General features: G+C 54.2%; 218 protein-coding genes and 2 tRNA genes (2 of these 220 running past the window's edge). 109 read left to right on the top strand and 111 right to left on the bottom strand.

Annotated elements, in window-relative coordinates:
- On the top strand, positions 1 to 653 hold the 3' portion of the coding sequence (locus WG31_RS05540; RefSeq protein ID WP_063353889.1) for a GntR family transcriptional regulator. It extends 67 nt beyond the left edge of the window; the window shows 653 of its 720 coding nt (coding positions 68–720); the start codon falls outside the window, past its left edge; the stop codon is at positions 651 to 653.
- A 94-nt stretch (positions 654 to 747) separates the two neighbouring features.
- Here WG31_RS05540 and minE read toward each other — a convergent pair whose 3' ends face one another.
- The 3 genes from minE to minC all read right to left on the bottom strand — a co-directional run bounded on the left by minE (position 748) and on the right by minC (position 2,732).
- Positions 748 to 1,083, bottom strand: coding sequence for a cell division topological specificity factor MinE (minE, locus tag WG31_RS05545; protein ID WP_063353890.1), 336 nt, complete (start codon positions 1,081 to 1,083; stop codon positions 748 to 750).
- Positions 1,080 to 1,895: a septum site-determining protein MinD gene (gene minD / locus WG31_RS05550; protein ID WP_006115989.1), complete on the bottom strand. Its 816-nt coding sequence runs from the start codon at positions 1,893 to 1,895 to the stop codon at positions 1,080 to 1,082. The genes minE and minD overlap by 4 nt, the downstream gene beginning before the upstream one ends.
- A 138-nt stretch (positions 1,896 to 2,033) precedes the next feature.
- A complete protein-coding gene (minC, locus tag WG31_RS05555) occupies positions 2,034 to 2,732 on the bottom strand; it encodes a septum site-determining protein MinC (protein ID WP_082823137.1) in 699 nt (232 codons plus the stop codon).
- A gap of 134 nt (positions 2,733 to 2,866) precedes the next feature.
- Here minC and WG31_RS05560 point away from each other — a divergent pair, with 134 nt between their 5' ends.
- Both WG31_RS05560 and WG31_RS05565 read left to right on the top strand, forming a co-directional pair.
- Positions 2,867 to 3,586, top strand: coding sequence for a glutathione S-transferase family protein (locus WG31_RS05560; protein WP_003622857.1), 720 nt, complete (start codon positions 2,867 to 2,869; stop codon positions 3,584 to 3,586).
- A gap of 4 nt (positions 3,587 to 3,590) precedes the next feature.
- On the top strand, positions 3,591 to 4,805 hold the full coding sequence (locus WG31_RS05565) for a BaiN/RdsA family NAD(P)/FAD-dependent oxidoreductase (protein WP_063353892.1): 1,215 nt from the start codon (positions 3,591 to 3,593) through the stop codon (positions 4,803 to 4,805).
- A gap of 3 nt (positions 4,806 to 4,808) precedes the next feature.
- Here the strand turns inward: WG31_RS05565 and rsmI are convergent, their stop codons facing one another.
- Positions 4,809 to 5,777: a 16S rRNA (cytidine(1402)-2'-O)-methyltransferase gene (rsmI, locus tag WG31_RS05570; RefSeq protein WP_035351545.1), complete on the bottom strand. Its 969-nt coding sequence runs from the start codon at positions 5,775 to 5,777 to the stop codon at positions 4,809 to 4,811.
- On the opposite strand from rsmI, the gene WG31_RS05575 reads away from it, so the two are divergent.
- On the top strand, positions 5,765 to 7,156 hold the full coding sequence (locus tag WG31_RS05575; RefSeq protein ID WP_063353893.1) for a penicillin-binding protein activator: 1,392 nt from the start codon (positions 5,765 to 5,767) through the stop codon (positions 7,154 to 7,156). The two genes, rsmI and WG31_RS05575, sit on opposite strands and share 13 nt — an antisense overlap.
- An 85-nt stretch (positions 7,157 to 7,241) precedes the next feature.
- Here WG31_RS05575 and WG31_RS05580 read toward each other — a convergent pair whose 3' ends face one another.
- The 3 genes from WG31_RS05580 to WG31_RS05590 form a co-directional block, all read right to left on the bottom strand.
- Positions 7,242 to 8,846, bottom strand: a complete 1,605-nt coding sequence (locus tag WG31_RS05580) for a tetratricopeptide repeat protein (protein ID WP_006115984.1) — start codon at positions 8,844 to 8,846, stop codon at positions 7,242 to 7,244.
- 138 nt (positions 8,847 to 8,984) lie between these two features.
- On the bottom strand, positions 8,985 to 9,575 hold the full coding sequence (locus WG31_RS05585; RefSeq protein ID WP_006115983.1) for a CarD family transcriptional regulator: 591 nt from the start codon (positions 9,573 to 9,575) through the stop codon (positions 8,985 to 8,987).
- 65 nt (positions 9,576 to 9,640) lie between these two features.
- Positions 9,641 to 10,516: a bestrophin family protein gene (locus WG31_RS05590; RefSeq protein WP_063353894.1), complete on the bottom strand. Its 876-nt coding sequence runs from the start codon at positions 10,514 to 10,516 to the stop codon at positions 9,641 to 9,643.
- A gap of 144 nt (positions 10,517 to 10,660) precedes the next feature.
- Here WG31_RS05590 and fghA point away from each other — a divergent pair, with 144 nt between their 5' ends.
- The gene (gene fghA, locus WG31_RS05595; protein WP_063353895.1) at positions 10,661 to 11,527 is read left to right on the top strand and encodes an S-formylglutathione hydrolase; all 867 of its coding nucleotides are present in this window, start codon (positions 10,661 to 10,663) and stop codon (positions 11,525 to 11,527) included.
- Positions 11,528 to 11,532: 5 nt separating this feature from the next.
- Here fghA and WG31_RS05600 read toward each other — a convergent pair whose 3' ends face one another.
- From WG31_RS05600 to WG31_RS05610, 3 genes are read right to left on the bottom strand one after another with little or no spacing between them, the layout of a single operon-like run.
- Positions 11,533 to 12,117, bottom strand: a complete 585-nt coding sequence (locus tag WG31_RS05600; RefSeq protein ID WP_063354885.1) for a YdcF family protein — start codon at positions 12,115 to 12,117, stop codon at positions 11,533 to 11,535.
- A 44-nt stretch (positions 12,118 to 12,161) separates the two neighbouring features.
- The gene (locus WG31_RS05605) at positions 12,162 to 13,109 is read right to left on the bottom strand and encodes a cell division protein FtsX (protein WP_063353896.1); all 948 of its coding nucleotides are present in this window, start codon (positions 13,107 to 13,109) and stop codon (positions 12,162 to 12,164) included.
- A complete protein-coding gene (locus WG31_RS05610) occupies positions 13,106 to 13,888 on the bottom strand; it encodes a cell division ATP-binding protein FtsE (RefSeq protein ID WP_082823138.1) in 783 nt (260 codons plus the stop codon). The genes WG31_RS05605 and WG31_RS05610 overlap by 4 nt, the downstream gene beginning before the upstream one ends.
- A 168-nt stretch (positions 13,889 to 14,056) precedes the next feature.
- Here WG31_RS05610 and WG31_RS05615 point away from each other — a divergent pair, with 168 nt between their 5' ends.
- Complete coding sequence (locus WG31_RS05615) at positions 14,057 to 15,139, top strand: zinc-ribbon domain-containing protein (protein ID WP_063353897.1); 1,083 nt, start codon at positions 14,057 to 14,059, stop codon at positions 15,137 to 15,139.
- A 58-nt stretch (positions 15,140 to 15,197) separates the two neighbouring features.
- Here WG31_RS05615 and WG31_RS05620 read toward each other — a convergent pair whose 3' ends face one another.
- A complete protein-coding gene (locus tag WG31_RS05620) occupies positions 15,198 to 15,593 on the bottom strand; it encodes a hypothetical protein (protein ID WP_063353898.1) in 396 nt (131 codons plus the stop codon).
- A 235-nt stretch (positions 15,594 to 15,828) separates the two neighbouring features.
- On the opposite strand from WG31_RS05620, the gene WG31_RS05625 reads away from it, so the two are divergent.
- From WG31_RS05625 to WG31_RS05645, 5 genes are read left to right on the top strand one after another with little or no spacing between them, the layout of a single operon-like run.
- Positions 15,829 to 17,679 carry an ATP-binding protein gene (locus tag WG31_RS05625; protein ID WP_063353899.1) on the top strand — a complete coding sequence of 617 codons (1,851 nt, stop codon included), beginning with the start codon at positions 15,829 to 15,831 and terminating at the stop codon, positions 17,677 to 17,679.
- On the top strand, positions 17,663 to 19,660 hold the full coding sequence (locus WG31_RS05630; protein WP_063353900.1) for a response regulator: 1,998 nt from the start codon (positions 17,663 to 17,665) through the stop codon (positions 19,658 to 19,660). Before WG31_RS05625 ends, WG31_RS05630 begins: the two co-directional genes overlap by 17 nt.
- A 46-nt stretch (positions 19,661 to 19,706) precedes the next feature.
- Positions 19,707 to 20,306 (top strand): ATP-dependent protease subunit HslV, encoded by a 600-nt coding sequence (gene hslV, locus WG31_RS05635; RefSeq protein WP_006115974.1) that lies wholly within the window; start codon positions 19,707 to 19,709, stop codon positions 20,304 to 20,306.
- Positions 20,306 to 21,619 (top strand): ATP-dependent protease ATPase subunit HslU, encoded by a 1,314-nt coding sequence (gene hslU, locus WG31_RS05640; protein ID WP_006115973.1) that lies wholly within the window; start codon positions 20,306 to 20,308, stop codon positions 21,617 to 21,619. Before hslV ends, hslU begins: the two co-directional genes overlap by 1 nt.
- Positions 21,619 to 22,062, top strand: a complete 444-nt coding sequence (locus WG31_RS05645; RefSeq protein WP_006115972.1) for a SufE family protein — start codon at positions 21,619 to 21,621, stop codon at positions 22,060 to 22,062. The genes hslU and WG31_RS05645 overlap by 1 nt, the downstream gene beginning before the upstream one ends.
- 127 nt (positions 22,063 to 22,189) lie before the next feature.
- Here the strand turns inward: WG31_RS05645 and WG31_RS05650 are convergent, their stop codons facing one another.
- The 4 genes from WG31_RS05650 to WG31_RS05665 form a co-directional block, all read right to left on the bottom strand.
- Positions 22,190 to 24,517: a xanthine dehydrogenase family protein molybdopterin-binding subunit gene (locus WG31_RS05650; protein WP_063353901.1), complete on the bottom strand. Its 2,328-nt coding sequence runs from the start codon at positions 24,515 to 24,517 to the stop codon at positions 22,190 to 22,192.
- Complete coding sequence (locus WG31_RS05655) at positions 24,510 to 24,986, bottom strand: (2Fe-2S)-binding protein (protein ID WP_063353902.1); 477 nt, start codon at positions 24,984 to 24,986, stop codon at positions 24,510 to 24,512. The genes WG31_RS05650 and WG31_RS05655 overlap by 8 nt, the downstream gene beginning before the upstream one ends.
- Before the next feature lie 20 nt (positions 24,987 to 25,006).
- Positions 25,007 to 26,335: a c-type cytochrome gene (locus tag WG31_RS05660; protein WP_035351529.1), complete on the bottom strand. Its 1,329-nt coding sequence runs from the start codon at positions 26,333 to 26,335 to the stop codon at positions 25,007 to 25,009.
- 404 nt (positions 26,336 to 26,739) lie between these two features.
- The gene (locus WG31_RS05665) at positions 26,740 to 28,212 is read right to left on the bottom strand and encodes a mannitol dehydrogenase family protein (protein WP_063353903.1); all 1,473 of its coding nucleotides are present in this window, start codon (positions 28,210 to 28,212) and stop codon (positions 26,740 to 26,742) included.
- Between the two features lie 220 nt (positions 28,213 to 28,432).
- Here WG31_RS05665 and rpmI point away from each other — a divergent pair, with 220 nt between their 5' ends.
- The 5 genes from rpmI to pstS all read left to right on the top strand — a co-directional run bounded on the left by rpmI (position 28,433) and on the right by pstS (position 33,771).
- Entirely contained in the window at positions 28,433 to 28,633 is a 201-nt protein-coding gene (gene rpmI, locus WG31_RS05670; RefSeq protein ID WP_003622898.1) for a 50S ribosomal protein L35, read from the top strand.
- Positions 28,634 to 28,647: 14 nt separating this feature from the next.
- Positions 28,648 to 29,007 carry a 50S ribosomal protein L20 gene (gene rplT, locus WG31_RS05675; protein ID WP_003622900.1) on the top strand — a complete coding sequence of 120 codons (360 nt, stop codon included), beginning with the start codon at positions 28,648 to 28,650 and terminating at the stop codon, positions 29,005 to 29,007.
- 164 nt (positions 29,008 to 29,171) lie between these two features.
- Complete coding sequence (gene pheS / locus WG31_RS05680) at positions 29,172 to 30,242, top strand: phenylalanine--tRNA ligase subunit alpha (protein ID WP_063353904.1); 1,071 nt, start codon at positions 29,172 to 29,174, stop codon at positions 30,240 to 30,242.
- 3 nt (positions 30,243 to 30,245) lie between these two features.
- A complete protein-coding gene (gene pheT, locus WG31_RS05685; protein ID WP_063353905.1) occupies positions 30,246 to 32,705 on the top strand; it encodes a phenylalanine--tRNA ligase subunit beta in 2,460 nt (819 codons plus the stop codon).
- A gap of 19 nt (positions 32,706 to 32,724) precedes the next feature.
- The gene (pstS, locus tag WG31_RS05690) at positions 32,725 to 33,771 is read left to right on the top strand and encodes a phosphate ABC transporter substrate-binding protein PstS (protein WP_082823139.1); all 1,047 of its coding nucleotides are present in this window, start codon (positions 32,725 to 32,727) and stop codon (positions 33,769 to 33,771) included.
- A 97-nt stretch (positions 33,772 to 33,868) separates the two neighbouring features.
- Here pstS and WG31_RS05695 read toward each other — a convergent pair whose 3' ends face one another.
- A complete protein-coding gene (locus WG31_RS05695) occupies positions 33,869 to 35,578 on the bottom strand; it encodes an ABC transporter substrate-binding protein (RefSeq protein WP_063353906.1) in 1,710 nt (569 codons plus the stop codon).
- Between the two features lie 122 nt (positions 35,579 to 35,700).
- Positions 35,701 to 35,940, bottom strand: a complete 240-nt coding sequence (locus WG31_RS16000; protein ID WP_231621180.1) for a hypothetical protein — start codon at positions 35,938 to 35,940, stop codon at positions 35,701 to 35,703.
- A gap of 268 nt (positions 35,941 to 36,208) precedes the next feature.
- Here WG31_RS16000 and WG31_RS05705 point away from each other — a divergent pair, with 268 nt between their 5' ends.
- Entirely contained in the window at positions 36,209 to 38,809 is a 2,601-nt protein-coding gene (locus WG31_RS05705) for a cation:proton antiporter (RefSeq protein ID WP_063353908.1), read from the top strand.
- 80 nt (positions 38,810 to 38,889) lie between these two features.
- On the opposite strand, the gene WG31_RS05710 is transcribed toward WG31_RS05705, so the two are convergent.
- Positions 38,890 to 39,441, bottom strand: a complete 552-nt coding sequence (locus tag WG31_RS05710; protein WP_063353909.1) for an HdeD family acid-resistance protein — start codon at positions 39,439 to 39,441, stop codon at positions 38,890 to 38,892.
- A gap of 272 nt (positions 39,442 to 39,713) precedes the next feature.
- Between WG31_RS05710 and rpsD the strand changes: the two genes are divergently transcribed.
- Both rpsD and WG31_RS05720 read left to right on the top strand, forming a co-directional pair.
- Positions 39,714 to 40,331: a 30S ribosomal protein S4 gene (rpsD, locus tag WG31_RS05715; RefSeq protein WP_035351514.1), complete on the top strand. Its 618-nt coding sequence runs from the start codon at positions 39,714 to 39,716 to the stop codon at positions 40,329 to 40,331.
- Between the two features lie 99 nt (positions 40,332 to 40,430).
- On the top strand, positions 40,431 to 41,978 hold the full coding sequence (locus tag WG31_RS05720; RefSeq protein ID WP_035351513.1) for a peptide chain release factor 3: 1,548 nt from the start codon (positions 40,431 to 40,433) through the stop codon (positions 41,976 to 41,978).
- Between the two features lie 19 nt (positions 41,979 to 41,997).
- Here the strand turns inward: WG31_RS05720 and WG31_RS05725 are convergent, their stop codons facing one another.
- The 5 genes from WG31_RS05725 to WG31_RS05745 all read right to left on the bottom strand — a co-directional run bounded on the left by WG31_RS05725 (position 41,998) and on the right by WG31_RS05745 (position 48,937).
- A complete protein-coding gene (locus WG31_RS05725) occupies positions 41,998 to 42,735 on the bottom strand; it encodes a hypothetical protein (RefSeq protein ID WP_063353910.1) in 738 nt (245 codons plus the stop codon).
- 97 nt (positions 42,736 to 42,832) lie between these two features.
- Positions 42,833 to 43,864 carry an isocitrate/isopropylmalate dehydrogenase family protein gene (locus WG31_RS05730; RefSeq protein WP_006115123.1) on the bottom strand — a complete coding sequence of 344 codons (1,032 nt, stop codon included), beginning with the start codon at positions 43,862 to 43,864 and terminating at the stop codon, positions 42,833 to 42,835.
- Between the two features lie 97 nt (positions 43,865 to 43,961).
- Complete coding sequence (locus tag WG31_RS05735; protein ID WP_063353911.1) at positions 43,962 to 45,743, bottom strand: aminopeptidase P family protein; 1,782 nt, start codon at positions 45,741 to 45,743, stop codon at positions 43,962 to 43,964.
- A gap of 42 nt (positions 45,744 to 45,785) precedes the next feature.
- Positions 45,786 to 46,706, bottom strand: coding sequence for a 50S ribosomal protein L11 methyltransferase (locus WG31_RS05740; RefSeq protein WP_006115125.1), 921 nt, complete (start codon positions 46,704 to 46,706; stop codon positions 45,786 to 45,788).
- Entirely contained in the window at positions 46,706 to 48,937 is a 2,232-nt protein-coding gene (locus WG31_RS05745) for an ATP-dependent helicase (protein WP_209439371.1), read from the bottom strand. The genes WG31_RS05740 and WG31_RS05745 overlap by 1 nt, the downstream gene beginning before the upstream one ends.
- A gap of 45 nt (positions 48,938 to 48,982) precedes the next feature.
- Between WG31_RS05745 and WG31_RS05750 the strand changes: the two genes are divergently transcribed.
- Together WG31_RS05750 and WG31_RS05755 are read left to right on the top strand one after the other, a co-directional pair.
- The gene (locus tag WG31_RS05750) at positions 48,983 to 49,807 is read left to right on the top strand and encodes a JAB domain-containing protein (RefSeq protein ID WP_063353912.1); all 825 of its coding nucleotides are present in this window, start codon (positions 48,983 to 48,985) and stop codon (positions 49,805 to 49,807) included.
- Positions 49,804 to 50,568, top strand: coding sequence for a JAB domain-containing protein (locus tag WG31_RS05755; protein ID WP_082823142.1), 765 nt, complete (start codon positions 49,804 to 49,806; stop codon positions 50,566 to 50,568). The genes WG31_RS05750 and WG31_RS05755 overlap by 4 nt, the downstream gene beginning before the upstream one ends.
- A gap of 22 nt (positions 50,569 to 50,590) precedes the next feature.
- Here WG31_RS05755 and WG31_RS05760 read toward each other — a convergent pair whose 3' ends face one another.
- The 3 genes from WG31_RS05760 to WG31_RS05770 are packed head-to-tail and all read right to left on the bottom strand — an operon-like array spanning position 50,591 to position 52,568.
- A complete protein-coding gene (locus tag WG31_RS05760; protein WP_063353913.1) occupies positions 50,591 to 51,772 on the bottom strand; it encodes a 5-(carboxyamino)imidazole ribonucleotide synthase in 1,182 nt (393 codons plus the stop codon).
- Positions 51,769 to 52,317: a 5-(carboxyamino)imidazole ribonucleotide mutase gene (gene purE, locus WG31_RS05765; RefSeq protein WP_006115130.1), complete on the bottom strand. Its 549-nt coding sequence runs from the start codon at positions 52,315 to 52,317 to the stop codon at positions 51,769 to 51,771. Before purE ends, WG31_RS05760 begins: the two co-directional genes overlap by 4 nt.
- 44 nt (positions 52,318 to 52,361) lie before the next feature.
- Positions 52,362 to 52,568, bottom strand: coding sequence for a YdcH family protein (locus tag WG31_RS05770; protein ID WP_006115131.1), 207 nt, complete (start codon positions 52,566 to 52,568; stop codon positions 52,362 to 52,364).
- A 239-nt stretch (positions 52,569 to 52,807) separates the two neighbouring features.
- Here WG31_RS05770 and WG31_RS05775 point away from each other — a divergent pair, with 239 nt between their 5' ends.
- Complete coding sequence (locus WG31_RS05775) at positions 52,808 to 52,972, top strand: YdcH family protein (protein WP_080585990.1); 165 nt, start codon at positions 52,808 to 52,810, stop codon at positions 52,970 to 52,972.
- 69 nt (positions 52,973 to 53,041) lie between these two features.
- On the opposite strand, the gene WG31_RS05780 is transcribed toward WG31_RS05775, so the two are convergent.
- The 3 genes from WG31_RS05780 to rpmE form a co-directional block, all read right to left on the bottom strand.
- Entirely contained in the window at positions 53,042 to 53,632 is a 591-nt protein-coding gene (locus tag WG31_RS05780) for a DUF1013 domain-containing protein (RefSeq protein WP_035351508.1), read from the bottom strand.
- 243 nt (positions 53,633 to 53,875) lie between these two features.
- A complete protein-coding gene (locus tag WG31_RS05785) occupies positions 53,876 to 54,382 on the bottom strand; it encodes an Hsp20 family protein (RefSeq protein WP_035351759.1) in 507 nt (168 codons plus the stop codon).
- 183 nt (positions 54,383 to 54,565) lie between these two features.
- Entirely contained in the window at positions 54,566 to 54,796 is a 231-nt protein-coding gene (gene rpmE, locus WG31_RS05790) for a 50S ribosomal protein L31 (protein WP_006115134.1), read from the bottom strand.
- Here rpmE and WG31_RS15705 point away from each other — a divergent pair.
- From WG31_RS15705 to WG31_RS05800, 3 genes are all read left to right on the top strand, one after another.
- Complete coding sequence (locus tag WG31_RS15705) at positions 54,795 to 54,944, top strand: hypothetical protein (protein ID WP_162269445.1); 150 nt, start codon at positions 54,795 to 54,797, stop codon at positions 54,942 to 54,944. The genes rpmE and WG31_RS15705 overlap by 2 nt on opposite strands.
- 140 nt (positions 54,945 to 55,084) lie before the next feature.
- On the top strand, positions 55,085 to 55,564 hold the full coding sequence (mscL, locus tag WG31_RS05795) for a large conductance mechanosensitive channel protein MscL (protein ID WP_006115135.1): 480 nt from the start codon (positions 55,085 to 55,087) through the stop codon (positions 55,562 to 55,564).
- Positions 55,565 to 55,649: 85 nt separating this feature from the next.
- Positions 55,650 to 56,054, top strand: coding sequence for a hypothetical protein (locus tag WG31_RS05800; RefSeq protein WP_231621179.1), 405 nt, complete (start codon positions 55,650 to 55,652; stop codon positions 56,052 to 56,054).
- Positions 56,055 to 56,125: 71 nt separating this feature from the next.
- Here the strand turns inward: WG31_RS05800 and secF are convergent, their stop codons facing one another.
- Together secF and secD are read right to left on the bottom strand one after the other, a co-directional pair.
- A complete protein-coding gene (gene secF, locus WG31_RS05805; RefSeq protein WP_063353915.1) occupies positions 56,126 to 57,076 on the bottom strand; it encodes a protein translocase subunit SecF in 951 nt (316 codons plus the stop codon).
- Between the two features lie 12 nt (positions 57,077 to 57,088).
- On the bottom strand, positions 57,089 to 58,654 hold the full coding sequence (secD, locus tag WG31_RS05810) for a protein translocase subunit SecD (protein ID WP_209439372.1): 1,566 nt from the start codon (positions 58,652 to 58,654) through the stop codon (positions 57,089 to 57,091).
- A gap of 234 nt (positions 58,655 to 58,888) precedes the next feature.
- On the opposite strand from secD, the gene WG31_RS05815 reads away from it, so the two are divergent.
- From WG31_RS05815 to WG31_RS05825, 3 genes are all read left to right on the top strand, one after another.
- Complete coding sequence (locus WG31_RS05815; protein WP_035351501.1) at positions 58,889 to 59,869, top strand: Gfo/Idh/MocA family protein; 981 nt, start codon at positions 58,889 to 58,891, stop codon at positions 59,867 to 59,869.
- Positions 59,870 to 60,057: 188 nt separating this feature from the next.
- Positions 60,058 to 61,989, top strand: coding sequence for a ribonucleoside-diphosphate reductase subunit alpha (locus WG31_RS05820; RefSeq protein ID WP_035351500.1), 1,932 nt, complete (start codon positions 60,058 to 60,060; stop codon positions 61,987 to 61,989).
- A gap of 73 nt (positions 61,990 to 62,062) precedes the next feature.
- Positions 62,063 to 63,082, top strand: a complete 1,020-nt coding sequence (locus WG31_RS05825) for a ribonucleotide-diphosphate reductase subunit beta (protein ID WP_006115142.1) — start codon at positions 62,063 to 62,065, stop codon at positions 63,080 to 63,082.
- 5 nt (positions 63,083 to 63,087) lie between these two features.
- Here WG31_RS05825 and WG31_RS05830 read toward each other — a convergent pair whose 3' ends face one another.
- Positions 63,088 to 63,843, bottom strand: coding sequence for a tRNA1(Val) (adenine(37)-N6)-methyltransferase (locus tag WG31_RS05830; RefSeq protein WP_063353917.1), 756 nt, complete (start codon positions 63,841 to 63,843; stop codon positions 63,088 to 63,090).
- 117 nt (positions 63,844 to 63,960) lie between these two features.
- On the opposite strand from WG31_RS05830, the gene WG31_RS05835 reads away from it, so the two are divergent.
- Entirely contained in the window at positions 63,961 to 65,031 is a 1,071-nt protein-coding gene (locus tag WG31_RS05835; RefSeq protein WP_063353918.1) for a polyprenyl synthetase family protein, read from the top strand.
- A gap of 35 nt (positions 65,032 to 65,066) precedes the next feature.
- Here the strand turns inward: WG31_RS05835 and WG31_RS05840 are convergent, their stop codons facing one another.
- Together WG31_RS05840 and WG31_RS05845 are read right to left on the bottom strand one after the other, a co-directional pair.
- Positions 65,067 to 65,921: a glutamate racemase gene (locus WG31_RS05840; RefSeq protein ID WP_063353919.1), complete on the bottom strand. Its 855-nt coding sequence runs from the start codon at positions 65,919 to 65,921 to the stop codon at positions 65,067 to 65,069.
- Positions 65,922 to 65,925: 4 nt separating this feature from the next.
- On the bottom strand, positions 65,926 to 66,681 hold the full coding sequence (locus WG31_RS05845) for an orotate phosphoribosyltransferase (protein WP_012812827.1): 756 nt from the start codon (positions 66,679 to 66,681) through the stop codon (positions 65,926 to 65,928).
- 246 nt (positions 66,682 to 66,927) lie between these two features.
- On the opposite strand from WG31_RS05845, the gene WG31_RS05850 reads away from it, so the two are divergent.
- Positions 66,928 to 67,167 (top strand): hypothetical protein, encoded by a 240-nt coding sequence (locus WG31_RS05850; protein ID WP_003622965.1) that lies wholly within the window; start codon positions 66,928 to 66,930, stop codon positions 67,165 to 67,167.
- 162 nt (positions 67,168 to 67,329) lie between these two features.
- Here WG31_RS05850 and gltA read toward each other — a convergent pair whose 3' ends face one another.
- The 4 genes from gltA to WG31_RS05870 all read right to left on the bottom strand — a co-directional run bounded on the left by gltA (position 67,330) and on the right by WG31_RS05870 (position 70,454).
- Positions 67,330 to 68,640, bottom strand: coding sequence for a citrate synthase (gene gltA / locus WG31_RS05855; RefSeq protein WP_035351757.1), 1,311 nt, complete (start codon positions 68,638 to 68,640; stop codon positions 67,330 to 67,332).
- A 152-nt stretch (positions 68,641 to 68,792) separates the two neighbouring features.
- Entirely contained in the window at positions 68,793 to 69,317 is a 525-nt protein-coding gene (locus tag WG31_RS05860; RefSeq protein WP_063353920.1) for a SixA phosphatase family protein, read from the bottom strand.
- Positions 69,318 to 69,326: 9 nt separating this feature from the next.
- Complete coding sequence (locus WG31_RS05865; protein WP_063353921.1) at positions 69,327 to 69,656, bottom strand: chorismate mutase; 330 nt, start codon at positions 69,654 to 69,656, stop codon at positions 69,327 to 69,329.
- Positions 69,657 to 69,722: 66 nt separating this feature from the next.
- Positions 69,723 to 70,454 (bottom strand): metallophosphoesterase, encoded by a 732-nt coding sequence (locus WG31_RS05870; protein WP_063353922.1) that lies wholly within the window; start codon positions 70,452 to 70,454, stop codon positions 69,723 to 69,725.
- Positions 70,455 to 70,760: 306 nt separating this feature from the next.
- On the opposite strand from WG31_RS05870, the gene WG31_RS05880 reads away from it, so the two are divergent.
- Positions 70,761 to 72,278 carry an acetyl-CoA hydrolase/transferase family protein gene (locus WG31_RS05880; protein ID WP_006115151.1) on the top strand — a complete coding sequence of 506 codons (1,518 nt, stop codon included), beginning with the start codon at positions 70,761 to 70,763 and terminating at the stop codon, positions 72,276 to 72,278.
- Positions 72,279 to 72,363: 85 nt separating this feature from the next.
- Here the strand turns inward: WG31_RS05880 and WG31_RS05885 are convergent, their stop codons facing one another.
- The 8 genes from WG31_RS05885 to WG31_RS05920 all read right to left on the bottom strand — a co-directional run bounded on the left by WG31_RS05885 (position 72,364) and on the right by WG31_RS05920 (position 83,615).
- Positions 72,364 to 73,122: a hypothetical protein gene (locus WG31_RS05885; RefSeq protein ID WP_035351494.1), complete on the bottom strand. Its 759-nt coding sequence runs from the start codon at positions 73,120 to 73,122 to the stop codon at positions 72,364 to 72,366.
- The gene (locus WG31_RS05890) at positions 73,109 to 77,656 is read right to left on the bottom strand and encodes an AAA family ATPase (RefSeq protein WP_063353923.1); all 4,548 of its coding nucleotides are present in this window, start codon (positions 77,654 to 77,656) and stop codon (positions 73,109 to 73,111) included. The genes WG31_RS05885 and WG31_RS05890 overlap by 14 nt, the downstream gene beginning before the upstream one ends.
- Positions 77,657 to 77,695: 39 nt before the next feature.
- Positions 77,696 to 78,316, bottom strand: a complete 621-nt coding sequence (locus tag WG31_RS05895) for a thioredoxin domain-containing protein (protein ID WP_063353924.1) — start codon at positions 78,314 to 78,316, stop codon at positions 77,696 to 77,698.
- Positions 78,317 to 78,387: 71 nt separating this feature from the next.
- Positions 78,388 to 79,332, bottom strand: a complete 945-nt coding sequence (locus WG31_RS05900; protein WP_035351492.1) for a hemolysin family protein — start codon at positions 79,330 to 79,332, stop codon at positions 78,388 to 78,390.
- On the bottom strand, positions 79,329 to 79,835 hold the full coding sequence (ybeY, locus tag WG31_RS05905; RefSeq protein ID WP_063354889.1) for an rRNA maturation RNase YbeY: 507 nt from the start codon (positions 79,833 to 79,835) through the stop codon (positions 79,329 to 79,331). Before ybeY ends, WG31_RS05900 begins: the two co-directional genes overlap by 4 nt.
- 16 nt (positions 79,836 to 79,851) lie before the next feature.
- The gene (locus tag WG31_RS05910) at positions 79,852 to 80,949 is read right to left on the bottom strand and encodes a PhoH family protein (RefSeq protein ID WP_209439373.1); all 1,098 of its coding nucleotides are present in this window, start codon (positions 80,947 to 80,949) and stop codon (positions 79,852 to 79,854) included.
- Positions 80,934 to 82,352 (bottom strand): tRNA (N6-isopentenyl adenosine(37)-C2)-methylthiotransferase MiaB, encoded by a 1,419-nt coding sequence (miaB, locus tag WG31_RS05915; RefSeq protein WP_006115158.1) that lies wholly within the window; start codon positions 82,350 to 82,352, stop codon positions 80,934 to 80,936. The genes WG31_RS05910 and miaB overlap by 16 nt, the downstream gene beginning before the upstream one ends.
- A gap of 171 nt (positions 82,353 to 82,523) precedes the next feature.
- On the bottom strand, positions 82,524 to 83,615 hold the full coding sequence (locus WG31_RS05920; RefSeq protein ID WP_063353925.1) for a lysophospholipid acyltransferase family protein: 1,092 nt from the start codon (positions 83,613 to 83,615) through the stop codon (positions 82,524 to 82,526).
- 254 nt (positions 83,616 to 83,869) lie between these two features.
- Between WG31_RS05920 and WG31_RS05925 the strand changes: the two genes are divergently transcribed.
- Positions 83,870 to 85,798: an autotransporter assembly complex protein TamA gene (locus tag WG31_RS05925; RefSeq protein WP_063353926.1), complete on the top strand. Its 1,929-nt coding sequence runs from the start codon at positions 83,870 to 83,872 to the stop codon at positions 85,796 to 85,798.
- Positions 85,798 to 90,027: a translocation/assembly module TamB domain-containing protein gene (locus tag WG31_RS05930; protein ID WP_063353927.1), complete on the top strand. Its 4,230-nt coding sequence runs from the start codon at positions 85,798 to 85,800 to the stop codon at positions 90,025 to 90,027. The genes WG31_RS05925 and WG31_RS05930 overlap by 1 nt, the downstream gene beginning before the upstream one ends.
- 54 nt (positions 90,028 to 90,081) lie before the next feature.
- Here WG31_RS05930 and WG31_RS05935 read toward each other — a convergent pair whose 3' ends face one another.
- Entirely contained in the window at positions 90,082 to 90,894 is an 813-nt protein-coding gene (locus WG31_RS05935; RefSeq protein WP_063353928.1) for an exodeoxyribonuclease III, read from the bottom strand.
- Between the two features lie 105 nt (positions 90,895 to 90,999).
- On the opposite strand from WG31_RS05935, the gene WG31_RS05940 reads away from it, so the two are divergent.
- From WG31_RS05940 to WG31_RS05965, 6 genes are all read left to right on the top strand, one after another.
- Positions 91,000 to 92,061 carry a dipeptidase gene (locus WG31_RS05940; RefSeq protein ID WP_063353929.1) on the top strand — a complete coding sequence of 354 codons (1,062 nt, stop codon included), beginning with the start codon at positions 91,000 to 91,002 and terminating at the stop codon, positions 92,059 to 92,061.
- 257 nt (positions 92,062 to 92,318) lie between these two features.
- On the top strand, positions 92,319 to 94,232 hold the full coding sequence (gene uvrC, locus WG31_RS05945; protein ID WP_063353930.1) for an excinuclease ABC subunit UvrC: 1,914 nt from the start codon (positions 92,319 to 92,321) through the stop codon (positions 94,230 to 94,232).
- Between the two features lie 102 nt (positions 94,233 to 94,334).
- Positions 94,335 to 94,904 carry a CDP-diacylglycerol--glycerol-3-phosphate 3-phosphatidyltransferase gene (gene pgsA, locus WG31_RS05950; RefSeq protein ID WP_003623001.1) on the top strand — a complete coding sequence of 190 codons (570 nt, stop codon included), beginning with the start codon at positions 94,335 to 94,337 and terminating at the stop codon, positions 94,902 to 94,904.
- A gap of 185 nt (positions 94,905 to 95,089) precedes the next feature.
- Positions 95,090 to 95,617 (top strand): hypothetical protein, encoded by a 528-nt coding sequence (locus WG31_RS05955; protein ID WP_035351481.1) that lies wholly within the window; start codon positions 95,090 to 95,092, stop codon positions 95,615 to 95,617.
- Between the two features lie 63 nt (positions 95,618 to 95,680).
- Positions 95,681 to 95,944: a molybdopterin converting factor subunit 1 gene (moaD, locus tag WG31_RS05960; protein ID WP_063353931.1), complete on the top strand. Its 264-nt coding sequence runs from the start codon at positions 95,681 to 95,683 to the stop codon at positions 95,942 to 95,944.
- Positions 95,945 to 95,949: 5 nt separating this feature from the next.
- Positions 95,950 to 96,420 carry a molybdenum cofactor biosynthesis protein MoaE gene (locus WG31_RS05965; protein WP_006115167.1) on the top strand — a complete coding sequence of 157 codons (471 nt, stop codon included), beginning with the start codon at positions 95,950 to 95,952 and terminating at the stop codon, positions 96,418 to 96,420.
- A 12-nt stretch (positions 96,421 to 96,432) separates the two neighbouring features.
- Here WG31_RS05965 and WG31_RS05970 read toward each other — a convergent pair whose 3' ends face one another.
- Complete coding sequence (locus WG31_RS05970; protein WP_063353932.1) at positions 96,433 to 97,731, bottom strand: adenosylmethionine--8-amino-7-oxononanoate transaminase; 1,299 nt, start codon at positions 97,729 to 97,731, stop codon at positions 96,433 to 96,435.
- 42 nt (positions 97,732 to 97,773) lie between these two features.
- Between WG31_RS05970 and WG31_RS05975 the strand changes: the two genes are divergently transcribed.
- The 3 genes from WG31_RS05975 to bioD are packed head-to-tail and all read left to right on the top strand — an operon-like array spanning position 97,774 to position 101,041.
- Positions 97,774 to 98,955: an aminotransferase class I/II-fold pyridoxal phosphate-dependent enzyme gene (locus WG31_RS05975; protein WP_063353933.1), complete on the top strand. Its 1,182-nt coding sequence runs from the start codon at positions 97,774 to 97,776 to the stop codon at positions 98,953 to 98,955.
- A complete protein-coding gene (locus tag WG31_RS05980; protein WP_063353934.1) occupies positions 98,955 to 99,647 on the top strand; it encodes an alpha/beta fold hydrolase in 693 nt (230 codons plus the stop codon). The genes WG31_RS05975 and WG31_RS05980 overlap by 1 nt, the downstream gene beginning before the upstream one ends.
- Positions 99,644 to 101,041, top strand: coding sequence for a dethiobiotin synthase (gene bioD / locus WG31_RS05985; protein WP_063353935.1), 1,398 nt, complete (start codon positions 99,644 to 99,646; stop codon positions 101,039 to 101,041). Before WG31_RS05980 ends, bioD begins: the two co-directional genes overlap by 4 nt.
- A gap of 48 nt (positions 101,042 to 101,089) precedes the next feature.
- Here bioD and lexA read toward each other — a convergent pair whose 3' ends face one another.
- Both lexA and WG31_RS05995 read right to left on the bottom strand, forming a co-directional pair.
- Positions 101,090 to 101,740 (bottom strand): transcriptional repressor LexA, encoded by a 651-nt coding sequence (gene lexA, locus WG31_RS05990; RefSeq protein WP_035351469.1) that lies wholly within the window; start codon positions 101,738 to 101,740, stop codon positions 101,090 to 101,092.
- 85 nt (positions 101,741 to 101,825) lie between these two features.
- The gene (locus WG31_RS05995) at positions 101,826 to 103,100 is read right to left on the bottom strand and encodes a molybdopterin molybdotransferase MoeA (RefSeq protein WP_082823143.1); all 1,275 of its coding nucleotides are present in this window, start codon (positions 103,098 to 103,100) and stop codon (positions 101,826 to 101,828) included.
- A 69-nt stretch (positions 103,101 to 103,169) separates the two neighbouring features.
- Between WG31_RS05995 and rpmG the strand changes: the two genes are divergently transcribed.
- On the top strand, positions 103,170 to 103,337 hold the full coding sequence (rpmG, locus tag WG31_RS06000; RefSeq protein ID WP_003623017.1) for a 50S ribosomal protein L33: 168 nt from the start codon (positions 103,170 to 103,172) through the stop codon (positions 103,335 to 103,337).
- A 112-nt stretch (positions 103,338 to 103,449) separates the two neighbouring features.
- On the opposite strand, the gene WG31_RS06005 is transcribed toward rpmG, so the two are convergent.
- Positions 103,450 to 103,779: an FtsB family cell division protein gene (locus WG31_RS06005; protein ID WP_006115173.1), complete on the bottom strand. Its 330-nt coding sequence runs from the start codon at positions 103,777 to 103,779 to the stop codon at positions 103,450 to 103,452.
- A 170-nt stretch (positions 103,780 to 103,949) separates the two neighbouring features.
- The gene (gene eno, locus WG31_RS06010; RefSeq protein ID WP_035351467.1) at positions 103,950 to 105,230 is read right to left on the bottom strand and encodes a phosphopyruvate hydratase; all 1,281 of its coding nucleotides are present in this window, start codon (positions 105,228 to 105,230) and stop codon (positions 103,950 to 103,952) included.
- 183 nt (positions 105,231 to 105,413) lie between these two features.
- On the opposite strand from eno, the gene WG31_RS06015 reads away from it, so the two are divergent.
- From WG31_RS06015 to WG31_RS06035, 5 genes are all read left to right on the top strand, one after another.
- Positions 105,414 to 105,890, top strand: a complete 477-nt coding sequence (locus WG31_RS06015; RefSeq protein ID WP_063353937.1) for a DUF3429 domain-containing protein — start codon at positions 105,414 to 105,416, stop codon at positions 105,888 to 105,890.
- 101 nt (positions 105,891 to 105,991) lie between these two features.
- Complete coding sequence (gene thiO / locus WG31_RS06020; protein WP_006115176.1) at positions 105,992 to 106,963, top strand: glycine oxidase ThiO; 972 nt, start codon at positions 105,992 to 105,994, stop codon at positions 106,961 to 106,963.
- A 13-nt stretch (positions 106,964 to 106,976) separates the two neighbouring features.
- Complete coding sequence (gene thiS, locus WG31_RS06025; RefSeq protein WP_035351465.1) at positions 106,977 to 107,174, top strand: sulfur carrier protein ThiS; 198 nt, start codon at positions 106,977 to 106,979, stop codon at positions 107,172 to 107,174.
- Positions 107,175 to 107,178: 4 nt separating this feature from the next.
- Complete coding sequence (locus WG31_RS06030) at positions 107,179 to 107,955, top strand: thiazole synthase (RefSeq protein ID WP_063353938.1); 777 nt, start codon at positions 107,179 to 107,181, stop codon at positions 107,953 to 107,955.
- Entirely contained in the window at positions 107,952 to 108,557 is a 606-nt protein-coding gene (locus WG31_RS06035; RefSeq protein WP_063353939.1) for a thiamine phosphate synthase, read from the top strand. Before WG31_RS06030 ends, WG31_RS06035 begins: the two co-directional genes overlap by 4 nt.
- Before the next feature lie 11 nt (positions 108,558 to 108,568).
- Here the strand turns inward: WG31_RS06035 and recG are convergent, their stop codons facing one another.
- Positions 108,569 to 110,716, bottom strand: coding sequence for an ATP-dependent DNA helicase RecG (gene recG / locus WG31_RS06040; RefSeq protein ID WP_063353940.1), 2,148 nt, complete (start codon positions 110,714 to 110,716; stop codon positions 108,569 to 108,571).
- Between the two features lie 69 nt (positions 110,717 to 110,785).
- Here recG and WG31_RS06045 point away from each other — a divergent pair, with 69 nt between their 5' ends.
- Together WG31_RS06045 and mfd are read left to right on the top strand one after the other, a co-directional pair.
- On the top strand, positions 110,786 to 111,112 hold the full coding sequence (locus tag WG31_RS06045) for an FAD assembly factor SdhE (protein WP_063353941.1): 327 nt from the start codon (positions 110,786 to 110,788) through the stop codon (positions 111,110 to 111,112).
- 81 nt (positions 111,113 to 111,193) lie between these two features.
- Positions 111,194 to 114,670: a transcription-repair coupling factor gene (gene mfd / locus WG31_RS06050; protein ID WP_063353942.1), complete on the top strand. Its 3,477-nt coding sequence runs from the start codon at positions 111,194 to 111,196 to the stop codon at positions 114,668 to 114,670.
- A gap of 51 nt (positions 114,671 to 114,721) precedes the next feature.
- On the opposite strand, the gene WG31_RS06055 is transcribed toward mfd, so the two are convergent.
- Positions 114,722 to 115,672, bottom strand: a complete 951-nt coding sequence (locus tag WG31_RS06055; RefSeq protein ID WP_063353943.1) for a DUF945 family protein — start codon at positions 115,670 to 115,672, stop codon at positions 114,722 to 114,724.
- 47 nt (positions 115,673 to 115,719) lie between these two features.
- Here WG31_RS06055 and WG31_RS06060 point away from each other — a divergent pair, with 47 nt between their 5' ends.
- Positions 115,720 to 116,715, top strand: a complete 996-nt coding sequence (locus WG31_RS06060; protein ID WP_006115184.1) for a bile acid:sodium symporter family protein — start codon at positions 115,720 to 115,722, stop codon at positions 116,713 to 116,715.
- Between the two features lie 24 nt (positions 116,716 to 116,739).
- Positions 116,740 to 118,185: a pyridoxal phosphate-dependent decarboxylase family protein gene (locus WG31_RS06065; protein WP_063354891.1), complete on the top strand. Its 1,446-nt coding sequence runs from the start codon at positions 116,740 to 116,742 to the stop codon at positions 118,183 to 118,185.
- Between the two features lie 30 nt (positions 118,186 to 118,215).
- Here the strand turns inward: WG31_RS06065 and cobT are convergent, their stop codons facing one another.
- The 3 genes from cobT to WG31_RS06080 form a co-directional block, all read right to left on the bottom strand.
- Entirely contained in the window at positions 118,216 to 120,132 is a 1,917-nt protein-coding gene (gene cobT / locus WG31_RS06070) for a cobaltochelatase subunit CobT (protein ID WP_063354892.1), read from the bottom strand.
- A gap of 13 nt (positions 120,133 to 120,145) precedes the next feature.
- Positions 120,146 to 121,153 carry a cobaltochelatase subunit CobS gene (gene cobS, locus WG31_RS06075; protein ID WP_063353944.1) on the bottom strand — a complete coding sequence of 336 codons (1,008 nt, stop codon included), beginning with the start codon at positions 121,151 to 121,153 and terminating at the stop codon, positions 120,146 to 120,148.
- A gap of 89 nt (positions 121,154 to 121,242) precedes the next feature.
- Positions 121,243 to 121,863 carry a J domain-containing protein gene (locus WG31_RS06080; RefSeq protein ID WP_006115188.1) on the bottom strand — a complete coding sequence of 207 codons (621 nt, stop codon included), beginning with the start codon at positions 121,861 to 121,863 and terminating at the stop codon, positions 121,243 to 121,245.
- 51 nt (positions 121,864 to 121,914) lie between these two features.
- On the opposite strand from WG31_RS06080, the gene WG31_RS06085 reads away from it, so the two are divergent.
- Together WG31_RS06085 and WG31_RS06090 are read left to right on the top strand one after the other, a co-directional pair.
- Positions 121,915 to 122,253, top strand: coding sequence for a BolA family protein (locus WG31_RS06085; RefSeq protein WP_063353945.1), 339 nt, complete (start codon positions 121,915 to 121,917; stop codon positions 122,251 to 122,253).
- Positions 122,253 to 122,825 carry a LolA family protein gene (locus WG31_RS06090; protein ID WP_063353946.1) on the top strand — a complete coding sequence of 191 codons (573 nt, stop codon included), beginning with the start codon at positions 122,253 to 122,255 and terminating at the stop codon, positions 122,823 to 122,825. The genes WG31_RS06085 and WG31_RS06090 overlap by 1 nt, the downstream gene beginning before the upstream one ends.
- Here WG31_RS06090 and lipB read toward each other — a convergent pair.
- Complete coding sequence (lipB, locus tag WG31_RS06095; protein WP_063353947.1) at positions 122,806 to 123,507, bottom strand: lipoyl(octanoyl) transferase LipB; 702 nt, start codon at positions 123,505 to 123,507, stop codon at positions 122,806 to 122,808. The two genes, WG31_RS06090 and lipB, sit on opposite strands and share 20 nt — an antisense overlap.
- A 72-nt stretch (positions 123,508 to 123,579) precedes the next feature.
- Between lipB and WG31_RS06100 the strand changes: the two genes are divergently transcribed.
- The 4 genes from WG31_RS06100 (at position 123,580) to moaA (ending at position 127,455) form a co-directional block, all read left to right on the top strand.
- Positions 123,580 to 123,666 (top strand) — tRNA-Leu (locus WG31_RS06100).
- Between the two features lie 335 nt (positions 123,667 to 124,001).
- Entirely contained in the window at positions 124,002 to 124,892 is an 891-nt protein-coding gene (gene galU, locus WG31_RS06105; protein WP_006115192.1) for a UTP--glucose-1-phosphate uridylyltransferase GalU, read from the top strand.
- The gene (pgmG, locus tag WG31_RS06110) at positions 124,892 to 126,301 is read left to right on the top strand and encodes a phosphoglucomutase/phosphomannomutase PgmG (protein WP_063353948.1); all 1,410 of its coding nucleotides are present in this window, start codon (positions 124,892 to 124,894) and stop codon (positions 126,299 to 126,301) included. Before galU ends, pgmG begins: the two co-directional genes overlap by 1 nt.
- 137 nt (positions 126,302 to 126,438) lie before the next feature.
- Positions 126,439 to 127,455, top strand: coding sequence for a GTP 3',8-cyclase MoaA (moaA, locus tag WG31_RS06115; protein WP_063353949.1), 1,017 nt, complete (start codon positions 126,439 to 126,441; stop codon positions 127,453 to 127,455).
- Between the two features lie 12 nt (positions 127,456 to 127,467).
- On the opposite strand, the gene WG31_RS06120 is transcribed toward moaA, so the two are convergent.
- A complete protein-coding gene (locus WG31_RS06120; RefSeq protein WP_063354893.1) occupies positions 127,468 to 128,343 on the bottom strand; it encodes a methyltransferase domain-containing protein in 876 nt (291 codons plus the stop codon).
- 72 nt (positions 128,344 to 128,415) lie between these two features.
- Between WG31_RS06120 and WG31_RS06125 the strand changes: the two genes are divergently transcribed.
- The 5 genes from WG31_RS06125 (at position 128,416) to WG31_RS06145 (ending at position 131,940) form a co-directional block, all read left to right on the top strand.
- Positions 128,416 to 129,183: a ComF family protein gene (locus WG31_RS06125; protein ID WP_063353950.1), complete on the top strand. Its 768-nt coding sequence runs from the start codon at positions 128,416 to 128,418 to the stop codon at positions 129,181 to 129,183.
- Positions 129,184 to 129,232: 49 nt separating this feature from the next.
- Positions 129,233 to 129,499, top strand: a complete 267-nt coding sequence (gene grxC, locus WG31_RS06130) for a glutaredoxin 3 (protein ID WP_035351735.1) — start codon at positions 129,233 to 129,235, stop codon at positions 129,497 to 129,499.
- Between the two features lie 20 nt (positions 129,500 to 129,519).
- Positions 129,520 to 130,002 carry a DUF1178 family protein gene (locus WG31_RS06135; RefSeq protein WP_063353951.1) on the top strand — a complete coding sequence of 161 codons (483 nt, stop codon included), beginning with the start codon at positions 129,520 to 129,522 and terminating at the stop codon, positions 130,000 to 130,002.
- Positions 130,003 to 130,133: 131 nt separating this feature from the next.
- A complete protein-coding gene (locus tag WG31_RS06140) occupies positions 130,134 to 130,646 on the top strand; it encodes a DUF2147 domain-containing protein (RefSeq protein WP_063353952.1) in 513 nt (170 codons plus the stop codon).
- A gap of 31 nt (positions 130,647 to 130,677) precedes the next feature.
- Positions 130,678 to 131,940 carry a lactonase family protein gene (locus WG31_RS06145; protein ID WP_063353953.1) on the top strand — a complete coding sequence of 421 codons (1,263 nt, stop codon included), beginning with the start codon at positions 130,678 to 130,680 and terminating at the stop codon, positions 131,938 to 131,940.
- 54 nt (positions 131,941 to 131,994) lie between these two features.
- Here WG31_RS06145 and ubiG read toward each other — a convergent pair whose 3' ends face one another.
- Complete coding sequence (gene ubiG / locus WG31_RS06150) at positions 131,995 to 132,735, bottom strand: bifunctional 2-polyprenyl-6-hydroxyphenol methylase/3-demethylubiquinol 3-O-methyltransferase UbiG (RefSeq protein ID WP_006115201.1); 741 nt, start codon at positions 132,733 to 132,735, stop codon at positions 131,995 to 131,997.
- A 172-nt stretch (positions 132,736 to 132,907) separates the two neighbouring features.
- Here ubiG and WG31_RS06155 point away from each other — a divergent pair, with 172 nt between their 5' ends.
- The 6 genes from WG31_RS06155 (at position 132,908) to prfA (ending at position 140,231) form a co-directional block, all read left to right on the top strand.
- Complete coding sequence (locus tag WG31_RS06155) at positions 132,908 to 134,161, top strand: aspartate kinase (protein WP_035351732.1); 1,254 nt, start codon at positions 132,908 to 132,910, stop codon at positions 134,159 to 134,161.
- Positions 134,154 to 135,236 (top strand): NAD(P)H-dependent flavin oxidoreductase, encoded by a 1,083-nt coding sequence (locus tag WG31_RS06160; RefSeq protein ID WP_193562022.1) that lies wholly within the window; start codon positions 134,154 to 134,156, stop codon positions 135,234 to 135,236. The genes WG31_RS06155 and WG31_RS06160 overlap by 8 nt, the downstream gene beginning before the upstream one ends.
- Positions 135,229 to 136,503 carry a helix-turn-helix domain-containing protein gene (locus WG31_RS06165; protein WP_209439374.1) on the top strand — a complete coding sequence of 425 codons (1,275 nt, stop codon included), beginning with the start codon at positions 135,229 to 135,231 and terminating at the stop codon, positions 136,501 to 136,503. Before WG31_RS06160 ends, WG31_RS06165 begins: the two co-directional genes overlap by 8 nt.
- A 136-nt stretch (positions 136,504 to 136,639) precedes the next feature.
- Positions 136,640 to 137,800: a flavodoxin-dependent (E)-4-hydroxy-3-methylbut-2-enyl-diphosphate synthase gene (gene ispG, locus WG31_RS06170; RefSeq protein ID WP_003623480.1), complete on the top strand. Its 1,161-nt coding sequence runs from the start codon at positions 136,640 to 136,642 to the stop codon at positions 137,798 to 137,800.
- Positions 137,801 to 137,925: 125 nt separating this feature from the next.
- A complete protein-coding gene (gene hisS, locus WG31_RS06175; protein ID WP_063354894.1) occupies positions 137,926 to 139,176 on the top strand; it encodes a histidine--tRNA ligase in 1,251 nt (416 codons plus the stop codon).
- The gene (gene prfA, locus WG31_RS06180) at positions 139,173 to 140,231 is read left to right on the top strand and encodes a peptide chain release factor 1 (RefSeq protein ID WP_063353956.1); all 1,059 of its coding nucleotides are present in this window, start codon (positions 139,173 to 139,175) and stop codon (positions 140,229 to 140,231) included. Before hisS ends, prfA begins: the two co-directional genes overlap by 4 nt.
- Here prfA and WG31_RS06185 read toward each other — a convergent pair.
- Positions 140,228 to 140,692, bottom strand: coding sequence for a hypothetical protein (locus WG31_RS06185; RefSeq protein ID WP_063353957.1), 465 nt, complete (start codon positions 140,690 to 140,692; stop codon positions 140,228 to 140,230). The genes prfA and WG31_RS06185 overlap by 4 nt on opposite strands.
- Positions 140,693 to 140,729: 37 nt before the next feature.
- Between WG31_RS06185 and prmC the strand changes: the two genes are divergently transcribed.
- On the top strand, positions 140,730 to 141,608 hold the full coding sequence (gene prmC / locus WG31_RS06190; RefSeq protein WP_063353958.1) for a peptide chain release factor N(5)-glutamine methyltransferase: 879 nt from the start codon (positions 140,730 to 140,732) through the stop codon (positions 141,606 to 141,608).
- A 258-nt stretch (positions 141,609 to 141,866) separates the two neighbouring features.
- Positions 141,867 to 142,298 carry a DUF4167 domain-containing protein gene (locus WG31_RS06195; protein ID WP_006115210.1) on the top strand — a complete coding sequence of 144 codons (432 nt, stop codon included), beginning with the start codon at positions 141,867 to 141,869 and terminating at the stop codon, positions 142,296 to 142,298.
- A gap of 176 nt (positions 142,299 to 142,474) precedes the next feature.
- On the opposite strand, the gene WG31_RS06200 is transcribed toward WG31_RS06195, so the two are convergent.
- Together WG31_RS06200 and WG31_RS06205 are read right to left on the bottom strand one after the other, a co-directional pair.
- A tRNA-Met gene (locus WG31_RS06200) sits at positions 142,475 to 142,549 on the bottom strand.
- Between the two features lie 99 nt (positions 142,550 to 142,648).
- The gene (locus tag WG31_RS06205; protein ID WP_170315274.1) at positions 142,649 to 143,170 is read right to left on the bottom strand and encodes an MlaD family protein; all 522 of its coding nucleotides are present in this window, start codon (positions 143,168 to 143,170) and stop codon (positions 142,649 to 142,651) included.
- A 59-nt stretch (positions 143,171 to 143,229) separates the two neighbouring features.
- Between WG31_RS06205 and WG31_RS06210 the strand changes: the two genes are divergently transcribed.
- On the top strand, positions 143,230 to 144,078 hold the full coding sequence (locus WG31_RS06210; RefSeq protein WP_063353959.1) for an undecaprenyl-diphosphate phosphatase: 849 nt from the start codon (positions 143,230 to 143,232) through the stop codon (positions 144,076 to 144,078).
- Positions 144,079 to 144,093: 15 nt separating this feature from the next.
- Positions 144,094 to 145,620 (top strand): amino acid permease, encoded by a 1,527-nt coding sequence (locus tag WG31_RS06215; RefSeq protein ID WP_063353960.1) that lies wholly within the window; start codon positions 144,094 to 144,096, stop codon positions 145,618 to 145,620.
- Between the two features lies 1 nt (position 145,621).
- On the opposite strand, the gene WG31_RS06220 is transcribed toward WG31_RS06215, so the two are convergent.
- Positions 145,622 to 146,689: an ATP-grasp domain-containing protein gene (locus WG31_RS06220; protein WP_063353961.1), complete on the bottom strand. Its 1,068-nt coding sequence runs from the start codon at positions 146,687 to 146,689 to the stop codon at positions 145,622 to 145,624.
- Positions 146,686 to 147,252 carry a DedA family protein gene (locus WG31_RS06225; RefSeq protein WP_063353962.1) on the bottom strand — a complete coding sequence of 189 codons (567 nt, stop codon included), beginning with the start codon at positions 147,250 to 147,252 and terminating at the stop codon, positions 146,686 to 146,688. The genes WG31_RS06220 and WG31_RS06225 overlap by 4 nt, the downstream gene beginning before the upstream one ends.
- 228 nt (positions 147,253 to 147,480) lie before the next feature.
- On the opposite strand from WG31_RS06225, the gene WG31_RS06230 reads away from it, so the two are divergent.
- Genes WG31_RS06230 through WG31_RS06265 form a run of 8 tightly spaced genes read left to right on the top strand, consistent with a single transcriptional unit; the run spans position 147,481 to position 155,336 of the window.
- Complete coding sequence (locus tag WG31_RS06230; protein ID WP_063353963.1) at positions 147,481 to 148,476, top strand: lytic murein transglycosylase; 996 nt, start codon at positions 147,481 to 147,483, stop codon at positions 148,474 to 148,476.
- Positions 148,473 to 149,339 (top strand): septal ring lytic transglycosylase RlpA family protein, encoded by an 867-nt coding sequence (locus WG31_RS06235; protein WP_063353964.1) that lies wholly within the window; start codon positions 148,473 to 148,475, stop codon positions 149,337 to 149,339. The genes WG31_RS06230 and WG31_RS06235 overlap by 4 nt, the downstream gene beginning before the upstream one ends.
- Positions 149,340 to 149,345: 6 nt before the next feature.
- Complete coding sequence (locus tag WG31_RS06240; protein WP_063353965.1) at positions 149,346 to 150,566, top strand: D-alanyl-D-alanine carboxypeptidase family protein; 1,221 nt, start codon at positions 149,346 to 149,348, stop codon at positions 150,564 to 150,566.
- Positions 150,567 to 150,569: 3 nt separating this feature from the next.
- Positions 150,570 to 151,214, top strand: coding sequence for a dTMP kinase (tmk, locus tag WG31_RS06245; RefSeq protein WP_063353966.1), 645 nt, complete (start codon positions 150,570 to 150,572; stop codon positions 151,212 to 151,214).
- A 4-nt stretch (positions 151,215 to 151,218) separates the two neighbouring features.
- Complete coding sequence (locus tag WG31_RS06250; RefSeq protein ID WP_063354895.1) at positions 151,219 to 152,163, top strand: DNA polymerase III subunit delta'; 945 nt, start codon at positions 151,219 to 151,221, stop codon at positions 152,161 to 152,163.
- Positions 152,160 to 153,698 carry a methionine--tRNA ligase gene (gene metG, locus WG31_RS06255; protein ID WP_063353967.1) on the top strand — a complete coding sequence of 513 codons (1,539 nt, stop codon included), beginning with the start codon at positions 152,160 to 152,162 and terminating at the stop codon, positions 153,696 to 153,698. The genes WG31_RS06250 and metG overlap by 4 nt, the downstream gene beginning before the upstream one ends.
- On the top strand, positions 153,698 to 154,510 hold the full coding sequence (locus tag WG31_RS06260; RefSeq protein WP_063353968.1) for a TatD family hydrolase: 813 nt from the start codon (positions 153,698 to 153,700) through the stop codon (positions 154,508 to 154,510). Before metG ends, WG31_RS06260 begins: the two co-directional genes overlap by 1 nt.
- Before the next feature lie 31 nt (positions 154,511 to 154,541).
- Positions 154,542 to 155,336, top strand: a complete 795-nt coding sequence (locus WG31_RS06265; protein ID WP_063353969.1) for an MBL fold metallo-hydrolase — start codon at positions 154,542 to 154,544, stop codon at positions 155,334 to 155,336.
- 59 nt (positions 155,337 to 155,395) lie between these two features.
- On the opposite strand, the gene WG31_RS06270 is transcribed toward WG31_RS06265, so the two are convergent.
- Both WG31_RS06270 and pdxH read right to left on the bottom strand, forming a co-directional pair.
- Positions 155,396 to 156,274, bottom strand: coding sequence for a universal stress protein (locus tag WG31_RS06270; RefSeq protein ID WP_063353970.1), 879 nt, complete (start codon positions 156,272 to 156,274; stop codon positions 155,396 to 155,398).
- Between the two features lie 53 nt (positions 156,275 to 156,327).
- Entirely contained in the window at positions 156,328 to 156,966 is a 639-nt protein-coding gene (gene pdxH / locus WG31_RS06275; protein WP_035351439.1) for a pyridoxamine 5'-phosphate oxidase, read from the bottom strand.
- A gap of 187 nt (positions 156,967 to 157,153) precedes the next feature.
- Between pdxH and fabI the strand changes: the two genes are divergently transcribed.
- Positions 157,154 to 157,993, top strand: a complete 840-nt coding sequence (fabI, locus tag WG31_RS06280; RefSeq protein WP_063353971.1) for an enoyl-ACP reductase FabI — start codon at positions 157,154 to 157,156, stop codon at positions 157,991 to 157,993.
- A 9-nt stretch (positions 157,994 to 158,002) separates the two neighbouring features.
- On the top strand, positions 158,003 to 159,073 hold the full coding sequence (aroC, locus tag WG31_RS06285; RefSeq protein WP_063353972.1) for a chorismate synthase: 1,071 nt from the start codon (positions 158,003 to 158,005) through the stop codon (positions 159,071 to 159,073).
- Positions 159,074 to 159,089: 16 nt separating this feature from the next.
- Here the strand turns inward: aroC and WG31_RS06290 are convergent, their stop codons facing one another.
- Positions 159,090 to 159,524 carry an OsmC family protein gene (locus tag WG31_RS06290; RefSeq protein ID WP_063353973.1) on the bottom strand — a complete coding sequence of 145 codons (435 nt, stop codon included), beginning with the start codon at positions 159,522 to 159,524 and terminating at the stop codon, positions 159,090 to 159,092.
- 287 nt (positions 159,525 to 159,811) lie between these two features.
- On the opposite strand from WG31_RS06290, the gene WG31_RS06295 reads away from it, so the two are divergent.
- Positions 159,812 to 161,311, top strand: a complete 1,500-nt coding sequence (locus tag WG31_RS06295; protein ID WP_063354896.1) for a malate:quinone oxidoreductase — start codon at positions 159,812 to 159,814, stop codon at positions 161,309 to 161,311.
- A 48-nt stretch (positions 161,312 to 161,359) separates the two neighbouring features.
- Here WG31_RS06295 and WG31_RS06300 read toward each other — a convergent pair whose 3' ends face one another.
- From WG31_RS06300 to bioB, 4 genes are read right to left on the bottom strand one after another with little or no spacing between them, the layout of a single operon-like run.
- Positions 161,360 to 161,908 carry a 6-pyruvoyl trahydropterin synthase family protein gene (locus tag WG31_RS06300; protein WP_063353974.1) on the bottom strand — a complete coding sequence of 183 codons (549 nt, stop codon included), beginning with the start codon at positions 161,906 to 161,908 and terminating at the stop codon, positions 161,360 to 161,362.
- Positions 161,901 to 162,641: a 7-cyano-7-deazaguanine synthase QueC gene (gene queC / locus WG31_RS06305; protein ID WP_063353975.1), complete on the bottom strand. Its 741-nt coding sequence runs from the start codon at positions 162,639 to 162,641 to the stop codon at positions 161,901 to 161,903. The genes WG31_RS06300 and queC overlap by 8 nt, the downstream gene beginning before the upstream one ends.
- Positions 162,642 to 162,643: 2 nt before the next feature.
- On the bottom strand, positions 162,644 to 163,294 hold the full coding sequence (gene queE, locus WG31_RS06310; RefSeq protein WP_063353976.1) for a 7-carboxy-7-deazaguanine synthase: 651 nt from the start codon (positions 163,292 to 163,294) through the stop codon (positions 162,644 to 162,646).
- A 3-nt stretch (positions 163,295 to 163,297) separates the two neighbouring features.
- Complete coding sequence (gene bioB / locus WG31_RS06315) at positions 163,298 to 164,308, bottom strand: biotin synthase BioB (protein WP_035351428.1); 1,011 nt, start codon at positions 164,306 to 164,308, stop codon at positions 163,298 to 163,300.
- Between the two features lie 169 nt (positions 164,309 to 164,477).
- On the opposite strand from bioB, the gene WG31_RS06320 reads away from it, so the two are divergent.
- The 12 genes from WG31_RS06320 (at position 164,478) to WG31_RS06375 (ending at position 177,150) form a co-directional block, all read left to right on the top strand.
- Entirely contained in the window at positions 164,478 to 164,753 is a 276-nt protein-coding gene (locus tag WG31_RS06320; protein ID WP_081461399.1) for a putative hemolysin, read from the top strand.
- 322 nt (positions 164,754 to 165,075) lie between these two features.
- Positions 165,076 to 165,840: a phosphoadenylyl-sulfate reductase gene (locus tag WG31_RS06325; protein ID WP_082823145.1), complete on the top strand. Its 765-nt coding sequence runs from the start codon at positions 165,076 to 165,078 to the stop codon at positions 165,838 to 165,840.
- A gap of 64 nt (positions 165,841 to 165,904) precedes the next feature.
- Positions 165,905 to 166,699 carry a sulfate adenylyltransferase subunit CysD gene (gene cysD, locus WG31_RS06330; RefSeq protein WP_003628792.1) on the top strand — a complete coding sequence of 265 codons (795 nt, stop codon included), beginning with the start codon at positions 165,905 to 165,907 and terminating at the stop codon, positions 166,697 to 166,699.
- A 28-nt stretch (positions 166,700 to 166,727) separates the two neighbouring features.
- On the top strand, positions 166,728 to 168,608 hold the full coding sequence (gene cysC, locus WG31_RS06335; protein ID WP_063353978.1) for an adenylyl-sulfate kinase: 1,881 nt from the start codon (positions 166,728 to 166,730) through the stop codon (positions 168,606 to 168,608).
- A 193-nt stretch (positions 168,609 to 168,801) separates the two neighbouring features.
- Positions 168,802 to 169,143, top strand: coding sequence for a DUF2849 domain-containing protein (locus WG31_RS06340; RefSeq protein WP_006115236.1), 342 nt, complete (start codon positions 168,802 to 168,804; stop codon positions 169,141 to 169,143).
- Between the two features lie 33 nt (positions 169,144 to 169,176).
- Positions 169,177 to 170,868 (top strand): nitrite/sulfite reductase, encoded by a 1,692-nt coding sequence (locus WG31_RS06345; RefSeq protein ID WP_006115237.1) that lies wholly within the window; start codon positions 169,177 to 169,179, stop codon positions 170,866 to 170,868.
- Positions 170,855 to 171,343: a DUF934 domain-containing protein gene (locus WG31_RS06350; RefSeq protein ID WP_063354898.1), complete on the top strand. Its 489-nt coding sequence runs from the start codon at positions 170,855 to 170,857 to the stop codon at positions 171,341 to 171,343. Before WG31_RS06345 ends, WG31_RS06350 begins: the two co-directional genes overlap by 14 nt.
- Before the next feature lie 15 nt (positions 171,344 to 171,358).
- Positions 171,359 to 173,383 (top strand): glycosyltransferase N-terminal domain-containing protein, encoded by a 2,025-nt coding sequence (locus WG31_RS06355; protein ID WP_209439375.1) that lies wholly within the window; start codon positions 171,359 to 171,361, stop codon positions 173,381 to 173,383.
- Complete coding sequence (gene lpxK / locus WG31_RS06360; RefSeq protein ID WP_063353980.1) at positions 173,377 to 174,372, top strand: tetraacyldisaccharide 4'-kinase; 996 nt, start codon at positions 173,377 to 173,379, stop codon at positions 174,370 to 174,372. Before WG31_RS06355 ends, lpxK begins: the two co-directional genes overlap by 7 nt.
- Entirely contained in the window at positions 174,369 to 175,292 is a 924-nt protein-coding gene (locus WG31_RS06365) for a lysophospholipid acyltransferase family protein (protein WP_063353981.1), read from the top strand. The genes lpxK and WG31_RS06365 overlap by 4 nt, the downstream gene beginning before the upstream one ends.
- A gap of 93 nt (positions 175,293 to 175,385) precedes the next feature.
- Positions 175,386 to 176,213, top strand: coding sequence for an inositol monophosphatase family protein (locus WG31_RS06370; RefSeq protein WP_063353982.1), 828 nt, complete (start codon positions 175,386 to 175,388; stop codon positions 176,211 to 176,213).
- A gap of 91 nt (positions 176,214 to 176,304) precedes the next feature.
- Complete coding sequence (locus WG31_RS06375; RefSeq protein ID WP_063353983.1) at positions 176,305 to 177,150, top strand: lipid-binding SYLF domain-containing protein; 846 nt, start codon at positions 176,305 to 176,307, stop codon at positions 177,148 to 177,150.
- Positions 177,151 to 177,204: 54 nt separating this feature from the next.
- On the opposite strand, the gene mltG is transcribed toward WG31_RS06375, so the two are convergent.
- From mltG to WG31_RS06425, 10 genes are all read right to left on the bottom strand, one after another.
- Positions 177,205 to 178,239, bottom strand: coding sequence for an endolytic transglycosylase MltG (mltG, locus tag WG31_RS06380; RefSeq protein WP_063353984.1), 1,035 nt, complete (start codon positions 178,237 to 178,239; stop codon positions 177,205 to 177,207).
- Complete coding sequence (gene fabF, locus WG31_RS06385) at positions 178,229 to 179,539, bottom strand: beta-ketoacyl-ACP synthase II (RefSeq protein ID WP_006115244.1); 1,311 nt, start codon at positions 179,537 to 179,539, stop codon at positions 178,229 to 178,231. The genes mltG and fabF overlap by 11 nt, the downstream gene beginning before the upstream one ends.
- A 63-nt stretch (positions 179,540 to 179,602) precedes the next feature.
- On the bottom strand, positions 179,603 to 179,842 hold the full coding sequence (locus WG31_RS06390) for an acyl carrier protein (RefSeq protein WP_003628807.1): 240 nt from the start codon (positions 179,840 to 179,842) through the stop codon (positions 179,603 to 179,605).
- Positions 179,843 to 180,145: 303 nt separating this feature from the next.
- On the bottom strand, positions 180,146 to 180,889 hold the full coding sequence (gene fabG / locus WG31_RS06395; protein WP_006115245.1) for a 3-oxoacyl-[acyl-carrier-protein] reductase: 744 nt from the start codon (positions 180,887 to 180,889) through the stop codon (positions 180,146 to 180,148).
- Positions 180,890 to 180,911: 22 nt separating this feature from the next.
- Positions 180,912 to 181,856, bottom strand: coding sequence for an ACP S-malonyltransferase (gene fabD, locus WG31_RS06400; protein ID WP_063353985.1), 945 nt, complete (start codon positions 181,854 to 181,856; stop codon positions 180,912 to 180,914).
- Positions 181,857 to 182,028: 172 nt separating this feature from the next.
- Positions 182,029 to 182,544, bottom strand: a complete 516-nt coding sequence (locus WG31_RS06405) for a YdcF family protein (RefSeq protein WP_063353986.1) — start codon at positions 182,542 to 182,544, stop codon at positions 182,029 to 182,031.
- A 29-nt stretch (positions 182,545 to 182,573) separates the two neighbouring features.
- Positions 182,574 to 183,833, bottom strand: a complete 1,260-nt coding sequence (locus tag WG31_RS06410) for a class I SAM-dependent methyltransferase (RefSeq protein WP_063353987.1) — start codon at positions 183,831 to 183,833, stop codon at positions 182,574 to 182,576.
- Between the two features lie 17 nt (positions 183,834 to 183,850).
- A complete protein-coding gene (locus tag WG31_RS06415; protein ID WP_063353988.1) occupies positions 183,851 to 184,600 on the bottom strand; it encodes a glycine betaine ABC transporter substrate-binding protein in 750 nt (249 codons plus the stop codon).
- Positions 184,601 to 184,801: 201 nt separating this feature from the next.
- Positions 184,802 to 185,164 (bottom strand): hypothetical protein, encoded by a 363-nt coding sequence (locus WG31_RS06420; RefSeq protein ID WP_006115252.1) that lies wholly within the window; start codon positions 185,162 to 185,164, stop codon positions 184,802 to 184,804.
- 214 nt (positions 185,165 to 185,378) lie between these two features.
- Positions 185,379 to 186,440: a lipid A deacylase LpxR family protein gene (locus WG31_RS06425; RefSeq protein ID WP_063353989.1), complete on the bottom strand. Its 1,062-nt coding sequence runs from the start codon at positions 186,438 to 186,440 to the stop codon at positions 185,379 to 185,381.
- Positions 186,441 to 186,819: 379 nt separating this feature from the next.
- On the opposite strand from WG31_RS06425, the gene WG31_RS16170 reads away from it, so the two are divergent.
- A complete protein-coding gene (locus WG31_RS16170) occupies positions 186,820 to 187,497 on the top strand; it encodes a cold-shock protein (protein WP_006115255.1) in 678 nt (225 codons plus the stop codon).
- Between the two features lie 106 nt (positions 187,498 to 187,603).
- Here WG31_RS16170 and smpB read toward each other — a convergent pair whose 3' ends face one another.
- From smpB to WG31_RS06450, 4 genes are read right to left on the bottom strand one after another with little or no spacing between them, the layout of a single operon-like run.
- Positions 187,604 to 188,110, bottom strand: a complete 507-nt coding sequence (gene smpB, locus WG31_RS06435) for an SsrA-binding protein SmpB (protein WP_063353990.1) — start codon at positions 188,108 to 188,110, stop codon at positions 187,604 to 187,606.
- The gene (gene dapA / locus WG31_RS06440) at positions 188,110 to 189,000 is read right to left on the bottom strand and encodes a 4-hydroxy-tetrahydrodipicolinate synthase (RefSeq protein WP_063353991.1); all 891 of its coding nucleotides are present in this window, start codon (positions 188,998 to 189,000) and stop codon (positions 188,110 to 188,112) included. The genes smpB and dapA overlap by 1 nt, the downstream gene beginning before the upstream one ends.
- A 10-nt stretch (positions 189,001 to 189,010) precedes the next feature.
- Positions 189,011 to 189,907 carry a prephenate dehydratase gene (locus tag WG31_RS06445; protein WP_063353992.1) on the bottom strand — a complete coding sequence of 299 codons (897 nt, stop codon included), beginning with the start codon at positions 189,905 to 189,907 and terminating at the stop codon, positions 189,011 to 189,013.
- A 7-nt stretch (positions 189,908 to 189,914) separates the two neighbouring features.
- Positions 189,915 to 190,649, bottom strand: a complete 735-nt coding sequence (locus WG31_RS06450; protein WP_063353993.1) for a 3-deoxy-manno-octulosonate cytidylyltransferase — start codon at positions 190,647 to 190,649, stop codon at positions 189,915 to 189,917.
- 107 nt (positions 190,650 to 190,756) lie between these two features.
- On the opposite strand from WG31_RS06450, the gene WG31_RS06455 reads away from it, so the two are divergent.
- The 4 genes from WG31_RS06455 to WG31_RS06470 all read left to right on the top strand — a co-directional run bounded on the left by WG31_RS06455 (position 190,757) and on the right by WG31_RS06470 (position 194,946).
- Positions 190,757 to 191,275: a c-type cytochrome gene (locus WG31_RS06455; RefSeq protein ID WP_063353994.1), complete on the top strand. Its 519-nt coding sequence runs from the start codon at positions 190,757 to 190,759 to the stop codon at positions 191,273 to 191,275.
- Entirely contained in the window at positions 191,272 to 192,069 is a 798-nt protein-coding gene (locus WG31_RS06460) for an inositol monophosphatase family protein (protein WP_035351407.1), read from the top strand. The genes WG31_RS06455 and WG31_RS06460 overlap by 4 nt, the downstream gene beginning before the upstream one ends.
- Positions 192,070 to 192,172: 103 nt before the next feature.
- On the top strand, positions 192,173 to 193,432 hold the full coding sequence (gene serA / locus WG31_RS06465) for a phosphoglycerate dehydrogenase (RefSeq protein ID WP_006115262.1): 1,260 nt from the start codon (positions 192,173 to 192,175) through the stop codon (positions 193,430 to 193,432).
- Positions 193,433 to 193,434: 2 nt separating this feature from the next.
- On the top strand, positions 193,435 to 194,946 hold the full coding sequence (locus tag WG31_RS06470; protein WP_082823147.1) for a YifB family Mg chelatase-like AAA ATPase: 1,512 nt from the start codon (positions 193,435 to 193,437) through the stop codon (positions 194,944 to 194,946).
- A gap of 30 nt (positions 194,947 to 194,976) precedes the next feature.
- On the opposite strand, the gene metC is transcribed toward WG31_RS06470, so the two are convergent.
- Both metC and WG31_RS06480 read right to left on the bottom strand, forming a co-directional pair.
- The gene (metC, locus tag WG31_RS06475) at positions 194,977 to 196,185 is read right to left on the bottom strand and encodes a cystathionine beta-lyase (protein ID WP_063353995.1); all 1,209 of its coding nucleotides are present in this window, start codon (positions 196,183 to 196,185) and stop codon (positions 194,977 to 194,979) included.
- Positions 196,182 to 197,123: a sulfurtransferase gene (locus tag WG31_RS06480; RefSeq protein ID WP_082823148.1), complete on the bottom strand. Its 942-nt coding sequence runs from the start codon at positions 197,121 to 197,123 to the stop codon at positions 196,182 to 196,184. The genes metC and WG31_RS06480 overlap by 4 nt, the downstream gene beginning before the upstream one ends.
- A 69-nt stretch (positions 197,124 to 197,192) precedes the next feature.
- Here WG31_RS06480 and WG31_RS06485 point away from each other — a divergent pair, with 69 nt between their 5' ends.
- Both WG31_RS06485 and WG31_RS06490 read left to right on the top strand, forming a co-directional pair.
- Entirely contained in the window at positions 197,193 to 198,284 is a 1,092-nt protein-coding gene (locus WG31_RS06485) for an AI-2E family transporter (protein ID WP_006115266.1), read from the top strand.
- Positions 198,281 to 198,964, top strand: a complete 684-nt coding sequence (locus WG31_RS06490; RefSeq protein ID WP_006115267.1) for an endonuclease/exonuclease/phosphatase family protein — start codon at positions 198,281 to 198,283, stop codon at positions 198,962 to 198,964. The genes WG31_RS06485 and WG31_RS06490 overlap by 4 nt, the downstream gene beginning before the upstream one ends.
- 3 nt (positions 198,965 to 198,967) lie before the next feature.
- Here the strand turns inward: WG31_RS06490 and cls are convergent, their stop codons facing one another.
- The gene (gene cls, locus WG31_RS06495; RefSeq protein ID WP_063353996.1) at positions 198,968 to 200,395 is read right to left on the bottom strand and encodes a cardiolipin synthase; all 1,428 of its coding nucleotides are present in this window, start codon (positions 200,393 to 200,395) and stop codon (positions 198,968 to 198,970) included.
- Here cls and WG31_RS06500 point away from each other — a divergent pair.
- Positions 200,394 to 200,843 carry a YraN family protein gene (locus WG31_RS06500; RefSeq protein ID WP_209439376.1) on the top strand — a complete coding sequence of 150 codons (450 nt, stop codon included), beginning with the start codon at positions 200,394 to 200,396 and terminating at the stop codon, positions 200,841 to 200,843. The two genes, cls and WG31_RS06500, sit on opposite strands and share 2 nt — an antisense overlap.
- Before the next feature lie 59 nt (positions 200,844 to 200,902).
- On the opposite strand, the gene WG31_RS06505 is transcribed toward WG31_RS06500, so the two are convergent.
- The 9 genes from WG31_RS06505 to purB form a co-directional block, all read right to left on the bottom strand.
- Positions 200,903 to 201,220 carry a hypothetical protein gene (locus tag WG31_RS06505; protein WP_006115270.1) on the bottom strand — a complete coding sequence of 106 codons (318 nt, stop codon included), beginning with the start codon at positions 201,218 to 201,220 and terminating at the stop codon, positions 200,903 to 200,905.
- A gap of 72 nt (positions 201,221 to 201,292) precedes the next feature.
- On the bottom strand, positions 201,293 to 201,631 hold the full coding sequence (grxD, locus tag WG31_RS06510; RefSeq protein ID WP_006115271.1) for a Grx4 family monothiol glutaredoxin: 339 nt from the start codon (positions 201,629 to 201,631) through the stop codon (positions 201,293 to 201,295).
- A gap of 27 nt (positions 201,632 to 201,658) precedes the next feature.
- Positions 201,659 to 201,889, bottom strand: coding sequence for a BolA/IbaG family iron-sulfur metabolism protein (locus tag WG31_RS06515; protein WP_006115272.1), 231 nt, complete (start codon positions 201,887 to 201,889; stop codon positions 201,659 to 201,661).
- 27 nt (positions 201,890 to 201,916) lie between these two features.
- On the bottom strand, positions 201,917 to 204,121 hold the full coding sequence (purL, locus tag WG31_RS06520) for a phosphoribosylformylglycinamidine synthase subunit PurL (RefSeq protein ID WP_063353998.1): 2,205 nt from the start codon (positions 204,119 to 204,121) through the stop codon (positions 201,917 to 201,919).
- Entirely contained in the window at positions 204,118 to 204,819 is a 702-nt protein-coding gene (gene purQ / locus WG31_RS06525; protein WP_063353999.1) for a phosphoribosylformylglycinamidine synthase subunit PurQ, read from the bottom strand. Before purQ ends, purL begins: the two co-directional genes overlap by 4 nt.
- Complete coding sequence (locus WG31_RS06530) at positions 204,816 to 205,187, bottom strand: Rap1a/Tai family immunity protein (protein ID WP_063354000.1); 372 nt, start codon at positions 205,185 to 205,187, stop codon at positions 204,816 to 204,818. Before WG31_RS06530 ends, purQ begins: the two co-directional genes overlap by 4 nt.
- Positions 205,184 to 205,426, bottom strand: coding sequence for a phosphoribosylformylglycinamidine synthase subunit PurS (gene purS, locus WG31_RS06535; RefSeq protein ID WP_063354001.1), 243 nt, complete (start codon positions 205,424 to 205,426; stop codon positions 205,184 to 205,186). Before purS ends, WG31_RS06530 begins: the two co-directional genes overlap by 4 nt.
- Positions 205,427 to 205,454: 28 nt before the next feature.
- Positions 205,455 to 206,222, bottom strand: coding sequence for a phosphoribosylaminoimidazolesuccinocarboxamide synthase (gene purC / locus WG31_RS06540; protein WP_003630621.1), 768 nt, complete (start codon positions 206,220 to 206,222; stop codon positions 205,455 to 205,457).
- A gap of 153 nt (positions 206,223 to 206,375) precedes the next feature.
- Positions 206,376 to 207,725: an adenylosuccinate lyase gene (purB, locus tag WG31_RS06545; RefSeq protein ID WP_012812894.1), complete on the bottom strand. Its 1,350-nt coding sequence runs from the start codon at positions 207,723 to 207,725 to the stop codon at positions 206,376 to 206,378.
- 171 nt (positions 207,726 to 207,896) lie between these two features.
- Between purB and WG31_RS06550 the strand changes: the two genes are divergently transcribed.
- From WG31_RS06550 to WG31_RS06565, 4 genes are read left to right on the top strand one after another with little or no spacing between them, the layout of a single operon-like run.
- Positions 207,897 to 208,508 (top strand): TerC family protein, encoded by a 612-nt coding sequence (locus tag WG31_RS06550; protein WP_063354901.1) that lies wholly within the window; start codon positions 207,897 to 207,899, stop codon positions 208,506 to 208,508.
- Between the two features lie 58 nt (positions 208,509 to 208,566).
- Entirely contained in the window at positions 208,567 to 210,543 is a 1,977-nt protein-coding gene (locus WG31_RS06555) for a lytic transglycosylase domain-containing protein (RefSeq protein WP_063354002.1), read from the top strand.
- Position 210,544: 1 nt separating this feature from the next.
- Positions 210,545 to 211,021 carry a phosphatidylglycerophosphatase A family protein gene (locus WG31_RS06560; protein WP_063354003.1) on the top strand — a complete coding sequence of 159 codons (477 nt, stop codon included), beginning with the start codon at positions 210,545 to 210,547 and terminating at the stop codon, positions 211,019 to 211,021.
- An 18-nt stretch (positions 211,022 to 211,039) separates the two neighbouring features.
- Positions 211,040 to 211,552 carry a CinA family protein gene (locus tag WG31_RS06565; RefSeq protein ID WP_063354004.1) on the top strand — a complete coding sequence of 171 codons (513 nt, stop codon included), beginning with the start codon at positions 211,040 to 211,042 and terminating at the stop codon, positions 211,550 to 211,552.
- A 58-nt stretch (positions 211,553 to 211,610) separates the two neighbouring features.
- On the opposite strand, the gene WG31_RS06570 is transcribed toward WG31_RS06565, so the two are convergent.
- From WG31_RS06570 to WG31_RS06630, 13 genes are all read right to left on the bottom strand, one after another.
- Complete coding sequence (locus WG31_RS06570) at positions 211,611 to 212,036, bottom strand: hypothetical protein (protein WP_035351380.1); 426 nt, start codon at positions 212,034 to 212,036, stop codon at positions 211,611 to 211,613.
- Positions 212,037 to 212,185: 149 nt separating this feature from the next.
- Positions 212,186 to 212,674: a type II toxin-antitoxin system RatA family toxin gene (locus tag WG31_RS06575; protein WP_006115282.1), complete on the bottom strand. Its 489-nt coding sequence runs from the start codon at positions 212,672 to 212,674 to the stop codon at positions 212,186 to 212,188.
- Complete coding sequence (lipA, locus tag WG31_RS06580; protein WP_035351710.1) at positions 212,674 to 213,654, bottom strand: lipoyl synthase; 981 nt, start codon at positions 213,652 to 213,654, stop codon at positions 212,674 to 212,676. The genes WG31_RS06575 and lipA overlap by 1 nt, the downstream gene beginning before the upstream one ends.
- 121 nt (positions 213,655 to 213,775) lie before the next feature.
- Positions 213,776 to 215,188 carry a dihydrolipoyl dehydrogenase gene (gene lpdA / locus WG31_RS06585; protein WP_063354005.1) on the bottom strand — a complete coding sequence of 471 codons (1,413 nt, stop codon included), beginning with the start codon at positions 215,186 to 215,188 and terminating at the stop codon, positions 213,776 to 213,778.
- A 30-nt stretch (positions 215,189 to 215,218) separates the two neighbouring features.
- A complete protein-coding gene (locus WG31_RS06590; RefSeq protein WP_063354006.1) occupies positions 215,219 to 216,466 on the bottom strand; it encodes a pyruvate dehydrogenase complex dihydrolipoamide acetyltransferase in 1,248 nt (415 codons plus the stop codon).
- Between the two features lie 11 nt (positions 216,467 to 216,477).
- Complete coding sequence (locus WG31_RS06595) at positions 216,478 to 217,827, bottom strand: pyruvate dehydrogenase complex E1 component subunit beta (protein WP_035351377.1); 1,350 nt, start codon at positions 217,825 to 217,827, stop codon at positions 216,478 to 216,480.
- Between the two features lie 8 nt (positions 217,828 to 217,835).
- The gene (pdhA, locus tag WG31_RS06600; protein WP_063354007.1) at positions 217,836 to 218,846 is read right to left on the bottom strand and encodes a pyruvate dehydrogenase (acetyl-transferring) E1 component subunit alpha; all 1,011 of its coding nucleotides are present in this window, start codon (positions 218,844 to 218,846) and stop codon (positions 217,836 to 217,838) included.
- A 127-nt stretch (positions 218,847 to 218,973) separates the two neighbouring features.
- Positions 218,974 to 219,450, bottom strand: a complete 477-nt coding sequence (moaC, locus tag WG31_RS06605) for a cyclic pyranopterin monophosphate synthase MoaC (protein WP_003625539.1) — start codon at positions 219,448 to 219,450, stop codon at positions 218,974 to 218,976.
- A gap of 1 nt (position 219,451) precedes the next feature.
- Positions 219,452 to 220,318, bottom strand: a complete 867-nt coding sequence (gene trpC / locus WG31_RS06610) for an indole-3-glycerol phosphate synthase TrpC (RefSeq protein WP_006115289.1) — start codon at positions 220,316 to 220,318, stop codon at positions 219,452 to 219,454.
- Positions 220,319 to 220,335: 17 nt separating this feature from the next.
- Positions 220,336 to 221,448 carry an anthranilate phosphoribosyltransferase gene (gene trpD, locus WG31_RS06615; protein WP_063354008.1) on the bottom strand — a complete coding sequence of 371 codons (1,113 nt, stop codon included), beginning with the start codon at positions 221,446 to 221,448 and terminating at the stop codon, positions 220,336 to 220,338.
- Positions 221,448 to 222,044, bottom strand: a complete 597-nt coding sequence (locus tag WG31_RS06620) for an anthranilate synthase component II (RefSeq protein WP_063354009.1) — start codon at positions 222,042 to 222,044, stop codon at positions 221,448 to 221,450. Before WG31_RS06620 ends, trpD begins: the two co-directional genes overlap by 1 nt.
- A 58-nt stretch (positions 222,045 to 222,102) precedes the next feature.
- Positions 222,103 to 223,644, bottom strand: coding sequence for an anthranilate synthase component I (trpE, locus tag WG31_RS06625; protein WP_063354010.1), 1,542 nt, complete (start codon positions 223,642 to 223,644; stop codon positions 222,103 to 222,105).
- Positions 223,641 to 225,560: a SurA N-terminal domain-containing protein gene (locus WG31_RS06630; RefSeq protein ID WP_063354011.1), complete on the bottom strand. Its 1,920-nt coding sequence runs from the start codon at positions 225,558 to 225,560 to the stop codon at positions 223,641 to 223,643. Before WG31_RS06630 ends, trpE begins: the two co-directional genes overlap by 4 nt.
- 246 nt (positions 225,561 to 225,806) lie before the next feature.
- Between WG31_RS06630 and tpiA the strand changes: the two genes are divergently transcribed.
- Positions 225,807 to 226,144, top strand: the 5' portion of a protein-coding gene (gene tpiA, locus WG31_RS06635) for a triose-phosphate isomerase (protein WP_063354012.1). 403 nt of this gene lie beyond the right edge of the window; the window shows 338 of its 741 coding nt (coding positions 1–338); its start codon is at positions 225,807 to 225,809; its stop codon lies beyond the right edge, outside the window.

Consider the following 226,144-nt stretch of genomic DNA (forward strand, 5'->3'; position numbering starts at 1 on the left):
GTGCCCTTGCAGCCTATGCTTACCAGCAGATACGCGACAGGCTGATTTACTGTCATTATCAAGGTGGTGAGCGCTTGGTTTTGCGCCCGCTTGCGGCTTCATTGGAGTTAAGCCCCACTCCAGTGCGCGAGGCGCTGTTGCGCTTGGTTTCAGAACAGGCGCTGGAACTGGATGAACGCAACACCGCCCGTGTGCCGACCACCACGCGCGCACTGTTTTTAGAAATTCATGGTGTGCGGGGAGATCTGGAAGGCCGTCTTACCCGAGATCTGGTTACGCACATTACCCAAGAACAGATTGCGGTGCTGCGCGAAAAGCATCGGGATTTTATTGTGGCATATGAAAACGCAGACCCGCATAAAACGGCTGTGGCCAATGCTATTTTCCATAGCACGGCAGCAGGTTTTTCCCGCTTGCTGTTTACCGTAGGGATTATTCGCGGGCTGTGGGCACGTATGGGGCCAATTTATGCAGCAGCTAACAGCTTGCCTACAATGAGCCCAGCAGACCCAAACCATCCGCATCTGCAAATTCTGGCCGCGTTTGAAAAGCGCGATGTTGAGGCTGCAACAGATGCATTGCAGCGTGATTTTCTGCAAGCCAGAGAATGGCTGGAACCTTTGTTGCCAGAAGAGCAGCCAGTAACAGTTTGAATTTGAAGTAAAAATACACAAGCCTGCCAGACCGGCAAGGATCGGGCAGGCTTGTGTATCTGTGCGCGGTGTAAAGCCCCGCAGTCAGGCAGGTTTAGGCTGGTTTGGTTTTGCCACCAGCCGGAGGTTTGCCAGATGCCGCAGCCTTGGCCTTGTTATCTGCTTTGTCTTTGTCTGACAGGCCCGGAACTTCCACATCAATTTCCAGCATGGAACAATGCGCGCCACGGTCCAGCTTGATCTGAACCTTGTCCTGATCAACCGCAACGTGCCGTTTGATAACTTCCATGATCTCGCGGTGTAGCTGAGCCAGCAGGTCATCCTTGCCGTCACCTACACTGATGCGTTCATGCGCCAGCAAAATCTGCAACCGATCCCGCGCAACGGGGGCGGAGGAGCGGCGTTTAAAGAGGTTGGAGAGGAAGGTCATGAGACTCTCCGTTTGAACAGCCAGTCAAACAGGCCTTTGCGTTCAGTTGGAATGGTAACTTCCACTTTTTCACCCAACAAGCGGCGCGCTGCTTCTGCATAGGCGCGGGCTGGAGCGCTTTCCGGTTCGGCAATCGTAACAGGGGCACCCACGTTGGATGCTTTCAGAACATCCGGGCTTTCTGGAATAATGCCAAGCAGTGGAATGGAAAGAATTTCAAGCACGTCATCCGTAGCCAGCATGTCACCGCGTGCGGCGCGCTGGGGGTCATAACGTGTCAGCAGCAGGTGCTTATCAATTTTCTTGCCGCTTTTGGCCTTTTCCGTTGTGCTATCCAGCATCCCGATCATGCGGTCACTGTCTCGCACAGAGGAAACTTCCGGGTTGGTGACAATAACAGCCATATCAGCATGGTGCATGGCCATTTGTGCGCCACGCTCAATACCGGCGGGGCTATCACAGATGACCCAGTCAAACTTTTTGCGAAGTTCTTCAATAACCTTGGCAACGCCCTCTGTGGTCAGGGCATCTTTATCCCGCGTCTGGGAGGCTGGTAGAAGGGAGAGGGTATCAATCCGCTTATCCTTGATAAGCGCCTGCGCCAGATTGGCGTCACCCTGAATAACGTTAATCAGGTCAAACACCACGCGGCGTTCCGCCCCCATAACCAGATCAAGATTACGCAGCCCGACGTCAAAATCTACCAGCACGACTTTCTGGCCGGTTTTGGCCAGTGCGGCTCCCAAGGCTGCGGAGGTTGTGGTTTTACCCACACCACCCTTGCCTGACGTGACGACCAGAACCTTTGCCATCAGTATTCCTTTTTATATCTCTGCGGGGTCATATGGATGAAGCCATGATGACCTTGTATGGCGATAACATGACAAGCTGCACCTAAAAAGAAAACTGCCAATATCTATTTAGTCTTAGTTTTCTTTTTATTTATTTTCTTACGGCAGCGGACGGAACAAAAGTGCTTCCCCCGAAAGCAGAACCTGTGCGGGTTTTTCTGTGCAGGCGGGGTCCATTTCTTCCGCCGTAGCATAGAATCCATCTATGGCCACAAGTTCGGCGGCCAGATTGCGGGTGTAAATCCGGGCATTGCCGTGCCCACCAATACCCGCAATGGCCCGCCCGCGTAAGGCACCATAAATATGGATAGACCCCCCGGCAGAAACTTCCGCCCCAGAGGCCACAGCCCCCAGAATAACCACATCGCCATCTGGCCAGACAATATGCTGGCCGGAGCGTACGGGGTCTTCTATCAGCAGGGTTGTGGGGGCTGGCGGGCCTTCGGGTTCTTCTTCTGGTGCGGTAATTGGGCCTGAAGAGCGGCCCCCCACCGGGCTTTCAGGCCATTCCCAATCTGCTACGGCAGGCCATGAGCGATCACCGTTTTCTATGCCCAGCACGCGTATGCCGCGTTCTTTGAGCGCAGGCAGCAAAAAGGCAAGGTTGGGCGTATCGGCCTGCATCATGCTCAGATCAAGAATAACAGGTTTGCCAGCAAAAAAGCCAACAGACCGCGTGATCTGATGATCCAGCGCCACCAGCCAATCTTCCAGCGGGGCTTCCGGCGTGAGGGTGAGCGCCAGAAAAGAGCGCCCGGACATACGGATACGGGGGAGTGGGGGATGTGTGCCGGACAAGAACAGCCGCTCTCGAAATTAAAGATCAGGAATAACAGATGCACAGGATAATGGCGTTACAGTGCAGTTGGGAAGTGTCTGTTACGCATTGGATGCATGAAGGCAAGGGGATGGTGGGAATTTGATGTACTTTCATGCTGTTTTCCCTCTGGCGTTGGGGCAGGCAATGGCATAAATCATCGGGTATGCGTACCCTCTTTCATTTTCCCCTCTCTCCTGCCAGCCGTACTGTTCGGCTTGTACTGGCGGAAAAGCGCCTGCCGTTTGAGGCCATTATTGAACGGGCATGGGAACACCGGCCCGAATTTTTGGCCATGAACCCAGCAGGTGATGTGCCGGTTCTGGTGGAAGATAATGGGCTGATTGTGCCGGATTCGTATGTGATCTGCGAATATCTGGAAGAAGCATATTCCGATACGCCGTTGCTGGGGCGTACGCTGGCAGAACGTGTGGAAGTGCGCCGCGTAATGGCGTGGTTTGATACGCTGTTTGCGCGCGAAGTTTCTGGCCGGTTTATTGATGAACGGGTGATGAAGCGCCTAAGCGGCCGCGGCAACCCTGATGGCACCGCGCTGCGTGAGGCCTATGCCGCCATGCGCCCGCTTATGAAATACGTGAATGATCTGGCAGAAAACCGGAACTGGCTTGCTGGTAATTTTCTGTCTTTGGCAGATTTTACGGCCGCTGGGCATCTGTCCTGTCTGGATTTTATTGGCGATATTGATTGGAGCAAGGTGCCAGCTGTGCGGGACTGGTACGCACGCATGAAGTCTCGCCCCTGTTTCCGTCCGCTTCTGGCTGATCGGGTTTCTGGCATAACGCCGCCTGAATATTACACCAATCTGGATTTCTGATCTTTTGAAACACCAAACGGCGTGGCACGCACCAGATGTGCTGGTTATTGGCGGCGGTGCCGCAGGGCTTATGGCTGCCATAACGGCAGGCCAGCGTGGGTGCAGTGTTGTTGTGGTGGAGCACGGGCCGGAAGTGGGGCGCAAAATCCTTATTTCCGGTGGTGGGCGCTGTAATTTCACCAATACAGAAATACGGGCAGACCGGTTTTTGTCTGCCAACCGGCATTTTGTAAAATCAGCACTCAGCCGCTATAAGCCGGAAGATTTTCTGGCCCTGTTGGCCAAACATGCCATTGCATGGCACGAGAAAAAGCTGGGCCAGCTTTTTTGCGATCATTCAGCGCGGGATATTGTTTCCATGCTGTTGGCAGAATGTGGCGCAGCAGGCGTGCGTATTCTTACAGATACACGCATTCGCCACGTCAGCCGCTCTGGTGATGCCTTTCGGGTAGAAAGCTCTGCCGGTGAGTTTCAGCCAAAAGCCGTTATCTTGGCCACGGGGGGGCTTTCCATTCCCAAATTGGGGGCCAGCAGCTTTGCGTATGATGTGGCGCGGCAATTTGATGTGCCCGTTATCAAACCAGAGCCGGCCCTTGTACCACTGGTATTTGATCAGCCGCAGGATGGGTGGTTGAAAACGCTGGCTGGTGTTTCTTTGCCCGTGCGTGTGACGTGTGGCAAAACAGCGTTTGATGAAGCTTTGCTGTTTACGCATCGGGGGCTTTCTGGCCCAGCCTTGTTGCAGATTTCTTCCTATTGGCAGGCGGGGCAGGCTGTAAAGGTGGATATGCTGCCGGGGCAGAATTTGGCGGCATTGCTGATGGGGCTAAAAAAAGCTGGTTCCAAAGCCAAGGCACCAGCAGCTTTGGCCAGATGGCTGCCGCAGCGTTTGGCCGCAGCCTTGGCAGCGCAAAAGGCATCTGAGCGGCCTATGGCGGAATGGGCCGATAAAGATATTCAAGCCTTGGCGCAGCGTGCGCAGAACATGCAACTTTACCCCACAGGCACAGAAGGCTTTGCCAAAGCAGAGGTGACGCGTGGCGGGGTGGATACACGCGCACTGTCTTCTCGCACCATGCAGGTAGAAGCTGTGCCCGGCCTGTTTATGGTGGGTGAGGCTGTGGATGTTACGGGCTGGCTGGGCGGCTATAACTTCCACTGGGCATGGGCCAGCGGCCACGCTGCGGGGGAAGCCGCAGCGCAGTTTCGTGCTGTATAGGTTTTAGCTTTTTGCAGCTTTAATTTCGGCAGCCAGCTCCAGAGCGCGCGTATAAACGGTGCGCTTTGGCAAACCCGCTGCTGTTGCCGCCAGTGCTGCGGCATCCTTAACAGAATGTGTTTCCAACAGGCTACGCAAGGTGGTGTCCAGATCATCTTCAGATGTCTGCTCCGGCTCGGCCGGGCCAAGGAGCACGGTTATTTCTCCGCGCGGGGGTGTGGTGGCGTAAAAGGCGGCTAGGTCACCCACGGTATCACGCCGCACTTCCTCAAATTTTTTGGTCAGTTCCCGCGCTACAGCACAGGGGCGTGTGGGGCCAAAAATTTCCGCCATATCAGCCAAAGTTTCAGCCAGCCTATGCGGGGCCTCGTGCCAGATTAGGGTTGCGCTCAGGCCCGCACGTTCCGCCGCATGTAGCTTGGCAAAACTTTCCTTGCGGGCTGATGAGCGCGGCGGCGGAAAGCCAATAAACATAAACGGATGTGGTGGCAGGCCAGAAAGCACAAGTGCTGTTAATGCAGCGTTTGGGCCGGGTACGACTGTAACGGGCACATTGGCTTCTATGGCCGCGCGCACAAGGCGGAAGCCGGGGTCTGATAGCAGGGGCATGCCGGCATCAGAAACCAGCGCAATGTTGGCGCCATCTTGTAAGCGGGCAATCAGGCCGGGAATACGCTGGCGCTCATTATGTTCATGCAGTGCTTCGGTGCGGGCAGAAATACTGCGTTCTGTTAGCAGCCGGGCGGTGGTGCGCGTATCTTCACACAGAATCAGGTCTGCACTGGCCAGTGCTTCGGCACCACGCGGGCTGAAGTCCCCCAGATTGCCAATGGGGGTGGCAACCAACGTAAGACCGGGGCAAGAAGGCGCATGACTTGGCGGCTTTCCTTCGCTATGGAGGGGGGAAGTCCGGTCGCGGTGTTCATCAGGCCGGTTGTTTGTGGAGGACGATCTTGATGATGACGCGTGCATGTTCGCTCCTGTCTGGACTTTCCAGCCAAGGTCTGGCGGGAAAACAGACATGGCGCAAGGCCGGTCTGGCTGCTTTGGGCATAACCGGCATGGCTTTGGCTGGCTGTGCAGACCAATCTCCCTCTGCTGGTGGTGGGGTTTCTAAGCCTGTAGCCAGCCACAAAATTGGGGTTCTGCTGCCTCTTAGTGGCCCAAATGCCGGGCTGGGGCACGAACTGCTGGCGGGTGCGCAGCTTGCAGTTGGCAACACAGCACCTACGGACCCAACAGGGTTGCAGTTAGATGTGCATGATACAGCCGCAGCCGGTGGGGCATCTGGCGCGGCTACTGCTGCTGTAAGTGCCGGGGATGGCCTGCTGCTTGGCCCGCTTACCAGTGGTGATACCGCAGTTGCGGCACCCGCCGCACAGTCTGCCGGTATTCCGGTTCTAGCTTTCACCAGTGATATTTCCCAGGCTCGTTCTGGTGTGTGGATTATGGGTATCACGCCAGAAGATCAGGTGCAGCGTCTGGTAGAACAGGCACGCCAGGATGGGCGGCGTAAGTTTGCGGCGCTTTTGCCCAACAACCCGCTAGGTCATGCGCTGGGGAATGGCTTGCAGTCTGCTTGCTATGATCAGGGTTTGCCAGAGCCCACAATTGTGTATCACTCCGGCACGGCGGCCAGTATTTCGCAAAGCCTGCGTGATATTTCCAATTACGATACGCGCTTGCAGGCTGCAAAAGGCAACAGCAGTGAGCCAGCGCCTTACACGCCAGATGCCGCCACAGCAGATGCAGATGCCGCCAAAACGGCAGACAAGCTGCCTTCTAATCTGGCGGCAGCATTGGGCACAGATGGTAGCGCACCAGCAGCGCCAACAGATACGCCCAAGGCAGAGGCTCCCAAGTTAGAAGCGCCACCTTTTGATGCGCTGCTGCTGGGTGATACCGGCCTGAACCTGAGAAACGTGATTGTGGCGTTGAACGAAACTCAGATCAGCCTGCCATCCGTGCGTATTATGGGGCCGGGCCTGTGGGCTGCCTTTGCCACTAAGCTGGGGGCCATTAAAGGCGCATGGTATGCCGCGCCAGATCCTACGTCTCGCCAGGCTTTTGTTACGCGTTTTATGGCGGTTAACCACCATATGCCCAAGCCATTGGCTGATTTGTCTTACGATGCTGCCAATGTGGCCAAAACCGTAGCGCAGAGTGGTGCTTCTGGGTATCCGGCCAGCGCACTTACGCGGTCTGAAGGGTTCTCTGGCGTCAATGGTCCGTTTACGCTGCTGCCTGATGGGCGTGTTCGTCGCGCTTTGGGTGTGTTTGAAGTGATTGGCGGCGGTAGCCCTGCCAAAATGCAGAGTGCTCCAGCAAAGGCCAGCGCAATATCTGGTTAATCTGGTTGTATTTGTAATAAAAGCTAAAAAGGGCTGCCTGATATATTTTCAGGCAGCCCTTTTTATTTGCTGTGCATAAAAGAAATTATTTTTTGTGCTGTGCCAGAATGGTTAAAACCTGCGCAACACGTTCCACCACATCATCCCACTTTCGCGGGGTGGTCTGGCGAATAATCTGCAACGTAGGGTACCATGGGCTATCTGTGCGCCCACTCAGCCAGCGCCAGCAGTTATCATACCGATCCATCAGCAAAACCGGCTTACCTAATCCGCCAGCCAGATGCACTACAGAGGTATCTACCGTGACCACAACATCCAAAGACATGATGAAGGCCGCTGTATCATCCATATTGTGGAGGAGATGTGTGGGGTCATACAATACCATGTTGGGCGGTGGGTCATTCATCTGCTCGGCATAAGGGCCTTTTTGCAAGCTGATGAGATTAACGCCTTCCACATCTCCCAATGGAGAGAGTGTGTGCAGGTTTATGGAGCGCCTGCGGTCTACAATATGGGCTGAAATTGTATTGGGCCGTGGTGCACCGCCCCATACCAGCCCCACATTCAGGTTATCATTTTCAGGCAGAAATTTTGCCAGTTCGCGCACTTTTATGGTGTCTGCCCGCAAATAGGGCACGGGCGCACCCATGGCATCTGGCGTGGCAGAAAAAACGCGGGGCAGGCTGATAAACGGGCAATGCCAATCAAACGGCGGGGTAGTACCACCTACCTGCACAATTTGCGCACCAACAACCCGATTACAGAGTTCGCCCAGTGTTTCTGGTACCCATAAATGTGGGATGGCCCCCCGGTCTGAAAGTGGCTTGATGTAACGCAGATACATTAAAGTATCTCCAAGCCCTTCTTCCTGCGTAATCAGGATACGTTTACCCCGGATATCCGTATTCGGCCCAAGCGAAGGCATAAGAGTGCTTGGCGGCAGGCTGGTATGGCCGGGCAGGCGCAAACGCCATTCATGTTCTGCCCAACCTTGTGCATAACGCCCGGCTTTAAGCAGTGTAATGGAGTGGTTCAGGCGGATTTGCGGTTCTGTAGGACGCAGAGAAATGGCACGCCGATAGTAATCCAGCGCTTCATCCAGCCGCCCTTTGCCAGCCAGCATACATCCGATGTTTGAAAGTGTGCCTGCATGATCTGGCTGCGTTTCCAAAACATTTTGGAGGTGTGCCAAAGCTTCATCAAAACGGCCTTGTTCAAGAAGCGCCATGGCCAGCAGGTTGTGGGAGTGCATGCTGTTGGGCCGTAGGTCAACAGCATGGCGTAACAGGCTGATAGCTTCATCAAACTGTCCGCATTGCACCAGCAAATTGCCCAGAATATCATAAATACGGGCATCTTGCGGCGTGCGCTCCAGAGCAGCACGGCATACAGCTTCGGCTAAGGGGCGTTTGTCCAGTTCTGCTAGCAGATCACTCAGTGCCTGTAGCGGATGCTCCGTGCCAGCATGGCGGGATGCAATATCGCATAGAATTTCTGCGGCTTCTTCCGGCTGGTTAGTGCCTGCAAGGCAATATGCATACAGGGTTTTGGCCAGATCATTATTGCTGGTGCTGAATGGTTCCAGAACAGCAAGCATTTCGTTGAAGTGGCCCGCAATAATTTCTGTACGCGCGCGCCGCAACGTCAGTTGATCGGGCAGGGTAGGGGCAGAAGCAGCAGGAGTATTCATGATGGCATTAGGTATCGTTTAAAACAGATGAATGAATAACACGAGGCAGGCAATGTGTAGGCAAGAAAAAACCCGACACGATAGTGTATCATGCCGGGCGATGAACCTGAATGTCTAAAGTAACGGAATGTAAAAGGTTCAGGCAGCTTTCATAACTGCTGTCAGGGATTCCAGAACTTCAGTCGGGTCTTTCTTTTCCAAAACAGCCACTTCGGCCACAAAACGTTCCTGCGCGGCTTCAAACAGCTTGCGTTCGCTAAAGCTGCCATCCAAGCTATCTACGTTGCGGCGTAGATCACGCAGCACTTCGGCAATCTGTACCAGATCACCCGAGTTGATTTTTTCCTGATATGCCACGGCGCGGCGGGCCCACATGCCTTTGCTAACATGCGGCTTACCCTTGATAATCGCCATGGCCTTATCTACAATCTCGCGCGAGACAATTTTGCGCAGGCCAGCCTTACGGGCCTTGCTGAGCGGGATGCGCAGTGTCATCTGGTTGCCGGGGAAGGAAATCTGGATTACTTCCAGCTTCGTTCCGGCAATTTCATCAACCCCTATCCGGTCTACCCGCCCCACGCCATGGGCGGCATAGACAATGGCATCGCCTTCCTCAAAAGGATCTTCATCCTTTACTTTTGTTTTTGCTTGGGCTGCCGTAGCAGCTGCAGCGGTGCGTGCCATGGCGTCTGTCACGCCGCCTTTAGGAGGTGCTCTGAACGTGTTCATAGCTATAGCTTATAGCATAAAACCGCAGCGTTGTCTTGTAAAAGAGAAAACTGCGGTTCTGCTATTCAGTATTGTACGCCGTTTACAGCGCCAAGTGGTGGGGCTGTTGGGTCTCCGGTAGGCTGGGTGACGTCAATTTCAATATTTCGTGCCATTGTTGCCATGGGCAGCGCATGCGGTGTGCCAGAAAAAGGTTCCTGCAGGTCATTCGCACTTTTATCCAGCACCAGAAACAGGCAGCCCACCAGTGATGAACCCAGCGGCGTAATCCATTCCAGCGTCTGCACCATGGAAAGGGGCAGCACGATACAAAAGATATTTACCAATGTGCGCGGCAGGGCTGAAAACTGCATGGGCAAAGGCGTATTGCGGATACGCTCCAAACCACCCTGCGCGTTGGCAATGTCGGACAAAATGCGGTCAATCTGTCCATGTACCGCGCCATCAATGCCCTTTTTATTAACTTCTTCCGTAACGCCCAGCCCAATCTGATACAAAATAGCATTGGGCTTGTTGCGATAATGAACAATCGCATCCTGCATATAAGGCGGAAGCAGGCGCTGGATATCGGTCGAGGCATCTTCCTTTCCCAATGCCATGCGCAGGGCGTGGGGGTAGGCGGCAATGGCGTACATCAGATCATGCCGGTCTCCCAGCAATGTGCCCGCCTGTCGGCCAAAGGAGCGGCAGTTATTGGTAATAGCGCCCCACAACGTGCGGGCCTCCCACCAGCGGGCATAGGCGCTGTTGCTGCGGAACCCCATGAACAACGCCAGTGCAGAACCAATAAGGGAAACCGGCAGGCTGGGCTGTTCCATCCACTCCTGATGGAACACCTGAAAAAGCACAACTACAATTAAATCCCACCCTGCCATAAGCAGGATAACACCTAGAATTTCTTTTCCGATAATGCGTAGCCCGACCCTTTGGTCAACAATCATTCACAAATCCTCGCGTGTCACAAAAGCGTTCTTGCCTGAACCTATATCAACATGGCACGAAAAAAGGAGTTTCTTAACAATACAGATATTTATTTCATATTTTTCAGCATGAGTGCGGATTTTTGAAGGATCAGGAGGGCAGAAATGGATACGCAACCAACCAGCTTGCAACTGCGTGAGGAGCATGAATGCCACGGTGGTAAAGTGCAGTTTTATGAGCACTTTTCCCATACTCTGGGGCTTGCTGCCCGGTTTGGTGTGTTCTTGCCGCCCGCTGCATGTCAGGGGCAGAAGGTACCGGTTGTCTATGCACTGGCTGGGCTAACCTGCACGGAAGAAACATTCCTGATCAAATCCACTGCACTGGCAGAGGCTGCGCATTTGGGGCTGGCATTGGTGGCTCCGGATACATCACCACGCGGTGCAGGTGTGCCGGAAGAAGATAAGGACTGGGATTTAGGCACCGGCGCTGGCTTTTATCTGGATGCCACGCAGGCGCCTTGGTGCAAACATTACCGTATGGGCAGTTACATTGCGCAGGAACTGCCAGAAATTGTGGAGCAGGCGTTACCGTTGGATAGTGCGCGGCGTGGCATTATGGGCCATTCCATGGGTGGGCATGGTGCGTTGATACATGGTTTGCGTGCGCCGACCTTCTGGAAATCCATATCCGCTTTTGCGCCTATTGTGCATCCGGCGGTTGTTCCATGGGGGAAAAAGGTATTTACCGCGTATTTGGGGCCAGATGCGGCCATGTGGCGGGCGTATGATGCGGTGTGCTTGTTAGAAGATGGCCACAAACACCCCAATACCATTCTGGTTGATCAGGGTGCGGCAGACCAATTTCTGCAACGCGAACTTCAGCCGTGGCACTTGCAACAGGTGGCGGAACAGGTGGGGCAAAAATTGAACCTACGCCAGCACGCGGGGTACGATCATTCCTATTGGTTTGTACAAAGTTTTGCGGCAGACCATTTGCGCCACCATGCAGAAAATCTGAAAGTGGGTTAAATTTTTCAGGAATGGAGGGTGCGGCTCAGGCTGGGAGAGGTAAATCCGCCCAGTGCGCCCAACCATTTGAGATATTCCAAAGCCAGAAGCCGCAAAGATGAACGACGCAGAGGGTGTTCCATGGCTGGAGGCAACACAGGGTAGGGGTACAGGGTGACATCAGGCAGTGTGCGGCTGAGTTCCAGCAATGCGCGGCGCATGTGGTAACTGGCTGTAACAACAATGAGCGAAGTAATATGGTTATCAGCAACCCAAACGGCTGTTTCCGTTGCGTTGCCAATGGTGGAGCGTGCCTGATAGCCAAGAGTAATACGTTCTGCCAAAGCCGGAGGCGCGGTGGAGGGTAAAAGTGCGGCCAGTGTGGTTTGGGTGTCCACGCCGGAAATCAGCAGTCTTTCACCCTGATTACGCGCTAGCAGATTAAGCGATGTATCAATGCGGCCCGCGCCACCTGTAAGCGCAACAATGCCATCTGCATGGGGCAAATAGCCTGGGGGGCGCAGGGCATCATTTACAAACCAGCCAAATCCACCAGCAAATGCAAAACAGGCTAGCAATGCCAGCCGAAGTAAAAGCCGCACAAAAAGCATGATCGGGCCAGAAGGGCGTGGCCCGGATGGTTTGTGGTGAGGAATTAAGGGAGCCGCCGTAGCCATAGGCGTACCATGCTTTGTGTTGTAACCCAGCAGATAAAGGCCGCAACAAATGGCAGTGCAGCAAAGGCAACCAGCATATCTGTTGGAATAACGCTTTGCAGAGTGTGCCAATCTGGCAGCAACAGCGTGTCAGACTGGAGTGAGATATTGGCAAAAGGTGCTGCCATTCTGAACAGAACCAGCAAAGGCACCATAGCCAAAACAGTGCCTGCCAAGCTGCCACCTAGCCCCAACATAGCTGTGCGCCAAGCAAAACGACCGGCAATATAGCCATCGGAAGCACCCAGCCCATGCAGGATTTTAATAATATCGCGCCGGGTTGAAAGGCCTGCCCGTGTCGCAAGGCCGGTTACAAGCGTGGCAATGCCACCAACGGTTAGCAATGCCAAACCCGCACAGGCCAAAAGGCTGTTTGCCAGTGCCCTCAGACGTTCTCCCCAGCTTGCATTATGCTCAACAATGGTGCCAGGCACATGCGCGGTAAGGGTTTGCTCCAGATCATTAGGGAGCTGCGCATTGTCTGGCAGACGAATGCGGATAATGGCTGGCAGAGGAAGGGCCGAATTATCCGCTTCACCCAACCAAGGTTCTAAAAGCCGTGCCAGTTCCTCTTTATCCAGACGGTGCATCACCGAGCCGGGGGGCAAGGTGTTGAGGTCTGCCAAAACGGCTTCTGCGCGGGTGGGGCCTGCGGGTTCTTTTTTGCTGGCAGGGGTAAGAGGTTGATCTGGGTCTGGCACCTGCACGGTAACAAGCTGGGCAGCACCTCCGGCCCAGCGGGCAGAAAGCGCACGCGCACCTGTTGCTCCAGCAAGAGTTAAGGCTGCCAAAAAACTCATCATGGCTACAAGCGCAAACAGGCTGCGGTCTGGTAGGGCTTCGGAAACAGATAAGCCATCCTTGCGGCCAGAAAAGGGCAAAATCATATATCTGCCCCTTCATCCTGCACCAGTCTGCCACGTTCCAGATAGAGGGCAGGGCGTTGCAGCCTGCGTATCAGGGCCTCGTTATGCGTGGCCACAACCATGGTGGTGCCCATGTCGCTGAGTTCAGCAAACATATCCAGCAACCGGTGGGCTTGGCTTTCTTCCAGCGCGTTGGTGGGTTCATCTGCCAAAATCAGGCCGGGGCGGTGGATAATGGCACGGGCAATGGCTGTGCGCTGTTGTTCCCCGCCAGAAAGGCTGGATGCGGGGGCATGCAGGCGCTCACCCAATCCTACCCATTTAAGAATGGCTTGAATTTCATCCTGAATTTCATCTTCAGGGCGTTTTTGCAGGCGCAAAGGCAGGGCCACATTATCCGCCACGCTCAAGCCGGGGATAAGTTTGTAATCCTGATGCACCATGCCGATTCTCTGCCGCAGGCGTACAAAATGCGCACGCTTTTCCGCCTTGGAAACAGGTTTACCCAAAAGCAGCATACGCCCTTGCGTGGGCAGTGTTTCAAGGTGCAGTAGGCTGAGCAGGCTGCTTTTACCTGCGCCCGATGGGCCAAGAAGCCAGCGGAATCCCCCTTGCGGAATAGAGAAGGAAAGATCGGACAATACCAGCGCATTCTGCTTTTTGCCCCGCCGCCATGAAACGTTTTCCAGACGGATCATGCTGGAACCATAAAGGACGGAAGTGGCGTAAAGCGGAGCGATTGTTGCATGTATGTAGTGTAACCGACAGGCGGGGGAAGTGTCGATTGAAAGACACAACATACTGCTTAATAAACGGTCTGTTCCATCTTTTTGGCGCGATGTCTGGCGCGAACGGGCGTTACCTGTGCTAAGGGGGATGCCAAATCTGTTCTTCCGTTCGATGCCTTAGCCTCGCATCTGCGTGCAGCAGGCGCAGGGAGGAAGGCAGCCTTTATCAAGAGAGTGTTCATGAAGATCGTCTGTCCTTCCTGCGGTGTGGCCTATCAGGTTCCAGAGGCTCTTCTTGCCAAAAGGCAAATGCTCAAATGCTCTGCCTGTGGCGTTAAATGGCGGGTTCAGATCCCGCAGCCTCAGCCAGAACCTGTTGCGGAACCTGTGCCGCATGAACACGCTCAACCCCAATCTGCACAGCCAGAAACAACAGCACCACACAGCGCGCCGAAAGAAAGTGCGCCACAAAAAAAAGTGGATTCTCCCACAGCACCTTCGGAAGCTCCTGTTGCCGATAGGCCGGATTCGGAGCTTCCACCACCCGTAACAGAACCTCCGGTAACGCAGGCACCTGTTCAAGAACCAGTTGCTATGCAAACAGCCGAAGCATCTGCGCCGGTTGAAGAAGTGTTGGCGCCTGAGGCCGTTCAGCCCCCGCCGGAACTTCAGCCTGTTCCACAGCAGTATGCCCCGGAAATTCCAAGTGCGCCCGTTACTGAATCGACGCCTGTAGCAGAGCCGGAATCTTCTCCTGCGCCAGAGCCAGAAAAGCCAGTTGCGCCGCCGCCTGTTTCGGAAGCCCCACAGCCCACAACTGTGCGGCAGGTGCATGTTAAACAAACACCTCCGCCGTATGCTCAGCCGCATGTGGAGCCAACGCTATCGGCGGCAGCAAAACCTTCTGCTGCACCTACGCCTGTAGCAGCACCAGAACAGCCGCAGATCAGAGAGCCCGCAGCACAAACGGGCCAACGTTATGAGCCTTTGCGTAAGGCATCACCCGCTGCGGAATCCGCCGCCCCGCGTGTTGCGCCAGAAGCAGGGGCCGCAAACCCGCCGCGGCCTATGGGAATGCCCAAAGTGCGACCGGAAGTTGCACAGGCCTATGCCCAAAGTGCGGCGGCGCATGTTGCGCAACCTCAAGCACAATTGGCGCGCAAGCTGGATGTGCGTGGGCTGATTTTAACGGAAAAATTCTGGAAAATAGCCTGGATTATCAGCGTTGTTCTGGCTGTTATCGGTTTTGTGGCTATCTGGCATTGGTGGAATGCCATTGTGCACGCATGGCCTGCTGCGGCGCGCCTGCATCGTGCAGGCTAATACCTGATACGAAAAGACGCGCGTGGCTTGCTAGGGATAGAGTAGGCTTGCGCAGCGTTTACATGCTGCGTCCGGCCAGTGTTGCCAGAGTAGCGCCTGCAGCAGCCAAAGCCATTAGCATAATACCATCCCAGATCAGGCCGCTGGCTGTTAGATCATGCCCAGCAATGGCAAGATGATGCGGAATGGCGGAAGCCACATTGGCAATGGCATCTCGCGCTTGCGGGTCTGCCGATGCAGCAGATTTGGAAAGTGCGCTAACCAGCGCTGGCAGGGCGGCCCATGCCACACCTGCAATCAGCAACAGTGGGGCAAACAGCTCGGCAACCTGTTGCACAAAATAGAACGCAAAATAACAGACAGACCAAATGGCTGTGCGCACAAGGGCAAAGCCAGAAGTGCCAGAACGAGAGGCAGCAGAAGACTGGGAAGAAAGGGGCATGCGCGTGTCCATTGGTATCGTTCCTTGTCGGCAGTAACAGGGCCGAGTGGTTTTGCTGTATCCAACCCACAGAGCGCGCAGGCGGACTATTCTTGGCATGTATATACAGGCACAGGGTAAAGCATGCCAATGGATAGCCATATGGCGCATGCAAAGCATGTTTTTATATGGGTAACGCATTCGCGATGAGGGTGTGCAGGAAGATTTTTGTTAGAATATATTTTTTACACTGACCTCTCGGAAGGGCATGTCAGCGGCTTTTATGCCGGTGGCCGGTAAAATTATGGATTTTCTTTCCTGCTCCATCCTGTTTGCTGGGGTGGACGCGGCTTGGCAGGCACATCTTGAAACTCTGCTGCAGGCGCGTGGGTTGCGTGTAAAAAGCGTGGCGGATGGCCGTTCTGCCTTTGCCGGGTTTGATGAAGATCTGCCTGATCTTCTGGTTGTGCCAGCACGCTTGCCAGATATGCCCGCTACCCAACTTTGCCAGCGGTTGCGCTTAAACGCGGCCACGCGGGGTATTCCTGTAGTGGTGGTGTTGCCAGAAGCCAACAGCAGGCAGGAATCCGAAATTCTGGAGCGCGGGGCAGATTGCTGCTTCAGCATGGCGGATAATCCGCTTTTACTTGTTTTTCGTATCTGCGCGTTGCTGCGTGAATATGATGAAGACCTTGCCGGGCGAGAGGGCGTGGTTTTTCGCCAGCCGCGCATTGTTATCATGACAGCGCCGGGCGGCGTATTGTGGGCGTGGTCTGATAGGCAAAAACCCGCAGATTTTGAGCCAGCCAGAGGCGGTCAACCTTATCTGGTGGAGCTTCTGCAACAAAATGGGGAAGACGCTCTGCTGGTGGAAGATCCGGAAAAGCTGGATCTTTCCGGTATTGCTGGCAGCCGCGCCTGCCCGGATTGTGTGGTGGTGGATCTGGCCTGCCCAGCATTTGATGGCTTGGCGCTTGCCCGCACCATAGCGGCTTTTCGCAGGCGCAGCCGCCAGTGCACGCGCATTATGGGCATGGTGGAGCACGGTGGCCTATCTGGTGAGCAAGTGGCCCGTGCATTTCATGCCGGTATAGATGATCTGCTAGATGCCGATACGCCAGTAGATTTGCTGGTGAGCCGCATTGGCAGCCTTGTGCGGCGCAAGACATTGCAAGATGAAGCTCGACGCGAAGAAGCGCATATAGAAAGCGCCCGTGCGCGTATGGCGCTGGCCGATGCCCTGCGGCGCGTCAATGCAGATCTGGCAGCGGCCAATCGCAAGCTGATAGAGGCGCAGGCCAAACTGGTGCAGTCCGCCAAAATGGCATCATTGGGGGAACTGGCTGCCGGTATTGCGCACGAATTTAACAACCCATTGGCGTTTGTGCTGGCGCATGAAAACACGGTCAAACGCAGCATGGTGAAGGCCCTGCATGCTGTGAGATCGCAAGATCTGGTAACGGCAGAAACCGCATTGCAAAAGGGGAGCGAACGCCTATCTGCCTCTCTTATCGGTCTTTCACGCATGCGGGATCTGGTGGCCAGTTTACGCCGTTTTTCCCGCTTGGAGGAAGGGGAGTTTCGCCGTCTGGATGTGCCAGAGGCCATAGGTATGGTGCTTACGCTGCTTGCCCCCAAGCTGGGGCAGGATATTGAGGTCACCTGCAAGCTGGAGGCTCCGCCAGAACTGGTGTGTCAGGCGGCGCTGGTAAATCAGGTGGTTATGAATATTGTAAGCAACGCCGCAGATGCCATTTTGGACACACGGCGCGAGACGATTCAAAGCTCCGAGCCTACGCTTCCACGTGCAGACCGTATCCTTATCACCTCGTTTTTGGAGCAAGCCGAAAGCGGCAAAGGTGAAGAATACGTGATCCAGATAAGCGATACCGGGCCGGGTGTGCCCAAAGAGTTGCAGGAACGTGTTTTTGAACCGTTTTTTACCACAAAACCTGTAGGGTCTGGTACGGGGCTTGGGCTGGCCACGGCATACGGTGTTGTGCAGGCCCACGGCGGCAATGTTGTTGTAACCAATGCAAGTACGTTGGGGGGCGCCTGTTTCACCCTCCGCGTGCCATACAGAGCAGGAGAGGAGAGGCGCGGTGATAACGTTGCCTGACCTAAAACAGCGTCCCATAGTGCTTGTGGTGGATGACGAACCGGAGATTCTGGTTGCGCTGACAGACCTGCTGGAAGGGGCCTATCATGTTCTTTCTGCCTCATCGGGAGAACAGGGTTTGGCGTTGCTGCGTGAAAACCCAGATGTAGCGGTTATTATCTCGGACCAGCGCATGCCGGGCATGACGGGTGATGTCTTTTTGGCGCAGGCGCGGGATATTTCCGGTGCAGGGGCTATTTTGCTGACAGGGTATGCCGATATCTCTGCCGTGGAAGCCGCGCTGAACCAAGGGCAGATCTCCTTTTTCGCCTACAAACCGTGGGATGATGAAACACTTCTTTCCATGGTAGGGCAGGCGGCTGCGCGCTATTTTCTGGAAAAAGAGTTGGAGTGTGAGCAGCTTTTGCTACGCGGGCTATTGGAAAACCTGCCATTTGGGCTAGCGTTCAAGGATCAGAACGGTTGCTTTATCCGCCTGAACCAGCAGATGGCGCGGGAGTTTGGCCGTAGCGTTGCCGAATGCTTGGGCCAGAAAGAAGAAGATCTGGTAAATGGCCCACGGCATGAAAGTCTGGAAGAAGCACAGCAGGCACTGGAAACATCTGGCCGGGATCAGCAGGTCTTGCAGCTTCCGGGGCCAGATGGGCAAAACCGCTGGCATGATCTTACGCGCGTGCGGTTGGACAGCTTGCGCAACGCCCCTGTGCGTTCGGGCTTGTTGTCCGATTATTCCATTCTGATTGATCGGGATGTGACAGACCTGCTGGGGCTGGAACAGCGCTTGCGGCAGGCCCAGAAAATGCAGGCAATCGGCACCTTGGCGGGTGGCATTGCGCATGATTTTAACAATCTGCTTACCGCCATTCAGGGTTCACTGGAGTTGGTGCAGGATCTGGAACCCCCGCGGGAGCCGGGTGTGGCGCGCCTGTACCAGAACGCCATGGAAGCTGCACGCCGAGGGGGCACACTTACGCGCAAGTTGCTAGACTTCAGCCGACCACGCCATTTGGTATGCCAGCGCGTGGAAGTGCAGGACGTAATGCAAAACCTCCAAGGCTTCATGAAGCAAGGCAAGGTGCCAGAAGATATTCGGGATGCGCTGGATTCTGCCTTGGTAGAAGGTAGCGGGCGCTTTAGCAGCGTGCAGTTTGCCTTGCCCGAAGAACCTCTGCCACCTGTATGGACAGACCCTGTGCAGCTTGAGCTGGCGGTGTTTAGCCTGTGCATCAACGCCATTGATGCGCAGCCGGAGGGCGGTAGCACCAGCGTTTCTGTGCGGCAGGTTGCCCGGCTGTTAGGCCGACATGTTGGTAAGGATCATGCTGGCGCATGGGTGGTGGTGCAGGTTTCAGACAGAGGCGTGGGCATGACGGAAGAAATGCGTGCCCGCATTTTTGATCCGTTTTTTACCACCAAGGATATGGGGCAGGGCACAGGGCTGGGCCTGTCCATGATTTATGGCTTTATCAGCCATTGTGGTGGTGAAGTGCGCGTAGAAAGTACACCGGGTGGCGGCACTTCTGTGGAATTGTGGTTCCCGGCCATGGATGCGCAGCTTTCAGCATCTCTCCCGCCCACTGCGGCTTCTGGTAATACCACGACCAACATCCGCACACTGGCAACCACCCCACAGGGCCGCGCTATTCTGGTTGTGGATGATGAGCCGGGCGTGCGGGCCGTAACGGCAGGTTTTCTGAGCCGCGCAGGGTATGAGGTCTTAGAATCTGCCAGCGGGGCAGAAGCTGTAGAAACCGTGCGCAACAGGCCAGATATTGCCCTTGTGGTGATGGATGTGATGATGCCGGGCATGAATGGGGGGGAGGCCGCACAGCGTATTCATGCAGAGCGGGCGGAACTGCCGGTGCTGTTTGTAACAGGTTACGCAGATCTGGGCATTTTGCCCGAAGGCGTGGCCGTGCTGCACAAACCTTATACGCGTGATGCGCTTTTAGGAGATGTGAAGGCCATGCTGGCTGCATAGGCCAACCCCTTGTTCTGGGCGCAATAAGGCTTATCTGAGGAAGATCATGCATACTCTTCATACAGCTTCCTCATCCCATGATCCCGTCGGCTGGCACGGGACAACCATTCTCTGCGTGCGGCGCGGGGCCGAAGTTGCCATGGCGGGCGATGGTCAGGTCACGCTAGGCAGCACGGTTGTAAAGGGCAATGCCCGCAAGGTGCGCCGCATAGGCCCGCAGGATAATATTCTGGCGGGCTTTGCTGGGGCTACGGCAGATGCCTTTACTCTGCTTGAGCGGTTGGAAGCCAAGCTGGAACGCTACCCTAACCAGCTTGAGCGCGCCTGTGTGGAGCTGGCAAAAGATTGGCGGACAGATCGTTATCTGCGCCGGTTAGAAGCCATGATGGCCGTGGCAGATGCCGAACATTCCTTTACCCTCACAGGCAATGGCGATGTTTTGGAACCCGAAGATGGCATTATCGCTATTGGCTCAGGCGGCAATTACGCACTTTCCGCCGCGCGTGCCCTACTAACAGTTGATGGGTTGGGGGCGGAGGAAATTGTACGGCGATCTATGAAGATTGCCGGTGATATCTGCGTTTACACCAATCATTCTGTCCGGGTGGAAACACTTAAGGCAGCCTCAGATCAGGAGAGCCGGTAATGGATGCTCCTAATTTTTCCCCGCGTGAAATTGTAAGCGAACTGGATCGGTTTATTGTGGGCCAGCAAGATGCCAAACGGGCCGTGGCCATTGCCATGCGCAACCGCTGGCGGCGTGCGCAGCTTTCTGAGGGCATGCGTGAAGAGGTTGTGCCCAAAAATATCCTTATGATTGGCCCTACGGGCTGCGGTAAAACGGAAATTGCCCGTAGGCTGGCAAAACTGGCTCAGGCGCCTTTCCTAAAGGTGGAAGCCACCAAGTTTACCGAAGTGGGTTACGTGGGCCGTGATGTAGACAGCATTGTGCGCGATCTGGTGGAAGTGTCCATCACCATGCTGAAAACATCGCGGCGCAAGGATGTTGAAGAAAAAGCTCAGCAAGCAGCGGAAGAACGCATTGTAGATGCTCTGGCAGGGGAAGGATCTTCTGCTGATACAAAAAGCAAATTCCGCAGCATGCTGCGCACTGGGCAGCTTGAAGACAAGGAAATTGATATTGCCGTAACCGAGCAGGCCCCTGCCGGAAGCGGTGAAATGCCCGGAGCCATGCCGGGGCAGGCCATTAATGTAGGCGATATGATGAAGGCCTTCATGAACCGTGGCCCCAAGCAGAAAAAGCTCAAGGTTTCTGTGGCACGGGAATATCTGAAGCGTGAAGAAGCCGACCGCCTGCTAGATGGTGAGGCTCTCACGCGGGAAGCCGTGGCGAATGCGCAGGAAAACGGCATTGTCTTTCTGGATGAGATAGACAAAGTGTGTGCTCGTGCCTCGGAAAGCGGCGCAAAGGGTGGCGATGTCTCCCGCGAGGGGGTGCAGCGCGATCTGCTGCCACTTATTGAAGGCACAACCGTTTCCACCAAATATGGGCCGGTAAACACAGACCATATTCTGTTTATTGCTTCTGGCGCGTTCCATCTGGCCAAGCCGTCTGACCTTTTGCCAGAGCTTCAAGGTCGTTTGCCTATTCGGGTAGAATTGCAGCCTCTGAGCCGCGAAGATTTGCGCCGTATTCTAACAGACCCCGAACATTCTCTGCTCAAGCAGTATATCGCCCTAATGGGAACTGAAGGCGTTACCCTAAACTTTGCAGATGATGCCATAGATGCGCTGGCTGAACTGGCAGCGGATATTAACGACCGTGTTGAAAATATTGGGGCGCGGCGCCTTGCCACAGTGCTGGAAAGATTGTTGGAAGATGTCTCTTTCACGGCATCGGATCGTAAGGGCGAAACCGTGGAAGTAAATGCTGCAATGGTGCAGGAAAAAGTCGCGCCACTGGCGCGCAAGGGAGATCTGAGCAGGTTTATTCTGTAATGGAAGCACCATTTGTAACGCCGCAGGAAGATACGGCAGAAGAAGCTATTGAGGCCATCCGCGATGAGCTGGAAATCTTTGATGATTGGATGGAGCGATATCAGTACATCATAGAAATGGGGCGTAAGCTGCCGCCGTTTCCTCAGGAGTGGTGTGATGATGCCCACCGTGTGCCCGGCTGCCAAAGCCAAGTATGGCTGGAAGAAAAGGAAGAAGACGGCAAGCTGTATTTTGCTGGTCTGTCTGATGCCGCCATAGTGTGCGGGCTGGTCGCCTTGCTGCTGCGCGTATATTCTGGCCGATCCAAGGCAGAAATTCAGGCAACAGATCCTAAGTTTTTGCGTGATCTGGGGCTTGTGCAGGCGCTTTCCACCAACCGAGGCAACGGGGTGGAAGCTATGGCGCGGGCTATTCGTTCCGTTGCGGCTTCTGCTGTGGCCTGAACCGAATGTGAATTGCACTACCTGCACACAGATGGTGCAGTTCCAAATAAAAAACCGGCGTGCTGGAAAAATCCAGCACGCCGGTTTTTTTTATGTCTGCTTTAGAAAAAAGCGGAAGCCTGAAAAATCAGGCGTTCCCTTTTTCTTTTAGCGCTTTCAAAATGTCAGCCGGGCGTACAGGCAGGTGCCGCATACGCACGCCAACAGCATTGAAAATGGCGTTGCCAATAGCTGGTGCAATGGTGGTAACACCCGGTTCACCAAGCCCCATGGGTTTTTCCGTGCTGGGCAGGAACTCAATATCCATATCCGGCACATCTGTAATACGCAGGGGCGTATAGGTGTTCAGGTTGCGGTCACGCACGTTGCCGTTTTCAATTTCCGTGCCTTCAAACAGCGCCATGCTCAGGCCCCACAGCGCGCCGCCTTCGGTCTGGGCCAAAGCGCCGTCTGGGTCAATAATCGTGCCTGCATCCAGAACCAGCCAGATTTTCTGGCAGGTTACAACACCTGTTTCGCGGTCAACATGCACCTGTGCGGCGCCTGCTGTCCATGTAGGCATGTTGCGTTCCTGCCCGAAGGTGGTGGCAATGCCAATGGCCGTATCTTTAGGCAGGCTGACTTTGCCGTAACCGCACTTTTCCACCAGCTTTTTGAGCACATTGGCCTGGCGGGATGCGCCACCAACAGAGTTGGGAGCACTCCCTGCGTTGCGGCCTTTGCATGTTAGCAATCCAAGGCGGAAATCAACCGGGTCTTTCCCATAATCATGGGCCAGTTCATCCAGAAAGCTTTCATGCGCCCATGGTGTCCAGCCGGAACTAACTGAACGCAGCCAGCCGGGGCGGAAGGTAGCATCGGCCAGATCATTATCCAGCGCACGCACCAGAATGGGGCCAACGTCGTACCAATGGTCAGCGCCTGCAATGGCGAACTGATCGTATGGCTTGCCGTCTTCACCTTTTTCCATAAAGGCGGCAGCCATCACACCAGTTGGCCAACCGGCAGAAGCATGGTGTTCCCACCCATTGATGGAACCATCCTTATTGACACCCGCGCGCACGGTCTGGATGGACGGTGAGCGAATGGAATCAAACAGTACGTCATCAGATCGGGTGAAGACCAGTTTAACAGGCTTGCCGCCCAAGGCTTTGGAAATCAGTGCGGCAGGAACTGCGTAATCCCCGTTCAGGCGGCGGCCAAAACCACCCCCCAGCAGGTAGCTGCGCATCACCACATCGGATTCGGGAACCTGAAGCGCCTTGGCAATAACGGGCAGGAACAGTGTTTGCCACTGGTTGCCACAATGTACTTCCCACTTGCCTTCATGCAGGCGGGCAAGGGCGTTCATGGGTTCTAGCTGATAATGCAGTACGGAAGAGCACGTATAAGTGCGTTCCACCACCTTATCGGCTTTGCCCAGCGCTTCATTCACCCCGGCATCATTGAAGATGCGCGAACCGCCGGTTTTTTCGGCAATCTGCTTGCGGCCGTGTTCAATAATGTCCTGCTCGGTCACGTTGGCGGTTTTACCCGGTGTCCACGTGACTTTCAGGGCATCTGTTGCGCGGATGGCAGCAGGGTAGGAGGAAGCAAGAACCGCAACCCAGCCCGGCACCGTATTGGAAGGATCATCCAGTACAATGTAGCGGATATAGCCCTTAACCTTTTTGGCTTCCGTATCATCAACAGAAACCACTTTGGAGCCATACCGTGTGGGCGGCATTTTGGGGCGCGCGTACACCATGCCTTCCAGCTTGGCATCAATACCATAAATGGCTGAGCCGTCTGTTTTGGAGGGAATATCCAGCGCTTTAACTTCACGCCCGATCAACCGGTGTTCAGATGCAGGCTTCAGCGGCAGCTTGGCCATTTCATCTGGCGTAAAGGTACGGGTGGGGTGCGCACGGCTTACAATATCACCGTAGGAAATGGAGCGCTTGCCCGCAATAACCTGCCCATTACGTGCGATACAGGCAGAAGGTGCCACACCCAGCAGGCGTGCGCCTTCTTCCACCATGACGGTACGGGCTGCGGCACCAGCTTGGCGGAACTGATCCCACGTCAACCAGACAGACCATGAACCACCTGTAATCATCAGGCCCCATTTGGGGTCTGTATCTACATAGGTGATCCGAACCTTGTTCCAGTCCGCTTCCATTTCATCGGCAATAATCCGGGCAAGGGCTGTGCCAACATGCTGGCCCATTTCCGCACGGATAACGTTTACGTTCACCCAGCCATCTGGTGCAATGGAGCACCAGATTGTGGGTTCAAACGCACCACCGACGGGCAGATTGCCTGCGGCCTGCGGATAAACCTGCGCAGCGTTACCCTGCCGCGCAAAGCCGAACATGAAGGCCGAGCCCATGGCCGTAAGCAGAAAACCGCGGCGCGTAGGCCCACGGCCAGCGGCCCGATCCTGCCGGGCTGCAATGCGTTCTAGCTTACCCATGAGATGCCTCCTCCTTCTGCATGGCGGCGGCCGCTTTTTTAATCGCCTTGCGGATGCGCACATACGTCATGCATCGGCACAGGCTACCGCCCATTACGCCATCAATCTGCTCATCCGTTGGGTTAGGATAATCTTTCAGAAGGCTGACAGCCTGCATAATCTGGCCCGACTGACAGTACCCACACTGCGGAACCTGAATATCCTTCCAGGCTTCCTGCACAGGGTGCTTGCCTTCTGGGTGCAGGCCTTCAATCGTGGTTACATCAGCGCCTTCTATGGAGCTAACAGGCGTAATGCAGGAGCGGGTGGCGCGGCCACCCACCAGCACGGTGCATGCACCGCACTGGCCTACGCCACAACCAAACTTTGTGCCTGTCTGGTCCAGATCATCACGCAGGGCCCACAACAAAGGGGTATCTTCTGGCGCATCGACGGAAACGTCACGGCCATTGAGTTTGAATTTTATCATCTCTTGCTCCGTGTTCCGTCTTAGTGCGAAGAATTGACAGGAACTGGCTGGACGGTCTTGCGCACTTCGGCGGCCTTTTTCTCAAGGTTTGTCCACGGTGGCAGTGTGGTGCGGGTGCGGCGCAGATAGGCTGCAATGCGGGCCATATCCTTGTCAGACAGCGCATTGTAGAAGCTGGGCATGGCTACGCCAGATTGCCCTTCTTCTGCTGTAAGCCCACGCAGCATAACCTGATACAGGTTTGTGGGTTCATCCAGCCACAGTGCGTTGTTGAGCGCCAGATCCGGGCGGCCAAGAACAGGCGTAGGCGCTGCATTGTAATGGCAGGCCGCACAAGCACCCTGATACAGCTTTGCGTCTGGGTCCACATTCGGGCCGATCAGATCGGTTTTGGATTCTTCCATGGCGCGAGCCAAGGCGGCCTTATCGTTCTTTTCACGCTCGGCAGCGTGATCCACATCCGCAAAGTAATGCGCAATGGCATGCACATCTTCTTCCGGCACAGTGGAAAGGAAGCGATGCGGCACGGGGGACATAGGCCCACCAGCCGGGCCGTGCAGTGGTGCTACGCCAAAGCGCAGATACTGGAACAGCTCGTCTTCCGTCCATGTGGTGGGGGTTGGGTTGTGCTCGTTAAGGGCGGGCGCAATCCAGTTATCCACCACAGCGCCATCGTAGGCAGAGCCTTTCTTTTCGGCTCCCATAAGGTCACGCGGGGTATGGCATGCGCCGCAATGGGCGTTGCCTTCGGCCAGATAGGCGCCGCGGTTCCACAGGGCATCATGCCGAGGGTCGGGCTTGTACACGCCGGGGCGCAGATACAGCAGCTTCCAACCCGCCTGAAGAATACGCAGGCTGAGCGGGAAAGGCAGTTCGTTCGGGCGGCGAGACATATGCACGGCTGGACGTGTCATGATGTAGGCATACAGATCGGAAATATCCTGATCCGTCATCTTGGTGAAATGATCGTACGGGAAAGCCGGGATCAGATGCACGCCCTTGCGGGATACACCAAGATGCATGGCGCGGCGAAAGGCCTCTTCCGACCATGCGCCAATGCCCATTTCAACATCTGGTGTGATGTTGGAAGAATAGATAGCCCCAAACGGGGTATCCATTTTATAGTCACCAGCCAGTTCCGGGCCGCCGCCGTTATCTGTGCGGGTGTGACATTCGGCGCAATACCCTTCGGCAGCAACAATCCGCCCGCGTTCTATCTGCTCGGCAGAAAAGCTGGCGGGGTTTGGCCGCTCAATTGGTGCAATCGGTGGATACCACGCATAATATAAGAACCCGAGCCCCCCAAGGACCCCGGCCGCGGCTACTCCCGCTAGAAGACGTTTGATCACTCTACCCCCAATCCCGTGAAAAACGTACCATCTGGCGGGCAACACGTAAGCCTACGCGCCATGAGCCGATGGATCAGCGTCTGAGGTTCGTTTCTTGATTCAGGACAATTCTTATCTGGATTTGCGATGTAAATAAACGCATAGGTTCCACTGTATTACAGTGAAATCTGAATAAGATTTATTTGCCTGCTGAGAATATTGCAGAAAAACAGGGGTTTGATCTTTATCTATATTTCAATGAATATAGTTAAGCGTTGATTTTGCATGTATGCCATGCGCTCAGTTCTTGAAAGAAATCATATTTTTGCGATGAAAGGGGTCGTTGCGCTCTCTGGTCTGGCTGTGTTTGGTAGGCAGGGTAGGGAGCGCAACGGTAATTTAAGGCATATAAAGCCTAAGCTTGGTTAGCCAGCGTGCTGGGCAAGGGTTTTGTGTGTGCCTTGTGCACGAATGCTCTGGCGTAGCTTTACAACATCAGTTGCAAAATTGGGGTAATCTTTCAGGTTCCAGCCTGCAAAAACAGTCATCTGTAATCCTGCGGCCAGATCTTCTGCGCATGCTAGCGCCAGTTGCTCTGCGTTGATGGCAGGTTCTGTAATGGTATAGGGCGTGCCTTTATCCGTAGTGCCGCGCAGATATTCTAAAAAGCAAGCCGTGCCAAACGCCAGCCGCCAATGATCGCGCCCAGAGCCGAGAACCCCATTGACAGTATCTGTCAGGAACACAGGCAGTTTAGAGCCGCTATCGGAGGCAATGCGTAAAAGCTGATCCCCAACCGCCGGGTTGCGGAAGCGGTGCAGCACCTGCTGAGCATATTGAGCCAGAGAAAGACCTTTGGGCGGTGTAATGAACGGTGAGGCATCTTCGGTCAGAAAACGTTCCAGATGCCCCAGCAACAAGGTGTCTGCTATGGCATGAGGCACGGTGTCATACCCCATCAGCACGCCGGGAAGTGCCAGCATGGAGTGAGAGGCGTTGAGCATACGCAGTTTCACCTGCTCATAAGGCCCAACATCATCCGTAAACTGCACGCCCACAGTTTCCAGTTCCGGACGGCCTGCGCAGAAATTATCTTCGATAACCCATTGAGTGAAGTCTTCTGCAAAAATGGGCATCTGGTCGGCCACGCCTGTCAGAGCATCCAATCGTGTTATATCGGCTTCACCAACGGAAGGTGTAATCCGATCCACCATGCTGGATGGAAAGCTAACGTTTTCTTTTATCCATGCGCCCAAAATGGGATCACGCGCTGTGGCGTAGGTGCAAAAAGCTGTGCGGGCCACCTTGCCGTTATGGCGCAGGTTATCGCAGCTGAGTACTGTAAAGGGGCCGGTGCCGCTTTCGCGCCGCTGGCGTAGGGCTTCACATACCAGCCCGAATGCTGTTTCGGGTACATCACGCGCCAAATCTGCTTTAATATCAGGGTGATCCAGCGTGAAGTTGCCTTGGGCATCCAAGTAGTAGCCACCTTCTGTAATGGTCAGGGTGACAATTTTAATATCCGGATCTGTCAGGCGTTTAATGGCGGCAGCACGATCTTTGGCAGCATGCACATATTCTATAATGCTGCCGATAACACTGGTTTCATGGGAGCTATCGGGCGCAAAGGTGGTGAGGGTGTACAGGTTGTCCTGTTCCGCCATAATGGCTGCGCGCTTGTCTTCCCGCGCGGAGTTGCGCAATCCCACGCCAACAATGGCCCAGCCTTGCTGGCCCTCACGCTCCAGAACTTTGTTGATATACATGGCCTGATGGGCGCGATGAAAATTGCCCACGCCAAGATGCGCAATGCCTGCTGTGGTTTTCTGCCGATTATAACGCGGCGTTGTAACCTGAACAGGAAGCTGATGCAGTGTGGCGTTGGAAAGAGGGATCATGAAAACTGTGTACCTCGCTTTAAAATATCTGTTGGTGAATAATGTTGGGGCAAAACGCAGCATAAGCAAGAAAGCTGCGTATGTGAGGCTTGAAAGTGATGGGGCTTTCCGTTAAGGGAGCGCATTCGCACACGCGTCCGGGCTTGTAGGGCATGCCCGGCCGTGGTTGGTTACCTTTTAATTAAGGTAACGTTATCCAGAGTTTTTCAGGAGTGTTGAAATGCCCAAGATGAAGACCAAGTCGTCGGTCAAGAAGCGGTTTAAAATCACCGCAACCGGCAAGGTGCTCTCTGGTCCGTGCGGTAAACGCCACGGCCTTATCAAGCGCACACAGAAAATGAAGCGCTCCGCACGCGGCACGCAGACCATGACCCCGCAGGACGGCCGTACCGTCAAGCAGTGGGCCCCCTACGGGCTATAAGGAGCATCTGATTCATGGCACGTGTAAAACGGGGTGTTACCACCCTTGCTCGTCATAAAAAGGTTCTGGAACTGGCCAAGGGTTATCGCGGCCGCTCCTCCACCAACTATCGCATTGCGCTGGAACGTGTTGAAAAGGCACTGCGCTATGCTTACCGTGACCGCCGCAACAAAAAGCGTGAATTCCGCGCTCTGTGGATTCAGCGTATCAACGCTGCGGTGCGCGAACATGGCCTGACCTATAGCCGTTTCATTAACGGTCTGGACAAGGCTGGTATCGAAATCGATCGTAAGGTGCTGGCCGCCATTGCGTTTGATGATGCCGCAACCTTTGCTGAAATCGTAAAGAAGGCTCAGGCTGCTCTGGCTGCCTGATCTGCCTGTCTGATACGATAAGGTTGAAGGAAAGGCCGTCCCACGTGGGCGGCCTTTTTGCTTGGTGCCGGTGAGGGAGGATATGGTTTTCCCTCTTGGGGCTTTTCTCCCGCTGCGGGAGATTGTATCCGCCCGGTAAGCATTTTCTCCTCGCGTGAGGTTTCATGAGCAACGATCTTGAGATTCTGCGGCAGGAAGTCCTGTCCGAACTGGCTGGCGCCACAGACCTGAAAGCATGGGATGCTGTGCGTGTCAGCACCCTGGGAAAATCTGGCAGGCTGACGGCTTTGCTCAAAGCGCTGGGGAAAATGCAGCCCGATGAACGCAAAGCCCGTGGTGTGGCGCTCAACCGCCTGCGTGATGAACTCACCCGTGCAATTGAAGCGCGCGGTAAAGAGCTGGAAGCCGCAGCGCTGGAAGCCCGTTTGGTTGCCGAGCGGGTGGATGTTACCCTGCCACCACCACCGGTAGAACGGGGTTACCTGCACCCCATCAGCCGCACGATTGAAGAAATGACCGCCATTTTTGGCGCCATGGGCTTTAAGGTGGCAGAAGGGCCGGATATCGAAACAGACTGGCACAACTTTTCCGCCCTCAACACGCCCGATCATCATCCTGCACGTACAGATCATGATACGTTTTATTTGCCGCCACAGCCGGGGCTGGATGTTACGCGCGTGCTGCGTACCCAGACATCTGGCGTGCAAATTCGTACCATGCTGGCGCAAAAGCCACCCATCCGCGTGATTGTGCCGGGCCGTACCTACCGGGCCGATCATGATGCCACGCACTCCCCCATGTTCCACCAGTGCGAAGGCTTGGTTGTGGGCAAGGGCATTACACTAGGGCACCTGAAAGGCTGCCTGATTGAATTTTTGCGGGCGTTCTTCGGTAAGCCGGAATTGCCGGTGCGCTTCCGTTCCTCCTACTTCCCGTTTACCGAACCTTCCTTGGAAGTGGATATCGGCTGGTCTCGTAAAACTGGTGAGATCGGCGGTGGGGAAGATTGGTTGGAAGTGCTGGGCGCAGGCATGGTGCATGCCCGTGTGCTGGCCAACTGTGGGTTGGACCCGCGTGAATGGCAGGGCTTTGCCTTTGGCATGGGCATTGAACGGCTGGCTATGTTGAAGAACGGTATTCCCGATCTGCGTTCGTTTTATGAAAGTGATATCCGCTGGCTGCGCTATTATGGGTCGGACCCGCTTGCGCCCGCGCTACTGCATGAGGGGGTGTGAGGAATGAAGTTCACGCTATCTTGGTTGTATGACCATCTGGATACGCAGGCCACGCTGGAAGAAATCTGCGCAAAGCTGAACCAGATCGGGCTTGAGGTTGAAAGCGTTGAAAACCGTGGCGCGGCGATTGAGCCATTTTTAACCGCCCGTATTTTGGATGCCCAACCGCACCCTAATGCAGACCGCCTTCAGGTGTGCCGGGTAGATGCGGGCCCCGGTTTTCAGGATGTGCAGGTGGTATGTGGCGCCCCCAATGCACGCAAAGGGCTAGCTGTTATTTTTGCCAAACCGGGTACCTATGTGCCGGGGTTGGATATTACCATCAAGGCTGGCAAGATTCGTGGTGAAGCCAGCGGCGGTATGCTGTGCTCCCTGCGTGAATTGGGTCTTGGTGAAGAAAGCAACGGCATTGCAGAACTGCCGGAAGATACGCTGCCCGGCCAGTCCTATGCTGATTTTGCTGGCCTTGATGATGTGGTGATCGACATTGCCATTACTCCCAACCGGGGTGATGCGCTGGGCGTACGCGGCGTTGCGCGGGATCTGGCCGCTGCAGGGCTTGGCACGTTGCGCCCGTGGCTGGCAGAAACGGTGGAAGGCACATTTGAATCCCCCGTGGTGTGGGATATCTCCTACCCAGAAGCCTGCCCGTGGGTGTTGGGCCGCACTATTCGTGGTGTGAAAAACGGCCCTAGCCCGGAATGGCTTCAGCGCAAGTTGGAAAGCATTGGCCTGCGCCCGATTTCCGCGCTGGTGGATATCACCAACTATTTCTGTTTCGATCTCGGCCGCCCGCTGCACGTATTTGATGCTGCCAAAATTGCCGGTGGCAAGCTGACAATCTGCCGGGGTGAGGGGGAACAGTTCCGGGCGCTGGATGGGCAGGATTATACAGTTGGCCCAGAAGACTGCGTGATTGCAGATCAGGCTGGCGTACAGTCTTTGGCCGGAATTATGGGCGGTGAAGCCACAGGTGCAACAGCAGAAACCACAGATGTATTTGTGGAATGTGCCCTGTTTGATGCCGTGAAAATTGCTCTGAGCGCTCGCCGTGTGGGGGTTTCCTCGGATTCCAGCTATCGGTTTGAGCGTGGGGTAGATCCAGCCCTGCCAGTTTCGGCGTTGGAAGCGGCAACACGCCTGATTATTGAACTCTGTGGTGGTGAGGCCAGCGAAGTTGTTTCTGCTGGGGCGCAGCCTGCTTGGCAGCGTGATGCCACGTTGCGTTTTGCCCGCGTGCGCGATCTGGGTGGGCTGGATGTGCCTGCTGATGAAAGCGTGGACCTGCTGGAAAAACTGGGTTTTGAGGTGCAGGACCGTAACAATACGCAGGTGCGTGTAAGCGTGCCATCATGGCGGAATGATATTGCCCAAAAGCCTATTCTGGCACAGGGCGAGGGTATTCCGGCTGATGTTGCCGCCAAGGCTGCGGAAGGTGTTGCCGCTATAGAATCAGAAAGCGATCTGGTTGAAGAAGTGCTGCGCCTTAAAGGGCTGGATGCCGTGCCTGCGGTGCCGCTGCCATCTGTGGTGGTTGTGCCAGAAGCTGCACTTACGCCTCGTCAGGCGCGTCTGGCACTTGCGCGGCGCTTTTTGGCTGCTCGCGGGCTTACAGAAACAGTCGGTTTCTCTTTCGTCTCGCACGAGGAGGCTGAACGGTTTGGTGGCGCGCCGGAATCCCTGCGTTTGCTCAATCCCATTGCGTCTGATCTAGACCAGATGCGCCCCACACCCATGATCAATCTGTTGGCTGCGGTTAAGCATAACAGCGCACGTGGCTGGGGTGATCTGGGGCTGTTTGAAGTTGGCCCAGCCTTTGCAGAAAATAGCCAGCAACCTGTGGTAGCCGGTGTGCGCTCTGGCCACACACCGCGTTATCCGGGGCGGGCGGGGCAGCCTGTTTCTCTGTGGGCGGTTAAGGCAGATGCGCTGGAACTGCTCCAGCAGCTTGGTGTAAACCCAGATGCCATGAGCACCACCACAGATGCGCCGGGCTGGTATCATCCCGGTCGTTCTGGCGTGCTGCGGCAGGGGCCAAAAAACGTGCTGGCCTATTTTGGTGAATTGCATCCATCTTTGCTTCAGGCCGAGGGTATTGATGTGCCGGTTGTAGGGTTTGAATTGCTGCCAGATATGGTGCCAGACCCCAAACGCAAAAAGAAAGCCGCACCGCGTCTTTCTGCGTTCCAGCCAGTGCGGCGTGATTTTGCATTTGTTGTGGCGCGCGATGTACCGGGTGAAAAATTGCTGCGTGCCGTGCGTGGGGCAGAGCGCCAGCTTGTTGCAGATGTAAGCCTGTTTGATGTGTATGAAGGCCCGCACGTGCCAGAAGGGCATCGCTCTATTGGTGTGGAAGTTACGCTTCAACCAATGGATAAAAGCCTGACAGATGCGGAACTGGAAGCTGTATCTGAAAAAATTGTTGCCGCTGTTACCAAGGCAACGGGTGCAACCCTGCGTTAAGCAGAAGGAGCTGGGTTGTATGAAGGAAAAGCGCATCATGGCAGGCAGGGCTGAAAACATGAGTTGGAAGAAAACTGTTTTCCTGTCTGCCTTGTTGTGTGGCTTGGCGGGTGGCGTTTTGCCAAAGGCGCGGGCCGAACAAATTACAGGGGCCGGTTCCAGCTTTGCCGCGCCCTTGTATCAGTCATGGTCTGCTCATTCTGCGGCGCAAACAGGTGTGCAGCTTAATTATCAGACCATTGGTTCTGGTGCTGGGCAGAATCAGGTTTTGGCTGGCACAGTGGATTTTGGTGCATCCGATGCCCCAATGCCTCATGCGCGGCTGGAGGCTGGGCATTTGCTCCAGTTTCCTACCGCTATTGGTGGCATTGTTGTTATTGCCAATGTACCAGGCGTGCCAGAAGGTGCGTTGCGTCTTACTGGCCCCGTTCTGGCAGCTATTTATGATGGTTCCATCACGCAATGGAATGATCCGCAGATTGTTGCGCTCAACCCCGGTGTCACGTTGCCGGATCTGCCCGTGGCTCCGCTACACCGGGCAGACGGATCTGGCACAACCTATGTGTTTACAGAATATCTCGGTCGGGTTTCCCCCACGTGGGAGAAGCAGGTGGGGCGTGGCACGTCTGTTGCATGGCCTGTTGGTGCAGGTGCGCGCGGGAATGATGGCATTGCCTCTTACGTAAAAAATACAGAAGGCAGTGTGGGGTATGCGGAATACGCTTATGCGGAACGCAACCACCTTTCCACCGTTGTTCTGCAAAACCGGGCAGGGGAATTTGTGGTGCCCTCTGTTAACAGTTTTACGCGGGCGGCAGAAAACGCCACGTGGGATCAAGCAGACATGACAGCTTCGCTTTGTGATGCAGACGGAGCCGGAAGCTGGCCGATTGTAACCACCACCTATGCATTGGTGCCGCGTGAAGCAAATGAAGCAAACCACGGAAACGCTGTAAGAACGTTCTTCCGTTGGGGCGTGAAGGATGGAGAGGCCGCCAGCCGGGAATTGGACTATGTGCCATTGCCTGCAACTGTGCGAGATGCCGTTCTGGAGCGGCTGAAATAGTCGGATAACAGGGTTATTCGGTTCTTCCCGCGTTCATCCTGCGGTTGTCCCACGTTTCATCCACAGATTCTGTGGATAACGTATGAACCGGGATAAGTTACTGCACCCATGCCTGAGAGAACAAAAGCTGGTTTACGGGTGTAAACAACAGGTTTTTCAGGCGTGGGGATGTTAAAATTACAGCATCTTTTTCAATGGCTGGAGCTACGGGGGCTTGTTCCATAACCAGTTTGTCGGCCTCTTGCCACAAGGCGTTTTGTGCTTGGGCTGTCAGGCTAACATCCGTTTTGGCTTTATCCATCAGTCTTTGCACATCGTGATTGCAAAAGCCGGGAATATTGATGGAGCTGTCTGAACCGGGATGAATATTTTCACACCCCAATAAAGCATCCAAAAAATTGGAAGCCGATGGATAATCGGCAGACCAAGAGGCCACGCCAATCTGCACATGGTTATCTGAGTTCTGCATGTAGGAAAAAGCCAGCGCACTGCTAAGTGGGCGTAGGTTGGCGCGGTAGCCAAGGTTTTGCAACATATCCCGCACCCATGCGCCCATAGCCAGATCAACACTGGTATTGGCAGCAATTACGGTGACTTTCTGGCCATATGTTCCGCTTTCACGCACCAGATTGCGGGCTTTTTCCATATCCACGCCACGCCACATAGGGGCAGGGGATTCGGGAGAGGCATCTTTAGTATAAAAACACTGCGTAGAGGGTGCTGGCAAAGTAGAAGGCAACATCCCGCAGAGTGGCCGCGCAATACCGGGGCCGCCATAAAGAATGGTCATGGCCTTGCGGTTGAGTGCGTAATTGACGGCTTGCCGCGCCTTGAGTGAAGAAAAAGGCGCCTCCCGCATGTTCATGGGTAGGAAATACATGGCCGGGTGGCGCAACACATGTGTCTGGCCAGCAAAACGGCTGCCTAATTCCCCAAGTCGGTCTAGGGGGATGGGGTCTGCCATCCAGTCATACTGCCCGTTTTCTACGGCGGTTACGGCAGCTTCATCTGGTATGCCAAAGGTGTATTCTATGTCATCAGGGTAGCCGAGAGGCTGTGCCTGTGCACTCCATTCCTTAAAATATGGATTGCGTGCCAGCTTTAAAAATCGGTTCGGGTCATACACTGTAAGCTGATAGGGGCCGGTGCTTGGTAAAGGTACATTGCCGGTATCATGGTCTGGCGTATTGGCCGGTAAAATCACGGCGTGCGTAAATGCCAGCTTATGCAGGAATTCTGTATCAGGCGTGGTGAGATGAAATGTAATGCTGCGCGTGGCAGGGTTTTCTACAACCCCTTCAAGCTTGCAATCTGTTGGGCTGCGTAGGCAGGCATCGGCCCCTTTGATAGCCCCGTAAAAAGACCCTGCCGTTGGGCTGCCAACACGAAAAATCCGTCGGAAGGATGCCACAACATCAGCCGTGGTGACAGGCTGCCCGGTGGAAAAAATAATGCCTTCACGCAGGCGGAAAGTGTAGGTCAGGCCGCCATCTTCTGGGTGTGGAAGGTCTTCAGCCAAATCTGGCACTACGTCTGCCCCAGCCAGACCATCTGCTTTGCGGAAGGTGGTTAACCCATCATACACATTGGCAAACAGATTAATGTATTTGCCGGAGTAATTGGTCTGGGGATCTAATGTGCCGCCAGAAGAGGCCGCAACCAAGCGTAAAGTGCCACCCATATGTGAGGTGGATGCGGCAGGGGCATCTAAAACAGGCGCGGCCACACCTGCTTTTGTTGTGCTGGCCGTAAGCAGCAGACAAAAACAGGCACAGCGAAACAGCTTGCCAGACTTACTGGCCAGAATTCTGCTCCATAGCCGCTTCAGGGGAAGGAGATGTCATCAACGTGCTAAGGTTTTTGTAAAGGGACGACACCATCATTATGCCCACAACTATTGTGGCGATAATAATGCAGATTCGTACAAATTTACTGGTCATAGCGCATTGAGCCGCCACCATAGTTGGTGGTGGAGTGCTTATAGGGGTTGGTACCCTGCTGCGGCGTAAGAGGGGGGCGGTACCAGCCAGGCGCAGCACGCCCATGGTTTGAGCCGGGGTGATAATAGTGCCGGTGCGGATCATGCGCGCAGGCAGCAAGCCCAAATCCGGCCAGCAACATAAGGGCGACTTTGTAAGTACGCCGCAATGAAGAAAACTGTTTCATCATACCTCCAACATAGCGTTGTTTGGGCCTGTTCGCCAAGAACAAAGCAGGTAGGCGCTGATATGTGGCGTGCAAGCCCGATACGTTCACATAATGGCAAGAAAATGCGTGAATAATGAGGCCAATGCTTTGGGTAATATGGCTAGGGCAGTGCATGCCATGTTAGGGATAACGCGTATATAATGCGGAAGCTGCCATTTCCTTGCCTTATCATGATGATAACGGCTCAGGCAGTATGGATGTTGGTGTTGGATATAGGGAATAGCGTGGCATGGCGGTAACGGGTCTGGCAGCGGTACTGCTTGTTATTGCGCTGCTTTTGGTGGTGGTGAGCACCGTGCAGCCCATTGCGCGCAAGCTGGAACTGTCTGAAACGGTTCTGCTGGCTATTGTGGGTATTATCATCGGGTCTTTGGCAGATGTGGCTCTGCGCAGTTCCCACACTTCGGCCTTCAATGGCATTGCAGAGGCGCTGCTTGATTTCCCGCTGAACAGTGAAGAATTTCTGCTCATCTTTCTGCCCGCGCTGGTGTTTCAGGGCGCGTTGGCCATTGATGTGCGGCGTCTTGCGCATGAAACAGGTACTGTTTTGCTTCTGGCTGTGGTGGCGGTTGTTATTGCCACGGCCACTATTGGCTTTGCGTTGTATCCCTTTGCCCAGATGCCGCTGGTGGTCTGCCTGCTGCTTGGATCTATTGTGGCCACGACTGACCCTTCCGCTGTGGCCGGGATTTTCCGAGATATCGGGGCTGCAACACGCCTGACACGACTGGTGGAGGGCGAGGCGCTGCTGAATGATGCGGCGGCTATTTCCATCTTTTCCATTCTGCTGCCTTCCGTCACGCTGCATAAAGCCATCCATCTGGGTGATGCGTTGATCTCCTTCGTGGTCTCCTTTGTGGGGGCGCTTATTGTTGGGGTGGTTGTCGGGCGGCTCACATTGGTCATGATGTCCGCTATTGCCAGTTCGGCAGCGGAAATTACGCTAACAGTGGCGCTGCCTTACGTGGTGTACATCCTCTCAGACGAAATTCTGGGAGTTTCCGGTGTGGTGGCCACAGCTGCCGCAGGGCTTACGCTGTCTGTGTACGGGCCATCCACCATTCGGCCGCAAACGTGGCTGTTTCTCAACCAGCTTTGGCAGCAATTGGTCTTTTGGGCGGGATCCTTGGTGTTTGTGCTGGCCTCCATGCTTGTACCGCGCCTGCTGGTGGGCATGACCCGGTGGGATTGGGTGCTTATCCTTATTGCCAGTGTGGCGGGGTTGGCTGCACGTGCGGCTGTGGTGTTTGGCATGTTGCCGCTATTGGCATGGACACGCCTTTCCCCACCCGTGCCTACACCATTTAAGGTGACAATGGTGTGGGGGGGCTTGCGTGGGGCCATTACATTGGCGCTGGCGTTGGCCGTTACGGAAAACGAACACGTTTCCACGCCGGTTGCGCATTTTATCGGTATTATTGCCACCGGGTTCGTGTTGATTACGCTGCTTGTTAACGGAACTACGCTGCGTTCCCTCGTGCTGTTTCTCAAGTTGGATCGTCTGTCCCCCATTGATGAAGCCATGCGCCATCAGGTGCTGAGTATCGGGCTGGGCAATGTGTGCAACCGCGCCAAGGAATTGGGGGATGAACTTGGTTTCAGCGCAGATGCCACGCGCTCGGTTGTTGATCATCTAGAACGCCGGGCAGAGGAAGAACAGGCAGCTAATGAGTTTGACCGCGCACTGTCTGATATCCAGCGCGTTAATCTGGCGCTGATTACCATTGCCAGTCAGGAACGCTCCATGCTGCTGGATCTGTTCCGTATGCAGGGGCTTTCTCGCCGGGTGATGGAAACATTGCTACGGTCTTCCGAAGCAGCAATTGATGGTGCACGGTTGGAAGGGCGTTTGGGGTATGTGCGCGCGCTGCGTAAACGGCTGAGCCCATCTTTGCGCTTCAAGGCGGCGCAATGGGTGCATAATCATTTGCATCTGGATCGGCCGCTGATGCTGTGCATGGCGGAACGGTTTGAAATGCTGATGGTGGCGCATTTCATTTCCATCTCTCTCACACGTTTCATGCACGAGCGGCTGGAGCCCACATTGGGCAGCCGTATTGGAGAAATTGTGGCCGAGGTGCTCTCTCGCCAGCGCAAGTTGCTGGATGAGGCGCTGGAAACCTTGCGCTTGCATTATCATGGCTATGCCGAGGCGCTGGAAAACCGGATTTTCCGCCAGATTGCCCTGCGCCTGGAAAGTGAAGAATACACAACCCTGCTTTCAGAATCCCTTATCAGTGATGAACTTAGCCGTGAACTGCTGAAAGAGCTGGAACGCCGCAGGCATCGTCTGATCAAGCGGATGAGCTTTGATCTGCGCAGTGGCATAGAAGACCGGCTAAAACATGCAGCCATCTTTAAGGGGTTGCCGGGGGCAGAACTGCATGATCTGGCCACGACCACATCCTTGCGTTTTGTGGCCCCGCAGGAGGTAATCTGCCGGAAAGGGCGCAAGATGGGCGCCATCTATTTTATTAGCGCCGGTTTGGCAGAAAGCCACGTTGCGGGGGCCGATGTGCTGTATGGCGCAGGGGATCTGATAGGCGCGCAGGAGGCTTTGCATGGCTGGCGTTGCCCCGGCACCATCCGTGCCGTGCAGTTTGGGCATTTCATGGTGATTACGGCCAGCCGCTTCCAGCGCTTGATTGAAGATTACCCCGTGGTGCTGGAAAACATTCAAAACATCCTGCGCAAGCGTGAAGCAGGCGAGCGGCCTATTGCTCTTTTGCCCGGCTCAAACCGTAAGGTTGAGGATGATGCTGGCAAGGATGCGCTTATGCTGTTGGCCCCCAAAAGCCAGTTGCCGCCTTCATCCGCACCAAAAAAATAAGCGGCCTTCATTATGTGGGCATAAAAAACGGCGCGGAGCCAACAGGCCCGCGCCGTTTTTGTATATATACGCCGTAAATTTTATAGGCGGGTAATGGGTGGCGGCGCAGAATTGCTCTGGCGCAGGGCAAGGCCAATTTGTAGCCAGCTTATGCCGCTTACAATCAGTTCTGCACCCACAAATGTACCAATCAACCACAGGCCAGACCACGGCAAGGTAAAGTACAGGCAGAGGCCAACAAGCAGGCTGATAAGCCCGCTACCCAGAATAATCACCCAGCCCGGCATACCGCGTGCTTGCAGGGCCAGAACGCAGCGCAGTACGCCTACAACCACAAAGCAGGCAGATACAAAAATGGTAATGGCAACAGAACCTGTGGCTGGTTCTTCTATAAGAAGGTAACCGCCAGCGGCGTAGAGAAGCCCGCATAGCAGGGAAAAAATAAAGCCGCCCCAATCGCGTACAGCAAAGGCATGTACTATCTGCATAATGCCAGCAGCAATTAGCAGTGCGCCAATAAATATGGTGCTGGCAAGGGTTACGGAAACCGCATCAATACAGGCAATAAAGCCCAATACAATAAGGGCGAGACCCAACGCCACAAATAGCCCCCATTTTTTAGCAAATGGCATGCTGAGTAATCCTTTCTTTTCAATTTTATGGGTCGATTGCACGACTATGCACTGCAGAATGGAAGAAAGCGCAACGGAAAAAGTTGACACTGCGCCCGGGGTTTCGTAATTCCTGCCTCCATTGCCGGGAATGTGGACAAATCGGCCAGAAGGGGAGCACGCCCCGCTGGTAATACGGTTTGCGCCCGCTCCGATCCGTGGTGGACGGGGACTACCGGTGTAACGACGGACATCTGCCCGATGTTCCGCCTGTTAAGAGAGAAGAGCGCACTATGAGCAAGCGCCTTGAGAGCAAGTATAAAATTAACCGTCGCCTTGGTGTAAACCTGTGGGGCCGCGCCAAATCTCCGGTTAACCGTCGCGAATATGGTCCGGGCCAGCATGGCCAGCGCCGTAAGGGCAAGCCGTCTGACTTCTCCGTTCAGCTGATGGCTAAGCAGAAGCTGAAGGGTTACTACGGTAACATTACAGAAAAGCAGTTCCGCCGCTATTATCAGGAAGCCGTGCGCCGCAAGGGTGATACGTCCGAAAACCTGATCAACCTGCTGGAACGCCGTCTGGATGCCGTTGTGTACCGGATGAAGTTTGCAATCACGCCGTTTGCATCCCGTCAGTTCATCAGCCATGGCCACATTCTGGTTAACGGCAAAAAGATGAACATTCCTTCCTACCTCGTGAAGGATGGTGACGTTATCGAAGTGCGTGAAAAATCCAAGCAGCTGGCTATCGTTCTGGATGCCGCGCAGTCTGCCGAACGCGATGTGCCGGAATACATGGAAGTGGATCATCGCCAGATGAAGGGCACGTACCTGCGTGGCCCGCAGCTTTCCGATGTGCCGTATCCGGTGCAGATGGAACCGAATCTGGTGGTCGAATACTACTCCCGTTAATCGGCGTTTAGGTTCGTTTTATACCGCGCCGGGTGGAGGGATTTCTCTCCATCCGGCGTTTGCCGTTTTTACTCATGTTTGTTTCGGAACAGAGCCCTTATGTCTGATACCGCATCCGCCCCTCTTAGCAGTGACATTACCCGCCGCCGGACCTTTGCTATTATCTCGCATCCGGATGCTGGTAAAACCACGCTGACAGAACGGATATTGCGGGCAGGTGGGGCTATTCAGATGGCGGGCAACGTGCGCGCCAAGGGCGAACGCCGCCGCACACGGTCTGACTGGATGGGCATTGAGCGTGACCGTGGGATTTCCGTTGTCAGCTCGGTCATGACGTTCGATTACGGCGGCTGTGTCTTCAACCTGCTGGATACACCCGGACATGAAGACTTTTCTGAAGATACCTACCGTACCTTAACAGCCGTAGATTCCGCCGTAATGGTGATTGACGCTGCTAAGGGCATTGAAGATCGTACACGCAAGCTGTTCGAGATTTGTCGCCTGCGTGATATTCCGATTGTTACCTTCATCAACAAGATGGACCGTGAGGCGCAGGATCCATTTGCTCTGCTGGATGAAATTGCATCATCCCTTGCGCTAGATACATCTCCTGCCACATGGCCGGTGGGGCGCGCGGCCACGTTTGTTGGCACTTACGATATTCTTACCAAAAAACTGCACACAACGGTTGATCTGCCAGAAGATGATGCCCGCCTTGTGCAGATGCGTGAGGAACTGGAGCTGGTAGAAGCCGCGCTGCCGGAGTTTGATAAAGAATCCTTCGATGCCGGGCACCTTACCCCCGTGTTCTTCGGGAGTGCGATCAAGGAAATTGGGGTGACCGATCTGCTGGATGCACTGGTGGCTTTTGGCCCGCCCCCGCGCGATCAGGCCGCAGAAACCCGTGTGGTAAAGGCCACGGAGCCGAACATGACGGCGCTGGTGTTTAAAATTCAGGCGAATATGGACCCCAACCATCGTGACCGTATTGCCTTTGCCCGTATCTGTTCCGGCAAGCTAAGCCGTGGCATGCGCCTTAAACACACGCGCACAGGCAAAAGCTTTGCAGTGCATACGCCACAGTTCTTTTTTGCGCAGGATAGACATCTGGCAGAAGAAGCCTTTGCTGGGGATGTGGTGGGTATTCCCAACCACGGCACCTTGCGCATTGGCGATACGCTAACAGAGGGTGAAGATATCCAGTTTACCGGTGTGCCGCATTTTGCCCCGGAAATTCTGCGCCGCGTGCGGCTGGATGACGCCATGAAGGCCAAAAAGCTCAAACAGGCGCTGGTGCAGTTGGCGGAAGAAGGTGTGGTGCAGTTGTTCCGCCCGCAAGATGGCGCGCAGCCGATTGTTGGCGTTGTGGGTACTTTGCAGCTTGATGTGCTGCAATCTCGCCTGAAAGCAGAGTACGGTGTAGCCATTGGTTTTGATTCCACGCCGTATTCTTTGGCCCGCTGGATTACCGGCCCGCGTGAAAAAATTGAGGCCTTTGCCGCTGCACATCGCTCCGCCATGGCGGATGATCTGGATGATGATCCGGTGTTTCTGGCCACCTCAGCATTTATGATGCGCCGTACGGAAGAACAGAACCCGGATATCAACTTCCATGATATCAAGCAGATTGGTGTGGAAATTAAATAAGCAATTTAACGCTGGCGCATCATATGGTGCGCAGTGTTTTGCTTTTTTGCTCATGTTGCAGAAGATACTGGCTGGTTGGCAGAATAGCGTTTTGCTCCAGCCATGTTGCTACGTTTTTGGCAGGTACGCAGGCCAGCATGTCGTATTCTTTATTGGCATGTTGCCTCCAAATTTCTTCTACTTTTTTAAAAGTTAGCTGGGTTTTTAACACAAGCCCAATATCCAACACGCGGGTATGAGGGTGCCGCACTGCCATAAGTGGCTGTTCAACCTGTAGGTTTTTGGCATCCAGCCCCAATTCTTCTGTGGCTTCTGCTAAAATCTGTTCGGCCAGATTGATACTTTCGGCATCTGTGCGTTTTTCAATGCTACCAGCAGGCGGGCTTTGCCAAAAATTTCCCTGATAGATAGATGATGGGTTACGGCGGCCTAATACATATCCATCTGGCGTACGCACTAACCCGACCACAGCTAATGGTTGCAGCCGCAAAAATGGAAAAAGCGCAGGGTTCTTCATTTGCGCAAATACGCGACGATACTCTGTCCAGTAACCTTTAATAACGGTACGCGTTACGCAGGAGGCCGAAAAGACGCAGCCATTAAATAAGGCTGGCGTTGTTGCACAGGCTTGCTGCCAGAGATGCGTAATTTCCTGCTCGATATTTGCCGGAACAGCCGGAGGTGATGGTTCTACATCAATGCGGAATGAAGCAGAAAGGGGGAGGGCAGGCCATGGGCCACCAAAAGAACGGGTCATGCCTTACCCTAATGTGAGATGCGGTTAAAAGAAAAGGGAGCCACAAGGGCTCCCTTTCCATCGCAATCGGTTTTTTGAACAGCCGTAATGCTGAGTATCAGGCAACTGCCTGTTTCAGAGCTGCTGTCAGATCCTTTGTGGTGGCATTGCCGCCCAGATCCTTCGTGCGCACTGTACCGTTGGTGATAACCTTTTTGATACCGGCATCAATACGATCAGCCAGATCATCACGGTTCACGTGGCGCAGCATCATAACAGCAGCCAGCAGCAGAGCCAGTGGGTTGGCAATGCCTTTGCCTGCGATATCTGGTGCAGAACCATGCACGGCTTCAAACACAGCGGCTTTTTCACCAATGTTTGCACCCGGTGCCATACCCAGACCACCAACCAGACCGGCCGTAAGGTCAGAAAGGATGTCACCAAACAGGTTGGAGGTTACAATCACATCAAACTGCCACGGGTTGATGACAAGCTGCATGGCGCAGGCATCTACAATCCGTTCATTGAATTCAACGCGGCCTTTGTATTCTTCTGCAACCTTGCGGCCTTCTTCAAGGAACAGGCCTGTCAGCAGTTTGAGGATATTGGCCTTGTGAACAATGGTTACCGTTTTGCGGTTATTCTTGACCGCATATTCAAAGGCAAACTTTACAATCCGGCGGCATTCTGCGCGGGAGTTAAAACCAGAGCTTAGCGCAATGCCCTTGGGGTCATCCCCTACCGGAATGTAATGTTCCATTGCTGCGTAATAACCTTCAAGGTTTTCACGGAACAGAACAAGGTCGATATCATCAAACCGACCACCGGGAATGATGGTTTTGGTTGGGCGCAGGTTGGCAAACAGGCCAAATTCCTGACGCAGGGTTACGTTGATGGATTTAAACCCACCACCAACTGGAGTTGTCAGCGGGCCTTTTAGGGCCAGGCCAGTGCGCCGGATGCTTTCAATTGTCTGCTTGGGCAGCGGGTCATTTACCGCGTCCACACCCGCCATACCGGCCAGTTGGCGATCCCATACAAATGGGGCCCCAACGGTATCCAGAATTTCGGTAACTGATTCAACAATTTCAGGGCCGATGCCATCACCTGCAATAAGAGTGGCTGGAATGGTCTTGCTGTCTGTCGTCATTCTGAGAAGCTCCCTTCAACTTCGTAGCCTGTTTTGCGCCCGTTTTACGGTGCATGCGATTCTCAATTTCGTGACCAGAGAGGAAAGACTCCGTCTCTCACGGCCTCTTGAGAGGTGCGCATGCTGTTTTCAGCCATTTCTGTGCATCAGATGGCAGGTGAGGGCCTACCTGATCCAAGATTTGAGCATGGTACGCGTCCAGCACGGCGGTATCTTCCGGGCCTAACAGGGCGAGGTCAATCAGCCGCCTGTCAAAAGGAGCCAATGTAAGGGTTTCAAATGCCAGAAAAGCTCGATCGGAATGCGGCATGTCATTCCGGCGGATCATTACCAGTGTTTCCAGACGAATGCCGTAGGCATCGGGTTTGTAAAAGCCCGGTTCGTTGGAAATCACCATGCCTTCTTCCAGCGTAATGGGAGAAGGCATTTTAGAAATACGTGCAGGCCCTTCATGCACGGAAAGAAAGCTGCCGACACCGTGGCCGGTGCCGTGGTCATAATCCAACCCAGCCTGCCACAGGTCAAACCGTGCCAGTGCATCTAGCGCGTGGCCTTTGGTGCCAACAGGAAACCGCGCACGGCCCAAACGTAAATTACCTTTGAGCACGCGGGTAAATACGTCTTTCAAGCTGGCCGGTGGCGCATCAGGGCCTGTCCAGACAGTGCGGGTAACATCGGTTGTGCCTTCGGGGTACTGGCCACCGCTATCAATCAGATAAACTTCGTTATTCTGAAGTTTTCGGTCACTTTCCGGCGTAACGCGGTAATGAATAATGGCTCCATTGGGGCCAGAACCGGAAATGGCGGGAAAGGATTCCTCCCGGTAGTCCTTCCCTTCAGCACGAAAGGCATCAAGCCGTGTGGCGGCTTCAAGCTCTGTGCAGTTGCGGCCCTTTGTATCCAGCCAATGCAGGAAACGACAAAGTGCGACACCATCACGCAGATGGGCTGTGCGCATGCCCATCTGTTCCACTTTGTTTTTGCGGGCCTTGGGCAGCAGGCACGGGTCTGGTGTTTCCTGCACTGTTGCGCCGTGGCAGGTGAGCGTTTGGCCAAACCAGACGGCATTGCTGGCAGGATCTACACCAACGGTTTTGCTTTTCAGGGTTGCCAGAATCTGCTCCATCTCCTGCGGTGCATGCACGCGCACGGAAGAGCCAAGCCATTCCTTAATGTTTGTCGGGATTTTTTCTGGCTTTATAAATAGATCGACTGAGTTGTTTGCATGCACCAGCGCAAATGCCAAAGCTACGGGTGTGCAGGGAATATCGGAGCCTCGAATATTCAGTAGCCACGCAATAGAGGCGGAATCGCTCAGAACCGCAGCATCCTGACCATTCTGGGTAAGAATTGCAGCAATTTCCTGCCGTTTTTCGGCAGAGCTGCGGCCAGCAAAGGCCAGCGGGTGCATACAGGCTGGGGCAGAGGGAAAAGCCGGGCGATCTGCCCAGATATCATCCACCAGATTGCGGGATGTTGGCACCAGTATGACGCCGCTTTGGGCTACAAACGGGCGTAGTTCCGCGGCACTCATCACACGCGGATCGTAACCTACGCGGGTTTCTGGTTTGGCTTGCTCCTTCAGCCACATGGCCGGAGGTGTCTGGCTGATATGCAGGCGTTGCCAGCACGTACCGTCCACCTGTTGATCCATCTGGGTAATGTAACGACCATCAGAAAACACAGCGGCTGTATGGGGTAGCACAATGGCTATGCCTGCGCTGCCCGTAAAACCAGTTAACCATGCCAGACGTTCAGCACAGGCTGGTGTGTATTCCCCCAAAAACTCATCGCTATGGGGCACAATCAGGCCATCCAACCCCTCGTTTTGCAAAAGGGTGCGTAGCGCAGCCAACCGGGCGGAAGATGCAGACGTCATGAAAACTGTGTCCTGAAATAACGTAGGAAAAGAAAAGGCTGATCAGGCTGTTTTTCGAACAGGAAGAACCGGACGGCGTAGAATAAGGGTGGCCCATTCTCCTTCTGTCAATTCCTGCTCAAGAACCAGCCCCTGCCGCCGATGCGCGGCTAACACCATACGTACCTGTGTGCGCAACAACCCTGCCAGAATAACTGTGCCGCCGGGGGCCAGATACCGTGCCAGATCTTTGGCCATTAGGCACAAAGGGCGGGCCAGAATGTTGGCAAAAACCAGATCAAACGGTGCGGCCTTCCAGATAGCAGGCGTTTGCCACCCATTGCCCAAGCGGCATGTAAGCACGCGCCCAAGCTGGTTACGCTTGGCATTTTGTGCCGCTACGCGCACAGACCACGGCTCAATATCCACTGCCAGCACCTTTTGGTGCAGCAATGCCGCAGCAGCCATGGCCAGAATACCGGTGCCGCAGCCCAGATCCAAAATCCGGCGAGGGCGACGGTAAGCCACACGCTCCAACGCGCGCAGGCACCCGCGGGTGGAGCCATGCTCGCCTGATCCAAAAGCTACGCCCGCATCCAGCGTGAGCACAATTCGGGTGGCATTTTTAGAATCGGGCAAATGCGTGCCACGCACCACAAAACGGCGTCCCACTTCCTGTTCGGGAAAAGCCTCATACGTACGGGCCAGCCAGCCTTCTGCTTCCGTGCTGGTGCGTTCCAGTGGAGCGGTAACGCCACTTGTCAGTTCGGCCAGCACAAGGCTGGCGGTTAGTTCATCTTCCCGGTGTCCGGTATCTTTCACGCCTTCTACCCGCCACAAGGTGCCTTCCGGGTTGGCCTCAAAAATACCAACCGTGGCACACACGCTGCCAATGGCGTTTTCGTAAGCTTCCACCGCCGCTTCCGGCACAGTGACAGAAATGGTTTCAAGGCTGGTGGCATGACGGCGGGTAGGAGGAGCCATTAGATTTTCTCGATAAAGGATGAAAGAAGACGTTTGGTGCCGACAGATTCAAAAGACACTTCAACATGGTGCCGATCTGCCGAAATAACGATGCCTTCCCCAAAGCGGGGGTGGCGTACATGGTCACCCAGTTGCAGTGCCGGTGCGGCTTCCAGCATGGGGTCTTTTCTGCGGCGGGCAATAATGGGGCCGTTATCAAACACGGATTCGGAAAGGTTAAGGCCTTGCCGTTGGAACGTACCGCCTTCATCATGGCGAACCACGTGTTCATCTGGCAGTTCGTCTAAAAAGCGGCTGGGCATGGAAGGCTGCCAGTTGGCGTAAATACGCCGACGGCCAGCATGAAAGATAATGGCTTCCTGCCGTGCGCGTGTAATGCCCACGTAAGCCAGCCTGCGTTCTTCCTCCAGCCCTTTCAGGCCACCTTCATCCAACGTGCGTTGAGAGGGAAAAACACCTTCCTCCCACCCGGGCAGAAAGACTGTATCGAATTCAAGCCCTTTGGCGCCATGCAGAGTCATGATGGACAGGTAATCATCCTGCCCGTTTTCATCATGATCCATCACAAGGGCAACGTGTTCTAAAAACTCGCCCAGCGTTCCAAAATCAGCCAGCGCACGTGTTAGTTCCTTCAGGTTTTCCAGCCGCCCCGGCGCATCGGGGGAGCGGTCCTGCCGCCACATATCCAGATACCCGCTTTCTTCCAGCAGGTGTTCAACAGCCACCACATGGCCTTCACGTGCTAAAATATCGCGTGTGCTGGCAAAGGCTTCCATCAACTGGCGTAAATGGGCGGCGGATTTTCCTTTTAGCGCGTTATCTTCCAGCAGCTTTTCCGTGCCGCCGGTAAGGGGCATGCTGTTGGCGCGGGCAGCAGCATGCAGCTTTTGCAACCCGGCAGGGCCAACGCCGCGTTTGGGTACATTGATAATACGCTCAAACGCCAGATCATCCGCCGGTTGGCTTAGCACGCGCATATAGGCCAGTGCATCACGTATTTCTGCACGTTCATAAAAACGCAGGCCACCTACAATGCGATAGGGTAGGCCAGTTTGCATAAGCCGTTCTTCAAACGCGCGGGTTTGAAAGCCCGCACGCACCAGAATGGCTATTTCTTTTAAAGCGTGGCCTTGTGCGCGTAGTTTTTCTGCCTGTTCGCATACCATGCGGGCTTCTGTATCCGAATCCCACACACCAAGAACGCTAACTTTTTTACCTTCTGCATCTTCTCTGCCAGGGCGAAGTGTCTTGCCTAACCGTTCGCTATTATGGGCGATAAGCCCTGCGGCAGCCCCCAGAATATGCCGGGTAGAGCGATAATTGCGTTCCAGCCGCACAACCTTGGCGGAGGGAAAATCTTTTTCAAACCGCAGAATGTTTTCAACTTCTGCACCACGCCATGAGTAGATGGATTGGTCATCATCCCCCACGCAGCAGATATTGGCCGGGCCTTCTGCGTGTTTGGCCAGCAGACGCAGCCAGAGGTATTGAATGGTGTTGGTATCCTGATACTCATCCACCAGAATGTAACGGAACAGGCGATGATACTGTGCCAACACATCAGGCCGTGTGCGCAAAATTTCGGTCACATGCAGCATCAGATCACCAAAATCGCAGGCGTTCAGTTGCTTCAGGCGGGCCTGATACGCGGTGTAAATGGCGCGGGCGTGGCCGTTGGCAAAGTCCGAATCCTCGGAGGGGGTAATGCGCTCTGGTGTAAGCCCACGGTCTTTCCAGCGCTGAATAACGCCTAAAAGGCCAGGAGCAGGCCAGCGTTTGATATCAATCTGCCACGGGGCCATAACCTGTTTGAGCAGGCGCAGCTGGTCATCCGTATCCAGAATTGTAAAGCTTTGTGTGAGCCCCACATATTCGGCATGGCGGCGCAGCATACGCGCACACAGGGCATGAAATGTGCCTAACCATAGCCCTTCTGCCGGACTGCCCAAAAGCAGCCCAATACGCTCACGCATTTCTCGCGCAGCTTTATTGGTAAAGGTTACTGTCAGGATCTGCCATGGCTTGGCGCGGCCTGTCAGCAGGATATGCGCAAAGCGGGTGGTTAAAACCCGTGTTTTGCCTGTGCCAGCACCAGCCAGCACCAGCAAAGGGCCATCCGTTGTTTCAATAGCAGCGCGCTGTTCGGGGTTAAGACGAGCCAGATAACTGTCACCCGATGCAGACGGAGATGAAAAAAGCGGGGCGGAGGGGTGTTCGGACGTATTCACCATGCCTTTATATAAGCATGTGCGCTTCAGGCCAAACGGAGCAATGGAATGGGGAGACAGTCGGCTGAGCAGAAAAGGCAAAAAAAGCCCAGCAGCTTTGCAGTAAAGGCTGACACAACCCAAGGTTGTTTAAATGCGCCGCAAGGTGCCATGCCTGTTTTTGAAAGCACCGGCCCTACAGGGCATCGCAAACGTATGCGCCAACGCGTGTTGGCCCAGGGCGCAGCTTCCTTGGCTGATTACGAATTGCTGGAAATGCTGTTATATGTCGGGATTCCACGTAAAGATACAAAGCCCTTGGCAAAAAGCCTTATCAATACGTTTGGTACTTTGCAGGCTGTGCTGGAAGCAGGAGAAGAAAATCTGCGCCAGATCAGTGGTGTTACACGGGCAAGTGTCGCAGTATTGCAAGATGTGGCCTGCGTGGCAGACCGGTTGCCAGAGAGTGGTGAGGAATCACGCCAGTTTTTGGGCAACTGGGACAGTATTTTAGAATATGCAGATGTTTATCTGGCAAATGCCCCCAGAGGGCAGGTGCGTGCCTTGTTTCTGGATAGCCGCAACCAGTTAATTGCCGATGAAACGGTGCCAGCGTTTTTGCATGAAGGCAGCAGCCATGAGGCTATGGCCTGTATTCGGCAGGCTGTGGCGTTGGTTTTGCAACGTGCATTGGCTTTGCATGCCTGTGCGTTGGTAACTGTGGATTTGGTGGCAGAAAATCAAACGCTGGATCAAAGCCTTGCGCAAAATGCGCCTTTTGTAAGGGAATTGCAGCGTAGCGCCCCATTGTTGGCGGTGGAGGTGCATGATCATATTACCATTGGGTGGGGTGAATGGCGTAGCTTTAACCACCACGCAGGGCCGAAATTTTGACGCGCCCACCTACAAAACCCGAAAAAAAAGCGACAAGTCAATTTGCTGATGCCACGCATTTTCGGCTGAATGTTTCAACTGCGGAAGCTATTGCGTTTCCAGCCGAAATTTATGGCGGCACAGTGCCAGAAGCTTCTGGGGCGGAAGAAACGGATTTTTCTCTGCTATGCAGGCTTATAGTACAGGCACAGCCGCGTAATGCTAAAGCACAGGAACAGGCGCAGAACTTATTACATGAATATGGAAACCTATCCGCAGTAATGGCAGCTATAAGCTGGCAGGAGCCAAGTAAAAGCATAAAGGCATTGCCAGAGGCTGCACGCGTTTTGCTGATGTTGGCGCGTGAAACTGGGTTGCGTATCCAACGCGCAAGATTACGCCGTTCTGGCATACTGGCTGATAGCACACAGCTTTATGCGTATTTACGGGCTGTTATGGGGCCTGAAAAGCGCGAACAGGTGCGCGTATTGTTTCTAAATGAAAAGCACCAGCTTCTGGTTGATGATGTTATGGGGCAGGGCACGGTGGATCATACGCCTGTTTACCCGCGGGAAATTGTATCACGCGCCTTGCAGCTCAAAGCTACTATTCTGGTGTTGGTGCATAATCACCCAAGCGGAGACCCAACGCCTTCAGCCGATGATGTGGTGATGACAACGCAAATTTGTGGTGCAGCAAAAATTATGAATATCCACGTATGGGATCATATTATTGTTGCCGGAGAAAAGCTGTTGAGCATGCGTGAAGCAGGGCTTCTGTAAATATCCTGCTTCACGCAGTGTCTTAACTGGCGGCTGTGTCTTCTTTTGGTTCCGGGGCAGCGGTTTTGGTGGCCAGTGGCCCCAAAGCATCCTGAATACCCAAATTGCCGGGAAGTGCGCCGTAGGGGAACAGAATATTCACATGCCCCATTTTACGGCCAACGCGGGCTTCTTTCTTGCCGTATAAGTGCGGAATAAAGCCTTGAGTAGCCATAATTTGTGGCAACAGAGCCATATCTTCCGGCCCAACCAGATTTTTCATGATGGCATCAGAATGGCGCACAGCATGGGGTAAAGGCAGCCCCGCAACTGCACGGATGTGCATGTCAAACTGATCCTGTGGGCAGGCGTTCATGGTCCAGTGGCCCGAATTATGGGGGCGGGGGGCCATTTCGTTCACCAACAGGTTGCCGGTGCGATCAACAAACATCTCAACGCCCAGAATGCCAACCAATTCCAGTTTTTCTGCAATAGTGGTGGCCAGTTTTACGGCCTCCGCGGCAATGTTTGGATCAATAGGGGCCGGAGCTAGTGTAAGGTCTAGAATACCATTCCAGTGCCGGTTGAGCGCTGGATCAAAACACCGCACCGTACCATCGGCACTGCGCACCACCATAACGCTAATTTCGCAGGCAAAATCTACCATACCTTCTGCAACCAGAGGATGTGGTGCCAAGGCGTTAAAAGCATCTTCCAGATCATGGATATGGTGCACGCGGCGCTGGCCTTTGCCATCATATCCATTGCGGGTAGTTTTGAGAATCAGCGGTAAGCAAACTTTTTCTGCGGCTTCATGTAGGGTTTTTAGGTCTGTGACCGCGTGCCACGGTGCTAATGGGATGCCAGCAGAAGCAAAAAAAGTTTTTTCAGCCAGTCTATCTTGGCTGATGCGCAAAATATGGCCCGAAGGATGCACAGGACAGTGTGTGGCCAAAAGGTCCAACGCATCTGCACTGATGTTTTCAAACTCAAAAGTTACAACATCAACCGCGCTGGCAAATGCATCCAGTGCTACCGGATCATCATACTTGCCGCATGTTACAGCGTGAGAAACCTGAGCCGCCGGGCCATTGGCCTCGGTTGTCAGAATATGTGTGCGAAACCCAAGGCGTGCAGCTGCAATGGCAGACATACGGCCAAGCTGGCCACCGCCCACAATGCCGATAACGGCATTGGGCTTAAGCGGAGAATGTGAGAAGGTCATTTATCTTCGGTAATGGGGGAGTTGGGGACAGAGGCTGTTTGCAATGCACGCCATGTTTCAAGCCGCGCAGCAAGGGCCGGATTGTGCAGCGCCAGAATGGAGGCTGCCAGCAAGGCTGCATTTTTTGCCCCGGATGCACCAATAGCCAAAGTGCCCACGGGCACGCCACCGGGCATCTGCACAATAGAAAGCAGGCTGTCCATGCCTTTAAGTGCGCGGGATTCTACCGGAACACCTAAAACGGGCAGGCGTGTCCATGCCGCGCACATACCCGGCAGATGCGCAGCCCCGCCAGCACCAGCAATAATGACGTTTAGCCCGCGTTCGGCTGCTGTGCGTGCGTAATCAGCCAGCCGATCTGGTGTGCGATGTGCTGAAACAATTAGGGTTTCATGCGGGATTTCCAGCTCGGTCAGCAATCCATCCGCATGGCGCATGGTTTCCCAATCTGACTGGCTGCCCATGATAATCCCCACAACTGGGGCAGAGGCTGCTTTGTCATCTAAAGCATCGGAAGCGGAGGGCAGGGGGGCGGTTTCGCTCACGGTAGGTATCTATCCGGGTTTTCTAAAGTCTGTAACGGGGTGGTTTAGGCGATATCATCAGGGATCAGAAGGCTTTCAACCTTGGTGATCTGATCTTTTAACAGGAGTTTACGCTTTTTAAGCCGCTGGAGATATAGTTGATCAATAAAGGTGGTTTCATGCCCCATCCGGCTGATAACTGTATCCAGATCTCTGTGTTCACTACGCAGTTCATGCAGTTGGGCAAGCAGTAAATCGCGATCTCGCAGCATGATGTCCTGTCTCCTTCACCACTGATGCGGAATCGTGCGCCGGGTCTGGCGGCCCGCAGAGTGAATAGCATGCCCGAAGCAGTGTTTACCATGTAAGAGCCGGACGCCAGCCAGGATTACAAAAAAACTTCTATGCTCAGCCCGCATGCCAGCAGGGCGTGATATATGAAATTAACATGAACTTTCTTATCCTCGGTACGTTAGCGTTTGTGGGTCATCAATCGAGTGGAGGCACCCAAATGACACGCCTTTCAAGGATCGAGAGTCTTAAATCGCGCCATTTCCGTATTGATCAGAAAATTATGAGCGAAGGTGGACGCCCCAGACCAGACGAGCGCGTGCTGATGTGCTTAAAATTACAAAAGCTACGAATAAAGGAAGAAATAGAGCGCCTTTCGGTTTAACGCCGTATTTGGCAGCTTAAATGCTTCTGAGGCAGAAAGAACGATCTTCTGCCTCAAGGCATCATTCCATTAGTTTTCGGAAGAGCTAAAGCTTTCCATATCTGTTACGGGTGCAGGAATTTCCTGCCCATCACGTTCCAGACGCATATTGGCTTCGTGCACGGCAGCGTTCAGATCTGTTTGGCTGCACAGCCCCACGGTTACCGGATCACGCGGTTTGATGTTGGGGGTGTTCCAATGCTGCTTGTTGCGCACTTTGGCAATGGTATCTTTGGTAGTGCCAAGCAGCTTAACAACCTGCTGATCGCTCAGTTGCGGATAGTTGCGCAGCAGGAATGCAATGCCATCCGGACGATCATGACGTTTAGCAACAGGCGTATAACGCGCCCCCTTGGAGCGACGGCGCACAGGGTTGTTAGAAGGTAGAATTTTCAGCCGTGCGTTGGGGTCTTTTTCACAACGCTGGATTTCTTCCTGCTTGAGCTGGTGATTCGCAACCGGATCATACCCGACAATACCATGTGCCACTTCGCCATCAGCAATGGCCTGCACTTCCAGCGGGTGCATACCGCAAAAAGCGGCAATCTGTTCAAAACTGAGAGCAGTTTTTTCAATCAGCCACACAGCAGTTGCTTTGGGCATTAACGGTAGGGTCGTCATGTTTTTGTATTCCTGTCGTCGGGCGGCGCTTGCGCAGGCACCGGGAACTTGACGGCCCGGAACGTGTTCCGCAGGCCTGCGTGCCTGCCGGCGCGCATCTGTGCCACGATATGGGGGGAGTGGCAGCTTCAGGTCAAGCCGCAATACACATAACGGCCCAATATTCTACACATTAAATAAGGGGGAAACCGCAGTTTCCCCCTTGCTGGGCCTATATGGAATGTATTGGTAAAACTTCAGCAATCAGGCGGCTGTGGCAATAGATTGCTGAGGTTGCTGCGATACCTGATTTTTCTGCTCGGTTGTAACGGCACGTTCTTCTGGCGTGGTGCTGACAGTTTTAACAGGAATACGGCGCGGCTTAAGCGCTTCAGGAATAATCTGCTGCACCGTAATGCGCAAAAGCCCGTTATTCATTTCTGCGCCTGTTACTTCAACATGGTCCGCCAGTGCAAAGCGGCGTTCAAACGCACGGCGGGCAATGCCTCGGTGCAGGATTTCTCCTTCATCCTGCGGAGCATTAACGCGGCCAGATACAACAAGCGTGTTATCCTGCACCACCAGTTCTATATCTTCCGGCCCAAAGCCAGCTATGGCCATGGTAAGTGTGTAGCTATCACTTCCCGTTTTGGCGATATCGTAGGGCGGAAAGCTGGAGTTGCCCGGTGAGCGGGCCGCAGAATCCATAACCTGTGCAAGGCGGTCAAAGCCAATTGCCGTGCGAAATAGCGGTGTAAAATCGTAACTCATGTAAGAACCTCCTCGTTCAGCAAGGTTCTGCCGGTTTTGCCAAGACCCCCGAAGGCAATCGTGCCCGGCAGCGTTTTTTGGCGGAAACCCCATATGCGGGCATTTCCTTACCCCTGAACGTGGAAAGCCCCGCGCTCTTTTTCAAGAGGCGGGGCTTTTCTGCATACGCAAAGAACTGAAAAATCAGCCTTTTTTGCGGGTGCCAATACCAGCAAAACGCTTGTTGAACTTGGCAACCTGGCCCCCGGTATCCAGCATACGCTGCACGCCTGTCCAAGCTGGGTGAGACTTGGGGTCAACGTCCAGACGGAGCGTGTCGCCAGCCTTACCATAGCAGGAGTTCGTCTTGAATTCCGTGCCGTCAGTCATGACAACATTGATTTCGTGATAATCGGGGTGAATGCCGGGTTTCATGAAACTGGTTCTTTCGTTACAGCAGAAAGGGCCCGATACCGACCGGGCCAAGATTGCCGTGCATATAAACGAAATGCGTATGCTGGATCAACCGTTCATTTGCCTTGTTGGGCATGATAATGAAGTGAAGCATATAAAGGGCAAATAACAGCGTTTGTGCAGCATTTGTGTTACAGAATACCTTAAATATTAAGAAAAATGTGTCAATCTTGATACAGGGGCTTGAGGAAAAAGCAGTAAAACGGCTACCTCTGGGCGGATTTTTCAGTATTAAACAGGAATTTTTGTATGGCTGACCTTAAATCTCACGTCCATGCCCCAGGTTGGGTGGGCGAGTTCCGGGCGTTCATCATGCGCGGCAACGTTGTTGATCTGGCTGTTGGTGTTATTATTGGTGCTGCGTTTACATCCATTGTGAACAGCCTGGTAAAAGACATCTTCAACCCATTGATTGGTCTGCTTATCGGCGGGATTGATTTTTCCAACCTGTTCATCACGCTTAAGGGCCCGCATCTGGCAACTCTGGCAGAAGCCCAGAAAGCAGGTGCTGTTACACTGAACCTTGGCTTGTTCCTGAACGCCGTTATCCAGTTCCTGATTGTAGCCATGGCTATTTTCTGGATGGTTAAAGCCCTGACACGCTTGCATGTGCGTGAAGATGAAGAACCCAAGGCACCGCCGCCGCCATCCAAAACCGAAGTTCTACTTGAGCAGATTCGTGATGAACTGGCAGCCAACAATAAAGATCAGGCACCGCATCAGGGCTAATACGCCTTATGCCCGCCACCATTGGCTTAAAATGGTAGCTGTGTGATCTGTTCCCGGAAAGTGGGATATGGGATATGCTTCTTATATGAAGCGCTCCCGATCCGGCTTTCCGGTTTTTTTTCGTTCAGCAATAGGTGTTCTGGCCATTTTAGGGCTGGCAGGGTGCCAAAGCTCACGCGGGCTGAAGGTGCAGGAAACACCGCGCACATTGCTGTACAGTTACGTCATAGCCAATGGTATGGCGCGCGGGCGGATAATGACAGAAGATCTGCCACCTGCCCAAGTCTTCAATATTATTACAACAGACAGAAACGCGCTTTTGGCTATTCTGGCGTTTCGGGATAAACCAACCCGGCGCAGGCTGCGGAAGGCAGGCCAGAAGGTGGAAGATTTTATTGGCGCGGTGGAACAACCCACGCAGCCTCTTTCTCCTGCATTGTCTGGCGCCATTCTTTTACCACCACCACCAACATCCGGTTTCATGCGCTAGACATAAAAAAACGGAGCAGGGTGCATAACCCGCTCCGTTTTTGTTGGCTTATTGTTGCAAGGAAAAGCGTATCAGCTTTTCTGCTGCGCCGGGGCTGGGCCAGCCTTGGCACCACGTTTTAGTCTGCCTTCTCCCATAAACAGCAGCAGCGGCGCTGCAATGAAGATGGAGGAGGAAGTACCCACCACAATGCCGAACAACATGGTCCATGCAAAACCGGAAAGCGTAGCGCCGCCCCATAGCGCCAGCGGAAGAGCTGCCAAAAACACGGTGGAGGATGTGCCCAAAGTACGATTCAGCGTTTCGTTAATGGAAAGGTTGATCAGTTCCATCAGGGGCATGGTGCGATATTTGCGCAGGTTTTCACGCACGCGGTCATACACCACCACCTTATCATTGGTGGAATAGCCCAGAATGGTCAGAATGGCGGCCACCATCACAAGGTCAAATTCAAAACCCGTGATAACCAGAAAGCCCATGGTTTTGGTCAGGTCCAGAACCAGCGTGATCACGGCGCTAAGGGCAAATTCCCACTCAAAGCGGAACCAGATGTAAACCAGAATCATGGCCAAGCTGAGCCCAAGGGCCAGCATACCATTGCGGAACAGCTCGGCCGAAACAGAAGCGCCAACCGCATCAGCCCGCAAAATGGTGGTGCCGGGCTGTGCATCTGTAACCGCGCGGCGCACAGTGTCCACCACAGCATCTGTATTCTGGTCATCTCCGGCATCTAGGCGGATCAACACATCATCGGGTGCGCCAAATGCCTGTAGCGATGCGTGGGAGATATGCTGTGCCGCCAGCGCCGTACGCAGCTTGGCAAAATCTGCCGGGCCGCTGGTTTTGGCTTCCACCACAATGCCACCTCTAAAATCCAGCCCCAGCGTAAGGCCGGGGTGGAAGAACAGAATAATAGAGGCAATGGAAAGCACGGCCGAGACAATAAGCCCCATGTACCGGCCACGCATGAAGTTGATATGCGTGTCTTTGCGCACAAAACGCAGAAGAGGACGTCCGAACATAATGGCCTCGCTTCAGACAGGCAGGCTGGCAGGGCGCGTACGCGCATACCAGCGGGCCATAAGCATGCGGGAAAGCAGCAGGGTGGTGAACAGCGTGGTGGCAATACCAATGGTAATGGTTAGCGCAAAGCCACGCACCGGCCCGGTGCCAAATACAAACAGCATGACATGGGCCAAAAAGGCCGTGGCATTACTATCTACAATGGTGGAGGTGGCGCGTTCAAACCCGGTTTGCATGGCAGCCAAAGGGGTGCGGCCACGGGCTACTTCTTCACGTATGCGTTCGTTAATCAGAATATTGGCGTCCACCGCCATACCCAAGGTCAGCAGCATACCCGCCATACCCGGCAGTGTAAGTGTGGCTTCGAACAGAGAGAGAATGGCAACCATCAGCACAAGGTTGGCCAGCAGGGCGATATCTGCGTACCAGCCAAAGCGGCCATAAAACAGCACCATAAAAACCACAACCAGCAGGAAGCCAACGCCAAGGCTGAGAATACCGGCCCGAATGGAATCGGCCCCAAGAGATGGCCCGATGCTGCGCTGTTCCACCACGCTTAAGGGTGCGGGCAGTGCGCCAGCGCGGAGCATAAGTGCCAGATCCGTGGCTTTCTGGGCATCAAATCCGCCCGTAATCTGCCCGTTACCGCCCGTAATGGGGGTGCGGATAACGGGGGCTTCAATCACCTTGTTATCCAGAACAATGGCGAAGCGTTTGCCAACATTGGTTTGCGTAACAGATGAGAAAGCGCGCGTGCCCACTGAATCGAATGAGAAGCTGACAGCCCACTCGCCTGTTTGCTGGTCAATCACTGCGCCTGCGTTGGTCAGGTCTGTGCCATCCACATCCACATGGTCAAAAACTGGCAGGGGGCCGCCTTCCGCCGGGTTAGCCATGGGCACAAGGCTCACACCCGGGGGGGCATAGGTGGCATGCAGCGGGTTAGAATCTACCAGCCGGAAGGTCATTTTGGCCGTGGTGCCAAGCAGCGCTTTAATCCGTTCTGGATCACTGATGCCGGGCAGCTCTACCACAATCCGATCATCGCCCTGACGGGTGATTTCGGGGTCAACCGCGCCCGTGCCATCAATACGCCGACGCACAATCTCGATAGACTGTGTCACAGCCTCCCGCGCGCGGGCCTTAATGGCATCTGCAGAAAGCACCAGAGCGATTGTGCCGTCATCCTGCTTTTTAACGCTGAATTCATTGGGCACAACGCGGGGTAGCTTGTCCAGCGTAGCAACATCCCTATCTGCTTCAGCCGTATCACGCGGTTGGAAGGAGACGGTGTTTTTGTCGGCATTCACGTTGATGTTCTGATAACCGAGCTGAGATTTCAGCAGGGCATCACGCGTGTTTTCTACCAAGGTCTGGAGCCTGTCGTGCGTGAGGCTTTTAAGGTCAACCTGCATCAGCAGGTAAGACCCGCCCCGCAAATCTAACCCCAGATGGATTTGACGCCATGGTATGGAAGGGAAAGGCTTGCGCATACCGTTGGGTAGGCACAGCAGCAGGCCCAACAGGCACACGCCCAGCACCGAGGCCAGTTTGAGGCGGCTGTAATACATTCTCACCTGATCGCTTGCAGTTTTCTTGCCGGGAACATGCCGCCCCGGCAGGCGGGATGCAACCGTTGTGCTGCATTATTCGCGTTTCATACCTGTTGTATGGCCGCCACACCAAGATGTACGTGGCCAAACTGCATCAGTTTGCGGCAAGGCTGCCTGTTGTTGAGGGCGCTTGCATTCGGCTACGGGGGTGCTACGCCTGCATGCAGTCTTGTAGGGCACAAAAAGAAGGCGGATTTCATGGCTGAAACACTTAAGGTTGGCGTAATTGGAGCCGGACATTTCGGACGTTTTCATGCCTTGAAAGTGCGCCATGTTGCGCGGGAAACGCTGGTGGGGCTGTTTGATCCCGATAACAAGCGCGCGGCCTTGGTAGCAAAAGAAGCCGGATGCCCCGTTATGCAGGATGTTGATACCCTACTGGCAGCGTGTGATGCCGTGGTTGTGGCTGCTCCAGCAGAATTTCATTTTGAACTGGCAGTGCAAGCGCTGCGTGCGGGCAAGCATGTGTTGGTGGAAAAGCCCATAGCCGCCACGCTGGAACAGGCAGATTTTCTGGTTACTCTGGCGCATGAAAGCGGGCTGGTCTGTCAGGTTGGGCACCTGCTGCGTTATTCTGCCGAGCACGATGCCATTACCCAGCGTATCACCCGCCCTCTTTATATAGAGGCCACACGCATTGCCCCCTACAAGCCGCGCGGCACGGATGTATCCGTTATTCTGGATCTGATGATCCATGATTTGGATCTGGTTCTGGCTATTGTAGATAGCCCTATTGCGCAGGTGGATGCCTTGGGTGCGGCGGTAAGCTCTGCTCATGAAGATATTGCCAATGCGCGTGTGCGGTTTGAAAACGGCTGTGTGGCCACCATAACCGCCAGCCGCATCTCGCTAAAAACGGAACGGCGCATGCGCCTGTTTTCTGAGGAAGGCTACTTGTCCGCCGATTTTGTAAAACGGGAACTGACAATGATTGGCCGTGATCGGGGCCTTCCCTTACCGGGTACAGGCGGATTCCGGCGCGAGCACATCACGTGGAAAGAGCATGATTCGCTTATGGCTGAACACGAAGCTTTTGTTGCTGCGTGTCTGGATGGTGCCCCTGTGGTGGTGGACGCAAATGCCGGTCGGCGCGCTCTGGCGGCAGCTCTGGCCGTGGCAGATGGTATTGCCGAATCTCGCCGCCGGATGGAGCTTTCCGGACTGATTCAGGCCGAATAAAAAAGCACCCCACAGAAGCGGGAGAAAACCGCCACTTTCAAAATTTCAAGCCCCTTTTTCTGGCTTTCTGTGCAAAAATTCACTAGATATAGGGGGCAAGATAGAGCACAAGCACGAGATATGGTGCGGAGGCAAAGCCCCCCATCCGACCCCAAAATTGACGCAGAAAATAGCGGAGTAACCCAGCCATGACCCTGATTGACGTACAGGAAAATGACATTCGTCGTTCCTCGTCCGGGGGGGCAGAAGCCGGGGAACCCGATCTGTTCAACGCTGGCAAGATGGAAGATATGGTGCAGTTGCCCGGCCACCACCAAGTGCGGGTAGATCGCTCTCGTGATGCGTTGCTCACACCTTTTGGCAAGGCCACGCTGGATAACCGTTACCTTTTGCCGGATGAAGGGTATCAGGATCTGTTTGGCCGTGTGGCCTCGTATTACGGGGCAGATGCAGCCCATGCCCAGCGCATTTATGATTACATCAGTAAGCACTGGTTCATGCCAGCAACGCCCGTTCTGTCTAACGGCGGAACATCACGCGGGCTGCCTATTTCGTGCTTTCTGAACGAAGCCAGCGATAGCCTGAAGGGCATTGTTGATCTGTGGAATGAGAACGTCTGGCTGGCCAGTAAGGGCGGCGGCATTGGTTCCTATTGGGGTAATCTGCGCTCCATTGGTGAAAATGTTGGCCGCAATGGCAAAACATCCGGCGTTATTCCGTTTATCCGCGTGATGGATAGCCTCACACTGGCTATTTCTCAGGGCTCTTTGCGCCGCGGGTCTGCTGCGGTGTATCTGCCCGTCTGGCACCCAGAAATTGAAGAATTTATCGAACTGCGTCGCCCCACTGGGGGAGATCCCAACCGTAAGGCGCTGAACCTGCATCATGGTGTGCTGGTGTCAGACGCCTTTATGCGGGCTGTGGAAAGCGATGATGAATGGGCGCTGATCTCCCCTAAAGATAGCAGTGTTATCCGTAAGATTTCTGCCCGTGGGTTGTGGATACGTATTCTTACGGCCCGCATGGAGCAAGGTGAGCCCTACATTGTTTACTCCGACCATGTGAACAATGCGCGTCCGGAACACCACAAGTTAGCTGGGCTAGAAGTCAAAACCTCCAACCTGTGTTCCGAAATTACGCTGCCAACCGGGATCGATCATCACGGTAAGGCACGTACGGCTGTATGCTGTCTTTCTTCCCTGAATCTGGAAACATGGGATGAGTGGAAGGATAACCCGCAGTTTATTGAGGACGTGATGCTGTTCCTTGATAATGTGCTGCAGGACTTTATAGACCGTGCGCCAGAAGATATGCACCGCGCCAAATATGCGGCCATGCGTGAACGCTCTGTTGGGCTTGGTGTTATGGGCTTCCACACCTTCCTGCAAAGCCGCAATGTGCCGTTTGAAAGTGTGATAGCAAAGGTCTGGAACCGTAAGATTTTCAAGCATATTCGTGAGCAGGCAGATGCAGCATCCCGCAAGTTGGCGGAACTGCGCGGCCCATGCCCGGATGCTGAAGAATACGGCGTTATGGAACGCTTTTCTAACAAGATGGCTATTGCGCCTACGGCGTCCATTTCCATTATTGCGGGGAACGCCAGCCCTGGCATTGAGCCAATTGCGGCCAATGTGTTCTTGCAGAAAACGCTTTCCGGCTCCTTTACCGTACGTAACCGGCATTTGCAGAAGCTGCTGGAGGAAAAAGGGCAGGATACGCCGGAGGTGTGGTCTTCCATTACCACCAGCAAAGGCAGCGTGCAGCATCTGGATTTTTTGACCCAGCAGGAAAAGGACGTGTTCAAAACCGCGTTCGAACTGGATCAGCGTTGGATCGTGGAGCATGCGGCAGATCGCCAGCCGTTTATCTGTCAGGCACAGTCCGTCAATCTGTTCCTTCCGGCCGATGTGCATAAGCGGGATCTGCACCAGATCCACTACATGGCTTGGAAAAAGGGCCTGAAATCTTTGTATTATTGCCGCAGCCTGTCTATCCAGCGTGCAGATACAGTGAGCAATGTTCTGGCCAAGAATGATGTGATGAATGTGGATTCATCCCAAGCATCGTCAGGTTCTGCATCAAGCGGGAATGACTACGAAGAATGCTTGGCCTGTCAGTAAGCATTGGCTACTAACAATTTGTTTATAAAAGAAATATGACGGCATCCTGCGTGTTGCCGTTAAGGGAGGCAGCATGAGCGAGCATATGTCTGGTCAGGAGCCGCAGCAGGAACAGAAGTTTGACCTGCTGACAGCCAACCCGGTTTACAAGCCGTTCCGCTACCCATGGGCGTATGATGCGTGGCTGACGCAGCAGCGGCTGCACTGGCTGCCAGAAGAAGTGCCTCTGGCCGATGATGTAAAAGACTGGCACCGCGTTCTGAACGAAGGTGAACAGCATCTGGTGACGCAGATTTTCCGCTTCTTCACCCAGTCCGATGTGGAAGTGAATAACTGCTATATGAAGCACTACAGCCGTGTGTTTAAACCCACGGAAGTGCTGATGATGCTTTCAGCTTTCTCTAACATCGAAACCATCCATATTGCAGCGTACAGCTACCTTCTGGATACACTCGGCATGCCCGAAACCGAGTATTCCGCTTTCCTTAAGTATAAGGAAATGAAGGATAAATACGATTACATGCAAACGTTCACGGTGGACAGCAAGCATGAAATCGCCAAAACGCTGGCAGCTTTTGGGGCCTTTACGGAAGGGCTTCAGCTTTTTGCCTCTTTTGCCATTCTGCTAAACTTCCCGCGCTTCAACAAACTTAAGGGCATGGGGCAGATTGTTTCATGGTCTGTGCGTGATGAAACACTGCACTGCCTGTCTATTATCCGGTTGTTCCGCGTGTTCATTCAGGAAAATCCTGAGCTGTGGACAGAGCAGCTACGCACAGAACTAACAGATATCTGCCGCACCATTGTAGAGCATGAGGAGGCCTTTATTGATCTGGCCTTTGAAATGGGTGCTGTAGAAGGGCTGAATGCGGAGCAGGTGAAAACCTACATCCACTTTATTGCAGACCGTCGCCTTACTCAGCTTGGGCTGGAGCCAATTTACAACACCACAACCAACCCGCTGCCGTGGTTGGATGATATGTTGAATGCCGTAGAACACACCAACTTCTTTGAAAACCGCTCCACAGAATACAGCCGTGCTTCCACAGCCGGTACGTGGGAAGAGGCTTTTGAAAACTCTGTGTTCGAATAAACAGCTTATAGCCCTGGCAACGGGGCGCCTTCTTCCAGCACTGTGCGGGCCGATGGCGTGAAAGCGCCGTCGGCTTCGTGCAGCACCAGCCCAGCCAAAACACGGGCTGGGCTTTTAACGCCTTTGCGGGCCTGCACCAAGACAATGCGCGATTCTCGCCCGGCCTTTGGCCAGAACGGATAAAGCGTAACACCCCCAAATCCGGATTTGCTCAGGCAGAAAATGGCTTGGTCTGCTAATGCTGCGGGTAAAGCAAGCGTAAGGCTGCCTTTATGGCGCAGGATTCGGGCTGCGCCTGCAATCCATGTGGGTAAGGTATCTGCCCCCATCCGCCGGGCCAGATCACGACGCGGGTGCGCCGAGGCTGTGCCTAAAGGGGCATGCCACGGTGGATTCGCCATGCAGTGGTCAAAATATTGTTCGGGCAGCGGGTTATCTTCCAGAAAAACATCGGGAAATGTGGCATTCAGAATCCTGATATTCTGCTGATGGTTGGCGACCATGTTTTGCTGGGCCAGAGTTGCTGTATCACTTTCTTTTTCCACGCCCGTGCCCTGAAGGGTGGGCGCGCGGTGGAGCAGGCAAAGCAGCCCGGCTCCAGCGCCACAGCCAATTTCCAGCACATGCTGGCCTTTACGGGCCGGTACAGCGGCAGCCATAAGCACGGGTTCCAACCCGGTGCGATAGCCTTGCAGAAACTGGCTATAGGAGATACGGCCACGCAAAAGCGTTCCGGGAGTAATGGCAAAACGAGCTGGCATGGTTTCCGATGGGAGCTATGTGTCTGGCTGGCTTGAATTCGTAGGCGCTTGACCGTTTTTCAGGTGCCTCGCATATAGAAGAACGTCAACTCATCCCATGGCTGGGGGATAAAACGTTTGGGTGTTGCAATCAGTCTGTCAGAAACAGGCAGAACCACAAGCCAGGATGGATCTGGAGTTTCAGTGAGTAAACCAGGAGAAGCAGGCCTGAAAGCGCTGGCCGATTATCTTGCGTCGGACATGCTTGCCTGCAATCAGGTCATTGTAGACCGTATGCAAAGCCCCGTGGCACTTATACCGCAGCTTGCGGCCCATTTAGTGGCGGCTGGCGGAAAGCGGCTGCGGCCCTTGCTTACTCTGGCTGCGGCCAGAATGTGCGGCTACAATAATCAGGATGGGCGCATGCGGCATGTAGAAATTGCCGCGTGTGTAGAATTCATTCACACAGCCACGCTGCTGCATGATGATGTGGTGGATGACAGCCAGCTTCGCCGTGGGCTGGCAAGCGCCAATGCCATTTTTGGCAACAAGGCTTCTGTGCTGGTGGGGGACTTCCTGTTTGCGCGGTCTTTCCAGATTCTAACAGCCGATGCCTCGCTGGGTGTTATGGCGATTCTGTCTGCGGCTTCTGCCACGCTGGCGGAAGGTGAGGTCATGCAGATGACCACGCAGAATGATCTTTCCACATCGGTAGATCAGTATTTGCAGGTTATCTACGGCAAAACAGCAGCGCTGTTTGCTGCTGCGTGCGAATCTGGCGCTGTCATTGGTGAAGCTACGCCAGAACAGCGTGAAGCATTGCGCATGTATGGTGCCAATTTGGGCATGGCTTTCCAGCTTGTTGATGATGCGCTGGATTATGCGGCAGATCAGGCCACACTGGGTAAGGAAGTGGGGGATGATTTCCGTGAAGGAAAAGTCACCCTGCCTGTTCTGGCAGCTTACGAAGCCGGGAATGAGGAAGACCGTATTTTCTGGCGCCGGGTGATTGAGGAATGTGATCAGCACCCCGGAGATCTGGAAGCCGCGTTGAGTCGTATTGCAGAAACAAATGCAATTGGGATTACCTTAAAATGTGCAGAAGATTACGCGGCTAAAGCACGTGAAAATCTTTCTATGTTCCCAGATGACACATTGAAAAACCTGCTGCTGGAAACGGCCAGCTATTCTGCCAGCCGCGAGCGTTAAGAGCATCTGTGTATTGGGGGGCTGGCTATTACGGGTTAATAGCTGGCTTCTACCTCATTAATATCTTCCCATAATGTCACGGCACTGAACCCGTAAGGTTTTAAGTGTGTGAGCAGGGCTTGATCGTTCTGGGTATCAGGTAGGGCCGTAAACCATGCGCAGGGGTGTGCGTGGGTTTTCTGTGGTAAATGAGCCAGCAGGTTGCAGGTATGCCGCGCTACGGCTGGCGCAGGGTCTAGCCACGTCAGGCCGGGTGGAGAGAGCGCACGCAGACGGTTCAGCACAAAGGTATAATGTGTGCAGCCAAGGCCTACAGCATCCAGTCTGTTAGAATCCGGGTGAATAAACAGCCCTTCTATTTCTCGTAAAATCGTAGAATCAGGCACATCCTGTCCACGGAAGGCTAATTCCGCACATCCAGCTAAGCCGGGGGCAGCATGGGCAATAAGTGTGCATTCTGGCGCGTAAAGCGCATGGAGCCGAGAAAGGTATGGCCGCCGCACGGTAGCGCGTGTGGCCAGCAACCCGATAACCTTGGTTTGGGTGATACGCGCAGCCCAGCGTATGGGCGGAACACATCCTACAAAGGGCATATCTGGCCATGCGGCCCGCAGGGCTTCCAGCGCCAATGTGCTGGCCGTATTGCAGGCCACCACCACAGCCTGAGGCTGAAGCCGCCGAATAGCCTGAGAGAGCAAGGAGACGATTCGCTCAATAAGAAAATCGTCATCCTGTTCGCCATACGGAAAAATGGCGGTGTCGGCCAAATAATCTATGCAGACATCTGGCGCCAGCACTTGAATGGCCCTGACAATACCCAAACCTCCAATTCCGGAATCAAATGCCAGAATATGCCGGGGGCCAAAAAGGGCAGGGCCATCTATCTGCACCGTTTTATTTATCCTTGTTGGCTTTAAATGCAGCGGCTTCTTCCAAAGTGCCAACGCCACCGTGGCGAGCAGACCAAGCGCAAGGATCTTCCAGAAAACGCCGTACTTCTGATGCAGCTTCTTCAGAGAAGTATGGCCGTGTAGAGCATGCTTCCAGCACATCCCACCACGTGCACAGGGCATGCAAAGATACGTTCATTTCTGCCAGCGTGTTCTGCGCACCGGGGAAAACGCCGTAATAGAACACAACAAATGCGTGGTTGATAATGGCGCCAGCATTACGTAACGCATTGGCAAACTGCACTTTGGAGCCACCATCGGTGGTCAGATCTTCTACCAGCAGGGTGCGCATGTTTTCAGGTACATCGCCTTCAATCTGGGCGTTGCGGCCAAAGCCTTTGGGTTTTTTGCGCACATAAGCCATCGGCAGCATCATGCGGTCTGCCATCCATGCGGCAAACGGAATACCTGCGGTTTCACCACCCACAACGGCATCCAGGCTTTCATACCCAACGTGGCGGCCAATTTTTTCTACCCCAAGTTCCATAATTTTGGCACGGGCACGGGGGAAAAAGATAATGCGGCGGCAATCAATATAGACGGGAGATTTCCAGCCAGAAGTCAGGGTGTACGGATCTTCCGGGCGGAAATTTACGGCTTTGATTTCCAGCAGCAGGCGTGCGGTGGTCAGGGCCGCGTCGCGGTCCCAGTCGCTGGTCTCAGCGGGGTGGGCAGAGGCCACGCCTGAGGGTGATGTCATGTGCGCATGTCCTTGAATTTGGCGGTTGTCTATATATGTTTGGAATAACGCCGCAGGCGTGGAAAATCTATGCCTGATATGGCAGTTTTCCTGCATATGCATGCCAGATAAATAGGTGGGCGGCGTATGAGTGAAAAACTTGTGATGTTCAAAAGCCCCAGAATTGATTTTTGCACCTTGCTTATATGGTGGATGTAGCGTTTAATCATTCCCAGTTAAGATTGATTATCAGTTAAGGAATATGCCGTGGCCGCCGAAGCTAATCGTATCGCGCGCAAGTGTGAGCGGGCCGTTATAACGGCTTACAAGGAACTGCGCGAAGTTGGGACAGCGGATGTTACGGCATTTAATGCCTGCACCACCTTGTACCGTATTCATCACCCCGAAGCATCAGTGAATGAGGCGCGCCGCCTTGTGTCCGAATGGATTGATCATCATGTTGTCCGCATGGATTCCGGGCCAACCAAAGGGTGTGATTGCAACTAACGCACCTAAGGCGTACAGCCCTATGTAATCAGACGCATGTTCCGTTAGGGCATGCGTTTTTTTATGCCCAAGTGGTGGCTTGTGTCTTTGTGGCGCTGAAGAACAGCACAAACAAAAAGCCGGTCTTCCATAAGGAAAACCGGCTTTTTGGGTTAACCTATCTTACCGTTTGGCAAGAGGCGTATAGTCGCGCTGTGGTGCGCCAATATAAAGCTGGCGGGGGCGGCTGATACGCTGGCCCGGTTCTTCAATCATTTCCTTCCACTGGCTGACCCAGCCGGTGGTGCGGGCAACGGCAAACAGCACGGTGAACATGCTGGTGGGAATGCCCATGGCCTTGAGAATGATGCCGGAATAGAAATCCACATTCGGGTAGAGCTTGCGCTGCACGAAGTAATCATCGCTCAGGGCAATTTTTTCCAGCTCGACAGCCAGATCAAGCAGCGGATCGTCCTTAATGCCCAGTTCTGTCAGCACTTCGTGGCAGGTCTGCTGCATAATCTTCGCACGTGGGTCGAAGTTTTTGTAAACGCGGTGGCCAAAGCCCATCAGCTTTACGCCGCTGTTCTTGTCCTTCACCTGCGCGATAAAGGCAGGGATGTTTTCTTTCTTGCCAATGCGAGCCAGCATTTTCAGCACGGCTTCGTTAGCGCCACCATGTGCAGGCCCCCACAGGGCCGCAATGCCCGCGGCAATACAGGCAAACGGATTGGCGCCTGTAGAACCTGCCAGACGCACGGTAGAGGTGGAAGCATTCTGTTCATGATCGGCATGCAGGATCAGAATCCGGTTCATGGCGCGGGCCAGAACAGGGTTAACCTTGTAGGGTTCGGACATGCGCGCGAACATCATGGACAGGAAGTTTTCTGCGTAGTTCAGATCATTCCGCGGATAGATGAAGGCTTCACCCTGCGTGTATTTGTATGCCCATGCTGCAATGGTTGGGATTTTGGCAATCAGGCGCATGGCGGCCAGATCCCGGTTGGCGGGAATGGCAATATCGTTGGCGTCTGGGTAGAAGGCAGACAAAGCCCCAACCGTGCCGCACAGAATGGCCATGGGGTGGGCATCACGCCGGAAGCCGTTAAAGAAGTTGCGGATCTGCTCGTGCAGCAGGGTGTGGTTTGTAAGGGTGTTGGTGAAGGTATCGTACTGTGCTTTGTTCGGCAGTTCACCATTCAGAAGCAGATAGATAACTTCCTCATAGGAAGCATTTTCCGCTAGCTGGGCAATGGGGTAGCCACGGTGCAGCAGAACACCCTTGTCGCCATCAATAAAGGTGATTTTGCTGTTGCAGGCGGCTGTTTCCCCGTAACCGGGGTCAAACGTGAAAACGCCCAGTTGCGCCGGAAGTTTGCGGATGTCGACAACATCCGGTCCCAGAGTGCCTGAAAGTACAGGCATTTCGGCGGATTTCCCACCAACCGAAATGGTAGCGGTAGATAGCTTACCTTCTTTCTGCGACGCGCTCATTAGTGTTTCCTTTTGCATGTTTGGGCCACGGTCGCTGCTGCGGCCTGCTCGTTCCACTTTGTCACCTATTCAAAAGGAAACCGGAAGATTGCCGGCGATAAACGAAGCGTTATCGGAACGGAGTATGCTTGGAAAACCACAGTTTTTTGGGGTTAGGGTCGCGCGAATGTGTGCAAATGCATGCTTTGGCCATCGCACATTTGCCAGTGTGTCATATCCGGCAATGTGTTGCTTCCGTACATTTCAAAAATGGCAACAGCCCCCGGCGCGAATCCCTGGTCCAGTTCACTGGCCTGCATATCTAAGTGGTGGGCTAATAAGGAAATACCTGGATTATGCCCAACCATCAGCACGGTAAGGGCTGTATCAGGCACCTGCTGAATGTGTGCCAACAAAGCCTCGGGCGTGGCTTCGTAAATATCCGCACAATAATCCGGTGGAGGGAGAGTGGGCGGGAGAGCCGTAACTGCCCCAGCCAATGTCTGCCGTGTGCGTAAGGCCGGGCTGCATATAATACTATCAGGAACAATGCTGTGCGCTGCCAGCCAATGCCCGCAACGCCGTGCCGCCTCTTGCCCCGCAGGTGTAAGGGGACGGTTCATATCAGCTTCAGGGCTGAAATCTCCTAACGGGGCGGAAGCTGCTTCAGCATGGCGAAGCAGAACAAGGCGGCGCATGCGTAGGCCTTATGCCTTGGGGGCTTCGGCTGTTTGCCGTGCGATGGCCTCATGGTGCCGGATAACTTCATGGATAATGAAGTTCAGGAACTTTTCAGCAAAATCCGGATCCAGATGCGCATCTTCTGCCAGTTTGCGCAGGCGGGCAATCTGCAGGGCCTCACGCGCTGGGTCTGCTGGCGGCATGTTGTAGCGTGCTTTAAGTGCCCCCACAGCCTTGGTGCAACGGAAGCGTTCCGCCAGCATGGAAACTAAGGCGGAATCGATGTTGTCTATGCTGCAGCGCAGGTCCTGAAGGGCCTGAGTGGGGGAGATGGACTGGTCGTCTGTCACGGTCATGCTGTTCCGGTTCTGTCAGAATATGCACCAGCGCCTGTAAAATGCGCTGTGGTTGGTAAAGTCTGCTCAGGCTTTTTCCACAAAAGGTGGGGGCAGGTCTAGCCATGCCAGATGTCCCCCTTTGCCTGCACCCGTATCTACAAAAATGGCCTGCCCGCCAGAACGGCCCGGAATGGCCAGCGGGCAGCCATTGGTGGAGCGCTGATCATGCCCGCAATAAATGGTGTACCCTGCGGGAATGGTGTTTACCCAATTCAGCGTGCGTTCGGGGTATCCATCTGGCTGCATGCGATTTGTTGTTTCTCCAAACAATGCGCGAGAAAGCAGATAGGTAACGCGGCCCAACGGCGGCGGCGGTGGTTCCATCAGCATACGTGGGTCAAATGCGCCGTGCACAAAAACGGTCTGGCCCATAACCAGCCATGCCGGGGCGTTTTCCAGCACGGGCAAAAGGGCATGCAACACATCGGTGTTTTCTGGCTGGTAAAGCTGTGCCAGCGTTTCTTCTAAATGAGGGGTAGAGCGCAAACGCTTGCCCATAAGGGCGCGGCCAAGTTTGCGATCATGGTTGCCAATTAAAAACAGCCCCCGTTTTTCGTGCATGACCTGCAACATCAGCCGCAATACGCCTGCGCTGTCTGGCCCGTAATCTACGAGATCACCTAGCTGAATCACAAAGCGGTCTGTGGCAACGGCATGGCGGAAAGCGTCCAGATCTCCATGCACGTCCCCCACAATGCGGAGTCCGTTTCGCATTGCATCTTTCACGTTTCCGTCAGGGGGAAGCAGTTCAAGCATGGTGTTTTAATCCGTTATTTCCTTACTTCCATGTAGGCTTTTCGAGATCAAACAGGAACTGGAACAGCAAGTTTTTTTTCATTTGCCCCCAGATCGTGCACAAGTATGTGACGCGCCAGCACGATCTGTTTGCGCTTACGTTATACGGGCAATCGGGTTTTTGAAAAACAGCCTGAAACGGAAGGATAACATGCCACAGGTAGAAGAATGTGCTGGAACGGCTTCAAACAGTTGCAGCCGCGCCTTCTTGGTGGTCTGTGCTTTCGGGAATTCGGAACAGCTTGAAAAAGAACAGGAAGCCCTCTCATGACAGAGCGCATTCGGAACGTCGCGCTGCGCAGTAAAGTATGTCCGGCAGAAACCGCATCCGAGTTGATTAAACACGGTGATGTGGTGGGCACCAGTGGTTTTACTGGTGCAGGCTACCCCAAGGAAGTACCCAAGGCGCTGGCCCGCCGAATGGAGGCTGCGCATGATCGGGGTGAGAAATACCAGATCAGCCTGATTACGGGTGCCTCTACCGGCCCACAGTTGGATGGTGAACTGGCAAAGGCCAACGGGGTTTATTTCCGCTCACCGTTCAATACGGATGCCACCATGCGCAACCGTATTAATTCGGGCGAGACAGAATATTTTGATAACCATCTGGGGCAGGTAGCTGGCCGCGCCATTCAGGGCAATTACGGCAAGTTCAACATTGCTCTGGTGGAAGCTACAGCGATTACGGAAGATGGCGGTATTGTGCCCACATCTTCTGTCGGCAACTCCCAGACATTCCTCAATCTGGCTGACAAAGTCATTATTGAAGTGAATGAATGGCAGAATCCGGCGCTGGAAGGCATTCATGATATCTGGGATGGCAACGTAAGCGGTGCGCCAACGCGTGATATTGTGCCGATTGTACGGGCAGACCAGCGCGTGGGTGGTACGGTTTTACGTGTAAACCCAGACAAAATTGCTGCCATTGTGCGCACGAATGATAGGGACAGAAACGCCCCATTTGCTGCGCCGGATGAAACAGCCAAGGCCATTGCAGGCTACCTGCTTGATTTCTTTGGGCATGAAGTCAAACAGAACCGGCTGCCGCCATCACTTCTGCCGCTTCAGTCTGGCGTGGGCAATGTGGCCAATGCCGTGCTGGAAGGGCTGAAGGAAGGCCCGTTTGAAAATTTGGTCGGGTATAGTGAGGTCATTCAGGATGGCATGTTGGCCATGCTGGATTCTGGCCGTATGCGTATTGCCTCTGCCACATCTTTTTCACTCAGCCCGGAAGCGGCGGAAGAAATCAATAACCGTATGGATTTCTTCCGGAGCAAGATCATTCTGCGCCAGCAGGATGTGAGCAACAGCCCCGGCATTATCCGCCGTTTGGGCTGTATTGCCATGAACGGCATGATTGAGGCAGATATTTACGGCAACGTAAATTCTACCCGCGTGATGGGTTCCAAGATGATGAATGGTATTGGGGGTTCGGGAGATTTTGCCCGCAGTTCCTATCTATCCATCTTCCTGTCTCCCTCCACGGCCAAAGGTGGCAAGATTTCTGCCATTGTGCCTATGGCTGCGCATGTGGACCACATCATGCAGGATGCGCAGATATTTGTAACCGAGCAGGGTCTGGCAGATTTGCGTGGGCTTTCACCCGTGCAGCGTGCGCGTGAAATTATTTCTAAGTGCGCACACCCAGATTACCGGCCCATGTTGCAGGATTACTTTGACCGTGCGCTCAAGAACTCCTTTGGCAAGCATACACCACACTTGCTGACGGAAGCCCTTTCCTGGCATCAGCGGTTTATTGAAACAGGCACCATGATGCCTGCGTAAAAAGAAGAAGAGGTAGGTTTGCTACCTCTTTTTTCTGGCTTCTTCCTGCATCTTTAACAGAGGTGGGAAGAAGCCTTTTTTACGCTTAGCTTTTATTGGTGGTTGTATCAGCCATTTGTGTGGGCTGTTGAGTAATCATGATATCCACAGGGCGTTCAGCCAGAAACTCACTGGTGGAGCTTTTGGGTGTGTCCGGATTATCCGTAATAATGGCTTCGGCATCGCGGTGTGTCAGGGCAAACAAATATGGTGCGGCAGAAGGCGAAAGGTAGGCGGCATAAGGATGGTGGCCTGCCAGTTTGTGGGCAGCATAGGCATCGCGCTCGGAATGCACGGGAATGGCCACCATAATTTTGGAATCGGCATGCAGAACGGTTTCTGTGTCCTTATGATCTGAAGGCACCAGAATAACCCTATCCCGCATCCGGGTTTTGCGTACCAGCTTTACCACATTATCGGCACTGGCGCTGTTGATATCCAGCATCAGCAGTGTGTTGGAGTGGTGGGCAGAGGCCAGCACGCCTTCTAGTTCATTAGAGCCGGGTTCCACCATAATCCGGCCATCCGGCCCATTGGCAAGTTCCAACCGTAGCATGGAGGGCACGCCATTATGAGGTGAGGAGGTGGAAACCGGGGTGGTTACAAGCCCTGTACCCGGTGTGCAAACAATCAGCCCATGATGGATGCGCGCCATAATGCCATAGGCCTTGGAGTGTTGCACAACCAGTGTTGTGCCCACGGCCACGCACAGCCCAACAGCCAGAGCGATCTTTTTAAAGCAGCCACGAGAAGACTTGCTGCTCTGTTGCACAGAGATGTCAGCCGCCTTTTCAGGATGCGACATTCGGTTCTTCCTTATCATTCTGGCCAGCCATGGAAGCAGCCCGTGCCAGATCAACTGAAAGCACGCGGCTTACGCCTCGCTCCTGCATGGTGACACCAAACAGGTGATCCATATGGGCCATAGTTAACTGATGGTGGGTTACCACCAGAAAACGGGTTCCCGCTTCGGTTACCATATCACCAAGTAGGGCGCTAAACCGGCCTACATTGGCATCATCCAGCGGTGCGTCCACTTCGTCAAGAACGCATACTGGTGCAGGGTTACAGCGGAAAACCGCGAAAATCAATGACAATGCGGTTAAAGCTTGTTCACCCCCAGAGAGAAGGGAAAGTGTAGCAAGCTTTTTACCCGGTGGCTGGGCGTAAATTTCCAGCCCTGCTTCCAGCGGATCATCACTGCCCACAAGCCCCAGATGCGCACGCCCACCGCCAAACATGCGGGTGAACAAGGACTGGAAGTGGTGATCCACCTGCGTAAACACGGCCATCAGCCGTTCACGTCCTTCTTTATTTAGTGTGCCGATGGAACCACGCAAGCGGCTAATAGCGGCTTCTAGATCTGCAATCTCATCTGCCAGCGTGCGCGCTTGGGTAGATGCCTCTTCGGCTTCAATTTCTGCACGCAGGTTGACTGGCCCCATATCCTCGCGTTCACGCGTGAGGCGAGAGATTTTGCGGCGTAGGGAGCTTTCAGCCGCTTCTGTTAGATCCCCCGTGGGTTGACGCGGCGGGGCAGGGGTATCGGCCAAAAGTTGATCCAGAATGGCCTGTGCCTGCTCACTTTTAGCATCGGCTTTTAGCAGGTTTTCCCGCGCAGTGTTCAGCTCAGATTCTGTACGGCGGCGTTGTTCATTGGCGGCGTTTAATGCAGCTTCGGCTTCAGCGCGTATTTTATCTGCCTGTGCATAGGCTGCTTCGGCTTCTTCTAGTGCTGAAAGGGTTTGCTGTTTCTGGCGTTGCGCTTCGGCCGGAAGTTCTGAAACCTTGGTGTGCTCATTACGTGCTGTTTCCACGCGTTGGGCTGCGTTCTCGGCTTCTGTGCGCGCTGTGGTGGCGCGTTGGCCCCATTCTTCTGCTGCGGCCACAAGAGATGTCAGGCGTGTTTCCAGCGTTGAGGATTCGGCCTGAAGGGTGGCGCGCAGTTCACGCGTTGCTTCTAGCTGACTGGTAAGAGCTGCGCGTTGTGTGTGCAACTGGGCGAGTGTTTCCTCGGCATCCTGTGGCAGATCTGCGGCTGTTTGGGCTTCTGTTTGTGTGGCGGCTGTGAGTTTATCTTGGGAGTCCTGCTGTTCTTGCTGCAATTCTTTTAGCCGAGGGGTTAGGGCGGCAATTCGGCTGCGCAGCGTAAGGGCCTGCTCCTGTATTTTTTGCTGCTGTTGGATGGTGTCTTGAGCAGCTTTTTCGGCTTGGGCAAAGGTGGATGTGGCTGTTTGAAAGGCCTGTTGCGCCTGTTCCAGATTGTTTTGTGCGTCTTTCAGGGCCACCGCTGTGGCGTTTTCTGTTTGGGCAGATGTTAACCGCTGCTCAAGTTCAAGAACGTTGGCTTCTTCAGCTTCCAGATTCTGGCGGAGGCGGAGGCGTTCTGGCGCCAGTGTTTCCAGCCGCGTTGTGGCGGCTGTGTGCTGGTTTTCTGTTTGGGTCTGCTTTTGCTGCGCACGTTGGAAGGTCTGTTCTGCCAGTTTAAGGGCTGTGCGGCAGTCCTGCTCCGCTTTTTGTGCGGCTGCATGTTGTTCCCGCGCGGTAGCGAGGGCTTGTTGAAAGCTGTGAGCGGGGGGCAGATTCTGTTGTGCTGCTGTGGCCGTTGCCAAGGCAGATTCGGCTTCTGTTTTGGCGGCAAGCGCGCGTTCCTGCTGTGGACGCAGCGCATCTAACCGTGCCCGGAACGATGTGTGCTGGCGTTCCAGCTCAGATTCCTGCGTACGGGCTTTTTGCAGGTTTTGTTCTAGCTTACTGCGTTCTATGCGCTGTTCCTGCGCTAGCTTTTCCCCGGCCTGTACATTGGCGCGGGCGGCTACAGCTTTTTGCTCAGTTTGCGGAACATGCTGTTCCATTTCCGCAATGCGGGCCGAGGTTTCGCGCAGAATACGGCGTTGGGCCAGCCTGCGGGCAGAAGAATCGGGTTCACCCGCGCGGGTGTAAAAACCATCCCACCGCCATAAATCTCCGGCACGAGAAACCAAGCATTGCCCCGGCAAAAGTTGTGCCTGCAAGCTGGTGCCATCTGTGCCATCGGGTAAAACGCCAGTATATGCCAGCACTCTGTTCAGTTCTGGCGGTGCCGTAATAACGGATTTAAGCGCAACAGCTTTGCCGGGCAGAGGTGCGGTAGCGGCATCTTTTAGCAAATGCCAGCCGTGCGGGGCATTGTCTGCCGCGGGGGCGTCCAACCCATCTGTAAGCGCTACAGCCAGCGCAACTTCGTATTCCTCGGGAACGGTGATCTGAGCGGATATGGGCTCAGCCGAGGCTTCTTTCTCATTCCCCAGTGCTTCGGCCAAGCCTTCAGCTTGCGCACGCAGGCGGGTGAGTTCGGCTTGCAGAGTGGTAAGCTGTTGCTGAGTTTGTGTTTGTTCCTGCCGATGGTGTTGCAGGTTATGCTCTGTTGTTTCAAGCGCCTGCACAACTGTTTGCAGGGCCTGTTCTTGTGTGGCGCGTTGTTCCCGCGCTTGCTTGAGCGCATCTTCAGGCGGGGCGTCTGCCTGTGCCTTTTCCAGCGCTTGCGTAAGGGTTTGGGCTTCCTGCGTTGCGCGTTTGAAAGAGGATTCGGCAGCCCGCAGGTTGTTTTCTGCATTGCGGCGCTGGGCTTCAGCTTCCTGCGCGGCGCGGCTGGCATCAGTTAGGGCTGTATTGGTGGTTAGCCGTTCTGTTTCAGCTTTTTCCAGCGCTTCACGGGCAGCGTGCACGGCTTGAAAGGCAGATTCGGTTTCCTGCTTAAGCTGGGTTCGGATGCTTTCTTCAACCAAAGCGGCCAGCGTATCGGCATGACGTTTTTCCGCTTGGGCGAGATCAGCCTTGAGAGAATCTAGCCGAGAGCGTGCTTGTTCCAGAGTGCGCCGCAGTTCGGTGAGCGCTTGTTCTGCTGCTTGTGCATTATTGCGCGCAACGGAAAGCGCCACATTGCATTCAGATCGCGTGCGCTCCGCCGCATCCAATGTGGTTTTGGCATTCTGAAAAGCGGTTTGGGCTTCTTCGACAGATTTTTGTGTCGCTTGAATGGCCTCAGAATCCGGTAGTTGCTGCTCTAGTAATGTCAATTCTGCCTGTAATGCGGTGTATGCAGCCGCAATACGGGCATGGTGATTTTGTGCGGTTGTTAGATTTTCTGCTGCACGTTCATGGGCGGCGCGTGCGGTGTTCAGGTCTGCGGTTAACTGGGTGAGCTTCTGCTCTGTTTCTGCCAGTTCTTTTGTAAGAGCCTGTTGCTTTGCCTCTGTCTCTGCCGTGCGGGCAGGGAGTGAGATAATGTTGGCTTCTGTTTCTGCTTTTTCAGCTTGTAGGCGTTCAAGTGTTGCAGTGGCATCATCCAGCCGGGTTTTGGCCGCGTCTGCGTCTGCTTCATGCTGTTTTAGGCGTTCTGCTGCATCATTGGCCTGTGTGGCGGCGCGTTCTTCTTCCCGTGCAACGCCTTCGGCCAGCACACGGCACCGTTCCAGCGCGGTGCGGGCTGCATCAGCTTTTTCTCTGGCTCCGGGCAAAACCTTATTGGCTTCAAACTCGGCAACCACCGCGCTTTCCGCAGCTTCCTCATGTTCGGTTAGGGCTTTGCGGGCGCGGGCGGCGTTATCAATCGCGCGTTCTACAGCCAGCCGGGCACGTGCATGTAATACGGCCAGAAGTTCTGTTTCTGCTTCTCGTAACGCAGCAGAAAGCTCTCGGTAGCGGCTGGCATCGCGCGATTGTTCGGCTAGCCCATCCAGCCTGTCTGAGAGTTGCTGGCGGCGGTCTTCTGCGCGTGTCAGGTTGGATTCTGTGGCACGCAGCTTGAGTTCTGCTTCATGCCTGCGGGCGTGCAGGCCGGTAATGCCTGCGGCTTCTTCCAAAATGGTACGGCGTTCTTCTGGTCGAGCGCCCACCAGCATGGCCACGCGGCCTTGGCTCACCATGGCGGAAGAACGTGCGCCAGATGCCAGATCGGCAAATAGGGTTTGCACATCTCGCGCACGTACGGGCCGACCATTTATGCGGTAATCACTGCCAGACCCGCGTTCTGCCCGGCGGGTAATTTGCAGTTCGTCCATATCTGCAAAGGCGGCAGGGCCAAAACCCTTGGTGCCTTCCAGCGTAACAGTTACTTCGGCTAAAGATCGGGCGGGGCGGCCTGTGGTGCCTGCAAAAATAAGGTCATCCATTTCCCCCCCACGGAGGGAACGGGCAGAAGATTCGCCCATAACCCAGCGCAGGGCTTCCACCACATTGGATTTGCCACACCCATTGGGGCCGACAATACCTGTCAGCCCGGGTAGGATTTCTACCGTTACCGGATCCGCAAAGCTTTTGAATCCGACAATGCGCAGACGAACAAAACGAACTGTCATGCAGGTAAGGCGCGCGGGCTTAGGAGAGCATGCGTAAGCTTAGCTGGCTTTTGCCAAATATTTGGCAAAGTCATCGTAAGTTAGCGCGCTGGACACCTGCTCTTTATTGTTGAAGCGGAAAGTGGGGGTGGAATCAAAATGGAATTTGTCCTGCGCTTCGGTCTGCTGGTTTAGAATGAATTGCATGAGTTGTTGATCAGCAATGGCTTTTTCAAATGTATCGCCCGGCATACCGGCAAAGGCGGCCATTTTCTTGAGCTCATCCTTCGGGTTGCCTTCCTTGGTGTAGGCCCAGCGGTCTAGGCTGGAAAGCAGGGAGGAGCAGAAAGGCTCATACCGTTCTGGTGGCAGGGTGCGGGCGACCATGGCGGCAACTGTTGCGAGCTGATCTGTGGGAAAATCATGAAAAACGTAGCGGATTTTCCCGGTATCGATCAGTTCTTTCTGCACCTGCGGAAAGGTGTTTTCTGCAAAATGCGCACAATGAATGCAGGTAAGGGAGAACCATTCTTCCACAACAATTTTGGCGTTCGGGTTGCCCAGTTCACGCGGGGTGAAGCGTGTATCTGTGGCATCTGCCGCTACAGAGATACCGCGCAGGGCAGTGGAGGCAACGGCCAGACTTCCGGCAGCTAAAATGGAACGGCGGGTGAAAGACATGGAAATCCGGTCTCCCTTAATGGGTGCAAATCATAAGCGGTTAAAGGCATGACGGCAGATTTGCTCTGCCGTCAACCCACAGATTTATCCGTAGTAGCAGATGTTTCCGCCAGAGTAGGTGTTGCAGACTGTTCGGTTAGCTTGCGCACGCGCACACGGCGGATGTGCCGGGCATCTGCATCTAGCACGCGGAAGAGATAGCCATTTTCATGCGTCAGCACTTCACCACGGGTAGGGACATGCCCTGCCATGCGGAACACAAGGCCGCCAATGGTTTCAATTTCAGCCTCTCTTTCACTCTCGGTCAGAATGGGGCCGATGGTTTTTTCAAACTCTTCAATCGGGCAGCGTGCATCTATATCGAAAGACCCATCAGGCCGTGGGGTGATCATGACAATGGCAGGCTCATCATGCTCATCTGAAATGTCACCCACAATGGTTTCAATCAGATCTTCAATGGTTACCAAACCATCAATGCCGCCGTATTCATCAATCACAAGCGCCATGTGGGTCTGGCGCTGGCGCATCTGTAACAGCAGATCCAGCACCGGAATTTGGGGGGCAATCATCAGCGGCTGGCGCAAAAGCACTTCCAGATTAAAGGCCTCGCTGGTGCCAACATAGGCAATCAGATCCTTCACATGGATCATGCCTACAATATCATCCAACTGATCCCGATAAACTGGCATGCGGGAATGGTTTTCCCGCCGCATCATGGCCAATGCTTCGTCCAGACTGATGGAAACCGGCATGGCCACAATATCGGCGCGTGGCACCATCACATCATCGGCAGAAATGTTGCGCAGGCGCAGCACGTTGGCAATAAGTGCGCGTTCTTGCCTGTCTAGCTCCGGTTTTTCACCTGTCGCAGAGTCTTCTGGTTCATCCGCAGCCTGCTGCACAAGCGCGGCAATGGAGCTGCGCAGGTCTGTCTGATGTTTTTTTCGGTGGAAAAAGGAAAACAGGCCGCGACTATTGGCTTCCTGCTTGTCTGAAGAGGAATCGTGTTCGCTCATGATCGGGGTTTCCAAGGGTTGGGAACCCTGAGCCGCGAAAGCAGGCGGGATTCCAGCATTTCCATTTCGCGCGCTTCACCAGGATGGTGGTGGTCATACCCAGCCAGATGAAGGCTGCCGTGGATGACCAAATGCGCAAGATGGTCTGCAACAGGTTTGCCAGCTTTGCGGGCTTCACGCACCATGGTTTCCAGCGCCAGAATAATGTCTCCGCCGTTAATGCCGGGCGGAGGTTCAAATGTTAGCACATTGGTCGGGCGCTGCTTGCCACGGTGGCGGCCATTCAGTTCTCGCACCTCCCGATCTGTTGCCAAAACAACAGTATCGGGCAGGCCGCCATATTCTGAGCAAGCGGCCAAGGCGCGCCATACCAACTGTTCCGGGTTATGCACATAAGAGCGCCAGCGCCTATCCCGGATAAGGATTTCAGGGCCTTCGTTCTGCTCATCGGAAAAAACAGCCTGAAAAGGCAGGCTTTTTTCTGGGGCATCCATATCCTGCATAGGGATATGGGCGGGGCTACTTGGCGGTTCCATTTTTCTCCTGACGGCCCTTGCTATGGGAGGGATCCCTTACAGCCGTCGCCTTTGCATCATAGGCTTCAATAATGCGGGCGACTAGCTTATGCCGCACCACATCTGTTGAATCAAAGCGGGAAATAGTAATTCCTTTTACGTTTTCAAGCGTTTCTACGGCATCACGTAGGCCGGAGGTGGTGCCTGCTGGCAGATCAATCTGCGTAAGATCGCCCGTAACCACCATGCGAGAGCCGGGGCCAAGGCGGGTAAGAAACATCTTCATCTGTGCAATGGTGGTGTTCTGGGCTTCATCCAGAATAACAAAGGCATGAGAAAGCGTGCGCCCGCGCATAAAGGCCAGCGGAGCCACCTCAATATCCCCTGAAGCCATACGGCGCACGACCTGATCCCCTGGCAGCATATCGTAAAGGGCGTCGTACAGTGGGCGCAGGTAGGGGTCGATTTTGTCTTTCATATCTCCGGGCAGAAAACCCAGCCGCTCACCCGCTTCCACAGCCGGGCGGGAAAGAATGATCCGATCAATGGAGCCAGCCTGCAACATGGCCACCGCCTGCGCCACGGCCAGATAGGTTTTGCCCGTGCCTGCTGGGCCAATGCCAAACACCAGTTCCTTTTTGGCCAGTGCTTTCATATATGCGGCCTGACCGGGGGAGCGGGGTTCGATATTGCCATGCCGCATACGGATAAGGGGGAGATCCCCTTCCAATTCCGGGGCGGTTTGTGGCGCGTTGGGGAGAATGCTGGTGGTGTTTTGGGGCGGGCGGGACATGCGTATGGCGGCCTCTATGCTGCTGATATCCACGTTTTCGCCTGCTGCCAGTTTTTGGTACAGCACGCCAAGCACCGCACGCGTGCGGGCTGTTTGTTCAGGCTCACCTTGAATGGAAATGCGGTTGCCACGCCGGGCAACCTCCACTTCCAAACCTTCTTCCAAGCAGCGTAAGTGCTTATCGTGGTCTCCCACAAGGCGCGCCAGAAGGGTGTTATCTTCAAACTGTAGGGTAGCAGAGGCATGGGGCATTTCTGCTGCCATGCGGGGTGAGGCGGAAATACGCGTGCTACTCAAGCGGACACACACTCCTCTTCTAAAACGCCGGACAGGGAGTTGGTCAGGCGTTCAACAATACGCACGGGCAGTTCCTTGCCAATCAGATGCTTGGGCCCAGAAACATGCACAGGCTGCAACCACGGAGAACGCCCGGCTATCTGGCCCGGTTTCCGTCCTTCTGAGGTAAACAGAACAGGAATGGTTTTGCCCACAAGTGTTGCATTAAAGGCATCCTGCTGTTCACGCAGCAGGGCCTGCAAAGCTTGCAAGCGGGCATCCTTCACATCCTCTGGCACCTGCATGCCAGCGCCAGCGGCAGGGGTGCCGGGGCGTGGGGAGTATTTGAAGGAATAAGCCAAAGCAAAGCCCACATCACGCACAAGCTGCATGGTGGCTTCAAAATCCTCATCCGTTTCACCGGGGTGGCCCACAATGAAATCGGATGAAAGAGCCAGATCGGGCCGTGCTTCACGCAGGCGGCGCACGATATCCCGATACTCATCTGCTGTATGGCCACGGTTCATGGCACGCAGAATACGGTCAGACCCAGCCTGAACCGGCAGATGCAGGAACGGCATCAACTCCGGCAGATCACGGTGGGCGGCTATCAGCGCATCATCCATGTCTCGCGGGTGGGATGTCATGTAACGGATGCGGGAAAGGCCGGGCAGCTTGGCAAGCTCATATGCCAGTTGCGGCAAGCCCCATGTGGAGCCATCCGGGCCTTCACCATGATAGGCATTTACGTTCTGCCCTAGCAGGCAGATATCCTTTACACCGCTTTCCACCATACGGCGTGCTTCTGCCAGCACGGAAAGCACTGGGCGGCTGCTTTCTGCCCCGCGTGTGTAAGGTACCACACAGAAGGAGCAGAATTTATCGCACCCTTCCTGAATGGTAAGGAAAGCCGTGTAATTTCCTGCGGTCTGCGGGGCTTCGGATTCTGGCAGAAAATCGAATTTCTGCTCTGCCGGAAAGTCCGTTTCAATAACCGCGCCACCTGCACGGGCCGCACGGGCCACCATTTCTGGCAGACGGTGATAGGTTTGCGGGCCCAGAACAATATCCACATATGGCGCGCGGGCCAGAATTTCCTGTCCTTCTGCCTGTGCTACGCATCCGGCTACGGCAATAATGGTTTGCTGCCCGGCGGTTTCCCGCGCTTCCTTGATCTTGCGCAGGCGACCGAGTTCTGAAAACACTTTTTCTGCCGCTCTATCTCTAATGTGGCAGGTGTTCAGGATAATCATGTCCGCTGCATCTGGCGTGGCAACAGGCTGATAGCCAAGTGGCCGCAGAACATCCCCCATACGTGCACTATCATACACATTCATCTGGCAACCCCACGTAATAACGTGCAGGCCACGAGCAGGGGATGTGTTGGCTGGGGTTCCGGTCATGATGGCAGGCGCTCCGCTATGCCGCAGGCCCATTCCATGCGGCAGGTGGAGGAAATCGGGCCAGAGCGCGTGCAGGTCAAGCCTCTTTTCTCACCAAGGCGAGAATAGTGGAAAGGTAAGAACGGCCAAAAAGTATTCTGGCGGTTAACAGACCGAATGTTCCTTATGGGTTTGGTGGCTTGCAACAGCCACCTAGTTTGTTGCCTAAAGTCTTATACGTATTGAAGCAAAAAAGCAGGCGGTTCTGTCAAGTATCCTTTTGGCTTTCTTGACAGAAGGCGGCAGAAAATTGGCAGGCAGAGTGGCTGGGTTAAACCGGCCTTTGATAACCGTAGGTTTACGGTTCTGGCGCAGTTCTGCCGCCCCTATGGATACGGCTTTCCATGCCGCCTGTGCCAAAGCCTTGCGGCTGGGGAACATATCTGGGTCTAGCGGTTCGTGCAGCAACACAGTTGCGCGGGAACGCTTCCATTTCAGCAAGGCCCATACATGGGGGCCAAGATCCATATCTCCGTACCATGAAAACACGGGGCGGCGGAGGCGGGAAATGGGCAGGTCTTCCAGCCGGTCATATACAAGGGATACGGGCTGGATAAGGGGCGTCATGCCTGCTTCAAACGTTATGGGCAGCAGGCTTTTATCCATGCCTTCCTTCAGGCGTGGCAATTTTGCGATGGCAAAAAAGGCGGACATAAACGGCAACACGCGGGAGCCATCTGATGATGTACCTTCAGGGAACAATACCAGATTATCCCCCTCCACCATGCGGCGGATCATTTCATCACGTTCACGGCCTGTGGTGCTGCGCTGGCGGCTGACAAAAATGGTGCGCCCGATTTGTGAGACCAACCCCATGATGGGCCATTTTTCAATATCGCCCTTGGCCACAAATACGGAGGGAAGGATGGTGCCCAGCACAGGCACATCCAACCAAGACATGTGGTTGCAAATATAGATAACAGGGCGTTCCCCCCGCTGGCGGGCTTTTAGGCCGCCCACTGTGCCCACACGTTGCCCCACAACATGGATCTGCAACCCGATAATACGGCACAGCACGCCCCAGATAACCCGCGTCCAGCGGATTTTTGGCGTGCCGGGCACAAGCAGCAGGCACGCTTCAAAACCCACAGATAGCGGCACCCAGACAACCAGCGCACCAAGGCGCAGGGCTGCCCTTAAATCTGCCGTGCGGCGGAAATAAGCTTCCACCCATGCAGGTAAGGGGGAAAGGCCATTGGGCTTCTTTTTGGGGGAAGCATAAGGGGGATGGGTTTGATCAGACGGGCGTGGTGTCATCGTTTCATTTCTGCCAGACACAGCTCTGTCGGACAAACGCGCCCGGCAGCGGCGCAGATGGAATGAAAAAGCATGCGCTCTCTTACCGCGATTTTAGCTGGCGGGACAATCCATCTCCCAATTTATGCGCAACAGAAGCTGTTTTCGGCTTCGGCACCGTATTTTTGTCATGGTATGTGCATAAAAGGGTTTGTAAGCAGAACTTCCGCAAATAGGTGGCAGGCAGATTATCGGTGAGGACACGCAAGAATAACATGCTGAACAGGCTTGCTCTCACCGCGAATCGTGTTCTGGCTGGCGCCGCCCTGTGGGGGGCATCGTCCTGCCTGTCTTGGTCTTGGGCGGCAGATCCACAGCCTTACACCACCAAACTGGTGCCGACCGGAGAGGCGGATTTGGATACGGCTATTAAAAGCTCATCTGATCTGCAGTCTCTCCAGTCCACGCATGCGGTGGGGCCATTTGCGTTGGCCGGGCGTGTGCGGAATGAATATGACCGCCTACGCACGGCGCTGGAAAGCTGTGGTTATTACGCCGGTACAGTGCATATCACCCTCAGCCGGAATGGCGGCAAGGATGCCGTGAAGATGGACGGGATGTCTCCCGCCCTTTCTCAATGGATCGAATCCGTGCCGACGGGTGAAAAGATTCAGGCTGAGGTGAAGGTAGATAAAGGCCCACTGTTTCATCTGGGCACCGTTACGCTGGTGGATGGTAAAACTGGCAAACCACCTATTTTAACAGATGCCCAGAAAAAAGCCTTTGGCCTTGCATCGGGCCAGCCAGCCGTTGCCAAAAGCGTGCTGGATGGTGGCAGCAACCTGATGGACGCCCTGCGGGAAGATGGGCACGCCCTGGCGACAGTGGAAAAGCCCAAGGCTTTTCTGGAACCCACTACGCATACGCTGAATATTACCTACCCGGTCACGCCAGGCCCGGTGCTAAATATTGGTAAGATAGACACAACCGGTCTGAAACAGGTGCACGAAAAATTCGTGCGCCGCCGTATGACAGTGCAAGAAGGCCAGCTTTATCAGCCTTCTAAAATTGAAAACGCGCGGCAGGATCTGGCCTCCGTTGGGGTGTTTTCGAACGTAACAGTGCAGGATGCCTCCACCTATGCGGTAGATGGTACCATGCCGCTGGATTTCAGCTTTAAGGAAGCCAAGCGGCATTCCGTGGGGGCAGAGGGCGGATATTCCACAGATTTGGGCGCGCGTGCTGGTGGATCATGGACACATTATAACCTGCTGGGCAATGCAGAGCGTTTGCGGCTGACAGCTCTTATTACCGGGCTTGGTGGCTCGGCCCAGCAAGGCTTGGGGTATGATGTGTATGCAGATTTCTTCAAACCCGATTTTCTGGAACGCAATCAGAATCTAAGTGCGCGTATTGAAGGGCTGCGGCAGTTGTTCTGGTCTTACCGGCAAACGGCATTTTTGATCCGTGGCGGCATTACACGCCCGCTGGCTAAAAACTGGAACGGCAGCTTTGGGTTGATGGCAGAGCAGGAAAAGATCGAGCAGTTTGGTGTCACGCGGGATTACACCATTATTTCTGCGCCACTTTCCGTCATGTTTGACAACACAGGCGTTGGAAACCCTATCGAACCCGCAACACACGGCGTACGCGCCAGCATGAGCATTACGCCATCCGTTTCCTTGGGGAATAAGGGCAGCGGCACCTCGTTTTTTGCCATTCTGAACGGCACGGCCTCTACATACTTTGATCTGCACCATCTGGGCATCAGCAAGCCCGGCAATAGTGTTCTGGCGTTTCGTGGCATGGTTGGCAGTATTCAGGGCGCCAGCACGTGGGATATTCCGCCAGATCAACGCCTATATGCTGGGGGCAGTTCTACAGTAAGAGGCTTTCGCTGGCAGGGTGTGGGGCCGCAGTATAAAAATACGCGCTATGCTATTGGCGGAACCTCGCTAGATGCAGGAAGTGCAGAATTTCGCCAAAGAATTATAGGCAACGTAGGCATGGCCGGTTTTATAGATGCCGGTCAGGTTGGCAGCAGCAGTTTGCCCTTTACGGGCAAGCTGCGCGTGGGTGCTGGTGGGGGTGTGCGTTATTATACGCCTATTGGCCCCATCCGGCTGGATGTTGCCGTACCTCTTAACCGCGCCCCACGTGGTGATAAGTGGGATCTGTATATCGGCCTTGGGGAGACATTCTAATGGCCGATATGCCAGAACCCATTTTGCCACGCACACCAGATAAACCTGCACGCCCACTGTGGCGGCGTGTAGGGCGTGTTGCCCTTATAACCGGTGGTTCTCTGCTTGGCATAACGGGCCTTGCCGTAGCTGTTTTGCTGGTGGGGGCCAATACCGGGCCGGGCCGCAAAATGCTCATGCACCAGACATCCTCCCTTACGGGCGGGATGATCGGGCTTTCGGGCATGTCTGGGCGTTTCCCCGATAACTTCCGGCTGGATACGCTGGAAATTCACGATAAGCAGGGTGCTTGGCTTACGCTGCATAACGTGGCGCTTAATTGGTCACCTCTGGCAATAATTGGGCGCACAGCGCGTATTTATGCCGTTACGGCAGATGAGCTGGATATTCCGCGCCTGCCTGTGTCTGATCCGGCCAAGCCAGCCACGCCTTCCAAAAGCTCACCTTCTGCGCTCCATCTGGGGGTGGATATTCGCAAACTTGCAGTGGGGCGTATTAACGTGGGGGCTGCGCTTGCGGGTTCTTCGGCAAGTTTTTCCTTGGCTGGGCGCGGTCAGTTATCCAATATTGATCCGGTTATCAATGGGTTAAGTCTACCTTCTTTGCCGGGTGCGGATATTGCGCTGCATCTGAAAAGGCTGGATGCCGCCGGACAGATTGATCTGGCAACCACCACCAGCAAAGGTAAGCTGGGCCTGCATCTGGATGCCAGCGAGGGCACAGATGGTTTTGCCGCCACGCGCCTTAAAATGCCGCAACTGGTGCCTCTGGCGCTTAAGCTGGATATCAATGGCCCTCCTTCGGCCGCTGTGCTTGGTTTTGCTGCTTCTGCTGGCGATATAAAAGCCCATGCAGATGGCGTGCTGGATTTGCTGGCTGAAAAGCTTGGTAACCTGAATGCCGGAGTAGATGCCCCCGCCATGTCTCTCTCGCCCGATCTGGCGTGGGGGGGCATCCATTTAGGGGCGCAGTTGCATGGTAAAATGGCAGCACCGCTGGGCACAGCGCAGGTGCAGGTTGATCAGCTTGCTGCATCTGGCGCAGGTGTGGGCACGCTGAAAGTTCAGTTCTCAGGTGAGAATGGCAGTGCCGATATGGCCAATCTGTTGCATGTGGTGGCAACAGCAGATGGCGTGCGCCTGCCGGGCAAAGCGCCAACATTGCTGGCATCTGCGCCGTTGCAGCTTGATGCGCAGTTAGAGCCACAAAAGCCCGGCAAACCGCTGGCTTTTACGCTGTCTCATCCTTTGCTGAATCTTTCTGGCAATGTGCAGTCTGCTGCGCCACAGCGTGGCACGGTAGCGTTAAAGCTGCCCGATTTGCTACCGTTTGGTGAAATGGCCGGTACGCCTTTGCGCGGTCATGCGGGCATGAACGCACAGTTTGACCTTCCGGCAAAGCCGGAGGGAGATACGCACCTTACAGCAGATGGCACGCTGGCTATTACAGGGGGGCAGCCTCAGGCAGCCGGGCTGATCGGGCCGGACGGTAAGTTTGCCCTTACAGCCACCATGCGGCCCTTGCCTGCGCAGGATAAGCTACCAGCGGCTAAACAGATTGACCTGCAAAACTTCAGTGTGGATGGCCGCGCCCTTAATCTTAAAGGAGGCGGGCAGGTAAACACGGGCCGCGATATGGATCTGGCGTTTGATCTGGGGCTGACAGATCTGGCGCGGGCGTTACCCTCCTTGCGTGGGGCGCTCACGCTGGCCTTGCAGGCCAAAGGCCCGATGCAGGATTTTACAGCCACCCTGCATGCGAAGGGAGACCCCGGTACCGCCACCATGCCACGCGGCCCCATAGCGCTGGATGCCAATGTGCAGCACTTGCCAACTGCGCCAGAAGGCACGGTGCAGGCAAATGGCACGCTTAACCGCGCCCCATTGGTGTTGGATGTGGCTTTGGCCCAAAGCGCGCAGGGTGACAGGCAGGTTGATATTCGCAAACTGTCATGGAACAGCGTGGCCGGGCAGGGGCAGCTTTCTCTTCCTACAGGTGAGGTGGTGCCTCTGGGCACGCTGGATCTGAAGGTGGGGCGCTTGGCAGATTTTCGTCCGCTTATTGGGCAGGCTATCTCTGGCGCGCTGGCAGCTTCTGTTAAAACTACGCAGGTGGCGGATACACCTCAGGTTGCCCTTAAGCTGGATGGCAACGTGGCTATGCCCAGCGTAAAAATTGGCTCTCTGGCTTTAGCTGGTACGGTAAAAGATCCAGCGGCTCATCCCAATGCTGATCTTACGCTTAAACTGGGGGGGCTTTCTGCTTCTGGCGTAACCGGGCAGGCGCGTCTGAGTGCCAAGGGGCCGGATAACGCTGTGGCGCTCACCGCGCAGGTGGGCCCAGCAAGCTGGTCTGGCAGCCCTTTGATGCTGGATACCGCAGCCCTGTTAAACCTGCCTGCCAAACAGGTGAAAGTGCAGCGCCTGAATGCCACGGCCAAGCAGGAAACATTGCGCCTTTTGGCACCTGCATTGGTCTCGTTTGGGGAGACTATGGGGGTTGATCGGCTGCGGGCCACGTTGGTAACGGCAGGCAGCCAGCCTGCTACCATTGATGTTGCAGGCAAGATCAAGCCTTCTTTGGCTGTTACGGCGGATATTCGTAATCTTACGCCTGCGTTGGCACACCCGTTTGCGCCAGATTTCAAGGCATCTGGCACGGTTTCCGTTCAGGCCAAGGTGGCGGGCACGTTAAATGCACCGCAAGGGCAGGTTAAGCTTACCGGGCGTGATTTGCGTATGGCTGGCAGTTCTGCTGCGGCTTCCATTCCGCCATTGCATCTAGATGCCGCCGCCAATCTGGCTGGTAGTTCTGCCAAGGTGCAGGTGGCGGCAGGTGCGGGGCCCAAGCTGAACGTGAATGTGGCTGGCACGGCCCCGCTGAACAAAACCGGGCCAATGAACCTGCGCGTAAATGGCAATCTGGATTTAAGCATTGCCAATGGCATTCTGGGCGCGCAGGCGCGGCAGGCCATGGGGCAAGCCCAAATGGCGCTGCTGGTTGCGGGCTCCATGTCTTCCCCCCGTGTAACGGGTACGGTGGATCTGCGCGATGCCGATGTGCAGGATTTTGCCCAAGGCTTCCATCTGGCCAATATCAATGGCCGCGTGGTGGGCGAGAACGACAAGATCGTTATTCAGAACCTTACGGCCAAGGCTGGTGATGGCAATTTGGGCGTCACCGGCTTTGTGGGCATTGGCTCCCCCGGTATGCCGCTGGATATTCGTTTGCAGGCCCATGATGCCCGGCCCATTTCCAGTGATCTGCTAACAGCGGTGATGAACGCGGATATTGCCGTAAAAGGGCAGGTGCAAACCCGCATGGATGTTGATGGCACAGTGGATTTGCGGCGTGTGGAAATTAACATTCCCAATTCCTTGCCGTCATCCGTAGCGCGGCTTGATGTTGTGCGCCCCGGTGATGAGCAAAAGCAGGCGGAAGCCGCCAAAGTAGAAAGCACCAAGGCCGCGGTGATCGGGCTGAACCTGAGCGTGACATCTCCGGGCAAGTTCTTTGTGCGTGGGCATGGCTTGGATGCAGAAATGGCTGGCAAGTTGAAAGTTGGCGGCACAACGCAGGCTCCGCAGGTTAGCGGAGGGTTTGATCTCAAGCGTGGTAACTTTGATCTGGCTGGTATTTCACTTAACTTCACCAAGGGGCGGGTGGCTTTCAATGGCTCTGGCGTTGGCCATAAAATGGACCCCACGTTGGATTTTGAGGCCGACCGTGCCGTGCAGGGCCAAACGGCTATGCTGAAGGTGGGCGGGTATGCCAGCGCGCCCAAGATTACGTTTGAATCCATGCCGCCGCTGCCGCAGGATCAGGTGTTGGCCATGCTGCTGTTTGGCACGGATGCGCACTCTCTCTCCTCCACGCAGATGGTGGAATTGGGCACGGCACTTGCCACTCTTACAGGGCTTACACCGTTTGACCCAATGGGCACTATCCGTAAAACCTTGCATCTGGATCGTTTGGCTATTGGCGGCGGTTCTGGTGTGGGGAATGGCGGTACCAGTGTTGAGGCCGGTAAATATGTGATGAAAGGTGTTTATGTAGGTGCTAAGCAGGCCACTTCTGGTTCTGGCACACAGGCACAGGTGCAGGTTGACCTGACAAAACATCTCAAGCTGAACACAACCGTGGGCACAGGCGGCACCGTAACAGGCTTTACCACCCCGGAAAACGATCCGGGCAGTAGTGTCGGGCTGCTGTGGCAGTACCGTTATTAAGCATTCAGGCGCATATTTGAGGCGCTTTTTCTCACAAGCGCCTCAAATCAGGCTTTAGTCCGAAAGGCTGAAATCCACCACAACGGGCACATGGTCGGAAGGGCCTTCCCAATCTCGTGCTTCACGCACAACCGTCATGCCATGCAGGTTGGGTAGGAGGTCAGGCGTCATCCATACGTGGTCCAAACGGCGGCCACGGTTAGATTTTTTCCAGTCCCGGTTGCGGTAAGACCACCACGTATAAAGTTTTTCTTCCGGCGGGACAAAGTGGCGCATGGCATCCACAAAGCCGGTTTGTAGCCAGCGGTTAAGGCGTTCTGTTTCCGGCGGGGTGTGGCTGACAATTTTAAGAAGCTGCTTGTGGCTCCATACATCATGCTCAAGCGGCGCGATATTGAAGTCTCCCACCAATACCGTGCGGTTAAGGGGGCGAGACTGAAACCACTCTGTCACTTCTTCTACAAAGGCCAGTTTGTGGGCGAATTTTGGGTTGGTTTCTGGGTCTGGCTCATCCCCACCTGCGGGAATGTAAAAGTCGTGCAATTCCACTTCGCCTTCTGGCGTGCATACGGTTGCGGCTACGTGGCGGCAATCTTCCTTACCGTACCATATTGGGGTTTGCGTGACAGGCCTTAACGGGTGGCGAGAGAGAATGGCAACGCCGTTATAGCCTTTCATGCCCCGGTAATGCAGGTGCTCAAACCCCAGAGCTTTCACGCCGTCTTCGGGAAACAGAGGGTCTGGCACCTTGGTTTCCTGGAGGCACACAACATCTGGGGCGAGGTGCTGCACCAGCTTTTCAAGCAGAGGCAGGCGCAGGCGGAGGGAATTGATGTTCCATGTTACTAATCGCATGTGCGGTGGCATGACGGATTGCAGTTTGCAGGGCAAGCAAAAACAGGCGCATAACTGGGGCAGATGGAACCCGGCTGTTCCCTTGTAATTTCATGTAACAGGGCCATTTTCTAGATTATGACAACCCAATCTTCTTCCGTTTCTCCGGATGCAGTTGCGCTGCATCGCGCCTTGTTCACTCTGGATAGCCATATTGATATTCCGTGGCCCGATCGGAATGATGCGTTTGAGAATACGGCAGATAGACGGGTGGATCTGCCTAAAATGCAAAAGGGCGGCATGTCTGCCGGATGCTTTGTGGCGTACATTGCCCAAGCCGCCATAGACCGGGAAGGGCACGCACAGGCGCAAGCGCAGTGCTTGGCTATGCTGGATGCCATAAGCCGCATGCAGGGCACCCATAATGGTATAAGCGCACGTGTATGCTCCGCTGTGGCAGATATGCGCACCGCGTTTGATGAAGGTGTGCTGGTTGTTGTTCCGGCTGTGGAAAATGGCTACGGCATGGGGGATGACCCCGCATTGCTCAAGCAGTTTCGGGCCAAGGGGGCGCGTTATGTTACGCTCACCCATAACGGACATAACGCGTTGGCAGATGCGGCCATTCATCGCCCCAGCCTTGGGGATGCACCACAGCGCCACAACGGCCTTTCTGCCCTTGGGCGTGAAGCAATTGCAGAAATGAACCGCCTTGGCATTGTGGTGGATGTTTCTCATTCCTCCAAGCAAACCATGCTTCAGGCGGTGCAGGTTTCAACCACGCCTATTGTGGCAAGTCATTCCTGTGTGCGCACGCTGTGCGATCATCCGCGCAATCTGGATGATGAGCAGTTGGATGCGCTCAAGGAAAGTGGTGGCGTTATCCAGATTACGGCCATGCCCGCGTTTTTGAAGCCCAAGCCGGAGGAAGGTAAACGGCAAGGCTTTGTGGCTGATCTGGTGGATCATATTGATTACGTTGTGCGCAGGCTTGGGCCAGAGTACGTCGGTATTTCCTCAGATTTCGATGGCGGTGGCGCGTTGGAAGACTGGCAGAACGCCACACAGGGCGTGAACATAACTGCCGAGTTGATGCGCCGAGGTTATGACAAAAGTGAAATTGCGGCTTTCTGGGGTGAAAACTTCCTGCGCGTGTTGGAAAAGGCAGAACAGGCGGCAGAACAAAGCAGGATTGTATGAGAACAAAAAACTGCAAAAATTGTCCACTTCCTGTCTTGACATCGCGTATTTTCAACAAAAAGTTCAAAAATCATAGGGTGTCAAAAAACCGCAACACATTAAATCTTTTGAAATCAGTGAGTTGGCGGGAATGACCAAAAACTGTGCAATCTGTTGAAAGGGCTGACTTTCTGCGGTTTATGATGAGTCAGCCCCAGCTGTTCCACAGAGTTATCCACAAAAACGGTGGATGAAATTTCCCTTTCGACCAAGAGCGTATGATGACAGCTGATTCTTCCCCTTCAGATACCCTGCCTGTGGTGCAGGAACAGGCAGCCCCTGCTGTAAAGGGGGTAGAGGCCATTCGGCATGCACTTAAAACCATGCCGCTTTCACCCGGCGTGTATCGTATGCTCGGCGCTAAGGGGGAAGTGTTGTACGTTGGCAAGGCGTTGGCGCTTAAAAAGCGGGTAACGTCTTACACCCACATTAACCGCTTGCCCGAACGGCTACGGCGCATGGTTTCCGAAACGGTAGCAATGGAAATTGTTACCACCCATACGGAAGCCGAAGCACTGTTGCTGGAGGCCAACTACATCAAGCGCATGAAGCCGCGCTTCAACATTCTGCTGCGGGATGACAAAAGCTATCCGTGGCTGATGCTGACAGATGCGCATGCGTTTCCGCAAATTGCCAAACACCGTGGCAAGGCCATTAAAGGAGCCAGCCTATGGGGGCCGTTTGCTTCGGCTTGGGCGGTTAATCAGACCCTCAATCTGATCCAGCGCGTTTTTCTGCTACGCTCCTGCACGGATGCGGTTTTTAACGCACGCACCCGGCCGTGCCTGCTTTATCAAATCAAACGTTGCTCTGGCCCGTGTGTAGATCGAATAGATCAGGAAGCTTACGGCAAATTGGTGGAGCAGGCGCGAGAGTTCCTTTCTGGCAAGGATACGGCGCTGCGTGAAACCTTGGGACAGGAAATGAATGCGGCAGCAGAAGCGCTGGATTTTGAGCGTGCTGCTGTATTGCGTGATCGTATTCGTGCGTTGGCGCAAATGCAGGAATCCAGCGTAATCAACCCCGCATCTCTTCAGGATGCAGATGTGCTGGCCCTGTGGCAGGAGGCCGGACACGCCTGTATTCAGCTCTTTTTCATTCGCGGTGGACGTAATAATGGCAGCCGCTCATTCTTTCCCGCCCATACGCAGGATGCCTCACCCGCAGATGTGCTTTCTGCCTTTATCGCGCAGTTTTACGATGACAAACCCTGTCCAGCACAGATTTTGGTCAATTATGAACTCCCGGAATCTTTGCTGCTGACAGAGGCACTCTCTCTTCGGCGGGGGCGGAAGGTGGAAATTCTTGCGCCGCAAAGGGGCGAGAAAAAGCAGGTGCTTGACCATGCCGTGAGCAACGCGCGGGATGCACTAAGCCGCAAGCTGGCGGAAACCGCAGGGCAGGCCAAGTTGCTACAAGGCGTGGCAGATGTTCTGGGGCTGGATGCGCCGCCAGAACGCATAGAAGTGTACGATAACAGCCATATTCAGGGCTCGCACGCCTATGGTGTTATGATTGTGGGCGGGCCGGAGGGCTTTAACCGCAAGGCGTATCGCAAGTTCAAAATCAAAGGCCCTGTCACGCCGGGGGATGATTTTGGCATGATGCGCGAAGTGCTGGAACGCCGCTTTGGTCGCGCTTTGAAAGAGGCAGAAGATGGCGATACCTCTAATTGGCCAGATGTTCTGCTGATTGATGGTGGGGCAGGGCAATATTCTGCCGTGCGCAGTGTGCTGGATGATCTGGGCGTAACGGGTGTAAAACTTGTAGGTATTGCCAAAGGGCCGGACCGCGATGCTGGGAAGGAGTGGTTCTATACGGAGGATAAGGAACCCTTCCAGCTCGATCTGAGAGACCCCGTACTGTACTATTTGCAACGGTTGCGCGATGAGGCCCACCGTTTTGCCATTACCACCCATAGGTCTGGTAGATCCAAAACACTGGTGAAGTCCGAACTGGATGATGTGCCCGGTATTGGGCCTGCACGTAAAAAGCTGTTGTTAAACACATTTGGTTCAGCGCGTGCTATCAAGCAGGCTGGTTTGGCAGAACTGGAAGCCGCTCATGGTATCAGCCGGGAAACAGCGCGTGCCATTTACGGCCATTTTCACCCGGATTGGACACCGGGATAAATATGGGCATATGAGCATTGCAGAAGAATTCTGGGTATCTGACACCTTCGCGATGGCATAAGCCATTCCAGCAGTGCAGGAAATAGGTTACTATATCCCGCAATGCTGACAGATCTGCCGAATGTCCTGACAATCTCGCGTATTGTAGCCATACCCATTGTGGTCACTCTGGCTGCATGGGGGAGCCCGCGCACAGATGCCTTGGCGTGTCTGCTGTTTATTCTAGCGGGAATAACCGATTATTTTGATGGCAAGCTGGCACGTTCACGCCATCAGATGTCAGATTTCGGGCGTATGTTTGATTCCATTGCAGATAAGCTTCTGGTTGGGGCTTGTTTAATGGTTCTGGCTGGTTTTGCGCGCCTGCCTTATCAGGGGTTATGGCCTGCCATTATTATTCTTTGCCGTGAAATTCTGGTGTCCGGCATGCGGGAATATCTGGCGGAACGCCGCGCACGCTTGCCTGTAACCCGTTTGGCAAAGTGGAAAACCGGCTTCCAGATGACAGCCATTGGTTTTTTGCTGGCGGGGGATGGCACAGGCGCTTTATTGGGTATGCCGTGGCTGCCAGTTGCGCTTATTGGTGCTGTATTACTTTGGATTTCTGCGGTGCTTACATTGATAACCGGCTGGGATTATTTAACAACCGGCCTACGTCATGTTGAAATGTAAAAAACTTTGTTACTATTTTAGTAATACGTTGCATCTATTCCAGAAAAATAACTTCATTTTGCTGCATCGCCTTGTGTCTGGTGGATAAACCGTTATTTAGCATGAGGTGCGGTTCTAAAAGGCCGCAATCGCAGGCAGGGAATGATTCGCCTGCTGTTGAAAGATGATGATTGCGGAGTCAGGGCATGCGGAAAGCCGCTCTTCTAGGTTTATGTATGATCGTGAGCGGATGTGCAGGCTTTGACAAGTTTGTCTCGGATACAGCAACGCTTCCGGGTGAAAACCCCAATGCAGCCACCGGGGATGATTTAAACATGCGGCGGATCAGGGGGCAGTCTGCTGTAGATGTCCCTATCCTGCCAGAAGGCGGTAATATGTGGCCCGGCCCACCAACGCCGCTGCCTACGCTGGAAGATGTTGAAAAAGACCGTGCTGGCACCGTGTTGGGCGGAGACTCTGCCGCAGGCCCGCAGCTTCCTGATGGCGAGGAAATGAGTATTGGCGAAAAAGAAGATATTCGCCACGGTGTTATTGGGGGAGGCACGGCAGGTAAACTGCCAGATGCAGAACCAGATGTTTCCAGCAAATACGGGGCGCATCGTGGTAATGGGGCCCCCATTGAAATCCCAAATGATGATGGTACCATTACCTTGATCCAGCCAGATGGATCCGTTAGCACCATCAAAGATAACCGTTCTACCGTACATCATTAACCGCTACGCTATTGAAGCGTGGCAGATGAAACGGCTGAAAACTCAAACCGCAGTAGGCAGGCCATGACAGGCTCAGTAAATATTCTTTATTTTGCCGCCCTGCGTGAGCAACTGGGGCGCGAAGGCCAGCAGGTTACTCTGCCATCCAATAGTGTGCCTGTAGCGGCTTTGGTGCAGGAACTGCGCCTGCACGATGCTAAGCTGGATGAGGTGTTTGCAGCGATGCCTCGCATCCGTGTGGCCATCAACCAAAAGCTGGGCGGGTTTGATACCTGCGTGCAGCCGGGTGATGAGCTGGCGTTTTTCCCCCCCATGACGGGCGGCTGATACTTATGTCTGTCCGTGTTCTGGTGCAGCAGGCAGCTTTTGACATAGGGGCTGAAACCTTGCGCCTTTCCAACCTTTCCGAACACATTGGCGGTATGGGCCTGTTTGTAGGGCAGGTGCGTGGTGGAGATGGCTTGCTGAGCCTGACACTGGAACATTATCCGGGCATGACGGAAACCATTCTCAACCAACTTGCGCAGGAGGCCATGCAGCGCTTTAGCCTGCTTGGGTGCACCCTTATACACAGGGTTGGCCGGTTAGAAGTGGGCGAACCCATTGTGCTGGTTGGGGCGGCTGCGGCCCATCGGGGTGCTGCGCTTTCGGCCACATCGTTCTTGATTGATCGGCTTAAAACCGGCGCGCCGTTTTGGAAAAAAGAAGAATTTGCCAATGGCCATACCGCATGGGTGGATGCGCGGGAAGAAGATGAACATGCTGCGGCGGCATGGACGCGCACAGCACCTTCATCTTCCTGACCTTACGGTTTTTCAGGATAATACTTTATAAATAGCATTGGTAAGTTTGCGTAAATCCTGTTTTTCAATGGTAAAAGCAGGTGTTAGGTAAACAATATTGCGGAAAGGGCGTATCCACACGCCTTCAGCAATAAAACGTTGGCGCAATGCATCCGGGTTACTGATTTTTTCTAGTTCTACAACACCAATAGCCCCAAGTGTGCGCACATCTTTTACGCCGGGCAGCGTGCGGCAGGGTTCTAGCGCCTCAGTGAGAAACGCGTTGATAGCTTGGACTTGCTGAAGGCGTGGCGCGGTTTCAAAAAGATCAAGCGAGGCATTGGCACAGGCGCAAGCCAGTGGGTTGGCCATAAAGGTGGGGCCGTGCATTAACGCATGTTCGGGGTTATCAGAAAGGAAAGCCTCAAACACATGTTGGCGTGCTACTGTGGCGGCAAGGGCCATGGTGCCCCCGGTAAGCGCTTTTGAAAGCGTAATAATATCGGGCACAATACCAGCCTGTTCACAGGCAAACATGGTGCCTGTTCGGCCAAAGCCGGTGAAGATTTCATCTAAAATCAGCAGAACATCATGGTCATCCGCAGCTTTGCGTAAGGTGCGCAGTGTTTGTGGAGAATGAAACAACATGCCGCCAGCACCTTGCACCAAAGGCTCGGTGATAATGGCGGCCAGTTCGTGCGCGTGTTTTGCCAACAGATTCATAAAAACGGCCGTGGTGGCCGCATCTACTGGCAGTGGGGAGATGACGTGCTCCATCAGGGCAGAGCCATAGAGATGGTGCATGCCCTCTTCCGGATCGCAAACAGACATGGTGGCCAGTGTGTCTCCATGATAGCCGCCACGGAACGCCAGCATTTTGGTGCGTTTGGTTTGCCCTTTGTTCAAACGGTACTGAATAGCCATTTTCATGGCGACTTCTACAGAAACCGAACCTGAATCCGTAAAGAACACCCGCTCTAGGTCTCCCGGTAGCATGGCGCATAATCTGCTCGCCAAGCGTAAGGCAGGTTCATGCACCATGCCGCCAAACATTACATGAGGCATGGTTTCCATTTGCTGGCAGACGGCTTGGCGAATATGCGGGTGATTATAGCCGTGGCAGGCTGTCCACCATGCCGCCACGCCATCCACCAGTTCCCGACCATCTGTTAGGGTAATGCGCGTGTTATGCGTGCTTGCGGCGGCAAGAGGCGCAGGGGCTGTTTTCATCTGGCTATAAGGCAGCCAGATATGGGGCAGGCCCTGCGTGTACCATTCCGGCATGGAAGATAAAGATGAGCCGGAAGCTTCTGTCATGGAATGTTTCCCCATAGATGATTGACCCGCCCTTCAGGCTGCGGCACCACATGTTACATGACGCGGTTTGATAATCTTTTCCAGAAGGGGCTGGCGGATCTGTCTGCTCAGGGGCGTTTGCGCACCTGTCAGCAATGGCAATATGCGGGTGGTGCGCTGCTCAAGCGTTCAGATGGCGTTGTGGTCATAGATTTTTCGTCCAACGATTATCTGGGCCTGCGCATGCACCCTTTGTTGCGTGAGCGCGCATCCGCTTGGGCACAGGCAGAAGGCAGCGGCAGTGGTGCTTCCCGGTTGGTAACGGGTACATCCTCCCAGGCTTGTGCGCTGGAAAAGCGCGTGGCGCGGCTAAAGCATATGCAGGCGGCACGTTTGTTTTCTTCTGGCTGGCAGGCCAATGCCTCTCTGGTGCCAGCTTTGGCGCGGCTTTCTGCGCAGGTATATGGTGCTCCCGCCGTTATTCTGGCGGATAAGCTTATTCATGCCAGCCTGTATCATGGTTGTGCAGCAGCAGGTGTCCGCCCGATTCGGTTCCGCCATAATGATGTGGCGCACCTTGAAAGCCAACTTCAGAAAATCGAAGGGGCAGGCCTACGCATTGTGCTGACAGAAAGCGTGTTCAGCATGGATGGTGATGTGGCGGATATTGCCGCGTTGCATGAGGTGGCCCAAAGATACGATGCGCTACTGTGCGTAGATGAAGCCCACGCAACCGGCATACTGGGGCCAGAAGGTGCCGGGCTGGCAAACGGACTGGCAGATGTAGTGGTTGGCACATTTAGTAAAGCCTTAGGCAGTATGGGCGCGTTTATTGCAGCATCTGAAGGCTTATGCAGATGGTTGGATAACGCGGCTTCCGGTTTTATTTATTCCACTGCGCCGTCTCCTTTGGTCTTGGGGGCTGTTGATGCAGCGCTTGATCTGCTGCCGCAAATGGATACCCAACGCGCCCATGTGGGTGCACTTGCCGCCAGCTTTCGCCAGAGAATGCACGATGCCGGGCAGGATACTGGGCCATCAAGCACCCAGATTGTGCCCATTCTGGTAGGGCAGGAGGCACAAGCACGCACTCTGGCCCAGAAAATGGCAGAGGCGGGTTTTCTTGCTGTGGCTATTCGCCCGCCTACTGTGCCACCGGGGAGCTGCCGTTTGCGGGTGGTTTTTCATGCCAACCATACATGGGCGCAAATGGAGGCTTTGGCTGATACGTTTATCCGCGCCAGCAAAGGCATGGCATAATGGCGCGGCTTTTACCCGTGTTTGTGCATGGCTGGGGGTTTGGGCCGGAATTCTGGCAACCTGTGCTTATGCAACTGAATTGGCCAGATGCCGTAACGCTGGATCTGGGTTTTTTGAAACCACAAACCACTGGCGCAGAAAAAACGGTTACGTTGGATGATCTGCGCCAAAGTCAGCACCCCATATTGGGAATTGGCCATTCCCTTGGGTTCATGTGGCTGATGTTGCAACGCAGGCAGGGCGTTTGGCCAGCCGAAAGCAGGTTTGCAGGTATCAACACGTTTGCCTGTTTTGCCAGCCGGGAAGATTTTCCTGAAGGTGTGGCACCGCGTATTGTGCAACGCATGATACGTGGCTTGGGGCGCGAACCTGCTGCTGTGGTGAATGACTTTCGCCAGCGTTGTGGGGCATCTTCCGTTTTGGCGGCACGCTGCCAGCCAGAAGCACTGGCATATGGGTTGGATATTCTGCGCACGGAAGATGCACGGGCAGATTTACCATTAGGCCCATTAGATGTGTTGGCGGGGCGGCAGGATGAAATTGCTTCCCCCAGTATGACCGAGGCTTCTTTTCGGGCTTCGGCCCATATAAAATGGGTAGAAAATGGTGGCCATTTGCTTCCTCAAACGCACCCGGTTGAGTGTGCTCGGTTTTTGGAAATGCTGCGCAACAGGATGGAACAACAACCATGAAAACACCCACCCGCGCTGCGCGTATTTGTAAAAGTTTTGATGCTGCGGAAAAGTATGATCAAGCTGCCACGGTTCAGCGTGTGGCGGCGCGTGAATTGTTCCAGCGCATACAAACCAGTATGGCGGGCAAAAGTCCCCTGCGTATTTTGGAAATTGGCTGTGGCACAGGATTGCTGACAGAGCATCTGCATGCTTGCTTGCCAGAAGCAGAAATTCTGGCAACAGATTTTGCCCCGAATATGCTGGCGCGGGCTAAAATGCGGCTAGGAGAAGCTGTTTCCTACCATCAGATGGACGCAGCCGCACCGGATGTTTCTGGCCCGTTTGATGTGATTTGTGGCAACCTGATTATGCAATGGCTGCCTGAACCAGCAAAGGTTTTGCGCAACCTTGCAGGGCTTTTGGCTCCGGATGGTGTGTTTGCGGTTTCAACATTATTGGACGGTACATTTGCTGAATGGCAGCAGGCTTGCCAGCAGGAAGGGCGGCAGGCGGCAACCCCGGTTTATCCAGAATTAGCCGATGCACAAAGTTGGCGACCGGCCGCGTTTTCTGGCGGTTGGGCTGAGCAGGATATTGTGCAGGCTTTTGCAGATGGGATGGATTTTGTAAGGCATCTGAAAGCAACAGGTGCATCTACCCCACGTGAAGGGGCCGTACCATTATCTGCAGTTCAGTTGCGCCGTGTTGCCTTGCGGTTTCAGCAGGCAGGGTGCGCCGTTACGTGGCGGGTTGGGTATGCCTGTTTTCGCAAACCGCCACGTAAGGGTGTGTTTGTAACGGGCACGGATACCGGCATAGGCAAAACCCTTGTGTCTGCTTGTTTGGTGCGGCGCTGGCAGGGCGCTTATTGGAAGCCCCTGCAAAGCGGTTTGGCGGATGAAGAAGGGGATACCCCTACGGTTAAGCATCTGGCGGGGGATGCGCCTTGTTTCAAACCCGCAGGGGCTTTTCTTGCATCACTTTCCCCCGATGCTGCCGCACGTGCTGAAGGCATGCAGATTGATCCGGCCCAACTGGTGCTGCCCCAAGGTGAAGCAGACAAACCATTGGTTGTAGAAGGCGCAGGCGGCCTGATGGTGCCTGCAACGCCAGAGCTGATGATGATTGATCTGGCACAGCGTTGGGGCTTGCCCGTCGTGCTAGTAGCGCGTAGCGGGCTAGGCACTCTCAATCATACTTTGTTGAGTTTGGAAGCCTTACGCACACGGCAGATTGCCGTGGCCGGTGTAGTGTTAAGCGGCCCGCTTAATGCAGAAAACCGTGAGACCATAGAGCAAAAAGGTAAGGTACGTATTTTGGCAGAAGTACCATTTTGTGCGGAAATTACGCCTGCTGTGGTTTCCGAACTGGCAAAGCTTTTTCCGCAATGGGATGATATCTGCCCGGAATAGAAAAATAGATGCCTACGGGGGAAGTTTTTTACCACGCAGGCACTTTGCTTAATACTGCCTGATCAGCCCAGCCAAGCAGCCCTGAATACGCAGTTTTTCAGCCGGAACAATACGGGTTTCGTAACTGGAATTGGCAGGTTCCAGCGCAATCATGTTGCCCTTGCGGCGCAGGCGTTTGAGCGTCACTTCGTGCTCATCAATCAACGCCACCACAATCTGCCCGTTTTCGGCTTGATCCGTGCGACGGATAATCACGTTGTCACCATCCAGAATGCCAGCATCCACCATGGAATCTCCAGCTACTTCCAACGCGTAATAATCTCCCGTACCCAGCATTTCTGTTGGAACAGTGAGAACGTGGGAGGTATCTGGCACGGCTTCTATAGGCAGGCCTGCTGCAATGCGCCCATAAAGCGGAATTCTTACGGTTTCAGCCTTAGGCCGGGTAAAGCTGGCACGCACCACATTGGGTGGCAATTCTTGCATTTCTGGCAGTTGAATAACTTCCAAAGCCCGTGCCCGATGGTGGTGACGGCGCAAAAAACCGCGTTCTTCCAGACCGGAAATCAGCCGATGAATACCAGATTTGGAGCGCAGGCCCATGGCTTCACGCATTTCATCAAAGGAAGGCGAAAAACCTGTCTGTTTGAGGTGCGAATCAATAAAAAGCAGAAGTTTGTGCTGTTTGCGCGTTAGCATATCGCACCTCAAAAGCGGCTGTCGTAATGAAAAGAAAATCTTAGTCTTGTTCTATATAAGTTCTCTTTTTATGTCAAGGGAGAGATCAGGGTAGGCGGATAATCTGGCAGGGCATGCCTGCTTTTTGTGCTGGCGCAAAGGGAGCACGAATGACCAGAGCCTGGCTTTGCTTGAGAATATTCAGCTGGGCTGAATCCTGCCGGGAAAAAGGTGTGGCCACAGGTACAGCGCCTTGTGGGGAGGGCGCAAGTGTTGCGCGTAAAAAATCCTGCCTGGTATCGTTTTCTTTTACATCACAGCCCAGAATGGCGGGTTCTGTTTGCAGTTCGGTGCCAACGGGTAGGCCCATAAGGGCGTGCAGGGCAGGGGTTACAAACACGATGGAACACACCATGGCAGCCACTGGGTTACCGGGCAGGCCAATAACGGGTGTGTTGCCGAGCTGGCCAAACATCAACGGTTTGCCCGGGCGCATGGCAATTTTCCAGAAATCCTGCTGCAACCCAATTTCAGCCAGCGCAGGGCGGACAAGATCGTAATCTCCCACGCTTGCACCACCAATGCTTACCAGCATGTCCAGCGTGGCCGCTTGGTGGAACTGGGTTGTCAGGCTTTCCATGTTGTCTCGTGCAATGGGGAGCATAATTGTTTCTGCGCCCTGTTGTTGCAGAAGCGCTGCCACCATGAAGGAGGCGGAATTAAAAATGCCATCCGTAGGGGCTGGGTCTCCGGGCAGGATAATTTCATCACCCGTGGCCAAAATACCCACGCGCGGGCGGCGTGAAACCGTAAGCCAGACATGCCCACCCGCAGCCGCCAGCCCGATATCACGCGGGCCGAGTCTGCGCCCTGCTGGCAATAACGTGTCATTTTTCTGAAAATCCTGCCCCTGCTGGCGAATATACTGCCCTTGGCGCGCTGGAGCAGCCAGCTTGGCGTGGTCACCTTCACGCTGCACGTTTTCTTGAATGATAACGGTATCTGCGCCAGCGGGAATTTGCGCGCCGGTAAATAAGCGCACACATTCTCCTTTCTGCACGGTAACGGCGGATGGGTGGCCAGCGGGCACTTCGTCCACAATGTGCAAAACTGCGCCTTCCAGCGCATCTTCCGCTTTGGCTGCGTATCCATCCATTGCGGAAACAGAAACCGGTGGGTTGGCAGTGCGGGCATGCACCGGCTGGGCCAGCACTCGGCCACAGGCGTGTGAAAGCGGCACAATTTCCTGCCCGCATGTTTTTAGGTTTTCAAGAATTCGGGCGCGCGCAACAGCCACATCCAGCATAAAAATTCCTCCTTTTTGGGCCTGTTGCACCGCTTTGATGCAAGAATACTTGACCTTTTGCACTTGTATGCGCATTTTGCCGGCACTTGAACACCGTCGGTGCCGTTTATGCGGCTCCGTACATCATGCTCTGCTGAGGAAGTCATGGCCAAGACCAACGTTATCAAGATCCGTCTCGTCTCCACGGCGGACACCGGTTACTTCTACGTGACCAAGAAAAATGCTCGTGCACACACCGGCAAAATGGAACTCAAGAAGTACGATCCGGTTGCGCGCAAGCACGTCGTGTTCCGCGAAGCTAAAATCAAATAATCTGCGTTCTTCGGAATGTGGATACGAAAAACGGCGCCCGAGAGCGCCGTTTTTTTATGCCTGATTGTGCCAGAAAAATGCGATATCCAGCATAGATCTTAGGGGAAGACGCTTAAAACAGCGGGTCTCGCCTATCGTAAGGCACAACAATATCGTTACGATCTGCCATGTTCAGCATGGCGCGGGCGCGTTCATCCAGAATATCTGTATCCAGAGATTGCTCACGCAAGCCATTTACGCGGCGGTGCCATGCAGCTTGCTCAGCAATAGCATCCTGTTTGGATTGCTTGGCCTGTTCCAGCAGACCTAATTGCTGCTTATAGGCCTGAATACCATGATCGCCCTGCGTTGCGTTCCAGCCAAAATAGCCTGCAATGCCAAGAAAAACCAAAGGGGGCACAACCGCCCGCACTGTGCGACGAATGAAACGACCGATCTGCACTCTGGCGCTGCCTTTTTTCTGGTTCTGTGCAGCTTAGCCTGCACCTCTGGATATTCCTTTCTGTCTAAACCATGAAGTGTGGCAGCGCCAAGGCATGAGGGCATGAAAAAAGCCACCTCCGGGTGGGGAGGCAGCTTTTTTGCAGTCTGTTGCGCCAAAAGCGCTGTAGCTTACGCGTTTTTCAAAATGGTGCGGCCTGCATAGCGTGCAGCAGTTGCCAGTTCCTGCTCAATACGAATGAGCTGGTTGTATTTGGCTGTCCGATCAGAACGGGAAAGAGAGCCGGTTTTGATCTGTCCGCAATTTGTAGCCACAGCCAGATCCGCAATGGTGGAATCTTCCGTTTCACCAGAACGATGGCTCATAACCGCAGTGTAACCAGCGCGCTGGGCCATTTGCACGGCTTCAAGCGTTTCCGTAAGCGTACCAATCTGGTTAACCTTCACCAATAGGGAGTTGGCAACACCAGCCTGAATGCCACGGCGCAGGCGTTCTGGGTTGGTTACAAACAGATCATCCCCAACCAGTTGGACTTTTTTGCCCAGTTCCTGCGTGAGCAGGGCCCAGCCTTCCCAGTCATCTTCTGCCATGCCGTCTTCGATGGAAACAATCGGGTAACGGCTCACAAGGTCAGACAGGTAGGACACCATGCCAGCGGAATCGAATTCCTTGCCTTCGCCTTTCAGGTTGTATTTGCCGTTTTTAAAAAATTCGGTGCTTGCGCAGTCCAGCGCAAAGGTTACGTCCTCACCGGGGCGGTAGCCTGCGGCTTCTACGGCGCGGGTGATAAAGCCCAGTGCTTCATCGGCAGATTTAAGGGCAGGGGCAAAGCCGCCTTCATCCCCAACATTGGTGTTGTAACCAGCAGCGCTCAGGGCTTTTTTGAGCTGGGCAAAAATTTCCGAACCCCAGCGGATGGCATCGGCCACAGTAGGCGCACCCACCGGCTGCACCATGAATTCCTGAATATCAATGGGGTTATCTGCGTGCTCCCCACCGTTGACAATGTTCATCATCGGCACGGGCAGAACATGGGCAAACACGCCACCAATGTAGCGGTACAGCGGAACATGCAGTTCGGCTGCCGTGGCTTTGGCAATGGCAAGAGATACACCCAGAATGGCGTTCGCACCCATACGGCTTTTGTTGGGTGTGCCATCCAGATCAATCATGGCGTTGTCGATATCAATCTGATCTGCCGATTCGGCACCCTGTAGCGTGGGCAGGATTTCGTTTTCAATGTTCTCAACAGCCTTGAGAACACCCTTGCCACCAAACCGCTTGGGGTCACCATCACGCAGTTCTACGGCTTCATGCGCACCGGTTGAGGCACCAGAAGGAACAGCCGCACGCCCTCTGGCGCCGGATGCCAGCTCCACATCTACTTCAACCGTTGGGTTGCCGCGGCTGTCCAGAATTTCACGTGCGATAATGTCAACAATGGCACTCATTGGTGTTTCCGTTCCTTTATTGTCTGGCCTCTGGCGGGCAGAAGCCGGTGTTCTTTTTTTTGGTTCCGGGCGGAACACGGTGGGCAGGGTAAATCTGCCTACGGTTGCTAGTGGCCGCTTGTTGGGCTTTTCTGTCAACCACATTGGGTATGAAATTATCAGGTAAAGGCCTGCTGCACGTTCATGAAAAAACTTCCATTTCTGGCTGTCGTGCTCATGGTGGCAGGGCTTTTGCCCTTTGTTGCTTGCACATGCGGCATTGTATTTTTCGATTCCGGCGTGCCAGTGCCCAATCTGTTAATGGCGTTGGTCATTTACGGGGCGGTGTGTCTGTCCTTTATTGGAGCCGTGCATTGGGGGCTGGCGCTGGAGCTTGATCGCGCCATTTTAACCAGCGGGGCAGACAGAGCAGATAATTTGCGTTTGGTCTTGGGGGTTGTGCCTGCCTTTGCCGGATGGATTGCTGCTTATCTGGCGTATGCATGGGTGCCGCTTGCCGGGGTGATAATTTTGGCTGTGCTTTTCCCGCTGGTGGCATTGGCAGAGCGTGGGGCATGGCAACGTGGATGGTTGCCGCCCGGTTACATGGGCATGCGCTGGATTGCCACGGCGGTAACGGAATGTTGCCTGTTGATGGTGCTGCTTGTGCGCGCATTCTGAACATTAAAGCGGCATAACCCCTTGCAGAAGCAGGGTTTGAGGCGTGTTATAACGCCAAGTTGTAGCAGCACATAGCCAGTAACGGAGGCAAGGTAGAGAGTATGAACGGCAAACCGCGCATTCTGGTAAAAGGGGCCGGTGTGGCGGGTATGACAGCCGCCGTAGCTCTGGCCGAACGGGGTGGAGATGTTACCCTGTATGACAGCGGAGGCCGCGTGGGGGCCGGGGCCTCATGGATGGCAGGCGGTATGCTTGCCCCATGGTGTGAGGCCGAATCTGCGCCAGAGGAAGTAACAGCCCAATCTATCGATTCGGTAGATTGGTGGGCGGAGCACGTGCCCGATGTTACGCGTGAGGGCAGCCTTGTGTTAGCGCCTGCGCGAGATGTGGGTGAAATTGCCCGCTTTGGCCGCCGCACATCACATTTTCAGACTGTAGGCACGGTAGAAATTACCCAGCTTGAGCCAGATCTGGCAGGCCGTTTCCATAAAGGACTGTTTTTTCCCGATGAAGGGCATGTAGATCCGCGTAAAGCCTTAAAGGCCCTTCTGGCGCGGCTGGAGCAATTGAGTGGCCGTGCCGAGTTTGGCGAAATAAGCCCGAATGAAGCCGCGTTTGATTGGGTGGTGGATTGCACCGGCTTGGCTGCGCGTAACAAGCTGGAGGGCCTGAGAGGTGTGCGGGGTGAAATGCTGCTGTTGCGTTGCCCGGATGTAACGCTGCATCGCCCTGTGCGCATGTTGCACCCCCGCATACCTGTTTACATTGTGCCAAGGGCTGACCATGTGTTCATGGTAGGCGCCACCATGATTGAAAGCGAAAATGCAGGCAGCATGACAGTACGTTCCATGATGGAACTGCTGAACGCGGCATGGACCCTCCATCCCGGATTTGCCGAGGCAGAAATTCTGGAAATGGGTACAGGCTTACGGCCATCTTACCCAGATAACATGCCGCGCGTGGTGCAGGATGGAAAACGCATTTATATCAACGGTATGTACCGGCATGGTTTTCTGCTTTCTCCCGCTCGGGCGCGGGAGGCGGCGGATTTGATATTTGGCGCACAAGCCTAAGGAGCAACGCCCGATGAAAGTTGTGGTTAACGATACAGCGCACGAAGTATCCGCCAAAACACTGGCGGCCCTGATAGATGAGCTTGGCTATAGCGGCGCACGCATTGCCACGGCGCTGAATGGTCGGTTTGTGCCCAAGGCCACGCGAGAGGGAACACAGCTACAAGAGGGTGCGCAAATTGAAATTGTTGCCCCTATGCAAGGGGGCTAAGGGCATGGCTGTTTCATTTTACGGGCAGGATGTTGTCTCGCCACTTATGCTGGGTACAGCGCAGTATCCATCTCCTGAAATTTTGCGCGATGCCGTGCTGGCGGCACAGCCGGGCGTTGTGACTGTTTCTCTCCGCCGCGAATCTGCGGGGGAGCGGGCTGGACAGGCATTCTGGTCTCTTATTCAGGAACTCAAGGTGCCTGTGCTGCCAAACACGGCGGGCTGCCATACGGTTAAAGAAGCCGTCACCACTGCGCATATGGCGCGGGAGGTGTTCGGCACGGATTGGATCAAGCTGGAAGTGATTGGCGAGCTGGATACGCTCCAGCCAGATGTGTTCGGGCTTGTAGAGGCCGCCCGTATTCTTACGGAAGACGGCTTCAAGGTATTTCCCTACACCACGGAAGATTTGGTAGTGGCGGAAAAGCTGCTGGCCGTAGGGTGTGAGGTGCTGATGCCGTGGGGCGCTCCTATTGGTTCTGGCAAGGGGTTGAACAACGTGTTTGGCCTGCGGGCCATGCGGGCGCATTTTCCCGGCGTACCGTTGGTGGTGGATGCTGGCATTGGCGTACCCTCACACGCTGCGCAGGCGCTGGAGCTTGGTTATGATGCCGTGCTGATAAATACTGCCGTGGCCAAGGCGGGAGATCCCGTTTATATGGCCCGTGCGTTTCGTCTGGCAGTAGAGGCAGGGGAACTGGCCCGTATTGCAGACCCGATGGAAGAGCGCGATATGGCTGTTCCTTCTACTCCCGTTGCAGGAAAGGCCATGCTGGCATGACAGCTCTGCCCCAAAAGATTTATCCCGTTGTTGATAGCGCCATATGGGTGGACAGGCTGGGGGGTGCAGGCGCACGCTTTATTCAGCTTCGCCTGAAAGATATGGATGAAGATGCGCTAAGGGCAGAAATTCGCCAAGGGCATGCGTATGCCAAGCAGCACGGTGTTTGCCTTGTGCTGAACGATTATTGGCAGATCGCGCTGGATGAAGGCATAGATTATATTCATCTGGGGCAGGAAGATCTGGATACGGCAGATCTGGCTGCCATTCGTAAAGGCGGTATTCGCCTTGGCATCAGCACCCATTGCCACGAAGAGCTAGACCGCGCTCTGGGTTGTAACCCGGATTACGTGGCCCTTGGCCCTATTTGGGAAACCAAGCTGAAAAAAATGGCATTCGGCCCCCAAGGCCCGTTGAAGCTGACAGAGTGGCGAAAGCTGATTGGCAACCTGCCACTGGTTGCCATAGGTGGTATTACGCTGGAACGTGCTTGGGCGTGTATTGAAGCCGGGGCCGATAGCGTTTCTGCCGTATCGGCCTTTATTCGCCAGCCAGACCCAGAAGGGCAGGTTAAGGCGTGGCTGGCTGCCGTAGAGGGCTAAAGCACACCCGTTTAGCCGCCGCTAAAAATGCGTGCGGCATCGGTTTTATTAAACAGCGCCAGCAAAATACGGGCTGCTACTCGCAAGTTCTTTTCTGGTGTGCTGGTGGGTGGTCCATCTGGTAGAATCTCCGTGGCTTCCTCATGTGCGGTGTCTAACAGCATATCCACCAGCATTTCCGGTGCCATACGGTAATCGGGCAGGCCGGATTGGCGGCGGCCTGTTGCCTCCCCTCCGCCGCGCAGGCGGAAATCCTCATCTGCAATAAGAAAGCCGTCTTCCGTTTCCTTCAGGCAGGAAAGCCGACGGCGCGCCGTAAGGCCCAAGCCTTCATCATGCAGCATAAGGCAGAAGGAGGCATCCGCCCCACGTCCCACGCGGCCACGGAGCTGGTGTAACTGTGCCAAGCCAAAGCGTTCTGCATGTTCGATCACCATAATGGTGGCGGAAGGCACATCCACACCGACTTCAATGACGGTAGTGGCCACGAGCATGCGGGTTTCACCATTGGAAAAGGCTTGCAGCACTTCTTCGCGCACGTTGGCATCTTGCTGCCCATGTGCCAGCCCAATTTTATCTCCAAATCGTTCAACCAAAGCTGCATGGCGGGCCTCGGCAGCGGCCAGATCCATGGCTTCACTTTCAGAAACCAGCGGGCATACCCAAAAAATCTGTGCGCCTTTATCTAGAGCGCGACCAATGCCTGCCAGCACATCTTCAAAATTACCAAGGCTGTGCAGGGATGTGCGCACAGGCTTGCGGCCTGCGGGTTTGCCTTCCAACCGGCTGATCTGCATTTCCCCAAACCGGGTAAGCAACAGCGTGCGGGGAATAGGGGTTGCTGTCATTACCAACATATCGGTCTCATGGCCTTTTTCTACCAAGGCCAGACGTTGATCGACCCCAAAGCGGTGCTGCTCATCAATAACGGCCAGACCTAGATCAGCAAATTTTACACCGTCCTGCACAAGCGCGTGGGTGCCGACCACCAGCTTGGCAGTGCCATCTGCTATATCCTGCAAGATTTGTTTGCGCGCCTTGCCTTTGACAGAGCTGGATAAAAACGCCACCGGCACGGGGGAGAGGCGCCGGAACGTAGCCGCATGCTGGCGGGCCAAAATTTCCGTAGGGGCCATAAGGGCGGCTTGAGTGCCAGCTTCTACTGCACGCAGCATAGCCATAAGAGCCACAAGCGTTTTGCCCGCACCCACATCACCCTGCAAAAGGCGGCTCATACAGTGCGGAGTAGCCATATCGGCTTCAATCTCGCGCAGAACGTGTTTTTGGCCGTAAGTAAGCTCATGCCCAAAGCTGGCGAGTGCCTGCTTTTGTAAGGTGCCATCACCATTCAGGCTCCGGCCGGGCCGGGCGCGGGATGCTTGCTGGGCAATGCGCATGGCTAATTGGTCTGCCAGCAGTTCATCACACGCTAAGCGAGCCTGCGCACGCGTGCGGCTGCCGTGCCATGCATCACCTTGTGCGCTATCGGGAATGGTGTCTGGAAAGTGCATCCAGCTTAGAGCTGTGGCAAAATCGGGCCAGTTTCTTTGCATGATAAGCGCTTTATCGTGCCATTCAGGCAGGGTGGGCGGCAAAAGGCGCAGAGCGGCGGCGATAGCCATGCGCACCTGCCCGGTAAACAATCCAGCCGTAAGGGGCCAAACGGGATCTAGCAGCGGAATGCGCTCTATCTGGTTTGCAGGCACCAGATAATCGGGGGACGTGATGGTGAGCTTATTACCAAAACGTTCAACCTTGCCAGAAAGGGCAATACTTTCTCCCTTTACAACCTGCTTGGCCTGCCAAGGGGAAAAGAAGGCAACTTCCAGTACACTGGTGGCATCATCAATCATCACGCGCCACGGTTGGCGGGTGCGTGGGGCGGGGCTGCGAATATCCTGCACCACGCCTGTAACGGTTGCGATTGTATCGGGCCTGAGTTGCGCCAATGTGGGGCGCAGCCTGCGGTCTATAATGCTTTCGGGCAGGCAGAACAGCAGGTCTATCACCCTGCGCCCGCCCGCAATGCGGCCCAGCAGCTTGGCACGTGCGGTGCTAATGCCGGGCAGGCTTTCAAGCGGGGTCAGTAATGGGGCTAGGGCAGAATTGCCATCTTGCCCTGTAGCCGAAGAGGATGTGAAGGAAAGGGGACTGGACACAAGCGATACACAAGCCTCTTTTTGGCAGGCTGACAGACAGGTTTAGCAACGGTATAGGATACCAGCGCCATGCAAGACAATTTTACAGTTTCTCCCTCATCTTCCTCCAGCGCATCTGGCGTGGCGGAAGATAATCTGGCTGCCCGCAGGCGGCGGCTGAAGTTCCGTGCCAACCATCGGGGCACGTTTGAAACAGATATTCTGATAGGCGGCTTTGTAGAAGCCAATGCAGATACCATGACGGCAGAAGAACTGACGGACATGGAAAACATTCTGGAAATGCCAGATCCGGAACTGACAGACTGGCTGTTTGGCCGCCTGCCATTGCCGGAAGAGAAAGCCACCCCCATGTTACGCCGTATGGTGGAAGATAGCCGTATCAGGCGCGGTGGTTAATAAAAACCCTTCAAGCTCCGGCCCGGGTATGCTGGCGGCTTGCGGGGTTTGCGTATTTAAGCAGAACAGGCGGATACCGGGATGACAGCACAAACAGGCGCACAAAAGCGGATAGCAACCGTATGGGGCGTGCCAGAAGGGTATGATGCCCTTTTGCTGGCCCGCCGTGCGCGGGATCATAAAGGCCCCGTGCTGCATATTGCGCGTAATGATGCAGCTATGGCCCGCCTGAATGATATGCTGGCCTTTGTAGCGCCTGATGTGGAAGTGCTGCGTTTTCCCGCATGGGATTGCCTGCCGTATGACAGGGTTTCTCCCAATCCTTCCATTGTGGCTGAGCGTGTTTCCACCCTTACGCGCTTGCTGGAACCCGCAAAAGGTCGCCCACGGCTTGTGCTGGCTACGGTGAACGCCGTGGTGCAACGTGTTGCCCCACGTAAAACGTTTGAGGGGCAATCCCTTTCTATCCGCACGGGGGAAAGTCTGGATCAGGGCTTTCTGATCGAGTTGCTGATCGCCAATGGTTACACCCGCACGGATACCGTGATGGAAGCCGGGGAGTTTGCAACCCGTGGCGGTATTTTTGATTTGTATCCGGCCGGGGCGGGTGAACCCCTGCGGCTTGATCTGTTTGGCGATGAAGTTGAGAACATCCGGGCGTTTGATCCCGGTTCCCAGCGTTCTACCGCTAAGCGCGATGGGCTGACACTTTGCCCTGTTTCCGAATTCTCATTGGATAAGGAAAGCATTTCACGCTTCCGCACTGGCTGGCGTGATGCTTTTGGCCCCGCAGCAACGTCTGACCCACTTTATGAACATATTTCAGACGGGCGCAGGCATCCGGGCATCGAGCACTGGCTGCCTTTGTTCCATGATCATTTAGAAACGCTGTTTGATTATCTGCCCGATGTGGCTGTTTCACTCGAACATCAGGCAGAGGATGTGCTTAAAGCCCGGTTGGAAATGATAGAAGATCACTATCAGGCCCGCCGCCAACCTGTGCGGGAAGGGGAAATACCTTACCGTCCGCTGCCTCCACATTTGCTCTATCTGGATGAAAAAGGGTGGGATGCCAGCTTGGCTCGTGTGCCTGTGGTGGCATTTAGCCCCTATGCACAACCCGAGGGCGCCGGAGGTGTGGATGTAGGTGGCCGCCCGGGCAAGATGTTCTCCAAAATTGTACCCGGTGCCCAGCGTGAGCAGGTGTTTACGCTCTTGGGGGATCAGGTAAAGGAATGGGCGCAGGTTAAGCGCTGCGCTTTTGTAGCCGCATGGACCAAAGGCTCGCGCGAGCGCATTGCCACATTACTGCGAGAGCACGGCGTACCCACCCAAACATATGAGACATGGGAGCAAGCCCACAAAGCCAAACCCGGCCCGGTTGGTTTGCTGACCCTTGGTTTGGAACGCGGCTTTGTTGCGGATGATCTGGCGTTTGTTTCTGAACAGGATCTGTTGGGTGAACGTATTGGTCGTCCACCGCGCCGTCGCCGTCGTGCTGATGAACTGATTGCCGAAGCCAGTGAACTTTCAGCCGGTGATCTGGTGGTGCATCAGGATTACGGGATAGGCCGTTATGATGGGCTGGAAACAGTAAGTGTAGGCGTAGCCCCGCATGATTGCTTGCGCCTGCTGTATGATGGCGGACAGAAACTCTACCTGCCTGTAGAGAACATTGAACTGCTTAGCCGCTTTGGATCAGACCAAGCTGGTGTTGCGCTGGATAAGCTGGGCGGCACGGCATGGCAGAACCGTAAATCGCAAATGAAAAAGCGCATCCGCGATATGGCGGGTGAGCTTATCAGAACCGCCGCCATGCGGGCGTTGAAGGAAGCGCCAGAACTGGTTCCGCCGGAGGGGCAGTGGGATGAGTTCTGTGCCCGCTTCCCATTTGTAGAAACGGATGATCAGGCACGCGCTATTGCTGATGTGCTGGAAGATATGTCCTCCGGCCGACCAATGGATCGGCTGGTGTGTGGTGATGTCGGCTTTGGTAAAACCGAGGTAGCATTGCGCGCGGCGTTTGTGGCGGCCATGTCTGGCGGACAAGTGGCTGTTGTGGTGCCCACCACTTTGTTGGCGCGGCAGCATTATCGCACCTTTGCCGCACGGTTTGAGGGCTTTCCCATCAAGGTGGCGCAACTTTCCCGCATGGTAACGGGTAAGGAAGCAACAGCAGTGCGTAAGGGCATTGCAGATGGCAGCGTGAACATTGTTATCGGTACGCATGCACTGCTGGCCAAAACGGTTCAGTTTGCCTCGCTCGAACTGCTGATTATTGATGAAGAACAGCACTTTGGCGTGTCTCATAAGGAAAAGCTGAAAGCCCTGCGTGAAGATGTGCATGTGCTTACACTTTCCGCCACACCATTGCCGCGTACGCTCCAACTCTCGCTTTCCGGCGTGAGGGAAATGAGCCTGATTGCCACCCCACCAACAGACAGGCTGGCGGTGCGCACTTTCATCATGCCGTTTGATAGCGTGGTGATAAGGGAGGCCATCCAGCGCGAACGCTTCCGTGGTGGGCAGATTTTCTGCGTGGCCCCGCGTATTGAGGATCTGGACAGGCTGGCCGAACGGCTTACGGCCATTGTGCCCGATGCTAGGCTGATACAGGCACATGGCCGCCTTTCCGCCACCGAACTGGAACGGGTGATGACCGAGTTTTCAGACGGTAAATACGATATTCTGCTCTCCACCAATATTGTGGAAAGTGGGCTGGATATGCCCGCAGTGAATACGCTGATTATCCATAGGGCGGATATGTTTGGCCTTGGGCAGCTTTACCAGCTGCGCGGGCGTGTGGGGCGTGGCAAGCAACGAGGTTATGCTTACCTCACATGGCCTCAAACACATGTGCTTTCAGCTTCTGCGGAAAAGCGGCTGGAAGTAATGCAAACGCTGGATACGCTGGGTGCTGGCTTTACGCTGGCCTCGCACGATCTGGATTTGCGTGGCGCGGGTAATTTGCTGGGCGATCAACAATCCGGCCATGTGCGTGAAGTAGGGATCGAACTGTACCAGCAGATGCTGGAAGATGCCGTGGCCGATCTGCGCTCAGATAAAAATCGTTGGGCCGCAGAAGATCGGGATTGGACGCCCAATATTGTCATGGGTCTGCCCGTATTGATCCCTGATGAATATGTAACAGATTTGCCCGTCCGGCTTGGGCTCTACCGCCGTATCAGCGCGCTGGCATCTGATGCGGAGCTGGAAGCCATGGAAGCCGAGCTGATAGATCGCTTTGGTTCTCTGCCGCCGGAGGTAAAAAACCTTCTGGATATTGTAGAGCTTAAGCGCCTGTGCCGTCAGGCCGGGGTAGAGCGTGTAGAGGCTGGCCCTAAAGGCATGGTGCTGCAATTCCGTAACAATACCTTCCGCAACCCGGCAGGGTTGGTGCAGTGGATGGGGAAATGGAAGGATGGCACAGTCCGCCTACGCCCAGACCATAAAATGGCGGTTGTGCGCGAACTGACGAACGTGCAGCGCATAGATCTGGCCCGGCGTGTTTTGAAAGACCTGGCTGGTATGTGCGAAAAAGTAATGGAAATGGCCTAACAAGACCCAGAGAGCCGGAGGGGTTTAAAAGCATCCCCTCCGGCGCTTTGTTTATTTAAGCGGAATGGGGAAGCCATTTACGGTGAGTACGCCGCTTTCCCATTTTGTATCCCACGTATTCTGTTCACCATGTTTGTGGCTGACCAAACGGGCCACAACCATGCCTGCGGCCAGCTTCATCTGTTTGGCGGTGCGGGCCTTATCAATAAGTGTTTCCAGATTGGTAATTTCCAGATGCCCAGAGGCTGATGTGTTGTTCACATTGCCTGTCAGCGTTGCTACACCATTGCCATGCAAAGAAGCCTCACCCTGCGTGGCATCAAAGCTGGAAATGGTGGCATGCACAGCCGGAGCGCTGGCACTGCGGCCACCAATGGCGCTCATAAGGGCGGGCACTTCCGCAGCAGGAAGCGAGAACGTGGCATGGGCTGCTGTGGGTAGCAGATCCTGATTGGCAACGTTATGGAAGCTTACTCCATCCATCCCCAATGATGCCGAAGCCGTCGCACTGCCGCCCTGCATCTGATAGCGCGCGGTATTAACAGTTACCTGTGCAGCCCCGTGCGCTAGCGTGGCGTTTTGCCATGTTAGATCATAGCTTTTACCGGCCTGCAGGCCTGCCAACACGCGTTTGCCTTGTGTGTTCAGCCAATCTGTGCACGCGGCATTGTGATGCCCCGTCATGGCGGACATCAGGAGCAGAGAGGCCGCATCTGCCAGATCATGCGTGGCTTCGGGCGTTTCGCCAGAACCATGCAGGGTTAAGTGGCCAGCCTTAAAGGTTGTGCCGCCGTCTGGCGTGCGTAACACCAGATTCTGGTAGGTAACGCCTTGCGCCGTTTCCTGCCCAGAAGCGCGGGAAACCACCGCGCAGCCAGAAGGAGGGGCCGCAAAAGCCGGAGCCGCAGTAACTGTGGCATAAATGCTCACAGCACCGAGAACGGAGAGGGACAGGAAAGTATACTGCTTCATTTCAACCAAAGGGTGCCGTAAGTAAAACAGGCAGGCAACCAGAAAGAAGCCAGAAAGAAAAACGAAAGGGCAGGCGCGTGCGGTTTTTGAAAATGGACCCTTTTTTAATGGGGTTGGTCAGTGCTGTGCTGCTGGCAACGTTCTTTCCCTGTCATGGGGTAGCTGTGCCGGTTTTTAGGTGGCTTTCCATTAGCCTGATTGCCCTAATGTTTTTTTTGCAAGGAGCAAGGCTTTCTCGCAAAGCTGTGGTGGATGGCTTGGTTGCGTGGAAGCTGCACCTGCTTATTTTGTGCTGCACCTTTGTGTTGTTCCCTTTGCTGGGGCTATTGGGCCATGCGTTGCTGCCTAACCTGATGCAGCCTGAAATCTGGATGGGCGTGCTGTTTTTGTGCTGCCTGCCTTCTACGGTACAGTCTTCCATTGCCTTTACATCCATTGGTGGGGGCAATGTGCCTGCGGCGGTGTGTGCGGCCACGGCCTCCAATGTTCTGGGTATTTTTATTACGCCCGTTTTGGTGGGGCTGATTCTGAGCAAGCATGGGGGCGCGGCCGGTAACCCGCTGGATATTGTTTACCAGCTTTTGCTGCCGTTTATTTTGGGGCAGGTGTTGCAACCGTGGCTTGGCCCGTGGGCGCACCGTAATAAAAAGCTTCTGTCTTTTTCAGACCGAGGCTCTGTGCTGGTAGTGGTGTATGCAGCGTTCAGTGATGCCGTTATGCAAGGGCTGTGGCACAAGCTACCTGTAACAGAAATGGGCGTGATTGCGCTGGTGGATGCTGTGTTGCTGTTTGTTGTGCTGGGCATTACCATTTTTGCCGGTCGTGCTTTTGGCCTGCCACTTAAAGATGAAATTGCCGTGGTGTTCTGTGGCTCCAAAAAAACGCTGGCATCTGGGGTGCCTATGGCCAATGTGCTGTTCCCGCCTGCATCGGTGGGGATGATTGTTCTCCCACTTATGATGTATCACCAGATCCAGCTTTTTGTGTGCGCTGTTCTGGCCCGCCGTTTTGCCCGTATGACACAGCAGGCAGAACAGCATGAGCAAAAGCCAGAGATACGTCACGCATCCTGAATACGGATATTGGAGAAAACAGAAGTGGCCGGGTTAGATCCAGAAAACTGGGAAGAATTGCGCACACTAGGCCACCGCATGTTGGACGACATGCTTGAGTCCATAAAAAACGTGGCAAAAGGCCCCGTGTGGCAGCCTATGCCAGATACATTGCGGCAGAACTTTAAGCAGGCTTCTTTACCCCACAGCGCACAGGCGCTTGAAGGGCTGTATGAGCAGTTTGCCAATACAGTTCAGCCTTATGCTGTCGGTAATCGGCACCCACGTTTTATGGGGTGGGTGCATGGCGGCGGCACGGCGCAGGGCATGCTGGCAGAAATGTTGGCTGCGGGCCTAAATGCCAATCTGGGTGGGCGCAACCATGCACCAGTAGAAGTGGAACGCATGGTTATCCGCTGGGCAGCGGAAATGTTCGGCTTTCCGGATACTACCAGCGGTGTGCTGGTAACCGGTTCTTCCATGGCCAATTTTATTGCCATTCTTACGGCCAGCCGCGCAGTGCCAGATGGTACGGATTTGCGCGAGCAAGGCGTGGCAGGCCGTAAGCTGGTAGGATACGCCGCACAAACGGCACATGGCTGTGTAGCCCGGGCATTTGATATGGCCGGATTGGGCATGAAGGCCCTGCGCCGCGTGCCAGTAGATGCCGCATTTCGTCTGGATATGCAGGCGCTACGCCGCATGGTGGCGCAGGATAGGGCAGATGGATACGAGCCTTTTCTGGTTGTCGGCACGGCAGGTACTGTAGATGCCGGGAGTGTGGACCCGCTGGACGATCTGGCAGATTACGCAAAGGCCGAAAAGCTCTGGTTTCATGTAGATGGCGCATTTGGGGCGTTGGCGCAGTTGGCGCCAGACTATGCGCCATTACTCAAGGGGCTGGAGCGAGCCGATAGCCTTGCCTTCGATTTTCATAAATGGGCACAGGTACCTTACGATGCAGGCTGCGTGTTGGTGCGTGAACAGGGGCGGCAAGCGGCAACCTTTGCACAGTCCTTAGCCTATCTCTCGCGCGAGGATCGTGGGTTGGCGGCGGATGCCCCGTGGTTTTGTGATTTGGGGCCAGATCTTTCACGCGGCTTTCGTGCGCTTAAGGTATGGTTCACGCTGGCGGGGTTTGGCACCCAAGGGCTGGGCAATGTGGTGGCGCAATCCTGCACGGTGGCGCAGTATCTGGCATCCCGCGTGGCGGATACGCCCGGCCTTACGCTGCTGGCTCCGGTAACACTGAATATTGTGTGTTTTCGGGTAGATGTGCCTGATGTGGATGATCTGGATACGCTTAATGCGGAACTGGTGAAGGATCTTCAGGAAAGTGGCATTGCCGCGCCATCTACCACGCGCATTTACGGCAAGTTGGCTATTCGTGCGGCTATTGTAAACCACCGCACAACCAAGGAAGATGCAGATATCATGCTGGCTGGCTTGGTAGATCTGGCGCAAGCCCGTTTGGGCCGCCCGCTGGCCTAAACAAAAGCCGGGCGGGCGGCACGTTCTTCCTTAACGTGCGCGTTTGCGCGGCCGGCGTTTTTCTTCAAACAGAGCGGAAAGGGACTGGAGCATAGTTCCCCCCAGTTCCTCCGCATCTGTAATGGTAACGGCTTTTTGGTAATAGCGGGTAACATCGTGCCCAATACCAATGGCAGTGAGTTCCACCGGGCTACGGTTTTCGATCATATCGATAACAGCGCGCAGGTGATCTTCCAAATAGGATGCCGGATTGACGGAAAGTGTGCTGTCATCCACTGGCGCGCCATCTGAAATCACCATCAAAATCTTGCGGGCTTCCTGCCGGTTTTTAATGCGATTCCATGCCCAAAGCAGGGCTTCACCATCTATGTTTTCTTTCAGCAGGCCTTCACGCAGCATCAGGCCCAGATTGGTGCGCGCACGCCGCCACGGCATATCTGCTGATTTATAGATAATGTGGCGCAAATCATTCAGGCGGCCCGGTTCAGGCGGCTTGCCGTTTTGCAACCAGAGTTCCCGGCTTTGGCCACCTTTCCATGCGCGAGTGGTAAAGCCCAGAATTTCCACTTTTACGCCGCAGCGTTCCAGCGTGCGGGCCAGAATATCCCCGCACGATGCGGCAACAGAAATAGGCCGTCCGCGCATGGAGCCGGAATTATCAATCAGCAGGGTTACAACCGTATCGCGGAATTCCGTATCCTTTTCCTGCTTATAGGATAGGGAGAGCATGGGGTTGACCACAATGCGGGACAGGCGGCCTGCATCCAGAATGCCTTCTTCCAGATCGAAAGACCAAGAGCGGGTTTGCTGCGCCATCAAACGGCGCTGGAGCCGGTTGGCAAGCCGAGATACCACACCATGCAAGGTGGCTAATTGCAGATCAAGCTGGTGCCGCAGGCGAGAGAGTTCTTCTGGATCACACAGTTCTTCTGCGCGAATTTCTTCATCAAACTGGGTGGTGTAGGGGTGGTAGCCTCTGGCTGTCAGGCCGGGTTCATTTTCCGGCTGGCGGCCGGGGCCTGCGGCTTCCCCCGTACCTTCTCCCATGCTGGCATCACGTTCTTCTTCTGCAAATTCTGAAGAAGATTCGCTACTGCCTGCCATCAGTTGAGGTTGAGAGATTTCCTCTTCCTGCTCCTCCTGTTGAGGAGATGTATTTTCTTCCTGATCTGGAGGTGGTGGGTTTGAATCATCTTGCGAATCGGCAGCTTGGGAAGAATCGTTGTTGGCATCCATGTCTTCAGATGCCGTGTCATCTTCTGTCAGGGCGCAGGCAGCCATAAGTTGACGGCTGGCGCGTGCATATGCGGCCTGATCCGTCTGGTGCTTTGCCATTTCATCCAAGGCGCTTAACGCGTTGGGTGGCAGCGTCTGCTTCCATTTTTCTAAAATGGCCTGCGCAGGTTCAGGAACTGGTTGGCCTGTCAGTTTTTCACGCGCCAGCAGTTCCAGCCCAACCACAGGGGAAAGCTGAGAGGCCTCTGTCATCCGATCTAGCCCGGATGCACGTATATCTTGTTCAAGCCGATGCCGCAGGTTGGCCGCCACGCCTTTCATGTGGCGCGCGCCTACAGATTCGATTCTAGCTTGTTCCAGCGCATCATACACATCACGCGCCTGCGTTTCGGCAGGTTGGCGGGCAGCGTGCAGGGCAAAGTCATGGTGTTTCAGGCGCAGCGCCTGTGCATCTGCTGCGCCACGAATGCGCTGCCTTTCTTCCTCACTCAGATTGAGAGAGGGAGATTGGAGCCGCACCTTTTCCCCAAGGCTGATCGGGGCCAGCGGCATGTTGCCACTGTGGAAGGAAACATCCGCCTCTTTTTGTCCGCCTATGGCGCGTAAAGCGGCAGATGTGGCCTGTTTGAAAGTATCCGCCCGTTTTTCCGCCTGCTCCCGAGAGAGAGACGGTGTGTTGGGAGCAGACGGGCCTTTGGTGCGATCAGCCATGAAGAAATCCGATTCAGGCAGTGCGGCCGGGCAGCGGACTGGCATTGAAGCAGCGCTGATAATACTCTGCTACCATGCCGCGTTCGGCTTCATCACACTTGTTCAGGAAGGTGACGCGGAAGGCAAAGGCCACATCTTTGAAGATGCGGTCATTTTCCGCCCAGGCAATAACCCCACGTGGAGACATAACGGTGGAGAGGTCTCCCGCCATAAAGCCGGAGCGGGTGAGGGCTGCTAGCGCCACCATGTTATCAATTTTATCACGGGTGGCTTTGTCATCTTCTGCAATGCCCAGACGCGCGCATACAATGCCCACTTCCTGCTGGTGCGGCAGATAGTTTAGGGAGGTGACAATATTCCACCTATCCATCTGGGCTTGGTTGATCTGCTGCGTGCCGTGATACAGCCCGGTTGTATCACCCAGCCCAACGGTGTTGGCCGTGGCAAACAGGCGGAAGAACGGGTTGGGGGAGATCACGCGGTTTTGGTCTAGAAGGGTCAGTTTGCCTTCTACTTCCAGCACGCGCTGGATCACAAACATCACATCAGCGCGGCCTGCATCGTATTCATCAAACACCAGTGCGCAGGGGCGCTGAAGGCACCACGGCAGCAGGCCTTCCTGAAATTCGGTAATCTGCTGGCCGTCCTTCACCACAATGGCGTCCTTGCCAATCAGATCAATGCGCGAAATGTGGCTGTCCAGATTGATGCGAATGCACGGCCAGTTCAGTCGTGCGGCAATCTGTTCAATGTGGGAGGATTTGCCGGTGCCATGGAAGCCCTGCACCATCACGCGGCGGTTGAAGGCAAAGCCTGCCAGAATGGCCAGCGTGGTATCGTGGTCGAACAGATAAGCTTTATCCACTTCTGGCACATGTTCTGTGCGAATGGAAAAGGCAGGCACCTTCATGTCAGAATCAAGGCCGAACACATCACGCACACTTACTTCCATATCTGGTACAGAAATGGCTGAAATGGGCGGGAGTTCGGAAGCGTTGGACTGGCTGGAAATATCCGTCATGGCTATATGTCTGCGCTCTTTGTCTGACAGGAAAGAAAAAAGGCAAAGCAACCGAAAATATATGATGCCTTAAAATGCAGCATACATCATTACAGCGCTTTTTCGAGGCTTTCGGTTAAGAGATGGGTCTTCACAATCGTGAAGGCAACATTGATTTTTTTAAGCCGTTCTTCGGCATTCCGGTCTCCGTTATTGGTGTCCGGATGGTGTTTGCGCGCCAATGCCCGGTAATGGCTTTTGGCTTCTTCCATACTGACAGGCCAAGAAAGCCCCAGAATTGCCAAAGGTTCCCGCAATGCCGCAGGGGCGGATGTGCGCTCCTGATAAGCCTGCGCACGTGCGCGCTCCGCACGGGAGCGGCGGTTCTGGCCCAGAATATCCAGCGGGTCTAGAATATCCTCTTCATTGGGTGTAGCGCGCTTTGCACCTTTGGCGCTTTGGCCAAAAGCCCATGTTGGCCGGTCCCACCCGATATCTGCGCGCAGATGCGCTTCAATCTGGCCAGGGCTCATGCCTTTATAATAATCCCACCGCGCATTATATTCCCGAACATGGTTGAGGCAGAACCAGTAATACTGGTTCAGCGCATCGCGCGAGCGAGGGGCACGGTAACCAGCCTGTTCCTGACAGCTCGGCATGTCACAGCAACGTGCTGGTGCATCAGGATCAGGATCGAACGCGCGGGGGCGGGTGTTCCTACGTTTAATCATTTAGCGTTATGTGCGGTGCAAAAGCATCTGTAGCAAGAGGTAAACAGGGATATGACTAGTCTTTCAGATTCTTCGGCTCTTTCCAAGGCAGAAGGTGTGCGTATGCAGCGGGTTCGTAATATTCTGGAAAAAACATTCAACCCCATTGTGTTGGAAATTGAGGATGAAAGCCACCGCCACGCACATCATAAAGCCATGGTTCGCGGTCCAGAGGCAGGCGCCACGGAAACGCATTTTCGGGTGCTTATGGTTTCTGCCGCTTTTGAAGGCGTGAACCGCGTGAATCGCTCCCGCATGGTGCATGAAGCTTTAGCCCCGGAATTTTCCAGCGGTTTGCATGCGCTGGCTCTTACCCTGCGTACACCGCAGGAATCCGAGAAGGTGGCATAATGCGCAAAGGCTTAAAATTAAACCGACGCGCATTTGCCTTGCTGGCCCCTCTGGCGTTGGCAGCCTGCGCGGGACAGGCCATGCAGGGTACATCTGGCGTAAAAAATGCCGATGTTGCGCGCGTAGAAAATTATTTCCGTACTGTGGATCTGGAAAACACCCCGTTTCTTCAAACATGGGCCAATGGCAGCCGTGGGGGTGGGTTAATTACCTATAAGCCCGGATCGTTATACATGCACTATACGGCACCGCATGAAATGGAGCTTCGGGCTTCTGGCCATCATGCTGTGTTTACCGATGCCCAGCAGGGCTCTCAAACCCGTATTGGTCTGGCCCATAACCCGCTGGGGTTGCTTATGGGAAACCCTGTGGTGTTGTCTGGTGAGGTGACTGTTACCAACGTGCAAAAACAACCCGGCGTGTTGCAGCTTTCGCTCACACGCACGGATAATCCTTCACAGGGGTTGGTCACGCTGGTTTTTCATGATGTGGCAAACAGGCTTGCGCTTTCCTCCATCCAGATTGTGGATGAACGCAGGCATGTTATTTCCATCAGTCTGGACCCTGTGTAACGGCTACTTCCTGCAAGGCGGAAGGTACGCTGCCAAATGTGTTGGCCCAGGATTGGGCCAGCGCGTGATCCAGCTCCTGCATGGTGGTGGAAAGTCCTAGCTTGCGAAAGCTGGTTACGCCAAATTCTCTGATCCCGCAGGGCACAATGCCCTCAAAATCCGCCATGTTGGGGTCTAGGTTAATGGCAACGCCATGCCAGCTTACCCAGCGGGAAACACGAACCCCAATAGCGGCAATTTTTTCCTCATTCCCGGTTTTGGGGTCTGTTACCCATACGCCCACGCGGCCTTCGCGCACTTCACCATGAATACCAAAATGGGCCAATGCGCCAATTACCCACGATTCCAGCGCATGCACATAAGCCCGCAGGTCTCTCCCCGGCACGGGGCCGTGGGGGTGTTGTAGGTCCAGCATCACATAAGCAGTCCTTTGCCCGGGGCCATGATATGTCCATTGCCCGCCGCGGCCTGCGTGATACGTGGGGTAGTTTGCAGGGTTAAAAAGGTCTTCTGCTTTGGCGGATGTGCCTGAAGTGTAAAGCGGTGGATGTTCCAACAACCACACGCGTTCTGTGGTTTCTCCCGCACGTATGCTGCGGGCCATGCTTTCCATGCGGCTGAGTGCCTGAGGGTATGGAACCAGTTTTTTACTGGTTTCCCATAAAATCTGTTCTTTTGTCATTGCCGCACGTTCCTGCTTCGGCTATAGGGCTGTTCACCAACGGTATCGCTCTTCTGGTGCCGATTGTCACGTGCGGCCGTGGCGGAATGGTAGACGCGCAAGCTTGAGGTGCTTGTGGGGGAATACCCCGTGGAAGTTCGAGTCTTCTCGGCCGCACCACATTTCTTCAAAAACAAAATTAAATCAGAGCAATAAAATACAGCAGAGTTTTCTGTCTGTTGGGTGCATAGCTGTTCTGCCAGAGTATAATTCTGCATTTTTGTGCATGAATTGTCATATTCACGCCTCTCTTTTCCGGTTTTTAGAATAGGCGCATGGTTTTAGATGTGTAAAATAAAAGCCATGTAGAGTGTGGCCTAAAACACGCACACGCGTTTTTGCGCGTTGGGTGGGTTTTTCTGCATTCTTCAGAGCCGTGTTGTTGGCAGGGGGTTCCTGCGGGCAGGGTGGTTCTAGTGGTTGAGGTTTAACCCGTTTTTTAAGGTGTTGTATTCGTGTCCAAACCCAAGCCTTTACGTAAAGCAGTCCTGCCTGTTGCGGGATTGGGAACGCGCTTTCTGCCTGCAACCAAGGCCATGCCAAAGGAAATGCTGCCTGTTGTTGACAGGCCGCTGATCCAGTATGCGATTGATGAAGCGCGTGAAGCCGGGATTGAAGAGTTCTGCCTGATTACAGGCCGTGGTAAGGACTCTCTTATTGATTACTTCGATATTGCTTATGAGCTGGAAGATACGCTGAGAGAGCGCCATAAGCTTGACTGCCTGAAAGCATTGGAGCCCAGCTCTATTGAGGCAGGTTCTCTTATTGCCGTGCGTCAGCAGGAACCGCTGGGCCTTGGGCATGCTATCTGGTGTGCACGCTCCTTTATTGGGGATGACCCGTTTGCTATCCTGCTGCCAGATGATGTTGTGCAGGCCGCACCGGGCAAAGGCTGCCTAAAGCAGTTGGCCGATGCGTATAATGAAACAGGCGGTAGCGTTGTGGCGGTTACAGAAGTACCGCGTGAACAAACAAACCGTTACGGTATTCTGGATACCGGCAAGGATGATGGCCACCTTGTGGAAGTAAAAGGTTTGGTTGAAAAACCAAAGCCAGAAGATGCACCCTCCAACCTGTCCATCATTGGCCGCTATGTGCTGACCCCAGAAGTTATGCCGTATCTTGCCAAGCTGGAAAAAGGCGCTGGCGGTGAAGTGCAGTTGACAGATGCCATGGCAAAAACCATTGGGCAGGTGCCTTTCCACGGCCTGCGGTATGAAGGCACTCGCTTTGATTGCGGCAATAAGCTTGGCTTCCTTGAAGCTCAGGTTGCCTTTGCTCTGGAACGGCCGGATCTCGCTGATGGCGTAAAGGCATTTTTGAAAAAATATACAGATAGAGCCTAATGTCTTTTACACATAGGTTTGAAGCTACCAGCCTGCGTGAATACGATATTCGCGGAATTGTCGGTAAAACCCTTTCAACCGATGATGCGTTTGCCATTGGCCGCACTTTTGGCAGTGTTGTGCGCCGCAGTGGCGGCAAAACATTGGTTGTGGGCTATGATGGTCGCCTGTCTTCTCCTTTATTGGAAGAAGCGCTGGTGCGCGGTGCCGTAGCATGCGGGCTGGATGTGGTGCGTGTGGGGCGAGGCCCCACACCCATGTTGTATTATGGGTCTGTTATTCTTAAGGCCGATGGTGCCGTTATGGTAACAGGCAGTCATAATCCGCCTGATCACAACGGCTTTAAAATAACTTTGGCTGGCAAGCCATTCTTCGGTGCCCAGATACGGGAACTGGGTGATCTGTCGGCCAAAGGTGATGTGGTGCCAGAAGAAAAAGGCACCGTGCGCGATGTAGATATTCGTGAAGAATATGTAGAGCGCCTTGTAAAAGATTATGTTGGCGGCCCGCGCAAGCTGAAAGTTGTCTGGGATAACGGCAACAGCTCCGCCGGTGAAGTTCTGGAAATGTTGGTAAAAAAGCTGCCGGGCGAGCACATTGTGCTAAACGCTAAAATTGACGGCACTTTTCCCGTGCATCATCCTGATCCAACGGTTGTTAAAAATCTGGAACAGCTTATTGCCACTGTGCGCGCAAATAAGGCTGATCTGGGTATCGCATTTGATGGTGATGCAGACCGCATTGGCGTGGTGGACAACACAGGCGGAATTTTGTGGGGTGATCAACTGCTTATTCTGCTGGCGCGTGATGTGCTGAAGGCTCATTCAGGGGCCACCATTATTGCCGATGTTAAGGCCAGTCAGGTGCTGTTTGATGAAGTGGCAAGCGCTGGTGGCAAGCCATTGATGTGGCGTACCGGCCATTCGCTTATCAAATCCAAAATGGCGGAAACGGGCTCACCTCTGGCAGGTGAAATGTCTGGCCATATTTTCTTTGCAGATAAATGGTACGGCTTTGATGATGCCTTGTACGCCGGTGTGCGCGTGCTGGATATTGTTGCCCGTATGGATGAACCACTTTCTGTGTTCCGTGAATTTCTGCCCAAAACCACATCCACCCCGGAAGTGCGTTTTGAGTGTGATGACCATCGCAAGTTCAAGGTGATGGAGGAAGTCGCTGCACGCCTGCGTAAGCAAGGTGCGGATATTTCCGAAATTGATGGTGTGCGCGTAAATACTCCAGATGGCTGGTGGCTGCTGCGAGCTTCCAATACGCAGGCTGTTCTGGTTGCGCGTGCAGAAGGTCGGACGGAAGCATGTCTGGAGCGTCTGAAGGAAGCTGTGGTGAAGCAACTTGAACTTTCTGCTCTGCCGCGCCCTGATTTTTCAGGTAACAGTTCTGGCCACTAGGTTTTTAGTATAGGTTGTTATGTAAAGCGGGCAGTTCTTTCAGGGCTGCCCGCTTTGCTATCTAAGCAATGTGTTTTTCCGTGACCAACCTTCAAACTGTCGTTTTATGTGGGGTTGGTTTCTGATATAGAGAACCAATGTTGTCCTCTTTAACGGACCCTGCCGGGCGGCGGATTTCTTACCTGCGTGTATCGGTAACAGACCGGTGCGACATGCGGTGCACATACTGCATGGCCGAACGCATGACATTTCTGCCGCGCTCAGATGTTCTGGATTACGATGAACTGTTGCGCCTATGCCGTGTGTTTGTGCAGCACGGTGTGCGCCGCCTGCGTATAACAGGCGGAGAGCCTTTGGTGCGCCGTGATATTGGCCCGTTTTTTCAGGAACTGGGCACATGGCTCAAGCATTCAGATAATCGGGGCCAGTTGGAAGAGCTCACTCTTACAACCAATGGCAGCCACTTGGCCCAGTATGCGCAAACCTTGTTTGATGCAGGTGTGCGGCGTGTGAATGTAAGTTTGGATACATTGGATGAAGCTCGGTTTGCGCAAATAACCCGCCGGGGCAAACTGGCGGCTACATTAGAAGGCATACGTGCAGCGCGAGATGTCGGGCTGGCGCTGCGTATCAACACCGTTGCTATGGCCGGTGTGAATGATGATGAATTTGATACGCTGCTGGCATGGTGTGGGGAAATAGGCGCAGATTTGTGCCTGATTGAAACCATGCCAATGGGAGACACGGGGGAAGATCGCACATCTCGCTATCTGCCATTGCTGGATGTAAAAGCTGATTTATCCAAGCGTTGGACGCTTACGCCCATTCCGGATGTTACCGGCGGCCCGGCCCGTTACTTGCGGGTGGGAGAAACCGGCAGAAGGTTGGGGTTGATTACCCCGATGAGCCATAATTTTTGTGCAACATGCAACCGGGTGCGGTTGTCCTGCACAGGTCGGCTTTATACCTGCTTGGGGCAGGAGGATGGCGCAGATTTGCGCAGTCTGATGCGGGCTGGCGCCAATGATGCTGCACTGGAAAAAGCTATTCAGGATGCTATCGCCCGTAAACCTAAAGGGCATGATTTCCTGCTTGGCGCATCGGAAGCTGATGTTTCTGGCCCCCAACGGCATATGAGCGTTACGGGCGGGTAGAAACCTGTTTGCTTATGGTTTGGTTAAAGGATGGGGCTGCTGTTGCAGCACATCATGCAACGAATGTGTAAATTGCCCCGGTGTAAGCGGTTGCGGCTGATTGCCAGAGGGAGACCACGCAGCAAGTATTGCCATATGCAATGGCATGCAGAAGCTTTCTGCTTTTTCATCCTCTAGTTCATGCGCAGCGGCAGGAAACAGTAAGCGTGGCGGAATGATGCGAGAGCGTAGGGCAAGCGCATTGGTTTCTCCCGCAGCGCGTAAATCTGCCATCAATGCCCGTAAGGAGCGGTAACGCAGTTCCAGCGTTTCTGTATCCACCACCGGCAACGCAAACCCGGCCCGCTGAAGTAACGAGACACAGCTTTGTTGCGTGGGTAAGGGTGATACGCGGGGTGAAACACCATCGCTTAATGCCAGTTCAGCCATTTCCAACGCCTGCCGCAAAGGCCGTAACGTAGGTAAAATGGGAATACTGGCCAAAAAGAGCCCATCAGGCCGCAGAATAGAGCGGATTTGGTGGAATAAACCCGGCAGATCATTCACCCAATGGAGGGAAAGGCTGGCAATCACCAGATCAAAACTGCCGGGGGCAAAAGGGAGGCGTTCTTCATCAGCGCAAAGGCTTGGGGTGGATGCGCAACGTGCCTGTGCTTCTGAAAGATCGCAGGTAATGGTTGGAATATTTCTGCGTTTCAGCCCTTGGCAGATAATGCCCCGGCCCCCAATATCCAGTGCGCTGGAAAATGAACGCATGACATCATCCAGCCGATCCAGCAGAATATCTGCTGCCGCTTCCAATATGGGGGCAGTGGCGTGCTGGGTGCGGGCTGCACGTTCACGGTGCAGCCTTACAGCTTTGCGATCAAAAATTACGGGCACATCCATTTTAGAACATGTGCGTGCTTCCCTGCGGTTTGCCAAGGATAGAGGCCGGGAAATTTTGTGTGAACCCATGAAATGCAAGTGAAAATACACAAACTGGGCGCGGTTTTGATGGATATTTTGTATCCGCCAAGTTGCATATTATGTGGGGCAGACGTGGCGCAGCAGGGGGCAGCCTGCGTTTCCTGCTTTGGTCGCCTACAATCAATTAGCCGCCCATTTTGTGATGCTTGTGCAGCGCCTCAGCCCTCGCAGGAAAGTTTGGGGCATACGGGGTTGTGCGCTGCGTGTGAGCAGCAGCATCCTGCATGGCAACATGCGCGGGCGGCTTTTGTTTATACGGCGGCCGCCAGAGATCTCATTTTACAGCTAAAGTATGCAGATAGAACAGAAAACGCTCGTTTTCTGGCGCAACGTATGATGCAGATAGGGCAAGATATTCTGCGGCCAGATGTGTTGCTGGTGCCCGTGCCTGTGCATAGGTGGCGGCTGCTCCGGCGTCGTTACAATCAGGCGGCACTGCTGGCGGCTGAGGTGGCGCGCGTAAAGCATTTACAGGTGCTGCCTGATGCCCTTGTGCGTACGCGCGCCACAACAAAATTAGCTGGATTTTCCCGCAAGGAACGGCAGCAGGAAATGCAAAGCGCCATTACATTTAGGCCCAAATGGCAGCAAAAACTGCACGGACGTTCTGTTGTGTTGGTGGATGATATGCTCACAACAGGCGCTACAGCTACGGCCTGTGTGCAGGCATTAAGGCAGGCCGGGGTGCTGGATGTCAGTCTTTTAGTGGCGGGGCTGGTGCCTGCGCGGCCAGAAGTTGATATAAACCTTCCAGAATAGATGTGCGGTGTAAAAACCGGACTTACCAAAACACAGAAGGAAAATGTTTATGCCTGAAATCGAAATTTACACGCAGCCGGGATGCCCTTTTTGCATGCGGGCCGTTACATTGCTGGAACGCAAAAAGGTGCCGTTCAAGGAAATTAACGCTCCTCGTGGCACGCAAGCACGTGAAGATGCCATCCGCCGCTCTGGTGGCAGCACAACTGTACCGCAGGTTTTTGTAGGAGATCGGTGCTTGGGCGGATGTGATGATCTGATGTCACTAGAGCGCCAAGGCAAGCTGGATGCAGCTCTGGGCTTGGGTGAAAACTGAAAGGTAGGAGGTAAAAGCGGATGATCTGTTATCAGCTCTGTTGTGCAAATGGGCATACGTTTGAAGGCTGGTATCGGGATAGCACCGCTTTTGCACGCCTGAAGCAGGAAAACCTGTTGAGCTGCGCCATTTGTGGCACGGCTAAGGTAGAGCAGGCCCTTATGGCACCCGCTATTGTAAAGGGTCGCTCGCATCTGAAACAAAAGGAACCTTCCAAACCCGAAGCAATGTCACAACAACCCGAAGCGCCGCCTGCACCGCAACAGTTAGAACCCGTAGTGTCAGATAATCTGATAAGCGCTTTGCGCCAGATCAGAGCCGCGGTGGAAGAAAACTGCGAAAACGTAGGTTCCAATTTTGCGGATGAAGCCCTGCGTATTCATTATGGAGAAGCGCCAGAACGCAGTATCTATGGAGATATGACGGCATCAGAGCGCGAAATGCTGGAAGATGAAGGGGTTGATGTGCTGCCGCTTCCGTGGGTACGCAAGACCGACAGCTAATTTTTCTGGGTTGTCGGAACAGTATTGGGGGTGGCAGGCAGGGGTTACGGTGCCCAAATTAACAGGGCAAACCAGCCGGTTACGTAAAAATTATATGTTGGCAACAGGGCTGGGCGAAGGAGAAAGAGAGCATGAAAAACTTCATGGCGCGCGGCGCTCAAACCGGAATTAGGGCTTTTTTTCTTTCGTCCGTATTAGGCATATCTGCCGCGCTGCTTCCTGCAATCTCTCAGCCTGCCATGGCAGATTCTGTTGCCTTGGGGGATGAAAGCAGCCTGATGGGTTACTGGCTGAGCCAAGACCATGACGGCGTTTTTAAGATTGAAAAATGTGGGGAAACTGTTTGCGGTCGATTGATTGGCTTACGCTACGATGGCACGAATGTTCCCAAGGGGCATGATGGAAAAACCGAGTGTAACCTCTTGATGCTAACGGATTTTCGTCCGCTGAAAGATGAAAAAAACAAGTGGGAAGGGAATATTCTGGACCCCGATAGTGGCCATAAGTATGACGCTCGGATCTGGTCTCCCCAGTCTGGTGTGCTGAAACTGCGCGGTTATTTAGGCCTGCCCATTTTTGGTGAAACCCAGACATGGACACGGTATTCCGGCCCGCCAATGGGGCCTGTCTGCAAGATGCCCTGAGCATACGCGCATTAAGGAGAAAAACAGGATTATGAGCGGCTCGTTTTCGCGTCGTGCTTTCGGGCTGGGTGGTCTGGCGTGTGGTTTTTTGGGAAGCACCTATGTGCGGGCAGACGATAACACGCCTGTAACCGATACACAGGATGCCGCAACGCCACCATCGCCAGAGCGTATTTTATGTTATGTAGGCGGCTATACGCAGCACGGGCCGCCGGGTGGCAATGGGGATGGCATTACGGTTTTTGAAATGAACCGTAAAACAGGTTCTCTCAACCATCTGAATACATTTACAGATGTTGCCAGCCCTTCTTTTATCGCATTTTCTCCGGATAAGCGTTTTCTTTACGCCGTTAACGAAATCAATGATTTTGAAGGAAAAAACACCGGAGCCGTCACGGCTTTTTCGGTAGATCATGGCACGGGCGCGTTAACAAAGCTGAATACCGTTTCTTCTGGTGGGGCAGATCCGGCGCATCTGAGCGTCCATCCCTCTGGTAAATACGTTATGGTGGCCAACTATACGGGTGGGAATTTTGCACTGTTGCGCGTGCAAAAAGATGGTTCCTTGGGGCCGATGACAACTCTCATCCACAATACTGGCCCACGTATGCCAGATCGGGCTTCGGATAATCCGCCGGGTAACTTTGCAATAAGTGACCACTCAGGCTCTCACCCACATATGATCCATGCAGACCCATCCGGCCGCTTTGTGGCAGTGGCAGATGCCGGGTTGGATAGAATGTATGTGTATGGGATCAATCTGGATACGGGGCGTCTGTTCCCGGCCAAAAAGCCGTTTACCACCATGACAGCGGGCTCCGCCCCGCGGCATTTTCAGTTTTCTGCGGATGGCGCGCGGCTGTACATTCTGTGCGAACAGGATTCCAAAGTTGTGGTGGCAAATTTTGATGCCAAAACAGGAGATATTGCACCGCAACAGGCCGTAAGTAGCTTAACCGCACACTTCCGGGGGAGCACGCTGGCTGCGGGCATTCTGTTCTCACCCGATGAGCATTTTCTTTACGTCTCTAACCGCTTGGGCGATTCTCTGGCTGTGTTTCAGGTGGCGCAGGATGGTGGCCTAACATTGGTGGATGAAATCTGGACACATGCCGATTACGGGCGGGCGCTCAAATTTGATCCTACTGGCAGCTATTTATACGTGGCCAACCAGCGGAGTGATTCCATTACATCTTTCCGGGTAGATAAAACCACCGGCAAGATTGGCTTTACGTGGGATTTTACACCCATTGGCAGCCCAACCTGCTTTGAGTTTCTGACGCTTCCTGCTTAACATATTGTGTAAGAAAGCGTCAGAAACACACTGATATTAAAGGTAAATTCTATATCAGTCTTTTTTGAAGGCAGCGATGTAGTTAATGCCCAAGTCCTGCGTTTCTTTCCAGCTGCCAATGCCGGGGGCCATGCCAGAAATGGCAACCATCCGCAGGCCAGCGGCGCGGGCATAGCGCCCCAGTTCGGAAGGCTGGATAAACTTGCGCCATTCGTGTGTGCCAACAGGTAGCAGGCGCAGCAAATATTCCGCCCCAATCTTGCCGACAGCCAAGGAGCGCAGGGTGCGGTTCATGGTAGAAACAATGATTGTGCCATTGGCATCTACAAGTTGAGCCAGCATAACCATAAATGCTTCAGGATCAGTCACATGCTCTATAATTTCTAAAGCCATTACAGCATCAAACTTGGCGTGTTCGGCCACCAGTTCTTCCGCGCTGCCTTGGCGATAATGGAGCGTGCCAGAACCGGCAGGAAGCGGGTTGGCTTCCAGATGCGCCTGTGCAGCGGCAATACCATTGGCCGATGCATCCAGCCCCAATACGTTATATCCGGCTTTTGCCAGGGCTTCACTAGCCAGCCCCGCGCCACAGCCAATATCCAGCACATGCGGCTTGCGTGATTTGCGGCCACGCAGGGGCAGGTGGCGGCTGGCCCATTCAATCCGCAGGCCGTTCATGGCATGAAGGGGGCGCATGGGGCCTGTTGGATCCCACCACTTGTCTGCCAGAGCACTAAAGCGGGCAATTTCCTCGGAAGAAACAGAGGAAGGCGCTTCCTCTCGGGTGGCGTGCATACAACAAATTCCTTTCCTGCTGGTCTCCCCGCTGGACGAAAGGGGGCCGGGAGAGGTATGTGACGCGGCTTGTGAAGCAGCGCAACCGTTCCCATGCGTCTTTTCCGCTATGCAGGTGGCGGGAAGGGCTGGTGCAATGCGTTTTACGGCCTGTTTGGTGGAGAATAAAGCTATGTCCGGTTCCGCACCCCGGATCGTCATGAAATTCGGCGGGACATCCGTGGGGGATCTTGACCGTATCAGAGCCGTGGCCGAGCGCGTCAAAAAACAGAAAGACGCAGGCTGCGATGTGCTGGTGGTTGTTTCAGCCATGGCAGGAGAAACCAACCGGCTGGTTGGGTTCTGTCAGTCTCTTTCTCCTTTGTATGATGCGCGCGAATACGATGCCGTTGTGGCAACGGGTGAGCAGGTAACCAGTGGTTTGCTGGCCATTGCCTTGCAAAAGCTTGGCGTGCCTTCGCGCTCCTTTGCCGGGTGGCAGGTGCCCATTCTTACGGATTCCCTGCACGGCAAGGCCAGCCTCGATTCGATAGATGGCGCGCGTCTGCTGGGCAGCATGGCCGATGGTATGGTGCCGGTTGTGGCAGGCTTTCAGGGTGTTGGGCCGGATGGCCGCGTAACCACGTTGGGGCGCGGTGGCTCAGATACATCTGCCGTGGCGCTTGCCGCTGCCATTAAGGCGGATCGGTGCGATATCTACACGGACGTGGACGGTATTTACACCACAGACCCCAGAATCGTGCCCAAGGCGCGCAAGCTGGACAAAATTACGTATGAAGAAATGCTGGAGCTGGCATCTGTTGGCGCCAAGGTGCTGCAAACACGCAGTGTAGGCCTTGCCATGCGCGAGCGTGTGCGTGTGCAGGTGCTTTCCAGCTTTGAAGATGGCCCCGCAGTTACGGAAGGTCACCTTCCCGGCTCTATGGTGGTGGATGAGGACGAAATCGTGGAAAAGAAACTGGTCACCGGCATTGCCTACTCCCGTGATGAAGCCAAACTGTCGGTTCGGCGTATTCCTGACCGTCCGGGCATTGCGGCGGCAATTTTTGGCCCATTGAGCGAAGCCAATGTGAATGTGGACATGATTGTGCAGAGCACCGGCGCAGATGGCACCACAAACATGACCTTCACCACCAGCAAGACCGATCTGCCACGCGCTATCAGCATTCTGGAAAGCGTGCGCGGCGCTGTGCAGTATGAAGAACTGCAAACAGACCCGGATATCGTAAAGGTGAGTGTGGTGGGCAGTGGCATGCGTTCCCATGCAGGTGTTGCCAGCACCATGTTCCGCACGCTGTCTGAACGCTCCATCAACATTCAGGCCATCTCTACCAGTGAAATCAAGGTTTCCGTGCTGGTAGCCGCAGAATATGCCGAACTGGCAGTGCGTGCGCTGCACACGGCCTATGGTCTTGATGATGTCTGATATTGCAAGCAGCCTGAATCCCGCTCCAACGTCTGAAGAATGGCAGCGCGCCCGCACGCGGTTGGATAAGTTGTGGCAAAGGGGGGCGGATTTTCTGGGCACGCCTTATGCTATTTTGGCTGGGGCAATGTCTTGGGTGAGTGAACGCCACCTTGTATCCGCCATTTCCAATGCAGGTGGGTTTGGTGTGATTGCCTGTGGTGCTATGGAACCAGCCCGTTTGGCTGAGGAAATTGCCGCCACCCGTGCGCTGACAGATCGCCCTTTTGGCGTAAATCTGATTACCATGCACCCTCAGTTGGATGAGCTGGTGCAGGTGTGTCTGGATGCCAAGGTGGGCCATATTGTGCTGGCAGGTGGTATCCCGCCCAGCGCCGCCATTAAGGCCGCCAAGGATGGTGGTGCCAAGGTTATTGGCTTTGCCCCTGCATTGGTGTTGGCCAAGCGGCTGATCAAGATGGGTGTGGATGCGCTGGTCATTGAAGGTGCAGAAGCAGGTGGTCATATCGGCCCCGTTTCCCTGACTGTGCTGGCGCAGGAAATTCTGCCGCATATCCAGAACGTGCCGGTTTTTGTGGCTGGCGGCCTTGGTCGTGGTGATGCGCTTGTTTCCTATTTGGAGCAGGGCGCTGCTGGTGGCCAGTTTGGTACACGTTTTGCTGCGGCAGAGGAAAGCATTGCCCACGAAAACTTTAAAAAAGCTTTTGTGCGGGCCAATGCGCGTGATGCTACGACCTCGGTTCAGCTTGATGAACGCTTTCCGGTTATTCCGGTGCGGGCCATCAGCAATGAGGGCGGGCGTAAATTTGTGGCGCATCAGGCCGATGTTATCCGCCGCTTTCAGGCGGGTGATCTCACGCGTGAAGATGCACAACTGGAAATCGAACATTTCTGGGCGGGTGCCTTGCGGCGTGCGGTTATTGATGGAGATGTAGAAGAAGGCTCTGTTATGGCCGGGCAATCTGTTGGCATGGTAAAATCTGTGCAGCCGGTGGCCCAGATTATTGCTGACCTGATAGATCAGGCCGTGATAGCGCTGATCCGTCAACAACGCCGCATGGATGCTGATGGCTGAAAACGCCCCAAGTTCTGAACAGGAGCAGCCGGCTGCTCTGCCTCCGCTCCCCGATATTGGTACATACGGGGTAGGGGGCGCACTGCGCAAACGCCGCGAACAGCTTGGCTGGTCCTTGGATGATGTTGCCGCGTATCTGCGCATCCGAGATGCATATCTGGATGCGCTGGAAACCGGAAAAGCGGATGTGCTTCCGGCGGAAGTATATACGCTTGGGTTTTTACGGGCCTATGCGCAGGCTTTGGGGTTTGATCCAAACCCTATGGTGGAGCGTTACAGGCAGGAAGCGCGCAACGCTATTCGGCAGCCAGAACTTGTGTTTCCAGATCCGCCGCCAGATCGGCGTATTCCTCCGGCTGTGTCCATTTCTCTTGGGCTTGCTGTTATTCTGGCCAGCTATGTGGGGTGGTATTACTTTACAGGGCACACGCCACCTGCTCCGGAGCGTGTGCCGCCAGTGGCAAGCCTTCTGCCTGGTGAGCAGACCCATAATGCGCCTTCTCCGCAAGTGGCTTCCATTTTGCCGGATAAAAGTGCTGTTCCAGCACCTTTGCCCTCCTCTGCACAGCCTAAGCCATCAGGCTCTGAACCGGCATCGAACGCGCAAAGTGCGGGGAATGCTTTGCCTGAAGGTACCGTAGCATCGGAAGCAACGCAGCCAGTTGGTGATATTGGTGCAACATCTGCACAAAATCCCCAACAGCCCAACGCGCAAATGCTACCTGCTGCAACGCCAGCGGCTCCTTCTGAGGCGGTTGCTGATAATCAGATCGTGCTGAAGGCGCTTGCCGCCAGTTGGGTGCAGGTGAAGGATGCCAACGGCAAGGTTGTTTACGATCACATTTTACAACCCGATGAGGAATGGAATGTGCCGGTTGAGGGTGGCCCCTATAGCCTGACCGTAGGCAATGCGGGTGGCATTGTTTTGCGTATGGGGGATGTGCTGACAGCGCCTTTAGGGCGCAACGGTGCTGTACGCCGCAAAATGCTGCTAACACCGCAAAGTGTGCGTGATGGTATATTGGCCGCACCTGCCGTGCAAAATAACGTTGCCACACCGCCGATGCATGCAGATGTTGCAGCCCCTGCGCCCAATACGGTATCAGAGATACCAACAGATGCGCAGACAGATCTGGCAGCCTCGGAACAGGCGCTTAAGCCCAAGGAAACTGCACCTCGCACACGCCATCGGGCCGCGCCTGTGCAAGCAGAACCAAGCGCTGATGATTTGAATGCGCGCCAGCTTCAGGGCATGGGTTCACACTAGAATGGCACCCTCGCGCGTATTATGTGTAGCCAAATGGCCTTGATTTTGGCAGGAAAACACCAAACGCAATGGAGAACGCCGTGTGGCCGAACACGGCAGCTTCCCTCAACTGTCGTTTTCGACAAAAGGATGTAAAATGAGCGGCTACCGGCCTTACCAGCATATCGAGCGTCGGAAATCTCGGCAGATCCATGTCGGCAAGGTAGCCGTCGGTGGTGATGCGCCGATTTCCGTCCAGACCATGACCAACACCCTCACGACTGATGCACAGGCAACAATCGAGCAGATTCGTCGTGCAGAAATGGCGGGTGTGGATATTGTGCGTGTGTCCTGCCCGGATGAGGAAAGCACCAAGGCGCTGGAAGAAATTGTAAAGGAAGTGAACGTGCCTATCGTGGCCGATATTCACTTCCACTACAAACGCGCTATTGAAGCTGCAAAGGCAGGTGCTGCCTGCCTGCGTATCAACCCAGGCAACATCGGCAGCGCCGAGCGTGTGCGTGAAGTGGTTAAGGCCGCTAAGGATTACGGCTGTTCCATCCGTATTGGTGTGAACGCCGGATCACTGGAAAAGCATCTGCTTGAAAAATATGGTGAGCCTAACCCAGATGCACTGGTGGAAAGCGCTCTGGAACACGCTAAAATTCTGGAAGATCATGATTTCCGTGAATTCAAGATCAGCGTGAAGGCATCAGATGTGTTCATGGCGGTGGCCGCGTATCAGCAACTGGCAGATGCTTGCGATTACCCGCTGCACATTGGCATTACAGAAGCAGGCAGCAAGCGTGCTGGCACCGTAAAATCCTCCATTGGTCTGGGCAACCTGCTGTGGGCCGGTGTGGGTGATACCATGCGTGTTTCTCTTTCCGCTGCGCCGGAAGAAGAAGTGCTGGTGGGTTGGGATATTCTTAAGTCCCTCGGCCTACGCCACCGTGGTGTTAAGATTATTTCCTGCCCGTCCTGCGCGCGTCAGGGCTTTAACGTGGTGGAAACGGTGCAGACGCTGGAAGATCGGCTGGCACATATTAAAACCCCACTTACCCTATCCATCATCGGGTGTGTGGTGAACGGCCCGGGTGAAGCCCTGCTGACCGATCTGGGCGTAACCGGCGGTGGCTCTGGCCGCCACATGGTGTATGCCGGTGGCAAGCAGGATCATACCGTGCCTGCGGCAGACATGATCGAACATGTTGTGGAACTGGTAGAAGAGCGCGTTGCTGCTATTCAGGCAGAAGAAGCCAAGGAAAAGCAGGAAGGTAAAGCGCAGGAACTGCCAGACATGGCATCTGCCAACTAAGCATTCAACTTTCTTCCTCTGCTTTGCGCCAAAAGGCGCGGGCAGGGGCAGACGTGCCATTTTAAACAGCAAAAAACACCACGCCAGCCAAGGTGACGGGTGCCGTGGTGTGGGAATATATATTCGTGAGCAGCATTCAGCCCGTAAGAGGAACGCACGACCTTATTGGAGAAGACCAGCGCCGCCATGCGCATGTGGTAGACACAGCGCGCCGGATTGCAGGTGTTTACGGGTTTGATGAATGGGCAACCCCGATTTTTGAAGATACACGGGTTTTCTCTCGCTCTTTGGGGGATACGTCCGATGTTGTTTCCAAAGAAATGTATTCCTTTAGTGATCGGGATGGTGAAAGCCTAACATTGCGGCCAGAAGGTACGGCAGCCATTTGCCGGGCCTTGGTTACCAATGCGCTTACGCAGTCCCTGCCGCAGAAAGTATTTTATGCAGGCCCCATGTTCCGGCATGAACGGCCCCAGAAAGGGCGGTATCGCCAGTTTCACCAAATTGGTGCAGAGCTTCTGGGGGCAGCCGAACCCCTGGCAGATGCAGAAGCCATTGCCATGGGGTACGAAGTGCTCAAGGCGTTGGGCATTGCAGATTACGTGACGCTGGAGCTGAATACGCTGGGTGATGCTGCCAGCCGTGATGCATGGCGAGATGCTTTGGTAGCGTATTTTTCGGCCCATAAGGATAAATTGTCTGAAGACAGTCTAACCCGTTTGGAAAAGAACCCGCTGCGCATTCTGGATAGCAAGGATGCAGGCGATAAGGTTCTGGTGGCTGATGCGCCCATGATGGCAGAGTTTCTAACACCAGAAGCCCGTACGTTTTGGGAGGATTTGCGCAATAAGCTGGATGTGTTCGGCATTGCCTACACTGTAAACCCCAGCATTGTGCGTGGGCTGGATTACTACAACCACACCACGTTTGAGTTCGTCACCAATCGTCTGGGTTCTCAGGGCACAGTGCTGGCTGGTGGCCGGTATGATGGTTTGGTAAAACAGATGGGTGGGCCAGAAGTGCCAGCTATTGGCTGGGCTGCGGGTATTGAGCGCCTATCTATGCTGCTAGAACAAGTGCCTGCGGCGCCGCGCTCTGTTGTGTTGGTACCTGTTGGCGCGCCTGATGAAAGCGCAGTTGTGCAGATTTTGCAGAGTTTGCGCGGGCAGGGTGTAAGAACAGAAATTGGCTACAAGGGTTCACTGCGTAAGCGTATGGAACGCGCAGGCAAGCAGAATGCCAGCCATGTGCTTTTCCTTGGGGAAGATGAACTGGCCAAGGGTCTGTTCCGTGTAAAAAATATGGAAACAGGGGCCGAACAGGAAGTCTCTCGTGATACGTTGCTTTCCAAAGCGCAAGACGTATTTGCAGCATGAAGTTTGACGAACGACTAGACCAGATTGTCAGCCGCGCTCTGGAGTTGGAAGCGCAGCTAGCAAGCGGGCTAAATGGTGAAGCTTTTACGCAGGCATCACGAGAATATGCTGAAATCGAACCCGTTGTGGCGCGTATCAACGCCCTGCGCGGGGTGGAAGACGGTATCCGGCAAGCTGAGCAGCTTTTAGCAGATCCAGAAATGAAGGAACTGGCAGAAGCAGAGCTGGCTGAACTGCGTGAGCAACTTCCACATCTGCAAAAAGATGTGCGTCTATCTTTGTTACCAAAAGATGTGGCAGACGCCCGCAGTGCTATTCTGGAAGTGCGGCCTGCGGCTGGGGGCGATGAAGCCGCTCTGTTCGCGGCCGAACTGTTTGACATGTACCGTCGTTATGCAGACCTAAACGGCTGGCGCTTTACCGTTATGGATTATGACGAAAGCGAGCTAGGCGGCCTGCGCGAAGGTATTGCCGAAATTAACGGCAAAGGCGTGTTTGCGCGGTTGAAGTATGAATCCGGTGTGCATCGGGTGCAGCGCGTGCCCGCTACGGAAAGTCAGGGCCGTATCCATACCTCCACAGTTACGGTGGCTGTGCTGCCAGAAGCCGAAGATGTTGATGTAGAGGTTAACGAAACAGACCTGAGGGTAGATGTGTTTCGAGCCTCTGGGGCTGGTGGGCAGCATGTGAATAAGACGGAAAGTGCCGTACGCCTTACCCATATGCCCAGCGGCATTGTGGTTTCTATGCAGGAAGAAAAAAGCCAGCATAAAAACCGCGCCAAGGCCATGAAAATCCTACGTGCACGTTTGTATGAGCGTGAAAGAGCGCAGGCCCATGCCAACCGTGCGGCAGATAGGCGCTCTCAGGTAGGTACGGGAGATAGATCAGAGCGTATTCGCACCTATAACTTCCCGCAAGGGCGTGTCACGGATCATCGTATCAACCTGACACTCTATAAAATTGATCGTGTCATGTTGGGGGAATTGGATGAGTTTGTAGATGCCCTTACGCAGGAAGAACAGGCGGCTCTGCTGGCGGCTGAAGGTTTTTAACTGATAGGTGCTGCACACACGCCAGAACGGCCGGGGTGATGCTCCGCTGCTTCTGGCGCGTTTGGATCAGTTAAAAAGAATTCAGTGAAGTTATCAGACCCCAAGGCGTAAAAATGGTGCCCATCGGGGTTGTGGAGCGTGCCATCACTATCTACCTCATGAGTTTCTACCCGTCCTTCGGGAGAGCGGATGGTGATTTCACCGCATAAGGTATAGGTGTGGTCTAACCTGCCCATAGGGGTGGTGACTTTAACCGTTTTTTCCTGATTTTTATCATCCAGTCGGATCACGCTTACAAGTTTGCCATCCAGATAGATGCGTGAAACTTCAGAAATTTCCGTATCTGCCTTGCCGTCTGTTACCGTAAATTCGCCCGCATAGGCGTAAGAAAGGGGCAATGCGGCCATAAGGCCAAGCAGGCAAAAAGTTGTATTCTGGATACGGCGGAAAAATTGGGGCATTGATGTCTAACCAGATCAATCCATCAAGGTTGCGCGTGTGAGTACAGCAGAAAAAACAATTCCCTGCCAGCCAATAGCGCAACTGTTGCGTGAGGGTACACAACTTTTGGCACAGGCCGGTATTGAAGGCCCGCGGCGGGAAGCGCGATTACTACTTATTCATGCGCTTTCCCTTACACCAGAGCAACTGCTAGCCCGCTCTCCAACAGAGAATGTGCCCAGTGAGCCCTTTTTTTCTTACGTAAAACGTCGCGCTGCACACGAACCTTTTGCCTATATTACAGGCAGTAAAGGGTTTTGGAGCTTGGATTTGGCAGTATCTCCAGCAAGTTTGGTGCCGCGCGGAGATACAGAAACACTTATTACAAGCCTTCTGGAATATCGACCGGATCAGGCATCCGTGCAGAATATTCTGGATTTAGGCACTGGTACGGGCTGTTTGCTGCTGGCTGCTTTGGCGGAATACCCTAAAGCGCGTGGGGTAGGGGTAGATATCAACCCACAAGCCGCCATGTTGGCGCATGCGAATGCCCAGCGTTGTGGCATGCAGGATCACGCATTGTTTATAGCGGCGGAGTGGGATGCCGCGTTGGCTCCAAATGCGCGGTTTGATGTGGTGCTGAGCAACCCTCCCTATATTCCGACTTCAGATCTGGCAGACCTTATGCGGGAAGTACGTGAGCATGAGCCTGTGCGCGCACTGGATGGTGGGAATGATGGGTTGAGTGCGTACCGCTATCTTTGCGGTCGTCTGCCATTTTTATTGGCAGATAGCGGGTTGGCTGTGCTGGAAATTGGCATAGGGCAGGAAGAGGCTTTGCGTGCCTTGGCAGCTACCAATGCCTTGCGCGTGGTAGATGTAAAAGCAGATCTGGCAGGTATTGCCCGCGCTGTGGTGCTAGAAAAACAGGCGTGAAAAATAACTTGGCTTTATAGGCTTGGGTTGCTACACTACTCAAGCTTGCTTCTGTAGCAGATGTAAAAACCTAAAATCACTGCATCAGAAATTAAAGCAGCAAGGGGGCCTTTCATTTGGCAACAATTTATGTGTTGCCTTACATAAAGCCCATTCCGAAAAAACAATTCGGCCTTCACTCAGGAAGCATACCTTTTTAATACAGGACTGTTTCTTTATGCCAAAGTGCCCTGAACAGGAAAGCGCTGTGATAAACCCATGAACGTAAAACGGATGCGGACAAGACACCATCGTTCCAACGGGAGCAATGGGAGTTCCCGACAACTGAATGGACAGATTCCGATGAACAGGAATCATGTTTTTGATAGTCATGGCCCGGATGTGCGCGTACGTGGCACAGCCCAGCAGCTTTTTGAAAAATATCTCCAGCTTGGTCGTGATTCCACAGGCAGCGGAGACCGCGTGGCAGCAGAAGGTTACTTCCAGCATGCCGAACATTACTTCCGTATCATGAACGCCATGGCGCAGGCTGCGCAGCAAAGCCAGCAAGAGCGCGCCGAACGCCTTGCCGCCCGCCAGCAGCGTGCCGTTGCGCAGACCAATGAAGATGGCGAAGACCGGCAGGAAAATGCCCCTCAGCCTGATATTCAGGAAGAATCCGAACCTCAGCCTGAACTTTCCGAAGGCTAAAAAACTTCTGATACCTTGCTGCCCTGCTTCTGATATCTGGAGCGGGGTGGGCGGGGTATAAATTGTGTTTGCGTGTAAGGTGTTTTAGGCAGCCATAAAACGCGCGCAACGCAAAAATAACACAGCAAGTTCTTGGCTTGATGTGGTGGGTTTAGTGTGTTGGTTTTTCAGGGAATTGGTAGCGGCGGAAGGATTTGAACCTCCGACCAAGGGATTATGATTCCCCTGCTCTACCACTGAGCTACGCCGCCATCATGTGATGGCGCTCATCTACCTGATTCTCCGGGATGCCGTCAACCCGGTTTGGCGTATTTTGTTATAAAAATAATCAGATAAGAGAATATAAGAGCTTACTGCCCCAGATTTCCGGCGCCAAAAATGTAATTGCTGACCTGTTGCTCAAGGCTTGTGGGCTCCAGCGTATGTGTCAGCATTCCATTGGGTGGTGCTATGGTGGAGGATGTGCCGGGTTCAATCATCAAAGCGTTTTCAGATGAAAGCGTGGCACTGCTGATTGTGAGCGTGCTGTCCTGTGGCAAGTGCAGTGCGCCATCCAGTGTAAAGTGCACAAAAGCCATCTGAGTGGCTGGGTCTAGTACGATGGATGAAACGCGGCCCACTTTTACCCCGGCAATATCTACATCTGCGCCACGTTCCAGCCCGTTGGCCGAGACAAAGCGGGCAGAGAGAGCGTAGTTATTTGTGCCCGGAGATTTCTGAGTGCCATGTGCATAAAAAGCAAAACCCAGCGTGGCTGCCAGAACTGCTCCGCTAAAAAGACATGCGCCTGCACGGTTTTGCCTGCTCATAGGTGTGTTTTCATCCCGAATAATAATGTTGTGGCATAAGATTAGCATGAATCCTTGCAGCATGGTGGCGCATGGTGCAAGGACAGGCAGCAAAGTTGTGCCAGCGTGGGTTGTAACTGCATATGTCGTTTCTTCAGGCTATCATTATCGCTCTTCTTCAGGGAGCAACAGAACTCTTTCCCGTAAGTAGCCTTGGACATGCTGTTATCCTTCCGGCGTTGTTCCATTGGTCGTACGATCTGCATGATCCGGCATTTCTGCCGTTTCTGGTTATGCTGCATCTGGGTACGTCTGTGGCGCTGCTAGTTTTCTTCTGGAAAGATTGGCTGGCCATATTCAAAGGGGCCAGTGGCAGTTGCGGCCAGCGCATGCAAATGGAAAGCCTGCATATTCTGTGGCTGCTCATTGTAGCCACCATTCCCGCTGTTGTGGTGGGTGGCCTGTTTGAGCACTTCTTGCGCAATTTGTTTGGCTCAGCCTCATCCGCTGCTATTTTTTTGTTTTTAAATGGTTTGCTTTTGCTGGTGGTAGAACGGCTGCGCAGCAGTGTGGTGCGGAAAAACGTTAATTCTGTTGCCAGCATGACATCGCGCGATGCGGTCATTATTGGCCTGTTCCAGTGCCTTGCATTCTTTCCTGGGCTTTCTCGCTCTGGTGCAACCATTTGTGGTGGTTTGTTGCGGGGGCTGCACCATGATACGGCAGCACGCTTTTCCTTTTTGATGGCGCAACCCGTTATTCTGGCCGCCACGGTGCGTGAAGCCTTCAAAATGCGGCATCTGGAGCTACAGCCGGGGCAGATGCGCATTGCCGTGGTGGCAGCTCTTGTATCTGGCCTGATGGCATTGTTCAGCACCGCTTTTCTGATGCGGTATTTCCGTGATCACGACAGATGGGCGCTTTCTCCCTTCGCTTGGTACTGCATGGGCGTAGGCGGTATTGCGACCATTCTGTTCCATTTTATGCACTGAACCAGAAATAGTCTGATGGGAGATATTTCTGGTTCGCCGCGGCGCAAGTCTTTACAGCGCATTGAAAAGGAAAACAGCACCCAACGCCTAAGTAGAACACTGGGGCCTTTGCAGCTTACCATGCTGGGCGTGGGCTCCACTATTGGCGCGGGTATTTATGTTATGACAGGCACGGCAGCCGCCAACTATGCGGGACCGTCCATCCTTTTGTCCTTTATTGTGGCGGGGGTTGCCTGCCTTTTTACGGCCCTTTCTTATGGTGAGCTGGCATCTTCCATGCCGGTTTCAGGCTCTGCTTATACGTATGCCTATGTTTCCATGGGGGAGCGTTGGGCATGGGCTGTTGGGTGGCTGCTTTTGCTGGAATACGGTATTTCCTGCGCAGGTGTGGCTGCTGGTTTTTCAGGTTATGCGGTCAGCCTTTTGCAAGATTTTGGCGTGCATGTGCCATCGGCTCTGTCCACCACTACGCTGCAAGTCGCGTTTGAAGGGGCATCCCGCCATGTTGCTGCGGGGTGGCGGATAGATGCGGTGGGCGCTTTCTCTATTCTGGCCGTTTCTTTGTTGCTGGTTTTGGGCGTGCGGGAATCCTTCAAAATCAATGCGCTCATTGTTTTTCTCAAAGTGGGCGTTCTGGCGCTCTTTGTGGCGCTGGGCGTGTGGGAGGTGCATCCGTCTTACTGGTCTCCCTTTATTCCGAAGTATGAAGGAGGCTTCCGCTTTGGCTTCCCCGGTATTTTCCGCGCAGCATCGGTTATCTTTTTTGCATATGTAGGGTTTGAGGCTGTTTCTACCGCAGCGGGAGAGGCCCAAAACCCTCGGCGGGATGTGCCTGTTGGTATCGTGCTTTCGCTCATTATCTGCACGGTTGTTTACATGATTGTGGCTGCCGTGTTGATTGGTGTGGTGCCGTGGCAGACGCTGGATGTAGCAGACCCGCTGGCAATAGCCGTTAACGCCATGCATCAGCCGTGGCTGGCTTTGTTTGTAAAGCTAGGGGCCGTTATCGGCCTGTGTTCCGTGCTGATGGGGCTGTTATATGCCCAAAGCCGCATCTTTTTTGCCATGGCGGAAGATGGCTTGCTAATGCCGATGTTCAGTAAGCTGCATCCGCGCTTTCAAACACCGTGGATCGGTAGCATTGTGCTGGGGTTTGGCGTAGCGCTGGCAACTGCCACGTTGCCGATTGATATTATTGGTGATCTGGTTAGCCTTGGCACGGCTGTAGCGTTTGGCATTGTGTGTTTTACCGTTATCTGGGTGCGCAATAAGGCCCCCGAAATTCCGCGTCGTTTCAGTGTGCCGTGGGGCGGCTTTACCGTACGCGGTATCTGGCTGGGCTATGTGCCGCTTTTAGGGATTTTCTTTTGCGCGGTTATGGTGGCGCCGCTTTGCGTGGATATGATGTTGGCCCTGTATAAAGGGGACCCCATACCTCTGCTGCTTCTGCTCACTTATGCCGGTATAGGGTGGGCCAGCTATCGGTTTTATGGTCACGTCCATTCCCGCCTAGGGCGGGAACAGCGTGAAAAAGCCAAATAATTCAGTCGTTCAACGGATAGGATGCCAAAAGCCGCTTCTGGCGCTGCCAGAGGCGCACACCTTCCCACAAATTGGTGGGGGACCAGCCAGCCTTCTTCTTTTTGGCGCCAATACGGAAACTTTCCCGGTAATGGTGGAACTGGGCTGCATAGGCTTCGCGCAGCGTTGTGCGGGAATCCCAGATGTGTATAGCTTCTGAACCTACGCCATTGATTTCGATAATTTCAAAATCCTTGCCTTCACGCAGTGCTTCGGCAGAGCGGAATTTTACATCAATACGTCCGAAGTGAAAATCGGGAATATCGTGCATGATGGCGTCAATCTGTCGGGTGAGTTCTGGCGTAATGTCTGCCTTGCCGTTGCGGAAAATGGCCCCTTTGCAATGGTTACCTGCAAATACCAGTTCCAGTTCCTCACCATCTGGCAAAACTTCGTGCAGACAGTGTGTTAGGCGTGGCGTGTAGATGTGTAGCACTTTGCTGGTGCGGCTATCTTTTTGCAGCAGTTGCAGCACGGTATCGCGCCCATTTCCGCGCAGGGCCGGAATATCTTTGTAAGTGAGGGATGAAATTTCCCCCATAGGGCTGTCAGGATGACGAATATAAAACAGCCCGGCTTCGTGCTTCCATGTAATGAGTTTTTGTATCACCAGCCGGATCTTGCGCGGGAAGGAGGCGAGGGCTGCTTTCAGCTCCTCTTCCGTGCGCACCAGTTTTACACCGGTGCCATTACATCCAATATCGGGTTTAACCACTACGGGCAGCGTGAGCCCTTTGGCCTGCATGGCAGCGTGGGCGCGGGCAAGATCATGCGTGCCGGTTGGTAGCGTTACGTAAGGTGCAATCCAGCGTTTGGCATAATTGCCTGCCATATCCAGAATGCTGCTTTTGCTTTCACCGCACAGGCCACCTGTTTCAATACGCGGGTTGGCGGCTGTGGGTAGGGTCACATCCCCATAGCGTATGCCAAGCAGAATCCAGTAAGCCACAACGGGCGTGTAAAAAACCCAACCAGGCCAGAATTCAAAAAGGGAGAGAGGAGAAGGCTGTTTTTCGGCCTGTGTCGTCATGTCTTCTGTTTCTGTGCTCGGGCAATCAAACGGCCCATAAAGAAAATAACCAGCACAAATCCAGCCAAGCCAGCCCAGCGCCAAGCGCCAAGATGATCCAGAATAAACCCACCAACATGGAGAGAAAGCGCAAAAAGCGCAGTTGTCCAGATAAGCGTGGCCAGAAATGTGGCGGCAGTAAATATAGGCAAGCCCGCGTTAAAAAAACCGCTTGCCGTGTAAAGCGGCAACCGGGTGCCCGGAATAAAGCGGCTGACAAATACAACCCAGAACAGGTTTTTGGAAAGCCAGACTTTTTGGTTTTCCATCTGTGATGTGTTCACCCACCTTTGGGCAGGTTTCCAGCGTGCTGCCAGGTAGCCCAACCCGTAAAGCCCTATATCGCCCGTTACAATGCCAATATACAACGCAACAAGTGCTGTAATGGGGGAAAGAGTGTGAAGGTTAACCTGAATGGCCGTAATAACCGTGGCGGCATCTTCCAGCACAAACGTGGCCAGAATAACAATAATAACCTGCGCAAGAGGGTAAGCGGCGGTAAGTTCCAGAAACTGATCCAGCAAAGAAGGTAATCTCTCTCCGGCCAGAACAGCACGGTCTTGAAGGTTTTAAGAGTGTGAGCAGGGCTCCAACAGGCTCTTTTGTGACAGTATTGTCAAGGGGCGGAAACAGGTATGGAGCTGCGTGTTCGGAACCAAAAATAAGGAATAAAGAAGATGGCCTGACAAAGGCCTTATTCCACTATATTCTATGACATTGAATGTTACACAGATCAGAAGCGTGAAGCCTTAATGCTACGAAGAAAACTTCTTGTTGGTGGGGCTTCTGCTCTGTTCGCCACACCTGTATTGGCCCGCACAACTGCGGCTACTACTCCGCACCCTGCTGCATCTTCCAGTTATGCCTCCTTTCTGGCTGGCGTGCGGCGAGAGGCCATAGGGCAGGGTATTTCTGCTTCTGTGGTGGATCAGGCGCTGGCTCTTACCACCCAACCAAATGCCAAAGTGCTTAAGGCAGACCGGCATCAGCCAGAATTCACCCTGACATGGGCGCAATATAAAGATCGGGTTCTGACGGAAAAGAAAATTTCCGATGGGCTTGCTGCTGTTGGTCAACGTACAGCGCTGCTCAACCGTATCAGTTCCACATATGGCGTTAATAAAGGCGCTATTGCGGGTATTTGGGGGCTGGAATCTGCTTACGGCACACGCATGGGCACATTCCATGTGATCGATGCTTTAGCGACTCTGGCTTACGATGGCAGGCGTTCGGCTTTTTTCCGCTCAGAATTGATGAAGGCGCTGAGCATTCTGGGCCAAGGGGACATCACGCCCGCAGGTATGCTGGGCAGCTATGCAGGCGCTATGGGGCAGCCACAGTTTATGCCAAGCGCCTATCTGCGTTACGCAGCTAGCTACCCAGAAGGTGGGCGGCGCGATATCTGGCATAATGAAGCCGATGTTTTTGCCTCTATCGCCAATTATTTGGCCAAGTGCCATTGGCTGCCCGGACAGCCGTGGGGAGAGGAAGTCTTGCTGCCTGACACCATAACGCAGGCACAAATTGGCCGTACGGCTGTGCACCCTATTTCATGGTGGGCGCAGCAGGGCGTGCGGCCACGTGCAGGGCAGTTTTCAAGTGCTGTGCAGGAAGGCGCTATTATCCGCCCAGATGGGGTGGGGGGCGAAGCCTTTATCGTCTATCATAATTTCAACGTGATCCGCCGCTACAACCCCTCCGATTTCTACGCGCTGGGTGTAGGGCTTCTTGGTGATGCAATAACGTGAAAAAACTCGCCCTTGTAGGGTGCCTGGCGGTGCTGGCCTGTTCGCGCCAGCAGCCTGTGGCACAGCAGGATCTGCATTATACAGTTGGGCCGGCATGGCAGGCAGGCAACAAGTGGTTTTACCCGCGGGAAGACTTTGCGTGGCAAGGCACGGGCTTGGCTGTAAGGGAACCCCCACAGGCAGAAGGTCACCTGACAGCAGATGGTGAGGTCTGGCGCGCCGCCAGCATGACAGGTAGCCATCAGACCTTGCAACTACCCGCCGTGGTGCGGGTGACCAACCTGGATAACGGGCGGCAAATTGTGATCCGCTTGAATGATCGTGGCCCGAATGATCCGGGGCGTATGATCGGTCTTTCCCCGCGTGCCGCAGATTTGCTGGGTGTGGGCAAAGAGCCTGCGCGTGTGCAGGTGGTAGAAGATGAAATGGCCAGCAGGCAGTTTGCCGAAGTACTGCCCGGTGGCCCCATGTTGCAGATTAGTGCAGCCCCGCTGGAAAAAGTGCAGCAAACGGCATTAGGTAACGCCGCAGTGGATAGGCAGGGCCTTACAGTTCTGGCAGATAACACCACGCAGGAAACGCCTGCGCCGGGCAAGGTAGTGCTGGCAGATCTGCCAGCCACTGTTATGCAGGGCGCGCCTGTGTCCAGCATGCTGTGGGTGGAAACCATGGATTTTACATCTCGCTTGGCCGCCATGCGGCAGGCGGCGGCACAAGGTGCCAGCGTTCGGCCTGTGTTTTTGGGGCATGGCACAATGTGGGCTGTGCGCTACGGGCCTTTTACGACTATAAGCGAAGCAGATGCCGCCCTTAAGCGAGCACTTGCTACTGGTTTAACCGGATCTCATATCGTCGTCGAATAGGGAAAAATGTTGCAGACTCGACGGTTCTTACTCGCAGGGGGCGCTGCCCTTTTCTCTGGTGCCTATGCGCTTGATGCCATGGCACGGCCTCGCCACCACGGCGCGGCGGCCAAAGGTGCAATACCTGCGGCGGCCCAGCCTGCTGTGCCGGGGGCGGATACACCCGCCACTACGCCCGTGGGGCCGGTGGATACACAGGCACGCTGGGCCTGCATTCTGGATTACAATAGCGGTGCCACACTGCTTGAGAAAAATGCAGATGAGCGCATGCCCCCATCATCCCTTACCAAGATGATGACGGCGTACGTTACATTTGGCATGCTCAAATCTGGCCGCCTGAAGCTGGATCAGATGTTGCCCGTAAGTGAACGCGCATGGCGCATGCAGGGTTCACGCATGTTTGTGCCCTTGGGGCAAAGCGTAAGCGTGCAGGATCTTATTCAGGGCATGGTTATCCAGTCCGGTAACGATGCCTGTATTGTGATTGCAGAAGGCGTTTCCGGCTCGGAAGAACAGTTTGTTGCGTTGATGAACGACACAGCCACCAAACTGGGGCTCACCAATTCGCACTTCATGAACGCAACTGGCTGGCCCGCAGAAAATCATTACATGTCTGCGCGAGATGTGGCCTATCTGGCGCTGCGTTTGATTCATGATTTTCCGGAATATTATCATTTCTTCTCGGAAAAAGAGTTCCTGTTTAACAAAATCAGGCAGGAAAACCGGAACTCTCTGGTGGTTAAAGGTTTGGCCGATGGCTTAAAAACCGGCCACACAGATGCAGGTGGGTTTGGCCTGTGCGCTTCTTCTGAGCGCGAAGGGCGGCGTGTTGTGCTGGCTGTGAACGGGCTGCCTTCATCCGCAGCACGTGGGCGGGAAGCTGAACGTCTGATGGGCTGGGCTTTCGCCAATTTTGAAACTGCGCAAATTGTCAGCAAAGGCGATGTGCTGGAACAGGCCCCTGTATGGATGGGTGTAACCCAGACAGTGCCGCTGGTGGCTGCGCAGGATTTCAAGATTTTGCTGCCACATGGCTGGCGTAATGGCACACATCTGGCGCTGGACTACAATGGCCCGATTATTGCGCCAGTGCAGGCCGGGCAGGTTGTAGGCCAACTTACAGTGTCTTTGCCCGGTGGGCGGCAGGCCAGTATTCCGGTGCAAGCCGGGCAGAGCGTGCCTGCACTCAGCTTTTTGGGGCGGGCTGCACGTCGGCTGCACCTCTGATTCATGGCTTGTGGCATGTTTATAACGCTGGAAGGCGCAGAAGGGGTGGGAAAATCCACCCAGCTGCGGCTTTTGAAGGAAAAGCTGGAAGCGCAAGGCCAGAAGGTTTTGGCCACGCGTGAACCGGGCGGTTCTGCCGGTGCGGAAGATCTGCGCCAGCTTTTGTTGTTTGGTAAAAATCCGCTTTCTGCCCGGGCGGAAATTCTGACACATTTTGCCGCACGGTATGATCATGTTGATCAGGTTATTCTGCCCGCTCTTAAGGCTGGGCAGATTGTGCTGTGTGATCGCTTTACCGATTCCACCTTGGCGTATCAGGGATACGGGCGCGCCAATGGTGCCCCGGCTATTTTAAGCCTGATTGCAACACTGCAAAAGCAGCTTGGTTTGCAGCCAGATATAACCTTTCTGTTGCAAGCGCCGCGCGCCGTTTCCCGCCAACGTTTGGCAGCGCGTGGTGCGCCAACAGACAGGTATGAGCAGGCGGATGAGGCTTTTCATGCGCGTTTGGCAGATGGGTTTGCGCATATTGCTCAGGCAGAACCGCAACGGGTGGTAGTGGTGGATACCTCCGTTTATTCAGCAGAGCAGGTAAACGCTCAGATTCTGAAAGATATCCAGACCCGTCTGGCCCATGCCGAGGGCTGAGAACGTGCAGGAGCCACGTCTGGCATCTTTGCAGTTGCGTGGGCATCAGGCCGCTTTGCAGGCATTTCGGCAGGCCATGCAGGGTGGGCGCTTGCCCCATGCGTGGTTGATTACAGGCCCACCGGGTATTGGTAAGGCCACATTTGCGTTCCGGCTGGCGCGTATATTGCTGGGCGGGGAGGATGAACTAAGCCCCGCTGGGCGCCGTGTTTCTGCCGCCACGCATGCAGATTTGCTGGTTGTTGCCCGCGGGTTTGATGAAAAACGCCAAAAATACCGCAGCGAGATTGTAGCGGATGATGTGCGGCCTATTAACTCCTTTTTGCGGCGTACGGCGGCAGAAGGTGGGTGGCGTGTTGTCATTGTAGATGGCGCGGAATGGATGAACCGTAGCGCAGCCAATGCCGTGCTGAAAATTCTGGAAGAACCGCCGCCAGCTACGGTATTGTTGTTAACCTGTTCCGCTCCAGGGCGGCTTTTGCCCACTATTCGTAGCCGATGCCGTAAACTGGAACTCGCACCGCTGGCTGCGGCAGATATGTCTGCCGTGCTGCATGCGCAGGCTCCAGAAGCTTCGGATACAGAAATACAGCGCGTTATGGCAGAAGCCCATGGTGCGCCGGGGCGTGCTCTGGCGTTGCTGGCAGATAAGGGTGGTGAAATTGCCAGCCTTGTGCACGAAGTGGTGCAGGGCATTACGCCATTACGCAGCTATGAGGTTGCAGAAACCATTTTACGCAGGGATTATGGTTTCAGTCTGTTTTTCAGCCTGTTATCAGACACACTCCAGATGCAAGCTCGTCAGGCGGCGCGGCAGGGAAACCCGCAATGTGTGGCCTTGGCCAATGCGTGGGAAGCCACCATGCGCAAGCACACCGAGACGGAACGCTTTAATCTGGATAAACAGGAAGCCCTGCTTGAAGCTATGACGATTGCGAGCCGAGAATGACCCGTCGTTTCTATGTAACTACGCCCATCTATTACGTGAACGGAGCGCCCCATATTGGCCACGCTTACACGTCTATTGCTGCGGATGTGATGGCCCGCTTTCATCGTCTGGCAGGGGATGAGGTGTTCTTTCTGACAGGCACGGATGAGCACGGCCAGAAGGTAGAGCAGGCTGCACAGGCCAATGGCATAGATGCCAAAAGCTTTGCGGATAAGGTTTCGGCCGATTTCCGCAATATGGCCGATGCCATGAACATCTCGTATGATGATTTCATCCGCACGACAGAGCCGCGCCATATTACCAGCACGCAGGCATTGTGGCAAAAAGTGGCGGATAACGGGGCCATTTGCCTGGGCGCGTATGAGGGCTGGTATGCTCTGCGTGATGAATGCTTCTACGGTGAAGATGAATTGGTGCCCGGCCCGGATGGCAAAAAAGTTGCTCCCACAGGCGCACCGGTAGAATGGGTGAAGGAACCCTCTTACTTCTTCAAGCTGTCTGAATATCAGGATCGGCTGTTGGAGCTGTATGAAAATAATCCGGATTTTCTGGGCCCTCATGGTGCGCGGAATGAGATTGTAAGCTTTGTTAAGCAGGGCCTGCGCGATCTTTCCATCAGCCGTACCAGTTTTAAGTGGGGCATTCCTGTTCCGGGTGATGATAAGCACGTTATGTATGTGTGGTTTGATGCACTCGCCAATTACCTGAGCGCTCTGGGCTATCCGGATACCTCTGCCCCGCGCATGGCGTTCTGGCCTGCCAACCTGCATCTGGTTGGCAAGGATATTGCACGCTTCCATGCCGTTTACTGGCCTGCCTTCCTTATGGCTGCTGGTATTGAGCTGCCACGCAAGGTGTTTGCCAACGGCTGGTGGACCATTGAAGGCCAGAAGATGAGCAAATCTCTGGGCAATGTGGTGGATCCGCGTGATCTGGTTAAAGAATTCGGGCTAGATGCTGTGCGCTTCTTCCTGCTGCGCGAAGTGCCTTTTGGCGGGGATAGTGATCTTTCCCGCAAGGCGCTGATTATGCGCAATAATGTGGAATTGGCGAATGATCTGGGCAATCTGGCCCAGCGTACGCTTTCCCTTGTAGCGCGTAACTGCGGTGGTGTTCTGCCAGAACGCCGTACGCTAACGGAAGAAGATACCCATCTGCTAGGGCAGGTGATGGTGCTGCCCGATCTGCTGAAATCTCAGATTGAGCGGTGTGCACTTACAGACGCGCTGGAAGATGTGTGGAAGGTGATCCGCGCCTGCAACGCGTATATCGACCATCAGGCCCCGTGGGCGTTGCGCAAGACAGACCCAGAACGCATGAAGGACGTGTTGCGTGTGTTGGTAGATGCCCTGCGCGGTATTGCCACCATGCTCCAGCCGTTCATGCCGCAGAGCATGGAACGCATGTTGGACCAGCTTTCTGTTACGGCAGAAGAACGCAGCTTTGCCGCGCTGGAAACACCATTGCCCGGTGGGCGTCAGCTTCCGGCACCACAGGGCATTTTCCCCCGTTATGTTGAGCCAGAACAGGCATAATGATGACAGAGGACAGTACAAAGCTGGCAGGGTTGATAGATTCTCACTGTCATCTTGATCATTTCTCAGCCGAGGAAATGCCAGAACTGCTTGAGGCCGCTAAGGATGCGGGCTTGGGTGGTATGGTCACTATTGGTACTCGCTTGGCGCGTGCGCCAGAACAAAAGGCGCTGGCCAAGCTGGATACGCCAGACATGCGCGTATGGTGCACCGTTGGCACGCATCCGGACCATGTAGAGGAAGAACCTCTTCCTACTGTTGCGGATATTGTGGCCATTGCAGATGTGCCCGAAGTGATAGGCATTGGTGAAACCGGGCTGGATTACTTCCACGGCAAGGAAGATGTGCGCCCGCTCCAGCATGAGTATTTTCGCCAGCATATTCGCGCTGCGCGGGAATTGAATGTGCCGGTTATCATCCATGCCCGTCAGGCAGATGAGGATGTGGCCAGTATCTTAGAGGAAGAACATGCAAAAGGGGCTTTTCCCATTTTGTTGCATTGTTTTGCCTCAGGCCCAGAGCTGGCGCAGCGCGTGGTCAATCTGGGCGGATATGTTAGTTTTTCCGGTATCGCCACATTTCCGAAATGTGATGAGATACGGGCCGTTGCGCGGGATATTCCGGCAGACCGCATTGTGGTGGAAACGGATTCTCCCTATCTCGCGCCCGTGCCAAAGCGGGGTAAGCGCAATCAGCCTGCTTTTGTGGCGCACACGGCAGCCCGGATTGCGCAGGAACGTGGTATGGAACTGCCTGATTTCACCCGCATGACTACAGAAAATTTTTACCGGTTATTCCGCAAAGCCGTGTGATGGTTGCCGAGAAAAAGCGGAGTAAGCGGGTATGAAAGTTACAGTTCTGGGGTGTGGTGGGTCTGCCGGTGTGCCTATGGTGGGCGGGGCCGATGGCCATGGAATCTGGGGCGCGTGTAACCCGAAGGAGCCTCGGAATACCCGCACCCGTTCTTCTATTTTACTGCGGTTAAAAAACGGTGCTGGCGTGTTGGTGGATACAGGGCCAGATTTGCGCGCCCAGCTTCTGGTAAATGGCATTAAGGATTTTCAGTCCATTATCTTTACCCATGCCCATGCAGACCATATTTCTGGGCTGGATGAAGTGCGCGCCATTAATCGCGTAATTCAAAAGCCGCTACATGCTTACGGTGCAGCGGAAACGCTAGAAGATATTCAGCGGCGGTTTGATTATGTGTTCAAACCGTGGACACCCCCAAACTTCTTCCGTGCTGTGGTGCAGGCGCACCCGGTAGAAATGGGGCAACCTATTACCATAAGCGGCACGGAGTTTACCTTTTTCAATCAGGTACACGGGCGTGTTGGGTCAACAGGCGTGCGTTGTGGCGGTTTTGTTTACAGCACGGATGTTGTGGAGTTTCCCGAAGCATCTCTAGACATTCTGCGTGGGGTGGATACGTGGATGGTGGATTGCTTCCAACGGCAGCCTCATAGTGCACATGCTTGGTTGGAGCGGGTGTTGGAATGGCAGCAAGCTTTCAATCCACGCCGCATGATACTTACCCATATGGGCCCGGATATGGATTGGCAGTGGATGCAGGATCATCTTCCCGCAGGTGTAGAGCCCGCATGGGATGGCGCTGTGTTTGAAGTGGCTGATCCCTGAAATAAAGGCACCAGAGGGCTTGCCTGTGTAAGCAAAACCCTCTGTTTTGTGTTTGGGTCTTAGCGGCTCATCAGTACCGTAATGTCTGCATGTTCCAGCGTATAACGGGTTACACCGCCCAGAATAAGCTGGCGCAGACGGGAGTGGGAGTAAGCGCCCATTGCCAGCATGTCTGCATCAAAGTCCTTACACGCGGCTTCCAGCCCTTTGCCTACATCGCGATCCACGGGCGGGAATTCCACACAATCAGCCGTAATGCCGTGGATGGCTAGATAATCCACTACGTCCCGCGCAGTGGGGCCACGGCGCTGATAATCTCCACAATGCAGCACACGCACAGCCTCTGCCGTAAGCGCCCATGCCAAAGCACCGCGTAGCGCGGATGAGGCTTCTGCCGTGCCATTCCAGGCAATGCAAACGCGTTTAATAAGCCCTTTGGGCGGTGTGCGTGGGGCAATTACCACTGGGCGTCCGCTATCAAACAGAACGGCATGCAGGGTTTCGGAAGATGAGACAGCATCACCGGAATCCGGGTGCGGCACGAGTGTAAAGTCAGACAAGCGAGCCTGTGCAGGCACAATTTCACTTTCCGCACCACGCATGATGTTGAAGCTGATTGTTGGCGCATCCATAGGGAAGGGGCCGCGTGGGGGCACAACCTGAATATCTGGATGCGCGGCCACAAAGCGTTCAAACAGAGCATGCACTTCATGCGCATGGCGTGCGCCTTCATGCTCGGCAGAGCGCATCAGATCTTCCACCATAGCGCCGGAAAGGCCTTCACCAGCCAATGGCGCCATTTCCCGCCCATCTGGGCGAATGTGCAGTACAGCCAGATGCGCGCCAAAGCGGCGGGCAAAGTTGTAGCCTCGGATAAGTGCGGCTTCAGCATTAGAGGTGCTGGGAAGCGGCAGCAGAATTTTACGAACGTCTTTCATTCTTATTTTTCTCCGCTGTCTTTTAAAATAATGTGTTTCAAGTGGCTGTGCGCTTACGGATATAAACGCGTGACATCCCAATCGTTTCCATTGCGTGCCCATACAGCGCGATCATGCAAGCGGAAGCGCCGTTCCTGCCAGAACTCAAAATATTCTGGGTTTACTCGATAGCCAGACCAGTTGGCCGGACGAGGGATTGGGTCTTGCGGGTATGTTTCTTCCACCTGCTTGAGGCGTTCTTCAAAGATGGCACGGTTTGCCAGCGGGCGGGATTGATCCGAGGCCACGGCGCCAAGGCGGGAAACACGGCTCCGACTCGCAAAATATGCATCGGCTTCTTCCGGTGTTACAGGGGTAACAGCCCCTTCAATCCGAATCTGGCGGCGCTGGCTTTTCCAATGGAACAGCAGGGCGACGTGCGGGTTTTCTTCCAGCTCACGCCCTTTGCGGCTGTGCATGTTGGTATAAAAAACAAACCCCCGATGGTCTGCCCCTTTTAACAGCACAATGCGGGCCGATGGTCTGCCATCTCGCGTGGCGGTGGCCAGCACCATGGCGTTGGGGTCGTTCACCTCTGTCTTTTCCGCCTCCTTCATCCATGTCTCAAACAGCGTAAACGGGTTGGCTGTCAGATCAATCAAAGGCTGACTGTCTAATGGGAGGGCCGCGGGAGAAGGTGAGGTTTCCGTCATGCTCGGACTCAATTCGTGTTCGTTTACGTAAAGCTACGGCATTGCAGCTTTGTGCCTGTTATCATACTCCTACGTTCACCGGGTTTGAAGCATGCGTGTCGCTTTGCTCTTGTTTCAATAGCGTGTGTATGCGACCAACCAGCTAACATTCGGATATTTGAACAACAGAAATAGGTTGAGGTCACGCATGTCTTCTCCCAACGCCACATTGCCTGCTCAGGGAACGCTTATGAAGGGCAAGAAGGGTCTGGTAATGGGTGTCGCTAATGATCGTTCCATTGCATGGGGCATTGCCTCCGCCGTTGCGGCACAGGGTGGGGAGCTTGCATTTACGTATCAGGGCGAAGCTCTGGGCAAGCGCGTGCAGCCTCTGGCAGAAAGCGTAGGCTCCAGCCTGGTTCTGCCCTGCGATGTGACAGATGACGCCGCCATTGATGCTACTTTTGCCACCATTGAAAAAGAATGGGGTGAACTGGACTTTGTGGTGCACGCCATTGGCTGGGCAGACAAGCAGTTCCTGCGTGGGCGGTATGTTGATACCCCGCGTGAAGCGTTTTTGAAGGCGCTGGATATTTCCTGCTATTCCTTTACGGCGGTTGCGCAGCGCGCCTCCAAGCTGATGAAAAATGGCGGTTCTTTGCTTACCCTGAGTTATCTGGGGGCAGAACGTGTCATGCCGCATTATAATGTTATGGGTGTTGCAAAAGCTGCGCTGGAAGCCTCGGTGCGTTATATGGCAACAGATCTGGGGCGTGATGGTATCCGTGTGAACGCCATTTCTGCTGGCCCGATCAAAACCCTTGCTGCCAATGGCATTGGGGATTTCCGCTACATTCTGAAGTGGAACCAGTACAACTCTCCGCTGGAACGCAATGTGGCGTTGGAAGAAGTGGGTGGCGCTGGCCTGTATATGGTGTCTGATCTTTCAACCGGCGTAACGGGTGAAGTGCACCATGTGGATTGTGGTTACCATGTTGTGGGCATGAAAAACCCAACTGCCCCTGATATTTCTGTAGCTGGGGACTGAGGGCGCACCGTGTCTTACAATACCTTCGGACAGCTTTTTCGTGTGACCACATGGGGTGAAAGCCACGGCCCAGCCATTGGCTGTGTTGTAGATGGGTGCCCGCCACGTCTGGCGTTAACAGAAGCGGATATTCAGCCGTTTTTGGATAAGCGCAAGCCGGGGCAATCCGCCTTTACCACACAGCGTAAAGAGCCGGATCAGGTGCGTATTCTGTCTGGCGTGTTCGAAGGGCAGACAACAGGCACGCCTATCTCTTTGATGATCGAAAATACAGATCAGCGCTCGCGCGATTATGGTGATATTGCCCGCACATATCGCCCCGGCCATGCTGATCTGACGTATGATCTTAAATACGGCATTCGTGATTATCGTGGGGGCGGGCGTTCCTCTGCGCGTGAAACGGCTTGCCGTGTGGCGGCTGGTGCGGTGGCGCGTAAGATTCTGGGCAAAGGCGTGCGTATTCGCGCGGCTTTGGTGCAGCTTGGCCCACATGATATCGACCGCACGCGGTGGGATTGGGAAGAGGTAAACCGTAACCCTTTTTTCTGCCCCGATGCCGGTGTGGTGGCGGAATGGGAAGAATATCTTGCGGGCATTCGTAAGGCGGGTTCTTCTATTGGTGCCGTAATTGAAGTTGTAGCCGAAGGCGTGCCTGCCGGTTTGGGGGCCCCTGTTTATGGCAAGCTGGATTCAGATCTGGCTGCTGCTCTTATGAGCATCAACGCCGTAAAAGGTGTAGAAATTGGCGATGGATTTGCTTCGGCATCCCTCACCGGGCAGGAAAATGCAGACCCATTATATATCCGAGATGGCAAGCTGACTTTTGGTGCTAACCATGCAGGCGGCATTTTGGGTGGCATTTCCAGCGGTCAGCCTATTGTGGCGCGTTTTGCTGTTAAGCCCACCAGTTCCATGCTCACGCCTGTTCCTTCCATCACCACCGATGGCAAGGAAACGGAAGTAATCACCAAAGGGCGGCATGATCCATGCGTGGGTATTCGTGCCGTGCCTGTGGGTGAGGCCATGATGGCCTGCGTGTTGGCAGACCATCTGATGCGCCATCGGGCACAGATGGGCTAAAACGCCTACCTCACCTTTAGTCCAGCAAAGTGGCTTCCAAGGTAATGGAGGCCCCTTTGAACAGTTTGGAAACCGGGCAACCTTCCTTAGCTTTTGTGGCCAGTTTTTCAAACTGATCAGCCGTGGCACCCGGAATACGCGCCTTAAGGGTGAGGTTAACTGTATCTATTTCAAACCCGCCATCCTTTTTGTTCAAGCTGACATCTGCCCGTGTATCAATGGCAGAGGCGGTAAGCCCTGCTTCACCCAAAATAAGCGAAAGAGCCATGGAAAAGCAGGCCGCATGGGCAGCGCCCAAAAGCTCTTCTGGGTTGGAGCCGGGTTTGCCTTCAAACCGGGTATTAAAGCCGTAAGGTTGATCTTTTAAGGCGCCACTTTCGGTAGAAATTGTGCCTTTGCCTTCCTTAATAGCGCCTTCCCAATGGGCTGTGCCGTATTTGATTATGCTCATGTAAAAACCCTTCCATTTATGTGTGCATGCTAGAAAACCATTCTAACGGTTAGCAGCCCAAACGCCTTTCTGGGGGAATGGTTCAGGAAAAGCTGCCATGCTCTCGCAGAGATGAGCAGGCGAGAGCGCAACGATGTGCCTATAATGCTTTTCAGTTAAAGGCCTGCCGCGCGCGCATACTTCTTTCTTGCATGCAAAAGAAGTTGGGAGCATGTGCAGGTATGGATCCAGCCCTGCCAGCATGTAAGGTGCAAAAGGCAAATACGGCTGACAATGCGGAGACCACGATGAGTTCCACCACGACCGATACCGCTTCTTCTGTTGATGTCGTCCTGATCGGTGGGGGCGTCATGAGCGCCACGCTAGGAACCCTGCTGCGGCAGCTTCAGCCGGACTGGAGCATCAGTATTTTTGAACGCATGGATAGCGTGGCGGAAGAAAGCTCCAACGCATGGAATAATGCTGGCACAGGCCATTCCGCCTTGTGTGAGCTAAACTACACACCACAGCAGGCCGATGGCAGCGTTGATATTAGCAAAGCCATTAACGTAAACGAGCAGTTTCAGGTTTCTCGCCAGTTTTGGACATATCTGGTTGAGCAGAACATTCTGGCTTCTGCGCGAGATTTCCTAACCCCCGTGCCACATATGAGCTTTGTATGGGGGGATAAAAACGTGTCCTTCCTGCAAGCGCGTTACAAGGCGCTGAGTGCGCATCCGCTGTTTTCCGGCATGGAGTTTACGCAGGATCAGGCGCAGATTGCGCAGTGGGCGCCACTCATTATGCGTAATCGCCCCGCAGGGCAGAATTTGGCCGTTACCCGCAGCCTGCGTGGCACGGATGTAAACTTTGGTGCATTAACGCGCTTACTGTTTACCTATCTGGTGAGCACCCCGGCTTGCACACTGCATACAAAGCATGATGTACATGATATTCGCCGGGATTCAGATGGCCGCTGGGTTATCAAGGTGCAAGACACGCGCCTGAATACCGAGCGTGAGGTTAAGGCGCGGTTTGTCTTTATTGGCGGGGGTGGCGGAGCCCTGCCGCTGTTGCAGAAAACGGGTATTCCAGAATCTCGCGGTGTTGGCGGTTTTCCGGTAAGTGGCCAGTTCCTGCGCTGTACCAACCCGGATATTATTGCCCAGCACCATGCCAAAATTTACGGCAAGGCTTCTGTTGGCGCGCCGCCCATGTCTGTTCCGCATTTGGATACACGCATGATAGATGGCACACCAGCACTGCTGTTTGGCCCATATGCGGGCTTTTCCACCCGGTTCCTGAAAAATGGTTCTCTGATGGATCTGCCGCGTTCCATCCGGGCGGGCAATATCAGCGCCATGCTGGCGGTCGCTCGTGATAACTGGCCGCTCACCAAGTATCTGATCGAACAGGTTATGCAGTCTCACAATGATCGGATAAAGGCGCTGCGTGACTTTATTCCCGATGCCCAAGCCAAGGATTGGGAACTGGTTGTGGCGGGCCAGCGTGTGCAGATTATCAAGAAAGACGCCAAAAAAGGTGGTGTTCTGCAATTTGGTACGGAAGTTATTTCCAGCGCAGATGGATCTGTGGCCGCACTTCTGGGGGCTTCTCCGGGGGCTTCTACCGCAGCCCCAATCATGCTGACAGTGTTGAAGAAGTGCTTTGCCAGTAAGCTGCCAGAGTGGGAAGATAAGCTGAAGCAGATTATCCCATCTTACGGCCAGAAACTGGCGGATAATCCGGCACTGTGTGCACAGCTATTTGATAAAACCACCAGCGTTCTGGGGCTGAAGGAAGCCTGATATCGCAGAGAGCCTGCTTGTTATAAGGCAGGCTCTTGTTGCGTTTTATCAGATAAAGGTAACAGGGCTATCGGTGTCGGATATGCTCATATCCGCCCGGTTCCACCAACAATTTTCTGGCGGGCGTGGGGTAGGGATAAACTCCGCCGGATTGCCAGAAAAAGAGACCGTATTTGTGGGTGTTTCCTGAATACTCAGTTCAGAACACCACAAAACGCCGCCTTCTGCTGCCAGAAAGGCGTTTATCTTGGCCATAAGTAGGCAAACCATTAATTCTGTGGTGGGGTCTCCCGGTGTCATGACAATGCGGGCCGCACGGGCGGGCTCGTTGGTTTGAAACCACGCCAGCAGTGGATCATCTTCTGCAAGCTGCAAGGCATGATCCAGCTTTTCATCCACAAAGCGATGCCACGTGCTTTTGGCTTTCTGGAAGGATACCGGCATATTGCTTTTGCCATCCAGAGGCGCAAAAGATGTGGGTTTTAAGCGTACAGTCACAAACTCATTATGGCCGTGGGGCAGGGCGCAGCTTTCGCTCGCGCCATGAATGAGCCGATGCCCCATAGAAAAACGGCGGGTAAAAACAAGATCAGGCATGAGTCTGTGTGCCTTTTTTATGGGCTACGTAGTCATCCCACCCAGATTTACGCAACTGACAAGCAGGGCAGGTGCCGCATCCATGCCCCCATGCATGCAATGTGCCGCGTTCTCCTAAATAACAGGTGTGGCTTTCTTTATTAATAAGCTCAACAAGCGGATGTCCGCCAAGTTCTTCTGCCAGTTCCCATGTTTCGGCCTTATCTAGCCACATCAAAGGTGTGTGCAGAACATAGCGGGATTCCATACCAAGGTTGAGCGCAACCTGTAGAGCCTTGATGGTATCATCCCGGCAATCCGGGTATCCCGAGTAATCTGTTTCGCACACACCTGTAACAATGTGCTTAATGCCGCGCCGTGCAGCTAAAGCAGCCGCAAAAGTTAGAAAAATAAGGTTCCGGCCTGGTACAAACGTATTGGGCAGGCCATTTTCCGCCATGCTGATTTCAGCATCTCGCGTTAAGGACGTTTCGGAAACCTCGCCCAGTGCGTGCAAGGGCAGGGTGTGGTCATCCCCCAAGCGGCTTGCCCATGTGGGATTCTGATTGGCAAGCCCTTGGCGAATACTGGCACGGCATTCCAGTTCAACCGCATGGCGTTGGCCGTAATCAAAACCCAGCGTTTCTACGCGCCCATAGCGTTCCAGCGCCCATGCCAGACAGGTTGCGGAATCTTGGCCACCAGAGAAAAGAACGAGGGCTGATTCCTGTTTATCACGGGCGGGAAGAGGCATGATTAAGGTATTCCGATAAGCTTGTGGGTCTGGAGCGAAAGCCCCCATAAAGGGTGTTCCAGACAGTATTCAATAGCAGCCTGCGTGTTGGCTGCCTGCTGCGGGCCATCCATAGGCTGAAGCCAGAAATGTTGGAAATCAAGATTTTCCACAGAGGCTGGGTCAATGCCCGGCTGAGGGAATACGAGTTTTAGCTCGGTTCCTGCTTTTTGCACCAGTTCAGCCCCAGCTTTTGGGCTAATGCACAACCAGTCTATGCCTTTAGGGGCGGCTATTGTGCCATTGCTTTCCACCGCAATGGTAAAGCCCTGGGCGTGCATAGCATTTATCAGGGCGGTATCAAGCTGGAGCAGGGGTTCACCCCCCGTAAAAACAACTAGTTTTTGGCCAGTTGCTTTTACATCCTGCGTGGGCTGTGGCCAAAAACTGGCAATGGTTGCCGCCAGATCTGCTGCGTTTTCAAACTTGCCGCCGTTTATGCCATCCGTGCCGATAAAATCGGTATCGCAAAACTGACAGGTGGCTGTAGCCCGATCTTTCTCTCGCCCAGACCATAGGTTGCAGCCCGTAAAGCGGCAGAAAACCGCCGCGCGGCCCGCTTGTCCGCCTTCACCCTGAAGGGTAAGGAAAATTTCTTTAACCGAATACGTCATGAATTATGCAGAAGGCAGGCCAATGCCTGTTGTGTGCATGCCAAGCTTATCCAGCAAAGCTCTGTCACGCGTGGCTTGTGGGTTAGGGGTGGTCAACAAACGTTCACCATAGAAAATAGAGTTGGCACCGGCCAAAAAGCAGAGAGCTTGTGTTTCATCACTCATGTTTTCGCGGCCAGCGGCCAAGCGTACACGGCTTTTGGGCATGGTAATGCGGGCGGCGGCAATCATGCGCACAAAATCAAGCGGTTCCACTTCATCCGCTTTGGCCAGCGGCGTGCCTTCCACTTTGACCAACAGATTGATCGGCACGCTTTCAGGGTGTGCGGGCAGGGTGGCAAGTGCTGTAATCAGGCCCGCACGGTCTGTTTCATTTTCACCCAAGCCCACAATGCCGCCACAGCACACATTAATGCCTGCGTCTCGCACGTTAGAAAGTGTATCCAGCCGTTCCTGATAGGTGCGGGTGCTGATGATTTCTCCATAATATTCCGGCGAAGTATCCAGATTATGGTTGTAGTAATCCAGCCCGGCATCATGCAGTTTGTGGGCTTGTGTGTTATCCAGCATACCTAGTGTTACGCAGGTTTCCATGCCAAGCTGCTTTACGCCTTCAATCATGGCGCACACGGTATCCAGATCGCGCTCCTTGGGAGAGCGCCACGCAGCCCCCATGCAAAAACGGCTGGCACCAGCGGCCTTGGCTTTTTTTGCCTCGGTTAATACGGCTTCCACGGCCATCAACTTATCTGCCTTTACGCCTTGTTCATGCTTGGCGCTTTGGGGGCAGTAGGCGCAATCTTCCGGGCAGCCGCCGGTTTTAATGGAAAGCAGCGTGGAAATCTGGATTTCCGTGGGGTCAAACGTAGCACGATGCAGCGTTTGCGCCCTGAACATCAGTTCAGGAAATGGCAGGTCAAGCAAGGCCTGAACTTCTGCGACCGTCCAATCATGGCGGACTTCCGAAGAGGATGAGACAGAAGAGTGAGCAAGCGGGGAAGAACCATCAGGCATGGAATGCAAACCGAACCAGATTTATAGAGAAGGAAAGTGATTTATAGCCTTTTTATCGACGCAAGGCCAGTTTTCACGTTGCTTGTTAAAGACATATTCAGGGCTATACGCCATACTAAATGTTTATAATTCAGCTTGTCACGATGCAGCTGGAATGAAGGAGAACAAAATGTCTGCAAAAAAAGGCGTTTCCGGCGCGATCCTTGCTGTAGCAATCACCGGTATTCTGGGGGGCTGCCATGATCAACATGAAGAAAATGCCAACCGTGCTGTGCGGCCGTTGCGGATGCCTAATCCGGCCGCAGTCTATTGTATTAAAAAAGGTGGCACGCTGAGCACCGAAAGCACAGACAAGGGGCAGATCAGCTACTGCCATCTGCCAGACGGCAGCGTGATGGAAGAATGGGAACTGTTCCGTAGGGATAATCCGATGCCCAAAAAGTAATGTGATCGATCGAACATGAATTTTGGCCTGATGCAGGGCGTTTTAACCCGTGAGGGGGCTTTGCATCGGGCATTTTGAGCGTTTTAGGCGGTAGGGTGGATCGATTTTAGGATTTTAGGGCGCCAGAATGAGCATGCGAAAGGACGTGGCGCTGATGTGATTGATGGATCGGGATATTTTTCAAACGGCCATAAATTGTATAAGATATATTATGCCAACGAAATTGACTATAAAACATGAATGCATGAGGGATCGTGTATATAACTATTCATTATGATGGTTAATTGAGGAATGCGACCCTTGCAGCGTTGAACTTTGGGTTGTGAGTTCCTTATTATATCTGTATCACGTCGTTAATTACATTTTCTGTCATACGGGTTTGTGTGTAGTGACCGCTCTTTCTGATGATACAGTAACCATAGCAAAGCAGCTTGTGCCCATGCAGGAGAACCCCATTCTTCTGCTGCGCAAGGCAAGTGAGCTTTTGGGTGATCGGTTGGCTGTCCTCTCCTCTTTTGGGGCGGAATCTGCATTGCTTCTGGCAATGGTGGCAGAGGCTGATCCGGCCATGAAAGTGCTGTTTCTGAATACCGGGAAACACTTTCCACAAACCCTTGAATATCGGCGGAATTTGGCGGATTTTCTGCATCTTTCCAACGTTCAGGACATTGCGCCACAGCCCCAGCAGGTGGAAAATCGAGACCCTACGGGAGAATTGTGGGCGTTTGATCCCGATGCCTGCTGCGCCTTGCGTAAGGTAGAGCCCTTAAAAGTGGCTTCTCTGCCCTATGAGGCTCTGGTTACTGGGCGTAAACGTGGGCAGGCTGCTACAAGATCTACGCTGGAAATTGTGGAATTACGAGAAGATGGGCAACTGCGGCTGAACCCTCTTGCATTTTGGAGTGCGGAAGACATCACGCAGGAAATGCAGCGCCGGGGGCTGCCTTCTCACCCGTTGGTGGCGGAAGGCTATCTTTCCATCGGCTGCGCCCCATGCACGCAACCAGTCAATGGTGATCAGGATGCGCGGGCCGGGCGTTGGGCCGGGTTGAACAAAACCGAATGCGGTATCCACATTAAACACTAACGGGTTCTGGCTGATTTTACCCTCAGCCACATTGTGTCATACACAGGGTTACGGAAACGGAAACATGGATCATCTTGATCAACTCGAAGCTCAGAGCGTTTTTATTCTGAGAGAAGCCTACAGAAAGCTCAAACCTCTGGCCATGCTGTGGTCTTTGGGTAAAGATTCCAATGTTATGGTCTGGCTGGCCAAAAAGGCGTTTCTGGGCCGGGTTCCCTTCCCTGTCATGCATGTTGATACCGGAAAGAAGTTCCCGGAAATGTACAAATTTCGGGATGAATACGCTAAAAAGTGGGATCTCAATCTGCTGTTGGGTGAGTGCCCGCCGGTAGAGGATATGGATCCCTCCCTTCCGCCTGCCGCCCGTTCTGCTGCGCGTAAAACAGCAGGCCTTGCCGCTATGATTGAAAAGCATAAGCTACAGGGTGTTATTGCCGGTATCCGCCGTGATGAGCAGGGAACGCGCGCCAAGGAACGTGTTTTCAGCCCCCGTGGTGCCAGCCATAAGTGGGATATCCGCAATCAGCCACCCGAATTTTGGGACCAGTACGCAACCCCACACGAAGAAGGCATGCATATTCGTGTGCATCCGCTGCTGGCTTGGCGTGAAATTGATATCTGGCGTTATATTGAGCGTGAAGGCATTCCGCTGGTTGATCTGTATTTCTCCAAAAATGGCAAACGCTATCGTTCCTTGGGTGATTCAGACATCACTTTCCCGGTAGAAAGCAATGCTTCCACCTTGGCGGAAGTGATTGAAGAGCTGGAAACAACCAAAACATCTGAACGCGCAGGCCGCGCAATGGATCATGAATCCGAAGATGCTTTTGAACGCCTGCGTGTGGCGGGTTACCTCTGATTACGGCGTGGACTGGAAATAAAATATCATGAGCGAAAAAATTTATTCATCTCAGGATGCCGCCACGCCAATCGTGATTGTGGGGCATGTTGACCACGGCAAATCCACCCTTATCGGGCGCTTGCTGCACGATACGGACAGCCTTCAGGATGGCAAGGTTGCCCAGATTATTGAATCGTCCAAAAAGCGCGGCCTGAAGATTGAGTGGAGCTTCCTGCTGGACTCCCTTCAGATTGAACGCGATCAGGGCGTAACTGTTGATTCCACCCGTATTCCGTTCCGCTTGGGGCAGCGCGAATTTGTGATTGTGGATGCGCCAGGACACCGCCAGTTCCTACGCAACATGATTACAGGTGCTGCCGATGCAGAAGCCGCAGTACTGGTGGTGGATGCACAGGAAGGTGCGCGTGAACAGACACGCCGCCACGCCATGCTGCTGCACCTTATCGGTATTCGCCACGTTATTGTGCTGCTGAATAAAGTGGATCTGCTTGATTTCGATCAGGCTAAGGTTGAGGCAGTCGAAAAATCCGTAACGGAACTGCTGAACAAGTTGGGGCTGGAAGCGGCCCTGTTCGTTCCGGCTTCTGCGCGTGATGGTGATAACATTGCCAGCCGCTCAGAGCGCTCTCCGTGGTATAAAGGCCCCACGCTAACAGAAGCTCTGGCCAGCGTGCCCTCTCCCGCTTCCCGCTCCGAGCTGGCGCTTCGTCTGCCCGTGCAGGACGTGTACCGTTTTGATAACACCCGTTATGTGGCAGGCCGTGTTGAGCGTGGCCGGGTGCGCGTGGGCGATACCGTTATTATCGGCACACAGAAAACCCCTGCCCGCATTGCATCGATTGAAAGCTGGCATACAGCGCCGCATGTTTCTGCTTCTGCTGGGCAGTCCATCGCAGTCACGCTGGAACCAGACGTGATTCCTGATCGTGGGGATCTGCTGCATCATGCGGATGCACGTCCAATGGAAGCTTCCCGCGTGCGGGTGCGTCTGTTCTGGTTGCGTCAGGAGCCGCTACGTGTGGGTGAGCATTTCCGCCTGCGTCTGGCTACGGCAGAACATGCCGTTACCGTTACCGCCATTGATAAAGTGGTGGATCTGGATGATCTGACAGAACACCCCGGCACGGAAGTTCCGCCCGAAGGCTTTGCGGAAATTGTGTTGTCTGCGGCAGAAAACATTCAGTTTGACCCCTTCACACCAGGCACAACGGATGGCCGTGGTGTGTTGGTTGACCGCCAGCAGCGTATTGTGGGGGGGGCACCCATTATTGGCCCGGCCAATATTGCAGATGGTGAAAAGGTTATTCATCCAAGCGCCAGCACCGTTACCGTGCAGGATCGTGAACGCGCTAAAGGCCATAAAGGCTCTGTGTTCTGGCTGACTGGTCTGTCTGGCTCTGGCAAAAGCACGCTGGCCCGTGCGGCAGAAACCCGTCTGTTTGCAGATGGTGTGGATGTAACAGTGCTGGATGGTGATACACTGCGCGCTGGTCTGTGCAAGGATTTGGGCTTCTCTGAAGCAGACCGAACCGAAAACGTACGCCGTGCTGCGGAAGTGGCTCGCCTGCTGCGTGATGCCGGTCAGGTTGTTATCGTGGCCTTGATCTCTCCTCTGCGTTCCGATCGTGATCTGGCCCGCCAGATTATTGGCGATGGGTTTGAGGAAGTGTTTGTAGATGCTGATCTGGGCACCTGTGAACAGCGTGACCCCAAGGGGCTGTATGCCGCAGCACGTGCAGGAAAAATCAGTGGCTTTACGGGCATTGATGCCCCGTATGAAGCCCCTGCCAAGCCTGCCCTGCACCTGATAACAGGTAAGGATAGTGTAGAGGCTGCCACAAAAACGCTGGTGACTTTTGTGGAAGACGCCGTGCGTCACAAAGCGGGTGCGCGTGCGCAGTCCTGATTGCGCTCTGGCTTGATAAGGCGGGTGTAAAATACCCGCCTTATTTCCCCTTGCGGGTGGTTGTTAAAAGCATATGTGTATTTTGAGGTGCCGGGGATGCTTCAAGATACGTTATTAATTCGTGGTATATTGATATTCTCGCATCTGTTGTGTAATTCTCAACCTGCACACGGGGGCAGAAAGGGATTAAGCGTTGGATCGGAGAAATAATCGGCGGGATGAACAAGGGCTGAGCGTTGTAACAGCCAACCGTCTGCTTGATGGGCGCATTGTGTGGTTGGATGCGCAAGGCGAATGGCAGCTTTTTATCCAGCATGCGCACCCTTTCCCCAATGCGGAAATGGAACAGATTCTGGCCCGCCAGAACGCAAAAGCGGCTGCGGATGAAGTGGTTGGGGTGTATGGTGTGCAGGTTGCGCAAACATCGTCTGGCCTGCTGCCCATAACCACGCGGGAGCGTATTCGTGCCCTTGGGCCAAGCGTTCATGCCGAGTTCACACCTGCATGGCAGGCTGCGCAACACGCCAGCGCCTGATACCAGCAGAGCAAGACGGACACAGTTAAAGCCATGTCTTATTCCACCCAGCCTGCCCTTTCGGTTGGCCGTTACGCGTATGATGATGTTGATCGTACGTTTCTTAAGCAGCGTGTTGAGCAGTTTCGGGATCAGGTTCAGCGCCGTATCGCTGGTGAGCTGACCGAAGAAGAGTTCAAACCCCTGCGGTTGATGAACGGTCTGTACCTTCAGTTGCATGCTTATATGCTGCGTGTGGCCATTCCGTATGGCACGCTCAGTTCTTCCCAGATGCGCGCTTTGGCACATATCGCCAGAACGTATGACCGGGATTACGGGCACTTTACAACGCGGCAGAATATCCAGTTCAACTGGATCAAGCTGGAAGATACGCCAGATATTCTGAACGTGCTGGCCGATGCAGAAATGCACGCCATTCAAACAAGTGGTAACTGCATTCGTAACGTTACATCAGACCAGTTTGCTGGTGCTGCGGCGGATGAGGTTCTGGATCCGCGCGTGCATGCTGAAATCCTGCGCCAGTGGTCCACCCTGCACCCGGAATTTACGTTTCTGCCACGTAAGTTCAAGATTGCCATTTCCGGCAGCAAGCAAGATCGTGTTGCCGCGCGCTTTCATGATATCGGCCTGCTGGCCCGCAAGGGTGAAAATGGCCGTGCCGTGTTTGAGGTGTATGTTGGTGGTGGCTTGGGCCGTACCCCTATTGTGGGTGTAAAGCTACGAGATGACCTGCCAGAAGAAGATCTGATTGCCTATCTGGAAGCCGTGCTGCGTGTTTATAATGAATACGGGCGGCGCGATAACATGTACAAAGCCCGTATTAAAATACTGGTGCAGGCTTTGGGCGCAGAAGCTTTTCTGGCTAAGGTGAACGCAGAATTTGCAGCTATGGATCGGGCGCGCTATCGCCTGCCACCAGAAATTGTTGCAGCCATTCAGGCTCGCTTTGGCACGCCGGAGTTTCAGTCAGAAAACGGCGCGGCTGATGCGCTGGCTGCTCAACAAAAAGCAGATGCGGCATTTGATACATGGGTACGCACCAACACGCATGCCCACAAACAACCGGGCTATGCATGCGTTACTATATCCTGCAAGCCGGTTGGCGGTATTCCGGGGGATGTTACATCCGCCCAGATGGATCTGCTTGCTGATCTGGCAGATAAATACAGCTTTGGCGAACTGCGCATTACGCATTTGCAAAACGTGGTGTTGGGGCATGTGCGGCAGGATGCGCTGCATGAGCTGTGGCAGATTCTTAAAGCAAATGGGCTAGGCACGGCCAATATCGAGATGGTGACAGATATTATTGCCTGCCCCGGTCTGGATTATTGCGCGTTGGCTAATGCCCGTTCCATTCCCATTGCACAAAAGCTGAGCGAACGCTTTGGCGATGCCACACTCCAGCAGGAAATTGGTAGCCTACGGCTGAATATCTCTGGCTGCATCAATGCTTGTGGGCATCATCATGCAGGCCATATTGGTATTCTGGGTGTTGATAAACGGGGTGAGGAAGCGTTCCAGATCACTCTGGGCGGCAGCGCGATGGAAGATGCCTCGGTTGGGCAGATTCTGGGGTCTGCACTTTCTGAAGATGAAACGGTTGATGCTGTGGCGCGCATCATAGATACATATCTGGCCCAGCGTGATGCCGGAGAACGGTTTATTGATACGTGCCGCCGCCTTGGCACAGCCCCCTTCAAGGATGCAGCTTATGCCCCTGTTTGAAAACGGCCAGATTATTGAAGACACATGGCTGATTGCACAGGATGCTCAGCCTTTGCCGGAAGGTGATGTGCTAGTGCCGTTGGCGCGTTTGGCTGAAGGGCTGGGCCGTAATGGCAATGGACGTTTGGGCGTTTTGCTCAAACAGGATGAGCAGGTGGAAAACCTTAAAACTGCCCTGCCCCGGCTTGATGTTGTGTGCCTCACATTCCCCATTTTCCGGGATGGTCGGGCATTTACGCAGGCACGTACCCTGCGTGAACACCTGCACTATGCTGGCAAAATCCGTGTAACTGGGCATTTCCTGCCTGATCAATACGAGTTTTTGCTGCGTTGCGGGGTTGATCAGGTGGTTATTCCTGAAGGCAGCAAACTTGATGTGTGGGAAAAAGCACATCATCGCTTTACCATCGCCTATCAGCCTTCTGTGTTGACCGAAAAGCCGGAAGGTTTTGCGTTCAGGAGATTTCTCTCCTAATCAGGCTGCGTGATTATGCTGCGCACCCTGAAAACAGACTGTAAAATATTGGCCCGCAAGGCTGGCGTATGGAGTTTACGCCAGTACTTGGGATTTGCACTTAAAACCACGCGCTGGACGTTTCGGGTAAACGAACAGGCGTGGCCGCTGTTAACCAGCCAGAATGGGCAAACAGCAGTCGTAGCTTTCTGGCACGAAATACTGCCCCTTACGCCAGCTTTATGGTGGTGGGCCGAGCCTCAGAACCCTCATATCCGCCTGCGTGTGCTGATAAGCCGCAACCGTGATGGCCGCATGATTGCAGATGTGGTGGCTCCGTGGCGTATTTGGTCCATTGCCGGATCATCAGATTCCAAAGGAAAAAACAAAGGTGGTGCTGCGGCGCTTAGGCGGATGCGTGCAAGCTTGCGCAATGCCACCCTTGTTGCCATCACGCCGGATGGGCCGCGTGGCCCACGCAGGCAGGCACAGCAAGGTACACTGGCTCTTGCCAAGCTGGCGGGTAAACCCATTGTGCTGGTGGGCGCAACATGCACCGGCATACGGCTGAAAACATGGGATCGGATGATTTTTCCGCTGCCTTTTGGTCATGGCACTATGGCATGTGCTCCACCCATAGATATGCGGCGGCATAATCAGGAAGAAAACAGCAGCAGCGAAACTTTTACCCAACAGTTGGAACACGCGCTGGATAATATGATGCACCTAGCGCAACAGCCTTCCAACATGTCTTCTCCCGCAGGTTATTCGCAAGAAAAAGTAGCCCTTAGCCCACTTTCTCTTATGCCTTCGCGCGTGTGGCAGGTGGCAGCCTCTGTCCTTTCTCCCGCTTTGCCCTTTTTTCTGAGATGGCGGCAAACCAAAGGAAAAGAAATTCCAGCCCGTGTACGGGAAAAAATGGGTTTTTCTTCACTGCCTCGGTGCAGCGGAAATCTGGTTTGGTTCCATGCCGCCAGTGTGGGAGAAACCGTTTCCATCCTGCCGCTTGTTGCCGCGTGTTTGGCGCAAAAAGCTGATCTTCAGGTATTGGTCACAACAGGCACGGTAACGGCTGCACGTTTATTGGCACAGCGCGTTGTAAATCCGCGCGTTGTACACCAGTTTATGCCCTTGGATGTGCCGCGTTGGGGCAGACGCTTTTTAGATTACTGGCAGCCAAAAGCCGCTGTTTTTACAGAAAGCGAATTGTGGCCCAACATGCTGGGGCTATGCCATACGCGTAATGTTCCTGTCATGCTGGTTAATGGCCGCATGTCTGCATCTTCCTTTAAAGGATGGCAGCGTATGGGGGGAGTGGCACGGCGCATGTTGGAGCGTTTTGCGTGGGTTTCTGCCCGCTCTGATGAAGATGCACAGCGGCTGCAGCAACTGGGTGCCACCAAGCTGCTTGAAACGGGAGACCTAAAAACAGCCGCCCCGCCCTTGCCAGTAGATAAAGCCGAACTGGCACGTCTGAAAGAATGTTTGGCAGGACGCAGAATTTTGGCTGCGGTTTCCACGCATCCAGGTGAAGAGCAGCAGATTGCGCAGGCAGCCAAGCTTATCCGGCGTGATTACCCGGATGTGTTGGTGCTGGTTATTCCACGCCACCCAGAGCGTGGGGCAGACTTAAGCGTAATGCTGGGGTATGTGCCACGCCGTGGGGCTGGCCAGATTCCGACAGAAGATGATCTGCTTTGGGTGTGTGATACGTTGGGTGAGTTAGGGCTATTTTTCCGTTTGGCGCCCTGTGTGTTTATTGGCAACAGCCTGCCCGGCGTGCTGGGCGGCGGCGGTGGGCATAATCCGTTCGAGCCCGCTCGGCTGGGGTGTGCCATTGCATCTGGCCCATTGGTGCAGAACTTTACAGATGCCTTCCAGCACATGGCGGCAGGCGTTACGATTGTAAGCAACGCGCAGGAGCTGGCGGTATGGGCGCGGGACATGTTCGCAAACCCTTTCAAGCGCCAACAACTGGGTGAGAATGTGCAGCACATTGCGACAGCCAACGCAGATCTGCCGGAACGTCTGGCCAAGCATATTCTAGCGCAAATATGGTAAAGCTGCGCGCTCCCGCGTTTTGGAGCCAGCCTTCTGCAAAAATAAGGCCGCTTCTGTTATCTCCATTTGCGGGCATTGTAGCGGCAATAACGGCACGCAAGCAGCACCAGCAGGGCTGGACTGCTCCGGTGCCCGTGCTGTGCTGCGGAAATATTTCTGTAGGTGGCGCAGGCAAAACCACAGTTGTATTGGATTTAGCTGCCCGCCTGCTCCGTCGTGGTAAAAAGCCCCACATTCTCACGCGAGGATATGGCGGACGCCTACGCACAACAACACAAGTAAACCCGGCACAACACACCGCGCAGGATGTGGGGGATGAACCCTTGCTGCTGGCACAGCTTTGCCCTGTATGGGTTGGCGCAGATCGTGCGGCTTCTGCCCGTATGGCTGTGGCTCATGGCGCAGATTGCTTGTTGATGGATGATGGGTTTCAAAATCCATCCCTCTACAAAAATCTGTCCTTGCTGGTGGTGGATGGTGGCGTAGGCTTGGGCAATGGTTACGTATTGCCCGCCGGCCCGTTAAGAGAGCAGCCAGCGCAGGCTTTTGCGCGTGCACAGGCCACAGTTTTGATCGAGCCAGATAAAACAGGATTTCTGGCGCGGTTCGGGCACGTGGCGCCACATGTTATGCAGGCAGAACTTCAACAGTCCGATAATGTCAGCGCGTTACAAGGGCAGCGTTGCGTAGCTTTTGCGGGGCTGGGGCGGCCAGAAAAATTTTTTGAAGGGCTTAAAAACTGCAATATCACATTAGCGCAGACCGTAGCCTTTCCTGATCATTATTTTTATAAACAAAAAGATTTAAAGCGTCTGGCAGATATGGCTGTTTCTCTGCAGGCGTGTTTGGTGACAACCCCCAAGGATGCCGTGCGTTTGCCTGAATATTTCCGTCAGAAAGTACTTATCGTAGGGGTGGATCTGGTGTGGCAGAACCCAGCCGCGCCTGAGGACTTGCTGAACCAGTTTTTGAATGGATCAGCAGGATGAGCAGCAAAGCCCTTACAGCCACTTTGATGCAGGCAGAAGCTCTTCTTGCAAGCGGTCTGCTAAAGTTTCTTACATGGCTTGGCCCTTCTGCTGCTTCCAATGTTGCCGGGCGTGTCTGCCGTTTTATTGGCCCTAAACTGCCGGTTTCTGGGGTGGCATATCGCAATCTGGAACTGGCTATGCCAGAGCTAAACCCACAACAGCGGCGCCAGATTGTGCATGGTGTGTGGGAAAATCTCGGCCGCACGGTTGGAGAGCTGCCTCATATAGCAGCCTTGAAGGAAAACACGCGCTCTGGCCCCGGTTTTGAGGTTAAGGGTGCAGAATATCTGGAAGAACAGGCCCGCAAAGGTGGATCTGTTCTGTTTGTGTCTGGCCATATCGGAAATTGGGAAATGCTGCCCCCCGGTGTTGCACGGCATGGCACACCTTTTGCCTCTTTTTACCGCGCAGCGGGCAACCCGCTAATAGATGGCATGATCCGCCGGTTGCGTGATAAAGCCATGGGCAACACGCCTGTGCCGCTATTTGCCAAAGGTGCCAAAGGCGCGCGGGAGGCGCTTTCCTACGTCTCCAAGGGTGGCAGGCTGGGTATGCTGGTTGACCAGAAAATGAATGATGGCATTGAGGTCTCATTCTTCGGCCACCCCGCAATGACAGCCCCTGCCCTTGCCGCTATGGCGCTACGTTATCGCTGCCCTGTTATTCCCGGCTATGTAGAGCGCCTTGGCCCAGCCCGGTTGCGTATTGTGGTTGAGCCACCGTTGGACCTGCCAGATACGGGAGACCGCAAGCAGGATCTGCACATATTAGCGCAGATGATTAATGATCGCCTTGAAACATGGATAAGGCGCAAGCCAGAAAGCTGGCTGTGGTTACACCGGCGTTGGCCCAAGGATCTTTATAAGCGCAAAGCCTAGTTTTTTGGGCATGTGCATGCAAGGCATAGGCCGAATGCAGGCCTGCGCGCTCGTCTTGCTGCCTGTAAAGGCGTATGATGTGTTCAGCCTTTAATGCCTTATTTTATCAGGAGTTACAGCAATATGTCTTCACCCAGCCCTGCCCTTGCCACACGTTTGGAAGCCGCGCGGGCTGTGGTGCATGATGCCGCACAGATGGCCATGGCTATGCGTCCGCCACCGGGTGGGCCGCAGGCATCGCAAAAATCTGCACAGGACTGGCTGACAGAAACAGACGGTGCAGTAGAAGCCTTTATTGCCAACCGCATGAAAGCGCTTTTCCCCGATGATGGCTTCCAGGGGGAAGAAGGCGGCGTGGCACGCACAGGCAGCCTGCGCTGGGTGGTGGACCCTATTGATGGCACATCCAACTATGCACGCGGTCGCTGTCGGTGGTGTATTTCTCTTGGCTTGCTGGATGGAGATGAACCCGTTGCGGGTGTGATTGATGCCCCCGCTTTGGGCGAAGTTTATACTGCCCTGCGTGGATATGGCGCGTTTTTGAATGGCAAGCGCATTCAGGCTTCTCCGGTGAAGGATCCTGCCAGTTCCATGATTGAAATGGGCTGGAGCAACAGAGTGCCCAAACCTGTGTTTATGGAAAAAATGGATGCCATTATGGCAATGGGCACCATGCCGCGTTCTGGCGGATGTGGTGCGCTGGCGCTGGCTGACGTGGCAAGCGGGCGGCTGGATGGCTATATTGAAATCGTTATTAACCTGTGGGATGTGGCTGCCGCCCTGCCCTTGCTGGCAGAAGCTGGCGCACGAGTTTCACCTTTTCTGCAGGAAGGCGGGCTGACAGGGCCAGCTACAATTATGGCAGCAAACCCGCATATTGCGCAGGCTTTTTCCGAGGCCGTGTCCATTCCGCTGGCATAAATGAAAAACATGCACGCAGGGCCTTTCTGCGGCCACAAAAGCGTGCTTTCTAGCAGATCATATTTACCGGCTTATTGTGGAGAATTCCGGCATGCGTCTGGTTACTCATCTTTCTTCTGCTTCTTTGGCTTTGGCTGCAGCGTTTTCTCTGTGTGTTGCAGCGCCGGCTCAGGCGGCTGATAAGCCGCAGGCACTGGTTGATAAGGCAGCCCTGAGCGTGCAGGATGTTTTTGTAGGCGCAACCAGCCGAAGTCCGATGGTAACCAATCTGGCTAAAGCGCGTGCTGTCATGGTGTGCCCAGATATGTTCCGCATGTCTATTGCATTTGGCGGCGCACATGGTGGCTGCCTGCTGCTGGCGCGTGATGCGCGCGGCTCGTGGTCTGATCCGGCATTTTACACCCTCAGCACCGCATCATTCGGTTTGCAATTTGGGGTGCAGAGTTCCGAGATCGTTTTCTTTGTCATGACAGATCGCGGCTTGCAGGCTCTGCTGGATAGCCAGTTCCAGTTTTCTTCCAATGCTGGAGCTTCTTTTGCCAGCATGAGCACGGCAGTTGCTAAAGGGAATGCGGGTGCACGCAACACGGATATTCTGATTGCCCAGAAATCTCAGGGTGTATTTGCCGGTGCTTCTCTGGGAGGCAGCAAGCTGACAGTGAACAGTGATGCTAACCGTGAATACTACAAGCAGAGTGTTGGGCCGGAAGATATTGTGGTGAGCATGCGTGTGAATAACCCGGATGCAGACCCCCTGAGGAGTGTGCTGATGCGTTATGCAGCCATGGCAAAAAACGTAAGTGCATCTTCTACATCCTCACGTGTCTCTAACAGCAACACGGTTTCTCAGAGCGATGCAGATGCTCTTGCCGCAGATACCGTTGGGGCATCTGGTGGCGGTGGCATCAAGCAGGAAAGCCTGAGCCCGTCTAGATAAGTTTTTTCTAGGTTAAAAATTAAGTGCTTTCTGCCCTTATGGGGTAGAAGGCGCTTAATGCGTATTATGCTGCCGAAAAGCAGAAACATTCCGATTATGTTCAGCCAGAGTGGTGGAAAAATTATGTCCACCATTGCCATTGGCCACAAAGAAAAGCGCATCTCCACTGGCAGGATGTGCTGCTGCTTCTAATGCGGACATGCCGGGTGAGCAGATAGGCCCGGGAGGCAACCCTGTAACAACATATGTATTATATGCGTCTGGCGTAGCAAGATCAGTGCGCGTAAGTGCGCGGCCCAACGGCGGGTTACCATGTGTTATGGCATAAATCACGGTTGGATCTGTTTGCAATTTCATGCCTTTTTGCAAGCGGTTTAGAAAAACACGTGCAACCATGGGCCTTTCTGCAGGTAAGGCTGTTTCTTTTTCTATCAGGGATGCCAGAACAAGCAGAAGCTGTGGGGATGGTATCATGCCATCAAGGGCTGGATCATGCTTTTGCCAGACAGTATCTAGCGCCGTTTGCATGGCGTTTTGCGCACGTTTTACAATATCCGCACGTTCGCTATTCCGCAGGTAATTATAGGTTTGCGGTAATGTGCTGCCTTCTGTGGGCAAGGGTGTTTCGCCCTCTAAAAAAGGAGCAGAGGCAATAACAGCTTGGATCTGATGGGCAGAAAGCCCTTCAGGAATGGTCAGCTTATGTAAAACAGGTTTACCATGCCGCAGAATAAACAGCACATCCTGCATGGAAACATGCTGCGGAAAATGCAGTTCTGCCGCGTGTAGCTGGCCGCTTTTACGTGTAAGAGAAATGGCCGTGACAAACAGCTTATCTGTGAACCAGCCAGATGGCAGCACCTGCGCGTGTTGCAGTGCATTTAAGGTGCTGGCGTAACCACCGTGTGGCACAACAACATCCGTAGCTTCTGGCAAAAACCCCGGTTTTATATAGCTATACCATGCAAAAAAACCTGTTCCTCCCCCTGCTAATGCAGAAAGAAGAAACAGGCCCCCTAGCCATTTCAGGGCAGCACGACCTTTTTTGGTAGGCTGTTTTGCAGGCTTTCTTTTTGGTTTAGACGCCACGCACAATCAGGCTGGCATTTGTGCCGCCAAATCCAAAGCTGTTAGAAAGAGCCACGTTGATTTCCCGCTGCTGCGCTGTATGGGCAATGCGGTCAATCACGCTTTCACGCGATGGGTTATCCAAGTTCAGCGTAGGCGGCGCCACGTTGTCCCGAATAGCCAGAATGGAGAAAATGGCTTCTACTGCACCAGCCGCGCCAAGCAAATGGCCTGTGGCCGATTTGGTGGAAGACATGGCCAGCTTACGGGCATCATCACCAAACAGGCGTTCAACAGCTTCCAGCTCAAGGTCATCCGCCATGGTGGAGGTGCCGTGGGCGTTAACATAGTTGATGTCTGCCGGGGTAAGATCTGCACTTTTCAGTGCAGCGCGCATGGCGCGGTATGCCCCGTAATGGCCTTCTGCCGGTGCGGTAATGTGGTATGCATCACCAGACATGCCATAGCCGATAATTTCGCCATAAATTTTGGCGCCACGGGCTTTGGCGTGTTCATATTCTTCCAGCACAACAACGCCGGAACCTTCACCCATTACAAAACCATCACGGTCTTTATCCCATGGGCGGGAGGCTTTTCCGGGGGTGTCATTAAAGCCGGTAGATAGCGCACGGGCTGAGCAAAAGCCAGCAATGCCCAACGGGCAAACGGTTGCTTCTGCACCACCAGCTACCATTACGTCGGCATCACCAAACATGATAATGCGCGCGGCATCACCAATGGCATGCACGCCGGTAGCGCAAGCCGTAACAACTGAATGATTTGGCCCCTGAAAACCATATTTGATGGAAACATGGCCAGAAACCAGATTGATGAGAGCGGACGGGATAAAGAACGGCGAAAGACGCCGCGCCCGACCTTCATGCACGGTAATGGAGGCATCATAGATGGTTTGAAGACCACCAATGCCAGAGCCAATCATTACACCGGTGCGGCATTTATCTTCTTCGGTTTCAGGTTTCCAACCGGAATCCTCCACCGCTTCCGTTGCTGCCACCAACCCCATGTGAATGAAGCGGTCCATTTTGCGCTGGTCTTTGGGGGAAATCCACTCGGAAAGTGTAAGCTTTCCTTCTGCGGTCGGCCCTTCCGGCACTTCCCCAGCCACATGGGCCGGCAGATCGCTTGGGTCGAACTGCGTGATTCTACCAATCCCGCTTTCGCCTGCAATCAGACGTGACCATACGTTTTCAACACCCAGACCCAGAGGTCCGACGATGCCCATTCCGGTGACGACTACCCGTCTCCGTCCAGAATTTACTCCGGCCGACTGCAACAAACCAGCCCGCTCCCTGTTCTGCACGTATATGGTCCCTCAAATAGTAGAGGGACCCACAGTTCCGTTAAACGCAAAATTACCTGAAAATCAGGCAGCTTTTTGCTTTTCGATGTAATCGATAGCATCTTTAACGGTGGTGATTTTTTCCGCTGCATCTTCCGGGATTTCGACATTGAAGGCTTCTTCAAACGCCATCACCAGCTCAACGGTATCAAGGCTGTCAGCGCCCAGATCATCGATGAACGATGCATCCGGTGTGACCTTGCTTTCCTCGACGCCGAGATGCTCGACCACGATTTTCTTAACCTTATCAGCGATTTCGCTCATCTGTCTTTGTATCCCATAGGCCCGGTTTTACATGCGGGCAGGTTGTTCTGGTGCCTGCTCTACCACAATCCCTATTGGTGGAAGAATAGAAAACAGCACTGCTTCCGTTATTCTTCCCCAGCAACAGGGGTTGCGGGCGCTTAGCACGTTTTTCCATCACAAGCCAAGGCAAACCGGAAAAGTCTTTCTTCCGCCCCCTTGATTATGCGCGTGTTTGCATAGTCTGTCTGCCACATCTGAAAGTATTTTGCACCCTCTCTTCTGCGCAGACATTCTAGAGGCCAAATTTAAGGGAGAACTCCCTTAAACCATTGCCATGCCGCCGTTTACGTGCAGCGTGGTGCCTGTAATCCATGCGGCTTCGTTTGATGCCAGATAGAGCACGGCAGAAGCCACATCTTCTGGCTGGCCTAGGCGGCCCAGTGGAATCGCACCCAGCAGTTTTTCTTTTTGCGCATCGGGCAGAACGTCTGTCATGGGGGTAACAATAAAGCCTGGGGCCACAACATTTACCGTAACGCCACGCGAACCGGCTTCCTGCGCCAAGGATTTGCTCATGCCCACAATGCCTGCTTTTGCAGCCGCATAGTTGGCCTGCCCAGCATTGCCGGTGGAACCGATAACCGAGGAAATATTGATAATACGCCCTGCCCGGCGGCGCAGCATGCCCTTAAGTGCGGCACGGCACAGCCGGAAAGGAGAGGACAGATCCACGTTTAGAACCTGATCCCAGTCTTCATCTTTCATGCGTAGGGCCAGCATATCGCGCGTAAGGCCCGCGTTGTTGACGAGAATATCAACAGGCGTCCCAGCAGCTTCTTCCGCTTTGGCAATAAGGCCATCGGCTTCTGCTGGATCAGAAAGGTTGGCTGCCACGTAAAATGCACGCCCTTCCCCCAGTTCTTCCGCCTGCTTCTGCAACACGGCTTCTCGCGTGCCAGACAGCACAACCTTTGCACCCTGTGCGTGCAGCAAACGCGCAATGGCGCTACCAATACCGCCTGTTGCGCCTGTAACCAGTGCGGTTTTTCCGTCCAGTTTGAACATAATTTTTGTTTACCCGCTGTTTTTACAAAGTTTTCAGGAAAGATTCGATATCGGCTGGCGTGCCCACAGAAAGGCCAGATACTTCGGAATCAATGCGTCGCACCAAGCCAGAAAGCACCTTGCCTGCACCAATTTCTACAAATGTATCCACACCCATGCCGACCATAGCGGCCACACTTTCCCGCCAGCGCACACGGCCAGTAACCTGACGCACCAGATTTTGCCGAATCGTATCGGTATCCGTTTCGCGCTCGGCTGTTACATTGGCAATTACGGGCACAATCGGGGCGGTAATGTTAGCTTTGGCTAATGCTTCGGCCATCACATCTTCTGCTGGCTTCATGAGCGAAGAATGAAATGGTGCAGAAACCGGCAGCTTGAGTGCGCGCTTGATCTTCAATTCTTTGGCGATAGCAATGGCTTCATCAATACCTGCAATCTTGCCGGAAATAACAATCTGGCCGCCGCCGTTATCATTGGCAATTTCTACATCGCCTTTGGCAGAGGCTTTGGTGCAGATATCTTCTGCCTGTGCCAATGTTACGCCAATCAGGGCCGCCATGCCGCCTTCCCCAGCGGGAACGGCTTTCTGCATGGCCTGCCCGCGCAGCCGTAGCAGGCGTGCGGCTTCTGCCACACCAAAGGCACGCCCCGCGGCCAGAGCAGAGTATTCCCCCAGAGAATGCCCAGCAAGCAACGTAACTTTGCCAGCAAGATCCAAACCGCCATCCTGTTCCAGAACGCGCAGAACAGCCATGGACACAGCCATAAGCGCAGGCTGAGCGTTTTCTGTGCTGGTAAGGCTTTCTATCGGGCCTTCAAAAATGATTTTGGAGAGTTTTTCGCCCAGGGCGTCATCAACTTCTTCAAAAACAGAACGCGCCGCAGGAAAAGCCTCTGCAAGCTCCTGCCCCATGCCAACAGACTGGCTGCCCTGTCCGGGAAAAACAAATGCGTAAACGGCCATGATACTCACTGTTCCAAATTTTTCCTTGCCAAACGGATGGAAGCCACCTGCTTTGGCAAGATCATGAACTGCACGGGCTGCTTTCTATGCTTTGCGCAATATGGCGGCCCATAAAAAGGAAGCCACGCAAAACGCAGGCCGGCAGGAAATCGGGGGCAGAATACGGCGCAGTTTAACGCTGCACAATACGCCAGCCCAGAACAAGCAGTGCATCCCAAGGCAGGGCAAGGCATTCATGCGCGATACGTAGGAGTTTTTTGCGCATGTTGGGAACATGCGGCTGAGCACGTAAAAATGGCACGGGCTGCACTCTCCACCCCGCAAGACGCATGAGCAAAACACAGCGCGGTAGGTGCAAAGGGCTGGAAACAACCGCTATGGGCTGAGCCGTAAGATACCCTGCCCGGCGTAGCAGACGCGTGCAAGCAACAGCGGAATCAAACGTATCTCCTGCCGTGGGCTCGGGCAGAATACATTTTGGAGCAATACCAGCCTTTAACAGGCAGGCGGCCATAACGCCTGCTTCCGTCTGGCCATTTTGTGGCACGCCACCTGTAGGAATATACATAACAGGCCCATGCGCAGCGCCAAACATAAGCGCAGAATGCACCCTGTTTAACAGCGCAACAGACGGGCTGCCATCCGGGTTGAGGGCTGCACCAAAAATAATGACGGGCAGTGCTGACATTTCAAATCTCTTTCCCGCAGAGAATGTTTTTAAGCCGGTGGACGCAAGAGCACGCGGTTCAGCCGTTCCAAAGTAGTAAAACCTTCTGCCCACACTTTGCGAAATTTGTTTTCTGAAATACCGCGAGGTGCCACGGCTTCTGCCAAAGCACCAACAGTACGTTCACCATCAATCAGGGGCAGGATGCCGCGCATTTGTGGTGGCAAGGGAATGGGTACAACCAATGTGCCAAAAGCAAAAGGCAGCGTGTGGTCTGGCTGCATCTGCTTGGCCAATTCTACCCCCGGTATTTCACGCATGATTGGCACGGCAGAAAAATCCATGGGGTCTGGCGGCGTAATGCGTGCGCCCTTGCGGACAACATAAGCAACATGAGTGGGCATATTACCTGCAAGGTCTTCCGCTATGGCAGCCTGCTGTTGCCACGGCAGGCTGCTTATGCGCGCGCGCAGGCGTGGATCTGGCAAAAACAGGGTTGGATCATATCGTGCCGGTTCCATTAAGCAGGAAGGTTCCAGCCCGGCTTTGCCCAGAAAATCTAAAAACTCTGTAACGGTATAAGCGCGGTCTCTGGGGTTCAGCAGCAGATCGTATAAGCCTGCATCACCGCCAGAAAGGTGATCTCCAAAGTTGCCGTTTTGCCGCAACCACGCAGTGGCAGGCAGCGTGCGCATCACGCGGCGTGCCATATCGAGCCGTGTTTGAGGAGATTCGGAATGAGGCGCAATTTTTTCCAGCGCATCCTGCGCCATGTAAACACCTGTGCGCCCATAAGGTGCATAGACCATCAGCCCCATGCCACCACCGGGTGCGAGGTGTTTTTCTAACATGGCTAATGCGGCATCAGGATCTGGGAGATGATGCAGTACGCCACAGCAATCAATATAATCAAAAAGGCCCAGATCCAGCGCATCTAGTTCTGTCAGAGACCCCTGAATGAAGCGGATATTTGCCAGCTCCCGCGTTTGCGCCCGTGCCTGCGCAATGGAAAGCGCCTTTTGGGAGCGATCTACACATACAACCTCACCGGGGCGTCCGGCACGTTGCAGGTGTGTTGCCAGCATAATGGCACCATCCCCGGTGCCGCACCCTGCCACCAATGCCCGCAAAGGCTGGCTTTGCGCCCGTTTGGCGCCAAAAACCCAGTAGTCAATTTCCCGCAAATGGCTGGGGCTGCCTATTAAAAGGCGCTTGGCCTCATCCTGCGGGTTTCTTTCTGGGTATGGATACGCCTCATATTGGGCGGCTAGGCTGGAATCGCGCGTATCGGCGGGGGATTGATCTGTCATGCTGGCGCGGCCTTTCCTTAGCGGGGCAGCAGTTTGCCGCGCTGCCAGGCTTCTGCTGCTTCATCGGCTGTCATGCCTTCAACACGCATGGCGTAATCCATGGCGCTGATAATTTTGGCGCTGAGCATCAGCTCATCCAATTCGTCCAGAAGATCCTGCTCCATTTCATCCTTGATTTCTGCACGGATCAGAATGCGCGCGTCTTGTTCGCCCCCCAATGCATTTTTGGGATCGTTCAGAATACGGAAACCGCCAATGTGGAACAGAAAACAAGGCTGAAACAGTGGCATCAGCACCAGTTCTTCCCGCTTGAGGGCAGCGTTCAGTTCTGCCAGTGCTTCTTCATCCGGTAACACTTTCAGGCTGAAGCCGGTGGTATCCAGCCCATACTGCTGCAACACTTTTTCCATGTGCTTTTGCAAAGATACAGGCGTGATAATCGTGCGGGAAAGTTCTGGCCCAGCCTGTGCTACGTCATCCAAAGATGTCAGCGGCGTATCTTCTGCAGAAATGCAGCAATGAGCTGCGGGACGAAACAGATTGCCAAGCGGAAGAATACCGGGGGCCAGCATGCCCGCATCTTCATCCGGCAGCCATGCAGAAACGTAAAAATCAACCTCACCCTTTTTGAGCATGTCTGTCAGCACGTCTTTGGGGCCGGTTACAATATCCGGCTCTACATCATTGGCTTCCAGAACGCGGATGATTGCTGCTGCCGTAGCCTCATGCACGGTGGTTTCGGGGTATGCGAGGGTCAGGCTTGTCATCTCAGGATCCTTTCAGATCTACTCGAACTGGTGATGGTCTGCGTAGTCCTTGCAGCAGGAGAAACCCATGAGGCAATCCCTGAAATGGAAATAACAGGATTTCTTAATGATTTGGTGCAAGGCTGAGAGCAAAAAAAAGCCGCCCTTCCCTTGGAAGGGAAGAAGGCGGCCAACCGGAATGCATAACTTAAACAGGGGTGTTTAAGCGGCAACAATGCCCTGTTCGCGCGGCATGACGGGGCGGATCATGTTCAAGGCATCTGCAAAAGTGTTGAAGCTGCCCAGTTTATTATCACGGATAGCATCCATAACAATCCAGCGGTTGCCGTGGCAGTAAATCTGGTAAGCAGGATCTGGAGTTTCGCGCACCCATACCACAACGTAACCAGCAGAAATGCCGGCCTGCTTCTGTTCAGACACAAAAACATCTGCATCGCAAATGCCCATGGGCTGAGCAGCCTGCACCCAACGGGTAAGGTAAGCCTGCTGGCGGGATGTGATTTCCATCTGGAATGGAATGATCTGGCAGGTGTGTTGCTGAGAAGATGCTGTTGTGCGCGGCATGGTTTCTTTTATCCCCCTGACAATCCCGGTTCGGTCTTGATGTTTGGAGTGTAAAAGAGCTGCAGCGCGCTACGCTATGAGAAAACGAATATTAACGCCTCAAAAGCAGGCAGGTTTGAGGCTTCGTGACGAAAAAAACACAAACGCACATGAAGTGCACAATTTTTATGCCTGTTTTTTGTGCAAATGACTTTCTGTGGTGCAGAAAAAAGAATCAGAACTTAGCCGAAACCATTAATGAACCATAGTTAAACAGGCCAGACTTGGCTGTGGTGAACTGCTGCGTCTGCCAAACCTGGCTGTAGGAAATGCGCAAACCGCAGAACATGAAGGCCAAACCGGCATGAATTTCACCCACATCCCACTTTTTAATCACGTGTAGGGAATTGCTGCGCATGGTGTTGCCTTGCAATGAGGCATCATACCCAACGGCTTCACCCGTTACGCCACCAAAGATGTACCATGAAAAGGGACGCCGCGATTTATAGGCATCCGTACCATCTGTGCCGGAAGCCTGAATGGTGGGTGTGCCGAAATCACTATCCAGCCCCTGCCCGATCCGGAACACATCACCAATGCGGCCATAAATCTGATAATCACCAATGGCGGCGGCGGCAGATGGCAGCATGTCAAATTCCACGCCAAACACATGCGCCAAAGGCAAACGCCAGATACGCCCACCCTGCACCTGAAAGATGGGCTGATTTTTAAGCTGATGAGACCAGCCCTGATTTTTGGTATCACCAATCAGGCCGTGGAATCCATTCTGGAGCTGCTCGCCCAAGCCACCCGACCCCATAATACCAAACTGAATGCCAAACACGCTGCGGGTTCTGTCCGTATCATTAATAAGATTTACGGTGCCCAGCAGCAGGCTGGAATAAGGCCTGTCATTAATACGCGCAGTTTGCGCTTGCCCCGGAGCCCACGGGCTGGAAACCTGTGTATTGCGCGGCGTGAAGATAAGCTGCTGCAGGCCAATGCTAATACGCTGCACGCCTTCCCCCCAAATGGCCTTGTTAATGGCGGCAATGGGGGTGGGCAGCGTATTGGTGCCAGATGTCCAGTTAAAACGCAGGCCACTGGTATAATATTGGTCCGATGTGCCTTTTAGGGTGGTGATGGCATCGTTTTCACCCTGAAGGGTCCATGTGCCTTTGTTGTCAGAGGCAGGAGTCGCTTTGGCGGAAGAAAGAGAACACACGGATGCCCCTGCCAGCATAAGAGACGCAAGGGCAAGGCGCCGTGCGCGAAGCCGTTTTAAAACTACGGGCATGCTTTTTCTTCCATTTGGCCATGTGCGGGCATGATTCTAGGCTGTTCTTAATGGATAATACCCGCACAAGAAAGCCCGTTTCCCCTTATCCTGTCTGGCTGTGGCTATCATGCCAACGTCAGACCTCTATGGGCGCAGAGGTATCACATAACTGTGAGATCAAGAAAAGTGTGTGAAACTCCCGCCAATTTCATGCTTTCCTATAGTCGCACGCTGTTGGCTGTGCTACGGAAACAGTGGGCGCATTTGCAGCTTTCAGGAACGGGAACGGTGGCGTTTTCTTCAAATTACGTAAACCTGTCAACCCATTCCGGCAAACTGCCCGTTTTTCAATATCGGGAGAAGCTTCAGCCTTCTCCGTACTCCAGGATCAAGACCGTTGAAAAGTAACAGGACCGACCGCAGCTCTCGTTTTCCTCGCCGCGGCGGATTTGATGACGATTACATGTCCATGCCTTCCTTTGGTGAGCGCCCTGCTTTTGGTGGCGGTGACCGTGGTGGATTTGCACCGCGCCGTGGCGCTGGTGGTCCGCAGGTTGTGGCTTCCGGGCCGGAAGTTGGTGCAACTGTTAAATGGTTCAACAGCGAAAAAGGCTTCGGCTTTGTTGAACTGGCAGATGGCACCGGTGATGTATTCCTGCACGCCAATGCACTCTCTCAGGCAGGCCATCAGGGTGTAAGCCCGGGTGCGACACTGGTTGTACGGATTGGCCAGGGCCCGAAAGGTCGCCAGGTTGCGGAAGTTATTTCCGTTGACGAAAGCACCGCCCAGCCAGAACGCCCCCGTGCACCGCGCCCCGGTTTTGGCAGCCGTCCGGCTGGCCGCCCTGCCCCGGATCTGTCCATGGCTGAAGACACACGTGGTACCGTGAAATGGTACAACTCTGTCAAAGGCTTTGGCTTCATCACACCGGAAAGCGGCGGTAAGGACATTTTTGTTCACGCTTCTGCTCTTGAACGGTCTGGCCTGAGCGCACTGAACGAAGGTCAGGGTGTAAACGTAAAGGTGGTTCAGGGCCAGAAAGGCCCAGAAGCTGCTGAAGTTTCTCCGGCCTGATCCTGATTTAGAATTAGGTTTCAAGAAAAAACCCCGGTTATGCCGGGGTTTTTTTATGGGTTCTAGCTTGAGACTATGTCCGTTTTTATAAAGTGGACGGGAACGTTTAGTAGTCCCCCTTCCCCTTATTTCGGATTAAGCGCGCTTTATCACGCTGCCAATCTCTGTCTGCAATGCTCTGCCGCTTGTCGTGGGTTTTTTTGCCAACGCCTAAGCCAAGCGTAACTTTAGCCAAGCCTCTCTCATTAAAATGCACATTCAATGGCACCAAAGTTGCGCCCTGTTTGGCAATGGCGCCTATAAACTTACGCATTTCCTTCCGGTGCATCAGTAATTTACGTGGTGCACGCGTATCAAAACGGGAAAGAACCCCCCCCTGATATTCAGGGATATAGCTGTTAAACAGCCATAGTGATCCATCCCGTTCACCAGCAAAGGCTTCGTTAATAGTGGCACGGCCAAGGCGCAGGCTTTTAACCTCGGCACCTCTTAGTACAAGCCCAGCTTCAATGGTTTCCAGAATATTATAATTGAAGCGCGCCTTACGGTTTTGCGCCACCATGCCATGAGAGATCATGGAACTTTTGGTAGATTTTCCCGATTTTGAACTCATCAGTTTAGTAGCCCGATATCAACCAAAGCCGCACGTATCTTCTCGCGAGAAGGTTCGGTGAGGGGGGCAAGCGGTAGGCGGCAGGTTTCACCAGCCAGCCCTAACAGGCTGGCAGCGTATTTGGCCGGAGCCGGATTGCTTTCGCAAAAAAGCGTATCATGCAAAGGCAAAAGCTTATCCTGAATAGCAATGGCATCCTGCACGCTGCCTTCCTGCCATGCTTTTTGCACATTGGCACACAAGGCAGGCGCAACATTGGCGGTTACACTAATGCAGCCATCGCCCCCGGCAGCCAAAAACGCCACAGCGGTACCATCTTCCCCAGAAAGCTGGTTAAAGCGCTTTTCTACGGCGCGGCGCACCTGCAATGGGCGCAGAAGGTTGGCTGTGGCATCTTTTACACCAATAATATTTGGGTGTCGTGCCAGACGCGCCATTGTTTCTACGCTGATATCAACAATGGAACGGCCGGGAATATTGTAAAGAATAACCGGAATGGAAATGGCATCCGCAATAGCCATGTAATGCCGGTAAAGCCCTTCCTGCGTGGGTTTGTTATAATAAGGCGCCACTACCAATACAGCGCTTGCCCCAGCTTTTTCTGCATACTGGGCCAGATCTACGGCTTCGGATGTGCTGTTTGATCCCGCACCCGCAATAACAGGAACGCGGCCCGCTGATACTTTAATGGTGCGTTCTACAACCGCGTGGTGTTCAGCATGAGAAAGGGTTGGGCTTTCTCCCGTTGTGCCAACGGCGCATAAGGCAGATGTTCCCTCACGGATCTGCCAGTCCACCAGTTTTTCGAACGAGGCAAAATCCAGACTGCCGTCCCGGTTCATGGGGGTAATCAGCGCGGTAATAGACCCGGAGAAAAAGGTATCAGACATGGGCAGTCACTTATCCTGAAATGGCATGTACCGGCATACTGCGCGGCGTGTCCTGCCCTTCGGCAGAGGTATGCTGGCGGAAGGGCGATTGAGGGTAGACACCTAGAATTGTGGTGTTCTGTGCAAAAAAATCAAGCTCAGCCAGTGCTTTACTCAAGCGTATATCATCTGGATGTCCATCAACATCCAACAAAAAGCGGGAGGCGGCAAAGGTTTCACCAGACATGTAGCTTTCCAGCCGGGTCATGTTAACGCCGTTGGTGGCAAAACCGCCCAGTACTTTATACAACGCGCCGGGCTGGTTTTTGACACTGAAGATGAGTGTCGTCATCACATTAGGAGTTTCTACCGGCGGACGATCTGCCGTGCGGGAGGCAATGTAAAAACGGGTGGTGTTGTGGTCTGCGTCTTCTACATTCTTTTTAAGAATGTCCAGCCCGTAGAGTTCTGCCGCCAGAGCAGATGCCACAGCAGATTCTTCCGGTTTTTTCCATAGGGCTACCAGTTCCGCAGCTCCTGCCGTATCAAACTCGGCCACGGGTTCCAAATTGTAATCACGAATCAGGTTTCGGATTTGTCCTAAAGCTACCGGGTGGGTATGTACACGCCGCACCTGCTCCATACGCGTGCCAGGCACAACCAGCAGGCAGTGTTCTACCCTTTGAAAGTGCTCTCCCACAATTTGCAGGCCAGAAGCAGGCAATAGGGAATGAATATCAGGCACACGTCCGGCCAAGCTGTTTTCGCACGCCAGCATGGCCAGTTCTGCCCGGCCCTGATGCACGGCATCAATAGCATCGGCAAAGGTACGGCATGGCAGGGTTTTCCATCCCGGCTTGGCATTACGGCAGGCCAGATCAGAATACGCGCCCGGTGTGCCCTGAAAGGCGATAACCTTTTGTGTCATGCCTCAATTATGCTCCAAATGCACGGCGTGCACGTTCCAGATCTTCTGGTGTATCCACCCCAAATGGTGCTGATGCAAGGCGTGTGCAGCCAATACGCATGCCAGCTTCCAATGCACGGAGCTGTTCCAGACTTTCCCGCTTTTCCAAACCGGATGGTGGGAGGGCTACAAATTGTGCCAAAGCTGCTCTGCGCCACCCATAAACACCAATATGGTGCCATAGCGGCCCATCACCCCATGGAATAGGTTGGCGAGAAAAATAAAGAGCGGGCGCTATTTGTGCATCCCCTGAAAAATCACAGGCGACCTTTACCACAGAAGCCGCGTTTTTTTCTGCATCCGATGTTACAGGTGCGACCAATGTGCCAACATCGTACATCGGGTTGGCCATAACGCTCATAACGGCGCGTAGGGCTTGCGGTTCAAATGTCGGCAGATCACCTTGCAGGTTCAGCAGCACATCATATTTGCCATCGGGGTCAAAGGCCTGAGTGGCCTGCCATACTCTGTCTGACCCGGAGGGGAGGTCAGGATCTGTTAGAATCGCGGTGCCACCTGCTGCGGTGACGGCATCATAAATTTCCTGATCCGCTGCGGCCACCACAACCGGGCCAATATTGGCGGCCATGGCGGCATCCCACACACGTAGAACCATGGGGCGGCCAGCAATGTCTGCCAGCGGCTTTCTCGGCAGGCGTGTGGAAGCAAGCCGAGCAGGTATGACAACAAGAGAAGAAACCATCAGCTTGCTCCGAAAAGCGGCTCGTCTTATAGCCGGTTGAAAGCGGCGCGCAGTTTATGAAAGCTGCACGGTAAACGCAACCGGCAGAAAGTGAGGTGCCTCCCGGCATGGATGGTAGGTTTCTGAACAGAATAGCGGTTTCCGCCGTATTAAGTGCGGGAGTGTTGGCAACATGTGTGTTTGCCGCCCGCAGCACTGTGCCAGATACAACCCCTGCCCGCCCTGCTTTTTCCTTGCCGGGGTTGGAGCCTGTACCTATCGCTCCGTTTATGGCGCAGGCCAATGTGCAACGTGGTGGCGCAACCGTCAGGCAGGTTTGCGCACAGTGCCACGCTTTGGCTGGTGGATCTGCGGAAAACGCTGGGCCACCGCTGGCCAGTGTTGCAGGGCGTGCTGTGGCATCCTGCGCTGGCTACGCCTATTCTGCGGCTTTGCAGCAGCATGCAGGCCAACACTGGACAGACCAGATGCTGGCAGATTGGCTTATGGCCCCTGCCCGCTTTGCGCCCGGTACACGTATGTCACTCACCGGCATACCTGATCCCGCCCAGCGGGCAGATGTTATTGCATTTCTTCATACTCTCGGCGGGCAGGCTGCGCCCGCACAGGCAGGATGCACACCATGACACATTCGGAAGAACTCGGCCTTTTTACAGATGTAGCAACCATGATGGCAGATGCCGCCCGCACGGTTGTTCGCCCGTGGTTCCGACGGGATGTGGCGGTGGACGATAAAAAGGATGAAAGCCCCGTAACCATTGCGGATCGCAGTGCGGAACGGGTGATGCGCGCCATTCTGGCCGAGCGCTTGCCAGATCATGGCGTGTTTGGTGAGGAGTTTGGCCATGAAAACGCAGCGGCTCCGTGGCAATGGCTGCTGGACCCAGTTGATGGTACGCGATCCTTTGTAACGGGGCGGCCCATGTTTGGTACGCTTATTGCCCTTTGCCATCATGGCGTGCCGGTGCTTGGGCTGTTGGATCAGCCGGTTCTGGATGAGCGCTGGTTGGGCGTGAAGGGCCAGCCTACGCAGTTTTTTTCACCGCTGGGCGGACGCCCTGCTACACGCCAGAACGTGGCGTTAGAAGCAGCAGAAATGTCCTGCACTTCCCCCGAAATGCTGGAACTGGCCCCGCATACAGGTTGGAAAACCCTAAAAGCCTGCGCCAAACGCATGACATGGGGGGGGGATTGCTACGCCTATGGTCTTCTGGCTTTAGGGCAGATTGACCTGATAGCCGAATGTGACATGAATCCGTGGGATTGGGCCGCCCTTGTACCTGTTATTGAAGGTGCCGGTGGCACCATAACGGCGTGGGACGGTACGCCCTTGCGGATGGATGGAGACCGCACAGTTCTAGCTGCGGGTTCGGCCCCCCTGCATCAGCAAGCCGTGGCAACTTTGCAGGCAGATCGCTAGATTTCGGCGTCATTTCTTTATCTCTCATGCGGCAGCCCTATCAATTTTGTGGTTTTTGAGATAGGTCTGCGGCTCGGCACAACAGCTATTTGGTCGGTTCTACATGAGTACAAGCACGCACCTGTCTCTCCCCAAGGACAAGATCCGCATTCTGCTGCTGGAGGGTATCCACGACAGTGCCGTCGCCCTTCTTAAGGCCAGCGGTTATGAAAACGTTGTGCGTCATAAAGGCGCGCTGGAGGGGGATGCCCTCAAAGAAGCGCTGGAAGGTGTGCATATTGTCGGCATTCGTTCCCGCACGCAGCTGACAAAGGACGTGCTGGATGGCGCAGACCGGCTTATGGCCATTGGCTGCTTCTGTATCGGCACCAATCAGGTTGATCTTGAAGCCGCGCGTATGAACGGTATTCCCGTTTTTAACGCGCCTTACAGCAACACACGTTCCGTGGCGGAACTGGTGATGGGCGAAATTGTTATGCTCATGCGCCGCATTTTCCCCCGCTCTGTGGAATGCCATGAGGGCAAATGGTCTAAATCCGCTCATAATAGCTGGGAAGTGCGCGGCAAAACGCTGGGTATTGTCGGTTATGGCTCCATTGGCTCCCAGCTTTCCGTGCTGGCAGAAGCCTTTGGCATGCGTGTGGTGTATTACGATGTGGTGGACAAACTGGGCCACGGCAATGCGCTACCAGTAGAAACGCTGGAAGACCTGCTGGGGCAGAGCGATGTGGTGAGCCTGCACGTGCCACAGTTGCCCACAACCAAGAACCTGATGGGTGAAGCCCAGATCAAGGCGATGAAGAAAGGATCTTTCCTCATCAACAACGCACGCGGCAACGTGGTTGATCTGGATGCCTTGGCAGAAGCGCTGAAAAGCGGCCATCTGCTGGGTGCCGCTATTGATGTGTACCCCAAGGAACCCAAAGGCCCGAACGACAAGCTGGAAACACCATTGCAGGGGCTGGATAACGTTATTCTTTCCCCGCATGTTGGTGGTTCCACCGTGGAAGCGCAGGAACGCATTGGCGTGGAAGTGGCGCGTAAGCTGGTGGAATATTCCGATGTGGGATCCACCTTTGGTTCCGTGAATTTCCCCGGCGTACAGTTGCCGCAAAGCCCACGTGGCACCCGCTTTATGCATGCGCATCGCAACGTGCCGGGTATGATGATGCGCCTGAACGAAATCTTCATGAATGCAGATTGCAACGTTACGGCGCAGTTTTTGCAGACGGATGGAGAAATCGGTTACGTGGTGATTGAAGCCGATACCGGCGGCAGCACGGAACTGGATGATCGTCTTTTGCAGGCATTGCGTGGGCTGGAAGGCACAATCCGCGCACGCTTGATTTACAAAGGTAAATAAGCGTGTCTATCGGGGCGGGAATACTCAATTCCCGCATCCGAAGCTTTGCTTTTTGCGGCATAGAAGCCCGCCCCGTTTGGGTGGAAGTGCAAATTTCCAGCGGTTTGCCAGCCTTTTTAATGGTTGGTCTGCCGGATAAAGCCGTGGCAGAAGCGCGCGAGCGTGTGCGTGCGGCACTTACTTCCATTGGGCTTGCGCTGCCCGCCAAGCGTATTCTGGTTAATCTGGTTCCTGCGGATATTCCCAAGGAAGGATCTCATTTCGATCTTCCCATTGCGTTGGCATTGCTTACCGCCATGGGCGTGATACCGGGTGAGGAAGTGGCGCGTTATGCCGCTTTAGGTGAACTTTCCCTAGATGGACGGCTTAACCCTGTTGCGGGTGTGCTTTCTGCTTCTCTGGAAGCATCTTCCATGAATCTGGGTTTGGTGTGCCCTGCGGCGCAGGGGCAGGAAGCCCTGTGTGGTGGAGATATTTCCATTCTGGCCGCACCAGATTTGCTGGCGCTTATCAACCATTTTAACGGGCTACAGGTTTTATCTCCCCCAATATTTTCCGCGCAGGAAGATGAGCCAGTATCTGAACCCGATCTGTCAGATATACGTGGGATGGAAACAGGCCGTCGCGCGCTGGAAATTGCAGCGGCAGGCGTACATTCCCTCTTGTTAAGCGGGCCGCCGGGTGCGGGTAAATCCATGCTGGCAGCGCGTTTGCCTAGCCTGTTGCCAGATCTTTCTGTGGCGGAAAGCTTGGATGTCTCGCGCATTTATAGCGCGGCGGGCTTGCTGGTAGGCGGTCGGCCTATCAGACGTCCTCCATTTCGTGATCCGCATCATTCAGCCAGCCTGCCTGCTTTGGTAGGCGGAGGTGCGCGTGCGCGGCCGGGCGAAATTAGTTTGGCGCATCGGGGTGTGCTGTTTCTGGACGAATTGCCAGAGTTTTCTCGCTCTGCTTTGGAAGCGCTGCGGCAACCGTTGGAAACTGGCCATATCAGTATTGCACGTGCTGCCGTGCATGTCACCTACCCTGCCCGCTTTCAGCTTATTGCGGCCATGAACCCCTGCCGTTGCGGTTATCTGGGTGATGCCAGCCGGGAATGCAGAAAAGCCCCGCGCTGTGGTGAGGATTACATGAACCGTCTTTCTGGCCCATTGTTGGACAGAATAGACATGCATCTTGCTATGCAGCCCTATGAACCGTTGGGATATATGGCCGGTCCTCCGGGAGAAAACAGCGCAACAGTAGCAGAGCGAGTGCGGTGTGCCCGCCAGATGCAGGCAGAGCGGCAAGGTGCGCGCAAAAACGCAGAAGCCGCTTTGGAAGATTTGTGCGTATCGGCAGAAGCGCAGAATATGGCGCAAGCTATAGCGGCCAGATTTCGTTTTTCAGCACGCGGCTATACGCGCATGTTACGCGTGGCGCGCAGCATTGCTGATCTTGCTGCTGAAGCAGATATTCAGCCTCAGCATGTGGCAGAAGCAGCTACCTATCGCAGCCGGAGTTCTGCTCATTAACCCCGGCTGTGATAGCTATGGTTTTCTTGGTTACTTACCGGGTAGCACTTGCAGGCCTTGTTCTAGATCAGCAATCAGATCATCCGGGCTTTCCAATCCAATCTGAAGGCGGAAGGCGGGGCCGTCCTGCACAGGGGATTCACTGCTTCGGGTAATGCCGCCAGTAGTCGGCAGAATCAGGCTTTCATACCCGCCCCAAGAGGCGCCAATGCCATACATATTCAGGGCATCAATCATGCGCTGCATATCCTGCGCTGTGTAATCGGCTTTCAGCACAACGCCAAATAGGCTGCCTGCTCCGGTAAAATCGCGTTTCCAATATGTATGGCCGGGGCATTCTGGTAATGCGGGGTGCAGCACGCGGGCCACTTCCGGCCGGGTTTGCAGCCATTTGGCAATCTGCAAGGCAGATTTTGCCTGCTGGGCCAACCGCACGCCCATAGTGCGAAGGCCACGTAGCGTAAGCCAACATTCATCTGGCCCGGCCACCTGCCCCATCTGAATGGCCGCATCGCGCAAGGTATGCCACAGGCGCGTGTCCGCAACGGTAATGGCCCCTGCAATGACATCTGAATGGCCTGCCGGGTATTTTGTAAGCGCCTGAATGGAAACATCTACACCATGCTTGAATGGCGCAAAAATACCAAAGCCCCATGTATTATCAAAAAACAGCAAGGCCCCATGCGCATGGGCAACTTCTGCCAGCATGGCAACATCCTGCACCTCAAACGTGTGACTGCCGGGGCTTTCTGTAAACACCACGCGTGTATTGGGGCGCATCAGGGCGGTTATGGTTGCGGCATCCGCGCAAGGTGGAAAATAGGAAATTTCCACACCAAAGCGCTTGAGCATGTTTTCTGCAAAGCGTCGGGTTGGGCCATATACGTTATCGGCCAGCAGGCAGTGATCTCCTGCTTTTAGAAAAGCCAGAAGCGGTGTGGTGCAGGCAGCCAAGCCAGAGCAGACAATTTGTGTATCTGTACCGCCTTCTATGGTTGCAATAGCCTTTTCCAACGCGTGCTGGGTGGGAGAGCCCATAGCCCCATAAATACTCACATGCTCATACCGTTTGCGGCCTGTTTGCTGCATGGCGTCCAAGGACGGAAACACAACGGTAGAGCCACGTTCCAGCGGCAGGTTTACATAAGTTCCTGCCTCTGCCGCTTGTGGGCGGGCAACATGGCTGAGGGAGGATGCCAATTTCAGCCAACCGGCGGAAACCCTGTTTTCGTCTGTCATGCTGTGTGTTCCACTGTTACGGGCGCATTGGGGAAGCTGCCCCATTCTGCCCAAGATCCATCATACAAGGCGCCCATATTAAGCCCGGCGATAGCCAGACCTGCCGTGAGCACTGCTGCTGTCATACCAGAGCCACAGGTGGTTATGGGGGCATCAGATTCCGTAATACCTGCTTGCGCAAATAGAGAGAGCAACTGTTCTGGGGGTAAAAACTGCCCTTTTGTATTCAGCAGGTTTTTATACGGCAGGCTGCGTGCGCCTGGCATGTGGCCAGAGGCAACATTGGGCCGTGGTTCTGGGGTTTCACCATAAAAACGGGCAGCGCTGCGGGCATCCAGAATAGGGCGTGTATTGTGTTTTACAACATCCAGCACGTCTCCTAACCCTACAATACGCGTATAGCATGTGCGTGGCTGATAGGGCGCAGGCAACGCTGCGCTAGGGGCTGCTGCTTCTGTTGGGTGCCCACCACGTACCCATGCTGGCAACCCACCATCAAGAATAAAGCTGCGTTCATGCCCAAACAGGCGTGTGAGCCACCACCCGCGGCAAGCCGATGCAACATTGCCCTGATCATAAAAAACCACTGTATCTTGCGCGGTTACGCCCAGCCTGCCGAACAGGTGGCTAAACCGCGCAGCAGAAGGGGCTGTATGCGGCAATGCGCTTTCTGGGTCAGAAAACAGTTCGATATCAAAATACCGGCTGCCGGGAATATGCGCTGAAGCAAAGCTTTGCTGCGGGTTAATGGTTTCTCCGGGCAACAGAGCGGTGGCATCCAGCAGATGCACACCGGGCGTACCAAGCATTTCAGCCAGTTTTTGTGTGGAAATAAGAGGTGACATATCGGCTGCCTGACCCATTGTGGTTTTGAATATTCTACGGTCAAGATCACACAGCCCTGTCTGGCTGGCAAACAAAACATCATGGTGCGTTATGTTGGCTGTGCATAAAGAAGTTTTGTTTTCACACCAGACAAAAACCGGATTTCATGATTTAATGGCGGAATGGCAACTGGTCAGCCCGCTTCTACCGAACGCATCATGCGGCTGCTGCTTTTGGGCGGCATTACGTATGGGTGTGTGCTGGTGCTTGCACCCTTTTCTTCCGCCCTGTTATGGGCGGGCGTGCTGGCCTATACAACGTGGCCATTGTTCCAGCATTTGCGGCGGCGCATGGGGCCAAATGCGGCCAGCCTGACTATGACAGTGCTGTGCGCTGTAGGCGTAGTGTTGCCGTTGGCATTTTTGGCATCTGCCTGCGTATCATCCGGCCCGCGCTGGGCGCGGCAGGTTATGGCGTTTGTTGGCACTATTCATGAACTGCCCCCCCTCCCCCATTGGATAACATCACTGCCCGCATTTGGGCCTGATATCAGCCATCATTGGGAACGCTGGAGCCGCAACATCAGCTCTGTGGGGGATGAGCTGCGCCCCTATGCGGGTGAGATTATTCAATCTCTCCTTGAAGTGTTGATGCGCATGGCCAATGGAGCCCTGCATCTGGTTATGGCGCTGTTTATTGCCTTCTTTTTCTGGCTGAGCGGCCCCATGTTATGGGATACGGTGCAAGCCGTTATGGTGCGTATTGCAGGGCATCAAGCTGGGCGGCATCTGCATATAGTGGGCAGCACAGTACGCGGAACAGTGTATGGCATTTTAGGCACCGCGATCATACAGGGTATTCTCACAGGTTTGGGCCTGTGGCTGCTAGGAGTTGGAGAAGCCGTTATTTTGGGTGTGCTGGCGGCATTTCTGGCGGTTTTTCCCATAGGTGCTCCTTTGGTGTGGATACCTGCCGCGCTATGGCTGTTTGGTATGCACCACCCAGGAAAAGGCATTTTACTGCTGCTTTATGGTGTTTTGATTATATCAGGGGCAGATCACCTTATTCGCCCGCTGTTTATTGCACGCGGCAGTAAGCTTCCTTATTTGCTGACAGTGCTGGGCGTTATTGGCGGCCTACTGGCCTTTGGTGGTGTAGGCATTTTTCTGGGGCCAATTCTGCTGGCCATAGGCTTTACACTCACAACAGAATTTGCAGCGGATGAAGCCGCGCAACCTCTTGCGCAGGATGAAAAAAGGACTCTGACATCATGAGGCGTCCACTCTCTCGGCTGGTTGAGTTTGCGCGTCGCAAGTCAGCCCATTCCTTTGTGTCCTGTGATATGGAGGGCGTGCGGATTATCAGTTGGAATCTGTTGCGGCGTACCGGGGCAACAGTGCATGACATTGCCGCCCTTATTGAGGCCGAAAAGCCCGATGTGCTGCTTATGCAAGAGGCCACAATAGAAATAGATGTGCTGCCAGATGTTATTGGTGGCCACTATGCGCGTAATCCGCAACCGGGGCGTATTCATGGTGTGGCGTGCTGGAGCCGTATTCCGTTTGCGCGTGCGCCCAGAGCTTGCACCATTCCTTCTGGCCCACTGTTTAAGCGCCATGCCCAGATTATTGAGTATGAAAATTTTTCTTTGGCCAACGTACATTTGTCTCATGGGCAGATGTTGAACCGTAAGCAGTTGCGGCGCTTGGCCACACTGCTTTCTCCCCCATGTGCCATTCTGGGGGACTTCAACCTGTTAGGCCCAACATTGGTGCCGGGCTTTAAGGATGTAGGCCCAAAGGCTCCTACGCATCGGATGGTAGATCTTCTGCCTATCAGAATTGACCGGTGTTTGGTGGAAGGCATGCAGTGTTTAAGTGCGCGTGTTCTGCCGGTTTTTGCCTCGGATCATCGGCCTATTGCGGTTACTTTGCGGCCTTTGATCGGGTTGTAACTTTTACAGATAAGGCATGAACAATCTGGCAAACGCATCGCGGATCTGGATGATTTTGTTGCGGTTATCCAGATCATAATGTGTAAGCCGTTTGTTGCGGTGCTTGGTAATGAAGTCATCCAGCATTTCAGCCAATATGGTATCGTATATTTCCATATTGATTTCAAAATTCAGCCTCAGGCTGCGAATATCAAGGTTGGAACTGCCTACAAAAGACCATGCTCTATCCACCACCATCAGTTTGGAGTGATTGAAAGGCGGATTTGCCAGCCATACCCGCACCCCTGCGTTCAGCAAAGGTGCAATATTGGCTGCACAGGCCCAGTCCAGCGGGAGATGATTGCTCTGGCGGGGTATAACCAAATCAACCTGCACGCCCCGTAGGGCCGCTAGGCCCAGTTCGGACATCAGGCGTTGGCCCGGTAGAAAATAAGGGGTCATCAATCTTACGTTTTTGCGGGCCAGCGTAATGGCTTGCAACATGGTGTATTCTATTTTTTCCAGATCCGTATCTGGCCCGGCCGTTACAATACGCGCCAGTGATTCGCCCGTACTTTTATGCTCCTGAAAATATAGGTCGCCATGTAGGCGCTCCTGCGTGGTAAAATACCAATCCCATGCGGCAGCTTCGGCCAACTGGCGCACAACCGGGCCTTCTACTTTAAAATGCGTGTCTGATACTGGGTGCTTGGGTTTGCGGGAGACCATGTTTTCATCGGCAATATTTAGGCCGCCCAGAAAGCCAATACGCCCATCTACCACCAGAATTTTGCGGTGATCTCGCAAATTGATAAAAGGCATCCGCCACGGCAGCAGAGAATGCATAAAGCGTGCGCACGGTACCCCTGCCCGGCGTAACCGATGATAAAGCGGTGAAAGAAAATAGCCGCTGCCGATGCCATCAACCAGCACACGCACCTGTACGCCGCGTTTATGGGCTGCAACCAGTTTATCTGCAAACAGGCCGCCCACTTTGTCATCTCTGAAAATATAGGAACACAGCAGTATGCTCTTGCTGGCGTGTTCTATGGCATCCAGCATATGCGGGTATGCGCCATCTCCATCATGTAGCGGAATAATGGAGTTGCCCCCTACCAAAGCGCGACTGCTGAGCTTGCCCACCATAAGCGCCAATGGGGCAAACTGCCCTTCCAGCTCTCTGTTCCAAGATGAAGGTTGCTCTGTTTCCAACCGCCGGGGGGAGCGATCTCCTACCAGTTTTTTGGCCAAGCGGGTAACGCGGTTGATGCCGAACATTAGATAAAGTGTTGTGCCCAACAGCGGCATAAAAACACATGCACCTATCCACCCAATAGCGGATGCCGTGTTGCGTTTTGTAAGTAGAATGTGCAACCCGACAGAAACAACCAGCACAAACCTGATAACTGTAAGCGCAAGCGTAAAGGGTGAAATGGACAAGTCTGACAACATGATAGGTAAAATGCTCACACAAAATGGGCTGGGCTATAAGATACCGAACAAAGTAGCTGCAAAACAGGAACCAGCATTTTTACAGAAACAAAGAAGCGGCAGTGTTGCTTACATGCAAGGCGTAGCTGCTGAACAGCAAGCCTGCGACTGGCTAGAGCAGGACGGATGGACTGTGCTTTTGCGCAGAGTCCGCACCCACCGCGGCGAAATTGATATTGTGACCAGTAAAGCAGCAGTTCTGTGTTTTGTGGAAGTAAAAAAACGGCGTTCTATAGAAGACGCGTTGGTAAGTTTACAACCAGCGCAACAGCGGCGTTTGTTTCGCGCTGCGGAATGTCTGCTGCAAAAACATCCGTATTGGCAATACGAAGAAATGCGTTTTGATCTTTTTGTATTTGATGATGCAGGCAGAATGGAACGGTTGGAAGATATTATCCGCCAAATGTAAAAAGGCGCTCCTGCAATAGGAACGCCTTTAAAACGTAAGTGGGTGTAAAAGAGAAAAGATTAGGTGCGGTGGCGGCGCTTTACACTATGTGCAGAAACGGCATGCGCAGGATGGTAGCTTACAAGGCGCACCATGCTATGGGCTTTACCATGCTGCGCAGCGGCCAGAACAACACGGTGTGAAGACTTGGCTGCAGCAACGTGCCGCACATGATGCATAACTGGCGGCGGCGCTGCTGTAAGCGCCGCAAAAGTCAGCTTACTGGCTTCCAGATCAGAAATAATGCGTTCTGCCCGAGCAGAGGAAGATGTGGTGACTAACCCTACGCCAAGTGCTGTAAGAGCAAGAGCGCCACGTACAACCGCAACTCGTTTCATTAATCTGATCCCAACCTGTTTCTCTTTTCTTCAGGAACTATACAGCCCCTTCCCCACTTGACAACCTAAAAATCAGGCTGGGGCGTTACAAGGAATGTTTTTTTCCTTGAACAGGTTTTGGAGTTCGCCGGACTGATACATTTCGGTAACAATATCACACCCGCCAATGAATTCCCCTTTTACGTAAAGCTGCGGAATTGTCGGCCAGTTTGAGAAATCTTTAATACCCTGACGGATGCCCGGATCAGCCAGAACATTTTCGGTTTTGAAGGGAACGCCAAGGTGCTGGAGAATCTGCACTACGCGCGCAGAAAAACCACACTGAGGGAAATCAGCATCCCCTTTCATGAACAGCATGACGGGGTTGGCTTCAATATCCTGCTTGATGCGCTGCTGTGCTGTGTCTGTCATGGTCTGATATCCTTAAAAGCTAAGTGATTAGGGAGCAGAAGTTGTAAGCGCCAGCGCATGCAGCTTGCCGCCCATGTGGCCCTGCAGGGCCTGATAGACAAGCTGATGCTGCCGCACGCGTGAAAGACCCCGGAAGGCTTCGCTCACCACGGAACAGGCATAATGGTCACCATCCCCTGCCAGATCATCAATCTTGATCTGGGCATCCGGAAAAGCCTGCCGGATATAGGTTTCGAGTTCTGTGGCGGACATTGCCATCGGTCTGCTTCCTTCCCGCTTGTTTTGTTAGTTGCCCATCAGCGTCGGGAAAAACGCTTCATGGGCTGTTTTTAGGCGTGCTGCGGATATGGTGACGCCGCTTGGCAGAATCAAATCATTTCCGCCTGAGCGTGCAATAATACGTGCAGGCACCCCGGCAGCCTTGGCGCGTTCACACAGGGCTTTGCCATCTGCCACACATGCCAGATAACGGGCCTGATCTTCCCCAAACCAGAAAGCTTCTGGCCGGATGCCGGAATCTGGGCTTTCCAGTTCACACCCAATGCCGCTTGCCATTACCATTTCTGCGGCGGCAACCATAATGCCACCATCAGCAATATCATGGCATGCGGTAATGGTGCCATCCAGAATGGCGCTGCGCACAAAGTCACCATTGCGTTTTTCAGCAGCCAGATCGACCGGCGGCGGCGCGCCAGCTTCCTGCCCAAGGATTTCACGCAGCCAGATGGTCTGGCCGAGTTCACCTTTGGTTTCACCAATTAGCACCACATCAGATTCTGGTTGCATACCAAGGCCAACAGCCTTGTTCACATCATCCAGAACGCCCAACGCACCAATGGCGGGTGTGGGCAGAATGGCGGTGGTGGAGCCATCTGGGTTACGTGTTTCGTTATAAAGAGACACGTTACCGCTGACGACCGGGAAGTCCAGCGCTGAGCAGGCTTCCCCCATACCTTCAACCGCAGCCACAAACTGGCCCATGATTTCGGGTTTTTCAGGGTTGGCAAAGTTTAGGTTATCCGTTACGGCCAAGGGGCGTGCGCCGGTGGCTGTAAGGTTACGCCATGCTTCTGCAACAGCCTGTGCACCACCTGTTTTAGGGTCTGCCTGACAGTAGCGGGGCGTGCAATCGGTGGTAATGGCCAGACCAATGTCTGTCTCTTCCACCTTTACAATAGCTGCATCAGCAGCGCCCGGACGGCGGACTGTCTGCCCCCCTACGGTGCTGTCATACTGGTTCCATACCCATGCGCGGGAGGCCAGATCTGGCGAACCCACCAGCTTGAGCAGCGTGGCATCCAAGGAAAGAGGTGCATGCACGCCTTCCAGCGGAGCTGGTGCCTTGGGCGGTGTTGCTGGGCGATCGTAAATGGGGGCCTGTTCTGCCAATGGGTCTAGCGGAATATCAGCTTCCAGCTCCCCTTTGTGTTTAACGACGATGTGGCCGGTGTCTGTCAGATGCCCGATAATGGCAAAATCCAGTTCCCATTTTTCAAAGATCTTGCGGGCCACGTCTGTCCGATCAGGGCGCAGCACCATCAGCATGCGTTCCTGGCTTTCAGACAGCATCATTTCATAAGCCGTCATGTTCGGCTCACGCTGCGGTACGGCATCCAGATCAAGCTCGATACCCACGCCGCCCTTGCCTGCCATTTCTACGGAAGAAGATGTCAGACCAGCAGCGCCCATGTCCTGAATAGCCACAATGGCATCTGTTGCCATCAGTTCCAGACAGGCTTCAATCAGCAGCTTTTCAATGAAGGGGTCACCCACCTGCACTGTGGGGCGTTTGGAAAGTGCATCTTCATCAAACTCAGCGGAAGACATGGTGGCGCCATGAATACCATCACGCCCTGTGCGGGAGCCCACGTACACAACCGGGTTGCCAACACCAGCCGCAGCCGAAAGGAAGATGCGGTCCTTACGGGCCAAGCCAACCGTCATGGCGTTTACCAGCGGGTTGCCATCATAGGCCGGATGGAAGTTAATTTCCCCGCCTACCGTGGGTACGCCAACACAGTTGCCATAGCCGCCAATACCACGCACCACACCATCAATAACGCGGCGGGTAACGGGGTTTTCCGGGCTGCCAAAACGCAGGGCGTTCAGGTTGGCAATGGGGCGTGCACCCATGGTGAACACATCGCGCAGAATACCACCAACACCTGTAGCCGCACCCTGATAGGGCTCGATAAAGGATGGGTGGTTATGGCTTTCCATCTTAAAGATGGCGGCATAGCCTTGCCCAATATCTACCACACCAGCATTTTCACCGGGGCCATGAATAACCCACGGCGCCTTGGTTGGTAGCGTGCGCAGCCACTTGCGGGAGGATTTGTAGGAGCAGTGTTCTGACCACATCACGGAGAACACGCCCAGCTCTGTCAGGCTGGGGGTGCGGCCCATAATGGACAGCACACGACCGTATTCCTCGGATGTCAGCCCGAATTCACGGGCAAGAGATTCATCAACGGTTACAGGCTTATTCACCGGACTACAGCCTCCACCAGACCTTGGAATAGCGGCAGACCATCTTCCCCGCCCATCAGAGGATCAACCAGATCTTCTGGATGAGGCATCATGCCGCAAATGCGTTTGTTTTCGCTAAGAATGCCCGCAATGCTGTTAACGCTGCCATTGGGGTTACTGTCGGCATCATCAGCCTGCACGTTGCCTTTGGCATCGGCGTAGCGAAAAGCCACAAGGCCTTCGCCTTCAAGCCGTTCCAGCGTGGCGATATCTGCCGTGTAATTGCCATCACCATGTGCCAGCGGAGTGCGGAAGACATCGCCCTTTTTCCACTTATGGGTGAAAGGCGTATTTTCGGCCCCAACCTTCAGGTAGCAATCCTGAGACAGAAAGCGCAAATTGGCGTTGCGCAACAGCGCACCGGGCAGCAGCCCTGTTTCTGTTAAAATCTGGAAGCCGTTGCAAACGCCCAAAATATGGCCACCCTTCTGGGCGTGGGCTTTGATAGCCCCCATGATGGGAGAATGCGCGGCCATAGCGCCACAGCGCAGATAATCGCCATAGCTAAAACCACCTGGCAACACGACCAGATCGGTATCTCCCAGATCTGTTTCATGGTGCCAGATCATGCGCGGGGCCTGCCCTGTAACACGCTTAAGGGCAATGGCCATATCGCGCTCCCGGTTCGTACCGGGGAATACGATAATTGCTGCTTTCATTTTTTCACACTGCACGGATAAGAGGCATGCAGGGCGGCAAAAACACTTTCACCAACCGGCTTGTCCAGCGTTTCGGAATGCGCTTTCAGCCAAGCAAGAACCTTGGAGCGCATTACGGGTATGGTTTCTGTAGTAGGCACACAAAAACCAGCAGGCGCGGATGGATCACCCTCGTTCCGATCATTGATTTTGGAAAGAGAGACACCATCCGTCAGGCCGCCAATATAGGCATCGCAAATGCCAGCGCTGGTGGGGCGTGTGCACAGGCGGGCAAAGTTACCTGCCTTCATGGGGGCAATGCGCTGGGCATGGGCAAAGCCCGGTGCCGCACATGCCAAGGCCAGTGCTACAAGGAGGGTGCGCTTCATTCCACCACCTCTACAGCGTAATCTTCAATCACCAGATTGGCCAGCAGGTCACGCGCCATGGCATCGGCTTTTTTCTGGGCTTCTTCGGCTTTAGCGCCGGGCAGATCCAGTTCAATCACCTTGCCCACGCGCACATCCTGCACGCCTTCAAAGCCAAGTGTTTGCAATGCGTGGCTGATGGCCTTGCCCTGCGGATCCAGAACACCGTCCTTTAGCATGACGGTTACACGTACCTTCATTTTCAAGCTCCCGTTGCCACCAGCGTGGTTACTGAACCGTTTCCGGCCCTTTCATATCTCCGCCTGCCCCGTTTTCTGGCAGGATACCCATGCGGCGCGCCACTTCCTGATAGGCTTCTTTTACGTTGCCCATATCGCGGCGGAACCGGTCTTTATCCAGTTTTTCGTTTGTGTGCATATCCCACAGGCGGCAGTTATCGGGCGAGATTTCATCCGCCAGCACAATCTGCATATCTTCGCCTTCCCAGATACGGCCAAACTCCAGTTTAAAGTCTACCAACTGGATGCCAATGCCGCTGAACAGGCCGCACAGAAAGTCATTTACCCGCATGGCCATGCCGGTAATTTCTTCCATATCGTGCGGGCAGGCCCAGCCGAAGGCGATGATGTGGTCTTCTGAAACCAGAGGATCACCCAGCGCATCATTCTTGTAATAGAATTCCACAATCGGGCGTGGCAGGCGCTCACCTTCGGGAATATCAAAGCGCTTGGAAATGCTGCCAGCGGCAATATTGCGCACAACCACTTCCAGCGGAATGATTTCCACTTCCTTCACCAACTGCTCACGCATGTTGATGCGGCGGATAAAGTGCGTGGGAATGCCAATTTCCTGCAACCGCAGCATCAGAAATTCACTGATACGGTTGTTCAGAACGCCTTTCCCGGTAATTACGCCGCTTTTTGCGCCGTTCCCTGCTGTGGCATCATCCTTGAAATATTGCACAAGGGTGCCAGGTTCGGGGCCTTCAAAAAGGATTTTGGCTTTACCTTCATAAAGCTGACGCCGACGGGCCATGATGATCCTTACCTGTCGAAAAAGGGTAAGCCAGTTCGGGCAGAACTGGCTATTATTCAAGGGGCCAGCCAGTACGGCCCCTTATATGCTAAATATGGTTCATAGCAGGCTTCCGGGTAGGAAGATATATCCTGCTATGACAAGGGAGCCTGCTTACTGGCGGGGCCCTGTTTCACCAAAGATTTTTTCGTACTGGGTATCCAGCGCCTTCAGGTGCTGGCGGCTATCCATTGCCGCGTCCAGAACGTCTGGAGAGATACGGCCAGAAATTTCCGGATCTGCATCCAGATTTTCACGGAAAGTTTTGCATTCTGGCGTGCCCAGTTTGGTCCATGTTTCCATGGCATTACGCTGCACGATCCGGTAGGCATCTTCCCGCGAGAGGCCAGCTTTGGCCAGAGCCAGAAGCACTTCGCCGGAATGTACCACACCGCCAAGGCTTTCAATGTTAGCGGCCATGCGGTCTGGATACACCAGCATTTTGGAGATCATGCCGGACAGGCGCACAAGGGCAAAATCCAGCCCGATTGTGGCATCTGGGCAGATGTTTCGTTCTACAGAAGAATGGCTGATATCGCGTTCATGCCACAGTGCTACGTCTTCCAGTGCCGGAATAACGGCGGCCCGTACCAGACGAGCCAGCCCCGTAAGGTTTTCGGTCAGCACCGGGTTGCGCTTGTGCGGCATAGCGGAAGAGCCTTTCTGGCCCTTATGGAAGAATTCTTCTGCTTCACGCACTTCAGAACGCTGGAGGTGGCGTACTTCAATTGCCAGACGTTCAATACCGCTGGCAATAACAGCCAGAGCACAGAAATAAGCAGCATGCCGATCACGCGGGATAACCTGCGTAGAAACGGTTTCCGGTTTCAGGCCCAAGCGTTCTGCCACGTAGGATTCAACGCGTGGGTCTAGATGTGCATAGGTGCCAACAGCGCCAGAAATAGCACAGGTGGCAATTTCAGCGCGTGCGGTTTCAAGCCGTTCTTTGTTACGGGCAAATTCTGCGTAATGGCCAGCCAGCTTTAGCCCGAAAGATGTGGGTTCGGCATGAATGCCGTGGCTGCGGCCAATGGTGAGAGTGTGTTTGTGTTCGAAAGCGCGTGTTTTCAACGCATCCAAAACACCATCCAGATCTTTCAGCAGCAGGTCTGTTGCCTGCACAAGCTGCACGGCAAGGCAAGTATCCAGCACATCGGATGATGTCATGCCCAAGTGCACAAAGCGGCTTTCAGGGCCAACCTTTTCTGCCAGCCATGTCAGAAAGGCAATAACATCATGCCGGGTTTCGGCTTCAATTTCATCAATGCGGGCCAGATCGGCATCAGAAAAAGCGGCCATTGCGGCATCGCCCTTTTCGCGCACCACCTTGGCGGCTTCCTTGGGCACGGTGCCATATTCAGCCATGGCTTCACACGCCAGCGCTTCAATTTCAAACCAGATGCGATAGCGGTTTGTGGGAGACCAGATGGCGGCCATGACGGGGCGAGTATAACGCGGCACCATAACGCAGAATTCCTTAACCAAAAAAATAAAGCCAACAGGTGGCGTCTCTCTAGCGGATTTCGTGCCTTTCGTCTGCCCGCAAAGCGGAAAACTTTGACTTTTTGTGTTCCTTCCCGAAACTGCCGCCTTTTCGGGCGCATTTTGCCCCTTGTTTTTCGAATCGGAGCTTACGTGAACGGCTTTCTAGATTCCTTCAGCCTGACAGCATTTGTCGCCTTTTTGCAGGTTGTGCTGATTGATGTGACACTGGCGGGAGATAACGCCGTTGTTATTGGTATGGCGGTGCGGTCTCTTTCTGGCGCACAGCGGCAGAAAGCTATTCTTGCCGGTGTGGGGCTGGCGGCCATTATCCGTATTTTGCTGGCTCTGGTGGCTGTGCGGCTGTTGGAGATTGTGGGCCTTACGCTAGCCGGTGGTTTTTTGCTGCTTTGGGTATGCTGGCGCATGTACCGCGAAATGCGGGAAAACCACGCAAATGACGATACAGGCCCCGCACCCCCAGGAAGTTTGGGGAAGGCTATTTTCCGTATCCTGATAGCAGATTTATCCATGAGCTTGGATAACGTGCTGGCTGTTGCCGGTGCTGCGCGAGAGCATCCGGCTATTTTGATAGCAGGCTTGGCTCTTTCCGTACTGCTTATGGGGTTGGCGGCTTCTGTTATTGCGCGCTTGCTGGATAAATATAAGTGGATTTCCTGGGTTGGCCTGCTGATTGTTCTGGCTGTTGCCATAGAACTGATAGTTAAAGGTGGTGGCGAAGTTTGGGGACATTTGCCCCACTGATTTTTGGGCAGTGCGGAAAGCACTTGCCAACGTGCGGGAAACGCGCTGATTCTGCGGTATGAGACGTTTTGCGATTTCTTACCGATACCGCCTTGTGGCGGCTGTTTCTCTGGCGTGTGTGGGGCTGAGCGCCTGCTCGTCTCCCTCGTCAGAACAGCAAGGAGCTTCTGAAAACCGTTTGGCATGGCCAACGGAGCAGCAGGCCGCCCAAGGCACGCCCCCTACAAGTGATGTTGCCAGCCGGTTGACTGTTTGGCTGGGGTTGGTGAAATCCTCGCAGAACAGTGCGCAGGCTTATGCTGATTTTCTGCAAACGCGTCCAGTATGGCCCCGCTGGCAGTTGTTGACATCGCGCATGCAACTTGCTTTGGCCAAGGAAACAGATCCGGCAGTGCTGGCCCGGCTATGCGCTTCGCAAAATCTGACATACGGCCCAGCGCTTGTGCAATGTGCCACACAGGTTCCGGCTTCGGCAGATTTAAGCAAACGTTTGAATACAGAAGCCGCACAGGCATGGGCAAATGGCAACGATGCCAGTTCCGCAGCCGCAGCTTTGCAAAGCAATTTTGCATCTGCCATCACGCCAGAACGTTCTTGGTTGCGGTTTGATCGTGAAGAGAAAAATGGGCTGGTAGCGGCTGCCAAGCAAACCTTGCCCTATCTTTCTGCCCAAAAACAGCCACTGGCACAGGCCCGCTTAGCTTTCCGTGCAGATGACCCAGCAGCAGAAACACTGGCCGCTGCCCTACCCGCTAACCAGCGGTCTGATCCGTACCTTATTCTCGATCATGCGCGCTGGCTGCGCAAACAACAGCGTTATGATGAAGCTGTGGCGCTATGGAAAAGCGCTGGGGCAGAGGCTGAACGCAGCACACATGGTGCCTCATTCTGGCGAGAGCGGGATACGCTGGCGCGTGAATTGATTCAGGCTGGGCGTGCCGCAGATGCTTTTGCTGTAGCAAATGATACAGCCACAACACCAACAAACAGGCTAGATGCACAGTTTCTTGCCGGGTGGATTGCCCTGCGCCTTCAGCATGATCCTGCAACGGCAGAAACTTTTTTCCGTCCACTGGCTCAGTCCACTGCGCTTATTACACGGAGCCGTGGCTTTTACTGGCTTGGGCGTGCACGTGCCGCAGCGGGGGATTCCGCTTCAGCCCATGCAAATTGGCAGCAGGCCGCTGCCCTGCCCGGAACATTTTATGGGCAAATGGCTGCGGCTGCGTTGGAAGGCCGCAATAACGTGCTGCTAGACCCAGCCAATGTGCCAGAGGAAACGCGCACACGCCTTAAAGCGGAGCGTGACCCAGAAACAACCACATCGGAAGATGTTTACGTTTCTGGCAGTGAACTGGCGCAGGCTGCACAGATCCTTGTTTCATGGGGAGATCGCCCACATGCGCGAGACTTCATGAACATGCTTGAACAACAGGTTACAAGCACGCCGCAGCGTCTGGCGCTTTCCTCTTTATCTGCTCAGTTGGGATTGCCGGATATCGCTGTAACAGTCTCCCGCCATGCGGGGCGCGATGGTGTCTTTCTGCTGCGCTCTGGTTGGCCACTTCCTTATACGCCGCCATCCAGCACTTTGCCCGCCGGTGTGGCGCTCGGCCTGATGCGGCAGGAAAGTAACTTTAATCCCGATGCCATTAGCCCTTCCAATGCTATTGGGCTTATGCAGCTTAAACCGTCCACTGCGGGAGATATGCTGCGCGTAACGGGCCTACCTGCCTCTGCGGCAACGGCTGCCGGGCTGCATGACCCAGAAAACAACATGAAGTTGGGCACAGCTTATCTGGAGCACATTCAGTCTCGTTTTGGGGCGGTGGTGCCGTATATGGCCGCAGCCTATAATGGTGGGCCTACCCGTTTGGCGCGTTGGTTAAACACAGCCGGTAACCCAGCCCAGAACGGCGCTTCTGCCGAAGAGATGATCGATTGGATTGAGAGCATTCCCTATTCCGAAACACGGAATTACGTGCAGCGTGTGTGGGAAAACATGACCATCTATGTGGCATTGGGGAACAAGTAAAATGGACATCGCACGGCTGATTGCAACATTTGGTGGTTGCGGGCTTTCACCCCGCGCGCCGGGTACGGTTGGTTCCTTGGTGGCATTAGTGGTGGGGTTGCCTTTGCTAAAGCGCCCTCGCCTTTTGGTGGCAGGTATTGTTGCGGTAACTGTGGTGGGCTGGTGGGCCACAAAACGCAGCGGCAAAGGCGAAGATCACAGTTGGATTGTAATTGATGAAGTGGCCGGAATGTGGATAGCCTTGCTAGCCTGCCTGCCAAAAACAGAGGAACAGGCCCGTGAAAAATGGTTCTGGATGTACCCTTTGCTGGCGTTTGCCTTTTTCCGCTTGTTTGACATTACAAAGCCCGGTCCGGTTGGCGTGCTGGATAGACGGCACGATGCCATAGGTGTGATGGGGGATGACGTGATTGCAGGCGCCATGGCCGCGTTATGTGTAAGAGGCGTGCGTGCAGTTGTGGGGCGCGCATCACACTAAGCGGAAGGTTTTTTGGTAATGTCTGCGACTAATGCTTCTTTTTCAGAGTTTTCTGTACTGGCGGCTGCTGAGCGCACCCTCTTTCGCTTGCGGCAGGTAGATGGGCATATGGTTACAGCGGAAAGCTGCACTGGCGGTTTGGTTGCAGCAATGTTGACGCATTTTCCCGGTTCTTCCGATGTAACGGAAGGCGGGTTTGTAACGTATTCCAATGCCATGAAGCAAAAGGTGCTGGGGGTTCCGGCCAAAATATTGGAAAAGCACGGAGCCGTAAGCGCGCAAACTGTGGAAAAAATGGCCGAAGGTGCCTTAAAGGCTTCACCCATTGCTTCTATCTCGGTGGCTATTTCCGGTATAGCTGGGCCAGATGGGGGATCAGCAGAAAAACCCGTAGGGCTTGTATGGTTTGCAACGGCTATGAAAAATGGCGCTGTTATCTCGGATAAGCAGGTTTTTTCTGGCAGCCGGGAAGATGTCAGAGCGCAAGCGGCACAGCATGCGTTTGAGTTGATTTTGCAGCGTTTGAGCTGAAATTTGCAAAAAAATACTGCTGCCGAAACAGATGTCGGCAGCAGTATCTATGTTCACATTACTGAACCGGAACAGGTGCCGGCAGTGGGGCATTTGTTGGAACTGTAGCTGTAGGCGCTGTAGGCAGAGCTGGTGCTTTTACGCCTGTGCCAGCAGCCACCGGAGCCGGAATACCAGGAGCAGACACACTAGGTGCTGTAAGCACAGGTGCGGATGGCGCCGTTACGGCAGGTGCTGCGCCAGCAATGGCCGGAACCTGATTGTTCTGTGCCGCAGCCAGGCTTTTGGCATTTAGATCAGCTGTTTCGGCATCACCATTGTTCTGTGCAGATTTTTCACCTGCGGCACATTTGCCTTTTAGGCAATGTTCATGATGGTGATGTGCATGCATGCCGTGATGCGTTGCGGTTTCAGCAGCCAGAGCTGGCGCAACAGCCAGAGTTGCAGAAGAGGCCAGCAGAGCTGCTGCGAAAAGTTTTTTCATATGGATATATTCCTTAATAAGGTTGAATCGCCTTGTCACAGGCAATTCCCATATTCCACAATAGGTTACAGAAAATTGCCTGCGTGCATCATAAGCAGGGTTTCAACCGAAACAAAGGATATAAACCAAAGAAAATATCCACTCTGCTTTCAGGTGGCAGGGTGTTCACTGGTACAGGTTGTTGTTGTGTTGGTGATGGGCGTTTGTGGCGGCCCATATACTTCGCGCGCGCGCTTGATAAAGGCAGAAACCATCAGCCGTGTGGCTTCTGTAAACACCACGCCAATAGCGGCCTGCAAAATGCGCGAACGGAATTCAAAATCTACAAAAAATTCTACAAGGCAACCTTCGGGCGTTGCAGTGAATTTCCAGATATTGCGCAAATACCTAAAAGGCCCGCGCTCATACCGAACAGTAATGGATGATGGGCGGTCTAGCGTAACGCGCGATGTAAAACTTTCCCGGAATGGGCCAAAACCAATGGTTAAGTCCGCAACCAGTTCTGTAGCGGTGCGCGTGCGCACTTTGGCTGCAACGCACCAAGGCAGAAACTTGGGATAATGACCAACATCGGCAACAAGATCAAAAATCTGATCCGGGCGATAAGGTAAAACACGCTTTTCTGCGTGCTGTGGCATTACTGATCCTCCTTCAGGCGGGCATTGCGTGTTTCACGCAGTGCGGCAAAGTCGGCATCGGCATGGTAGGAGGAGCGCGTAAGTGGGCTGGAACTTACCTGCAAAAAGCCTTTTACGCGTGCCATTGTGCCGTAGTCCTCAAACTCTGCCGGGGTAACAAAACGTGCAACTGGGGCATGTTTGGCTGTTGGTTGGAGATACTGGCCCATTGTAATAAAATCTACATCTGCCACGCGCAGATCATCCATGACCTGAGCGAGTTCCATCTTTTCTTCCCCCAAACCAAGCATGAGCCCAGATTTGGTAAAGATGGACGCATCAAGCTGTTTAACCCGATCCAATAAGCGCAAAGATTGGTAGTAACGCGCCCCCGGCCGAATGGTCGGATACAGGCGTGGCACGGTTTCCAAATTGTGGTTGAAAACATCAGGTCGTGCTTCAACAACCACTTCTAAGGCATTCTTTTTACGCAAAAAATCAGGTGTCAGGATTTCGATGGTTGTTTCTGGCGCCGCTGCACGAATAGCATGAATAACGCGGGCAAAATGGTGCGCGCCCCCATCTTCCAGATCATCCCGATCTACCGATGTAATAACCACATGCCGCAACCCAAGGCGCGCCACCGCTTCTGCCACACGGGCGGGTTCATCCGCATCCAACGCATGCGGCAGGCCGGTAGTAACATTGCAAAATGCACAGGCCCGGGTGCAGATTTCCCCCATGATCATCATGGTGGCATGGCGTTGAGACCAGCATTCCCCAATGTTGGGGCATGCGGCTTCCTCACACACAGTTACCAGTTTGTTGCTGCGCATAAGCGCACGTGTTTCGTGGTAAATGGGGTGATTGGGCGCCTTAACGCGTATCCAGTCCGGTTTGCGGGCTATGGGGTTGTCTGGCCGATGTGCTTTTTCTGGATGACGCAGCTTATTGGGGCTGCTGCCTCCTGTTCGATGATCAATCACAACGCGAATAGACATATCTTTGCCCGCTTTTGCCAAGGGTTACCACAGAACTGGAACGCTCCTGCCGTGGCGTCAAGGCAGGAACGCGCCATATAGTGTTCTGGCAACATCAAACCCTTGAGATGATACACCAAAACTAGAAGTGAAGCGCTCCATCATAAGCGGCCAGAACAGCTTCGTGCATGGATTCAGAAATGGTGGGATGTGGGAAAATGGTTTCCATCAGCTCGGCTTCGGTCAGCTCTGCTGTGCGGGCAATAACAAAGCCTTGGATCATTTCCGTAACTTCCGCGCCAATCATATGTGCACCCAGCAGCTCACCTGTCTGGGCATCAAATACGGTTTTCACCATGCCTTCTGGTTCACCCATAGCAAGTGCTTTTCCGTTTGCCATAAGCGGGAACTTGCCAACCCGCACTTTATAGCCCGCTTCCTTTGCGCGTGCTTCCGTATAACCAACAGAAGCCACCTGTGGGCGGCAGTATGTGCAGCCGGGAATTTTTGTAATATCAATAGGATGCACGGTTTTGCCAGCAATAGCTTCAACGCACATAACAGCTTCATGGCTGGCTTTGTGCGCAAGCCACGGGGCACCTGCCAGGTCACCAATGGCGTAAACACCGGGCTCACCCGTGCGGCACAGATCATCCGTTACCACATGTGTGCGGTCTACTTTGATCTTGGTGCCTTCCAGCCCGATGTTTTCAACATTGCCCACAATGCCTACAGCAGAAATAACGCGGTCCACGGTAATGGTTTCCGTTTTACCGTCCACTTCTACTGGCACAGTAATATCGTTCTTGCCCTTTTTCAGCGCTCCAACCTTGGCGCTGGTAAGAACACGCATGCCCTGTTTTTCAAACTCTTTACGCGCCAAGGCGCTGATTTCTTCATCTTCTACGGGCAGAATGCGCGGCGCAACCTCCACCAACGTAACTTCAGAACCCATATTGCGGTAGAACGAGGCAAATTCTGTGCCGATAGCGCCAGACCCAATGACCAGTAGCCGTTTGGGCAGTTCATCTGGCACCAAGGCTTCCCGATAAGACCAGACAAGTTTGCCGTCTGCTTCCAGCCCCGGCAGCGCACGTGCGCGTGCTCCTGTGGCCAGAATAACGTGTTTGGCTGTAAGGGTTAGCGGCGCACCACTTTCTGGCTGCACCAATACTTTGCGTTTACTACCGGCAGCAACGCCATCCAGCTTGCCAAATCCTTTAAAAACAGGAACTTTGGCTTTTTTGAGCAGGTGCTGAACACCAGAGGCAAGCTGTTTGGAAACGGCGCGTGAACGAGCAACAATTGCTTTAAAATCAAAGCTTACACCATCCGCCTTAAACCCATATGTGCCAAGGTCATGCAATAGATGGTTGATCTCGGAAGCACGCAGCAATGCCTTGGTGGGGATACAGCCCCAGTTCAGGCAGATACCCCCAAGGTGGTTGGCTTCCACCACAGCAACAGAAAGCTTAAGCTGCGCTGCCCGAAGTGCCGCCACATAACCACCCGGCCCACCGCCAACAACGATGATATCAAAATCAGTCTGGCTCATAATATGCCTGATCCTCAGAAAGCCACGCGGTTAGAGAACGAGTGAGAGCGGAGATTCAACCGCTGCACGGAAAGCAGAAAGCCAGCGGGCTGCCGCAGCACCATCCACCACGCGATGATCAACCGAGAGGGTAACGGTTATAACAGTGGCAATAGCCAGTTCATTTCCTTTTACCACGGCCTGTTTTTTACCCGCAGCAATAGCCAGAATGGCAGCCTGCGGCGGGTTAACAATGGCGGCAAAGTCTTTCACGCCATACATACCCATGTTGGAGATGGAGAATGTACCGCCCTGAAATTCTTCTGGCTTTAATTTGCCAGCGCGGGCGCGGGAAATCAGATCCTTGGCTTCTTGGCTGATGTCTTTCAGGCTCTTGCGGTCTGCTTGTTTGACGATAGGCGTGATCAACCCATCATCCAGAGAAACCGCAACCGAGATATCTGCATCTTCATGCAGGATCATAGCATCTTCGGTGTAGGAAGCATTCACTTCCGGTACCTGCTTAAGGGCAACAGCAGAAGCCTTAATGAGCATGTCATTCACAGACAGCTTAAAGGCATCAGCCCCTTCTGCCGGAGACATGGCATTAAGCTGTGAACGCAAAGCCAACAGCGCATCTAGCTCCACATCTATGGAGACATAGAAATGCGGAATAGTGGATTTGGATTCACTCAGGCGGCGCGCAATAACCTTGCGCATGGTAGTGTGCGGCACAGCACGGCTACCACCAGATGCTGTCGGGGCAGAAGCCACCTGCCCTGCGTCTGGGGCTTTGTTAAGAGCCGCTTCCACATCCCGTTTGACAATACGGCCATTTGGCCCCGTGCCTTTAAGGGCTGCCAAATCAATGTTTTTCTGGCGCGCAATGCGGCGCGCAAGCGGAGAGGCCACAACCCGGCCAACAGGCTTGTTTGCCCGCTGTGCTGGTGCTGCCTGTGTTGCTATAGGAGCAGAAGCAGCCGCAGGCTGTGATGCCGTTGCGGGGGCGGCAGATGCCACGTTATTAGGCGTGTCGATATTGTCTGGTACCGCCTCGCCTTCTTCTACTAGAATGGCGATAGGTGTGTTGACGGCAACACCTTCTGCACCTTCTTGAATAAGAATACGGCCCAGAATACCTTCCTCAATGGCTTCTACTTCCATTGTGGCTTTGTCGGTTTCAATCTCAGCCAGAACATCGCCGCTATTTACGGCATCTCCTTCCTTCTTCAACCAGCGGGCGAGTTTGCCCTCTGTCATGGTAGGAGAAAGGGCGGGCATTAAAATTTCAGTCGCCATCTGTCATTCCCTCACATCAGGCCAAGTGCGGCTTTAACCACATCTTCAGGCTGTGGCAGGGCCAATTTTTCCAGATTGGCGGCAAATGGCATCGGCACATCCACACCCGTTACACGGGCCGGTGGAGCATCCAGCCAATCAAACGCATGCTCGATCACCTGCATGGCAACTTCTGCGCCAATACCTGCAAACGGCCAGCCTTCTTCTACCGTTACCAAGCGGCTGGTTTTTTTAACGCTTTCTACAATTGTGTCTGTATCCAGCGGACGCAGGCTGCGTAGGTTGATAACTTCTGCCTCAATCCCCTGCTTGGCCAGCTCGGCAGCAGCATCCAGCGCTGTGGTGACAGCTATAGAGAACGCAACGATGGTTACATCAGAACCAGCGCGTTCGATCTTGGCTTTACCGATGGGCACAATGAAATCTTCATCAATCGGGCATGGGAATTTGCGCCCGTAAAGAATTTCGTTTTCCAGCACCACAACGGGGTTAGGGTCACGAATGGCAGCGCGCAACAGGCCTTTGGCATCTGCGGAAGACCAAGGCACAACCACTTTCAGGCCCGGCACATGGGCATACCAGCTACCGTAACACTGAGAATGCTGCGCACCCACGCGAGATGCCGGGCCGTTTGGCCCACGGAACACAATGGGGCACCCCATCTGGCCGCCAGACATATACAGCGTTTTGGCTGCGGAATTGATGATATGGTCGATAGCCTGCATGGAAAAGTTCATGGTCATGAACTCAACAACAGGCTTTAGGCCAGTAAGGGCTGCGCCCACGGCCATGCCTGTAAAGCCATGTTCGGCAATTGGCATGTCAATTACGCGCTTATCGCCAAATTCCTGCAACAGGCCTTGGGAGATTTTGTAAGCCCCCTGATACTGGGCTACCTCTTCACCCATCAGGAAGACATCTGGATCATGCCGTAATTCGGCGGCCAGTGCATCACGCAGGGCTTCACGCACAGTGATTTCCTGCGTTTCACCCCAGTCTTTTTCTTCTTCAACCGGCGTGGAAACTGGTGCGGCAACAGAGGGTGAAGACTGTGGCGCGGAGGCGGGTTCTGTAACAGCTACGTTTTTAGGTGTATCGATATTATCGGGCACCGCTTCACCTTCTTCCACCAGAATGGCGATAGGTGTGTTTACGGCAACGCCTTCTGCACCTTCCGGTGTTAGAATGCGGCCCAGAATACCTTCCTCAATGGCTTCTACTTCCATTGTGGCTTTATCGGTTTCAATCTCGGCCAGAACGTCACCGCTATTTACGGCATCTCCTTCCTTCTTCAACCAGCGGGCGAGTTTGCCTTCTGTCATGGTAGGAGAAAGGGCGGGCATTAAAATTTCAGTCGCCATGTTTATGCTCAAGCCTCCAGAACAACATCCGTATAAAGTTCGGCCGGATCGGGTTCCGGGCTGGTCTGCGCAAATTCTGCAGAGTCGTTTACAATGCTCTTGATCTCGGTTTCCATTGTTTTCAATTCTGCTTCTGTCACGCCAGAATCCAGCAGGATGTGTTTGACGTGTTCAATGGGATCTCGCGTTTTGCGGACTTCATCCACCTCATCCCGCGTGCGGTATTTGGCAGGATCTGACATGGAATGGCCGCGATAGCGGTATGTCATCATTTCCAGCAGGTAAGGCCCCTTGCCTTCACGGCAATGTTTTACGGCTTCTTCTGCTGCGGCATATACGGCGGCAACATCCATGCCATCTACCCGTTTGCCGGGAATGCCCCATGGCTCGCCATTTTTGTAGAGTTCGTGCGATGCAGATGCTCGCTCAACAGCGGTGCCCATGCCGTAACGGTTGTTTTCAATTACAAAAATACAGGGAAGTTTGAGCAGAGCGGCCAGGTTAAAGCTTTCGTAAACCTGCCCCTGATTGGCGGCGCCGTCACCAAAATAAGCTACGGAAACTTCATCTGTATTGCGGTATTTGTTGGCAAACGCCAGCCCGATACCCAAAGAAACCTGAGCACCGACAATGCCATGCCCCCCGTAAAAATTCTTCTCGCGGGAGAACATATGCATGGAGCCCCCTTTACCGTGAGAATACCCGGTAGAACGGCCCGTAAGTTCTGCCATCACGCCACGGGGTGTCATGCCCGCCACCAGCATCTGGCCGTGGTCTCGGTAGGATGTAATCAGCTTATCGCCTTCATGCAGGCTCATCTGGATACCAACCACCACAGCTTCTTGCCCGATATACAGGTGGCAGAAACCGCCAATTAGGCCCATGCCGTAAAGTTGCCCGGCTTTTTCTTCAAAGCGGCGGATCAGGAGCATGTCATAGTAGGCTTTAAGAAACTGGTCTCGTGTTAAGGAAGGACCGTTATTTCCTGCCTTGCCGACCTGTTTGGCGTTCGTTCCCATGCGTGATGAACCTTTTGCGATATGTAAACAGTTCGTAATAAATGGTGCGCAACAGCGGCATCCGTTTCCGGGCCTTCAGATGGTTTCTAAAGCTCCAGTAAAACTGCCTGCTGTTTCGCGTGTTTTATTATGCAGCGTTGTAGTCTCCTGAGCGTCCCCCACTTTTATGAAGGAGCTTTATATTTTCTATCTGCATGCCACGGTCAACTGCTTTGCACATGTCGTACAGTGTAAGGGCCGCAGCAGACACGGCGGTTAACGCTTCCATTTCCACCCCGGTTGCGCCAGTTGTTGTAACAGTTGCGGTAATCTCGATCCTGTTATCATTCGGAGCCAGATCCACAGTTACACTGCTTAGGCTAAGCGGGTGACAGAGCGGGATAATATCTGCTGTTTTTTTTGCAGCCATAATGCCAGCAATGCGAGCCGTTGCCAGAACATCACCTTTTGGGGCTGCGCCTGAAAGGATCATTTCCAGCGTTTGGGGCTGCATAATAATAGCCCCGGTGGCCACAGCCTTGCGGCGCGTGGCAGCTTTAGCGGAAACATCCACCATATGCGCATGCCCGGCTGCATCCAGATGTGTGAGTGCTGGAGAGGGCACGTTAGGCCAGCCCCAGCAGTTTTTTGGCAGCATCACCGGGATGCGGATCTCGCAGCAGGGATTCACCTACCAGAAAGCCCGTTACGCCAATGCCGGAAAGCTGCACGATATCTTCATGCGTTTTGATGCCACTTTCAGACACAATAATCCGATCTGGCGGCACCAGAGGAGAAAGTTCCCGCGTGGTATCCAAGCTGGTCTGAAGCGTTTTGAGGTTACGGTTGTTGATACCGATCAAGAAGGTATCCAGCGCAAGGGCGCGGTTCAGTTCTTCCTCATCATGCACTTCCACCAGCACATCCATGTCTAGCCCTTTGGCGTGGTCAACCAGTTCCAGCGCCATTTCATCAGACAGGATAGACATAATGAGCAGAATGCAATCTGCCCCGATCATGCGGCTTTCATAAACCTGCCACGGATCAAGAATAAAATCCTTGCGCAGAACAGGAAGGGAACACGCAGCCCGCGCCTTGCCCAGATCTTCATTATCACCATGAAAACAGGAGCTTTCCGTTAGCACAGAAATACAGGCTGCCCCTGCTTGCTCATATTCTGCGGCAATTTCTGCCGGATTATACGTTTCGCGCAGGATACCAGCGGAAGGAGAAGCCTTCTTGATTTCTGCAATCAGGCCAACTGCGCGATCAGCAGCTTTTTCCTTCAGCGCCCGACCAAACCCGCGTGGAGCCTCTTTGGTTTCCTGCGCTTTGGCTGTGATTTCCTTAAGGGACATCAGGGTGGAGCGATGTTCAACTTCCAGCTTGGTGCGTGCGCAGATGCGGGAGAGAACATCCGGCAGTTCGTCAATCTTGCTGGCAAGAGTGTCCGAAGCAGAAGCTGCCGAGGACGCGAGTGGTGTATCGGTCATGATTATCCTGTCATGTCTCAGGCGCGTGCATCCGGGTTGGAAGCGCGCAAACCGTTTAGCACTGCCAAAGCCGTGCCATCATCCAGTGGGCGTGCGGCCAAAGCCACACTTTCCCGCAAGGCCTGCGGATCAATGCGTCCGTCCCGCAGGAGTGTTACCCGCCCTGCCACGTGAAGTGCGCAGGCGGCGTTTAAAACAACTGTATCACGATATGCTCCTGATGCACCATGCAGCAAAGCTTCTAGAGCTTGCGCATTGTATTGGGCATCTCCCCCCAATATGGAGCTGACCGGAGCATAGGCAAGGCCAGCCATTTCTGGCGTAATAGAAAACGAGCAGATGGCATCATTTTCCAGCGCTACAACCTGTGTAGGGCCTGCCAGCGTAATTTCATCAATGCCGCCCTGCCCGTCTGATGGTAGGCCGCATGCGGCCCAGACCTTCTGGGAGCCAAGATTTTTGAGCACATTGACCATGGGCTCCAGCCATGCGGGTGAAAAAACGCCCACAAGCTGCCGTTTAACACCTGCCGGGTTTACCAAGGGCCCCATGAGGTTAAACAGCGTACGCACGCTTAAGGCTTTGCGTATCGGAGCAGCAAAACGCATAGCGGGATGGTGGTGCGGAGCAGATAGGAAAATGACCCGGTGTACCTGCATCTGCTCCGCCAGAACCTCGGCTTGTGCAGAAAGTGGAACACTTAGCGCAGCCAGCACATCGGAAGCGCCAGAGCGAGAAGAAATAGCCCTGTTACCGTGTTTGGCAACGGGCACACCAAGCGCACTCAGCACAAAGGCAACAGCGGTGGATACATTCAACGTGCCGTAATTGTCTCCGCCCGTGCCGCATACGTCTATCGTATTGGCAGGCATGGCGGGCACAGTGTGCATGCGGGCCCGTAAAGCCGTTACACCACCAAGCAATTCATCCTGCGTTTCACCACGCACGCGCAAAGCCATAAGAAAAGCCGCAATGCGTTCTGGCGCAATCAGGCCATCCATAATAACGCCAAAAGCAGCTTCGGCTTCGGCTGCGCTTAGTGTTTGCCCGTCTGCAACACGTGCCAGAATGGTAGAAAAAAACTGCTCACCTGCTACTTGAGATGCAGCGCCATGAAGGGGAGCGGACATCAGGCAACGGCCTGTTTTTCTTTCCAGGCAGATGCGATGGAAAGAAAGTTTTTCATCAGATCATGGCCATATTCGGAGGCAATGCTTTCCGGATGGAACTGCACGCCCGAAATGGGATACTGCCGGTGGCGCACACCCATAATAACACCATCTTCCGTCCATGCCGTAACTTCCAGAGCATCCGGAATACTGGCAGGTTCAAGCGTAAGGCTATGATAGCGCGTGGCATTAAACGGGTTGGGTAGGCCCGCAAAAACATCCTGCCCGTTGTGGAAAACGGGGCTCACCTTGCCGTGCATGGGCGTAGGGGCACGCACCACCTGTGCACCAAACACCTGCCCGATAGCTTGATGCCCCAGACATACGCCAAAAACAGGCACCTTACCGGCTGCGGCAGATATCAGATCACAGCAGATACCGGCTTCATTGGGGGAACATGGGCCGGGAGAAAGCACAATGACATCCGGCTTGAGGGCCAGTGCATCTTTTACGCTCAGGGCATCATTGCGGCGGACATCACACTGTGCCCCCAGTTCACCCAGATAGTGAACAAGGTTGAAGGTGAAGCTATCATAATTGTCGATCAGAAGGATCATGGCCGAATGATGACCTTATGTACTGTTGGGGTCAAATAAGAATGGAACAGAAACGACATTAAGAACGCCCTGCCCTTGCCTGTTCCAACGCGGCTTCTGCGGCGCGAAATACGGCGCGGGCTTTATGGCGTGTTTCTTCATATTCTGTTTCTGGCACACTGTCTGCCACTACGCCGCAGCCAGCTTGCACATGCATTTGCCCGTCTTTTACAACGGCCATGCGCAGCCCAATGCACGTATCCATGTTGCCGCCAGCGCCAAAATAGCCAATGCACCCGGCGTAGGTGGCGCGGCGGGTGCGTTCTACTTCATCAATAATTTCCATGGCGCGGATTTTGGGCGCACCTGTTAGTGTGCCTGCGGGAAAAGCGGCCACAAGGGCATCCAGCGCTTCCAGTTCCGGCTTGAGTGTGCCTTGCACGTTGGAAGAAATGTGCATGACGTGGCTGAAACGCTCAATCACGAATCGTTCTGTCACTTTCACCGTGCCGGGAATACTCACACGGCCCACATCATTACGGCCAAGGTCTATCAGCATCAGATGCTCGGCCAGTTCTTTCTGGTCGGCCAGAAGATCTTTTTCAAGCCGCAGGTCTTCTTCCGCCGTTTTGCCGCGCGGGCGTGTGCCAGCAAGCGGGCGTACCGTCATGGTACCATCCTGCAAGCGTACCAGAATTTCGGGCGAGGACCCAACAAGTGAGAAATCACCAAAATCCAGATGGAACAGAAATGGCGCTGGATTAATACGCCGTAGCGTACGGTACAGCGCCAGAGATGGAAGCGGAAACGGCGTAGAAAAACGCTGGCTGGGGACAACCTGAAAGGCATCGCCAGCCGCAATATAATCCTGAATACGCTCAACGGCCTGACAGAACTCATCCTTACTGAAGGAGGAACGCGGTTCAGCCGGTTCTGGCAGGTTTTCTGTCTGTTTTGGTAAAGGCGGCAGCGCTCCTGACAGGCATTCGCGCGCACGGCGCAGCAGATCTTGCGCTTTATCCCAAGCCTGTGCTGCGGTTTCATCTTTTTGTGGGCGAACAGGCGCGGCCAGAATCAGCTCATCGCTTACCGTGTCAAACACAGCAAAAAGACCGGGGCGCATGAGAATAGATTCAGGCAGGTTCAGATCATCCGGTGGCGCATCTGGCAGATGCTCCATCTGGCGCACCATGTCATAGCCCAAATATCCAAACAGACCCGCAACCATTGGAGGAACGCCTTCGGGCAGCTCCATGCGCGTGGCATGGATCAGGGCGCGCAGGCTTTCCAATGGCTTTTCTGTAAGAATACGCGGTGCAATATCCGGGTTTTCCGGGCTTTCATTCAGCGTGATCTGCCCGTTATGGCAGGTCCAGATAATATCTGGCTTGAGGGCAATAACAGAATACCGCCCGCGCGATGTGCCACCTTCCACACTTTCCAGCAACAACGTGTTTTTGCCGGTGCCACCATCAAAGCGCGCAAGGCGCAGGTAGGCTGAAACAGGTGTCAGCAAATCTGCTGCTTCTACAGAAAACACAACAGAAGGCTGGCCTTGCGCCCAAGCGGCTTCACACTGCTGGCGAGAGGGTGAAGGCGCAATGCGTGCGGTAATGCTCATGGCGTGGCTTCTCCTCCAAATCCGGCGGCAGATAGTGTGGCCATAACAGCGCGTTCGTTAATATGGGGCGGTGTGCGCTTGCTTAATGCCTCCACATAACTGGCAACCAGATCATCACTATCTGCCTGTGCCAGAGAGTCTTTCAGGCGCTGTACGCCGTCGGCTGGGGCTGGTGGGTTGGGCACGAACAGCTTTGTGACAACTGCCACAAGGAAGTGGCCGTCATCTTCTGTCATAACCGCCTGCCCCGGCTGCATGCGTGGCAGATAATCCATGAGTGCTGCCGGAATATTTTTGTTGGGCTTGGCGAAAGAGAAAGCTGCATCCCGCGTAAGTTGTGCATCTGATACGTTTACTGTGCCTAAAGCCTGCTTGTTTTTGGCTGCCAGATACAGGGTTGTTGCCTGCTCATTTGCTGCATGCTTGCGTGCTTCATCCTGCCATGCGGCCAAAACATCTGTTTGTGCTTGCGCAAATGTACGAGGGGCTGCGGGTGTAGCGGTATCCACTTCCACAGCAAAGCTGCTGTTGTCCGGCCCATCCACAAGCGTTGCACGTGCGCCGGGTTTTTGGGTGAAAATCTGGTGGATAATGGCTTCACGCAGCTTGCCGGATGCTGGCAACGGTGCGGGTTCTTTATCAGCCGTCATGCCTTGCGCATCCAGTGTGCCTGCCGCAGCAACCGCACCCAGATCTGCCGGAATGGCATCTAGCCCTTGGCCTGCAAGCGCATCTTGCAGCTTGCGCTTGCGCTCACCTGCAACAGATGGCGCAACAGCAGCCCGATACTGCGAGAGGATGTCTTTTTTTGCATCTTCATACGGCGTGGTGTGCGGAGCTGTTATTTTGGTAACACGAAAAACAGCCCATCCACCTTCGGTTTTAAGCGGATCGCTGACCTGACCTTCTGGAGCATGGAAAACAGCCTGCCGTAGAGTAGCAGAAGGAATTGTGGACGGGCGAGCATTTGGCATTTCTACCGCAGCCGCATCTTTTGCGCTGTTCTGGATAGCCTGCCAGTTTCCACCTACTTTCCACGCGTTTGCAATGGCGGTTGCCTGTGCCTGATCTTGCAGGGTTATAAGCTGGATATCGCGCGTTTCTGGTACGTTGTAGCGAGATTTCTGCTCATCATAGATGCGCTTGATATCGGCTTCATCCATGGTGATGCTGTCTGCCACTGTTTGTGGGGAAAGCACCACAATCTTGGCATGGCGCAGTTCCGGCGTACGGAACATCCACGGATGGTTGTTGTAATAGCGCTGCAATACGGCATCATCTGGTGTTTTGGGGGTGGGCTGCGCAGCAAACGGAATGCTCACAAAATCCACCACGCGCGTTTTTGCACCGTAGGTTAGAAAGCGCTGGAGCATTGTGTCGGAAACGCTGCCCGCCTGCGCCAAGGGTTGTAGAATGGTGCGTGTGGTCAGATCATTCCGCACCATGTCCAAAAAGCGTTGCTCGGTTAGCCCGCGGTCATGCAGTTTCTGATTGAAGCTGGCGCGATCAAACTGGCCATTCGCGCCTTTGAAATAAGGAAGCGAGAATACTTCATCCCGTACGGCCGAATCAGGCACTGCCACTTTTAACTTCTGTGCGGTATTCAGTAGCTCTGCTTGCCCAATCAGGCGGTGCAGAATCTGGTAGGCAACCTGCCGCTGCATGGCCAAAGGAATTTGCGATGGGTCTGATACCCCCATCTGGCGGGCAATTGTTGGCAGTTCAGATTGCAGGGCTGTGGCCAGATCATCGGAAGAAACCTGCTGTTGCCCCACTTTGGCAACAACATCCGTTTCTTCCCCCATATAGCCCATAACATCGCCTATTCCCCAGCCGACAAAGGCCAGAAAAATGACAATTGCAGTCACCCGGCCCAGCCAGGACTCAACAAAAACGCGACGTAGATAGGAAATCATGACCCGATGGATCCACAGCTATGCTTAAAAAACATCATACCACAAAGGGTATGCACAGGCGCGGCACCATAAGGGTAGCTGCGGTGCTTGACCAGACATAACCGCTCCTGCACGCCAGACAGGCAAGAATTAAGGCGCCTGCTCTCTTGCCCCAAGGGGGGCGTCTATGGTTTAGCCTTCATGTAAGAACCATATTATAAACGCACGTGCCCGCTGGCATGGCGCGCTATAGGCAAGGAGCAGGACATGACCAGACAGATTATTGTCGGCAACTGGAAAATGAATGGCCTAAGCCGTGATTCGCAGGAACTCGTCAAGGCTATTACCAGCGGCTTGCCCGCCAACAGCGCGGATGTGGTGGTGTGCCCGCCCTTTACCCAGCTTGGGCTGCTGACAGATGCGTTAAAGCCCACACCGGTAAAATTGGGCGCGCAAGATTGCCATCAGGATGTTTCTGGCGCGCATACGGGTGATATTTCTGCCCCCATGCTGGCTGATCTGGGCGTGTCCTATGTTGTTTTGGGTCATTCAGAACGCCGTCAGGAACATGGTGAGCTGGATGAAACCGTGCGTGAAAAAGCCAT

The sequence above is a fragment of the Acetobacter oryzifermentans genome (assembly GCF_001628715.1).
In the GTDB taxonomy this organism is placed as follows: Bacteria; Pseudomonadota; Alphaproteobacteria; order Acetobacterales; family Acetobacteraceae; genus Acetobacter; species Acetobacter oryzifermentans.

What these genes read in the sequence shown, in the direction of transcription:
- minE (WP_063353890.1), bottom strand. Translation starts at nt 1,083, where the DNA reads ATGACCTTCCTCTCCAACCTCTTTAAACGCCGCTCCTCCGCCCCCGTT.
- minD (WP_006115989.1), bottom strand. Translation starts at nt 1,895, where the DNA reads ATGGCAAAGGTTCTGGTCGTCACGTCAGGCAAGGGTGGTGTGGGTAAA.
- WG31_RS05560 (WP_003622857.1), top strand. Translation starts at nt 2,867, where the DNA reads ATGCTGTTTTCCCTCTGGCGTTGGGGCAGGCAATGGCATAAATCATCG.
- WG31_RS05575 (WP_063353893.1), top strand. Translation starts at nt 5,765, where the DNA reads ATGACGCGTGCATGTTCGCTCCTGTCTGGACTTTCCAGCCAAGGTCTG.
- rsmI (WP_035351545.1), bottom strand. Translation starts at nt 5,777, where the DNA reads ATGCACGCGTCATCATCAAGATCGTCCTCCACAAACAACCGGCCTGAT.
- WG31_RS05580 (WP_006115984.1), bottom strand. Translation starts at nt 8,846, where the DNA reads ATGAATACTCCTGCTGCTTCTGCCCCTACCCTGCCCGATCAACTGACG.
- WG31_RS05585 (WP_006115983.1), bottom strand. Translation starts at nt 9,575, where the DNA reads ATGAACACGTTCAGAGCACCTCCTAAAGGCGGCGTGACAGACGCCATG.
- WG31_RS05590 (WP_063353894.1), bottom strand. Translation starts at nt 10,516, where the DNA reads ATGATTGTTGACCAAAGGGTCGGGCTACGCATTATCGGAAAAGAAATT.
- fghA (WP_063353895.1), top strand. Translation starts at nt 10,661, where the DNA reads ATGGATACGCAACCAACCAGCTTGCAACTGCGTGAGGAGCATGAATGC.
- WG31_RS05600 (WP_063354885.1), bottom strand. Translation starts at nt 12,117, where the DNA reads ATGCTTTTTGTGCGGCTTTTACTTCGGCTGGCATTGCTAGCCTGTTTT.
- WG31_RS05605 (WP_063353896.1), bottom strand. Translation starts at nt 13,109, where the DNA reads ATGATTTTGCCCTTTTCTGGCCGCAAGGATGGCTTATCTGTTTCCGAA.
- WG31_RS05610 (WP_082823138.1), bottom strand. Translation starts at nt 13,888, where the DNA reads ATGTTGTGTCTTTCAATCGACACTTCCCCCGCCTGTCGGTTACACTAC.
- WG31_RS05615 (WP_063353897.1), top strand. Translation starts at nt 14,057, where the DNA reads ATGAAGATCGTCTGTCCTTCCTGCGGTGTGGCCTATCAGGTTCCAGAG.
- WG31_RS05620 (WP_063353898.1), bottom strand. Translation starts at nt 15,593, where the DNA reads ATGGACACGCGCATGCCCCTTTCTTCCCAGTCTTCTGCTGCCTCTCGT.
- WG31_RS05625 (WP_063353899.1), top strand. Translation starts at nt 15,829, where the DNA reads ATGTCAGCGGCTTTTATGCCGGTGGCCGGTAAAATTATGGATTTTCTT.
- hslV (WP_006115974.1), top strand. Translation starts at nt 19,707, where the DNA reads ATGCATACTCTTCATACAGCTTCCTCATCCCATGATCCCGTCGGCTGG.
- hslU (WP_006115973.1), top strand. Translation starts at nt 20,306, where the DNA reads ATGGATGCTCCTAATTTTTCCCCGCGTGAAATTGTAAGCGAACTGGAT.
- WG31_RS05645 (WP_006115972.1), top strand. Translation starts at nt 21,619, where the DNA reads ATGGAAGCACCATTTGTAACGCCGCAGGAAGATACGGCAGAAGAAGCT.
- WG31_RS05650 (WP_063353901.1), bottom strand. Translation starts at nt 24,517, where the DNA reads ATGGGTAAGCTAGAACGCATTGCAGCCCGGCAGGATCGGGCCGCTGGC.
- WG31_RS05655 (WP_063353902.1), bottom strand. Translation starts at nt 24,986, where the DNA reads ATGATAAAATTCAAACTCAATGGCCGTGACGTTTCCGTCGATGCGCCA.
- WG31_RS05665 (WP_063353903.1), bottom strand. Translation starts at nt 28,212, where the DNA reads ATGATCCCTCTTTCCAACGCCACACTGCATCAGCTTCCTGTTCAGGTT.
- rpmI (WP_003622898.1), top strand. Translation starts at nt 28,433, where the DNA reads ATGCCCAAGATGAAGACCAAGTCGTCGGTCAAGAAGCGGTTTAAAATC.
- rplT (WP_003622900.1), top strand. Translation starts at nt 28,648, where the DNA reads ATGGCACGTGTAAAACGGGGTGTTACCACCCTTGCTCGTCATAAAAAG.
- pheS (WP_063353904.1), top strand. Translation starts at nt 29,172, where the DNA reads ATGAGCAACGATCTTGAGATTCTGCGGCAGGAAGTCCTGTCCGAACTG.
- pheT (WP_063353905.1), top strand. Translation starts at nt 30,246, where the DNA reads ATGAAGTTCACGCTATCTTGGTTGTATGACCATCTGGATACGCAGGCC.
- pstS (WP_082823139.1), top strand. Translation starts at nt 32,725, where the DNA reads ATGAAGGAAAAGCGCATCATGGCAGGCAGGGCTGAAAACATGAGTTGG.
- WG31_RS16000 (WP_231621180.1), bottom strand. Translation starts at nt 35,940, where the DNA reads ATGATGAAACAGTTTTCTTCATTGCGGCGTACTTACAAAGTCGCCCTT.
- WG31_RS05705 (WP_063353908.1), top strand. Translation starts at nt 36,209, where the DNA reads ATGGCGGTAACGGGTCTGGCAGCGGTACTGCTTGTTATTGCGCTGCTT.
- WG31_RS05710 (WP_063353909.1), bottom strand. Translation starts at nt 39,441, where the DNA reads ATGCCATTTGCTAAAAAATGGGGGCTATTTGTGGCGTTGGGTCTCGCC.
- rpsD (WP_035351514.1), top strand. Translation starts at nt 39,714, where the DNA reads ATGAGCAAGCGCCTTGAGAGCAAGTATAAAATTAACCGTCGCCTTGGT.
- WG31_RS05720 (WP_035351513.1), top strand. Translation starts at nt 40,431, where the DNA reads ATGTCTGATACCGCATCCGCCCCTCTTAGCAGTGACATTACCCGCCGC.
- WG31_RS05725 (WP_063353910.1), bottom strand. Translation starts at nt 42,735, where the DNA reads ATGACCCGTTCTTTTGGTGGCCCATGGCCTGCCCTCCCCCTTTCTGCT.
- WG31_RS05730 (WP_006115123.1), bottom strand. Translation starts at nt 43,864, where the DNA reads ATGACGACAGACAGCAAGACCATTCCAGCCACTCTTATTGCAGGTGAT.
- WG31_RS05735 (WP_063353911.1), bottom strand. Translation starts at nt 45,743, where the DNA reads ATGACGTCTGCATCTTCCGCCCGGTTGGCTGCGCTACGCACCCTTTTG.
- WG31_RS05740 (WP_006115125.1), bottom strand. Translation starts at nt 46,706, where the DNA reads ATGGCTCCTCCTACCCGCCGTCATGCCACCAGCCTTGAAACCATTTCT.
- WG31_RS05745 (WP_209439371.1), bottom strand. Translation starts at nt 48,937, where the DNA reads ATGGTGAATACGTCCGAACACCCCTCCGCCCCGCTTTTTTCATCTCCG.
- WG31_RS05750 (WP_063353912.1), top strand. Translation starts at nt 48,983, where the DNA reads ATGGGGAGACAGTCGGCTGAGCAGAAAAGGCAAAAAAAGCCCAGCAGC.
- WG31_RS05760 (WP_063353913.1), bottom strand. Translation starts at nt 51,772, where the DNA reads ATGACCTTCTCACATTCTCCGCTTAAGCCCAATGCCGTTATCGGCATT.
- WG31_RS05770 (WP_006115131.1), bottom strand. Translation starts at nt 52,568, where the DNA reads ATGCTGCGAGATCGCGATTTACTGCTTGCCCAACTGCATGAACTGCGT.
- WG31_RS05775 (WP_080585990.1), top strand. Translation starts at nt 52,808, where the DNA reads ATGACACGCCTTTCAAGGATCGAGAGTCTTAAATCGCGCCATTTCCGT.
- WG31_RS05780 (WP_035351508.1), bottom strand. Translation starts at nt 53,632, where the DNA reads ATGACGACCCTACCGTTAATGCCCAAAGCAACTGCTGTGTGGCTGATT.
- WG31_RS05785 (WP_035351759.1), bottom strand. Translation starts at nt 54,382, where the DNA reads ATGAGTTACGATTTTACACCGCTATTTCGCACGGCAATTGGCTTTGAC.
- WG31_RS15705 (WP_162269445.1), top strand. Translation starts at nt 54,795, where the DNA reads ATGAAACTGGTTCTTTCGTTACAGCAGAAAGGGCCCGATACCGACCGG.
- rpmE (WP_006115134.1), bottom strand. Translation starts at nt 54,796, where the DNA reads ATGAAACCCGGCATTCACCCCGATTATCACGAAATCAATGTTGTCATG.
- mscL (WP_006115135.1), top strand. Translation starts at nt 55,085, where the DNA reads ATGGCTGACCTTAAATCTCACGTCCATGCCCCAGGTTGGGTGGGCGAG.
- WG31_RS05800 (WP_231621179.1), top strand. Translation starts at nt 55,650, where the DNA reads ATGAAGCGCTCCCGATCCGGCTTTCCGGTTTTTTTTCGTTCAGCAATA.
- secF (WP_063353915.1), bottom strand. Translation starts at nt 57,076, where the DNA reads ATGTTCGGACGTCCTCTTCTGCGTTTTGTGCGCAAAGACACGCATATC.
- WG31_RS05815 (WP_035351501.1), top strand. Translation starts at nt 58,889, where the DNA reads ATGGCTGAAACACTTAAGGTTGGCGTAATTGGAGCCGGACATTTCGGA.
- WG31_RS05820 (WP_035351500.1), top strand. Translation starts at nt 60,058, where the DNA reads ATGACCCTGATTGACGTACAGGAAAATGACATTCGTCGTTCCTCGTCC.
- WG31_RS05825 (WP_006115142.1), top strand. Translation starts at nt 62,063, where the DNA reads ATGAGCGAGCATATGTCTGGTCAGGAGCCGCAGCAGGAACAGAAGTTT.
- WG31_RS05830 (WP_063353917.1), bottom strand. Translation starts at nt 63,843, where the DNA reads ATGCCAGCTCGTTTTGCCATTACTCCCGGAACGCTTTTGCGTGGCCGT.
- WG31_RS05845 (WP_012812827.1), bottom strand. Translation starts at nt 66,681, where the DNA reads ATGACATCACCCTCAGGCGTGGCCTCTGCCCACCCCGCTGAGACCAGC.
- gltA (WP_035351757.1), bottom strand. Translation starts at nt 68,640, where the DNA reads ATGAGCGCGTCGCAGAAAGAAGGTAAGCTATCTACCGCTACCATTTCG.
- WG31_RS05860 (WP_063353920.1), bottom strand. Translation starts at nt 69,317, where the DNA reads ATGCGCCGCCTTGTTCTGCTTCGCCATGCTGAAGCAGCTTCCGCCCCG.
- WG31_RS05865 (WP_063353921.1), bottom strand. Translation starts at nt 69,656, where the DNA reads ATGACCGTGACAGACGACCAGTCCATCTCCCCCACTCAGGCCCTTCAG.
- WG31_RS05870 (WP_063353922.1), bottom strand. Translation starts at nt 70,454, where the DNA reads ATGCTTGAACTGCTTCCCCCTGACGGAAACGTGAAAGATGCAATGCGA.
- WG31_RS05880 (WP_006115151.1), top strand. Translation starts at nt 70,761, where the DNA reads ATGACAGAGCGCATTCGGAACGTCGCGCTGCGCAGTAAAGTATGTCCG.
- WG31_RS05885 (WP_035351494.1), bottom strand. Translation starts at nt 73,122, where the DNA reads ATGTCGCATCCTGAAAAGGCGGCTGACATCTCTGTGCAACAGAGCAGC.
- WG31_RS05890 (WP_063353923.1), bottom strand. Translation starts at nt 77,656, where the DNA reads ATGACAGTTCGTTTTGTTCGTCTGCGCATTGTCGGATTCAAAAGCTTT.
- WG31_RS05895 (WP_063353924.1), bottom strand. Translation starts at nt 78,316, where the DNA reads ATGTCTTTCACCCGCCGTTCCATTTTAGCTGCCGGAAGTCTGGCCGTT.
- WG31_RS05900 (WP_035351492.1), bottom strand. Translation starts at nt 79,332, where the DNA reads ATGAGCGAACACGATTCCTCTTCAGACAAGCAGGAAGCCAATAGTCGC.
- ybeY (WP_063354889.1), bottom strand. Translation starts at nt 79,835, where the DNA reads ATGCAGGATATGGATGCCCCAGAAAAAAGCCTGCCTTTTCAGGCTGTT.
- miaB (WP_006115158.1), bottom strand. Translation starts at nt 82,352, where the DNA reads ATGGGCCTGCGGCATAGCGGAGCGCCTGCCATCATGACCGGAACCCCA.
- WG31_RS05920 (WP_063353925.1), bottom strand. Translation starts at nt 83,615, where the DNA reads ATGACACCACGCCCGTCTGATCAAACCCATCCCCCTTATGCTTCCCCC.
- WG31_RS05925 (WP_063353926.1), top strand. Translation starts at nt 83,870, where the DNA reads ATGCTGAACAGGCTTGCTCTCACCGCGAATCGTGTTCTGGCTGGCGCC.
- WG31_RS05930 (WP_063353927.1), top strand. Translation starts at nt 85,798, where the DNA reads ATGGCCGATATGCCAGAACCCATTTTGCCACGCACACCAGATAAACCT.
- WG31_RS05935 (WP_063353928.1), bottom strand. Translation starts at nt 90,894, where the DNA reads ATGCCACCGCACATGCGATTAGTAACATGGAACATCAATTCCCTCCGC.
- WG31_RS05940 (WP_063353929.1), top strand. Translation starts at nt 91,000, where the DNA reads ATGACAACCCAATCTTCTTCCGTTTCTCCGGATGCAGTTGCGCTGCAT.
- uvrC (WP_063353930.1), top strand. Translation starts at nt 92,319, where the DNA reads ATGATGACAGCTGATTCTTCCCCTTCAGATACCCTGCCTGTGGTGCAG.
- pgsA (WP_003623001.1), top strand. Translation starts at nt 94,335, where the DNA reads ATGCTGACAGATCTGCCGAATGTCCTGACAATCTCGCGTATTGTAGCC.
- WG31_RS05955 (WP_035351481.1), top strand. Translation starts at nt 95,090, where the DNA reads ATGCGGAAAGCCGCTCTTCTAGGTTTATGTATGATCGTGAGCGGATGT.
- moaD (WP_063353931.1), top strand. Translation starts at nt 95,681, where the DNA reads ATGACAGGCTCAGTAAATATTCTTTATTTTGCCGCCCTGCGTGAGCAA.
- WG31_RS05965 (WP_006115167.1), top strand. Translation starts at nt 95,950, where the DNA reads ATGTCTGTCCGTGTTCTGGTGCAGCAGGCAGCTTTTGACATAGGGGCT.
- WG31_RS05970 (WP_063353932.1), bottom strand. Translation starts at nt 97,731, where the DNA reads ATGGGGAAACATTCCATGACAGAAGCTTCCGGCTCATCTTTATCTTCC.
- WG31_RS05975 (WP_063353933.1), top strand. Translation starts at nt 97,774, where the DNA reads ATGACGCGGTTTGATAATCTTTTCCAGAAGGGGCTGGCGGATCTGTCT.
- WG31_RS05980 (WP_063353934.1), top strand. Translation starts at nt 98,955, where the DNA reads ATGGCGCGGCTTTTACCCGTGTTTGTGCATGGCTGGGGGTTTGGGCCG.
- bioD (WP_063353935.1), top strand. Translation starts at nt 99,644, where the DNA reads ATGAAAACACCCACCCGCGCTGCGCGTATTTGTAAAAGTTTTGATGCT.
- lexA (WP_035351469.1), bottom strand. Translation starts at nt 101,740, where the DNA reads ATGCTAACGCGCAAACAGCACAAACTTCTGCTTTTTATTGATTCGCAC.
- WG31_RS05995 (WP_082823143.1), bottom strand. Translation starts at nt 103,100, where the DNA reads ATGCGCATACAAGTGCAAAAGGTCAAGTATTCTTGCATCAAAGCGGTG.
- rpmG (WP_003623017.1), top strand. Translation starts at nt 103,170, where the DNA reads ATGGCCAAGACCAACGTTATCAAGATCCGTCTCGTCTCCACGGCGGAC.
- eno (WP_035351467.1), bottom strand. Translation starts at nt 105,230, where the DNA reads ATGAGTGCCATTGTTGACATTATCGCACGTGAAATTCTGGACAGCCGC.
- WG31_RS06015 (WP_063353937.1), top strand. Translation starts at nt 105,414, where the DNA reads ATGAAAAAACTTCCATTTCTGGCTGTCGTGCTCATGGTGGCAGGGCTT.
- thiO (WP_006115176.1), top strand. Translation starts at nt 105,992, where the DNA reads ATGAACGGCAAACCGCGCATTCTGGTAAAAGGGGCCGGTGTGGCGGGT.
- thiS (WP_035351465.1), top strand. Translation starts at nt 106,977, where the DNA reads ATGAAAGTTGTGGTTAACGATACAGCGCACGAAGTATCCGCCAAAACA.
- WG31_RS06030 (WP_063353938.1), top strand. Translation starts at nt 107,179, where the DNA reads ATGGCTGTTTCATTTTACGGGCAGGATGTTGTCTCGCCACTTATGCTG.
- WG31_RS06035 (WP_063353939.1), top strand. Translation starts at nt 107,952, where the DNA reads ATGACAGCTCTGCCCCAAAAGATTTATCCCGTTGTTGATAGCGCCATA.
- WG31_RS06045 (WP_063353941.1), top strand. Translation starts at nt 110,786, where the DNA reads ATGCAAGACAATTTTACAGTTTCTCCCTCATCTTCCTCCAGCGCATCT.
- mfd (WP_063353942.1), top strand. Translation starts at nt 111,194, where the DNA reads ATGACAGCACAAACAGGCGCACAAAAGCGGATAGCAACCGTATGGGGC.
- cobT (WP_063354892.1), bottom strand. Translation starts at nt 120,132, where the DNA reads ATGGCTGATCGCACCAAAGGCCCGTCTGCTCCCAACACACCGTCTCTC.
- cobS (WP_063353944.1), bottom strand. Translation starts at nt 121,153, where the DNA reads ATGACGGATATTTCCAGCCAGTCCAACGCTTCCGAACTCCCGCCCATT.
- WG31_RS06080 (WP_006115188.1), bottom strand. Translation starts at nt 121,863, where the DNA reads ATGATTAAACGTAGGAACACCCGCCCCCGCGCGTTCGATCCTGATCCT.
- WG31_RS06085 (WP_063353945.1), top strand. Translation starts at nt 121,915, where the DNA reads ATGACTAGTCTTTCAGATTCTTCGGCTCTTTCCAAGGCAGAAGGTGTG.
- WG31_RS06090 (WP_063353946.1), top strand. Translation starts at nt 122,253, where the DNA reads ATGCGCAAAGGCTTAAAATTAAACCGACGCGCATTTGCCTTGCTGGCC.
- lipB (WP_063353947.1), bottom strand. Translation starts at nt 123,507, where the DNA reads ATGACAAAAGAACAGATTTTATGGGAAACCAGTAAAAAACTGGTTCCA.
- pgmG (WP_063353948.1), top strand. Translation starts at nt 124,892, where the DNA reads ATGTCTTTTACACATAGGTTTGAAGCTACCAGCCTGCGTGAATACGAT.
- moaA (WP_063353949.1), top strand. Translation starts at nt 126,439, where the DNA reads ATGTTGTCCTCTTTAACGGACCCTGCCGGGCGGCGGATTTCTTACCTG.
- WG31_RS06120 (WP_063354893.1), bottom strand. Translation starts at nt 128,343, where the DNA reads ATGGATGTGCCCGTAATTTTTGATCGCAAAGCTGTAAGGCTGCACCGT.
- WG31_RS06125 (WP_063353950.1), top strand. Translation starts at nt 128,416, where the DNA reads ATGCAAGTGAAAATACACAAACTGGGCGCGGTTTTGATGGATATTTTG.
- grxC (WP_035351735.1), top strand. Translation starts at nt 129,233, where the DNA reads ATGCCTGAAATCGAAATTTACACGCAGCCGGGATGCCCTTTTTGCATG.
- WG31_RS06135 (WP_063353951.1), top strand. Translation starts at nt 129,520, where the DNA reads ATGATCTGTTATCAGCTCTGTTGTGCAAATGGGCATACGTTTGAAGGC.
- WG31_RS06140 (WP_063353952.1), top strand. Translation starts at nt 130,134, where the DNA reads ATGAAAAACTTCATGGCGCGCGGCGCTCAAACCGGAATTAGGGCTTTT.
- WG31_RS06145 (WP_063353953.1), top strand. Translation starts at nt 130,678, where the DNA reads ATGAGCGGCTCGTTTTCGCGTCGTGCTTTCGGGCTGGGTGGTCTGGCG.
- ubiG (WP_006115201.1), bottom strand. Translation starts at nt 132,735, where the DNA reads ATGCACGCCACCCGAGAGGAAGCGCCTTCCTCTGTTTCTTCCGAGGAA.
- WG31_RS06155 (WP_035351732.1), top strand. Translation starts at nt 132,908, where the DNA reads ATGTCCGGTTCCGCACCCCGGATCGTCATGAAATTCGGCGGGACATCC.
- WG31_RS06160 (WP_193562022.1), top strand. Translation starts at nt 134,154, where the DNA reads ATGTCTGATATTGCAAGCAGCCTGAATCCCGCTCCAACGTCTGAAGAA.
- WG31_RS06165 (WP_209439374.1), top strand. Translation starts at nt 135,229, where the DNA reads ATGGCTGAAAACGCCCCAAGTTCTGAACAGGAGCAGCCGGCTGCTCTG.
- ispG (WP_003623480.1), top strand. Translation starts at nt 136,640, where the DNA reads ATGAGCGGCTACCGGCCTTACCAGCATATCGAGCGTCGGAAATCTCGG.
- prfA (WP_063353956.1), top strand. Translation starts at nt 139,173, where the DNA reads ATGAAGTTTGACGAACGACTAGACCAGATTGTCAGCCGCGCTCTGGAG.
- WG31_RS06185 (WP_063353957.1), bottom strand. Translation starts at nt 140,692, where the DNA reads ATGCCCCAATTTTTCCGCCGTATCCAGAATACAACTTTTTGCCTGCTT.
- WG31_RS06195 (WP_006115210.1), top strand. Translation starts at nt 141,867, where the DNA reads ATGAACGTAAAACGGATGCGGACAAGACACCATCGTTCCAACGGGAGC.
- WG31_RS06205 (WP_170315274.1), bottom strand. Translation starts at nt 143,170, where the DNA reads ATGCTGCAAGGATTCATGCTAATCTTATGCCACAACATTATTATTCGG.
- WG31_RS06210 (WP_063353959.1), top strand. Translation starts at nt 143,230, where the DNA reads ATGTCGTTTCTTCAGGCTATCATTATCGCTCTTCTTCAGGGAGCAACA.
- WG31_RS06215 (WP_063353960.1), top strand. Translation starts at nt 144,094, where the DNA reads ATGGGAGATATTTCTGGTTCGCCGCGGCGCAAGTCTTTACAGCGCATT.
- WG31_RS06220 (WP_063353961.1), bottom strand. Translation starts at nt 146,689, where the DNA reads ATGACGACACAGGCCGAAAAACAGCCTTCTCCTCTCTCCCTTTTTGAA.
- WG31_RS06230 (WP_063353963.1), top strand. Translation starts at nt 147,481, where the DNA reads ATGCTACGAAGAAAACTTCTTGTTGGTGGGGCTTCTGCTCTGTTCGCC.
- WG31_RS06240 (WP_063353965.1), top strand. Translation starts at nt 149,346, where the DNA reads ATGTTGCAGACTCGACGGTTCTTACTCGCAGGGGGCGCTGCCCTTTTC.
- tmk (WP_063353966.1), top strand. Translation starts at nt 150,570, where the DNA reads ATGGCTTGTGGCATGTTTATAACGCTGGAAGGCGCAGAAGGGGTGGGA.
- metG (WP_063353967.1), top strand. Translation starts at nt 152,160, where the DNA reads ATGACCCGTCGTTTCTATGTAACTACGCCCATCTATTACGTGAACGGA.
- WG31_RS06260 (WP_063353968.1), top strand. Translation starts at nt 153,698, where the DNA reads ATGATGACAGAGGACAGTACAAAGCTGGCAGGGTTGATAGATTCTCAC.
- WG31_RS06265 (WP_063353969.1), top strand. Translation starts at nt 154,542, where the DNA reads ATGAAAGTTACAGTTCTGGGGTGTGGTGGGTCTGCCGGTGTGCCTATG.
- WG31_RS06270 (WP_063353970.1), bottom strand. Translation starts at nt 156,274, where the DNA reads ATGAAAGACGTTCGTAAAATTCTGCTGCCGCTTCCCAGCACCTCTAAT.
- pdxH (WP_035351439.1), bottom strand. Translation starts at nt 156,966, where the DNA reads ATGACGGAAACCTCACCTTCTCCCGCGGCCCTCCCATTAGACAGTCAG.
- fabI (WP_063353971.1), top strand. Translation starts at nt 157,154, where the DNA reads ATGTCTTCTCCCAACGCCACATTGCCTGCTCAGGGAACGCTTATGAAG.
- WG31_RS06290 (WP_063353973.1), bottom strand. Translation starts at nt 159,524, where the DNA reads ATGAGCATAATCAAATACGGCACAGCCCATTGGGAAGGCGCTATTAAG.
- WG31_RS06295 (WP_063354896.1), top strand. Translation starts at nt 159,812, where the DNA reads ATGAGTTCCACCACGACCGATACCGCTTCTTCTGTTGATGTCGTCCTG.
- WG31_RS06300 (WP_063353974.1), bottom strand. Translation starts at nt 161,908, where the DNA reads ATGCCTGATCTTGTTTTTACCCGCCGTTTTTCTATGGGGCATCGGCTC.
- queC (WP_063353975.1), bottom strand. Translation starts at nt 162,641, where the DNA reads ATGCCTCTTCCCGCCCGTGATAAACAGGAATCAGCCCTCGTTCTTTTC.
- queE (WP_063353976.1), bottom strand. Translation starts at nt 163,294, where the DNA reads ATGACGTATTCGGTTAAAGAAATTTTCCTTACCCTTCAGGGTGAAGGC.
- bioB (WP_035351428.1), bottom strand. Translation starts at nt 164,308, where the DNA reads ATGCCTGATGGTTCTTCCCCGCTTGCTCACTCTTCTGTCTCATCCTCT.
- WG31_RS06320 (WP_081461399.1), top strand. Translation starts at nt 164,478, where the DNA reads ATGTCTGCAAAAAAAGGCGTTTCCGGCGCGATCCTTGCTGTAGCAATC.
- cysD (WP_003628792.1), top strand. Translation starts at nt 165,905, where the DNA reads ATGGATCATCTTGATCAACTCGAAGCTCAGAGCGTTTTTATTCTGAGA.
- cysC (WP_063353978.1), top strand. Translation starts at nt 166,728, where the DNA reads ATGAGCGAAAAAATTTATTCATCTCAGGATGCCGCCACGCCAATCGTG.
- WG31_RS06345 (WP_006115237.1), top strand. Translation starts at nt 169,177, where the DNA reads ATGTCTTATTCCACCCAGCCTGCCCTTTCGGTTGGCCGTTACGCGTAT.
- WG31_RS06350 (WP_063354898.1), top strand. Translation starts at nt 170,855, where the DNA reads ATGCCCCTGTTTGAAAACGGCCAGATTATTGAAGACACATGGCTGATT.
- WG31_RS06355 (WP_209439375.1), top strand. Translation starts at nt 171,359, where the DNA reads ATGCTGCGCACCCTGAAAACAGACTGTAAAATATTGGCCCGCAAGGCT.
- lpxK (WP_063353980.1), top strand. Translation starts at nt 173,377, where the DNA reads ATGGTAAAGCTGCGCGCTCCCGCGTTTTGGAGCCAGCCTTCTGCAAAA.
- WG31_RS06365 (WP_063353981.1), top strand. Translation starts at nt 174,369, where the DNA reads ATGAGCAGCAAAGCCCTTACAGCCACTTTGATGCAGGCAGAAGCTCTT.
- WG31_RS06370 (WP_063353982.1), top strand. Translation starts at nt 175,386, where the DNA reads ATGCCTTATTTTATCAGGAGTTACAGCAATATGTCTTCACCCAGCCCT.
- WG31_RS06375 (WP_063353983.1), top strand. Translation starts at nt 176,305, where the DNA reads ATGCGTCTGGTTACTCATCTTTCTTCTGCTTCTTTGGCTTTGGCTGCA.
- WG31_RS06390 (WP_003628807.1), bottom strand. Translation starts at nt 179,842, where the DNA reads ATGAGCGAAATCGCTGATAAGGTTAAGAAAATCGTGGTCGAGCATCTC.
- fabG (WP_006115245.1), bottom strand. Translation starts at nt 180,889, where the DNA reads ATGTTCAAACTGGACGGAAAAACCGCACTGGTTACAGGCGCAACAGGC.
- fabD (WP_063353985.1), bottom strand. Translation starts at nt 181,856, where the DNA reads ATGGCCGTTTACGCATTTGTTTTTCCCGGACAGGGCAGCCAGTCTGTT.
- WG31_RS06405 (WP_063353986.1), bottom strand. Translation starts at nt 182,544, where the DNA reads ATGTCAGCACTGCCCGTCATTATTTTTGGTGCAGCCCTCAACCCGGAT.
- WG31_RS06410 (WP_063353987.1), bottom strand. Translation starts at nt 183,833, where the DNA reads ATGACAGATCAATCCCCCGCCGATACGCGCGATTCCAGCCTAGCCGCC.
- WG31_RS06415 (WP_063353988.1), bottom strand. Translation starts at nt 184,600, where the DNA reads ATGACAAGCCTGACCCTCGCATACCCCGAAACCACCGTGCATGAGGCT.
- WG31_RS06420 (WP_006115252.1), bottom strand. Translation starts at nt 185,164, where the DNA reads ATGCCGCGCACAACAGCATCTTCTCAGCAACACACCTGCCAGATCATT.
- WG31_RS06425 (WP_063353989.1), bottom strand. Translation starts at nt 186,440, where the DNA reads ATGCCCGTAGTTTTAAAACGGCTTCGCGCACGGCGCCTTGCCCTTGCG.
- smpB (WP_063353990.1), bottom strand. Translation starts at nt 188,110, where the DNA reads ATGAGTTCAAAATCGGGAAAATCTACCAAAAGTTCCATGATCTCTCAT.
- dapA (WP_063353991.1), bottom strand. Translation starts at nt 189,000, where the DNA reads ATGTCTGATACCTTTTTCTCCGGGTCTATTACCGCGCTGATTACCCCC.
- WG31_RS06445 (WP_063353992.1), bottom strand. Translation starts at nt 189,907, where the DNA reads ATGACACAAAAGGTTATCGCCTTTCAGGGCACACCGGGCGCGTATTCT.
- WG31_RS06450 (WP_063353993.1), bottom strand. Translation starts at nt 190,649, where the DNA reads ATGGTTTCTTCTCTTGTTGTCATACCTGCTCGGCTTGCTTCCACACGC.
- WG31_RS06455 (WP_063353994.1), top strand. Translation starts at nt 190,757, where the DNA reads ATGGATGGTAGGTTTCTGAACAGAATAGCGGTTTCCGCCGTATTAAGT.
- WG31_RS06460 (WP_035351407.1), top strand. Translation starts at nt 191,272, where the DNA reads ATGACACATTCGGAAGAACTCGGCCTTTTTACAGATGTAGCAACCATG.
- serA (WP_006115262.1), top strand. Translation starts at nt 192,173, where the DNA reads ATGAGTACAAGCACGCACCTGTCTCTCCCCAAGGACAAGATCCGCATT.
- metC (WP_063353995.1), bottom strand. Translation starts at nt 196,185, where the DNA reads ATGACAGACGAAAACAGGGTTTCCGCCGGTTGGCTGAAATTGGCATCC.
- WG31_RS06485 (WP_006115266.1), top strand. Translation starts at nt 197,193, where the DNA reads ATGGCAACTGGTCAGCCCGCTTCTACCGAACGCATCATGCGGCTGCTG.
- WG31_RS06490 (WP_006115267.1), top strand. Translation starts at nt 198,281, where the DNA reads ATGAGGCGTCCACTCTCTCGGCTGGTTGAGTTTGCGCGTCGCAAGTCA.
- WG31_RS06500 (WP_209439376.1), top strand. Translation starts at nt 200,394, where the DNA reads ATGATAGGTAAAATGCTCACACAAAATGGGCTGGGCTATAAGATACCG.
- cls (WP_063353996.1), bottom strand. Translation starts at nt 200,395, where the DNA reads ATGTTGTCAGACTTGTCCATTTCACCCTTTACGCTTGCGCTTACAGTT.
- WG31_RS06505 (WP_006115270.1), bottom strand. Translation starts at nt 201,220, where the DNA reads ATGAAACGAGTTGCGGTTGTACGTGGCGCTCTTGCTCTTACAGCACTT.
- grxD (WP_006115271.1), bottom strand. Translation starts at nt 201,631, where the DNA reads ATGACAGACACAGCACAGCAGCGCATCAAGCAGGATATTGAAGCCAAC.
- WG31_RS06515 (WP_006115272.1), bottom strand. Translation starts at nt 201,889, where the DNA reads ATGGCAATGTCCGCCACAGAACTCGAAACCTATATCCGGCAGGCTTTT.
- purQ (WP_063353999.1), bottom strand. Translation starts at nt 204,819, where the DNA reads ATGAAAGCAGCAATTATCGTATTCCCCGGTACGAACCGGGAGCGCGAT.
- WG31_RS06530 (WP_063354000.1), bottom strand. Translation starts at nt 205,187, where the DNA reads ATGAAGCGCACCCTCCTTGTAGCACTGGCCTTGGCATGTGCGGCACCG.
- purS (WP_063354001.1), bottom strand. Translation starts at nt 205,426, where the DNA reads ATGAAGGTACGTGTAACCGTCATGCTAAAGGACGGTGTTCTGGATCCG.
- purC (WP_003630621.1), bottom strand. Translation starts at nt 206,222, where the DNA reads ATGGCCCGTCGGCGTCAGCTTTATGAAGGTAAAGCCAAAATCCTTTTT.
- purB (WP_012812894.1), bottom strand. Translation starts at nt 207,725, where the DNA reads ATGGTGCCGCGTTATACTCGCCCCGTCATGGCCGCCATCTGGTCTCCC.
- WG31_RS06555 (WP_063354002.1), top strand. Translation starts at nt 208,567, where the DNA reads ATGAGACGTTTTGCGATTTCTTACCGATACCGCCTTGTGGCGGCTGTT.
- WG31_RS06560 (WP_063354003.1), top strand. Translation starts at nt 210,545, where the DNA reads ATGGACATCGCACGGCTGATTGCAACATTTGGTGGTTGCGGGCTTTCA.
- WG31_RS06565 (WP_063354004.1), top strand. Translation starts at nt 211,040, where the DNA reads ATGTCTGCGACTAATGCTTCTTTTTCAGAGTTTTCTGTACTGGCGGCT.
- WG31_RS06570 (WP_035351380.1), bottom strand. Translation starts at nt 212,036, where the DNA reads ATGAAAAAACTTTTCGCAGCAGCTCTGCTGGCCTCTTCTGCAACTCTG.
- WG31_RS06575 (WP_006115282.1), bottom strand. Translation starts at nt 212,674, where the DNA reads ATGCCACAGCACGCAGAAAAGCGTGTTTTACCTTATCGCCCGGATCAG.
- lipA (WP_035351710.1), bottom strand. Translation starts at nt 213,654, where the DNA reads ATGTCTATTCGCGTTGTGATTGATCATCGAACAGGAGGCAGCAGCCCC.
- lpdA (WP_063354005.1), bottom strand. Translation starts at nt 215,188, where the DNA reads ATGAGCCAGACTGATTTTGATATCATCGTTGTTGGCGGTGGGCCGGGT.
- WG31_RS06590 (WP_063354006.1), bottom strand. Translation starts at nt 216,466, where the DNA reads ATGGCGACTGAAATTTTAATGCCCGCCCTTTCTCCTACCATGACAGAG.
- WG31_RS06595 (WP_035351377.1), bottom strand. Translation starts at nt 217,827, where the DNA reads ATGGCGACTGAAATTTTAATGCCCGCCCTTTCTCCTACCATGACAGAA.
- pdhA (WP_063354007.1), bottom strand. Translation starts at nt 218,846, where the DNA reads ATGGGAACGAACGCCAAACAGGTCGGCAAGGCAGGAAATAACGGTCCT.
- trpC (WP_006115289.1), bottom strand. Translation starts at nt 220,318, where the DNA reads ATGACCGATACACCACTCGCGTCCTCGGCAGCTTCTGCTTCGGACACT.
- trpD (WP_063354008.1), bottom strand. Translation starts at nt 221,448, where the DNA reads ATGTCCGCTCCCCTTCATGGCGCTGCATCTCAAGTAGCAGGTGAGCAG.
- WG31_RS06620 (WP_063354009.1), bottom strand. Translation starts at nt 222,044, where the DNA reads ATGATCCTTCTGATCGACAATTATGATAGCTTCACCTTCAACCTTGTT.
- trpE (WP_063354010.1), bottom strand. Translation starts at nt 223,644, where the DNA reads ATGAGCATTACCGCACGCATTGCGCCTTCACCCTCTCGCCAGCAGTGT.
- WG31_RS06630 (WP_063354011.1), bottom strand. Translation starts at nt 225,560, where the DNA reads ATGATTTCCTATCTACGTCGCGTTTTTGTTGAGTCCTGGCTGGGCCGG.